We start from the raw sequence: 227,686 nt of genomic DNA on the forward strand, positions 1-227,686 counted from the left end.
GTCCACTTTGTGTTCTTCACCGGAATAATCCTTGCCTTCACCTTTTTGCATTTGAACAGCCACTAATTCGCCGGATTCATCGAAAATCTTTTTCCCGATGTATCTCTCCTGTACTCCGCCTTCGGTGATTCTCGCACCCAAACCTGGAGTTTCTCCAGCGTGAGCCAAAGTGATACCCGCGATCGTGTTCATGTCAGTTTCCAAAGCAAGGTAACCCCAAATGGCATCCCAAAGACCAGCTCCATAAAGCGGGAAAATATAAGACTCCACAGCATCAGGCTGACCTTCTGCATGAAACATGAATACTGGATATTGTCTCTTATCTGCAGGTTTTTTGTAATCCTTAGCAATTTCAACTTTCTCAGCTTCTACGCTGGAAATTTCATTACCATTGATATCTACTACAGTTGAAGAGATTCTTTTAGCATAAAACTCATTGATCTGAGCAGGAGACATTGCGTCAATTTCCTCTGCACTTACTACAGCACCCAAGATTTGCTTTTTCTTATCCAAAGCAATTGCTTCTTGCTGCATAGGTCCCAAAACTTGGGAAGTACCGGAAAGGAGTAATCCCAAAACTATCGTTAAGACAGCTGAAAAAACGATAATATATGTATTAGACTGTTGCACGTTGTAACCTCCTTGTTTTGTTAGCTTTTACCACATAATAATCGATCAAAGGTGCCATCACGTTCATGAATAGAACGGCAAGCATGATACCTTCAGGATAGGCAGGGTTAGTTACTCGGATAATCACCGTCAAAACCCCGATCAGAATACCATAAATCCACTTTCCAGCCTCGGTCTGCGCAGCAGATACCGGATCAGTAGCCATGAAAACAACACCGAATGCCAAACCACCCATTACTAAATGATAGTGTGCAGGCATAGCCATGTATTCATTTACTGCCAAAGCGTTCATCAAAAGACCCATCGCAAAAGCACCACTGAATCCACCTACAATGATTTTCCAGCTAGCCACTCCGGTAGCAATCAAGATCACCGCTCCGACTAATGCCATCAAGGTAGAAGTTTCACCGATCGAGCCAGGAATCCATCCCAAAAACATATTCATAAAACTGAAATCTCCCCCAAACGCCGAATTGTGAGTATTGAGGGCTTCCACTGCTGGGGTGCCCTCCACACCTGCGTTGTAAGCTACAGCTAGTGCCGTAGCTCCGGAGAATCCGTCAACTGCAGTCTTTTCACCCAAATAAGTCCAAACTTGATCACCTGAAATCTGTGCTGGATAAGCGAAATAAAGGAAAGCTCTTGCAGTCATCGCCACGTTGAGGATGTTCATCCCCGTACCTCCAAATACTTCTTTGCCAATCACTACCGCGAAGATGGTCGCTAGAGCTACTTGCCACAAAGGAATGTAAGGAGGCATTACTAAGGCAATCAACATTCCGGATACCAAGTATCCTTCAGAAATTGGGTGATTTCGGATCACGCAGAAGGTAAACTCAGTCAAGAGACCTACAGCATAAGAAACAATCAGAATAGGCAACACGGACATTGCTCCGAAAAGCGCTTTGTCCATAAAACCAACTTCCTCGCCAGTAGCCAAGAAGTGCTGATGTCCAATATTCAAAATCCCGAACAAAAGAGCTGGAATCATCGCGATTACCACGGTGATCATCACTCTTTTCAAGTCAGTTGCATCCTTGATTTGTGCACCTTTTGCTTTTGTGGTCAAATCTGGAGCAAATACGATGGTTCTATGTCCTTCGTAAAGTGTATAAAACTTTTCCCACTTACCGCCCTTTTCAAAGTTTGGCTTGATGCTGTCGAAAAGATTCTGTAATGCCTTCATATCTTAACTATACATTAATAATTCAATCCCATGTCTTACCAACTCCTGCAATTCGTTCTTTGAAGGATCGACAAATTCACATAGAGCTACATCCTCTTCAATGATCTCATAAAGTCCCAACTCTTCCATTTCGTCAAAGTCTTCCGCATGGATAGCTTTAAACAAATAAGTTGGAAGAATATCCATTGGAAGGACTTTTTCAAATACGCCTGAAACTACAAATGGTCTTTCTTCACCATGTGTATTTGTATCTACCTTAAATTCCCCTTTGTGTAAGAAAGAAAGCATTCCGATTGCTTTGTGGAAGCTCAATTTGGAAGTGGAAGGCTTAAGCCAACCCAAAAACTCCTCGTAGTCCCCTTCAGGGATAACTGTAATCTGATTGTGATAAAAACCGAGATAACCGTCTAGGTTGATTTTTTCACCTGTCAAAACGTTGCCAGAAATCACTCTTACATGACCAGAGTTGAGATTTCCTTTGACGTAGGAGGAAACATTTGCTCCTACATAAGTCTTCACATATCCAGTCTTGGTCAATTCAGAACCTGTTAAGGCGATGGTCTTGGAGGCATCATACACACCTTCCAATACAGCCTTTCCGATTTGAACCACTCCATAAGGGTTCACGGTCCAAACAAGGTCTCCCTTGTTGATCGGATCCAAATGGTGAATCTGCACGCCTACGTTACCCGCAGGGTGTGGTCCGGAAAACTGATTGATTTGGGCATTTTTCACGCCGGAGAATACTGCAGGAGCTGATTTTGACCCGTCCAGATTCAGGTGAACTTTCCCGGGAGTCAATTTCGCCAATGCATCGATACCTGCCTGGAAGTACTTTTCCTCTCCCTGAAGTGCAAATCCGTAATCCGGTGCAAGGGGATGGGTGTCAAAACCAGAAACATAGATCGCCTTAGGAGTGTCTGCCGGATTCGCTACAACCCCATAAGGACGCTGGATAATGTTTGGCCATACACCGGAAGCTGCCAATTTGGAGGCGATAGCTTCAGCTGGTTGGTTCAAATCAATTTTTCCAAAATTCTCGTGGGAGATCGCTGAATCAGCCAGAATCTTGATTTCAAGAAGTTTTCTCTTCTCTCCTCTTTTGACCTCGATGATTTCTCCGGATACCGGAGCTGCGTAGATAACCTGATCCATGGCTTTGTCGATCAGGATGGGAGTGCCGGCCTTCACCGTATCTCCCTCGTTCACAAGGACTTTGGGACGCTGAATCCCAGGGAAGTCCGTTGGCTTAATGGCGAAGGTCTGAGCTCCAGCAAGATTAGAAAGCTCTAGAGGAGCCTTTCCAACGAGCTTGAGGTCGAATCCCTTCCTAAGCTTCACTATTTTAGACATATCTGTTTTTGAACTAGGTGCGTTTTGAAAAACGCCCCAAATCTAAAGAAAAACCTTTTGAATTGGAGCCAAAGTCACATTTATTCTTAGAACTTTTGATTAAAGGGCAAGGCGTTAATTTATCGGATTTAATCAGTCTTGAAGTAGATTTTCTTCCATTGACTCCAAGTGGTTTTTGACTTGTTCCATCAACCACATCGGTGTAGAGGTAGCCCCACAGACCCCGACAGAATCCTCTGGCCTAAACCACTCGGGATCAACTTCTGTTTCGTTTTCGATAAAATAACTTCTCGGATTCTCGGCAAGACATACCTGATACAAGGCCTTCCCGTTGGAGCTCTTTTTCCCCGAAACAAAAAGAATGACATCATTCTCTTGGGCAAATTTTTGAAGCTGAGGCTCTCGATTAGACACTTGTCGGCAGATGGAATCATTGGCATTGAAGTCAAGTTCGTCCAGCTCGCCTTTGGTATTTTTAATCCGGCTTTCGATTTTTTCTGACAAATCGTAAAAGCCTTTGGTACTCTTCGTTGTTTGACTGAATAGGGTCACTGGCCTCTGGTAGTCGATTTTATCCAAATCGGAATCTTCCATCACCACGATGGCTTTTTCCAGAGTCTGCCCTGTCAGTCCGATGACTTCTGCATGGCCTTTTTTGCCATAAATCACGATCTGACCGTTTTCCCGTTCCATTTTGTCAAAAGCAGTTTTGACGCGGTGCTGAAGCTTGAGCACAACAGGACAGGAAGCATCGATCAACTCAATGTTATTTTCAATGGCTGTTTTATAGGTTTCGGGTGGTTCTCCATGTGCCCGAATGAGAACTTTGCAGTCACTGAGGCTTTGAAGCTGATCCCGATCTATGACCACCAGACCTTTTTCCCGCAGTCTTTTTACCTCCATATCATTGTGGACGATGTCGCCCAGACAATAGAGTCGATCAGAATTCTCCATCTCATCCTCTGCCATTTTGATGGCAAATTCCACCCCAAAGCAGTATCCTGAGTTTTTATCAATGGTTACCTGCATAATTCTTTTCGTTTTCAATGACTTCTTTGGCCAGCTGGACGATCTGATCCACTTGCTCGTCAAAGGTCAGGTTACTGGTATCAATTTCTACTGCGTCTGGCATTTTGGTCAGCGGGCTTTCTTTTCGGGAAGAATCTATTCTGTCCCTTTCGGCCAAGTTGCTTTGGATTTCCTCCAAATCAACCAACTCTCCTTTTTCCAGAAGCTCTTGTTGTCTTCTTGCTGCCCGCGTATCCAGATCCGCAGTCATAAATATTTTCAATTCCGCCTCCGGAAAGACGACAGATCCTATGTCCCTACCATCCATCACCACTCCTTTTTTCTTACCCAAACGCTGTTGTTGCGCCACTAATTCTTTTCGGATTTCCTTTACTGTGGCTATTTCACTCACTTTTTCAGATACACGCATGGACCGAATGTCTTGTTCCACATTCAGACCATTGAGGTAAGTTTCTTGTTTTTGGGAATCAGGATTGATCTGAAAAGAAATCTCAAGGGTTTTCAGACCTTTTTCCACATCATGTGGGATAGTCGGAGAAAGATAATTGTTCAAAAAATGAAGGGTCGCTGCCCGATACATTGCCCCTGAATCTATATAGGTAAATCCTAAGGCTTTGGCTACTGCCTTTGCCGTCGAACTCTTCCCGCAACCCGAATATCCATCTATGGCGATGACGATTTTGCCCATTCAAAAACCTGTCTTGGTTTGGCGTTTTAATTTTGGGCAAATATAGTAGTTTTAATCCAAACGATTCCCTCAACTCCACTTCCAGTGGACATATTGGGGGCTGAATCCCCTGATTTTTATATTTGCCCTTATGATTCTACACGCCAACTTTGTCGATATCCCAAAACGGAGGATTTATCCTGTTGAACTTCAATGGTCTGCAGAAAAAATCATTTCCCTCACTCCTATTACCACTGAGGAAAACTTACCCTATATCCTACCCGGGTTTATCGATGCCCATGTCCATGTGGAATCATCCATGCTGGTCCCGTCGGAATTTGCCCGATTAGCCGTTACTCACGGCACGGTGGCAACTATCTCCGATCCTCATGAGATTGCCAATGTATGTGGTATGGCGGGAGTAGAATATATGATTGAGAATGGCAAACAGGTTCCATTTAAATTCTATTTTGGCGCTCCTTCCTGTGTGCCTGCTACGCCTTTTGAGACAGCTGGTGGAGAAATTGATGCATCGGATATAGAAACCCTGATGAGCAGACCGGAAATTCATTATCTGGCAGAAATGATGAATTGGCCGGGAACCGTCAATCAGGATCCTTTGGTCATGGAGAAAATCAGAATTTCCCAAAAATATGGCAAGCCGATCGACGGGCATGCTCCGGGGCTGAAAGGCGAATTGGCCGAGAAATACGTCAGCGCAGGACCGAGTACGGACCATGAATGCTTTACTTATGAAGAGGCTTTGGGGAAAATAAAACTCGGAATGAAAATTTCGATCAGAGAAGGATCCGCAGCCAAAAACTTTGAAGCCCTCATCGACTTGATAGATGATTATCCAGAGATGATCATGTTCTGTTCAGATGACAAGCATCCTGATAATTTGGCCATCTCCCATATTAATGAATTAGCTGCGCGTGCAATAGCCAAAGGAAAGGACGCATTTGATGTACTTCGGGCAGCCTGCATCAATCCCATCCAACACTATTCATTGAATGTAGGGCAACTCAGAGCCGGAGACCCAGCAGATTTTATCCTGGTGAAGGATCTGGAGAAATTTGAAGTGCTAGCCACTTATATACAAGGACAAAAAGTGGCTGAAAACGGAAAGACGCTGATTCCAAGCATCAAAAATGAGTTGATCAATAATTTCCATACCTCTCTCAAAAAGCCAAAGGACTTTCAAATCCCTGCTTCCGGGAACAAAGTTAGAGTCATTGAAGCACTTGATGGACAGTTGATCACTCCAGAGATATCAGGAGAAATCATACTTCGCGAGGGCTTGGCAGAATCCAATTTGGAAAAGGACATACTCAAAATCACCGTAGTCAACCGCTACGAAGATGCTCCTCCTGCTGTGGCATTTATCAAAAACTTTGGTTTAAAGGCAGGCGCTATCGCTTCTTCCGTAGGGCATGATTCGCACAACATTATTGCAGTAGGTGTGGATGATGCATCTATCTGCAGGGCTGTCAACTTGCTGATAGAAGTCAAAGGAGGAGTCTCTGCTGTCTTCGGAGAAAAAGAAGAAGTATTACCTCTTCCTGTGGCAGGGATTATGTCTCCTAAGGATGGATACCAAGTAGCTGAAGCTTACACCAAAATAGACCAACTATCCAAAGAAATGGGATCTAAGCTCAACTCTCCTTTTATGACGCTGAGCTTTATGGCTTTGTTGGTCATTCCGGATTTGAAACTGAGTGATAAAGGCTTGTTTGATGGACAAAGATTTGAGTTTACGGATGTTTTTTTAACCACTTAATTAAATTTTTAAAAATATCACCAGAAATCAATTGTGTCATTGATGTGTTCAGATTAATTTATGGCATTCATTTCTTGGCTCAGGTTTTAGCCTAGCCCAGCATTCTTAATTAGATTTTTAAATTTCCTTATGCCGAAAACCCTTTTGAATTTCAGGAAACTTAGTTTTTTCATTTTGGTCACTTTTTTCATCCCGCTGACTTCTTTCGAAAAACCCGAAGACCCAATAAAAAGACTCATTGCTTTCTTTAATCTTTACCTTACTGATCTTCCTCAGGAAAAAGTTTACCTCCATACAGACCGGACTTTTTATGCATCTGGAGATACAATTTGGTTTAAGGCCTATGTCACGGCTGGTCCAAACCACGAACCCTCTCTTTTGAGTAAAACGGTTTATGTTGAGTTGCTTGAGGAAAATGGGGAAGTTTTACATTATTTAAACCTTTTTTCTCCAGATGGTTTTGCTTCAGGGAATATAGATTTATCGGATTCCCTATCCTCCGGCAATTATCTCCTCAGAGCCTATACGAATTGGATGCGGAATTTCGATGAAGCATATTTTTTTCATAAGGAAGTAAAAATTTTAAACCCCGAATCGTCAATCCAAGCCCAGACTCCCTCCCATTCCGATCTGGATATCCAGTTTTTCCCTGAGGGAGGAAATTTGGTAGAAGGAATCTTGAGTAAAGTGGCTGTAAAGGCAACCGGGCCAGATGGATTAGGGAGACAAATCCAGGGTGAAATTCTGGAAGATGGAATTAAGATAGGGGATTTTAAAAGTAATCATTTAGGTATGGGAATATTTGGATTGCTTCCCAAAATCGGCAAAGTATATCAGGCGAAAATCCTAAATACCGATTTAATACTTGAACTTCCCCCGGCATTGCCCGAAGGAATAGTCCTTTCTGTGACAAATTCTCCTACCTCTCCCGATGTCTTGGTCAAAATTCAAACGTCAAAACCTTCTCAAATCCCATCCATCCATCTTGTAGCCCAGACCCGAGGACTCATTTGTGCGACCAGTACAGTTGACCTATCAAACTGGATTGCATTTGTGCGGATTCCCAAAAAGGAGTTTCCCTCAGGAATTGCCCAATTAACAGCCTTGGACTCTAACGGAATTCCATTGGCTGAGCGCTTGATTTTCATCAACCATCAGGATGACCTCCAAATCTCTATTTCCTCTGACAAAGACAGCTACACCCCTCGTGAAGCTGTGGTTTTGAGCATCGAAACCAAAAACAAAGATGGAATCCCTTTGCCTGCTAATCTTTCCTTGAGTGTTCTAGATGAAGGCCAAATCCCCTACGATCCAAATCAACCAACTATCCATTCCTACTTATTGATGTCCTCTGAGCTCAAAGGCTACCTAGAATCTCCCGGATATTACTTCAACCCTGAAAATAAGGATCGGGAGGAGGCCATGGATTTGCTGATGATGACTCAAGGTTGGAGAAGGTTTACTTTCCGAGAAGCATTAAACCATGAGCTCCCAAAACCAATCTATTCTCCAGAAAAAGGAATTTCTCTGAAAGGGAGATTACTGGACAAAAACAATAATCCTTTGGAGGGAGGCTCTGTCTCTTATCTTTCCTTATACCCGATTGCAGAATCACGATCAGTACTTTCGGAAACAGGTGGCCATTTCGAATTCCGTGATTTACTCTATTTCGATTCCACAGAATTCACCCTAAAAGGGAAACCAAAAAATGGAAATGCTTTGGTGAACATTCAAATTGAAAATACTTACGAGTCTCCTAGATTGGGATTTGGGGCTAGACCACTTGCCGGAGGGAGTCTCGAAATGGAAGAACGGTTTATTTCCAAAGCAGCGGAAAGAAAACGAATCGTCCAGGCATTTGATTTTACGAACTTCGAACTAGAACTGAGTGAGGTGGAGGTCAAAGGAAAGCGGATCACAGAAACAGAGGAATACCGAGGACCAAGAATTTATGGTGGAGGCACAGCCATAGTCAAAGTAGCTGGAAAACCCGAATTAGAAAACTTATTTCATCCTCTTGAACTTGTCCAAGGAAGGGTAGCAGGAGTACAAGTATCCGGTAGTGGGATAAATTGGGACATCAAAATTCAGGGAGTCAACTCCATAAACAGCAGTCTTGAACCATTAATTTTACTCAATGATATTCCGATTGATGCAAAGCAGCTTCATACCCTACTGGTTCAGGAGATTGAAAGTTTTGTGGTATGGAAAGGTCCTGACACGGCTATTTTTGGTGCACGCGGAGCCAATGGGGTGATTGGATTCTATACTAAAAAATCCAATGAAACCCCACGGTCAAATTCTGCCAACAATCATGGTTTTTTAAGAAGGAAAGGTTATCAAATCGAAAGGGAGTTTTATGCTCCGAAATATGACACGGACGGAGTCCTCCATTCCAAACCTGACCATCGAGCTACTATTTTTTGGGCTCCCATGATTCAAACTGATGCTACCGGAAAAGCTACCGTTCGTTTTTTCAATGCTGATTTGAACTCAACTATTCGGATTAATATCGAAGGACTTAGCCTGAATGGAATCCCCGGCCACTCAGATTTTCACTATCAGGTAGAAAAAAAATAATTCATTTACGTCAGTAATTAGAAACCCTTCAAGGGTTCGAAACCCTTGGAGGGATATATTTAAAACTCCGAAGTAAAGTGAAACTCAATCTCGGGATAATTGTCCTGCACCATTTGTAGCCAGGATTTGGACTCTGCCATAAAGTCGAAATCCTAGTCACGGTAGAAATATGCTTTCCAGTTTAGGACCTTAACTCCATCACTTCTGGATTGAGATTGATCCCCTCCATACAAAACCATTCCTCTTTTTTGTCCACTGAGTTTCATCCAGTATTTCAAGTTTTTAAAGTAATCGGAATTGATGGTTTTCCCAGATTTGATTTCAATAGGAATTAAGTCCAAACCTTCATCTATCAACACATCAATCTCATGACCGGTTTTATCCCTCCAGAAAAACAAATTGATTTCTTGCGCATGATGCGTTCGCTGCTTGATTAATTCGGTCACGATGAGATTTTCAAAAAGTGCACCTCTCAACGGATGCGTTTTTAATTGCTCTTTACGCTCAATTCCCAGTAAAAAGCTTACCAAACCAGTATCCAGAAAATAGAGTTTGGGTCGTTTGACGATAATTTTATTGAAATTTTGAAAATGGGGACGCAACAAATAAATCAAAAAACTACTCTCTAGAATTCCAATCCAGGATTGTATGGTTTTGCTATCTACTCCAACTTCATTCCCCAAGGATGTCAGATTCAACTCTTGGCCTACTCGCCCAGCCAGCAGTCGGATGAATCTTTCGAAAACAATCAGGTCTGAAATATTTTTTACTTGACGCAAATCCCGTTCGATATAGGTTCGCAAATAATTGGGGTACCACAAGGAAGTGGGAATTCCAGGCTGATAAATCGGGGGGAATCCACCTTTTAACATGAGTGAGTCCTCATCCGGTACCTCCTGTTCTCTTGAATAAATTTCTGCTAATTGAAAAGGGAGTAACTGCAAATAACCCACCCTTCCTGCCAAACTCTGGGTGATCGACTGCTGTAAAAGAAAGTTATTGGAACCAGTCAAGATAAATTGACCCGTGGTAGATTTTTCATCAACTATTCCTTGGAGATAAGAAAATAATTCTGGGGTTCTTTGAACTTCATCAAGAATAGCCCCTTCTGGAAAATCTCCCAAAAACCCACGGGGATCTTCTAAGGCATACCTTCTTCGATCAGGGTCTTCTAATGAAACATAAGGCTTCTGAGGAAAAATCGAACGAACAAGCGTGGTCTTACCGGATTGTCGGGGACCAACGACTGCAACCACCTTAAAATAAGTGGCCAGTTCTAGTAACTTTTCAGAAGCTCTCCGATAAATCATTGCTAAAAATATGGAAAAATTCGGAATCTGATTCCGAATTTTTCCAGTTTCTATTGCAGAACTTCTGATCAAAAGGTTAGCCAGCCTTTGAAAAAAACAACCTCTCCAAGGGTTCGGAACCCTTGGAGAGGTGAAGGTGCTAAAACTCCGAAGTAAAGTGAAACTCGATCTCGGGATAATTGTCCTGAACCATTTGTAGCCAGGATTTGGACTCTGCCATAAAGACCAGCTTATCGTCCTTATCCCGGGCGATGTACCTGTTCTTTGATCGGACAAATTCATCGAGCTGTTTTTTGTCCTTGCTACTGATCCAGCAGGCCTTGTAGAGGTTCATCGGATGAAATTCCACCGTGGCGTTGTATTCATTTTTTAACCGGAACTGGATTACTTCAAACTGAAGCTGCCCTACTGTACCGACTACTTTTCGAGAACCCATATCGAAGGTAAACAACTGGGCGACTCCTTCTTCCATCAACTGTTTCAATCCTTTTTCCAGCTGCTTGGTCTTCATGGCGTCTTTGTTGACCACTTCTCTAAAGATCTCCGGCGAGAAACTTGGAATCCCAGTGAAGACCATATTCTCCCCATCGGTCAATGTATCGCCGATTTTTAGATTACCGGTATCATACAAACCCACAATATCTCCCGGAAAGGCCTCATCTATGATTTCCTTATCCTGAGCCATAAACTGAGTCACGTTCGAAAATCTCAATGGCTTGGGACCTCTGACATGATTGTAGGGCTTGTTCCGCTCAAATTTCCCAGAACAGATCCGCAGAAAGGCGATTCGGTTCCGGTGATTGGGATCCATGTTGGCGTGAATTTTAAAGACAAAACCAGAGAATTTGGATTCAGAAGGCTTGACTTCCCGGACATCAGTTTCCCTGCTTTTTGGAGCAGGAGCGATTTTAATGAAGGTATCCAACATCTCGTTTACACCGAAATTATTCACTGCAGAGCCGAAAAATACCGGAGCGACTTTCCCTTCCAGATAATCCTCCACGGAAAATTCAGGATATACACCTTCGATTAATTCCACATCTTCCCGAAGTTGCTTGGCGTTGTTGGGTCCAATCAGTCCGTCCAATTCTGCATCATCCAGATTTTCGAAAACCTGTCGGTCATCACTGAGTTTGCGTTGGGAAGGGGTAAAAAGATTCAGCTTTTGGTCGTATAGGTTGTAAACTCCTTTAAAACCTTTTCCCATTCCGATGGGCCAAGAAAGCGGGCGAACTTTAATGTTCAGCTTTTCTTCCACCTCATCCAGCAAATCATAAGGATCCCGACCTTCCCGGTCCAGTTTGTTGATAAAGCAGATCACCGGCGTATTTCTCATCCGGCAGACTTCCATCAGTTTTTCGGTCTGGATTTCGACCCCTTTCACGCAGTCAATCACCATAATCACCGAGTCTACTGCTGTCAGGGTTCTGTAGGTATCTTCAGCAAAGTCTTGGTGACCTGGAGTATCCAGCAGGTTGATCTTGGTGTCTTTATATTCGAAGCCCATCACAGAGGTCGCCACAGAAATACCTCTTTGCTTTTCGATCTCCATCCAGTCAGACTTGGTGGCCGTATCGATTTTGTTGGATTTAACTGCCCCCGCAGTCTGAATAGCACCTCCAAAGAGAAGCAGTTTTTCAGTCAATGTGGTCTTCCCCGCATCTGGGTGGGCAATAATGGCAAAAGTTCTACGCTTTTTGATTTCCTCAGTCAAACTCATGGATATTGAAATTCAGGGGGCAAAGGTAAGGAAAATGAACAAATGGAATTTTAATTTTCCCTTTCTCTACTTGGATATTCGGTGTTCGAAATTCGGTGTTCAAAATTGAATGAAAAAATATCGAACATTGAATATTGAATTTCGAATGATGAATTTTCTTATAGACTTGATAAAACTCAATATTCCAAAATCCCCTCAGTAACAAATTGTGAAGCATCTTCCAGGTTCCCCAAGAGCATAATCCGGAAGGTAGTTCCCTTTCCGACTTCAGATTGTTTGACAAAAATTTTCCCTCCGTGGTAGCCTTCCACGATTCGTTTGGCCAAGGTTAGTCCCAGCCCCCATCCACGCTGACGAGTAGAAAATCCCGGATTGAAGACCTTTTTGAAATTCCGCTTTTCGATTCCTTTACCCGTATCGGTAATGTCCACGATGACAAATTTATCACTGTCCTGCATGACATCGATGGTGATTCGTCCTTTGCCTTTCATAGCATCCACGGCATTTTTGCAGATATTTTCTACCACCCACTCAAACAGGGGCTTGTTCATCATTGCATCCAGATCCTTGGAGTCTGCATTGATGATCAATTCGACTTTAGTGGAGATCCTAGGCCGGAGATAGGTGATTGTTTCCTCAATGACCTCGTACAAGTTTTCCGCTTGGATGACTGGCTTACTTCCGATACTGCTAAAGCGCTCGGTCACCATTCGAAGCTTGACCACATCCTTATCCATCTCCTGAATAATTTCCTTGTTTTCTTCCCAGACAGGAGAATTTCTCAAGTAATCAATCCAGGCCATCAGGGATGCTATTGGAGTACCTAATTGATGGGCAGTTTCTTTGGTCAGACCTGCCCACACTCGGTTTTGTTCGGCGATTTTACTTTGATTGAAAAGCGCATAAGCCAAAGCTCCAAAAAGGAGAATCACTGCCAATTGGATGTAAGGATAGTACCGAAGATTGGTCAGCAGTTCGGAATTTCTATAAAAAACCCGGATATCTGCTTCCTGTAGATGAATAGGTTCATATTCATCCTGCATTTCCAAAAGCTCCTTTTCCAAGGTCCTAAGGGAGTCTTCTTCGCTGGCGTTTTTCCGGAATTTGATATTCCTGAATTCCAATGGGTTTCCCTCCGAGTCCACCATGATTATCGGAATGGAATAGTTCTGCTGAATGATTTCCTGGTTGATGAAGGTGAGGTTTTCGGTCGTGGTAGCGGCATATTCCAAGGCTGCTGAAAGCAGCTGAATCTGCCGGCTTTCCCGATCCCTTAACTCAGCCACCAGAATATTAGTGTACCAAATCGACCCGGATCCGATCAGAAAGGAAACCAAAAATACCAGCCACTTGACCTGTTTTTTGTTCTGATAAAAGTCAATGGATGTCAAATCCTGGAATCTGGTTTTCATGTACTCAACAAATGCTTTTCAGGTAATAACTCCCTGTTTGGTTGGATAGTATAAGCTTAGGGTAGAATAAAATACCCGATCCGAGTCTAAGTGAATTGTTATTCCAAAACCCTTAAAAACAGGAAAAAATAACCAGAATTACCTTAATAAGCGATACAGGAGGGGAAATAATGGAAGTCAATTGGACTTGAAAGTGGAAATAATTGGAAATCTCTAATCAAAATAAAAATGTTGTCGGGATGGCATCAGGCCATGATTCTAAAAAAAAACGAGGGCCTAGGCCCTCGCAATGCTTATTGAGAAGCTTTGATCCACTTCCACAAGATTTTGTAGCTAGGCTTGGTCCCATGCATGAGTATTCCGATTCTGTAAATTTTTCCTGCTAGCCAAGTAGTCAGCAAAAACCCTGTCACCAACAAGCCCATAGAAAGTGCTAGCTCCCAAAAAGGAACACCGTAGCTAATTCTTCCCATCATCGCTATCGGTGAAGTGAGGGGAATCACTGACAACCAAAAGGAAGTAGTGCTATTGGGGTCTTGCAAAACAAAAACAAAGAGCCCCATGTAGGATACGATGAGTGGTATAGTGATCGGGAACATGAATTGCTGTGCATCCGAAGGCGCATCCACAGCAGATCCTATTGCGGCAAATAAAGCCCCATAGAGCAAATACCCACCAAGGAAGTAAAATAGAAAACTCAGAACGATTGAAACAAAGTCGATTCCATTGATGACGGCCAATATCTCGCCTAATTCTCCAGTATCAGGAGCTGCATTGGCAAATTCGGGATTAGCCATCTCCATGGCCTGTTGTTGTGGCATTTGCATGCCCAATACTCCCATCACAATCGAACTCAAGGCACCAATCAAAATTACCCAAATCAAAAACTGAGTCAGCCCTACCGCTCCAATTCCGACAATTTTCCCCAACATCAATTGGAAAGGCTTGAGGGATGAAACCAAAATTTCGACAATCCTGCTGGATTTCTCCTCGATCACCCCTTGCATGATCTGATTTCCATAGACGAAAATGAAGATGTAGATCAAAATTCCGGTTAAAAATCCAATAGCGTAGTTCACGCTTGCATCATTGATTTTCTCTTCACCTTCACCTACCAACGTCACAGACTGAATGTCCACCGCTGTTCTGATTTCTTTCAAAATTTGAGGGTCGATTCCTTTTTCATAGAGTCTTTGATCCTCGATTTTCCGCTTCATGGCATTCTCCAAGTAGCTCATCAAGCTCATGCTGGGATTATCCAAGGAAAAGAACTGTATCCCTTTTGGATTAGCGACGTCTATTTTGGGAATATATAAAAACCCATAACGATCGCCTTCAATAACCAGACTTTTGGCCTCTTCGGGATCTTTGATTGAAGAGGTAAAGGCATACTGATCCGAGCTTTCCATGAAAAACAAGTTGGTCTCATCGATGACCTCAATGATTCTCAGAGACTGGTTTTCTTTTTCCTGAACAGCTATCCATACAAAGACTCCCATAATGGCAGGGAAAATCAATGGGGTGATCAAGGTGGCGATAAGGAAGGATTTTTTCTTTACCCTGGCCAGATACTCTCGCTGAATCACCAGAAAAATTTTATTCATGGGAGGTAGCTTTTACTTGTTGAATAAAGATTTCTTCCATAGTAGGGATTTTTTCACTGAAAGAAATCACTTCTCCATATTCCATCATTTCAGTCAAGAGTTGATTGGGGGTCTTTCCTGCCAAGGGAAGGGTAAATTCCCAGCTATCCCCATCGGATCTAGGAGTCCACTCTTGAGGGAGATTTTGAGAAAGATTGGTCATTGCAATTTCAAAAACTTCGGGTCGAAACTTACTCTTGACCTCCCGAATTGTCCCGTCCAGTATTTTCCGGGACCTATTGATCATGGCCACTTGGTCACAAAGCAACTCGACTGACTCCATTCTATGCGTACTCAGGATGACGGTGGTTCCTTTGGACTTAAGTTCCAAAATTTCATTCTTGATCACTTCAGCATTGACCGGATCAAAGCCAGAAAAAGGTTCGTCAAGAATCAAAAGGGAAGGCTCATGGATACAGGTAGATATAAACTGTACCTTTTGTGCCATACCTTTGGAGAGGTCTTCGATTTTCTTTTCTCTCCAAGAATAGATGTCCATTTTCTCCAACCAGCTTTTGACTCGGTTTTTTGCCTCATGTTGGTCGAGTCCTTTCAATCGCGCGAAATAGATCAGCTGATCCCAAACTTTCATCTTTTTATAAAGCCCCCTTTCCTCTGGGAGATATCCTATTTTGCGGATATCATCAGGAGAAAGAACCTTCCCGTCCAAATGGACGCTTCCTTCATCTTGCTCGATAATCTGGTTTATAATTCGGATCAAGGTAGTTTTACCTGCTCCATTAGGCCCTAATAATCCAAAAATCACGGCTCGGGGAACTTGCAGGCTTACTTCCGAAAGCGCACGGTGATTTTCGTAGGACTTACTTAGCTGATTAATTTCCAACATTTTATTCCACTGTAACAGAACCTACTCCTACATCGATGATTACCTCTAAAAGTCTGGGGTCTGAAGATTTGAAGCCACGGGTGACATAGATTCCTTTTTCCACTGATTTCAGGTATTTCGGCAAGACGGTTCGGCACATGGGGGTGGTTCTCATTTTCAATCGTACAGGCACATCCTCCGGAGGTAAAACCAAATGTACACTTCCTACACTTACAGCAGAAATTACCTGACAACCATGGGGCATTCCCTCTGAAAAATTCAAGTCAATTTTTCCATAATCCACCTCAAAAATCATTCGCTTGGCATTGGTGAAATTAGCCTTTTTCACTTCCAAATTTCCCATACTTATGGTTACCAAAAGGGTGTCCATCGCGACGCTGTTGGGCATACTCTGGCTGTAAAAGAGGGAAACGTCACTACTAGCACTCCTGATTTTCATATTGGAAATGGAGATTTGGCTTAAGTCCATGTCGGTTTTGCCCATTCCAAGCGAAAAATTCAAATCATACAAAAAATTAGAACTCAGCCCCACATCCCATGTGTGATCATAGTCAGTGCTGGAAGAAAACAGCTTAGAGGTGATACTTTTACCTAGGTTGTCCGATTCAACATTCTTGTGGACCAAGGAAGCATTGAGAATTCCCCGGCTAATGGAATATTTGAATTCAGGGAGAATATTGGACTGGGCCAAGTGTCCATGGATGTAAACAGGATCTTGGTGCACATTCCTTTTTAAGTTTACCGCGCTCTTGTAAGAAGAGAAATCTAGGGCTACTATCTCAAAACCTCTTTTTTCCGAGACTTTGTATTCTTTTACAAATTGCGCCTGTCCGGTATTCAACCCCAAAAGGATGCAGGTGATAGTCAGACACAGTTTTTTCAACATACGGTTAGGGTACGGGGCACTATAGAAAAGGTTCTAAAAATATAAAAAAAGCCAGAATTGCTTCTGGCTTCTTAGGATTTAGAAAAATTCCTTCATTTTGTCGAAAAAGGACTTTTCTTGCCTTCCCGGATCCGGCTTGAAGTTTTCGGAATTTTTAAGGTTTTCTAAAGCTGCTCTTTCCTCTCTGGAAAGCTGGGTAGGAGTCCACACATTGACCATGATCAATTGGTCACCGCGGGTATATCCATTTATGTCTTTAATCCCTTTTCCTTTTAGGCGAAGCATTTTACCACTTTGGGTTCCAGCGTCAATTTTGATTTTGACTTTGCCATCAATAGTCGGTACTTCTACAGAGTCTCCCAATGCGGCTTGGATAAAAGAAATGTAGAGATCATAAATCACATTATTCCCTTCTCGTTGGAAGGTCGTCTCCTCTGCCTCTTCAATGACAATCAAAAGGTCACCAGGAATCCCCCCTGGAATCTCGTTTCCTTTTCCGGACATGCTGAGCTGCATACCATCTCCGACACCTCCGGGAATATTGATTGTGATTACTTCCTCCTTGATGATTAACCCTCTGGAATCCGCTTCAGCTGGCTTTTTATCAACTATTTGACCTGATCCTCCGCAGACTGCGCAGGTAGATGCAGAGACCATCTGGCCTAGCATGGTATTGACCACTTTTTTGATTTGGCCAGTTCCCTGACAGGTGGAGCATGACTTGAAGCTGACACCTGGAGCAACCACGTGTCTTTTTACTTTGATTTTCTTCTCGACTCCATTAGCAATCTCCTGGAGGTTCAACTTCAGTTTTACCCGGAGATTTGTTCCTTTTTTGGTACGGCGACCACCGCCCCCGCCAAAGAAAGAGCCAAAACCACCTCCACCGAAGATGTCGCCAAACTGAGAGAAAATATCATCCATGTTCATCCCTCCTCCGCCGAAGCCGCCATTGCCGCCTAGACCTTGATGTCCGAACTGATCATATCTTGCTTTTTTATCCGGATTGCTCAGTACCTCATAAGCTTCAGCAGCTTCCTTGAATTTCTCTTCGGCCTCCGGATTATCTGGATTTTTATCAGGGTGGTATTGAATCGCCAATTTCCGATAAGCTTTTTTGATCTCATCGGCGCTGGCTGATTTGGAAACTCCCAATACCTCGTAATAGTCTCTTTTTGTCATATCTTTTTAGGCTCCTGTCACAACTTTTGCGTAGCGAACCACTTTATCACCAAGGGTATATCCCTTTTCAACTACATCGATTACGGCGCCCTTCATTTCTTCTGTAGGGGCAGGAATTTGGGTAATTGCCTCCTGAGTATCTGCGTCAAAGGGCTTTCCAATCAAATCTTCCATGACTTTTAGCCCTTTGGATTCAAGAACCCGAACTAGTTTGTGGAAAATAAGCTGGCTTCCTTCTTTAATTTTGGCCACTTCCGTTTCATTTTCAGCGGCTTTGAAAGCACGCTCAAAATCATCCACAACTGGAATTAAATCTTTCAATACTTCTTCTGAGGCTGTTTTGATCAAGTCAATCCGTTCCTTGGCAGTTCGCTTTCGGAAATTTTCAAAATCTGAATACAATCTCAGGTACTTATCCTTCAGCTCAGCCACTTCTGCCTCTAATTTTTCAGTCGTGTTGGAATCCTGAGTTTCTTCACTCTTGTTCTCTTCGCTTTGAGGGGTATCCTGAATCAATTGTTCTTCAGTTTGTGTTTGGTTTTCTTGATCTACTTGTTCCTTATTTTTCATAAAATATTTAAGCAATAGTCGGTCGGTTGGGAGGTAGCAATGACTTTGCCAGAGCCCTTATTCTGCCAAAGTGACACCTTTAGGCATGAATTGCCTGCCAGATCATATCTTTAAGTTGAGAAAGATTGTACTGACTTACAGAAGAAATGAAGACATACGGGATTCCTTTCGGAACTTCCTTTTCCATTTCTTTAATCAGCTCCTCATCCAGCATATCTGCTTTGGAAATGGCCAGAATACGTTTTTTGTCCAATAATTCCGGATTGTATTTCTCGAGTTCTCCTAAGAGAATTTTGTATTGTGTCTCTATTTCCGGAGCATCAGCAGGAATCATAAACAGCAAAATAGAATTTCGCTCGATATGACGTAAGAAACGGATACCTAATCCCCTTCCTTCAGCGGCCCCTTCAATGATCCCGGGTATGTCTGCCATCACAAAGGATTTATCATCTCTGTAGCCGACTACTCCTAGGTTTGGAACTAGGGTTGTGAACGGATAATCTCCGATTTCAGGCTTTGCTGCCGAGATAGCTGATAGGAGCGTAGATTTTCCGGCATTAGGAAATCCGACCAAGCCTACATCTGCGAGAAGTTTAAGCTCTAGAATAATCCATTCCTCAATTCCCGGTTCTCCAGGTTGTGCAAAATGGGGGGCTTGATTCGTGGCTGTTTTGAAATGGTCATTACCTAATCCCCCTCTTCCGCCGCGAGTCAGAATAACTTCCTGTCCATCTTCAGTAATCTCAAATCGCTTTTCGCCGGTTTCTGCATCCCGGGCTACTGTCCCTAGAGGCACATCTAAAATGACATCTTTTCCATCTGCTCCTGTTCTTTTGCCACCTTCTCCGCCTTTTCCGGCATCAGCGATGACATGCTTTTTATATTTCAGGTGAAGCAAAGTCCAGTGCTGAGCATTTCCGCGGAGAATAATATGGCCTCCACGACCTCCGTCCCCGCCGTCCGGGCCTCCTTTTGGGACGTGTTTTTCCCTGCGGAAGTGAACGGAACCTGCACCACCTGCACCAGATCTGGAACAGAATTTTACGTAATCAATGAAATTGGAATCTGCCATTTTTTGAGAAAGAAAAAGGCTAAGCCCTAGAGCCTAGCCAAGTCTTGATTTTGCAAATTTAGAAAATCGCTGGAAATCAGTAGCTATCAATCGCTGAAGAGATCTCAGAAAATATCTCCTCAATCTTACCTACCCCATTGATTTTCTTAAGCTTGTCTTGTTTTTCATAGTAATCTGCCACTGGAAAGGTTTCTTCCAGGTAAACAGAAATTCGGGTATTGATCTTTTCGTCATCCTGGTCATCCACTCGACCGGAAGTTTTTCCTCTTTCTTTGATTCGCTCGCGCAAAATATCTTCAGGAACATCCAAAGCAATCATTCCGGAGATTCCCATTCCATTCTTCTCCAGCATCACGTCCAAGGCTTCAGCCTGAGCGGTTGTGCGCGGGAATCCGTCAAAAATGAAACCTTTGGAATCTTGAGTTGAATTGATTTTATCTTCTACCATACTGATCACGACTTCGTCAGGTACCAGTCTGCCTTCATTCATGTATTTTTTGGCCAAGTTTCCCAGCTCAGTACCTTCCCCCAGATGTTTTCTGAACAAGTCCCCGGTAGAAAGATGAGTCAAGCCATATTTTTCAATGATTTTTTCACTTTGAGTGCCTTTACCCGCACCTGGAGGGCCAAAAAGAACAATATTTAGCATTAGATGATTCTTAATTTAATTAGAACTCAGCTGGTACACGTCTGGAAGATTTCTTCCCAATCCATCATAGTCCAAGCCATAACCGACGACAAATTTATTGGGAATTTCAAAACCGACATAATTCAAGGGGTAATTAAACCGAAATGCTTCCTTTTTATACAGAAGTGTTGCAATGGCCAATTTCTTGGGTTTATGCTTTTCCAGTTCTTCCAGAAGGTATTTCATGCTAATTCCAGTATCAACAATGTCTTCAACAATTATTACAGATTTACCTTCAATATCTGCAGACAGGCCCAAAATAGATTTCACTTCACCGGTAGTCTCTGTCCCTGAATAGGATGAAATTTTAATAAACTCACAGGAAAACTGCATGTCAATTTCTCTGACTAGGTCTGCCATTACCAAAAAAGAACCATTCAAGACTCCCAAAAGAACCAAGTTCTCTCCTTTATAGTCATTTGTGATTTGCTCTCCGATTTCTTTGAGTCTTTCCTGAATTTTTCCGGAGGAGAGATAGACTTCGAACTCCTTGTCGTGAAGTTTTACTTTTTTCATAAGCTAAAGGGCTTTCAGGAGATACTTATATAATAAGATCATAGATTCAAGATCGGCGATTGAGACCTTTTCTTGTGGCGTGTGCACATTATCCTCTGCCGCTCCGATAAAGCACCAATCTATGGCATAGGGAGAAAATTGGACTTCTCGGCCGTCACTTCCTCCATGAGCTTCGACCTCCAATTGATAAGGTATCCCACTTTTTGCGGCTAAAGTAATAATACGGTCGAGAAATTTCCTCCTGGGTATGAATTTGTCCCGAATAGAAATTGCCACACCTTCATGATGATGAACCCCATCAGTGACCCAGGTAATGTCTGAAATCAAGGCCTGCTTGACCGGGGCTGTCTCTTGAATGAACTTTAGGAGAAATGGCATGCTGCCTCCACCATGTTCTTCATAAGTCGAAAAAATCACCCATCCATCTTCTATTTCCTCACAAAGTTCAAGTGCGGAAAAAATCCCCAATCTGTTGTCTAAATACGCTCCCTGAAGAAATTCCCCATCCATTTGAAAGTTTTGTTCGAATGACAAACGGGTCCCCCTTTCAATTTTTCGGGGAAAATCATGATAAATTTCTTCTTCATCCCCAATCAATTTGCATCGGATTTCACCCAAATGATCCTGCCCAATGAGTTTGGTACCTGGTATAATTTCAGGCCCTCCGATACTAACTAGCTGATTATTATACCTAACCATAAAGCCAATAGTATCTAAATGGGCAAAAACTGCTGTTCTTGGCTCTCCAAACTTAAGTAAAAGGCAATCATGAAATTCTTCACCGAAGTAGATTTTTGGAGAAACCCTCCAATGACTCTTTCGTTGAAGAACATATTGATACAAAAACGAACTAATTCTCGATTCATCACCGGAAACGCTTGGGATTTCAAGCAATTCCGATAAAAAATTCCAATTTGGCATTAATTGTGTTATTTAATTGAAACATTTTCCAAAAAACAAGGATTTATTCTTTTCTAACAATTGGGAATTAAATTATTCATCTAGATTTGCAGTAAGTTAAAAGTTTATAAATTTGCTAATCAATCCATCAATCACTTAAAATAAAACTGAACAAAAATTTTTTCTCATGAAAAAACTAATACTATCAACAATTATGGCTGGAGCCTTGGCAGTAGCTGCTAACGCCCAGGACTTCAACAAATGGTCAATTGAGGCCGGAGCTGGTTTCAATAAGCCTATGGCGCCGCTGACTGGTGGTTTCCTATCTCCAACTCTTAACCTTGGTCACGTTGAATTTGGCGCACGCTACATGTTCAATGAGAAATTCGGTTTAAAACTTGATTATGGTTTTGGATCTGTAAAAGAGGCTAAATTCGGAAAGAGGGACTCTCAAAGCCCTTCATTCGACACAAAATACAATAGATTAAACCTACAAGGTGTTGCCAACATCGGTAGAATTATGAGTTTTGAATCTTTCACACGAAGACTAGGCCTATTAATGCACGGTGGTGCTGGTATTGGTGTAGTAAATCCTGAAGAGAACAGATTCAATGATTTCACTGATAATGTATACACTTTGATCTTTGGAATTACTCCTCAATTCAAAATCAGTGAAAAAGTTGCTTTGGTTGGTGACATCTCCACCGTTCTTAACGGTAGACAAACTGTTACTTGGGACGGAGCAACTTTCATCAATCCAGACATTAGCAACGGTTTCTACGGAGCAAATGGAACTTGGTGGTCTGGAACTTTAGGATTGAATATTTACTTGGGCAAAGCAGAACAGCATGCTGACTGGTACATTGCTGCAGATAAATATGCTACTAAAGAGGAACTTGCATCTCAAATCAACGGAATTAAAGACATGTTGAAAGATTCTGACGGTGACGGTGTTCCTGATTACCTTGACAAAGAACCAAATACTCCAGCAGGAGCTAGAGTAAACTCTTCAGGTTCAACTATGGATTCTGACGGAGATGGTACTCCTGACCACCTTGACAAGTGTCCTTTCTTGCCTGGTCCTGCCTCTACAAACGGCTGTCCAGTTGAAGAAGTGAGAGAAGAAACAGACTTCTTGAAGAAAGCAATCAATGATGGTTACGTAAACGTATACTATGCATTTGACAGCGACAAACCACTAGGATACTCAGTAAGTGCAGCGCAGTATGTTTCTAACTTCATGAAGAGAAATCCAAGTGTGAAGGTTGAAATCAAAGGTTATGCTGACGAATTAGGTCCAGAAGATTACAACATCAAACTTTCTGAAAGAAGAGCTAAAGCCGTGTACAACCTTCTAATTGCATCTGGAATCGATGCTTCTAGATTGTCCTACAAGGGTTATGGCGAAGATACTAGTGTCGATAAGTCATCTGCTGACGCTCGTCAGATGGCAAGAAGAGCTAGCTTCGAAGTAAAATAATCGAAAAATATTTCATGAAAAGCCCGACTGAAAAGTCGGGCTTTTTTTTTGCTAAGACTTTGATGACAAAGTTTTATTACCTTTGAACAGTCATCCTTAATTACCTACTCAAATGAAGAAGTGTCTAATTCTAGTTCTCCTACTCGGAGTCAGTACCTCTCTTTATGCTCAGAAAGAATTCAATCAATGGTCACTTGAATTGAATGGCGGCTTCAACAAATCTATGGGCCCACTTTCTCCTGATTTTTATTCTCCAACTCTGCATATTGGTCACGCTGATTTTGCAGCCAGATATATGTTCAATGAATATTTTGGATTGAAAGGTGACCTGGGCCTGGGTGTTTTCAATGAAACAAAAGGCAAAAGTCCCGAATTTACAACCAACTATATCCGGGTGAATGCACAAATGGTTATGAACACCGGCCGAATGATGAACTTTGAAAATATTAGCAGAAGGATCGGTCTTTTGACACATTTTGGAGCTGGTTTTGGAAGGCTATCTTTTGAAAATACAGTATTTGACCAGCCTTCTGATTATGTGTACAACATCATCTCTGGAATCACAGGTCAATATAAAATCTCCAATAGAGTATCCTTAACAGGAGACATTACCTACATCCATAACGGTCGTCAAACTTACACCTTTGACGGAAACTCGTATAACGCTCCAGTACAGCCTAACCCTCCTGCAAATCCATTTATTCATGCTCCTGGAGGCTGGTGGACTGGTGCCCTTGGTCTGAATTTCTACCTGGGTAAAAATGAACAACATGCCGACTGGTTCATAGCCGCTGATAAATATGCGACCAAAGAAGAATTATCCACTCAAATTAACGGAATCAAGGATTTGTTGAAGGATTCTGACGGCGATGGTGTAGCGGATTATTTAGACAAAGAACCTAACACTCCGGCAGGTGCTCATGTATCTTTCAACGGAGTGACATTGGATTCTGATGGGGATGGTACAGTTGACCATTTAGATAAGTGTCCATTTCTTCCCGGCCCAAGTGCCAACGGAGGCTGTCCATTAGAGCAAGTAATCGATCAGACCGATTACCTAAAAAAGGCTATCCAGGATGGCTATGTAGCAGCCTATTTTGCTTTTGACAGCTCCACCCCTTCAAGCTTTTCCATCAATTCCATTTCCTATGTTTCCAACTTTTTGAAAAAGAACCCGGGAGTTAAATTGGAAGTAAAAGGATTTGCAGATGAAATTGGTCCAGAAAACTATAACATCAAGCTATCAGAAAAAAGAGCTAAGGCAGTATATGAGATTCTAGTTTCCTCTGGCGTAGATTCCTCTCGTTTGAGTTACAAAGGCTACGGAGAGGATACCAGTGTAGACAAGTCCTCAGCCGATGCTCGTCAAATGGCCCGAAGAGCTAGCTTCGAAATCAAATAAGCAATCAAATGCCCGGTACGTTAACCGGGCATTTTTTTTACCTTTGACCCAATGTTTATTCTGACCGAGAACCCCAGCATTGCGGACAAATTCCTCATGGAATTAAGAGATGTCACTATCCAGAAGGATGGTATGAGATTTCGTAAAAATCTGGAACGCATAGGCGAAATATTGGCTTATGAAATTTCCAAGTCTATGGAATTCAGGGAAAATGAAATCCAGACCCCACTAGCCTCCATGACTGTCAAAATCCCGGAAGCAAATCCCGTAATTTTCGCAGTGCTAAGGGCTTCTCTACCTTTCTACCAAGGATTTCTCAACTATTTTGACCAAGCTGAAAGTGGTTTTATTGGTGCCTTCAGAGAAGAGGGAGATACTATAAAAATCAACCTTGGATATCATGCCTCGCCTTCCTTGGAAGGGAAAACCATCATTCTGGCAGACCCTATGCTGGCCACTGGGAAGTCTTTTTTGAAATCCATTCAGACTCTCCTTAATCATGGCACCCCAAAAATAATCCATATTGCCGCTGTGATTGCCTCCCCAGAAGGAATTCAATTTCTTCAGGAAAATCTGAAAGTTCCATTCCGACTCTGGATTGGTGCGTTGGATAAGGAGCTAAACTCAAAATCCTACATTGTTCCAGGCTTAGGTGATGCGGGCGATTTGGCCTTTGGACAAAAAATTTAACGAATGACTCCATATTTATTTCTACTTCTAGGACTAGCTATCCTCCTTTTTGGTGGAAAAATCCTAGTAGACGGAGCTACGTCTATGGCCTTTAAACTCGGGATGAGCTCTGGACTTATCGGCCTCACAGTGGTTGCATTTGGAACTTCAGCGCCCGAGCTTTTGGTCAGTGTAAATGCAGCTCTGAAAGGCAACAGTGACATCTCCATTGGCAATGTAATCGGGTCAAATATTGCCAATATTGCCCTTGTCTTAGGTCTTTCGGGATTATTTTATCCCATCCTCATCAATCGAAATCAACTGCGATTCGATTACACTCTGATGATCATTGTGACTATTTTATTTTATCTGCTTAGTCTCAATGAAATGATCACCATTTGGGAAGGGCTAATCCTGTTTGGCTGCTTTTTGGGATTCAACTTTTACCTTTTTAGAAATCTCGGAAAAGGGGTGATTGATGAAAATGAAATGGTCGAAGAAGAATTGGAGGAAGTGAAAAACTATTCTTGGCTCATCTCTGTTGCTTTGTTTTTTGGAGGAATAATAGGCCTCTATGCAGGATCTGAATTATTGGTCGAAAATGCGGTTAAAATTTCAAGAGAATTTGGAGTAAGTGAGCGGGTGATCGGAGTTACGATCATTGCTATCGGCACAAGTCTCCCAGAATTGATCACTTCTATCATGGCGGCTCTCTCCAAAAGAACCGATTTGGCCTTAGGAAATATTTTGGGTAGCAACATCATGAATATCCTATCCATTATTGGTATTACAGCGATCATCAAGCCGATTTCGGTTTCCCCTGAATTTTTGGCTTCTGACTACCTTTGGATGTTGGGGTTTTCTTTGTTACTCTACCCTCTGATGCGCACAAAAATGAAAATATCCCTTTTTGAAGGTACTATTCTACTTCTTGGGTACGGACTCTATATATTCTTCCTATTATGAGTGAGGAGCTGATTACCTTTCTTGGCATCTATTTTCTGTGCATTTTCAAATTTATTGCTGGGCCAGTTTTTGGATCTGCTGCCGGATACAGCTTTTGGGAGATCATTTTTGTCACCCTTTCTGGCATGATGTCCAGCGTTTTGGTTTTTACCTTGATTGGCACCAAAATAAAAGCCTATGTGGAAAGGAAGTGGATGAAAAAAGGCCCCGTCTTTACCAAAAAATCAAGAAATATCGTTCGGATATGGTTGAAATACGGTGAAATAGGTATCGCTTTTCTCACCCCTTTAATCCTAACCCCCATCGGAGGAACCTTAATATTGGTTTCTTTCGGAACAAGGAAAAGAAGAATCTATTTTCATATGCTTTGGAGTGGCCTTTTGTGGTCATCCTTCTTCAGCCTCACCATTCAATACATTCTAGCGATACCCTTCTTCGAAAAACTAATCGGCTAGATCCTCATCCGGCAAAATCTCAATATCCTGGATCAATACTCTTTGAGAAATTTCCTGCCCTGTTAAAGTCGCAGCAAGCCCGCCCATCGCTGTTTCTTTATACCGGCTTTCCATGGATGCACCGATTTCACCCATCGCCTCGACACACTCATCTACCGGAATTACTGCATTCACATTTGCTAATGCTATTTGAGCGGAGCTGAACGCAATTGCGGCTGCGCTTGCATTTCTGACCACACAAGGCACCTCCACCAATCCTGCAACGGGATCGCAAACTAAGCCCAGCATACATTGAATCGTAACCGCCACAGCGTTAAATATCTGATCTACGGTTCCTCCTAAGCAATGCACGATTGCCCCGGAAGCCATAGCCGCTGCCGATCCAGTTTCTGCCTGACACCCTCCTACAGCTCCTGCCAAACTTGCCTTTTCTTCTATAATCAAAGCAATGCCAGCTCCGATTAACAAGCCTTCGATTATCGATTCATCGGAAAGTCCATGAATTTCCTGAAGAGTAACCAGCGTGCCCGGAAGAATTCCTGAAGCTCCTGCCGTAGGAGCAGCCACTACCCGACCCATGCAAGAGTTTACTTCCTTGGCTGCCAAGGATCTAGAAATCAATTTTTGAAATTCTGGGGAAAGTACTGTCAAGGGGTGATTGTAAACCTTTTTCGCGCCGTTGTTGATCATCCCTGAGCGGGAAGTCATTTCTTCCTCCAGCCCGGTCTTCACAGCATCCTTCATCACTCCAAAAGCCTGAGCCAATCCATTGAGAATCTTTTCCTTGGAAGAGTTCTTTTGCTCAACTTCATATTCAATCACGGAATCTACCAGGGAAACCTTTCTTTCCTCACAGTATTCTTTCCAACCTTTGAAACTTTCAAAAAGGTAACACATGTCGTTATTTGGGTTTAATTCTATTTTGGGTTGAGGAATTTCCTCAGAAATTAAAATTGATGGTCTGCTTTATAGCAGGATCCAAACTCAAGGCCACGGGGCAAGTTCTTGCAGCATTTTTGAGTTTTTGGGTCATAGATGGATCTTGTACGGGCTTATCCCAATGAAAATCGATTACTATCTCCTGAATCTTTCTGGGACTTGACTGCATAATTTTGGTCACTTCCCAAGACAAGCCCTCCAAGCTGACTCCATCTCTTTCTGCGACTATTCCCATAATAGTCACCATACAACTACCTAACGCAGAGGCTACCAGATCCGTTGGGGAAAATTTTTCTCCTTTGCCATTATTATCACAGGGTGCGTCTGTGAGAATTTCCGTGCCAGATTGAATGTGCTCAGAATGGGTCCTTAAATTCCCCAAATACGTACTTTTTATAGTGGGCATAAACTCTTACTTTTAAAATGCAGTTAAATACTTTAAACCAAAAATAGGGCAATATTTTCGACCAATTCGAATGAGTAAGCTGAAATTCCTTTTTCCTCTTTTCCTTGTATTTCTAAGCATAAATACTTTTGCCCAGCGCGATGACATAGGCAACTACGAATATGACAAAGAATACCTCTTTGGACTCAACAAAAACACAAACGGAGGCTTAATCGGCGGCCTGGTATTCAAGGCAGGAACCCGACTTGCTGATGATCAGTTCGCTTTTTGGGGAATTGAACTTTCCAATGTGAAAAACCCCAAAGAAGCTCGATACAATACTGTTTTGGGCAATAGCTATATTTTCGGCAAGTCCAATTACCTCTATGCGATCCGACCACACTTTGGAAGGGAAATCATTTTATTCAAAAAAGCCCCGAACCAAGGTGTTCAAGTATCTGCCCTGGGTGCTGTAGGGCCTTCCATCGGGCTGATTGCTCCTTATTATATCGAGTATGCAGTTAACCGATTGGAAACTGTCACAGAACAATATGATCCTGAAGTGCATCAAAGCAGATTCAATATTTTGGGAACCGGCCGACTTCTTCAAGGATTGGGTGAATCCCAAGTTGCTTTTGGCGCTCATCTCAAGGCCGCATTGATGTTTGAATTTGGGGTTTTCAGAAGTAACGCCACCGGCTTGGAACTTGGATATATGTTGGAAGGTTACAACAAGGAAATACCCTTAATTCCGACTGCCGAAAATAGACAGCTATTTCAATCAGCCTATTTGACCTTCTATTACGGCTTCAGAAAGTAATTTAAATTCGGTTTTTGAATTAGGCTATTTACCTTTGTACCAAATCCTATCGTAATGATTGAATTACCAGTAATTTCCGAGGAAGCAACCAAAAGAAAAAAACCTGATTGGCTCAGAGTAAAACTTCCTGTCGGAAAAGAATATGCAAAAGTCCGAAAGCTTGTAGACCAGCATAAGCTCCATACCATCTGCGAAAGTGGCAATTGTCCCAACATGGGTGAGTGCTGGGGCGCGGGAACTGCTACATTTATGATTTTGGGAAATGTCTGTACACGGTCCTGTTCTTTTTGTGCAGTAGCAACGGGCCGCCCCAATGAATATGATACAGATGAGCCAAGAAGAGTAGCCGAAGCCATCAAATTGATGGGCGTAAAGCATGCGGTCATCACTTCTGTAAACCGTGATGAATTAAAAGACAGAGGTGCAGAGATTTGGTATCAAACAGTAGTTCAGACCAAAGAACTTTCTCCAGAAACTACCATTGAAACCTTAATTCCAGACGTCAAGTCTAATTGGGACGCCTTATTTAGAATGATTGAAGGTGGCCAGGAAGTCGTCTCCCACAACATGGAAACCGTCGGAAGACTCTATAGAATGGTCAGACCTCAAGCTAAATACGACCGTTCACTGGAACAAATTAAAAAGACCAAAGAATTTGGTAAAAGAACCAAAACCGGAATTATGCTGGGTTTAGGGGAAACCAAAGACGAGGTATATAAGGCAATGGATGATTTGGCAGCCAACGGCTGTGATATTCTTACCCTAGGACAATATCTACAGCCCACCAAAATGCATATCGAAGTGGCTGAATTTATCCATCCGGATCTATTTGCGCACTATCGTGAAGAAGGCTTAGCTAGAGGACTGAAATATGTAGAATCAGGACCTTTGGTGAGATCCTCCTACCATGCCGAGAGACACGTTCACGTTTAAAAAAAGATTACTCCATAAAAAAAGAAGCTCCAAATTGGAGCTTCTTTCATTTTTACCGTTTTGAATTAGGCCATTTCTTCCTGGCCTGCATATTCTTCTACCGGAATACAACTACAAACCAAATTTCTGTCGCCATATGCCGAATCAATTCTTCGCACACTTGGCCAGAACTTGTTTTCCTTCACAGAAGCAAGCGGGAAAACAGCTTTTTCTCTTGAATATGGCAAGTTCCACTCACCAACCAATACCATATCAGCTGTGTGAGGGGCGTTTTTCAATACGTTTTGTTCCTTGTCTGCTTTACCAGTTTCAATCTCACGAATTTCTTCACGGATGGAAATCAAAGCATCACAGAATTTATCCAGTTCCGCTTTAGTTTCAGACTCAGTAGGCTCGATCATCAAAGTGCCTGCCACCGGGAAAGATACCGTCGGTGCATGGAATCCGTAGTCCATCAATCGCTTGGCGATATCCTCTACTTCCACTCCTACTTCTTTGAAAGATCGGCAATCCACGATCATTTCATGAGCTGCTCTTCCTTTAGAACCTGTGTAAAGGATCGGATAATGACCACTCAATCGCTCTTTGATATAGTTGGCGTTCAGAATGGCGATTTTAGTCGCATTGGTCAACCCATCTCCTCCCATCATGGCGATGTAAGCATAGGAAATCGGCAAAATACTTGCACTTCCATAAGGAGCAGCTGAAATTGATGAAACAGCCTGCTCACCACCGGTCTTTACAATAGGGTTGCCTGGAAGGAATGGAGCCAAATGAGCAGCAACGCAGATTGGGCCCATGCCTGGTCCACCACCACCGTGAGGAATACAGAAGGTCTTATGCAGGTTCAAGTGACAAACATCCGCTCCGATATATCCTGGGGAAGTCAAGCCTACCTGTGCGTTCATGTTTGCGCCATCCATGTACACCTGACCACCATATTGATGGATGATTTCACAGATCTCACGAATTCCTTCTTCAAATACCCCATGGGTAGAAGGATAGGTTACCATCAAGCAAGAAAGATCACTGGCATGCTCTTCAGCTCTTTTTCTCAAATCATCGATATCGATATTCCCTTTTTCATCGCACTTTACAAGTACCACTTTCATGCCCGCCATCACAGCTGAGGCTGGATTGGTGCCATGAGCAGATGTCGGAATCAAAGCTACATTTCTATGCCCTTCACCACGGCTGATATGATAGGCTCGGATTACCATCAGACCTGCATATTCTCCTTGAGCGCCAGAGTTTGGCTGAAGGGATGTGTCTGCAAATCCAGTGATTTCAGTCAACCAAGTTCTGAGATTGGTGAAAAGCTCCTGGTATCCCAACGCCTGATCCATCGGAGCAAAAGGGTGAATTTGTCCAAATTCAGGCCATGTCACCGGGATCATTTCGGCAGTAGCATTCAACTTCATGGTACAGGATCCCAATGAAATCATGGAATGTACCAAGGAAAGATCCTTATTCTCCAATCTCTTGATGTATCGAAGCATTTCGTGCTCCGAATGATAGCTATTGAAAACAGGATGAGTCAAATATTCGGATTTTCTTGCCAAACCTTCAGGAAGGCTCAACTCCAGGTTTTCAACCAAATCATTCAAGTCCAAAGTGTGCTTGCCTTCCTCAGTTGCGAAAATCCCCACAATCGTTTTGACATCCTCTAACGTCTTGGTTTCATCAAAGGAAATGAAAACTGAATCAGACTCATATCTAAAATTCATTTCCGCGCCTAAGGCAAGCCCTCTGACTCTTTCTCTCGCCACTTCATTCATTTTGATTTGAATTGTGTCGAAGAAAGTTTGATCAACAACATTCAAACCTACTTTTTTCAATGCCTGAGCAGTCAATTTCGCCAAGCCATGAGTTCTCAAGGCAATATTTTTCAAGCCTTGTGGTCCGTGATAAACCGCATAAAAGCTAGCCATTACACTTAGAAGTACCTGGGCAGTACATATATTGGACGTTGCTTTTTCACGCTTGATATGCTGCTCACGAGTCTGAAGCGCCATTCTATAGGCTTTATTTCCAGATCGATCTATAGACACACCAATGATTCTTCCAGGAATTTGTCTTTTGAATTCTTCCTTAGTTGCAAAAAAACCAGCATGTGGACCTCCATAGCCCATTGGAACTCCAAATCTCTGGGACGAACCAACCACTACATCTGCTCCCATTTCTCCCGGAGAATTAAGAATGGTCAAAGCCAATAGATCTGAAGCAAAAGCAGTCAATACTTTATTTTCCTTTGCGGAGGCAACTAGCGCTGAATAATCAGAAACCGCACCGTCAGCGTTTGGATACTGGATCATCACTCCATAGAGTTCAGGATCAGTCAAATCCAAAGATGAGAGTGAGCCAAAAACCAATTCAATCCCGATGGGTTCTGCTCTAGTGAGCAATACAGCCTTGGTTTGTGGGAAGATTTTCTCATCTACAAAATACTTGTTCGCGTTCTTTTTTTCACGTGGCTTCACCGCATGAAGCATAGTCATCGCCTCGGCAGCTGCAGTACCTTCATCTAAAAGGGATGCGTTTGCAAGTTCCATCCCGGTCAATTCCATTACCACCGTCTGAAAATTGATCAAAGCTTCCAATCTTCCTTGAGCAATTTCTGCCTGATAAGGCGTGTATGCAGTGTACCATCCCGGATTCTCCAGTACATTTCTCAAAACCACTCCCGGAACGATGGTGTCATAATAGCCCATTCCTATGAAGGACTTGAACACTTTGTTTTTGGAAGCCAATTTTTTGAAATCAGCCAAAAACTCCGACTCTAATTTTGCCTTCGGCAAATCGAGAGATTTTTTAGATTGGATCGCCTCGGGTACAGTCTGACCGATTAATTCATCCAGAGAAGAGGCCCCGATTTTCTCCAACATCTCAGCAATTTCTGCCTCATTCGGGCCATTGTGTCTGCTCTCAAACTTGACAGCATTGGAAAGATTGATCTTCATAAAGAACGCTTAGAAATTTTCTATTTGGGTTTGGAAAGCTCCTGATTTTATGGGCGCAAAGGTACGATTTGCCATCCAAAAACTCTTTGATTTCCCTCAATTATTTGCCTATTAACCTCAGGAAGTGACGAGTGGTTTTTTTGAGCGTGAAATTATTTTCTAGCTTAGGGCCCATAAAACCATATAACTTTATGAGAAAGGGATTATTACTCTCTGGTATTCTTGCTTTTGGTTTGGCGCTCCCAACTTTCGCCCAAAATCCAACTCAGGTAAAATATGCCAACACGATCACTGCTGAGGATCTCAAAACTTACCTTACTTACCTGGCTTCTGACGAAATGAAAGGCCGGGATACCGGCTCTGAGGAAGGTAAAATAGCTGCCAATTACTTGGCCGACTTTTACAAAGGACTTGGACTATCTGGGCCAGTTTCAGGAAGCTATTTCCAAAATGTGCCTCTAGTGAGCACGATGTACAGCAAAGTCTCTCTTCAAATCGGAAAACAAAAACTGGTAGAGAATCAGGATTTTGTTTTCATTGGGGATGGAGACATGAAAAAAGCATCCAAATCAGAGTTGGTTTTCCTGGGTTTAGTCAATGACGAAAACCTAGCCAAAGTTGACGTAAAAGGAAAATTGGTAGGGTTATGGGCTGTTGGAGTTCGCTCCAACGACCTCATCACCAAAGTAATGGACTCTGGAGCTGCAGGGATTGTCATTGTAACGATGGAAGGTCAGGCAAATTTTGATCGAATTGCCAATCGCTACAAATCTTTGGCAGGCAAAGGAAGAATAGGATTCGACCAAGAAACAAAGGAAAGACCAGTGTTTATGGTCAGCTCAGATAAAATGGCCAATCTATTTGGAAAACCGGTGGAAGCACTCAAAGAAGCCGCAAAGTCTTCTCCTGAGACTATTGCTTCTCAAAAAGCAACTTACCAAGTGGTGAAGAGCAAAACCCCTGTTGAAGCTTACAATGTGATGGGCTTTTTGGAAGGCACTGATAAGAAAGAAGAAGTATTGGTGATCTCTTCTCACTATGATCACGTGGGCGTAAGCTCTACCGGTGAAGTATTCAACGGTGCTGATGACGATGGCTCTGGGACTGTCTCGGTTATGGAAATCGCTCAAGCGTTTGCGACTGCTGCCAAAGAAGGAAACAAACCTCGGAGAAGTATTCTGTTCCTGAATGTGACCGGTGAAGAAAAAGGTCTTCTTGGCTCTCAGTATTATTCTGAAAATCCCATTTTCCCTATTGCCAACACGGTCAACAACATCAATATTGACATGGTAGGCAGAATTGATTACGAATATCAGAATGCTGAAAACAAGGACTATGTGTATGTGATCGGTTCAGAGATGCTTTCTTCTCATCTGAAGAAAATCAATGAATACAACAATATCACTTACACCAATCTGATTTTGGATTACAGATATGATGCCGAGGATGATCCAAATAGATTCTATTACAGATCTGACCATTACAACTTCGCAAAGTTCAACATTCCTGTCATCTTCTTCTTCAATGGAGTACATGATGACTACCATCAGGTGACGGATACTGTTGACAAAATCGAGTTTCCTCTGATGCAAAAAAGAACCCAGCTAATTTTCCATACTGCTTGGGATCTAGCTAACAGAGAGCAAAGAACCCCTGTTGACGGGACAAATACCCGAACTGACAGATAACAAAAAAGGCCCTTATGGGCCTTTTTTATTTTCCTTTATTCTTTTGGTTTTTGGTTTTGAGCTGATTTCGGTTGGGTTTTTTCCCCTGCTTCTTCGCCTTCACCTTTTCCCCTTTTCCAATATTCTTCTTCGGCCTTTCCCTTTTCTCGTGGAAAGCCCCTTTATAATCTGGGTTGTCTCGCTGCTTCAATCGATCCAGCTCCCTGGCATAGGCTTGCTTTTCTTCAAATGGCGTAGCCGGAACTTCCACTTTTGCAGGTATTTCCAGTTCTTCAACCTCCATTCGAATCAGCTCCTCAATTTTTTCAAAATGATATGCCTCGGCCGGATTTATGAATGTAATCGCTTTTCCCTCCTGCTCGGCTCTTCCTGTTCTTCCGATTCTATGCACATAATCCTCATAGATCAAAGGCACATCAAAATTGATCACATGAGACACCATGGACACATCCAATCCTCTTGAAGCCACATCCGTGGCTACGAGAAGCCTCACTTCCCCTCCTTTGAAATCTTCCATTGAATTAATCCGGGTATTTTGACCCTTATTCGCATGAATCACCCGGATCTCTCCAAAATGTTTTCTCTCAAGAAAAGAATAAACAGACTCAGCGTTTTTTCGGCTTCTTGTAAAAATTATCGCCCGATGAACCTCTTCATTTTCCAAGAGCTCAGCAAGGAGATTTATTTTGGTCTTGATATTAGGGACCATGTATTTTACCTGAGCAATCGTTTCAGCAGTGGTCGCAGAAGGGGCTACCTCCACCCTTTCCGGGAACTCCAGAAATTCAGCCGACAGGTTTTCCACCCGAGATGAGAAAGTGGCTGAAAAAAGTAAGTTTTGTCTTTTGCTTGGAATCACTTCAAGAATGGCTCGGATTTGAGGCATAAACCCCATATCCATCATTTTATCAGCTTCATCCAAAACCATGGTTTTTATCTCCTTGGGATAAATAATCCCTTTGCGATAAATATCCATAAAACGACCAGGGGTGGAAATGAGGATATCTACACCGGCTTCAATGAGCTCTATTTGGGTCTTTGGCCCCAGTCCTCCATAAAGACTGACAATCCGGAGATCAGTATATTTTCCAAGTTCCTTCACCACCTCCTCGATTTGCATGACTAACTCCCGTGTAGGAGCAAGTATCAAAGCCCTGGGATTTTTCCCCTGAGCATATTTAACCTTCATCAGCACAGGAAGTACATAGGCGGCCGTCTTTCCGGTGCCTGTTTGCGCGATTCCCAAAACATCATGCCCAGCCAGAGCCAGCGGAATAGCCTTATGCTGTATTGGAGTTGGATTAGTATATCCGGATTCCACCACCGCCTCAAGCAATTGTTTATTTAGCTTAAATGCATCAAATCCTAAGGCTTCATTGCTCATGATTGTTAATTTTGGAGAGAAATTTGGAATCTTAATTGAAGAAAAAGATGAAAAGTATCCTGATCACAGGCGCAAATATAGTCAATGAAGGCCGGATTACTCGGGCTGACGTTTTGGTCAAAGAAGGGCGCATCGCTAAAATTGCCACAGACCTAAGCCAAGAGGCTGCTGAGGTACATATTGACGGAAAGGGAAAACACCTTTTCCCCGGAGTGATTGATGATCAGGTGCACTTTCGCGAGCCAGGGCTCACCCACAAAGGTGAAATCTATACTGAGGCAAAAGCAGGAGTTGCTGGAGGCACCACTTCCTACATGGAAATGCCCAACACAGTCCCACAGGCCGTCACCATCCCTTTGTTGGAAGAGAAATACAGCAGAGCCCAAGAAGTTTCCTTAGCGAATTACTCTTTCTTCTTTGGAGGTACCAATGACAATTTGGAAGAAATTCTAAAGCTTGACTTGAAGAATGTCTGTGGACTGAAAGTATTTCAAGGCTCCTCCACCGGAAACATGGTGGTAGACAATATTGAATCCTTGGAGGGAATTTTCCGCGAATACAAAGGTCTTCTCGCCATCCACTCAGAAAACGATCATATTATTGCTGCCAATTTAGCAGAATACAAAGCCAAATATGGAGAAGACATTCCGATCCAAGCCCATCCAAAAATCCGGTCGGAAGAAGCCTGCTATGATGCTTCTAAAAGAGCAGTGGCGATGGCTAAAAAATTTGGCACGAGGCTGCACATCCTCCATATCAGTACTGCCAAGGAATTGAGTTTGTTTGACAACAGCATTCCGCTTGAGGAGAAAAAAATCACTGCTGAAGCTTGTATTCACCACATGTGGTTTTCGGAAGAAGATTATGACACAAAGGGAAATCTCATCAAGTGGAATCCGGCAGTAAAGACCTCCAATGATAGGGAACAGATTTTCCAGGCCATGCTGGATGATCGAATCGATGTAATTGCTACCGACCATGCCCCACACACGCTGGAGGAAAAGGCCCAGTCTTACACCAAGGCACCCTCTGGAGGTCCTTTGATTCAACACAGCTTGGTAGCCATGTTGGACTTTTACCATCAGGGAAAAATCTCTTTGGAAAAAATCGCTGAGAAAATGTCTCACAATGTAGCCAAGCTATTTCGCATTGAGGACCGAGGATTTATCCGTGAAGGCTATTTTGCAGATTTGGTTTTGGTAGACTTGAATTCTCCTTGGACCGTAAGCAAAGAAAATATCCTCGCCAAATGCGGGTGGTCACCTTTTGAAGGACATACCTTTCAGTCCCAGGTGACCCATACGATCGTTTCCGGACATTTAGCGTACAATAAGGGTGAGTTTGATGAAAGCCAAAAAGGAAAGAGACTAACTTTTTTTACAAATAAATAGCATCATCCTTGCGCTAAACAGTCTATCTACTTACTTTTGCAAACCATTTGAGGGAATACCTCAAAGGACAACAAACACGGTGATTGTAGCTCAGCTGGTTAGAGCGCTGGTTTGTGGCACCAGAGGTCGCCGGTTCGAACCCGGTCTTTCACCCAAACCCCTCAATTCGAGGGGTTTTGTTGTATATAAGCCATTCGTTTGGCACAACATTTGACAAATTCAGACCAAACTAAACCAACTTGAGATGTTTACTTTGTTCAAATCATCCCCGAAATTCCCGGTGGTAAAACCAGTGAATATTAGCCAGGTAAAAAATTACTTGAGCAAATTTGAGGAATCTTTAAAAGTCTTTGAAGAGATCCAAAAAGAAACAATTCATTCGTAAAATTTCTTTTTATGCAAAGGTTATGGAGACATAACCTTTATTTTTTTGTCATTAATTTTTCTTATAAGATCAAACCTCTATTTTTAGTATCCTACAATTTTCCCTCTATGAGTTATATCCATTTCGATAAAACCCAATTAATCAACCTAAATTATTCTCTTGACCGGGAAATAATTCGGACTAACCGTTCGGGAACCTACACCAGCACGACCATCATCGGGTGCAATACCCGAAAATACCATGGTCTTTTGGTAGTGCCACAGCCTCAAATTGACTCCCAAAATCACGTCATGCTTTCCACAGTCCACGAAACTGTGATCCAGCGGGGAGCCAGTTTTAATTTGGGCATCAGTAAGTTTCCGGGAAATTATTCCCCGAGAGGGCATAAGTATCTGGAAGACTTTGACTCAGAACCTATCCCAAAACTCACCTATCGGGTAGGAGGCGTATTGCTTCAAAAGGAATTAATCTTGGATACCAATAGGGATCGGGTGATGATTCGATATACTCTTTTGGAAGCTCATTCTCCTACTAAAATCAGAATTCAACCCTTTTTGGCCTTCAGAGGATATCATAACCTCATGAAAGCCAATGACGACATTAATAAAAATGCGGAAAAAGCGCCTTGTGGTGTCAAATTCCAACTCTACCCCCAATACGATCCGCTTTTCTTACAGCTTTCCAAAAAGGGTGAGTTTGTCTCCAATCCTGATTGGTACTTCAATATTGAATATATTCAGGAAAGGGAAAGAGGATACGAATACCAAGAGGATCTCTTTGTTCCAGGGTATTTTGAATTTGACATCGCAAAAGGCGAATCTGTCATTTTTTCTGCTGGACTGGCAGAGGCTGATCCTGCTACACGCCAGAATGCCTTCGAAAAAGAAATCGCAAGAAGAATCCCAAGAAATAATTTTGAAAACTGCCTAAGAAACTCTGCCGGGCAATTTATCAGGAGAAGAGACGGGGATGTAAGAATTATCGCAGGATACCCATGGTTTGGCTGGTGGGGTAGAGACACTTTCCTCGCTGCTCCCGGGCTTACCCTTTCGGGAGGAGATCGGGATACTTTTCTGGAGATCATGGATTCAATGACCAAAGACCTCAAAGGACCTCTATTCCCCAATATCGGAAGTGGTGATTATACTAACATGACCTCCATGGATGCTCCGCTTTGGTTTTTCTGGTCGCTCCAGCAGTACATCACCTATACCGGAGATAAAAAGACGATCATTGACCGATACTTGGGAAAACTAAGAGGGATCATCGAAGGCTACAAAGCAGGTACGGAGTTCAATATCCACATGCTTGAAAATGGATTGATCTGGGGTGGTCAACCAGATGTAGCACTGACGTGGATGGATGCCATTACCCCAGATGGACCGGTGACTCCAAGAATCGGATGTCCTGTCGAAATCCAAGCCTTATGGTACAATGCCCTTTGTTTTTACCATGAGTTAAGTGGGGAGGAAGAATACCTTACCTTAGCTGCCAGAGTAAAGGAATCGTTCCAACGAGAATTCTGGTCATGGGACTATGGATATCTTGCAGACGTGGTAGATGGAGAGGAAAAAGATTGGTCAATCCGACCTAACATGATCTTTGCCACTTCCTTACCATACACCATGCTGAGTGAAGAAAAAAGCGACTTGATCCTGGAAATTGTCAAATCAAAATTACTGACTTCGAGAGGACTTAGATCACTATCTCCGGACGATCCAGGATACAAAGGCTACTATTTTGGCAATCAAATCAGCCGGGATAACGCCTACCATAATGGTACCGTTTGGGCTTGGCTTTTGGGCCACTTTGTAGAAGGATATTTAAAGCTACATGGAAAGGCTGCCAAAAATTTTGTGGAGAAAATCATCAAAGGATTTGATGGAGTCATGACCCAATATGGAGTCGGAACCATTGCAGAGATCTATGATGGAGATCCTCCGCATCGTCCAAAAGGCTCCTTGTCCCAGGCTTGGAGTGTGGCAGAATTATTACGAATGATGGACTTAGTCAAAAGAATTTAAATCTTTTTGTATGAGAGTGTTGATGTTTGGTTGGGAATTCCCCCCACATATTTCCGGAGGATTGGGAACTGCCTGTTATGGATTGATCAAGGGTATGAATCACCATAATCAGGAAGTGATTTTTGTGGTTCCTAAACTTTGGGGAGATGAAGAAGATCTTGCTGATTTTGTCAATGCAAGTGATGTAACGATCAATTACAGAGAGAAGAAGTTTAAGAATATTTGGAAAAACCTGACTTATCTGGAAGTAAGCAGCTTCTTGGTTCCTTATTTGGGCCCTGAAGAATATCAAAAGTTTACGGATTATGCGATCCATGACCGTACGGACGTAGATGAAAGCATATTTACCAACAAATATGAGTTTAGTGGGAAATATGGCAAAAACCTCATGGAGGAAGTTTCCCGGTATGCCTTAGTTGGAGCTCAAATCGCAAAAGATCGGCAGGATTTCGACATTATACATGCCCATGATTGGCTGGCATTCCCTGCTGGAATCGCCGCTAAGGAAATGAGCGGAAAGCCTCTGGTAGTCCATGTTCATGCCACTGAATACGACCGATCCGGAGAATCAGTGAATCAACCTGTTTATGACATAGAGAAAGCTGGAATGCAAGCGGCTGACCATGTCGTGGCGGTCAGTCACCTGACCAGAAATATTATCATCAGAAAATATGGAATCCCAGGCCACAAAGTATCTGTGCTTCACAATGCCGTTTTGGATGCCAGCATCATCAAATCAGAATATCAGAAAAAGGTTCCGGAAAAAATCGTGACCTTTTTAGGTAGAATCACCTTCCAAAAAGGCCCAGAGTATTTTGTGGAAGCTGCCAAGAAAGTCATCGATAGAGATCCAAATGTTCGCTTTGTAATGGCTGGCTCTGGAGACCTTTTGAATAAAATGATTCAGCGTGTTGCCGAACTCAGAATGGCTTCGAGATTTCACTTCACTGGATTTTTGAAAGGAAAAGACGTGGATCACATGTATGCGATTTCTGATGTCTATGTGATGCCATCCGTCTCCGAACCATTCGGCATTGCTCCACTGGAAGCGGTGAGACACAATACTCCCGTGATTATCTCCAAGCAATCAGGTGTTGCCGAAGTATTGGTAAATGCCATCAAAGTGGATTTCTGGGATGTAGATGCCATGGCAGATGCCATTTTCGCACTACTGCATTATGACGGAATTTCCAGAATGTTCAAAGAACTCGGAAGCGATGAGCTGAAAAAATTAAAATGGGAGCATGTCGCTGCCAAACTGATAACTGTGTACGAAAAAACTATAGCCCAACAATCATGAGAACCATCTGCTTTTATTTTCAGGTGCACCAACCTTTTCGACTAAAGCCTTACCGTTTCTTCGACATCGGTGAGGATCATCATTATTGGGATGATTTTTTGAACAGAAATGTCATACGAAAAGCCGCCCAACGGTGCTACCTCCCTATGAATTCTCTTTTGATGGATCTCATCCACCAATATCCCGGAAAATTCAAAGTGGCCTTCTCCATTTCCGGAACCTTCTTGGATCAAATGGAAGCCTATGCCCCTGACGTATTGGAAAGTTTCCAAAAGCTGGTTGCAACGGGTCAAGTTGAGCTCCTAAATGAAACATATACTCACTCTCTGGCTGCGCTGAAGAGCAAGGAAGAATTTACCAAACTGGTCAAAAAGCATCAAGACAGAATCAAGGAGCTTTTTAATGGATATACTCCAAAGGTATTCCGAAACACGGAATTGATTTATTCAGATTCAATTGGATCCATGGTTTCCGAAATGGGCTACAAAGGTATCCTCACCGAAGGTGCCAAACATATTCTGGGTTGGAAAAGCCCCAATTACGTTTACACCAATGCCATTGATCCTAAACTGAAAGTATTGTTGAAAAACTTCAGGCTCTCAGATGATATTGCATTCCGCTTCAGTAACAAAACCTGGGCTGATTTCCCGCTGACCACAGACAAATTCGTGACCTGGCTCAATGCCATTCCCAAAGAAGAACAAGTCGTGAACTTGTTCATGGATTACGAGACTTTCGGGGAACATCAGTGGGCAGACACTGGTATTTTCGAATTTATGCGATTTTTGCCGGAGACAATTTTCAAACATTCCAATTTCAACTTTTCTACACCATCGGAGGTATTGGATAATAGTCAGCCAGTTGGAAATATCCACGTCCCAATCCCAATTTCCTGGGCAGATGAGGAGCGTGATTTGACTGCCTGGTTAGGGAATGACTTGCAAGACGAAGCGTTTGATAGACTTTACGATCTTGAAAGCCAAGTGAAAGGAATCGACGATCCTGAAATACAGAGAGACTGGAGCTATTTACAGACCTCGGATCACTTTTATTACATGTGTACCAAGTTCTTTTCTGACGGCTCAGTACATCAGTACTTCAGCCCTTATGACACCCCATACGATGCATTTATCAATTACATGAATGTATTGAGCGACTTTATGCTCCGGGTCAAAGAAAAATCACAACAGGCCAAAGCTTCCGCTTAACAAAAAAACCGGCAATGAACTTTGCCGGTTTTTTTTATCTCCTGAACCCTGATTTTTTAGAAAATATATCCATGCACATCCTTTTTGGATGGCTTGTAGAAAATCATCCCATTTTCCGGATCTGAATCAAAAACAGGCTCCTTGTCATTGAGGACTATCTTTCCTACCTCTTTTCCGCTCACTTTATCAACTTTCACCAAGCCTACTCCCTCTCCCACATCCGTGAGGATAAAGCTGAAGACTCCGCGATGTTTCGTGGCTTTGAATCTTTGATTGGCTACCTGACCAAAAGCCCCCGCCATATCTTCAAAAAACTCCCGCTGTCTTCCATATTCCTTACTGATCGCTGAAGGAGCAAAAGCGGATCCTTGGGTTGCCCCTTGCTGATATGCTGCGGCAGAGGCCATGGCCACCATCGCCACCTGCATGGTGCGCATTGCAATTCGTCCAGCCAATGAAATCTTTGGAGAAGCCCAGTGACCTTGGTAGAGAATTGTCCCATTCTCATCAAATCCAATCATGTTTTGGCTGGAAGAAAGCACAAAGTTGGACCCGGTAAATTCCAGATTATCAGGAGTCTCTTTTTCCTTAAATTCCACCTTGTCCAAAATCACTTTCTTATCTCCGTTTACGAGATTTACCCGATATACTTTTTCATCACTGTAGAAAAACTCCTGATCCAAGGAAGGCTTAGCCCGAAGTGCTGGTCCTTTGATCATATCCTTTGAAGACCAGACCGGCTCTCCGTCAAAGCCAAAAAGCCCAATATTACCCTCTTCGTCTGAGTACATGATCCCAGCACCAGTCAATTGGTCAATCCGGATTCCTTTTACCTTTTTTGACCACTTTTCTTCTCCGGTATTTTTATCCAAAACTGTCAAATACTTATCTCTTTCCCCCACAGCAATCCCATGATCTCTTCCCAGATCCACCACAATCCCAGAAAGCTTTTTAGCAGTCCATTTCGTATTGCCATTGGCTGCCTCCATCAAAGTGAAATTCTTCTCGTCTGCCACGATCACTCCAAAATCTTCCGCGGTTAAGACCGGTGCATCCTTGGTGGACAATGGCTTTTCCCATAATACCTTACCAGATTTCAAATCCACAGCACTGACCACACCTTGGCTTCCTTTTTTCTGATAAAAATACCCTTCGGTCAACCGAATATTTGCATCAAACGCCTCAAAGCTGTTTTTCTTTTCGGAGACTTCGAAAGTCCAAAAAGGCTCTCCCGTTTTCGCATTGATTTTTGCAGAGGTCTTATCCCCGATAAACAGGAGATGATTGTCCTCAGTGACCACAGGCAATAGCTTGGAAGAAAATCGGTCACTTTCCCAAGCCACTTTCCCTGTTTCCAAATCGATGAATTTGGTGATTTGCATAAAAGGCTTCCCAGCGGTGGAAAAGTCCTCCCAGCCTGCCGTAATGACTACACCCTTCAGCTCAGGGATATAATCGGAACCATAGTAATTGAAAGTCGCCTGCTCAGGTCCCACAATCTTGACAACCGGCATCCCTGCCATTTTGGGATTCATGATCAATTCACCGGTTCGGATATTGATCAGAACAAAATTCTTAACCAGAATATTGTCCGTGTACTTCACAATGGCATAATCCGAAACTCTAGGGTCTTGGGGATCTTCCAAAACTCGGATCAAATCCGGCGTATAGCCGACTTTTTTCCCATCGGGACCTTTTAGAGCTTTTGCAGAATTGTAGAGGTCCTCGTTGGACCACAAAAGCTTCCCTGTAACGGCATCTACTCCATGCAATCCCCAGTCAGAACTCCCAACCAAAAGAATTTTATTGGGAGTGTACCGAGTCCATTCTACTCCTTTGTCCAAGCTCACCTTCCATTGAGGCTCCTGGGAAAAGGCTGAAGATCCTGCAGCCAAGAATACTATCGAGGCGAGAATCATTAATCGGGTGGTTTTGAATAGCTTTTTCATGATAAAAAGAATTTTGATCAAAGCTATCCAGTACCCTTAGGCCAGGGAATACGTCAATTGCCGTATTTAAATGCGAAAAGCACCCCGATTGGAGTGCTTGTGAATGTTTTGGAAAGAAAATCGCCTTAGTAACTCTCTCTGTCTGTAGGAAAATCCCTATTTTTCACGTCCGTGATATATTGCTGAAACGCATCTAGCATCGTTTTTTGAAGGTCTGCATATTGCCGGAGAAACCGGGGCTTAAACTCTTGTGTAATTCCCAACATGTCATGCATCACCAAAACCTGCCCATCAACATGCGGTCCAGCTCCAATACCAATAACCGGAATGGAAACCGCTTCCGCTACTTTTTTCGCCAATGAAGCCGGGATTTTTTCCAGAACGATGGCGAAGCAACCGCATTCTTCCAAGATTTTGGCATCTTCCAACAATTTCGCAGCTTCCGACTCTTCCTTAGCTCTAACGGTGTACGTCCCAAACTTGTAAATAGATTGTGGAGTCAAACCCAAATGCCCCATCACCGGAACTCCAGCACTCAAAATTCTAATTACAGACTCCTTGATTTCGGATCCTCCCTCTACTTTGACTGCATGCGCACCGGACTCTTTCATAATTCGGATGGCAGACCTGAGGGCCTCGGTACTATTTCCCTGATAGCTTCCAAAAGGAATGTCCACCACGACAAAAGATCTTTTGACAGCTCTTACTACGGCAGAGGCATGATAGATCATCTGATCCAAAGTAATCGGCAAAGTGGTCTCATGACCAGCCATCACATTAGAAGCGGAATCACCTACCAGAATAATATCCATACCGGCTTCATCCACGATTTTGGCCATACTGAAATCGTAAGCGGTAAGCATGGAAATCTTCTCCCCACGGAGTTTCATTTCCTGAAGGGTATGCGTAGTGACTCTTTTGACCGAGGCAGAGGAATGAACTGACATAGCTTAATCTAAGTGAACGGAATATTGGTTTGCCGAGAAATCAACTCGAATATGCTCATTGAATGTAGTGGCGAGTTCATAGCCGGTATAATCCGGTTTGACAGGAAAATGCCCATGACTGCGGTTTACTAAAACAGCAATTTCCATTTTCTCGATTTCAAAATCCAAAAATGGCTTCATGGCATAAACCAAAGTTCTTCCTGTATTGAGCACGTCATCCACTAGGATTATGGTCTTTCCAGACAGATCTATGGATTGAGAAAGTTCGACCTCAGACTTGGACACCTGAGATTTATCCAAAAGTATCTCTACCTCTTCCACAGGAATGGGAGAGATGTTTTTCAGCTCCTCTGACAAAAGCCTGGCTAGGGTAGTACCCATTCCAGAGATCCCTGCAAATACCACAGCTTTGGCATTTACATTTCTTTCATAGATCTCGAAGGCCATTCGGGTGATTTTCTGTCCGATCTGTTTGTGATTGAGTACTTCGCTCATGGGATGATTTTCAAAAAGGAAAATTAGGCCAAAATGCCATGGGATCAAAGCTTCTTAACGATGAGAATCCTCTTCGGAAAGAATATTCACATAGCTTTTATATCGATAGGGATGAATGTATCCTTGCTCCATTTTCTGGATCACCATACATCCCGGCTCATTGGTATGAGTGCAATTGTTGTATTTACATTGCCCTAGAAACTGCCTCATTTCAGGAAAGTAATGGGATAATTCTGAATCGTCAATATCCAAAATCCCAAATTCTTTTATCCCCGGAGTATCTATTAAATCTCCTCCCTCCGGCAGAAAAAACATTTCTGCAAAGGTGGTGGTATGAACTCCCTTGGCACTGTAGTCCGATATCTCCTGAGTCACCTGTGCGGCATCAGGAACCAATACATTTAGTAAAGTGGATTTACCAACTCCGGAATGCCCTGCAATCAGACTTGACTTTTCTTGAATCCAAGGAAGAAACCTTTCCTTGAGCGCTTCATCCTTGATGGCAGACACCTCCAATACTGGATACCCCAGCGGTTCATAGATTTCGTGGATATCCTGAAGCCATTCTTCTTCATCCTCTCCTTCCAATAAATCCATTTTATTGACTACCAAGATCGCGGGTATCCTAAAACTCTCCGTGCTCACCAAAAATCTATCAATGAAGCCCAAGGAGGTTCTTGGCTTTTTCATGGTGATCACCAAAATGGCCTGATCCAAATTACTTGCAATGATATGGGAGAAATGCTGCTTTCGTGTGGACTTACGGATCACATAATTTTCTCTGGGCAAAATCTCCCCAATTACGGCCGTTTCTTGTCCGGATTCTTTTTCAAACTCAACCCAATCTCCCACAGCGATGGGATTGGTCAATTTGAGGTCTTCTTGTTTGAATTTCCCTTTTAGTCGGGCAGACACAAACTTCTCCCCGGCTTTAATTACGTACCAACTTCCTGTGGATTTAACGACTCTTCCTTCCATGAAAATTACTTTTGGGAATGGATGAAGGAAACAATCCTATCAGCTGCTCCCAAGTTCAAGTTTACCCATTTTTTAGCGGAATCAGCAGCCGCATGATAAAACTCTCCATTTTCCAATTTTTTGAATACCTGTCTGAGCTCTTCGGCTGAGGAAACTTCAAATCCGCAACCTTCAATTCGGCTTTGAGGAGCCTCTGGAAACTTCCCTACTTTTTTCACCTTCCCAAAAATTACCGGCACTCCAAATCCTAAAGGCTCCAGGATATTATGCAGTCCTTTTCCGAAAGCACCTCCAACATAAGCGATTTTCGCAAACTGGAACAGGGAAGACAGCATTCCAATATTGTCAATAAATAGAACTGAATTGCTTTCGGTTGGGCTCCATTTGGAATATTTTCTGGATGTGGAATCCAATAATTTTGCCCAGCGGTCCATCGGTTCCGGATTCAGGTCGTGTGGAGCAATGATCCATTTGTATTCAGGCTTGGAGTTGATCAAGGGTATCAATAAGTCCATATCTTCCTGCCAGGCGGACCCCACTACGACCACCTGTTTTTCTCCTATCCAAGACTTTATATCCTCCAATGGCTTGGGAGAATTGGCAGTAGCTGCCACACGGTCAAATCGCGTGTCGCCAGCCTTGGAAACCCTCGATATCCCAATTTCCTTGAGCAAGGCTACACTTTGATCATTTTGGGTGAAAATCCAATCCAATTGAAATAGGAGATTTTTGAAAAACCTGCCAAACCGGGAAAAATAAACTTGACTTGATCTGAATGAAGCAGAAATCAAATAAACCGGCACGCCTCTTTGCTTTAACGCCATCACGTGGTGGTACCAGAGGTCATATTTCACAAAAAAAGCGTATTGGGGATCCATAATTTTGACAAACTCCTCTGCCCAAGACTTTCGATCCAAAGGGATATAAGTAATAAAGTCCACGTTGGCCTGTGGTTTTCTGGAGGCAGGCTCAAATCCTGAAGGGGAGAAAAAACTAACCACCACCAAATGCTCCGGATATTTCTCCTTCCATTTCGCAATCACAGGTTTAGCCTGTTCATATTCCCCAAGAGAAGCTACATGAACCCAAATCAGCGTTCCTTGATTTTCATTTCGGAAATTTTGGAGTTCAGAGAAAATACTTTTTCTGCCAGAAAGAAAATGTTTTATCCTTTTGGAGAAGAGCGAAAAGAAACTCAGAAGCGCGGGTAAAACCCCAAAAAAGAGGCGGTAAACCATTTTCATCCATCAAAATTAGCCATTCTCAGACATATCCACATTTTTTTTCATTTTTGTGCCTCAATTGATGGATGGAGATAAATTTTCCCGAAAAATCAATTTCAACTTATGCAATTGCTCTGAAAATTAACTAGATTCATTGTCTAGCTTTTCCTAGAAATTGATAGAGCCCAGCATTTACCCAATATGATTAGAGTATTATTTGTTTGTTTAGGAAATATTTGCCGTTCACCACTTGCGGAGGGAATCTTCAATTATAAAATTCAATCTTTAGGTCTGGAAGGAAGATTCAAGTCCGACAGCGCTGGCACTTCCGATTTTCATATCGGAGAACTCCCGGATGAAAGAACACTCCGGTGCGCCGCAAAGCATGACATCAAAATCAACCATCGAGGAAGACAAATTAACAGAACTGATTTCAGAGATTTTGATTACATCCTTGCCATGGATGATCACAATCTCAGGAACCTAAACTCCCTCAAAGACCGATACAACTTCCCAGAAAAGGACATTTTCTTAATGCGGGATTTCGTTCCCGAGTGGAAGGGAATGTCAGTCCCTGACCCTTACTACGGAGGGGAAGACGGATTTGAGGAAATCTATAGAATACTGGATGTGGCTATAGATGGGTTTTTGGAGAAAATTAAAGTCACTCACCAACTCTATGCTTGATCACCAGGAGATCTACGAGCAGATAGTCATGGAAACATTGGGGCCATTGACCCAATTCAAATCTGCAAGTCTGATCGCCGCGGGAAATCACAATCAAGGTGTCCGCTTGGACACTTCCAAAGGCCCCTTCTTTCTCAAACTCAACTTTGATCACGAAAGAGACATCCTTGAAAAAGAGGCCCAAGGCCTAAAGAAGCTGAAGAAATCCACTTTTTTGAAAGTCCCTGAGACATTTGGTTTTGGGAGAATTGAGGATTACAATTACCTGGTTTCTGAGTTTATCCCAGGCTCCCGACAACATCTGGACTATTGGGAAGATTTAGGAATGGGCTTGGCTCACCTACACCTGAATTCTGACAGTTTTTTTGGTTTGGATACAGACAACTACATTGCCTCTTTGGTACAAAAGAATCATTCCTTTGACAACTGGCTGGACTTTTTCATAGAACAGCGGTTGGAACCCATGCTGGGGAAGGCATATTTTGATCGGTTGATCCCTTTGGATTTTCTGAAAAAATTCCAAACCATATACCCAAAGCTTGGATCACTTTTCCCCAAAGAAAAACCCTCTCTTCTTCACGGGGACTTATGGTCTGGAAATGTAATCTGCGACGGTGAAGGGAAACCCTGCCTGATAGACCCGGCTATTTATTATGGACATCGGGAAATGGACTTAGCTTTCAGCAGACTTTTTGGTGGCTTTGATTCCAGATTTTACGAGGCATACGAATCCATTTTGCCCCTTGAGCCTGGATTTGAAACGAGAATGGGCGTGTACAACCTATATCCCCTGTTGGTTCATTTAAATTTGTTTGGGACTGCTTATCTTCCCGGCATAGAAAAAATCCTCAAGCGCTTCAACTGATGGACTTTGTCATTCGACCCTACCGGGAATCCGATGCACCTTTCATTTTGGAAATCATCAATGATTCTATCCTCCACACCTCCCACAATTACGACTATGACCCAAAATCCTTGGGAGAAATTCAAAGACTTTTCGCAGACAAATTAAATGCAGGCCTGCCGATTTTGGTTGGGGAAGTCCAGGGCGAAGTTTGTGGATATGCCACCTATGGTGTATTTCGAGCCAAACCAGGATATCGTAGAACAGTGGAGCACTCAATCTATCTGAACTCCAAAGCCCAAGGAAAAGGTCTGGGAACCCAAATGATGAAACAGCTCATTGAGCTTGGCAAAGCTCAGGGATACCACGTCATGATTGCCGGAATGGACTCCGAAAATATAGGCAGCTACAGATTTCATGAAAGATTGGGCTTCAAGGAGGTAGCAAGAATCCCTGAAGTAGCCTTTAAATTTAACAAATGGCTATGTTTGGTCTTCATGCAGCTGATTATCAACCCCTCCCAGGATCCCAAATAGCTTTAGCCTAGCTTGACTTTTTCTCCGGTTTTTACGGCTTTGTAAATCGCATCTACAATCACCATATCTTTCCAACCTTCCTCCCCATCTACGGGAATAATCGACTTTTTCCCGTCGAGTAGGATGGCAGCCATTTCGTCCATTTGCGTAGTCTGATGGGTGATATGCTCGGCATCTACCGGTCCCTTGTTGGTCCATGCCTTGATAGGTCCATAGCCCGTAGAAGGCTGCATTTCTGCAAAACCCTTCGTGCCATTTAAGAAAAATTTATCCAGATTATTTAGGGAATAAGTCGAAAGGCAAGAGGCGACTGCCCCTGAAGGGAAGCCCATTTGAAACGTGATCGTCTCATCCACTCCTTCTTTGAATTTTACCGGATCTGTCTTTACCTCCTGAGCAGTCACCCAGATTGGCTCCTCGCCAAGCATGTATCTGGCTCCATTGATGGAATAAATTCCAATATCCATCATGGCTCCACCTCCAGCCAGTTCCTTATTTAGTCTCCACTGACTTGGATCTCCAATGATAAATCCACTCAGGCCTTGAAAAAACAAAGTCTTTCCAAATTCCCCTGCTCTTTGTCTTTGGACTATCTCCAAGGTTTTTGCTTCAAAGTGCATGCGGTATCCTACCAAAAGATGAACTCCTGCCGCCTTGCAGACCTCTACCATCTCCTTGGCTTCCTCTGCATTCAAGGCCATTGGCTTTTCACAGATTACATGCTTCCCTGCTTTTGCCACTCGAATTGAGTAGGGCTTATGAAGGGAGTTCGGGGTGATTACATAGACAGCATCGATATCAGGATTATCCTTGATTTGATCAAAATTCTCGTAGTTGTAGCAGTTTTTCGAAGGAATCCCATATTTCTCCTGCCAAGCAGCTATCTTGGATGGAGTACCACTGACGACCCCCACCAACTTGGCTCTTTTGCAATCTTTCATCGCTTCAGCTACTCGGGTTCCATAGCTACCCAATCCCATGATAGCCACCCTAAGAACCTTATCCTCCTGAACAGAATTAAATGCCGCCAATGAGTCGGAAAAAGGCAAGGAAACGGCCAAAGAGGAAAGTGTGGCCTTGTGTAAAAACTCTCTTCGTGTGTTCATAGGTTTTGGGTTTGGTTATGAGATTCTGAATTTAAGAAACTCAGGCATCCAAACGCTTCAAAATCAGTTTTTTCTTCTGACGACCTGATAGGTGTTTCGGGTACTTTGCTCGAGAAGAATCTCATATCCTTCTTGCAAAACAGGGATTTCTTCTGCTTTGGGGTGCAAAATGGTCAACAATTCAAGCCCTTCGTTATACCTGATTTCAAAATCTCCTTTTAATTTTTTGAGCAACTGCTCCAGCTTGAAAAGCTGATGATCTATCACCAAGGAGACACTGATTGCAGAAAGCTGCAGCATATTTACCCGAAGCTTCAGCGACCTGAGCTGTTCATAAATCTCATGAATGTGTTTTTCTTCAATGAAGGTAAAATCGGTCACTTTGAAACTGACCAAAATTTGATCCTTTTTCAATACAAAAGTCGGAATCCCATGTGTGGGAGCCTTTTCATGAATTTTTGTCCCTGGGCTATCTGGATCCATAAATGACTTCACATACAAGGGGATAGAAGCATTTGCCAATGGTTTGATGGTTTTGGGATGGATCACCGAAGCTCCGAAATAGGTCATTTCAGCAGCCTCACGATAGCCCAATTCATCGAATTTTTGGGTTTGGGAAAAAATCTTCGGATCAGCATTTAACACCCCTGGCACATCCTTCCAGATGGTCACTGAGCCCGCATCCAGGCTAGTCCCCAAGATCGCTGCTGTAAAATCTGAACCTTCTCTGCCCAATGTGGTCGTGCGTCCTTTGGGATCCCGCCCGATAAATCCCTGCGTCAAAATCGGAAAGCTTTCCAAAATTGGTTTCCAAGTGTTCTGACAGGACTTTCGGGTTTTTTCCCAGTTAATTTTGGCAAACCGAAAATCAGAGTCCGTTTCGATCACTTCCCGAGCATCTTGCCAAAGCACGATCATATCTAATGAACACAGGTATTCTGCCACGATTTTGGAGGACAACAGCTCTCCAAAACCGACCACCTGATCATAGTACTCATCATAATTTTCTTGGGAAAGAGGCTTTTGAAGCTGATTTTCCAACTGGAAAAACAAGTTTTCTACTTGGGCAAAAATGGAATGCCCGGTGGGAAAAAGTGCCTCACAAATCTCAAGATGAAAAGATCTTAAAATTGCACTATTTTTAGAAAAATCAACTCCATTTAGTTTCTCGGACAAAATACTCTCCAGCGCATTTGTGGTTTTCCCCATTGCTGAAACCACAATAATCATGTTTTTACGCAATCGATTACGGAGAATTTCAGCCAAATTTTTAACAGCTGAAGAATCTTTTACCGAAGCCCCACCAAATTTATAGATCCAAGTTTTTGACATAAAGTTTTTTACCTAATTTTCAGTAATACAAAACCATTAATTGCATTTTTCCAATAATGAAAATTCTACCATATCAGCCTGACCAGACCAATCTGGCCTATTCCGTAGGGATGACCCTAGACCGATTTATCAAGCACAAACAAAGCGATTTTCCTTTTGCTTCCGGAGAGCTTTCTCAACTTCTCCGGGATATTGCATTAGCTGCGAAGATAGTCAATCGGGAGACCAACCGTGCTGGCCTCGCCAATATCGGCGGAGCATTTGGCCAAACCAATGTTCAGGGTGAAGAACAGCAAAAATTGGACGTCATTGCCAACATCAGGTTTATGAGAGCCCTGAGTAAAGGCGGCGAAGTCTGCGCAATTGTATCTGAAGAAGAAGACGCTGTCATCGATCTTCAAAACGCCTCCGGAAAATATGTCGTCGCAATTGACCCTTTGGACGGAAGCTCCAACATTGATGTCAACATCAGTATCGGGACAATTTTTTCAATCTACAGAAGAAAAACTCCTGCCGGCAGCCCTATTACCGAAGAGGATGTAATGCAGCCTGGAAACCAGCAAGTAGCAGCAGGTTATGTCCTCTATGGTTCCTCTACCATGCTGGTTTACACGACTGGATGTGGGGTGAATGGATTTACTTATGAAGCCAGTCTTGGAGAGTTTTTCCTATCTCACCCTGAAATGAATGCTCCCAAAGACGGAAACATATTCTCCATCAATGAAGGGCTCGAATTGGAATGGGACAGCATCGTACAAGCCTATATCAGATCCTGCAAAGAACGGAAAATGCAATCCAGATACATTGGAAGCTTGGTGGCAGACTTTCATCGAAACTTGCTGAAAGGTGGCATTTACATTTATCCATCCACTCAGAAAAATCCCAACGGAAAACTCCGTCTTCTTTATGAAGCCAATGCATTGGCATTTATCATTGAGCAAGCCGGCGGTAAAGCGACTGATGGATCACAGAGGATTTTGGACATCCAGCCCACCAGTTTGCATCAACGAACCCCCCTGTTTATCGGCTCGGAAGTAATGGTGGATGAAGCGGTAAAAGCTTACTCAAGGGCAACTGCAATTCCAGCTGTTTAATTTTCAGAATACAAAATAGAATTCTGTTTTTGAGGGAATAGGTTTAACTTCGGGATTCCTAAAAGAAACAACTATGCCTAATTTCAAAAATTATCTTTCACTGGTCATCTTGACAGGTGCAGTAGGAATTTGGAGTTCTTGTGGCCCAAGCAAACCTGCTGAGGAACCTATCGATGAAACTTTTGCTACGCAAACCGACAAACTGTTAATCAAGGTCGACACCTTGTATACAGGGTTCGAAAACCCTTGGGGAATGACTTGGCTTCCTGACGGCACCATGCTGGTGACAGAAAGGAAAGGAGAAGTCCTGATTTTCAAGGATGATAAGTTTACAGGTGAAAAAATCCAAGGACTTCCAGCTGTTCACGAAGTCAATCAAGCTGGTCTATTGGATATCGCCGTTCATCCAAAATATGCTGAAAACGGATGGATTTACATTGCTTATGCCAAAAACTTCGAAGACTCTACAGGTGCGACCACCATCATGAGATTCAAGTTAAACGGAAATCAAGCTACCAATCAGGAGGACTTGATCACTGCAGGACCATCATGGAAAGGTGGCCGTCACTTTGGAAGCAGAATTATCTTTGACAACGATGGTTACCTCTATTTCTCTAACGGTGACAAAGGCAACATTCCAATGAATGCCCAGAATCTCAACAATGCCCATGGTAAAATCCACCGGGTTAAAGATGACGGAAGCATTCCTTCAGACAATCCTTTCACCGATTCATTGGGAAATGTCTCTTCCATCTGGACTTATGGTAACAGAAATCCTCAAGGCATGGTGTACGATAAAGTCAACAACCGAATTTGGGAAGTGGAGCACGGCCCAATGGGAGGTGACGAATTGAATATCATCGAAAAGGGGAAAAACTATGGCTGGCCTGTGATCACTTATGGCCAAAACTATGACGGCACTCCTATTACCGACATCACTGAAAAAGAAGGAATGGAACAGCCCGTTCATTATTGGGTGCCTTCTATCGCAACTTGCGGAATGACTTTGGTTACTTCCGATAAATATCCTGCATGGAAAGGAAACATCTTGGTCGGTGCCCTTGCAAAACAACATATTGCCAGAGTGGAATTGGATGGAACAACTTATGTGGGAGAAGAAAAACTCCTTCAGGATATCGGGAGAGTTAGAACGGTAGCAGAAAGCCCTGATGGGTACATCTTTGCCATTACCGAAGCGACAGGGCTACTAGTAAAGCTCCTTCCAATCCGGTAATTCTTACCCAAATGATAGTAAAGCCTTTCGAAAATTCGAAAGGCTTTTTTTATACCCCCATCTGAATAGCCCGCTTGGTTCGTAACTTCCCCTAAATCAAGTCCCTGATTCTCAAACAAGGTAGGGTTCCATTCGTTAGTAAAGAAGAAAGAAAAGTAGAGAGACTATGAAGAAATTAATCAAGCCCCTTTTGGCACTAAGTATCGGATTTTTTTCATTCAGCACAGCCTGTAATCCCGAATCCTCAGAAATCCAACCAGATCCAATTCCCCAGCTCAACTTCACCACCCAGTCCCAAAAGATGAAGATTAAAGTGGATACACTTCATACAGGATTTCAAAATCCATGGGGAATGACTTGGATAGATAATGGTAAAATGCTCGTCACCGAAAGAAAAGGTGAAATCCTGATTTTTAAAGATGACAAATACACCGGGAAAAAAGTAACTGGACTCCCCTCTTTTTATGTCAATGGACAGGCTGGTCTTCTGGACATAGCCACCCATCCAAATTACTCTCAAAATGGTTGGATTTATATCGCATATGCAAAGCCTGTAGGAAATGGTGGGGCAACCACAATTTCCAGGTTTAAACTTAGCGGAAATGCCGTGAGCAATTTGGAAGAGCTTATTGTAACCTCTCCCGCCTGGAACGGAGGCACGCATTATGGAAGCAGAATCGTATTTGATAATCAAAACATGCTTTATTTCAGCAATGGAGAAAGAGGAAGTCAAGACAATGCGCAGGATTTAAGAAACTCTCATGGTAAGATTCACCGAATCCATGACGACGGTAGAATTCCTACTGACAATCCCTTTGTTTCGACCTCAGGAGCTATCCCATCCATTTGGACCTATGGGAACCGAAATCCTCAAGGCCTATATTTTGACAAAGCAAATAATCGTCTTTGGGAAGTAGAGCATGGACCAAGAGGAGGAGACGAACTCAATATCCTTGAGAAAGGGAAAAATTACGGCTGGCCAGTTATCACCTATGGCATCAATTACAACGGCACTCCAATCACCAATATTACCGAAAAAGAAGGCATGGAGCAGCCTGTGAAATATTGGACTCCATCTATTGCCACTTGTGGAATGACCATGGTCAGCTCTGATAAATACCCAGCCTGGAAAGGAAATATTTTGGTAGCAGCCTTAGCAGCCACACATATTGCCCGGGTGGAAATTTCCGGCACAAGAGCTACTGATGAAGAAAAATTATTACAGGGAATTGGACGAGTAAGGCAAGTTTCCCAAAGCCCGGACGGATACCTCTATGCGGTGACTGAGGGAACCGGGCTCCTTATCAAAATCCTTCCCGCTCAATAAGAAAAAATGCTCTTGGGTAGTCCAAGAGCATTTTTTTTTAAACAAAATCTATATCCACGCTGAAAGGAAACTTCATCAAAAACTGCAATGCTTCCTCTATCGACGACCCCTCAAAGAGAACCCGGTGTAAACTTTCGGTAATTGGCGCTCGGATTCCGGCAGTCTTGAGGAAAGCGTCTATTATCCTGACGGTGTTTATACCCTCTGCGACCTCTTCCATCGTCTCCAAAATCTGGTCCAGGGTTTCTCCCTTTGCCAATCTGTAACCAACGGTGAAGTTTCTTGAATCCACAGAGTTACAGGTCGTGACCAAATCTCCGACTCCAGCAAGCCCGATGACCGATTGGACACTTCCCCCCAAAGCCTTGCTCAAATGAACCATTTCGACCATTCCTCTGGAAATAAGCAGGCCTTTGGCATTTTCTCCCAGACCTAATCCAGCCAATGCCCCAGCAGCTATGGCGATGATGTTTTTCAGCACTCCGCTTAGCTCGACACCTACGATATCGGAATTGCCATACACCTGAAATTTTTCCGATCTCAAAAGCCTCTGACCTTCAAGAATAACCTCATTGTACTTACTGGCAATTACCGTGGCTGCAGGATGCCCCAAGCTCAGTTCTTTGGCAATATTTGGCCCTGCAAGGCAACCCACGCGAACAGCGACAGTTTCTTGTAGAATTACCTCGCTCATCGTCAAAATCTGGCTCCTTCTCAAAGACTTGACCGTCTCCAAGCTCTCACCTCCCGGTAGATTCAGAGAAAGTCCTTTGGTCCCGTGGATGATCAAATGATAGGGATGAAGATGCGGTGCAAAATTTTTGACCACCTCCATAAAACCTGCCGAAGGGATCATAAAAAACAAGATCTCACAAGCCTTACACAACTCCTCTGGGGAGCTGGTTGCCACTATTCCGGGATTGAGATCACGGCCCGCAGCAGTATGGGAATTGTTGATTTCAGATACAGTTTCTTCCTTTCGGGCATAAACCATCACCGGATTTTTCTCAGCCAGCATATTTGCTATGGCAGCCCCAAAGCTTCCCACTCCGACGACTCCCACCAATTTGGGTTTAGAAGAGTTTCTCCAAGGCATATCCGTGTAGTCTATTGTGATAAAAGTATAGCAAACTTATGTCTTCAGTGACGATATTTCCCTCCTTGTCCCTGATCAAAGGTCTCTTGGCATGATACATCCCGACATTATCGAGACCATGATGGATGATCTCATCCATAGATCGTTCTATGTGTGGGGCGGTATCTATCAGCCCTTTCTTTTTCAATTCAAAAATCTGATCCAATACCATCTGGCAGGCATTTTTAAATTCCTCATAAGGAATCACAATATCCTCCTCTGGCAATCTGATCAGGTCGAATAAATCCAGCTTGGGGTTTTTGGCCTTGATCAATTCAAAACCTACAAAGGCCACTAAATGAGAACTGAAGACCCGGTTGATCTTATGAAACTCCTCCACGATCCTTTTTCCAAGCATATGAGTGTATTCTTCTTCACGCTGGGGATCTACAGTGACTTTACCTTCAGATAGGAAATAATCGCGGGTATCTATAATTCTCCCCCTCTTGTCAAGACTATTGCCATCGGCATCCACAAAATTCCCCATGACATCCATCGCACGCCCTACCGAAACTGAGATATCAGATCCTTTGGTGAAGAACTTGACGAGGAATTTGGAAATCTTATACGAGGTGGAAAACTCGTCATTTTCTTTGTAGTAACGTTCTTGCCCGGTGATGCTCAAATAATCCTGAATCAATCCGGGAGCTTCCAGCACAAAGTGGTAATTGATGGTTACTGGAACAATAAAAATCTTCCCAGACACATCATTGATTCCGTTCTGAAAATTGGCCCTCTGAGCTTCAATAGCCGTGCTCAGCAATCCCAATTTCAGCTTTGACTCAATCATCCCGCTTCTGCTTCTGGTTCCTCCGGGGAAAAACAAACTATGACATCCAAATTGAATCGCTTCTTTAGAGTAAGTCTTGAGTGTCTCTAAGTACATCAGGTTTTTCTTTCTCCTATCTACCTTATACGCTCCAAGCGCATTCATGAAATAGGCGAAAATCGAGATGTTGAACAGATTGAGTCCGGCACCATAAATAAAAGGCGGCATACCCAGCACAGAAATTATCCAACCAATCAGGATACTATCCAAATTGGAAAAATGTGTCGGCACCATGACAATGGTACCCTTGGTAGCCAAGTCACGAATCTGATCCGTCTGTCCAGTAATCTGAATTTTATCCTGAAGGGTATATTGATTGGAAAAAATAGACTTGAATCCCTTGACTCTTGCCGCATTCAGGAGTCTGGAAAAGCCATAGGTGACCACGCTTCGGGTAAACTTGTAATGGGAGGCTTTGAAATTCGAAGCGATTTCCTCAGCATATCGGGAAGTGATTTTTCCCAAAATCTCCTGATAAGCCTCCATCTTTTTAGCCTTACTGGCATGACTTTCTGTGGTGACTTGAAGCAATGCAGCTTTAACTTCTGACCAGAATTCGCGTTCGTCATCAGGATCCACCGCCCAAGGGTTTTGTTTGATCCTAAGCTTTTCCCGATAAAGCGTCGTCTCCAGTTCCTCCTTGAGAATATCCGGATTATTTCCAGTCAATGACAGGATTCTGGATTCGGCCAATTCGGCGACTTTTTTTACGAATTCTTTGCGCTCTCTCGCCAACTTTACCACAGGCCATTCCTCTTTCGAAGGAATGATAGGCTCGTACCGATGTTTGATATATTGCTCTTCCAAGGTGGTGGGTGGTTGGATTTAAAAAGGCCTCAAAGATAAAGAAAAAGCCCTTTCCGGAGGAGTTTTCTTGAATGGGCTCCAGCTCAGGATTTTGAACGAGTGAAAATAGCCACAATAGCCGAGGTGATCAAACCCATCACTGCAGCTCCAACCATTGCCTGGATCATATAGCTCATAAGCGTAAAATTGGCTTCTGCTGCTTCCTGACTTAATACTCCCGACTCGACGGAGTATTGGATCATATTGGCAAAGTAATCAGGGGAAATACAGGTACTGGTGATATATTGACTCAATGGGCTCAAAATAACCACAACCAGGGTGATGATCAGTCCAGAAATAAATCCCTGAACATAGGTCATTCTTCCATGGTAAAAATTCCGATTCTTATCCAGCAAGGCCAAGACATAAATAGCGATAGCAATAGGTGCATAAAGCATGGTATAGGTAGCGTGCTTGTCGATATGGACATCATGCCAACCGAGAGACTTTTCCAGAATCATCCAGATCAATCCGGAAAGGATAAAAAGAACTCCCCACTTTATCTCAATTTTGATGTCTTTCATAGTGCTTGGGTTTGTTTTTTTTGAATTGCCACCTTCCAAAATACCAAAAAAAAGCAAACGAAATCCCCGCTTGTCTGTTTGAAGGGTATACTGACCAAATAATCCCTTGTCGATGCGGGAAAGCGTATTATTTTTACGCCATCATTTGCCAATGAAATCTGACCTAAAACAAATACAAGTCCCTATTGAGGCCGAAATGGCCCAGTTTGAGCATAAGTTCCGGGACTTTATGAAAAGTAAGGTCAAGCTCCTCGACCACATCACCAATTACATTGTCAAGCGCAAAGGCAAGCAGATGCGCCCAATGTTTGTTTTTTTATCCGCAGGAATTTTCGGAGAAATCAACGAATCCACGCATCGGGGGGCTGCTTTGATTGAATTGCTTCATACCGCTTCCTTAGTCCATGATGACGTAGTGGATGATGCCAACTATCGAAGAGGATTTTTTTCTGTCAATGCCCTTTGGAAAAACAAGATCGCTGTTTTAGTGGGAGATTACCTCCTGTCCCGAGGCTTGCTTTTGAGTGTAGAGCATGGGGATTATCACTTGCTCAAAATCGTCTCCAATGCGGTCAAGGAAATGTCTGAGGGGGAATTACTCCAAAGCTACAAAGCCAGAAAACTGGACGTAGACGAAGAGGTGTACTATGAAATTATCCGCCAGAAGACTGCCAGCTTGATTGCCGCCTGTTGTGCTGTTGGGGTAGCGAGCGTAAGTCAGGATACCGAATTAGTGGAGAGAATGAGGCTTTTTGGTGAAAAACTAGGCTTGGCTTTTCAAATCAAGGATGATCTTTTTGACTATGGAGAGGATGAAATCGGCAAACCCGTAGGGATTGACATCAAGGAGAAAAAGATGACTCTTCCCTTGATCTATGCCTTGAGAAATGCCGACTGGCTAACCAAGAAGAAAATCATTTACCTAATCCGAAATCGTTCCGAGGATAAAAAAGCGGTAACAGAAGTGATCGACTTTGTCAAAAAAAGCGGAGGACTGGAATACGCCAAAGACAAGATGAACGCATTCTACCAAGAGTCATTGGCCATCCTAAATGACTTTCCTGAGTCAGAATACAAAACTTCCCTTCGGGAGTTGGTCAGCTATACCATTGAGCGAAAAAAATAAGCCGGATATTACCCGGCTGGTTCGTTACTTCATCGGCTTTACGGTCTGAATTTTTCCATCTGAAAGATGGGTCAGCTCAGTCATTTTGATATTTCTAAGCTGAGTCTTTCCGGATAGTTCCGTGTCATGGTAGAATAGATACCACTTACCCTCAAATTCCACGATGGAATGGTGATTGGTCCATCCCTCCACCGGCTCTAGGACAATTCCCCGATATGTGAAAGGACCGTAAGGAGAATCACTGACAGCATAGGCGATAAAATGTGTATCTCCTGTAGAATAGGACAGGTAATATTTGCCATTGTTCTTATGCATCCAGGCAGCTTCAAAAAATCTTCTTGCATTGTCTCCTGCCTTAATCGGCTCAGCGTTTTTGTCTAAAATCATTAGCTCCCGGGGCTTTTCTGCCAGTTCCGTCATGGAATTAGACAACTTGGCCATGTAGGGCACAAGAGCTTTTTGTTCTGGTTCAGGAAGCCCATCAGCTGGTCCTTTTCTGCCTTCTACCAGTTTTTGATTCTCATACCATTGGAGCTGACCTCCCCAAATTCCACCCCAAAGCAAGTAATAGTCTTCCCCATCTTGAAATACAGAAGGATCTATGCTAAAGGTACCTTTGATGGGTTGGGGCTCTGGGGTAAAGGGGCCTTCAGGACGATCTGAAATGGCTACCCCTAGTTTAAATATATCCTGCTTGTCCTTGGCGGGGAAATAGAGGTAATATTTACCATTTTTCTCAGCAGCATCCGGTGCCCAAAGCTGACGACTTGCCCAGGGAATATCTTCCAATTTTAGGGCGACACCATGGTCAGTGACTTTTCCGCCAAGTTGCTCCATAGAAAAAACATGGTAATCCCTCATGTCAAAATGGGAGCCCATGTCATCTTCAGTCACTTCCGATTCAATATCATGGGAAGGATAGATATAAATCTTTCCTTCAAAAACATGTGCTGAAGGGTCTGCGGTGTAGATATGCTGGACTAGGGGAGGATTTGCAAATTTGGATGCCGTGGAATCAGCTTCAGTAGTTTGTGCAGTTTCTTTAGGCTGAGAGCATGCAAATCCTGCCAGAAGAAGCAAGCTGAGGTAAGGGATTGATTGACGCATGGTTAGATTAGGTTTGAGTTGGGAATTGAAATTACGGAACTAAGAACCGTTTTCTAAATTTCCAATACCTTTTGAATCAAGAAAATGGAAATACACGTATATTTAATAAAATCACACGTGTATGAAAACCAAACTCACACTTACCATCAAAAAATCAGTGATTGAAAAGGCTAAAGAATTTGCGGAAACCTCAGGAAAAAGTCTTTCGGATCTGGTGGAGAAGTATTTGGAAAAAGAGATTGCTAAAGAAGAATTGGAGCAAGCCAATATTCCTGAGGAGTTTAAAGGGCTTTTTGGTTCGGTCAACTTACCTTCGGAACTGAATGAAAAAGAGGCAATTCGAGAAATTTTAAGTCAAAAACACAAAGGATGAACCAGTATTTTTTGGACACCAATATCCTATTGGACTTTTTGGGAAATCGGCAGCCTTTTGGAAAATACGCCTTGGAGATTTTCAATAAATCCAGGCTCAGGGAATGGGAACTTTGGACTTCGGACAATTCGATTTTGACCAGTTATTACATTGTTTCCAAAGAAATCGGAGAAGCTGAAAGTAGAATCAAAATCAGCAGATTAATCAATTTTTTGGAAATACAACCGACACAAAAAGCACATATTCAAAAGGCCTTGACTTCTGATTTCAAGGATTTAGAAGATGGCGTGCAGCATTTCTGTGCTTCCAGTATCCCAAGTCTTAATGGAATCATCACACGAAACAAGAAGGATTTCGAACCAAGTCAGATCCCGGTTTTTGAGCCTTGGGAGGTGGTTTGATGGATTTTTGATAGCATCAAATGATACTATCACTTGGCATATCTCAATCCAAGCCCTCCAAAAACCCCTTAAACTCATCAAATCCTTTTCCAATCGGGATCACCTGCTTTTTTCCTTGCAGAAAAGCCGCTAATCGCTCGGGTAGCACCAATTTTTCCCCCAAAGCTTTTTCAACCACATCCTTGAATTTCCCCGGATGGGCAGTCGCTAAAAATACGCCCACGTAACCGGGATTTTCTGCCATAAAATCCTTCAATCCCAAATACCCAACGGCCCCATGGGGATCAAGAGTATAGCCTTTGGGTTGGACTGCTTGTATAGCTTCAATGGTCTGAGCATCGGTATAAAAATAGCCTTTGACGTTTTCCCGAAACAACTCCTCATCTCCCCCATACAGCGACTGAAGTCTCGGAAAATTACTTGGATTCCCCACATCCATAGAATTGGAAACCGTTGGGATTGATGGCTTTGCCTGAAACGGTAGGCCTTGTAAGTACTCGGGTACAACTTTATTGACATTCGTCGCCGCTACAAAATGAGCTATAGGCAAGCCCATCTGCTGCGCTAAAATCCCGGCTCCGATATTTCCAAAATTCCCGCTTGGAACGGCAAAAACAACCTTTTCCCCGTTCTTAGGCAATCGGGAAAAAGCATAGAAATAATAAAGACACTGTGGAATCCAGCGAGCAATATTGATCGAATTGGCAGAGGTCAGTAGCAACTTTTGATTCAACTCATGATCCAAAAAGGCCTGCTTTACCAAAGTTTGGCAATCGTCAAATACCCCTTCCACTTCCAAAGCGGTGATATTTTGGCCTAAAGTTGTGAACTGCTTTTCCTGAAGTGGACTGACTTTTCCCTTTGGAAAAAGAATAATCACATCCACACCTTGAACGCCCAAAAAGCCATTTGCCACAGCACTTCCTGTGTCTCCGGAAGTAGCTACCAGCACCCTGATCTTTTGCTCAGTCTCCAGAACCACCATGCTCATCAACTTGGAGCAAAATCTCGCCCCGAAGTCTTTGAACGCCAAAGTCGGTCCATGAAAAAGCTCCAAACTGAAAATTCCTCTCTCCACCTCAACCAATGGCGCATCAAAGGTCAGGGTATGATCTACCAGCTCCTTGATCTGGCTCTCGTTCAAATCTTCCGAAAACAAGGCCCCAATGACATGATAGCCTATTTCCCGAAAACTCAATTCAGCCATTTGATCGAAAAAATCCTGAGGTAAAACAGGAATTCTTTCAGGCATATACAAGCCATTATCCGGAGCTAAGCCTTTGATGACGGCTTCAGAAAGTGAAACTTGATGTTTGGGATTATTGGTACTGAAATACTTCATAGCAATAGGTCTTAAAGCACATAGGCTCCGCGGGTATTGATCGCGGAATAATAGGTATCGACTCCAAGGCCGATGGATTCATAAACTTCTTGAGCGGCTTGACTGATGACTTTACCACTTTCCGGTCCTTTGGAAAGAGCAAATAAGGTGGGGCCAGAACCTGAAATCCCCATTCCTAAAGCTCCTGCAGACTTTACAGCCTCTTTTACCTCATAAAAACCCGGAATCAGGGTAGCTCGATAAGGCTCTGCAATCACATCCCGCAAACTCCTTCCGATCAATTCATAATCCTCTTGGAATAAACCTGCGATCAACCCAGCCACATTGCCGGATTGGATGGTGGCATGTTTGAGTGAAACATGGTCTCGCAATACCGACCTGGAATCAGCCGTACGAAGCTCAAAATGTGGATGTAAAAGAGTGCAATGCAAGTCTTTCGGAACTGGCAATTTGATCACATCCAAGGGATGGTAATCCCGAATCAGCACAAAGCCCCCCAATAAACTGGGAGCTACATTATCTGCGTGACCAGCTCCACAGGCTACTTTTTCGGCTGCTATCGCAAAAGGCAACAGATCCTTTTTTTCAAAAGGCTCACCCAGCATCTGATTGGCAGCCATCAGTGCAGCAACTGCGCTGGCAGCACTAGATCCCATCCCAGATCCTAAAGGCAAGCCTTTTTTGAGATAGATTTCCATGCCTACATTTTCCCCCAGCTCTTCCATCATGGCCTGAATAGCCACTGCGCAGGTATTTTTCTCCACTTCATAAGGAAGCCTTCCTTCATCCCCTTCGATGGATTTTACCAGAAGTCCAGGGGTATGTTTTTCTTTGATCTCCACTACATCACCCATGGCGTCAATTGCGAATCCGAGAATATCGAATCCACAGGACACATTGGCTACAGTTGCTGGAGCAAAGGCTTTTGCACTCCTCATCATTCCCGAGTATAGTTACCGATACGAATTACATCCGCAAACACGCCGGCAGCAGTCACATCTGCTCCCGCACCCGGACCTCGGATAATCATCGGCCGGTCATGGTATCGATCCGTAGTCAATAGAATCATATTATCCGAACCTTGCAAGGAAGAAAAAGGATGGGCATCTGGCAAGGACCTCAATCCCACTTTTGCTTTACCCTCTTCCAATGTCGCCATGAATCTAAGTTTTTCGCCCTTTGCCTTAGCATCAGCCAAAAGCTTGGCAAAATCCGCATCATGTCCTTTTAATTTTTCAAAAAACTCCTCCACACTTGGGGCATTCTGGCAATCCCCTGGAACCATACTCTGGATTGTAATATCTTCAAATTCCAGTTCCTGCTCAGCTTCTCTTCCAAGAATCAAAATCTTTCTAGCTACATCCATTCCGCTCAAATCATCTCTTGGATCCGGTTCGGTATAACCTTTTTCCTTCGCAATTCGAACCACTTCAGAAAAGGGCGCTCCCTTTTCCAATTCAGAAAAGATAAAGTTCATAGAGCCGCTAAGCACCGCCTCAATTTTGATCACTTTATCTCCGGAAAGCATCAAATCCTGAAGCGTATTAATCACAGGAAGTCCTGCTGCCACGTTGGTCTCATAAAGGAATTTCACGCCTCTTCTTTTCGCAATGCGCTTTAGGCTTAAGTAATTTTCCCAAGAGGAAGAATTGGCTTTTTTATTGGGAGTGACGATCGCCACTTTTGCCTCCAAAATTCGGGCATAAGTGTCCGCCACACTTTGATTTGCGGTGCAATCCACAAAAACCGAGTTGGAAAAGTTCATCTCTTCCATCTTTGAAATAAACTTATCCAAATCCATGGGCTGATCTTTTTCACTCAGCTCATAGGGATGTTTGAGATCAAAACCATCTTCATGAAATGCCATGAACCGGCTATTTGCCAAGCCATGAATCTGCACATCCAACTCGTTATTTTTTTGAAGTCTATGCTGCTGGTGAGCGATCATTTTCATCAAAGCTTTCCCGATCAGTCCCGTACCTACCAAGAACACGTGCAATACCTTGTTTTCTGATAGGAAGAAGGCTTCGTGTAAGGCATTCAAGGCCTTTTGGAGATCAGCCTGAGGAATTACTGCAGAAATATTCAACTCTGAACTTCCTTGAGCAATGGCCGCAACATTGACATTGTTTCGACCCAAAGCACGGAACATACGACCCGAAGCTCCTGGATTTTGCTTCATGTTTTCTCCAACCACAGCCACTGTTGAAAGGCCATGAAGCAGGGAAACATGATCCATTTCACCGGATTTGATCTCGTAGTAAAACTCCTTTTCGATGGTCTCTTTGGCCAAATAGGATTCGTTGGTCTTAATGGCAAGGCAAATGCTATGTTCGGAAGAAGCCTGTGAAATCAAGACAATGTTCACTTTGGCTTCCGCCAAAGCTTTAAACACTCTACTGACAGTTGCCCCACCTTCGATCAACCCAGCACCTTGCACGGTCAAAATCGAAATATTGGACATGGAGCTGATCCCTTTGATCAAGGCGCCATGGCTTACTTCTCCGTTGATCAATGTGCCCGGATTTTCAGGTTCGAAGGTATTCTTGATATAGATCGGAATATTCTTCTTCATCGCAGGCTGCATGGTGGCAGGGAAGATCACTTTGGCTCCAAAGTGGGAAAGTTCCATCGCTTCGTTATAGCTCAACTGTGGGATGGTAAAGGCCGAATACACCAATTTTGGATCAGCAGTCAATACTCCGGATACGTCAGTCCAGATTTCCAAGTCCTCGGCATCCAAGGCTCCTGCAAAAATTGCCGCAGTATAATCTGAACCTGAGCGGCCCAGAGTAGTTGTTTCTCCCTTTGAGGTACTCGCAATAAATCCTGTGATCACCTTTACCCCTTCATTTTTGGCGAAATACTCCTTAATCAGACCATTGGTTGTTTCAAAATCCACCCGAGCTTGACCAAATCGATCATTGGTCCGAATTACTTCTCTTGCATCCACAAACTGGGTCTTGATACCTTTCCCGGCCATTGCCTCAGCCAGAATAAACGCAGAAAGACGCTCTCCAAAACTGGCTACATAATCCAGGGTTCTTAGTGAATTTTCTTTGATCAGGTATATTCCATGAAAAAGGTCCTCAAGTTCTTTGAATCGGACTTTCACATAAGTCATCACCGAACTGTGATTTTGTACCGCAATCAACTGACGGACAATATCCAGATGCTTTTCCTCAAGGGTTTGCAAAAGGTCTCGATAGCTTTGATCACCTTCTCGGGCCTGCCGGGCGATGGTCAATAAACTTTCCGTGACACCTCCAAAAGCTGAAAAAACGACTGCGATTTCATGGTGTTTTAGCTTTTCCTTCAGGATGGCAAAAACTTTCTGGATGTTTTCGGGATTCGCGACGGATGAACCTCCAAACTTGATGATTTTCATGTAATTATTGTTTTTTTTCAAAAGCCTCATGGAATCTCACATGGAAGAAAAACATCTTGGATTGAGGAGATGAATTCATGATCGATTTCATAAAAGACAAAGGGGAATAATTTCGGGAAACTAAATTTTGGCCAAATCAGGCCCTAAAAGGCGAGGTACTTATAGATCGATACGGGTCACCCCGTAATCGTGGTCATCATTCCGGTGGTATAAAAAAAAGCAGCAACGATTCCTTTCTGGAAGGACTCGACTAAAAAAACATAAGAGTTAGCTGCTGAAACCATGTCTGGATTTTTGACTCGACAATTCTACTGCGAAAAAACGGTTTGACCAAACAAATCCGCAAACAAGTCTAAGTAATTTTGAATTTTTATCACACAAAGCCTAATAAAGTTAATTTTTTAGCAAAAAACGAAATTTTATTCACTTAAAATTCACCCCAAATCCTCAAGAGTGAAGATTTCAGGTTAACTTGATAGTAATCAACTTTTAAGCAGCATGAAACAAATTTCGTCTCTCCTCTTTGTCGCTTTGATCTTTCTATGCCTTGGATGTGGAACTACCAAAGGTCTCAATCCTATTGCTTTATTGACATCAAATCCTTGGGAGCTTTCTTCATTGCAAGGCCAAGAAGTAGATGCCACGAAATTTCCCAGTGGACTACCCAACCTCTATTTTCTGGATGGGGGAAAATTGTCCGGATTTACAGGATGTAACAATTTTTCCGGAGGATTTTCCTTGGAAAGCAACGGCATGCAATTGGACCCTGGTTCCATCACCAAAAAAGCATGCCCAGGCACAGCCGAAGAGGAATTTATCTCAGCACTTGAAAAAGTAAAATCTTATACCGTAAACAAAGAAAAGCTCATCTTATCGGATGGAATTACCGAGTTGATGAGCTTTGCTGTGCTGAAAAACCAATAGAATCAGAACATTTCCTCAACAACCTGAGGTTTCCCGCGGAAGTTTACCTGGTCTTTCTTTTTCTTACCGATCAATAGTTCTCCCAAGGGAGAGTTTTTGCTCAGCAAGAAAACTTTGGAGTCTTCTACCTTGATTTGGCCAAGGCTTACAGCCAGGAGAAACCAATCGGCTCCCAACTTAACCAATGTACCTTCCTGAATGGTCGGGGGTGTGTCTTTGATGGTATTCAGGCGGTAAATTTCTTCCAAGTCAGCCTTGCTTTGGGCGATTTGCTTTTCGATGGAATTAAGGTCCTGAGAAATCATCTCACGGCTGGTTTCATACTTATCCCCAGCACTGTTTTTTTCCTCTTCAAGAATACTCTCGATGATATTTTTTCGCTCTTCTGCGAGCAACTTTTGTTTTTCTTTCAATTGGTCTATCGCTGCCTGATAGACTTTCGCTTTGAATTCGTTCATAAAATCAATCTTCGCAATTTTCTTTTCTACGGGTATCGATGATGTATACAATTTTCCAGCCTTCGGCCATTTTCACTAATTGAAATGAGTTGACGCCGCAATGGCTGAAGTTTCCATTGACGTAAAATTTATAGGGAGTCCACGCGGATGCCATCGTGCCATCTATTTTGATTTGATAATCCAAAATTTGCTCATCCAGCTGGGTTTCAGCAGGAGTTGTGGCTATTCTTTTTACAAAATCAGCAACCGCATTACTTCCGACGGTGCTTCCATCCGGCTTGGCCATGACAGTCTGCATGATCGCATCTGGTGAAAAAGCTGCTGCCACCTGTTCTGGATTTTTAGCTCTCATTCCGTCAAACATGCTTTTAATCACTTGCTCCACTGCCTGTTCATCGGTTTGGGCTTTGGCTGAAAAACCAATAATGGCCAAAAACAGCCCGGCTAGAATAAATACTCTTGTCTTCATAATTACACTCCTCCGTAAAGTTTGAAAGTCATATTTCGTAGGGATGGGGTATTTACAGCATAGTGCATTGCTTCGGCAATTTCCTTAGGGGCGACCCATTTGGAAAAGTCGGCATCCGGCATACTCTGTCGGTTGCCGGGAGTGTCAATGATACTCGGCACAAAAACATGCGTGCGAATATCAGTGCCTTTGACTTCCTCTGCCAAAATCTCAGATAGAGAAATCACCATTTTTTTACTGAGCGCATAGGCTACGGTACCTGTCGCATCCTCCAATTGAATGGCAGGTCTTGCCCCAACAAACAAAAATGTGCCTTTACCCTGCTTTTTGATCATAGGTAAAAAGCCCTGAACCATCTGGAAACAACTGAAAAAATTCAGCTCGATCATGGTGCTCATCTCTTTTTGGGAGGTCTCCTCAATAGAGCCCATCGCAAATCCACCCACAATCATCGCCACAGCTTCCAGTTCGCCGTACTGGATTTCGTATTCTTTAACAAATTCACTGACCGATTTTTCACTAGTCACATCGACTTCATAGGTATCGTCAGCCTCCTCAGCTACTTCCTCAGCATCAGGCTTCACCAAAGCAATTACATGATATCCTTCACGCTTAAACTTTTCGACCACAGCACTTCCTAAAGCTCCCGCTGCGCCGGTCACAATGATATTTCTACTCATTAGTCCATTTTTTCAGTCCTATATTTGCTAAAATTAGCCTTAATTTTTCGATTGCGCATGAATCTAGTCAAAACCAGCATCCGAAATCAAGAAAATATTCGGCGAAGAAACTTTGCCTTGAAATTGATTTTCCTGATCATTTTGGAGGTTTTTTATGCCGGAAACACTTTTCTCCAACCCATTTTGGAAGAATATGAGCTTTTGACTCATACCATGAGAGCAGTGATTTTCCTCCTGAGTGCCAACTTGATCATTTCATTGGGGAGAATTATCACCTTGAGAATTTACCTCAGACAAAGAGAAGACACCAAAATCCAACCCAATTTCACAACCGGAATTGGAAGGATTTCCACCTTGCTCAACGGGATTGTAGTTTTAATTTCATTGATGCTGGCCTTTGGGATCCGTCCTTTAGAATTCCTAACCAGTATCACCATCGTGGCTGCTGCCATTGCACTCCTGACCAAGGAATATATTACGAATATTGTCAATGGATTAATCATGATGTTTTCCGACCAATTGGAAATCGGGGACAAAATCCAAATCGGAAAGCATACAGGCTTTATCAGAGACATTACGCTGATCAACCTTGTTTTGAAAAGTGATACTGGGGAAACAATCCTTATTCCGAATTCAATGGCCTTGAATTCGGACGTTATCAATTTTTCCAAAAACAATACCCATCAGGTAATTCTGGATGCTGAAATTCCGACCAAAGCTGATATCCAACTAACACAGCTTGAAAATGAACTGACACGGCTATTGGATGCCTTTTCGGACTCTGTATTTAAGGAAGGGGCACAACTGAATGTACTCGAAAGAAAATCTGAAAGTCTGATCATCCGATTCCAATTCCCGATAAAAACCGGAGAAAAATCCACCGAAGTTAAACTCAAAAAAGAGCTCAATCAATCACTACTCAGTTGGACGCATGGACACAGAAAAGACGAATTACTTTGACTTGGTTTACCAGGTAGTTCGAGAAATCCCAAAAGGAAGAGTGACTAGCTATGGGGCAATTGCAAACTACCTCGGCCTAAAAAGTGGCGCCAGAATGGTGGGGTATGCCATGAATGCCGCCCACTCTATGCCCGATGTCCCTGCTCAGCGAGTAGTCAATCGAATGGGATTATTGACAGGAAAGCACCATTTCGAAACCCCAACCCGAATGCAGGAGCTTCTGGAAGCCGAGGGTATCCAAATTGTGGAAGACCAAGTCCAAAACTTTGAGAAAGTATTTTGGGACCCTGAGAAGGAATTGTCGATTTAGGATTTTTTGCGGTACAGATAAAGCCCCAAAAACATCAAAGCCCCATTAAGGATTAGAGCTTCAAAGCCAAACTTGTACCCCCAAAGCAATTTTTCAGAATTCTGAGCGATCAGGAAAGTGGTAACGGGGGCCAAAACTGCCAGAAAAGGTACCACCTTATCCCTAACTTGGAACTTGGTAAATAGGCCAAAGGAATACAAGCCCAAAAGTGGCCCGTAGGTGTAACCTGCAATGATAAACACGGAGTTGATGACACTTTGATCATTCAGCCAATAGAAAGCTAAAATCAAGAAAAACATAAGGCCTGTAAAGGCGATATGGACTTTTTTACGGATCGAAACTCGCTTTTCTGGTGAATATTTTTTTTCTATTTGGAGGAAATCAATGCAAAAAGAGGTAGTCAATGCGGTCAGGGTAGAGTCTGCGCTTGAGTAAGCAGCAGCCGTGATTCCCAAGACAAAGACTATACCCGCAAAAGCTGAAAAATGCTGAGTCACCAACATCGGGAACAACTCATCCGTTCGAGCCGGAAGTTGAACTCCCTTTGTTTCGGCATAGAGATAAAGCATCACCCCTAGGGATAAAAACAACAGGTTGACAATGACCAAAATGATGGTAAACCAAAACATGTTCTTTTGAGCATCACCGATCGATCGGCATGTCAGGTTTTTTTGCATCATATCCTGATCCAGTCCTGTCATGACGATGGTAATAAATGCTCCGGAAATGAACTGTTTGAAAAAGTTGGTACCCGCTTTCCAGTCCCAGTTGAAAATAGTAGAACGCTGATCTTCAGCCACGGTGGAGATGTAGTCTCCCAAACTTTGGATCCCCAGGTCCTTTCCGATCATGATAATCGTAATGACTACCGCCAGAAGCATAAACAGGGTCTGCAAAGTATCTGTCCACACCACAGTCTTGATGCCTCCTCGGAAAGTGTACAACCAAATCAGGCCGACTGTTATGGCCACAGACACCCAAAATGGAATACCAAGAGCATCAAAAAGAATCAGCTGAAGCACACTTGCAACCAAATAAACTCTTAAAGAAGATCCTAAAGCACGCGAGAGAATAAAGAAAAAAGCGCCGGTCTTATAGGACCAAAAACCGAATCTATCTTCCAGGTAAGAATAAATCGAAACTAAGTTGAGCCGATAATAAAGCGGAAGCAATACTTTGGCGATAGTGAAATAGCCTAACGTGTAACCCAAAACAACCTGGAAGTAAAAGAAGTTGGTATTTCCGACCTCTCCAGGAACAGAAATAAATGTCACCCCGGAGAGAGACGCTCCTATCATCCCAAAGGCAACCAAAAACCAAGGAGACTGTCGGTCTCCAGTAAAAAAAGTGTCCGCGGTTACTTTGCGGGAAGTGAAATAAGAAATCAGAAAAAGGAGTAGAAAATAGGCCGAAATGACCGCTAGTACCAGTTGGTAATTCATAAAGCAGAGAATGTACCTCGCTAAGTTGTCCAATATTCTTAATTTTGCAAAATGAACAGAATTGGCAATCCCCTACCTGAATTAGAAGAAGTCGAGGTTCTCCTCGAGGAGTTGTTGGATCAGGAAGAATCTGACCTGGTCGTATTCAATGATGATGTCAACACCTTCGATCATGTAATCAATGTGTTGATCAAGGTATGCGATCATACTCCTGAACAAGCCGAACAATGCACTTTGATCATCCACTACAAAGGAAAATGCGCGGTCAAAAAAGGATCCAAGACTGAGCTCAAACCCATGTGTGAAGCGATTTTGGACGCCGGTATTCAAGCAGCAATCCTATAAACTCAAATTTCTTGAACTTCCCTTCGAAACTTATAGAGGATGCGGTCACCGAAATTTCCCGGCTTCCAGGCATTGGAAAAAAAACCGCACTTCGACTGGCTTTACACCTGCTCAAGCAAAATGAGGCGGTCACTGAGGCACTCGCTTTGGCACTGACCAGAATGCGCGAGGAAATCAAGTATTGCAAAACTTGTCACAACATTTCGGATCAAGAGGAATGTAGCATCTGCTTGGGACACCGTAGAGACCGGAGTTTAATCTGTGTGGTCGAAGATATCCGCGATGTACTGGCTATAGAAAACACCAATCAGTACACTGGTCTTTATCACGTTCTGGGTGGTGTGATTTCCCCTATCCAGGGGGTGGGACCGGACGATTTAAAGATCGAAAGTCTACTCTCCCGTGTTTCTGAGGGAGATGTCAAAGAAGTAATCTTGGCACTGTCCGCTACCATGGAAGGTGATACGACCTCTTTTTATTTGAGCAAAAGGCTGAAAGATTTCGGGACCAAAGTAAGCACCATTGCCAGAGGTATTCCAGTTGGTGGAGAATTGGAATTTACCGACGAGGTTACTTTGGGCAGGAGTATTTTGACCCGGATAAATTATGCACAGGAGTAAATAAAAATTTGCGGGTAATAAAACCCGTTCTATATTTGCACTCCGTTTGGGGGATAAGCTCAGTTGGCTAGAACGTCCCGAAGTCATTCGGGAAGGTCAGCGGATCGAATCCTAAAAAGAGACAAAATATTGGGGAATTAGCTCAGTTGGCTAAAGCGTCCCGAAGGCATTCGGGAAGGTCAGCGGATCGAATCCTAAAAAGAGACAAAATATTGGGGAATTAGCTCGGTTGGCTAGAGCGTCCCGAAGGCATTCGGGAAGGTCAGCGGATCGAATCCTAAAAAGAGACCAAATATTGGGGAATTAGCTCAGTTGGCTAGAGCGCTACACTGGCAGTGTAGAGGTCATCGGTTCGAATCCGTTATTCTCCACTTCAAGGCTTGCAGATTCTGCAAGCCTTTTTTATTTTCATTAATGTATTTCGTTTATATACTTTTTAGCTCAAAGACGGGGAAATTTTATATAGGCTCAACTGATAACCCAGAATCGAGACTTAAACATCATAATGCAGGATCAACTCCTTCAACCAAAAGTGGTGCACCCTTTTGGGAATTCAAATACCTAGAAAAAATACCTGATCGTTCCACTGCACTAAAAAGGGAACTAGAAATTAAGAAAAAGAAAAGTCGAAAATACATCGAGTACCTAATCAACTCTGTTTCTTGAAGCGTCCCGAAAGCATTCGGGAAGGTCATCGGTTCGAATCCCTGCCTTTGCCGGCAGACAGGCGTTATCCTCCACAAAAGTTTCACAGAAATGTGGAGATTTTTTAGTTTCCTAATACTTTTCTTAGCTTAAGTCATATTTCGATACATCAGTTTTAAATGAAAGGATTGCGGTTTTTAATTCTTTTGGTTCTCTGCCAAAATTTATTCTCCTGTGCCTGCGAACCCGAACAGATTGCACATTATGCCTTCAAAGGAATAGAAGTCATGATAGGAAAAGGAGTCATGCCTTCGGAAGAAATCCGGGCTTTGGGTGATTTTGAAAACATGAATGTAGAACTCTCCACTTCCAGTGAATTTGGTTCTACCATTTTTTTGAAATTAGGAAATGGTGACCCTAAACCCCTTTCCAATCAACGAGAAATTCTAGCCAGAAAGTGTGCAGAACTTTATTTGAAGGATTTTGAAAATGCGAAAGAATATGATCAGATCACTGTTCAATTCATCCAGACTGACCCACAAAACCCCGAAAATGTAGCCATGGAGGAATATGTATTTCAGGTCAGTGACTTTGAATTATAAAATTCCTGATCCGTCTTCAACGTCTTCAATAGCTCTTGCCAAAAAATCATTGAATGGCTTCATCTTCCTGAATCCAACCATAGCGAAAGTCAAAAAGGCACCAGACTCAACCGCCTTATTCGAAATAGGATGAGATACCGTGAAGCTTTTTAGCCGCAAATAGTCGATATAAGGATGGTCTGCCTCATATTCTCTTGGACTGGTTTTCAGCTTTTCTCCCTCGATTCCGTTGAATAATTTTTTGAACTCAGGGTCATTTTCAATTTGCTCCAACTCCTTCCCGCTGTAATCAATTTCCTTTCGGATTTTCTTTAGGGTATCCGCTTCTGGCATCCAGATCCCACCGGCCAAAAAGGAATTTCCCGGCTGAACCTGTAAGTAATATCCCGGTCCGGGAGACTTCTTTCCTTTTGGAGAAAAATAGGCTCCGAAATTGGTCTTGTAAGGATCTTTATTGGCAGAGAAACGGATATCCCTGTTTTGCCTGAATACACAATCTTTGGGTTTATAAGCCGAGAGTTCAGGTTCCAGTTCGCATAATTCTTTGAGCAAAACTTCCACATCCTCCAGAAACCTCTCTCGTGTCTCCAAGTACCATTTTTTATTGGCGTCCATCCATTCTTTATGGTTGTTTTGAGCCAAGGCAGAAAGAAATTCAAGATAGGGACGCATAGAAAATGGAATTTAAAATGGAAAGTTTAAAGTTAAAGGAAAGTCAGTTCAAACCTCTCCTTCTCTAACTACTCGAAAAGAAGTCTGGTTTAAATAAAATCGACCAAGGTCTCCAACTTCATCCCTCTACTGCCCTTGATGAGAATCAAATAATCCTCCAACTTGCTGTCTTCTAGCCAATTTCTAAATGAAAATGGATCCGGGAAATACAGAGCTTTGGGAGCTTTTTCCAAGGCTGAAACGATCAGTTTTCCTGTAAAGCAAACTTTATCGATTGGATATTCACTGACGATTTCTCCAAGCCTTCTATGCTCAGCTTCGGCATGCTCTCCAAGCTCAAACATATCTCCCAGAATAATCATCTTATGCTTTTTTCCTTGCATCACTCCAAATGTTCGAATGGCAGCCTCCATACTCGATGGATTGGCATTGTAGGCATCCAGGATGATCAGATTGCTGCGCTTTTCCATCAATTGAGAGCGCATATTCTCAGGTTTGTAGCCGACAATTCCTGCTACAGCTTTTTCCATCGGAACTCCAAAAAATTTTCCAATCGTCAAAGCATTGGCAATATTTCCAAAGTTGTAGGCTCCAATGAGCGAAGTAAGGTGCTCACCCTCCACTCCTTCTACTGAGAATTTCACAAAAGGATTGGCTCCAAGAAAATTCACCTCACAAAAATCCCCCTTCGCCGGGTAAAGGATTGGATTCTCAAAGCGCTTGATCATATTGGAAAGGATAGGATCCTGAGAATTGATAAAAACAGTCCCTCCATTTTCTCTCAGGTGTTGGTACAATTCAGTTTTGGTCTTCAGCACCCCTTCCGGACCACCCATACCTTCCAAATGGGCTTTACCGATGTTGGTAATAAAACCATGAGTAGGTTCTGCGATATCACAAAGCTCCTTGATGTCTCCTTGTTTGTTGGCCCCCATTTCAATAATGGCGATCTCGTGCTCAGGCTTGATACGGAGCAAAGTCAAGGGCACTCCGATATGGTTGTTGAGGTTACCTGTGGTGGCTAGGGTATTGAACTTTTGCTTCAAAACAGCATTCAAAAGCTCCTTTGAAGTAGTTTTTCCATTGGAACCAGTCAGTCCAATTACCGGAATAGTGAATTTTCTACGATGATAAGTAGATAACTGCTGAAGGGTACTCAAGACATCTTCGCAGATAAAATACCGCTCGTCATCTTCTACAAAATACTTCGCTTCATCAATTACCACCGCAGAGGCTCCCATTTCCAAGGCTTTTGCCGCAAATTCATTTGCGTTGAAATTGGGTCCTTTGAGGGCAAAAAACAGATTTCCTTGATCGATTTTTCGAGTATCAGTGCTCACTCCTGTGCTTTGGAGGAAGAGTTGGTAGAGGATATCCAGATTCATCTTTGGGTAAAATTTCTTCCCAAAATAACGCAATCCTTTACATCTTTGGGGAGAGAGTTTCGTTTTATTTTGAAGTTTCAGCTTCGCAAAGTCATGCAAAAACCCCTTGCTTTCATTTTTCTTTTTCTTTTCCAAAATGCCATAGCTCAAACGGTTTTTGAAATTGACCAAAGCAAATCCCTCCAGGTAAATGGACAGTCGCTCTCCTCTGGTTTTTCTTTGGGAATCAACTCCGCCCAAGTCCAGACTTTAGACCTCACCGGTGATGGAAATGAAGAGTGGGTAATCTGGGATATCAACTCCAGACAACTGCAGATTTTTGAAAAAAGCGGGGAGAATTTTAGGCTCAGACCTGAACTCAGCTATTTTTTCCCCAGCGACATCAATGGTTTTTTGGTCTTGGCAGATTTTAATCGGGATGGTAAAAAGGATTTGTTTACCTCCACCCCTCTTGGGATAAGAGTCTATAAAAACACCTCAAACGGGACTCAGATTTCCTGGACTTTGGCCCAAAATTTCCTGAAGCTTGATGGCGCGAATAATATCCCTGCGAACAACCTGGACACCCCTCTCTTACAGGATTTGGATGGAGACGGGGATTTGGATCTGGTGATTTTCAACTTTGCCCAAGGGGACTATTTGGAGTTTTATCGAAATACCTCGATAGAGCGAAAGGGAATTCCAGATATTGATGGATTTGCTTTCCCTATCAGACATTGGGGGAATTTTGAATTCTGCGGCTGCGGAACATTTTCATGGGGACAAACCTGCGATGGAAGACCATTGGAATCAGGTGGCAGGGCTCAGGAAAATGCAAGGATTCAACATGCGGGAGGGCATAGCATTTTATATCGGGATTTTACGGGAGATGGAGTTCCTGATATGCTTTTGGGTCGCGATGAGTGTAATACACTTTACTTTCTACCCAATAAAGGAACTTCCAGCAGTCCTCGATTCGATTCCTTCTCCAATGATTTACCTGGATTCGGGAAATTGCCAGTTTTTCCAAGATTCCATACTGCCCAGGCAATTGGGGAGGATTTGATTATCAGTTTAAACACGAATGAAACGGCAGCTCCATTTCGAATAGATTTCGCCAGTTCAGTGGTTAAAATGGAGAAAAGCACTGGGACCATCCGTCCGATTCTTCAAAATCAACTCTTCGATTTGGGTGAAAATACCCGACCCTATTTCAAAGGGAATGTATTTGCCGGGGAACTCTGGCTCACTGCAAACGGCAAAAAGGGCGAAAATGTAATCGGTCAAGCGTATCGATTGAGCTATAGCGGAAATCAATTTGAGGTGTTGAATTCGGATTATTTAAACCTTTCTTCCCTCAACTTACTTGATCTCCAACTCATAGAATACGGAAGTGTAAAAAATCAGTCCTATCTACTTGTCTCTGGAATTCGAACTGTGAATGGGGTTCCAACTCAGGTTTTGCTTCGAAATCAAGGAGAAAATTGGGCCGACTATGCGCTCGCTGGATTATCGCTGCGGGTAGGAGATCAGCTGACTTTTTTCCCTTACCAAGGCAAAGATCACCTTCTAATCGCTGCTCAAAACGGGAGTTTAACCTTGTATGAAGTGGATTTGGAAGCCAAAACTGTCAGTATGAAAGCCTCCAATTTCCTCGGATTTCAGGACAACCCAGCCAACAGAAATCTAAGCGTTGCTGTGCGAATTCAGGAAAAACCGGATTTATATGCTGTAGATCAGACGGGGAGAGTTTTTCTTATTCAAGATTTTATGAATGCTGAAGTCCGAGAAGAAGTCCTGATCAAAATCGGAAATCAAAATCTTCCTCCCCGACTGGGGCGAAATACTTGGATCTCGGTAATCAATCCCGGTTTCGATAAAAATTTAGACCTGATATTGGGTACTCGAGGCGGTGGACTTACTTATCTGAGTTCAGACAAATCGGATTCACCCAATGACGGTGAGTTTTTAGTCAAAGTATATCCCAATCCAAGCTCCGGGCCAGTAAAAGCAATTTCAAACACAGCCGCCAAAGGCAGACTGATTTCCTCTTTGGGACAGATTCTATTGGATGAAATCAACATCCCAGCTAACCGAGAAATTGAAATCCAAACACAAGCCTTGAATCCGGGGATTTACTTTTTGCAACTGGAAACCGAGGATCGAAAGGTGGCGGTGAAGAAGCTGCTGGTGCAGTGATTTTTATTTCCCACTGATTTGTGGCTCAATCCTGAATTCTTCTTTTCAAATCCATCCTGGAGTGCAGAATCCGGATAACTTCAATGGAGGATGGGTTCAATTTTCTATAAAAAATCAAATGCTCCCCGGACTTAAATCCAAAAATTTCCATACCGATTTCGGGATACTGCTTTCCTAAGAATTGATTTTCAGCCAACTTTTTGCAATCCTCCAAAAGCTGCCAATAGTAATTATCCGCTTGTTGTTCTGACCAAGTTTCAAATGTGTATTCCCAAATTGCGGATAAATCATCAATGGCTCTTTGGGATAAAAAATAACTAGCCATTCCTTTTTTTGGCTTTCAGTGATTCTAGATGTTTCTCAGGATCAAAGTCTTTTACAATTCCACTTTCAATTCCTTCCTGAACCGCATTTTTTAAGGCTATTAATTTATTTTCTTCTTCCTCCAAAAGCCGTAGCCCTGCTCGGATCACTTCACTGGCACTTGAATATCTCCCTTCAGACACTTTGCTATCCACAAATTCCTCAAAATAATCCCCTAAAGAAACTGATGTATTGCGTCCCATTTTTTGTTTTTTTACGAAATTACCAATTTTTGGTAATTCAAACAGTTTTTTCAGATTTTAGCTTTCAGCCTTAAATAAAATCCCATTTGCCCCTATCCCTTAAAAACTCTAGCTTCGGAAAAGAATTATAAATCCATGAAGAACTTATACTTATTCCTTTTTCTGGCCCTTTTTGCTTGGGCCTGTACCTCCGGCCCCGAAAATCCAGCTGATTCGGTTTACCTCAATGGGGTCATCTACACCGTCGACGAATCCAATCCAAAAGTCGAAGCCGTTGCGGTAAAAGACGGTTTGATCCTAGCCGTAGGCACTTCTGAAGAGATTCAAGCCTATGTGGGTGAATCCACCGAAGTAATCGACCTGCAAGGAAAAACCATGACTCCAGGCTTTATCGAATCCCATGGACACTTGATGGGTATCGGCTACAACAAGTTGGAGATCGACTTGATGGGAGTCAAAACCTACGACGAACTCATCCAAAAAGTAGCGGAAGCTGCAGCAAATGCAAAGCCGGGCGATTGGATCACCGGTCGGGGTTGGCATCAGGACAAGTGGATTCAGATGCCCGACAAAACCGTCAAAGGCTTTCAAACGCACGAATCCCTCAGCGCCGTCACTCCAAACAATCCTGTGTATCTAGCCCATGCTTCTGGACATGCTTCTTTTGTCAACCAAAAGGCCATGGAACTTGCCGGAATCAATCCTTTACGAAGTGAAAAACCAACCCAAGAAGTGGAAGGCGGAGAAGTTCTTCGTGACGAATTGGGAAATCCTACGGGAATCTTGGTGGAAAGAGCTTCCAGCTTGGTCGCTAAACTCATCCCGGAAACCACCCCTGAGAAAAACGAGGAAGCGCTTCGGTTGGCTTTGCAAGAATTGGCAGAAAAAGGCATCACCTCCTTTCACGATGCGGGTTCTGGTCAAGAGGTTATTGACTTGGTGACTAAATTCAAAAACGAGGGCAAATTGACCTCCAGACTTTACATCATGCTCACAGGTCGCCAACCCGAATTGCTGGAACAATGGTACAAAAAAGGCCCGATGATCGATCCGGATCATTTGGTGACTGTTCGTTCGATCAAACTGAATTGCGATGGGGCTTTGGGACCTTGGGGAGCTTGGCTGCTGGAGGATTATTCAGACAAGCCTGGCCATCGTGGACATGAGACTTTGCCAATGTCCGTGGTCAGTGAGGTTTCTGAAAAAGCACTGCCGCTTGGCTTCCAAGTTTGTTCACATGCCATCGGAGACCGCGCCAATCAGGAGATTTTGGATCGGTACGAAATGGCCTTTGCCAAATATCCGGAAAGCAAAGACCATCGTTTCCGCATCGAACATGCCCAGCATATCCACCCGGACGATATTCCAAGATTTGGACAGCTGGGAGTAATTGCAGCCATGCAGGCCATTCACTTGAGTTCCGATCGTCCTTGGGCAATCAATCGTTTGGGAGAAAAGCGAATTATCGATGGAGCCTATGTGTGGCAAAAATTGATGCAAACCGGGGCGGTGGTAACCAATGGCACTGATGCTCCCGTGGAGCCGGTAGATGCCATCCCATCTTTCTATGCATCTGTTACTAGGAAAACTCTACAAGGACTTCCGGAAGGTGGCTATGAAGCCGATCAGAAAATGACCCGAGAGCAGGCACTAAAGTCCTACACTTTGGACGGAGCCTATGCCGAGTTTGAAGAAAATTTCAAAGGATCCATTCAAGTAGGAAAAGCCGCTGATTTCACCGTTTTCGACAAAAACATCATGGAAATCCCGGAAGATGAGATTCTGCAAACTCAAGTAGCCATGACCGTCGTGGGAGGAAAAGTAGTGTTCAAGAAGCAGTAAGCCAGTGATCAGTAGGCATTCTCAGTAGGAAGAATTTAGAAAGTCCTCATCAGTTGAGCTAGACCTTCCAGGTTATAAAACCCGGAAGGTCTTTTTTTTTAATCTGGAGGTGAACAAAAAAGGATATTAAAAAAAAACTATGTTTCGATAACTTCCATTTAAGTTGCTCGTTTACGACTTAAGTAGTTGAGAATTGGAATCTGCCTTATGGAAAACAAATTTTTGAGAGTGATCCTGATCCTATTTTTTTTGGCACCTATGAATGTGGCTTTTCCCCAATCCACCCCAAACTCCCACTCCTATTTTTCAGGAAGTTATTCTCAGCAACCCATTATCTCTTTCAAAGAGGGCTTTTTCAACAAAACCACCTACTACCTTGACGGAGAGAAATCAAGTCCCAAACAGGTCGCGGCCTTGCTCAATTCAGTGCAAAATGAAGATTTTAAGTTCGATGGGTACCAGCGGAAAAAGAATTGGGGAACTGGCGTCCGGGTCTCAGGTTTAGCCGTAAGTATCGGCTCCATCGCCTATTTATTTACCAATGAAATCACCCCGGCAAACGTCCGTCCCTGGTTTTGGGCTTCTTTTGGAGGAGGGGTTTTACAAAGCACAGGAAATATTCTCATTGGGGATTCAGAGCGGAGAATTCAACGCACCATCAACGATTTCAATGCCTATCATTTTTCCGGAGGTGAGGAGGTATTTCTCAGTATGGACGAAAGTGCGGGATTTTTTGGGTCAAAAATCGAAATCTACGAAGGCCCTATGAAGCTGGACAAAAGTCAGGTTATGTCTCGAATGCAATCGAAGCCCGAGGTTCGAGAATTGTATGACAAAATCCTCAATCGGCAAAAGGTAGGCACTGCCACTCAAGTTGCCAATACTGCTTTACAAATTGGGATTATATTTTTCGCATTAGGCCCCGAACCTCAATCTTCAGCTCTAAATAAGACTCTAATCCCATTAACTATGACAGGAATTGGGCTGAATCTTTTTTCGGGGTTCTATGAACGAAAAACCAGAAATCTTACTCGGGAAGCTCTTTTACTTTACAATTATCAATAGACTTTTGAGTGATAAATTAGCCTCTACTGGCAGTTAAATCTTCCCTGATTCTTTGAAGTTTAATGGCCAAATTGCTAACCTAATATTACCCTCTTCTCAAAACTTCGGTATCCCCACAAAATACAAGTCGAAACCACCTAGTCCCCCTGGTCGATTGGAGGAGAAAAGTAAAACGGAATTCTGATAATAAGGTGCAGGATCGATGATCGGACGAAACTCATCGAATTCGGTATTGATCTGAGGACCCATATTTATTGGAGTTGACCATTTCTGCCCGTCAAAATCTGAATAATACAAATCAAATCCTCCAAAACCTCCGGGACGATCGGAAGCAAAGACCAACCTTGACTTGCTAATGAAGGGAGCCTGATCCTGAAACTCCGAGTTGATCCCCAACTTTTTCCCTTGCTTCAAGCCTTCACTTTGAAGAAATGTTATAACTTCTTGATTATCTGGCAATTCGATTTCGTAAATATTAAAACTTCCTTCATGGTCGGAAGCTAGAAGCAATTTCTCTGCTCTATTTCTGCTCCCAAGGTTGTTGACTTTTTGAAAAGCTTTCCCATAAAGGCAAGGATACATTTCATTGCCAGATTCAGATAAGATTCTAAATGAGCTCTCACCCGGAAAAATCTCCTGAGAGGTGCTGACTGAATAAGGAATCTGAAATTTCTTTGAAAAAACAGTAAAAAACCCCTGATCATCCCTGCTAAACAGCAAGTAGCTGCCATTTTCTGGAGTGCCAAATGAATAAGGCCCTCTTTCGTTGAAAGAGGTTTGGGTGGATTGTGCGAGATTTTTCGCCATTTGGACACCCGCGCTTGAGCTCGAAACTTCTTGCATCGCCAGATTTCCCTTCTGCTGATCCCAAACAAAGGATACCGTTCTTCCAACCAAATCATATTGTAAGGAACCCGGCAAACTGTTTCTGTCCGAAGAAAATATCACCTCCATTTCATGAAAAAGCATTTGAATATCCATGTTATAATCATTGAAAGGTGTATTCAAACTTTCCATTGCTGTCACCTCGGAAGGAAAATAAGCTTTTCTGTGCTTCGGGGAATTAAACCAAAAGCAACCCCCTAAGGAAAAAATGCCGAAGACCATCAGAAAAAATACTGCAATTCGATTTATGTTCACCTTAAAAGTATTCATAGACAAATAGATTGATTTAGTGAAGAAACGAAAATCTAACCCTAAAATGCTACACTATTGCAAAAAATCAACCGCTTAGCCACAATTCTCCCCACCTCTCCAAAAAATCCCCTATTTTCCCTTTCCAATAAACTATACCCCATGCGAAAATACCTACTCTTAGCTTGGACGCTTTGCCTAACCGCAACTTTTGCGCTGGCGCAGGAAACCAAACCCATGTCCTGGAAAGACGTCGCCACCTGGAAATCCATGCCCAATGGAGGCTTTAAACTTTCCCCCGACGGACAATGGATGGCCTATGTACTCACCGGCCTGGAAGCTGACGGAGAATTGATTCTCCAAAAAGTGACCGATACTACTTCTAAAAAGTCCTTTCCAATTGGAAATGCGAACTTTCCCAGCTTTGAATTCAGCGAAAACAGCCAATGGATTGCCTTCCGGGAATACGCTAAGTTTTCTGAAAAGCAGGCTAATGAAAAAGCAAAAGGAAAGCCTTTGAAAGAGAAAGTCCACTTGCTCAAATTGGGAACAGATGACAAAAAGACCTTTGAAGGCGTAGGAGGCTTCAGTTTCAATGCCGAGGCATCAACCCATCTCTTGATCAATTTACCCAAGGAGGGAAATGGAGATGCAAAGGGATCTGATTTGCTGATTCACAACTTGACCACAGGGAAATCCCAAAACTTAGGCAATGTACGCGAGCATGCCGTCAACAAGGCGGGAACTCACCTTGCTTATACGGTGGATGCTGCCAATTCTCAGGGGAATGGCCTTTACCTACTTAACCTTTCCAACAATTCCATTCAGGTTTTAGATACCGATGAAGCGGGTTACCAAAGCCTGAATTGGACTGAAAAAGGCGATGCTTTTGCTGCCCTGAAGATGAAAAAGGATAAAAAGTACAAGCAGGATTTGGGAACCGTAGTAGGCGTAAAAAACTTGAACAATCCACAAGTTAACCTTTATGAGCCAGCAAAGGATTCTACAGGTTTTGACCAAAAATATACCATCAGCCCGAATCGCAGACCGATGTGGTCAGAGGATTTAACACGATTGTTTTATGGCATTCACCCTTTGATTTTGGCAGAAAAAGAAAAGCCAAAGAAAGAAGTGAATGAAGATTCAGTGAAAACCGCTGAGTCCGAAAACTTGGCCAAAATCATGGCAGATACCACGATCAAGTCTATTTCTGATTTGCAAAAGGCCATCTCCAAACTGAATTCCAGCAAGGCTGAGGACAAAAAGTCCAACGATGCCAAAAAGCCCGAAATGACTATCTGGCACTGGAATGACGACCGTCTCCAAAGCCGTCAGCAGGTCATGGAAAACATGGACAAAAACTACAGTTTCTGGGCAATGTATGACGTCGCTGCCAAAAAGCACATAGCACTTCAGGACAGCAGCATGCGGGATTTGAACATTTTACCTCATGAACTTTATGCTTTGGGCTCAGACCAGCAAACCTATGAATTGGACATCAATCTGGACGGGCAGCAATACCGCGATTACTACATCGTGGATTTAAAGACAGGAGAAAAAACTCAACTTTTCGAGAAATTTTACCAGCCTTCCTTTGGCTCCATGCCTCGCCCATCTACCGATGGAAAAAAGTTGCTTTATGGAAAAGATGGTCATTTCTATGTATATGACATCGCTACAAAATCGCATAGCAACCTTACTGAAAAGCTTCCGGTAACATTTGTCAATGAGGAAGACGATCACAATGTGGAAAAACCCATGGTCAGCCCCTGGGGATGGAGCAGCGACAGCCAATACGTCCTGTTAAATGACGGTTGGGATATCTGGCAAGTACCGATGTCTGCCAAGGAGTCTCCAATCAATTTGACCCAAAATGGAAGAGACTCCAAAATCAAATACCAATATCGGTTCAACCTGAATCCTGATGAAAAAGGGATTGATTTAAGCAAAACTGTCTATGTCAGAACCTACGGGGAGCGTACGAAGAAAAGTGGAATCGCCACACTTTCTCCTGCCAAAAAGGGTGGGTTGATCGCTGGCGCAAAATCCTTGATCTGGGAAGATGCAGCAATCATGAGTTTGGATAAAGCGGAGAAAGCTTCCGTTTTCACATTTACCAAAGAAAAATTCAACGAGCCCACTCAAGTTTACCTGACCGATGCCAATCTGTCCAATCCTAAGCAACTCACCCAAAATGCCCCGGATGCTGGCAAATTTGCCTGGTCTTCAGGTGTGAAGCTGATCGATTATGTAACTGCCAAAGGGGATTCCCTGCAAGCTGCACTTTTCTTGCCGGCAGGCTATGTGGAAGGACAAAAGTACCCTACCGTGATCTACTACTACGAGAAGCTTTCCCAAACCCTACACAACTGGTCTAACCCTAGCTATAGCGGTACAGGCTGGAATCCTAACCTGTACACCAGCAATGGCTACGCAGTCTTGATTCCGGATATCGTGTACAAATTGGATGATCCAGGAATGTCTGCCGTGTGGGCTGTGCTTCCAGCTGTGGATGCTGCCTTGAAAACAGGAGTGATTGACGAGAAAAATATGGGACTTCATGGACATAGTTGGGGTGGCTATCAGACTTCCTTCCTCATTACCCAAACCCCTCGATTCAAAGCCGCTGCAGCAGGAGCTCCATTGACGAATATGATTTCAATGTATGACCTGATTTACTGGAATTCTGGAAGTGGAAATATGTCCATATTTGAGGCATCTCAGGGTAGATTCCGCGGGGGACCTTGGGAAAATTGGGAGGCCTACGAGCGAAACAGCCCGATATACCATGTGAAAAATGTCCAGACTCCACTCTTGCTTTTGCACAACGACAAGGATGGAGCTGTGGACTTTACCCAAGGTGTGGAATATTACAATGCACTTCGTCGATTGAAGAAGCCCGTGATTATGGTTCAATACTTAGGTGAAAACCATGGTTTGGGCAAAACAGAAAACAGAAAAGACTATGCCGTCAGAATGATGGAATTCTTCGATCATCACCTGAAAGGACAAGCTGCTCCAGATTGGATACGCAAAGGAGTGCCAAGACTTCAACTGGGCGAACATCTGGAAGAAAGGGCCTTCTAGGAAGTCTAAAGTATAAATTCAGAAAGCTGAAATTTGGAAATCCCTCGGTGAAAATCGGGGGATTTTTTTTGGGACTGTCATCAATCAGCGAAAAGTGTAATTATCTTTGGTCCAATTCTATCCAAACCCCTTTCAGTTTTCGTATCCAAGCTTTTGATACCTCCACTGAAAGATTTGAGGGAGAGCGTACATTCTTTTTAGTAAGCAAAACGAAAAATCTATGATCAGCCTCCTTGGAATGTTGGAATTTGACCTACCCATTTCCCATCAGGGGATTAAGTTTTTTTTGATCTTATTGATCATCCTTCTAGCCCCGTTGATCTTAAACAGACTTCGAATTCCTCCTCTTTTGGGATTGATCATCGCAGGAGCACTGATAGGCCCCAAGGGAATCGGATTGATGGAAAGAGACAGCGGCATTTTGCTTTCAGGAACAGCCGGGCTCTTGTACATCATGTTTTTGGCAGGATTGGAGATCGATCTGGATGATTTTCGGAAAAACAGCAAAAAGAGCTTGATTTTCGGAATGTACACCTTTTTGATTCCGATGATTTTGGGAACCCTGACGGGATTTTACCTATTCGGTTTCTCGATGACATCCTCGGTCCTGTTGGCTAGTATGTTTGCCTCCCATACCTTGATTGCCTATCCCATAATTTCCAAGCTAGGAATCACCCAAAATCGAGTAGTCAATGTCACTGTCGGAGGAACCCTGATTACAGACACCTTGGCCTTGTTGATTTTGGCGGTGATCGTGGGAATGGCAAAGGGAGAAGTAGGCTTTGGCTTTTGGGTAAAATTGACCGCATCTCTCATAGTCTTTGGAGGCCTGGTGATGTATCTGCTCCCCAAGTTTGGCTTTTGGTTTTTGAAGAAAAACGAGGATAGTGTCACTCAATATATTTTCGTCTTAACCTTGGTGTTCCTCGGAGCGCTGCTAGCTGAGCTTGCAGGAGTAGAAGGAATCATCGGGGCTTTTTTGGTGGGACTTGCACTCAATCCTTTGATCCAAAGAACTTCCCCTCTAATGAACCGGGTGGAATTTGTCGGGAACGCCATCTTCATCCCTTTCTTTTTGATCAGCGTGGGCATGTTGGTGGACTTCCGGATTTTTATCAGTGATCGGGAAACTATTTTCATCGCCATTACCATGACCGTAGTGGCCACCCTGGCAAAATATCTCGCAGCCCTTTCTGCCCAAAAGACATTTGGGTACTCCAAAAATGAAAGGAGAGTCATGTTTGGATTGAGTAATGCCCAGGCTGCTGCAACTCTCGCCGCCATCTTGGTAGGATACAATACCATCATCGGAACAGATGAATTTGGTGAGCCTATCCGCTTGCTTTCAGAATCTGTCCTCAATGGTACGATTGTAATGATTTTGGTGACCTGCACCATTGCCACGCTGGAAGCCCAGCGAGGAGCGCAGAATATCATCCGCTCAGAGGCATCCCTGACTGAAAAGGACAAAGTAGATATCACTGAACGCTTTTTGATCCCCATTCGAAGTCAAGAGACTTCTGAAAATCTGATCAATCTGGCAGTCTCGCTGAAATCCTCCGGAAAGAAAAACTCGCTCTACGGACTCAGCATTCTCAAACCTGAAATTCATGATTCTCTGGCGGAGATCAATGCCCAGAAAAATCTGAATAAAGCAAGCATCATTGCTTCGGCCACGGATAACTTCCTGATCGAACTCCTCCGATACGATGCAGATGTAGTACACGGGATAAGCAGTGTCGTCTATGAAAACAAAATCACAGACCTTATTCTCGGCCTTCACGTGCAGCAGGAAGGGAAGGATTCGTTCTTAGGTGAAGTCACCAACAGGATTTTGGAAAAGGTGAATGCAACCACCTACATCTACAAGCCACACCAATCCTTTTCTACTCATAAGCGGCATTTGGTGATGATTCCTCCCAATGCCGAGCAGGAATTAGGCTTCCCGCTTTGGCTGGTCAAAATCTGGAACATCGCTAAAAATTCCGGCAGCAGGATGATTTTTTATTGTACCGAGGAGACCAAGGAATACCTTCAGAAAATACTGGAAGTAAATCCAATCCGTGTAGATTTCCGTCCTTTCCCCAGCTGGGATGATCCGGGGAACTTGAACATCCTACTCAAACCGGATGACAATCTGATCATGGTGCTCAGTAGAAGAGGCGAGCCTTCCTACCATCCCAATATGGACTTGGTACCGGAACTTGTGGGGACTTGGCTCAAAAACCACAGCTTTATTTTGATTTACCCTAACCCTCTGGATGCCAGGTCTGTCCATTCTCATGACTTCTTCCACAATAATCTAGCAGGTGGTCCCGGAACAAGGCTAGAACTAATCAGAGCAGGCATAAACAGACTGTTTTCAAAATAGTCCTTGAACTTAGTCCTCGCTTACGTTTAGATAGCTATATCCTTTCTGGTCTAGCGTGATGAAGGTGAATTTTGCCGAAATCACCTGAGGAACCATAGGGGTAATCTGCTCTTTGGATATGTTCCAAAAAGCCATGCTCTGACCACATACGTAGAATTTCACTCCGACATCTTTCAGCTTTTGGATTGCAGGCAAATTGGGATTTGGGATCCCATATTTCTGTTGATATTCCTCATCGGTAAAAATGACGGCATTCAATCCCCCGTGGAAAACCCCCACCAGGTTCAATTTATCCGCAGGAACCCCATTAGCAATACCAAGATTATAGGTTCTGGCCACTTCGAGGATTACAGGATGGATAGCTGTAGAATCTTTGACTTTACCATATAAATCGATGGCTACCTTGTAATCCAAGGTTGGGTCATAAGGAATTGCAGCATTTTCAATTGGAATGACTCCGACAAATGGGTGAAAATCCAGAACGGGATAGGTGATTTTTCCTTCCAAATAGGGCGGCATTTGGGTTTGGGAAAATGAAGGAAAGAAAAGAACTATTCCCAAGGCAATAAAAACTAGCTTCTTCATGGTTTTGGCTGAATTGATCTACCTCAAATTAGATTAAAATACTTGAATTTCAGCCTATTAATCATCAAACAGTTTTTGAAAAATATTTTGCTGAGGTTCTTACTTGGAGACGAAAATTTCGAAGTAGCTTTGAAGAATTTATCCAATCAAAAAATTTGAAACCCACCTAATTTTCTTTCGATGATACTCCAAATAATCCTCCTTCTTGTCGGCTTGGTGCTTCTCGTCAAAGGTGCCGATTGGCTTGTCGATGGTGCCTCAGTATTGGCCAAGAAAAAAAACGTTTCAGACCTAGCCATTGGACTTACCATCGTGGCTTTTGGCACCTCTGCCCCGGAGCTGGTGGTCAATGCCGTGGCTGCCTCAGGTAATTATCCGGATATCGTCTTCGGTAATATCATTGGTTCCAATAACTTCAATTTATTCATCATTCTCGGCCTCTCAGGCCTGATTATTCCCCTCTCTGTCCAGTCCAGCACGGTATGGAAAGAAATCCCATTCTCGCTATTTGCTGCAATTGTGCTTTTTTTCCTAGCCAACAACTATTTCCTCACTGAATCCAAAGAGGTCTCCATTTGGGATGCTGGAATTTTGTTGGTCTTCTTTGCCGCATTTCTTTACTATGTCGCCACCCAGTTGAAATCTGAGCCTTCCATAGATTCCGTCGAGATAAAGGATTACTCTACTCAGAAAATCTGGGGGCTGATCATCATCGGATTAGTAGGGCTAGTGGGCGGGGGGAAACTAGTTGTGGACAACGCGGTGTCTATGGCTCAATCTCTTGGTGTGAGTGAGAAAATCATCGGATTGACCATTGTAGCCGCAGGAACATCCCTCCCTGAGCTAGCGACATCCGTGGTTGCAGCTATGAAGAAAAATGCTGACATCGCAATCGGTAATATCGTCGGGTCGAATATCTTCAACATTTTCCTGATTCTGGGAGTGAGTGGAATCATCCGGCCGTTGGAATTCAACCCATCCTTCAACACAGACCTCTATTTATTGGCAGGTGGTACTGTCTTCCTTTTTATTGCAATGTTTACCGGAAAAAGACACAAGCTTGATCGTTGGGAGGCATTTGTTCTACTGGCTACCTACCTTCTTTACACGGGATATTTGATAGGTCTAGAAAGCTAATTTGCAAAACTATTTTTCTAAAAAATGAAAAATATCGGAATTTAATTCTTCTAAAAACCCCTTCGAATTACCATTTATATAAATTGAAAGACCTTCAGGAATTATGATTCCTATTTTGCAGGTGCGAAGACTGAAATGTCTTCTAACCTAGCAAACCTATGAAACCCAATAACCTGTATGGAGTGGCCATTATTGGCTTCTTACTCCTTCATTCCATTCAACCCATACTTGCTCAGCAAAGGCCTGGGAAAATCAGAGGAACTGTGGTAGATCGGAGCAATTCCACACCGCTTCCCTTTGCCACAGTGGGTGTTTACACTGAAAAAGACAGCCTGATTGGAGGAGGGATTACGGATGAGAACGGGAAGTTTACGGTGGATTTACCATTCGGGAAATTTTATAGCCTGATCGAATTCATGGGTTACCAGGCTGAAAAAACGGACTTTTTCAGTCTTTCCAGAGAAAATACCAACATCGACTTAAAAGAAATCACGCTTGCCATTTCGGCAGAAGATTTGGAGGAGGTGGTCGTTCAGGGCGAAAAAACCATCATGGAGCTCGCTCTGGACAAGAGGATTTTCAATGTCGGAAAGGATTTGGCAAATACCGGAGGAAATGCCTCCGACATCCTAATGAACCTCCCCTCCATATCGGTGGATCCTGAAGGAAATGTAAGACTTCGGGGATCAAGTAATGTCAGAATCCTAATCGATGGAAAGCCTTCGGGATTGGTAAGTTTCAAAGGCTCCTCGGGCCTTCGCCAGCTTCCTGCCAACTTGGTCGAAAGAGTGGAAGTGATTACCAATCCTTCTGCAAGATATGAAGCTGAAGGAATGGCTGGGGTAATCAACATCATCCTGAAAAAAGACTCCAAGCAAGGCTTCAATGGCTCATTTGAGGTTCTGGGAGGTTATCCCAAAAACCTTGGATTTTCTGCCAATCTAAACTATAGACACAATCGAATCAATTGGTTTATCAATTATGGCTTTACTTCCAGAAGGCAACCCGGTTGGTCGGAATTATACCAAGAAGTCTATAACGAGGACGGGACAACCTCCTTGCTCTTACAGAATAACGAACTCAACCTCAAAACAGGAAATAATAACCTCCGGGGGGGATTGGACTACTATTTCAATGAAAAAAGTATTTTGACTCTTTCCTACCTCTGGAGAAGAAGCGATGCACATAGAATCTTAGATATCCGGTATGAAGACTACCTCAATACCACCGGGAACTTCCTAGGCTATTCCCTAAGAAGACAAAATGAAATAGAGGACGAACCCAATAAGGAAGCCATTATCAACTACAAAAGGACTTTTGAGAAAAAAGGCCATGAACTCAATGCATCTTTTACCTACCTGAACTATTGGGAACGATCCGATCAGATTTATACCGAGTATCAGTATTCCCCTTCCGAAACTCCGATTCCGGAAAATGATCTGGTGCAAACTTCCCTGAATGACGAATATGAAAATCAATATTTGCTTCAACTGGATTACGTCAAGCCTTTTGGCAGCAAAGGAAAAGTGGAGTCAGGTTTACGGACTAGTTTCCGGGAAATGGAAAATGACTATTTGGTACAGGAAAAAAATGAATCTGGAGATTTCGTCACAATTCCCGGACTGGATAATATCTTTCTCTATGACGAAAATATCATCGCTGCCTATGGAATTGTCGGCAATGAAAGCGGAAAATGGAGCTACCAGGCAGGATTGAGAGCTGAGCATACCGATGTCAACACGATTTTGGTTGAGACCAAGGAGGAAAACCCACGAAAATACACCAACCTGTTTCCGAGTGCTCATTTGACATTTAATCTGACTGAGGAGAATGCCTTTCAGTTGAGCTATAGCCGACGAATCAGAAGGCCCGTGTACAACGACCTCAGTCCCTATGTCACTTTCTCAGATCAAAGGAATTTCTTCAGCGGTAACCCTGACTTAAATCCAGAATACACGGATGCCTATGAATTGGGCCACATTAAATACTTTGATAAAGCCACTTTGTTTTCTACGGTTTATTTCAGAAATGCCACGGACAAAATTGAGCGAATCAGAAGGGTAAATGAGGATGGATTTTCCGTGACACTGCCCTTCAATCTAGCGGGAGAAAAATCCTATGGAGTAGAATTCAGTGGAGATTATCGCCCTACTGATTGGTGGAAACTGGACTTCAATGCAAACTTCTTTCATGCCCGGATCGACGCCAGCAACATAGGTCAAGCAGAAATCAGAACCACCTATTCTTGGCTTTTTCGGCAGACCTCCAGATTTACGTTTGGTGAAGGATGGGACATTCAGGCAAGAGCCAATTATGAAGCAAGGCAAAAAACTGCACAGGGCACCCGAAAGGGAATTTTCTTCATGGATCTTTCGGCCAGCAAGCGAATCATCCAAAATCGAGGTACCTTAGTCTTGAACATTACGGATCTCTTCAACACCCGTATCTTCCGATCTATCATGGAAGGATCCAATTTCTACACCGAAAGTGAGGCTCAAATGCTGAGACGTCAGATCAACCTCACCTTTGCCTACAGAATCAAACAATAAGCCCACTTCAACTCGGATTGAAGAACAATACCCACACATGCGTTTCATTGCCCTGTTATTTCTTCTCTTTTTTGCCATGCCTTGCAGTCTTTTGGCTCAAAAGATCAATGTAGATTATAGACTTCACATTCATAAGGCGAGTTCGCCTATCTTGATTGATGGGGTGATGGATGAAAAAGCCTGGGAGGAGGCTGAAGTAGCAACGGACTTTTTTATGATTACTCCGATGGACACCAGTTTTGCCAAAGTGAAAACTGATGTCAGAATGAGTTATGATGAGGAAAACCTTTATTTGATTGTCATTAATCACCATGCTGTCGAAGGCCCCTACATGGTGGAGTCTTTAAGAAGGGATTTTTCTTTTGGGAAAAATGACAACTTCCTCTTATTTATGGATCCTTTTGACGACCAGACTAATGGATTCTCTTTTGGAGCAAATGCCGCCGGCGCACAATGGGATGGCATCATGTCCAATGGAAACCAAATGGATCTAAGCTGGGATAATAAATGGACTTCAAAAGTCACCAACTACGAGGATAAATGGATATTTGAAGCAGCGATTCCTTTCAAATCGATTCGGTATAAAAAAGGGATCACCGAATGGGGAATCAATTTTTCAAGACTGGATCTGAAAACAACCGAAAAATCCGGCTGGGCCCCAGTCCCCCGTCAGTTTCCTTCCTCCACACTAGCCTATACCGGCACCTTGGTATGGGACAACCCTCCGCCACAGATTGGCCCCAATGTATCTATCATTCCCTATGTATTGGGGGGAAGTTCCAAAAACTTTGAAACCGGAGAAGATGCCAACTATCGAAGGGAAATAGGAATGGACGCCAAAATTGGCCTGACTTCTTCGCTCAATTTGGACCTCACCGTAAATCCCGATTTCTCTCAAGTGGAAGTAGACCGCCAGGTCACCAATCTGGATCGTTTTGAGCTTTTCTTTCCGGAGAGAAGACAGTTTTTCCTAGAAAATGGCGACCTCTTTGCAAACTTTGGCTACTCGTCCATTCGCCCGTTTTTCTCGAGAAGAATAGGATTGAATGCCCCAATTCATTTTGGTGCAAGGGTAAGTGGAAAAATCAACAAGGACTGGAGAATAGGAGCCATGACCATGCAAACAGGAGAAGTAGAAGAATCCGCATTGCCTGGCCAAAATTTCTCTGTGGTATCTGTTCAAAGACAGGTAGGAGCCCGATCAAACATCAGTGGAATTTTCGTCAACAAACAATCTCTGCGATACAATCCTGAAGACACTCCTTCCGGACGACCAGTATATTCTCAGTTTAACCGAAATGCAGGTCTCGAGTACAATTTACTTTCGCGGAATAATCAATGGACAGGAAAGGCTATGATCCTTCAGAGTTTTGGGCCAGATCAGACAAACAATGGTTTTGTCCATGCTGCTAACCTGAGGTATGCCAGTGGAAACTTAATCTGGAACTGGCAGCATGAATATGTCTCAGACAGCTATACCGCCGAGGTAGGGTTTGTGCCCCGAAAAGGATATTACAAGATTAGTCCCAATGCGGGTTATATGTTTTTCCCAAAGAGCAATAAAATCCTGAACCACGGTCCCGACATAGGGTCCACTTTTTTCTGGAATAAAAATGGGGAGAAAACCGATCAATCAACCTATGCAGCCTATAGTGTCCGCTGGAGAAGCCAAAGCCGATTCATGCTCTGGGCTGGATACGATTTTGTCAAATTGCAAAGACCCTTTGACCCGACCAATCTGGGAGGAGATAAATTAGCTCCCGGAAGCGAACACGAATGGCTCGCTTGGGGGACAGAATATACCTCCAAACCTCAGAGCATTTTCACCTACGCCTTCAGCACGAGAATGGGCGGATATTATGAGGATGGCAAACGATTTAACGTAACTGCTGATTTGGGATATCGATTCCAGCCATATGTGTCTGTGGCGATGGCGGCGAATTACAACCAAATCGAACTTCGAAACCCCTGGGGCACTACCACCTTTTGGCTGGTCGGGCCGAGAATTGATGTCACGCTTACCAATACTGTATTTCTGACCACTTTTATCCAATACAATGAGCAGATCAAGAATATCAATTTGAATACAAGATTCCAGTGGAGATTTGCTCCGGCCTCAGATCTGTTTTTGGTGTACACAGACAATTACTTGCCTGAGCCTTTTAATGTAAAGGATAGATCCTTGGTCTTGAAGTTTACTTATTGGTGGAATCTCTAGGTGGAACTCTTTTTTGGAAAGAAGATATCAAGGTACCAGCCAAGTACCCTTCCAATTCTTTTCTTCTCTCGAGAATCTAATCCGTAGATGGTTTAATCCATCCAACTGAAGCACTTCCATAGACTGGGGTATAAATTTCAAAACCGTGAAAAATCCATCGTCCATGTTTTCCGGCCATTGCCAAGCATGTTCCGGGTATTCGACTTCTCTTCCTGGAGCCAAGATCGATGTATAGGCCTTTTGGGCTTCTCCCTGTACTCGCGTCCAGGACGTTTTAGCTAAATCATCTTGGCAGTGAACTTCAGTCTCTGCCTGAATCCGAATCTGAACTCGTTTTTGAGGATGATAGAAGTGAAGGGCCACTTTGCAATTTTCCTGAATGGCTTGGACCTTATCAGATCTTGAATCGGTATAAACATAGACGTTGAGTTCCTGATCGACTTTTCTCAAAACCACCGTTCTTACCTCTGGAAAATCCCTACCCATTGTCCCCAAATTCAGGTATCGAAAGGGGTGTTTTGAATCAAGTGCTCCTCTATGAAGCTCATGAACTAGAGTGTCCCAGATTTCAGAAATGGTGCTTTTGGAATCAATCAGCATAGACTTGTTTAACAGGATTTTATCCTACCTGTTTAAAAAAACAAACCCCTGAAGCCAAATCAAAGACTTCAGGGGTTAAAATAAAGGAGGATTAATTTATACCTCTATGGTATCGACATTTTTAAAATACACCTGCTTGTCCGCATCCAAATCCACCAAGACGGCAGAGTCACTTTTGATATAACCTGCCAAAATCTGCTTGGAAAGCTCATTCAACACCAATCGCTGCATCGTACGCTTGAGCGGTCTTGCTCCAAACTGCGGATCGAAGCCAACTTCTCCCAGATAATCCAAGACTTCCCGAGTGGCTTCAATCTCAATATGAGATTCCTCCAGTCTTTTCTGGATTTCTCTCCATTGGATGTCCACGATCTTTCTGATAATCGCTCGGTTCAGCGGCTCAAACATAATCGTTTCGTCAATTCTGTTGAGAAACTCCGGTCTTACCGATTTTTTCAGCAAGTCGAATACTTCGGCTTTGGTTTTCTCGAGGATCTCGTCCTTGTTCCACTCCTCCATTTCGGCAAATCGCTCCTGAATCAAGTGCGAACCAATATTGGTGGTCAAAATGATGATGGTGTTTTTGAAATTGGCCATCCTGCCCTTGTTATCCGTAAGACGCCCGTCGTCTAGGACTTGGAGCAGTATGTTGAACACATCAGGATGGGCTTTTTCGATCTCATCCAGCAAAATGACTGAGTAAGGTTTTCTTCTCACCGCTTCGGTCAATTGCCCCCCTTCATCATATCCGACATAGCCTGGAGGCGCTCCCACCAGACGGCTTACAGCATGCCTTTCCTGATATTCTGACATGTCAATTCGGACCATGGCATTTTCATCATTGAAGAGGTATTCTGCCAAAGCTTTGGCCAACTCGGTCTTTCCTACACCGGTAGTTCCCATAAAGATGAAACTACCAATCGGTCTTTTAGGATCTTGCAATCCAGCTCGACTTCGGCGTACCGCATCAGAAAGTGCAGCAATTGCTTCTTGTTGCCCAGCTACCCGCTTACCTAATTCATCCTCCAAATGCAGGAGTTTTTCCCGCTCAGATTGAATCATTTTGCTGACCGGAATACCAGTCCATTTGGAAACGACCGCAGCAATATCTTCTTGATCTACTTCTTCCTTGAGCAAAGGAGAACCGGCCTGCATTTCCGCCAATTGGGATTTGAAAGTCTCAAGCTTCTTCTCTGCTTCCCCGATTTTGCCGTATCGTATTTCGGCCACCTTTCCAAAGTCTCCTGCACGCTCGGCTTGTTCAGCTTCAAGTTTTAGCTTTTCGATCGCTTCCTTTTCGCGCTGAATGCCCGTAATGACTGCTTTTTCGCTTTCCCATTTGGCCTTCACGCTATCTCTCTTCTCTCCGAGCTCGGCCAGTTCCTTGCTAAGAACCGCCTCTTTATCTTTATTTTTTTCACGTCTTATCGCCTCACGCTCGATTTCCAACTGCATGATCCTGCGATTTAGCTCATCGAGTTCTTGAGGCAAGGAGTCAATTTCCATCCGAAGCTTGGCTGCCGCTTCATCCATTAGGTCAATGGCTTTATCAGGAAGGAATCGATCCGTAATGTATCTCTGCGAAAGCTCCACCGCAGCAATGACTGCGTCATCCTTAATTCGGACACCATGGTGAAGCTCATATTTATCCTTGATTCCTCTCAGAATAGAAACTGCATCTGCCGAATCTGGCTCATCCACAATGACAGACTGAAATCGACGCTCGAGTGCCTTGTCTTTCTCTATATATTTCTGGTATTCCTTCAAGGTAGTGGCGCCGATAGCATGCAATTCACCACGAGCCAAGGCTGGTTTTAGCAGGTTTGCTGCATCCATGGCACCTTCCCCACCTCCTCCGGCACCAATCAGGGTATGGATCTCGTCAATGAATAGGATGATCTCTCCTTCAGAGTCCGTCACTTCCTTAATCACCGCTTTCAGTCGCTCTTCAAACTCCCCCTTGTATTTGGCCCCAGCTACGAGAAGCCCCATATCCAAAGAAATCAAAGTCTTGGACTTGAGGTTTTCAGGAACATCACCGGACACGATTCTTTGAGCCAGTCCTTCCACGATAGCCGTCTTTCCCACTCCGGGCTCACCCAAAAGAATGGGATTGTTTTTTGTCCGTCTTGCCAAAATCTGCAAAACGCGCCGAATCTCTTCATCCCGACCAATAACAGGGTCAATTTTCCCCTTTTTGGCCAGGTCATTTAGGTTTTTGGAGTATTTCTCCAAAGCCCTGTACTTGCTTTCTGCGTTGGGATCAGTCACTTTATTTCCTTTTCTTAATTCCTTAATAGCTTCAATCAGGTTTTTTTCTGCGATTCCCTGATTTTTCAATAGTTGTGCGACAGAATCATTTCCAGCCAAAATACCCAGCAATAAATGTTCGATTGCCACATACTCATCTCCAAAAGTTTTGAGATAGTCCTTGGCTTTGATGAGCGCCTGGTTGGCGGAGCTGGATAAATAGGGTTGCTGATTTCCTCCGATTACTTTGGGTATTTTTGCCAACTCAGCCTCTAATTGTTGATTGATCAGCTGCTTGCTGGTACCTGATTTTTTCAGAAGAAAATCTGAGACATTATCATCCTCAGAAAAAATTCCTTTCAAAAGGTGGGCGGTTTCAATATTGGGTTGTCCCGCTCCTGTGGCCAACTCGGCGGCCTTTTGAATCGCTTCTTGGGATTTGATGGTAAATTGCTTAAAGTCCATTGGGTTGTTAGTGGTCTAGTGTTCATTTCCCCTAGGCTCAAATCTTCCGCCAAGTAAAAAAGAAGGTCAATTTGTCCGAAAAAGAACATCGAAATGGATTTTCTCAGAAATTTTGACAGAAAAAAGCCCTGCTTGAGAAAGCAAGGCTTATGATTCAAAAGGATTTTGAGCGCTTATTTACTTTTGGAATTTGAAGCAAATTCTTCCACTGCCTTCCAAACACGGAAGATGTTTTTGTAGCAGATTTTCTCAATATCTTCTCGGGAATATCCTCTTTTTAGCAATTCTGCAATCAGGTTGGGAAACATGGAAACATCCTTCAATCCCGTGGGAAGAGAATCTCCTACTCCATCAAAGTCCGAACCTAGGCCAATATGATCGATTCCAACCAGGTTTTTTACATGATCAATGTGATCAGCGACCCGCTGAACAGTCGGGAAAGGGTTGTTGGCAGCAGCATAAGCTTCTGCATATACCCGAAACGCTGAGTCTGACCTGCTCAGGTTATTTTCAGCCATGTAATTGACTAAGTGCTCCCGAACTTTGGAAGAACCTGCCGCATAGGCCGAATCAATAAAGCTACCTCCAAAATTAATCATCATGACGCCGCCATTTTTGGCCATAGCTTGAATGAGTTCATCGCTCATATTTCTTTCAAAGCCCGGGGTGAACTTTCTCACGGAGGAATGGGAAGCTATCACCGGAACTTGCGTAATCGCCAATGCATCTTTAAAGGTATCATCAGACACATGGCTCAGGTCGACCATGATTCCTACTCGATTCATTTCTTTGACCACCTGTTCTCCAAACTCACTCAAGCCTCCATAAGGCCGAATGGAGTCGTAGCTGCTGTCTCCGATGAGATTAGCTTTGCCATGGGTCAAGGTTATGTAGCGGATTCCCCGGCCATGGAAATATTCCACATTGGAAAGATCATCCTCCAATCCTGCACCATTTTCCATCCCCATAGGCAATGAAATCAAGCCTTTGGCAAAATTCGCTTCAATATCTGCCGGGCTGTAGGCCATGGCAAATTTATCGGGAAAAGTGGCTGCCAATCGCTCGGTCATCAAGATCAATGAGTCAGCAAGAGCCTTGGAAGCTCCGGGAATCTGCTGATTTCCAGCCGGGATATAGATCGACATAAAAGGCGCATCCAGACCGCCTTCCTTAGCTCTTGGGTAATCAAAATTTCCATCAGGAGTCCTTACAGAAACATCCAGAATTTCCCGCTGCAATGTAAATCCGCCCACTTTCATACGGTATGGCAAATCCACATGTCCATCGACCATGATTGTGGATTGGGCTATTTCGGTAGCGACCTTGAGTCTTTCCTCATCGGTCATTTTGGTGTAATCCACAGCTTCCTCCTTGGGAGCACAGGAAAAGGCCATTCCGATCAGGAAGGCAGCGTAAACATATTTCTTCATAGGAATAGTGATGGGATAAATGGGAAGATATTACCTTTTTGACAATCCCCTTAGAAAAAATCCACCAATGGTTTCAAATTTGCTTATCCCATCCACTTTCGAAATATTTTAGAGACATAGCGAGGTTTTTTTAGCCAAAAATTTTCAAAACCCTAAACAATCATACCCAGAACAGGATTTTCTTTTCCAGTGAGAAATTCAGAAATTTGACTAACATATACTTTCAAAACTTTATGAAATCAATTCTTAAAAATTCTTTGTTCGCGTTTTCAGCCACTGCACTGCTTTTTAGCTGTGCTCCTCAAAAAACAGAAGAGGTAGCAGAAGAAGTTGAAGCCGCCAAAACCCCGACTCTTACCTTGCTCTGGGAGACTGCAGATTCGTTGATGACTAATGAATCGGTTCTTTTTGATGAGGCCACTGGAACAATCTACGTTTCCAATATTGAAGGCCAAGATCCATTAGGAAAGGACGGAAAAGGATCCATCGGAATTATTTCCCAAGATGGAAAAATCTTAAACGCTTCCTGGGTAAGTGGATTGAATGCTCCTAAAGGGATGGCCATTTCTAATGGCAAGCTTTACGTGACCGATATCGATGAGTTTGTTGAAATCGACATTGCCAATGCGAAAATCTCGAACAAATGGAAAGTAGAAGGCGCTCAGTTTTTGAATGATGTAGCAGCCTATAATGGCACAGTTTATTTCACGGATATGAATACCGGAAAAGTGCACGCCTATTCAAAAGGGGCTATTACGACAGTCTCTGAAGGACACACCAGTATCAACGGGATTGCAGTAGGCACGGATGGAACAATTTATGGGCTGGATGAATCCGGTTTGAAAAAATGGAATGCCGACGGAACTACCACATTGATCAATTCCAAAGTCACTGGAGGTGATGGACTGATCATTTTGGGAGACGGAAATTATGTAGCTTCCAGATGGGTTGGTGAAATTTGGTTTGCAAACGATTCAACAGAAACCATGATGTTGGACACAAAAGCTGCTGAATCCAACACCGCTGACATCGGCTACAATGCTGCCGAAAAGATCGTTTACGTACCCACTTTCTTCAAAAACAAAGTCGCTGCCTACAAGCTAGACTACTAATTCAGATAATTTATCTAGATAAAGCCTCCGCAAGGGGGCTTTATCCGTTGTATAAAGAAACGCCTTAAGGAAACTCAAATCCAAAATCAAGTTTTTCTAACTTAAATCCGCTTATTTGTGGTTACCTTTGGAAACAATCCTTTAGGATTAAATTCAAGTTATGAAATCAGGAGAAATCAATTACGAATTAGAAAAGAACATGGAGGTGATCTCCCAGCTAGACAGCCTAGTATCAGACGCTGTTGAAAATATGCTGGTAGATCCGGAAGAATGCTGGCAGCCTTCCGATTTTCTTCCAGATTTATCCAACCCTGAAGCTTTAGAAGACATCAAGTTGTTAAAGCAGCGTGCGGAAGGTATTCCGGATACTGTTTTGACCTCTTTGATTGGAAATATGATCACAGAAGAGGCTCTTCCCTCCTACCAAACTTATTTCAACCTCTTGGAAGGAATAAACGAGGACAGAAGTCTGGTCTCTCCATCCGGGTGGGTTCGTTGGTCCAAAAGCTGGACAGCAGAAGAAAACCGCCACGGGGATCTGTTAAACAAATACCTTTATCTAACCGGAAGAGTGGATATGGGTGCTGTAGAACGCACCATCCATAGATTAATTGCGAATGGATTCGACGCCAACACGGATGCCGATCCTTATCAGGCAATGATCTACACTTCATTCCAGGAAAGAGCGACAAAGATCTCTCACGTCAACACCGGCAAGCTAGCCGACAAGGCCGGAGACCATGTGCTTTCAAGAATCTGCAAAACCATTGCAGGAGACGAAGCCAGACACGAAAAGGCTTACAAAACTTTTATGGGAAGAATCTTCGAAATCGACCCTAGCGGAGCCATGGTGGCATTTGAAAAAATGATGCGGAAGCAAATCGTGATGCCTGCAGTATTGATGGGTGAAGGAGGGAACAGACCGAATCTTTACAAGGACTTTTCTGAAATCACCCAGAAAGTAGGGATCTATACCGGTTGGGATTATGCCCGAATCATCGAACATTTGGTAGAATTCTGGAAAATCGAAGCCGTGACAGGATTAAACGATCTGGCAGCAAAAGCACAGGATTATTTGTCCAACTTGGCGGATCGCTACATGAGATTGGCTGACCGGATAAAGGCACCAGACGAGGTCAAACTAGCCTGGTTGAAATAAGAACTCAAGTCCCTTCAAAAAAGGGACTTTTTTTGTATCTATACTTTCGAGAAATCCCTAAGACATGAAAATCCATATTTTAACTCTAAGCCTTTGCCTAGAATTTCTCTTTTTAAGCTCGTATGCGCAAAATCTGAAAGTCAATGCAGACCGGCTGCATGAGTCATTGATGACCTTGTCCACTTTTGGAAAAAATGAAAAAGGTGGAACCGACCGCGTAGCTTATTCAGATCATGATCTCAGAGCCAGAGATTATGTCATGAACTTGATGCGGGATGCGGGAATGGAAGTTTCCGTTGATTATGCAGGCAATATCATCGGAAGAAGAATCGGCAAAAACACATCCATGAAACCCATCTCTTTTGGATCACATATCGATGAGGTGCCCAACGGAGGAGATTACGATGGTCCAGTTGGCTCCATGAGTGCAATAGAAGTGGTCAAAACTTTGGCAGAAAACAGATTATATACAGACCACCCTTTGGAAGTAATCATTTTTGCCAATGAAGAAGGCGGAGTGATCGGTAGCCGGGCGCTTGTGGGTTCTCTTAGCTCCTCTGCGCTAGATGTGGTCAGCAATGCAGGGATCAGTCATGCAGAAGGTATCCGAAAACTGGGAGGGAATCCTGATAGAATCCCCGAGGTCAAAAGAAAGCCCGGTGATATCGCTGCATTTCTTGAATTGCATATCGAACAAGGAGGCAATTTGGATCGGGAAAAAATTAATATCGGAGTGGTGGAAGGTATTGTCGCGATTGAATGGTGGGAGTTTACTTTTAAAGGAAAAGCAAATCATGCCGGCACCACTCCAATGAATATGAGAAAAGATCCCATGCTTCCAGCGGCGAAATTTGTGTTGGCAGTGAACGAAATCGTCAATAGCTATGAGGGTCGCCAAGTCGGCACTGTAGGAAAAATCCAAGCTTTCCCAGGTGCAGGAAATGTTATACCCGGGGAAGTCAAGGTCAATGTGGAGCTAAGAGATCTCTCCTCTGAAAAAATCTGGCAAATCTATGCTGATCTGGAAAAAAAGGCCAAAGAACTTGCCTTTGCTAGTCAAACTGAGCTGGACATCAACCATATCGAAGTAGCAAGTCACCCAGCCATGGCTGACGAAAAAATAAGAGAAATTATCCAAGCTCAAGCCAAGAACCTAGGACTTAGCACCCTAAGCCTTCCCAGTGGAGCCGGACACGATGCCCAGGAAATGGCAAGACTCGCCCCAATGGGGATGATTTTCATTCCCAGTAAAGATGGCATCAGTCATGCCCCTGAGGAATTTTCCAGTAAACAAGATATAGCCAACGGAGCCAATGTGCTCCTTGGAACGATTTTACAGATTGACAGATTATTTAAATAAGAATTTTTGCAGCCTTTTTATGAATAACCTAAAAATAGAATCCATCATCCTGGAATTGTTAAAGCTCAGTGACTACCAAGAACTGAAAGAAGCCATGGTGTCTTCCTATCGCACCATGCCCGATGCTTATTGGAAGGAACCGCAAATTGAAACTTTGATCAGGAAGTTTCCCGAAGGACAGGTCGTCATCAAAATCAACGGACAGCTGGCAGGGTGTGCACTCTCCATCATTGTTCATGAGGACAAGTTGGAAGGGGAACATACCTATGTGGACATTACCGAAAATTTCACCTTTGAATCCCACACCCATGAGGGCGATTTATTGTATGGCATTGACGTATTTATAAAGCCCGAATTCAGAGGGCTGAGACTGGGACGCCGGCTTTATGATTACCGCAAGGAACTTTGCGAAAGACTGAATCTTAAAGGAATCGTTTTTGGAGGAAGGATTCCAAATTACCATCGATATGCGGATCAGTTCACTCCAAAGGAGTATCTGGAGCAAGTCAAGATGAAAAAAATCTATGATCCTGTTCTGAATTTCCAATTGGCCAATGATTTTCATCCTGCCCGGATTCTGACTAATTATCTGGAAGGCGATGCCGCTTCCCAGGATTTTGCCATCATGCTGGAGTGGAACAACATCTATTATCAAAAGCCCTCCAAAAAAGCCCTATCCACTAAATCCATTGTGAGATTAGGATTGATTCAATGGCAGATGAGGCCTTATAAAGACATCGATGAATTGATGCAGCAGGCGGAATATTTTGTGGATGCTGTGTCAGGATATCGCTGTGATTTTGCGCTTTTCCCGGAGCTTTTCAACGCCCCCGTGATGGCCGAATTCAATGACCTCCCTGAAGCGGAGGCCATCCGAAGCTTGGCAAAATATACTGAAGAAATTAAAGAACGCTTTTCCAAAATATCCATTTCCTACAACATCAATATCATCACCGGCTCGATGCCGAAGATGATAGACGGCAAACTCTACAGCGTGGGCTACCTGTGCAAAAGAGACGGAAGTGTGGAGCATTACGAAAAGCTGCACATTTCTCCCCTTGAAGCCAGAGTTTGGGGAATGCAGGGAGGCCATCAGCTGAAAGCTTTTGACACCGACTGTGGAAAAATCGGCATTTTGGTAAGCTATGATGTAGAATTCCCAGAGCTCACCAGAATCTTGGCAGAACAAGGAATGGACATTTTGTTTATTCCCTTCCTGACAGATACTCAAAATGGATTCTCCAGAGTGCGCAATTGTGCCATGGCAAGGGCCATCGAAAATGAATGCTATGTAGCGATGGCTGGAAGTGTAGGGAATCTTCCAAAAGTGCATAACATGGATATCCAGTATGCCCAATCCATGGTCATTACACCTTGTGACTTTGCTTTCCCTACCAATGGAATAAAAGCAGAATCCACCCCAAATACAGAAATGACCTTGATAGCAGACGTTGATCTATCTCTTTTGAGAGAACTAAATGAATTTGGAAGTGTTAGAACTCTCAAGGACCGCCGAATGGACCTTTTCGAATTGAGAAAGAAATAATTTTAGACTATTTGATTCATGAGAGTACTTAAGAAAATCCATAAAGCAGAATATCGACCCATTGCCGATTTGGTGACCTACAGTCCCATGCCCACGAGGAGTCTTCAGATGATTGATCCTTTTCTTTTTCTCAATCATCATGGTTTTCAAACCTATCCCGCTGGAAATAGAGGCCTTCCCTTTGGTCCACATCCACACCGGGGGATGGAAACGGTGACATTCATTTTGGAAGGAGATATTATGCATTTGGATTCTTCAGGCCATGAATCGGTAATTGGACCAGGAGGGGTGCAGTACATGACTGCAGGAAAGGGGCTGATCCATTCTGAAGTATCGAGCTCAGAATTCAAGAAAAAGGGAGGAGATCTGGAAATTCTCCAGCTATGGCTCAACCTACCCGCTGCTAAAAAAATGATCTCGCCCGCATATGTTGGCTTGCAAAAAGACCAAATTCCCTCCTTTGAACTGGATGAAGGAAAAGTGCAGGTTCAACAGCTTTTTGGAAATAATGCAGGAGTAAAAGGTGCCTTTGAAGGTCAATTCCCTCTGAATCTGGCTACTTATTATTTGAAAAAAGGAGGAAAATTTGAGATTGAGGTTCCAGAACAGGAAAATATATTCTTTTACATCGTAAGAGGTGAGCTGGATGTAAATGGAGAAGAGGTTCAGTTTAGAAATCTAATCGAATTTGAGAACACCGGATCCCAAATTCAAGTAGAGGCTATGGAAGACTCCATCGTAATTTTGGGGTATGCTAAGCCATTTAATGAACCCGTTGTGGCACAAGGACCATTCGTGATGAATACACAACAACAGATTTATGAAGCTTATGAAGATTACCAAGCCGGAAAGTTTGGAACCTGGAATCATTGATCAGCTATCCAAAATATCCTGAGAAACCAGCCTATAAATCTCAGCAATAGACTCGTTGTAGCTCAAAAATTTATGGTGTTCTTCCAGTGTCTCATAGTCTTCCCGGATTGCAGGACCTGTTTGAGCATTTTTTGCACCGATTTGAAGGCTTTTGGATATCGTCTCGATGATTAAGGGCTTGAGCATTTCAAAATCCAACCCCTGCCTTCTCATGATTTCCTCAGCGATCCGGATCATATGATTGGAAAAATTACTGGCAAATACTGCCGCCACATGAATAGCTCTCCGGTCTTTAGACTTGATAGTATAGGCCAATGGAGAAATACTTTTTGCCAGTTTTTTGAGTTTTTGAAGCACCTGCTGATCCTCCGATTCCAGAAGAAAGGGCACCTCATCCATTTCCATTTTCTTTCCTCTGGTAAAAGACTGGAGAGGATATAGAATCCCGATGTAAGAAGCGGAACTATACCCTAAAACATCCAAAGGCATTGCCCCCGAAGTGTGTACCAGAATACTGTCATCGGGTAAAATAACCTCATCTGCAAGCTCTGGAATCGCTGAATCTTTTACTGCCAGTATAAAAATCTCCGCTTTGCTTTCTGAAAAATCCAAGTTATCAGTTGGATCTGCAGCATACAGACGCTCGGTGATTTCTTGGGCTTTTTTCAGATCCCTGGCATAGACTTCGGTGATCTCATGACCTGCATCTTCCAAAGCCGGCGCGAGATGCCAAGCCACATTTCCTGCTCCTAAAATGGCTATTTTGAACTTCATAAGGGAAGTAAGCCAATTTTGAAGAAAAGAAAAAGCCATCCCAAAAGATCAGGATGGCTTCTAAATAATTTTCTAAACTTCTCTTAAATATGGAGTGCTCTATTGTCAGTTGCTGCCAAACAAGCCTCTTTGAAAGCTTCTGTATAGGTCGGATGAGCATGAGACATTCTGGAAATATCTTCGGCAGAAGCCCGATATTCCATAGCTACCACGGCCTCAGCAATCATATCGGCTGTCCTTGGACCGATCATATGTACGCCTAGTATTTCATCCGTTTCAGCATCTGCCAGCACTTTCACTAGTCCATCTGTATCCATGGAAGCTCTGGCTCTTCCAGAGGCCATGAACGGGAATTTTCCAGCCTTGTACTTGATTCCTTTTTCTTTCAGTTGCTCTTCGGTATAACCAACCGCAGCCACTTCAGGCCAGGTATATACTACCCCAGGGATCAGATTATAGTTGATGTGTGGCTTTTGACCTGCCAATGTCTCTGCTACAAAGACACCCTCTTCCTCAGCTTTGTGGGCAAGCATAGCACCTTTTACCACATCGCCGATTGCATAAATATTAGAGACTGAGGTCTGCAAATGATCATTTACTTCAATCTGACCTCTTTCAGTCAACTTCACCCCAGCGGCTTCAGCATTCAGGCCATCGGTATAAGGTCTTCTACCAATAGATACCAAAACGTAATCACCTTTGATTTCAATGGTTTCGCCTTTGGAGTCTTCAGCTTTCACAGTTACTTCCTTACCCTTGTTTTCCACAGAAGTCACTTTATGCTTAAGGAAAAACTCGAAACCGATTTTCTTCAGGGATTTTTGAAGCTCTTTACCCATGGTTCTGTCCATGGTAGGGATGATAGAATCCATAAATTCTACCACAGATACTTTAGCTCCCAAACGGGCATATACTGAACCTAGCTCCAGGCCAATTACTCCGCCACCGATTACAACCAGATGCTTTGGAATCTCTTTCAATTTCAAAGCTTCAGTGGAAGTGATGACACGGTCCTTATCCAACTTGATAAATGGCAAAGTTGAAGGCTTGGACCCTGTAGCAATAATGATGTTTTTCCCCTGAATCTCAGAAGAAGAACCATCGTCTTTGGTCACTTTCACCTTAGTGTTGTTGACAAAAGATCCCAAGCCCTGATGAACGTCAATTTTATTTTTCTTCATCAAAAACTGAATCCCTTCCACATTTTGCTTGACCACATCCTCTTTCCGGGAGATCATCTGACCCAAATCAACTTTCAGGCCTTTGACCTCAATCCCATGAGTCTTGAAGGTATGAGAGGCATTGTGATAATGCTCAGAAGAGTCCAAAAGTGCTTTGGATGGAATACAGCCTACATTGAGGCAAGTGCCGCCCAAGGTAGAGTACTTTTCAACTATTGCGGTCTTCATACCTAGCTGAGCGCAGCGAATCGCTGCTACATACCCCCCAGGACCAGAACCGATTACTATGACGTCGTACATATTTTGATCTTTGTACCAGGCACCAAGTACAAAGTACCAAGCATCCTGAAATTAAACATTTAGACTTTTTTTAAGCTTTGCAACCATATTTTGGATATGTTCTGGTTGCAATCCAAGTTTTTGATAATCCTCATCTATTTGAAATAACTAATTGGGTATCCAATTCAAATGAAGAGCCTTGGGCTATTCCCAAGAAATTGTTGAATTCTTTCGGAGTGTTCCTTCCTGCTCCTTCTGCTATATTGGAAGGAATTGAAATTACACTTCTATTTATCTGACTTATTAGCCCGAATTTCTCCTCTTTTGGAGTTTTTCAGTTAGTTGATAAACCTCAACTGCCAAATCAATGGACTTTTGCCAAACAAGTAATTCTTTGTAACGATTCATAAGAAAATGGTTTAGGTTAAAAATAGTCTCCTCAAATTAACCTAACCCTTCCTTATTTACTATATCTCAATACTTTGTACTTAGTACTTCGTACAAAGAATCAAACTCCAAACAACAATCGAGTCGGATCTTCCAGAAGTTGTTTTACTCGAACTAGGAAGCTCACAGATTCTCGACCGTCAATGATTCTGTGATCATAAGAAAGGGCCACATACATCATTGGAAGGATTTTCACCTCTCCGTTTACAGCCATAGGTCTTTCCACAATATTGTGCATTCCTAGAATAGCTGACTGAGGAGCATTGATAATCGGAGTGGACATCATGGAACCAAACACACCACCATTGGTAATGGTGAACGTTCCACCGGTCATTTCCTCGATGGAAAGCTTGTTGTCTCGAGCTTTTCCAGCCAACCTTACGATTTCTTTTTCGATTTGGTCGAAGGACATTCCTTCTGCGTTGCGGATTACTGGAACCACAAGACCTTTTGGAGCAGACACAGCAATGGAAATATCGCAGAAATCATTGTAAACGATCTCGTTGCCATCGATCATCGCATTGACTGCTGGCCACTCCTGAAGGGCCACACATACTGCCTTGGTAAAGAAAGACATGAAACCTAGTCCAACACCGTGCTTTTCCTTGAACTGATCCTTAAACTTAGATCTCAAATCCATGATTGGCTTCATGTTCACCTCATTAAAGGTGGTCAACATCGCTGTTTCATTTTTTACAGCGACCAAGCGACGGGAGACAGTCTTACGAAGAGAAGACATTTTTTCTCTTCTGACATTTCTGGAACCTGGTGCTACAGGAGCAGACTCAGAAGCTTTTGGAGCTGGGCTAGGAGCTGCTTGAGGAGCAGAAGCTGGTTTTTGAGCACTCAACGCATCTTCTTTGGTGATTCTACCATCCTTTCCTGTTCCTGCAACAGCCGAAGCTGGGATTCCTTTTTCAGATAGGATTTTTGAAGCAGCTGGAGATGCATGTCCGGAAGCGTAATTAGTGGAGGCAGAAGCAGCAGAAGCTGGGGCAGCTTCAGCACTTGGAGCAGAAGAAGCTGCTGGCGCGGAGTCGGTGACTTCAATTTTACAAATCATACCACCGATTTCCAGCACATCACCTTCTTTGGCAACATGGCGAAGAATTCCGGTAGCCTCAGCTGGTAATTCAAAAGTGGCTTTATCAGAATCTACCTCAGCAATAATTTCGTCCAAGGTTACAAAGTCTCCGTCTTTTTTGATCCAATTTGCCAAAGTCACCTCTGTAATGGACTCACCGACAGTAGGAACGATCATATCCTTCACTTCACCGGTTGACTGAGCTTTTGCAGGAGCGGCAGCAGTTAGTGCGGCAGCTGGAGCAGAAGAGGAGGCTTCAGCCGTCTCTTCAATGACACAAATCAATCCACCGATTTCAAGCGTATCGCCTTCCTGTGCTTTGATTCTCAATACCCCTGCAGCTTCAGAGGGAAATTCAAAAGTAGCCTTGTCAGACTCCAGTTCACAGAGTACTTCGTCCATCTGAACGACATCTCCATCTTTTTTAAACCATTGCCCTACAGTGACTTCCGAGATAGACTCTCCAACTGTGGGTACTCTCATTTCTTTGCTCATGGTCCTAATATTTTTCCTTCAAATCTTTCAGGAAGGATGGTTTTTTGTGATTTATTTCTTTAAAAACAACCCCGGAATGACCTCCGGGGTAGATTATGTTATTTTAGCTTCAACGCCTGAGATACTATATACTTTTGTTCTTCCACATGGACTTTGTTGTATCCTGTCGCCGGAGAAGCACTTGGTTTTCTAGCGATGACACTCATCGGAATATCCTTGTACAACAATCTCAAAAGATAATTCCAATATCCCATGTTTTCAGGCTCTTCCTGAACCCAAACCACTTCAGCACCTTTGTAGGCCTTCAAAGCTTCCAACATTTGATTTTTTGGAAGTGGGTGCAATTGCTCCACACGGATAATGGCAACATTCTTGATTTTTTCCTTCTCCCGTGCTTCCTCCAAATCATAATAAACCTTTCCTGTACATAGAATCACACGCTTCACGTCCTTAGGATTGACTGTAGTGTCTGGAAGGACCTCACGGAAATGACCACTTGTGAATTCAGACAACGGGGACACTACCTTTGGATGTCTCAGTAGAGACTTTGGTGACATTACCACACATGGCTTGCGGAATTCCCAAGTCAACTGTCTTCTCAATAAATGGAAGAAGTTGGAAGGCTCAGTAATGTTGGCCACGACCATATTATATTCTGCAGAAAGCTGAAGGAATCGTTCAGGACGCGCATTGGAGTGTTCAGGACCCTGACCTTCGTACCCATGAGGCAAAAGCATCACGATACCGTTCATTTTTTGCCACTTGGATTCTCCAGAGGAGATAAACTGGTCAATCATCGTTTGAGCACCGTTGGCAAAGTCCCCGAATTGACCTTCCCAAATAGTCAGAGAATTCGGATTTGCCATGCCATATCCATATTCAAAGCCCAAAACGGCGTATTCTGATAGAAGAGAATTGTAGATATAGAAAGGCCCCTTTCTCTCTTTCATCTCTTTTAGAGAATTGTATGGCTGGTTGGTATTTGCGTCATGAATTACTGCATGACGGTGAGAGAATGTACCCCTTTGAACGTCCTGCCCGGTGATTCTGACTGTCTTACCTTCCAAAAGTAAGGATCCATAGGCCAAAAGTTCAGCAGCAGCCCAGTTTAGTTCTTTGGATTCAAAGAACATATCTTTTCTCTGCTTCATCTGTACCTCGATCTGCTTGATTGGCTTGAAGCCTTTTGGAATAGTCGTCAGTGCTTCAGCGACTTTACCGATATATTCAGCAGAAATGCCCGTTTCAGGAGATTTTTCGAAATCTTCAGGCTTGGATCTTCTCAGACTTCCCCATTCTCTTTCAAACTTGGTCGCTTGATAAGGAAGAGGTTTTTCTTTGACCATATTTAAGCGATCCTGAAGTAATTGACGGAACTCTTCATCCATCTGAGCCGCAATTTTGGCATCAATATCACCTCTTTCTGTCAGCCTTTTCACATAGATCTCTCTAGGATTTGGGTGTTTGGAAATGATATTATAAAGTTCAGGTTGGGTGAATTTTGGTTCATCGGATTCGTTATGGCCATGTCTTCTGTAGCAGACCATATCGACGAAGATATCCTTGCTGAATTTCTGACGGAATTCCGCAGCTAACTTGGCAGCAAAGACCACTGCTTCGGCATTATCACCATTGACGTGGATGACAGGAGCATCGATGATTTTAGCGACATCGGTACAATAGATGGATGATCTTGCATCGTCAAAGTCCGTGGTGAAGCCCACTTGATTGTTGATCACAAAATGAATCGTACCACCGGTGTTATAGCCTTTTAGGCTAGCCATTTGGGTCACTTCATACACGATCCCCTGTCCTGCCACAGCAGCATCCCCATGTATCAAGATAGGAAGTGCTTTGGTGGCATCACCTTTATGTTCATGATCGATTTTTGCTCTTATAAATCCTTCTACTACTGGATTTACAGCTTCGAGGTGGGAAGGGTTTGGAGCCAACTTCAAATGAACCTTCTTATCCTCAGGGGTCACGATATCCGAAGAATAGCCCATGTGATACTTCACATCACCATCTCCCATAGTGAGATCTGGCTTCGCTGTCCCTTCAAATTCAGAGAAGATCTGCTCATAGGTCTTGCCCATGATGTTCGCCAAAACGTTAAGCCTACCGCGGTGAGCCATACCGATCATGACTTCTTCCACTCCATGAACCGCTGCAGTATTGATTACTGCATCCAAAAATGGAATGGTACTTTCACCACCCTCCAGAGAAAATCTCTTTTGGCCGAGGTACTTGGTGTGTAAAAAGTTTTCAAAAACAACAGCTTGGTTGAGTTTGAATAGAATTCTTTTCTTTTCCTCTGTGGATGGGTTGAATGCCAAAGCTTCTTTTTCAACTTTAGTCTTAAACCAATCCAACATCTCCGGATCCCGGATGTAGAGGTATTCAAAGCCCATTGGGCCTTCATAAATCGTTTTAAGGGCAGAGATGATATCTGCCAATTTTGCATCTCCAATGCCGATTTCATTTCCGGCCTGGAATACTGTATTCATGTCCTCATCGCCCAAACCAAAGTCATGAGGATCGATGAGAGCCTTACGGTCTCTTCTTTCTCGTACCGGGTTGGTCTTGGATCTCAAATGCGCTCTGGAACGGTGGGCATGGATTAAAGCTCTAACTTTAATCTCTTTCGGCAATTGCTCCATGTCCATGATGGTACCTGGTGTGGCCAGAGCTCCATTTTTCGGGAGAGGTTTAGCCGCAGGTGATGGCGTGCCATTTCCATTTTCCTCTTGGCCATAATTGGCAAGCGCAAAATCAAAGCCGTCAAAAAACTCTTTCCAACTCGGGTCTATTGAGGCAGGATCACTTTTGTAAGTAGCGTAAAGCTCGTCGATATAGGTGACGTGTGCATTCGCGATATAGGAGAATTTGTCCATGCTGTTAGTTTCAGAAGAGAACAAAGCTAAGGCCTATTTTTCATTTTAAAAAACCGCTTATTTGGCTAACCAAATATATATAATGTAAAAAAAAAGCAGTGTCCTAAGGACACTGCTTTAAAATTGGTTAAAATATTCTTAACGCAAAGCTGGCCAAGGCTTTCCGGTATTGGACTTCACAGCCACAGTACCAAATTCACCATAAGTATTCACCCATTCAAAGGTCAATACGGAAGCAGTTGCGCTCTTAACAGTCATAGAGTAGCTATCTCCATACTTATCAGTACCCGTCATGGTCAATCTACCGCAAGCATCATTGATTCTTACGTTACCGCTACCCCAAGTATCAGGATAACAAGCCTGCCAAGAACCAAAGGTTCCGTCAGACACGGTGTATGAACCAGGAGCCGATGCAACAGCTGTCCAAGTCGTAGAGCCAGAGAAGGTTTTACCGCAGAATGTTTCCAAGTGATCAAACTGGTAGGTACCTGCAAGATCAGAAGGACAAATTACGCTGACAGGATACTGGAAAGGAGAAGCGTAGAATGGGGCACCAGCAACGTTAGTAGTAACGTTATCAGAGCTAAATCTTCTACCAAATTTGTCATTCAGCACAAGTCTGAATTCAAATACGTCACCACCTTCGATTCCGGCAGCCGTCAAACCCACCGCAGAGATAGCCTCAGCAGCAGTTACTTCAAAAGAAGCTCTTAGGAATCTTGAATCATTGTTTGGTTTGAAATCTGATGCCTGCAATGTTTTCACAAGAACATCATTAGCAGGAGTGTACTGCAAACCAACACCCGGAATCAATCTTCTATGACGAACACGGATTTCTACAGTCTGAACTGTAGCTCCATCTTCTTTGTCAACCGCTTCCAAAGTCAAAGCAAATTTTGACCCGGGAAGGTTGAAGAAGTTGAAGGTTGTACTCGTTCTTGCAATTGTTCTCAAGTAAGCACCGTTGTCGAAAGTAGTATAAGGAACGTTTGGTTCGATAGTATCACGACAAGAGCTTAGAAAGATGAGAGCCATGGCGAACAAGCCGAAACTATATTTTAGCATTTTCATGTTTTCTAATTTTGTGGTTAATAAATCCAAGGTGATGCAGGATTATTATCCCAGAACACTTGTTGCGCAAGATTGCTCTTCTGACTAGCATTAAGGTTAGTCACAACATAGTTGTTTGGATACAAGAATGAACGGATAAACGGACCTGCATTTTCTTCCAAGGCTGGCTGCATTTTCGCAGGCTTACCAGTTCTTCTGTAAAGATTGAAAGCTTCCAAACCGTTACCATACAATGCCAACCAATATTCTGTCGCAATCACATTAAGCTTTGAATCCGCGTTAGCAGCTGCATCATATCTGTTTCCTACGAAAGAGATGTAATTTTCTACTGAACGGTTGAACTGATCATTTGGATCAAAAGCAGTAATCACAGAAGCCTCAGCACTAGTGAGAGAGAACAAACGCACATAAGTCATTTGCTTTCTGATACCAGACAACAAGTAATCCTTAGCATTTCCGGTTGTTCCAAGAGTAAGCGCAGCTTCAGCCAACATGAAGTCCACATAGGCAGCCAACATGATTGGATGTACACCAGCACCTCTTGCGCCCAAGCTTGGGTTGTTTACAGGAGACGCAGAGTTGTTGTCAAATCTACCTCCGGATGGATAAACACCATAAGCAGTTCTAGCCAACCCATCTGGTGGAATACCGTCTGGATCCAAGTGATCTCTTCCCCAATAACCTCTGTTTCCAGCAGGATTACAGTATGGGAAGCCACCTACCAAATAGTGCGGAGGAGGGATTTGAGAGATACACTCTTGCTCGTCCACGTTGGTGGTGTTGGTCAATCTCTGACGATACATATAGTAACGTACTCTCGGATCATCAAACCCTTTTTCTACAGTCAAATGATGCATAAAGAAAGTCGACTGATAATCTCCACCACCTGATGTATACTGACCAGCAAACTTAGGATGTCTGGAATCCGGATCGGCAGCAGTAGTTCCGAAAGTGAAAACAAAGTCATCACTAGCAGCTAGCGTAGCACCAGTTTTAAGCATGTTATTTTCAGCAATCAAAGCATTGATACCAGATCTAGAACCTGCCGGATCGATCAATCTTCTGGTAAGAAAATATCTCAATTTCAGCGTGTTCACCAATCTTACCCACTTCGTATAATTTCTGTTATAGAAATAATCGTTTGGAGTACCTGCAGTATTGGCAGTAAAATGAGCTTTTGCTTCATCCAAAAGGGTAGCAGCCGCAGTATAAATAGCTGCATCATCGTCAACTTTAGGATTGAAGTTGGCCGCATCCAAAGCTTCTGAATAAGGTACATCACCAAAGGTATCTACCAAATCAAACAAAACCATGGCTTTGATTGTCTTAGCAATCCCCAAGTGCCTCTGCAAGTTTGCAGTGGTAGCAAGAGGAGTCAAGAAATCAATATCAGCCAAGATACCTGCATAGGCTGTGGACCAAGTACCATTGGTAGCTGGAGCAGTATATGCTAATTCATACAAGGCAGAACCTTGATTGATCTGACGAGTAAGTCTCGCACCTCTATCGGCAATACCATACCACATTCCCTGATAGCCCAGCTGAATACTGTTCAGCAAGAAATCAGGAGAAGCAGTTTGAGCATTCACCGCATTTGGGTTTTCCAGCAACTCATCTAACTTTTCTTCACAAGACGTGGCGAATAGCATCGTAGATGCCAAAGTCACGCTATATATAAATCTTTTCATTGTCATTTCTAGTTTAGGGTTAGAAAGTAAGAGTTAACGTTCCACCCAATCTTCTTGAGCTAGGACCAGTCACGAAGTCAAATCCAAGACCGTTACCTACACCTGTACCCAACACGTCCACATCATAGTTCATGTTTGGTGGGAAGTTAACTGCCAAGAACCACAAGTTGGTACCGCTAAGTGCAAAAGAAGCTCTCTTGAAAGGAGTCTTTGCCATGAGCGTATTTGGCAACTGATAGGACAAGGAAACCTCACGAAGTCTCCACATGGATCCATCGAATACGTTTGGCTCATCTGTGGCTCCCTGATAACCAGAGAAGAAGTAGTCAGAAGCAGAAATCTGATAGTCGTTAGGGATATAGTTCGGAGAACCATCAGCCTTCACTCCATCTTGTCTCACACCTGGCATGATAAAGGTCAACTCTCTATCAGCAACTGGATCTTTGGTCACCCCTCTTGCAAGTGTAGCCGTTACCGTATTTGAGAATACTGCGCCTTTGTGTCTGTACTCCATCATCACGTTCAAAGAGAATCCTTTGAAAGTAAAGTTGTTAATCCAAGAACCAGTCCACTGTGGGTTAGGATCACCAAGTTCAACTAGGTCAGCAGCAGCTTTGTGCACACCGTTTCCTAGAATGATTGGCTGTCCTGATTCTGGATCTCTATCAAAACCAATACCTTTGATAATGTTGAACGGTCTGCCTGGAATCGCGAAGTTACCTAGGGTAGTGAAACCAGCCACAACGATTTCTTCCAATCCACCGCCAAGCTCGATAACCTCAGTTCTATACTTAGACCAGTTAAGAGTAGAATTCCACTCAAAACCAGAGGCAGTAGAAACTGGAGTCACAGTAGCCTGGAGTTCAGCACCACGAGTTCTGATTTTACCAATGTTGGTTGTAGTAGAGGTAAATCCTGTAGATGGGTCAATTGGAGCACTGGTGATCAAGTCTCTTGTATTTTTTTCGTACAAGGAAAGATCGAATTTCAACTTGTTATTGAACATTACAGCTTCCACACCGAATTCCAATTCTCCGTGAAGCTCTGGTCTCAAGTTCGGATTACCAAGTACGTTGGATACGGAGTGAGTCTGAGTTACACCGCCTCTGTCGAAAGCTCTTGCACTTTGTGCCAAAACGTTTCTAGTTCTGTAAGGGGAAGGATAACCAGCTGAAGTACCGTAACCTAATCTCAGTTTCAGGTCATTGACAGTGGAAGAGTTCCAATCAAATGCGGTAGAAGGAATGAAAGAGATAGATGCTCCTGGGTAAAGAATGCTTCTGTTTTCAGCTTCTACGGTGGAAGTCCAGTCATTTCTTGCAGAAAGGTTCAAGAACAAATAATCTGCATAATCCAAAGTCACGTTTGCATACACCCCATATCTTCTTTCCTCTGATCCGAAGTTCATAGTGCCTCCAGAATAAGCATCATTGGAAGAAGAGTTGGAGAAGTTGGAGTGACGGAAAAGACCAAAGGCAAGCTGTCCTTGAGAAGCGACACCGTTTTGGTCGTACACATCATATCGGGAGTTACCACCCAACAACGCGCTCATTCCGAATTTCTCAGAGAATTCTTTCTTCCAGTTCAAGATAATATCCTGGTTCCAAATGGTGTTTTGGATATTAATCGTTCTATAATAACCAGTTTGAGTAGCCAAAGAAGAAGAAGGTCCCCCTTTGTTGTATCTCAATTCCTGCATTTCGAAGTAGGTATCCAGACCCAATCGATAGGTGATTGAGAAATTGTCATTGATATCGTAGTTCAAGGAAGTAGAATTAAAGAAACGCTTCACGTCAGAAGAGTTCACATAATTTTTAACCAACCAATTAGGGTTAACAATATCATTACCACCTCTATAGTAAACAGAACTCTTATCTACTGGGTTTTCCCAAGGCAGGCCTGCCAAATCAACAGATCTTGGCGTGTAAAGCACGTGAGCAAACACAGATGGAATACCACCGCTTGGTCCAGATCCGAATGAAGCGTTAACTGGAGGAGTGATCAAATCAGTGATTGCAAAAGTGAATGAAGAGTTGACAGACAACTTATCAGTCACAGCAGAGTTGATACCCAAACCGAAGTTATATTTCTTCAATTCGTTGCCAGGAACGAAACCTTCGTCATCGGTGAAGCCAAAGCTAGCATTGAATCCTGTCTTGTCAGAACCACCGGAAATAGCCACAGAAGTATTGGAAACAATACCAGTTCTGAAGAAAATTTCAGATGGGTCAGCATAAGCCTTGTATTCATACTGTACTGGAGTTCCTCCGATAATACCATCCACCCAGAACTGAGGGAAAGCGTTTCTTACAGAAGCAACAGATGAAGTAGCATACGGATGGTTTACTGTTCTTCCTTCATCCATTCTAGGACCAAAGTTGGAGAAGAAGAATCCAGGAGCTTGCTGGAAACCGTTTCCGTAAATTTGACCATAAGTTGGTAGGGAAGCTGCAGTGTTGCTGAATACAGACTGATTAACAGTTACTTCAGCAGCTTTTCTTTTGGATGCACCGGATTTGGTAGTGATCAGGATTACCCCGTTTCTACCTTGGTCACCATAAAGAACTGTTGCGGAAAGACCCTTCAATACAGACATGCTCTCGATGTTGTTTGGATCAATATCCAAGAATCGAGAAGAGGTAGCAGCACCACCAGTTGTAAATCCGTTAGCATTGTTTGTGCTGGTGTTGAAAGGAACACCATCCACCACGAACAAAGGCTGGTTAGAACCGGTAGCAGAAGAATAACCTCTGATTACCATGTTAGTACCGGAACCTGACATACCGTTGGTTGAAGTAATGTTCACACCTGGAACTTTTCCTTGCAACACCCGGGCGACGTCAGCTTCTGGACGGTTCTCCAATTGCTCGTTACCCACTGAAGTTACGGCGTAACCCAGTGCTTTTTTCTCTCTTTCAATACCGATCGCAGTTACAACAACTTCATTCAGTTGTGCTGCGTCAGTCTTAAGAGTGACATTGATCACGGTTCGGTTGCCAATTACTTCTTCGGAGGACTTCAATCCCACAAAAGAATAAATCAGAACATTTGATCCCGCAGGTACATTAATGGAATAATTACCATCCAAATCGGTGGTAGTACCCACTGTTGTACCCTTCACGAGAACAGTTGCTCCGGGCAACCCTAGACCGTCTTCCTCGGAAATTACCTTGCCGGTAATTACCCGTTGCTGCGCTGACACCTCATAACTGAGTGCCATGGTGAAAAGCGCAACAACAAAGAGTAAAGCTTTTCTCATAAGGTATTTAGTTTAGTTGATTCGTAAAGAAAATTTATTCTGGCAAAATTTCAAAAGCGGTTAAAAATTCGTTTCAAAGGAGGAAAAAGCTGATAATTTGGTCGCACCCCCATATTGTTAACAATAATTAACACCTTTCTTATGAATTGCTAACATTAGCAAAACAATATTTCGAAAATCACGAAAAAAGTGAAAAATAAATTTTTTCTATTTGGTGAAAAAAAACTTAAAAAGTTGCTTTAAATCCGAATTTTTGAGAATTTTTAGTATAAAAACACACCTTTTAGGTAAAAATCATAATAAAATTTTGAGAATCGATATTTTCTCAATTTGTAAAATAGAATTTTTGAAAAAAACCAAATATATGGTTCTTTTTTCGTAACAAATTCAGGAATTTTTTGTCAAAAATTGAAAAACCGGTTAAATTTTTAACCGGTTTTTCAATTTTAGAAGGAATATTTTAATGTAAAGGATGCTTCGTCCCACCATAATCCTGTGAAGTCAACAAAATTGTATGCAGGCTTCCAATCGAAGCTTAAATAAAGATTAGTATTATAAAAATTATATTCTAATCCTGTTATAAAATCTACTCCATAAGCCTTATAATCTTCTGTTCCTTTATACACCCAAGGGGGCTCTGCTTTAGGCTCTTTCCAGATCCCATAATGGGCTCCTCCACCCAGATACCATTCCAATCCTCTGAATTCCCGAACATTGATATGGTACTCATAGAGTAAACTAAAATTCCAGCCTTTCCAGCGGTTGAACCCCATCAGTTCCAAGGCTGATTGATCTGTGATGAAGTGCTTCACAGAGCCTCCAAATGAAGTCCCAGCTCTTACCCCCACCATGGTATTGTAATCCCTAAAACTATACTGAGCAGATAACTGGGGAAGAAAAAAGCCCGAGCCAAAAAAGAAGATAGCCAGGGCAATGAATTTAGTAGCTTTCAAAATATTCTGATTTAAGGTTAAAAAGTAAAAATTTTTTCCGGAGTTATGCAATAATCCAAACGAACATCATGTGGCTCAGGATCAATCCTTTCTTCCGGATGAAAAATACTTAGGCCCATTTTGATTACTTTTTCGTCCAATGCAGCTAGAAAAGAATCATAATACCCTTTTCCGAATCCTACCCGATTGCCCTGAAGATCAAAAGCCAAGAGTGGAACCAAGACCAACTGGATTTTGGAAGGTGAAACTTTGATGGATTCTTGAGGGACCGGGATCCCCCACTCGTCTCTGAAAAACTCAGCCTCTTTCGGAAGCAAAAGGGTCTCAAGAGCAGTTGACTGTTTATTCGTCTGAGAGGTATAGAGGGTCTTTCCCATGCTATCCAGGTGCTCTTTGATAAAAAAAGTGTTTACCTCATTGAATCTGTCAATCGGAAAAAACAGATGAAAATGCTGCAATTCAGGATGTCCTTCCAGCCAGTTTAGAAATTGAAGGCAAATCTGCCGAGACATTTCCTGGACTCTATCGTGAGGAACATTTTTTCGAAGCTGCCGGTATTCGGAGCGAAAATCAGCTTTGGTTTTGGTTTTCATTTATGCTTTAAGACAATCATTTCAAACTCTAGTGGGTCAAAACACCCCAGCAACTGCGAAATCAAGTCAGGATTGGAAAGATAAAACTGCATCATATTGACCGTTCGCTCTTGAGGAGTTCCGTTGGGAGAGGCAAATTCTAATATCCGCCTTGCCCTTTCCAAATCCACTGCCTGCTTTCTTTCTTCGGCCTTCCGTAGCTTGGCGGACATTTGATCCAAAATCTTCAAACTTCTGACTTTTCCTGCTTCAAAGGCCTGTAGCAAGCTTTTCTCCAACTGGGAAGCTTCCTTACCTTTTTCTGCGAAAAGGGTTTCAATAATTTCCTTTTCCTTTCCCAATTCAAAATCCACAGAAGCGTGTGCCTGAACAAAACTCTTTTTCCATGTTTCAAAATCCTGAAACACCTCTTCCACACCCCAGCCTAGCTGCTCCATTTTCTTTTGTGTCAGAGTATCTAAGATCAAGGCAAAATTTCTGGGAAGCAAAACCGGAAAGGGAACCTTAAAGTTGTCAAAAACACCTTTGAGCTGAAGCCAATAAACAACCTCTGCTGGACCACCCAGATAAGCCAAATTTGGCAAAATCATTTCTTGGTAAAGTGGTCTTAGAACCACATTCGGACTAAATCGCTCCGGATGATTATCTACCAGTTCCTTCATTTCCTGCTCAGAAAAACTGAGCTCCGTATTCAAAACCTGAAATCTTCCATTGACTTGCTCAATCCTCTCCCGGACTCCATTGTCCAAATAGAAGAAGTTGATTTCCCTGGGAAAAATCTGACTCTTGTAGCCCAAATTTTCCAGCTGCTCTGTGGCTTCAATGGCTTTTTGAAATGGAGAGTGAGAAAACAAATCTTCTGCAATCACCTCCTTGAATAAGAATTTCAAATCAGCATCATTCCCGTCCAGGACAACCAAGCCTTCTGCCCCAAAAAGTCCATCGACATATTTTCTGACTGCTTCTCCAAGAGTTTTGCTGCTTAGATAAGCTTCTTTAAATACTTCCGGAGCAAAGCTCACTTCTTTCATAAAAGCTCTGAAGCTTTCATCCAGCTCGAAGTCCCCCACTGCACCGGTCTGGGAAGAATTCCATTGGTACTTTTTCCCATCAAAACGGAAATAATTGATCTCGTCGAAATCATGATCCTCACTCGCCATCCAATACACCGGAACAAAACGGAATTCCGGAAAGGCGGACTTGAGCTTTTTGGCCAAGTTGATGGTGGAGACAATTTTATAAATGAAATAAAGCGGACCGGTAAAAAGGTTGAGTTGGTGCCCAGTAACTACTGTGAATGTATTGCCACTCTTCAGGGCTTCCACATTTTCAGCGACAGCATCCTGCAATGACATTTCACTGTATTGACGGTAGAGACTCTGGGAAAGAATTTCTCTTTTTTGGGAGTCAAATTTTTTGGCGGCGATGGCTGAAGGGAAACTTTCCAGCTTGGGGAGATGGGTATAAAAAGGCTTCAGAGAATCTTTACCTTCCAGATAATCCAAAAAAAATCCAGAAAACTGACCTGTTTTTCGTAGCTCTACGCAGTGTTTTTCCATGGAATTGGGTGAAGTGGGTTTGGGAATGCTAACTTAGCGATCCTCACCAAAGTTCGGTTTTTTCTATAAAGATTCTGACAAGTTACATTAGTGGCAAAAGTTATCGCCTTTTTCTTCCAAATCCTTGCGAACCCATCGACACAAAAGCTAAATTTTGCTGAACCAAATCTATTCATTCTGGATTAAATCCTCATGTTGCCCTATAAAAGGTATTTTCTAGACAATGGACTTGAGGTGATCACCCATGAAGATCGCCAAAGTCAAATCGCCGTTTTCAATCTTTTATACAAAGTCGGTTCGAGGTTTGAGAAACCCGGGAAAACCGGCTTAGCTCATTTTTTTGAGCACTTGATGTTTGGCAGCTCTGCCAATGTTCCTGAGTTTGACAGAGCCTTGGAGCGTGCCGGAGGCTCTTGCAATGCGTTTACCAGCCCGGACATCACGAATTACTACATGACGCTGCCCGCATCCAACTTGGAGACAGCATTTTGGCTGGAATCTGACCGGATGCTTCAACTGAGTCTCAACCACAAAACCATAGAGACTCAACGGAAAGTGGTCATCGAAGAATACAAGCAGCGCTATCTTAATCAGCCTTATGGAGACATTTGGCACCACCTTCGTCACCTCGCTTTCGACGTTCACCCTTATCGCTGGCCTACCATCGGAGAAAACCTTAGCGATATTGAAGGCTATACACCGGAGGATATCTGGGACTTTTACAAGACCCATTACTACCCTTCCAATGCCATCCTAGTCGTCGCTGGAAATGTGAACTCTCAAGAAATCCTAAGACTCGCCGAGAAATGGTTTGGACCTATCCCTTCTCCCCACATTCCTAAAGAAATCATCCCCAGGGATGCTCCACAGGCTGGAAAAAGAGTCAAAGAAATTCAGGCAAAAGTTCCTACAGATGCTTTGTATAAGGTATTTAAGATGCCTGCCAGAGGTGAGGAGGGTTACCTTGAAGCCGACCTGATTACTGATTTATTGGGCTTTGGCAAGTCCTCGATCCTGGAACAATCTCTGGTGAGAAAAGGAAATGATTTTGCCTCTATCGGTGCATACATCACCGGCTCGGTGGATCCGGGGCTCTTGGTATTTTCTGGAAAAATGTCCCACGGCGTTACTTCTTACAAGGCTGAACAAGCCTTGAATGAAGTGATCGAGCAGTTTTTAAATCAGGGAATTTCTACTCATCAGCTGCAGAAAATCAAAAATCAAAGCGAGGCCATAAAGTCCTACGAGTCAATCCAACTACTGAACCGGGCGATGAACTTGGCTTATTTTGCCCATTTGGGAGATCCTGAATTATATTGGGAAGAATTTGAAAAAAAATCGGAAATCGGCCCACAACAAATTCAATCCTGGGCCAAGCGCCTTCTTTGCGAGGACCAATCTTCAGTTATCCATTATCAATCCTTACCAAAATGACTCCATTTAGAATAGGTTTTGGCTACGACGTCCACCAGCTTCAGGAGGGATATGCCTTTTGGCTGGGTGGAATCCAAATAGAACACACCAAAGGTGCAGTCGGGCATTCGGATGCCGATGTGCTGATTCATGTCATTTGTGACGCTTTACTCGGAGCGGCAAACATGAGAAATATAGGCTACCATTTTTCGGACAAAGACCCAAAATTCAAAGGAATTGACAGCAAAATCCTACTTCAGGAAGTCATGAAAATGATCCGTGAAGCTGGGTATGAAGTCGGCAATCTAGACTCTACCGTTTGCCTGCAGGTCCCAAAGCTGAACCCACACATCCCAGCAATGAAATCTTGCCTCGCAGAGGTGATGAAAGTAGAGGAAGGAGCCATTTCCATCAAAGCAACCACTTCGGAATTTATGGGCTTCGTCGGCCGACAGGAAGGAATAGCTGCCTATTGTACCGCTTTGATTTATAAAGTATGAGTGACAAGCTAAAAATCATCACTACCGAGGATGGGTCACATTCTCTGTATCATGAAGAGCTTCAGGAGACATACCATAGTTTTCATGGAGCTTATCGGGAATCCATTCACGTCTTTATGCTGTATGGCTTGGACTCTTGGCTCGCTCGAAATCCCAAAAGATTCCCCATACGTATTTTTGAGGTTGGCTTTGGCACAGGGCTAAATGCCTGGCTAGCCTTGGTTTGGGCAGAGCAAAATCAGATTCCCGTTTTATATCATACCATTGAGCCTTTTCCACTACCTGAGGAAATTTATTCCCAACTCAACTATGTGGACCAAAACGATGGCATCTGGCATTTCCATAAGTATTTCAAAGTTTTACATGAACTTCCCTGGAATGAAGGCGGTCCAGTTTCCGAATATTTCAACTTCAAAAAAGATCAAGTCACCTTGGAGGAAGCACAACTTTACCCCAGCGACGTGGTGTTTTTTGATGCTTTCGCTCCTAAAAAGCAGCCTGAATTGTGGCAATTAGAAGCTTTGGCTAAAGTTTATGATTCGATGAGGCCCGGAGCTTTATTCACCACCTATTCTGCAACAGGTCAACTGAAAAGAGATTTGAAATCTTTGGGATTGGAAGTGGAGAACCCTCCAGGACCTCCCGGAAAAAAGGAAATGACAAGGGGCTGGAAACCAGTTACTCAATAAGTAGGCACCTTGGGCAGTTTGCCCCATGCTTTCGGAATTTGGCTTGTGTTTTGCAAAATTCAGGATAAACAAATATTCATGCTGACAATCATTTTTACCCTTTGGATGTCCTTGTGGCAAACCCCTAATATGGAAAGTGCCAAGCTAGAAAAGCTTGTTCAGGAGCGTCAGGCACTTCATCAGCAATGGCAAAAGTCAGAGTCGAAAAAGTCTGGGATTTTTGGAAACAGAACCAAAAAAGACATGATCGAAACCAACGAATGGCTGGAGAGAATCCTTGCCAAGGACAATCAGATCATCGAAGAGCTGAAGTTTTCAGGCAAAGTGGAAACTGCGGTAATCGGTCAGGAAAAAGATGATTACAAAACCATCACTCAGAGCCTCGAAAGGGACGTTCAAATCCTGAAGAGAGCTTTGGCAGAAAAGGAAAAAGAAATCGATACCAAGCTCAGCGAGAGAAGAATTTTCGAATGGAGTACTCTGATTTTTTTCCTGACCTCAGCGGGAATGGGCCTGTGGTTATTTAAAATAAAAAAGGCTTCCTAATTATTAGAAAGCCATTTTTTTTATTTCACCCGAATATATTCTTTCGGTGGCAACTGGATACAAGGATTATTTGGACTCACCACAAAACAATTTTCCTCGTACTTAAATTTTTTCCTGTCGGATGTAAAGGTTAATACTCCCTCCGGTATTCTGAAAATATCAGCCACTCCAACTTTTAATTCTGATTTTGGCACATACAAAGCAGGATCGTTAGGAGTACTGAAATGAAAAAGCCCATTTGAATAATAGAATTTAAAGGTGCTTCCTTCAAGATTATACCAACTCGGAGCCATTAGACGATAGCCGAGATCCGGTCCCGTTTCAGAGCTCCGAAAGGATTGAGTCAAATCGAAAATGCTGTCATTTTTAAATTCCATAGTCTCCACAAACCAAAGGTTAAGGGAATCTACATATACCCGACTTTCCCAAGTTCCCAACAAGGGGCTGGACGGTTCTTCGTTTTCAGCACAGGAAACCAAAATGGCAATTACCGCTACAAGTGTTAAAGAAAAATATTGTTTCATCATCTGCGTTTTTAATAAAGGTTCAGTTCCTAAACGCACACACTAAATCATTCGATACAATTTCCGAGATTTATTTTAGCCGGGCAATTGGAGTCCTTCCTCCTTTAGTCACTTGATCCAAATGACAGAGGATTTCGGCATCGAGTGGTAAAAAGAGGTCTACCCTCGATCCGAATTTGATAAATCCAAACTCACCGCCTTGTTCTAGCTGAGAGCCTTCCTTGACATACCATTTGATTCTTCTAGCCAAAGCTCCCGCTATCTGTCTCACCATGATTTTAGTACCCTTGGCGTCCTTGAGCACCATGGAAGTCCGCTCATTTTCGGTACTCGCTTTGGGATGCCAAGCCACCAGATATTTACCGGGATGGTATTTGAAGTATTCCACTTCGCCTTTGACAGGCGAACGATTCACATGAACATTAATCGGAGACATGAAAATGGATACCTGCTTTGTCTTTTCTTTGAGATACTCCTCCTCAAAAGCTTCCTCAATGACAACTACCTTCCCGTCCGCCGGTGCAAACACTATCCCATCTTCGTTGGGAAGCGGGAAAATCGGATTTCGGAAAAACTGAAGTATAATCAGGTAAAAAACCACGCTGGCAATGATGGCTACATTGCTCCAGAGCCTGGCTTCAGGGAAATAATAATAAATCAAATAATTCAAGGCCACTAAGATGATCATCATCCAAAACAGTAGCACACGTCCTTCTCGATGTATAGTCATTTTTTTGAGTTAAAAAGGCGTGAGATTATCTCCCACGCCCCAAATTTAAAACTTTTATGGTGAACTCGACTTAGAACCCTCCTCGGAAGGTATAAGTCTTGGCCACTTTGTCAATAGCCACGATATACGCTGCAATTCTCATCGGTACATCATACTTTTGAGAAGCCTGGTACACGTGTTCGAAGGCATCTTTCATGATTCGGTCAGATCTTCTGTTGACGCGGTCAGCAGTCCACTTGTATCCCAATCGGTTTTGAACCCATTCGAAGTAGGACACGGTTACCCCACCGGCATTAGCCAAGATATCAGGCACAGCCATGATTCCTTTTTCATTGATGATGGCATCCGCTTTGGCTGAAGTTGGCCCATTGGCCCCTTCAACAATCAGTTTGGCTTGGATTTTTTCAGCATTAGCCGCGGTGATCACGTCTTCCATGGCCGCAGGCACAAGCACGTCCACATTGAGTGTCAGCAAGTCCCCTGGGTTTTCCATGCGATCTCCGCCTTTGAAGCCTTCCAAAGTACCATTATTAGCCTCTTTGTGCTTGATAGCTTCTTCGATATTGATTCCTTTTTCGTTATAAAATGCACCGGTATGGTCAGAAATTGCGACGATTTTCAATCCTCTTTCCTCTAGCAATTGGGCTGCCCAGCTTCCCACATTTCCGAATCCCTGAACAGCGCAGGTAGCCTGAAATGGGTTGATTTTAAGCTTTTGCATGGCTGCTAAGGCAGTCACCATTACTCCACGACCAGTGGCTTCTGTTCTACCCAAAGATCCCCCCAAAACCAATGGCTTTCCGGTGACCACAGAGTTGACCGTCATCCCATGAGCTTTGGAATATTCATCCATCAACCAGGCCATTTCTCTTGGGCCTGTCCCCATGTCTGGAGCTGGAATATCCTTGTCCGGACCGAAAACGTCAATCATTGCCATCGTATAGGCACGCATCAGACGCTCGATTTCACCTTTTGACATTTCCCGCGGATTGCAGCGTACGCCGCCTTTACCACCGCCATAAGGGATGTCCACAACTGCGCACTTCCAAGTCATCCAGGCAGCCAGAGCTCTAACTTCGTCCAAATGAACATCCGGAGCGAAACGAATTCCACCTTTGGCAGGTCCTAGAATATTAGAATGAATTACCCGAATCCCCTCAAATACCTGGATTTTTCCATTGTCCATGGTAATAGGCAGGGAAACGATTACTTGTTTGGCAGGATTTTTCAATACGTTGTACACCTCATCGGAGAGACCGAGTTTTTCGGCAGCGATATTGAATCTTTCCATCATTGACTCCAAAGGATTCTCTTTGTCCTTTATCGGAGCCGGTTCAATGTAAGCCATATTGGGTTTTTTTTAATAAAGCGAAATGCAATACAAACTTAAAAGGATTTTGACACAGCAAGCCTCAGAATTAGAAGATTTTCAAAAAAGCCGTAATAAAAGGGGCTGAAAGTAGCAATCCGTCAAAACGATCCATAAATCCCCCATGTCCTGGGAGTCCTTTGCCAGAGTCTTTGATCTCGATCGAACGCTTGAAAAGCGACTCAATCAGATCTCCGTAGGTGCCAGCAATGATGATGATCCCGGCGATCACCAGCCATTTCCAATCTGCAATCACATGGAAATACTGGGAAATGATAAAGGCCACCCCTATCGCAGAGAACGCCCCACCCAAAAATCCTTCCCAGGACTTTTTGGGAGATACGCGCTCGAATAATTTGGTCTTTCCGAACTTTGTCCCTGCAAAATAAGCACCTGTGTCGCTGGCCCAAAGGATCAGGAGGCAGCCGATTAGAATTTCAAAATGATAAATCTGATCTACAGAAAACACAGCCAGATTTAATAGGGAAAAAGGAACTGCCACGTACACAATTCCCAAATAAGTATAGGCTACACCTGTAAACGGCTTCTTATCGGTCTTTTTATACAGCTTCACAAAAAAGATCAGAGAAAGCAAGGGGAAAATCAGGAAAAGATATTCGTGAGACATCCTTTCCTTTTCCACCATAAAGGTCAGCACAAAGATCATCAGACCAAGTAATGTCCCAAAACTCTTCAGAGGAAGCATCCCGTCCAAGCCAGAAAGCTTGTAAAACTCCATTTGGGAAAAAGCCAAAATCACCCCGAAAATCAGGAAATAGGTCCAATCTGAATAAATAGATCCCAGCACTACAATCAACCCTCCCACTAAAGCCGTGATGGCACGCTGACCTAAATTGCTGTAATTATTGATATTAAAACGAGATCTCATTCTGAATCATTTGCATGGCATCGAGGACCTTTTCGTGGGGAACGAGCACCTCATACGTTCCGTGGAGCTGATAGACGGACTCTTTTTTGTTCATCACAACAGCAGGAATTCCTCGCTCTTCGAGAACCCCCTTGACTATTTCAGCCCGAATTTGGTTTTGATCTTCAAAAACCCTGATCCAGTTCTCCATGAGCTTTTTGGTTGACTTTTTTAAAGTAAAGGAATCCAACTATAAGAAGCAAAAGTCCAAAGACAGCGGCAGGATATGAAACGTCATCTGTGGACTCCAAATCAAACTCTATGAGCCCCTGATTTGAATAATACACCATCAATACCGTAAAGCTGTTGTTGATGATATGCGCCAAAATCGGATACCATAGACTTCCCGAGTAGTGGTACATGTATCCAAACAAGGCTCCCAAAAATACTCTGGGAACAAATCCGTAGAACTGTACATGAATCGCAGAGAAGATGATGGCGGTCACCCAAATTCCCCAATGAGAAGACTTCAGATAGGATTGCATTTTGGGCTGCACCAGGCCTCTGAAGAACATTTCTTCTCCGACACCTGCGAAAAACCCAATGACCAATATCCCCGCCAAAAGCTCCGGAATAGTCTGGAAATCCGTGAGAAACTTGGTCAGTTCCATGAGTTGGATTTCCATTTCTTTCATCCAATTCTCCAGGGAACTCATTGATTCCGGCAGGGAAAGCTGAGCGTTCCAATAAATCAAAAGCCCGTTGAAGAGCATTCCTCCCAAGGTGATCCCCAAGACAATTAAAAGGTATCGGGGAATGAATCGCTGATTTTGAACTTCCCAGTGAAGTTCGGCTTTGTCGATAAATTTGGTAATGATCCAGGCCGCAACCCAGAATCCAATTCCAGAGCCAATTCCCTGCACAAAAAGCATCGCCATCCTTCCATTGGGGACATCATAATTGCCCGACATCAAGCCCAAAAGCTCTTCCAGGGTGATATGAAACAAGGTGGGAACAAATGCCAATGCAATGGCTTGCAGTAAAACCAAAACCCCAAAAGTAACTAACACTGTGACAACCAAGGACAAGAGCCAGTTTTTCCGTTTTGCGATTTCTGCCTGAGTTTCGTAAATCTCCATATTTGGGCTAAATTTACGGGCAAATTTAGAATTGAGAAGTGGTAAAGATTGGAAATATAGAATTAGGTGATTTTCCTTTGCTCTTAGCACCCATGGAAGATGTGAGTGATCCGCCTTTCCGTGCTGTATGCAAGCAAAATGGAGCCGACCTGATGTACACCGAATTCATCAGCTCAGAAGGGCTGATTCGGGATGCGGCCAAAAGTGTTCAAAAGCTGGATGTCTACGATTATGAGAGACCCATCGGAATACAGATTTTTGGTAACGAGATTGAATCTATGCGGGAGGCGGCAGCTATCGCTGAAGAAGCTGGTCCGGATATTTTGGATATCAACTACGGCTGCCCGGTGAATAAGGTCGCCTGCAAAGGCGCCGGAGCAGGAATTCTTCTGGACATTCCCAAAATGGTCTCCATGACTGCAGAAATCGTCAAGCGTGTAAACATTCCCGTGACGGTAAAAACCCGACTAGGCTGGAATCACGAGACTATCAAAATTGTCGAAGTCGCAGAGAGACTGCAGGATGTAGGAATCCAGGCAATTTCCATTCATGCTCGGACCCGTCAGCAGATGTACAAAGGTGAAGCCGATTGGTCTTGGTTGAATTTAGTCAAAGACAATCCAAGGTTGCACATTCCTGTTTTCGGAAATGGGGACATCGACTCTCCAGAAAAGGCTGCCGAGTACAAAGCCAAATACAATGTGGACGGAATGATGATCGGTCGAGCCTCTATTGGATACCCATGGATTTTCAATGAAATCAAACATTATCTGGCAACTGGCGAAAAACTCACTGCTCCAGACCTGACCGAAAGACTGGCCGTCACCCGAAAACATCTGGATTTTTCCATTGAATGGAAAGGCGAAAAGCAGGGGATTTTGGAAATGAGACGTCACTACACCAACTACTTCCGGGGCATGCCCAATTTCAAACCATTCCGAACTGAAATGGTCACCGCTGACACTTACGAGCAGGTATGCGAAATCCTGAACCAGGTAGCCGAATTGTATGCAGATTATGAATTTCAACCTTGATAAATACCGGACCTCAGAAATTTCTCTTCTGAGGTCTTTTTTTTAGTCACTTTTACTTTACTATTTGTTTCCTTTGCAGGCGAAAATCACCAGCTTTTACCATGAGCTCCCAATCCCCCGAAAACAGTCTGAAAAACTGGGCTTTACTGACCATTCTGACGCTCATCTGGGGTAGCTCATTTATCCTGATCAAAAAAGGATTGGAGGTCTTTTCTCCAGGTGAAGTCGGTGCCTATAGGATGGTAGCCGCTGCTACGCTTTTGCTTCCCTTGTCCCTACCCAGGATAAAAAATCTCAGCAAAACCCAGGTCAAAAACCTGATCATTGCCGGATTGCTGGGCAGCTTCATACCTGCCTTTCTTTTCCCTATGGCCCAAACTCAATTGAGCAGTTCTTTGACTGGGGTACTGAATGCGTTGACTCCTTTGTTTGTGGTATTAGTGGGAGCTATATTTTTCAAAACCAAAATAACCCACAGAAATGCATTTGGACTGTTTATCGCCCTAATTGGCGTGATTGTTCTCGTGACTTACAAGGATGGTGGAGGATGGGAATCCCTTCAGGGAATCAATGCCTATGGGCTTTTTGTGATTGCAGCCTGCATCTGTTATTCCTTTAACCTTCACGTGATCAAAACCCGATTCAGCAAGCTGAAGTCCATCGAGATCTCTTCCATTTCCCTGTTGATGATTTTGCCTTTGGCCTTGCTTTATCTATTTGCCGGAACGCAGTTTTCCTACAAGCTCGCTACCCATCCAGATGCATTTCAGGCCTTAGGCTACATCACTATCCTGGGTATGGTTGGTACTGCGACAGCTTTGATTCTTTTCAATATCATGGTGAAAAGTGCCAGCCCGTTTTTTGCGAGCTTGGTCACCTACACCATTCCCATCGTCGCAATCATGTGGGGAGTTTTGGATGGAGAGGTATTGCTTTTAGGTCACTACATTGGAATTGCGGGAGTGATTTTAGGAGTTTGGATTGGAAACAGGAAATAAAATCACTTTCCTTCCTGGACGGATTTCAGCTCTTTTTTGCTAAGTTCCAAAGCTATCACCTCCTCAGGATGAGCCACTTCAATTTTTTGACCTTTGAAAACCATTTCTGTACCCTCTGCAACAGCATACTTTACCGGAAAGATGACCGAATGAAACTTACCGGTATTTTCTTTTTCATACCTAAAGTTCACCACCCTGACATGCCTTCCATTTTCATAATTTTCGCCTCCTGATTCCGCCAGAATCTGCCCTGGAAGTACGGTTTGGCCTATTTTTACTTTCTCCGAACCTGCTCTCAATACGGATATTCTTGTAAAAGATCCATCCTCATGGTAGAGCTCAATCATATTCTCATTAGCTGAGTAAGCTAGATTTTTATTCTCAGGATTATGAGTCATGTCCATGGAAGAAACGATTCCTTTTCGAGGAGCCAGAATTGGGGAAGGCTCAGAGAAGCGAAATGATACCCCAGTAAATGTGGAACCCGCATTTTTGCTGATAGTCTCTCCTAGGCTCTTCATGGCCTGAGCCTCCACCGTTACCCCTGCAGGAACAGGAATTAAGTACACCGGTTCAATTTTGGACTTGGCAAAAATATTCCCTTTGACATAGGAATAGGTATAAGAGTAATTGGTCCCCTGATTGGCATTGATTCTCTTGAGGGTAGCCACTCTAGAATTCCCGGGATTGGAAATCACCGTGCTGGATCCCCCACTCAAATTTTGAAGGTTGGAAAAATCAAATACCAAGGTGTAGGGAATCACATCGGCATTGGAAGCATTAATCAGGACATTGCCTGCATCATCCCGCTCGGCTGAGACTTTGATCATTTGAGAAAAGCCGCAAAAGGAGACGGAAATAAAAAAGCAAAAGGAAAGAAATAAGCTGCGCATTTGAAGAATGAATTAAATTTTTCTAAAACTAATTAGCTTTCTAAAAATTCAAAATCAATCTTCCAAATTCATTCTTTTTCTCCAGGCATAAGCAAGCATAGGCAGCTGCTGATAGGAGTTAACACCTGCTTTTACCCCTTGGGATTTCAAAAAGATATCATTGGATTTTCGGCTCAGCTCCAGAGAAAATGGCTTGATCGCCTCGGACGCTTCCCGAAGTGAATTCAGGTCATTTCTCACCCCTCGGGAAAGGGTTTTCACCCAAGTCTTATATTCCTCGGGAGCCATTCGGTAATAATCCCTCATTTGGTATTGCAACAGACGCAGGTGTCCGGAATACCGAAGCAAGGGATACTCCGAGTTGGAGCAGATTACCCAAGCGATAAAATTTGCCTCCCCTTCATTGGTCACCCCATAGCTATGCGCCATCTCATGAGCCACTGTAAAAGGCTGCTCCAAGGCGTGCAAAGTCGGGTCGATGTAGCTTTCTCCGGTAAATGGAAAATAGATCCCCAGAATCCCCATTTTTCGCATAAATCCCGGAGGGGGGAACATCTTAGTCCGGGGTCTCCCTGTGAAGTTCAATCCTAAAATCTCCAGATTCTCGCTCATATTCCCACGAACCAATTTTTCCAATTCGGGATACTCCATGATTTCGGTGATGGCCAAAGTATCATAAGTCAAGCGGGTACGATATTGCTCCACCAGACGAAGCGTAATGTTAATTTCTGACTCCAGCTGAATCAGATTCAAGGATTTAGGCTTTAAAGAAAGCTGCTGAAAAATGGGCGTTCGCTGGTAATTAAATCCCCAAAGCACCAAAAAGAAAAAAATCAAAGCTCCCAGCCCATTGGCCAATGCCTGAAATGAATAGAGACTTTTGGATTTCCAGTTAGGTTTTTCAAGGACTCTTATAAGATAAATCCCTAAAACCAATATCACCACCAAAATAAAAAGATAGACGCTGGGAAAAGGCAAATTCCCCAGCGTCAGATCGATGACATTTCGTACTCCTGGAAAAAACCGACGGGAATACCAATCGTCGGTCGCTTCCGGATTTTGAATGGCAAAATAGCGGATGGCTAGCGCAAAAATGCCCAAAAGTGCCCAAGACCAGTCCCGTTTGCCCATAATAGATGTTTTAGATTCCCTCGGCCACCACTTCCTTGACTTCAGGAAGCATGCGGGTCAGCAGGTTTTGGATGCCTGCCTTCAAGGTCACCGTACTGGACGGACAGCCTGAGCAAGAACCTTGAAGCAAAACCTTCACCACACCGTCCTGAAAAGAGTGAAATACGATGGCTCCACCATCCTGCTCTACTGCGGGACGGATGTATTCATCCAAAATTCCTTTGATTTTTTTGACCACCTCTGAATCGTTCTCATCGAAAAGTGGATCCTTATCAAAGCTTGCCTGCACGGCTTTTTGTCCGGATTCCAGGTATTGCTTGATATGATCCCGGATGATCGTTTGGATCTCCGGCCACTCTACTTCCTCTGACTTGGTCACAGTCACAAAATTGGAAGCGATAAACACCCGCTGGACTGCGGCAAAATTGAAAAGCTCCTTGGCCAATTGGCTATTTTCGGCACTGGCTACATCCGGAAAATCAAAACTGACTCCCTCATCCACCAACATAAAATTGGCAACAAACTTCAGGGAATTGGGATTGGGATTGGCCTCCATGTAGAGGTGAACAGGGCGTGCTTGTGCTTTCAGCATGGGATTCTTGTTTTGGTTGTAAAGAAAAACCAAAAAAGGCTTCGGAAGTTCCGAAGCCTCATCTTTTTCCTGATTTTTAGGTGATTTAACTCCAAATCACTTCGGAAGCTTTCCTTTAGCCGCGTACCAGATTCCTCCATGAACGTGCTGCAAGAAAATAGGATTGGACCAAGCAGCCTCGACATGACCTAAGGCAGTGTAGAAAACTCTCCCTCCGTCAAACTCATGATACCAAGCCATCGGGTGATTTGCTCCCATGGGTTTGGCCGGCTCGTAGGTGGTCTCGTCGGCATTGATCAATACCTTGATGGCAGGATTCACTTCGCGGAATTCATACAATTCATCATACCAAAGCCAGTTGTCCGGCAGATGCCATGTGGATGGGTGAGATTTGTCTTTCACCTGAAGTCTCAAAGTTTGCTGTCTTGGGTGTGCTAGAAAATAAGCGCCAATCATTTTGTTGTACCAAGGCCATTCGTATTCGGTATCTGTCGCAGAATGGATACCAACCACTCCTTTTCCGCTTTGCACAAACTTCTGGAAAGCGGCTTTTTGGGCTTCATTGAAAATGGTCCCTGTGGTGCTAAGTAAAACAACTACATCGTATTTGGCCAGATTTTCATCGTTAAACTGATTGGCATCTTCGGTGACATACACCCCAAATCCTTGCTCCTGGCCGAGTTTTTTCACGGCAGCCACACCTTCAGGAATGGATTGGTGCCGGAAACCGGCTGTTTTGGAAAATACCAAAACTCTATATTGCCCACCCTGCTGGGAGAAAGCGGCAAAGCTGAACACCAAAGCCAGCAAAAGGGTAAGAAATGTCGATTTTTGATTCATAGGTTTTGAGGTTATGGGTTATGGATGTTTTGATTTCGGATTTCAACTTTCGGATTTGGGATTTGTCTGGAATAAACCGATTTCCGAAATCCCATATCCAAAATTATTTTATAAGCGGAAATTTCTCTCCGGCTTCTTTTCGTGAAAATGCATTGAAATGCCACCATTCGCTACCGATTCCTGTAAAACCTGCCCCTTTCATCACTTTTCTGAGGATTTCCCGATTGGAAATTTGGGCTGGGGTGATTTTCTTTTCGGCTAGCATCTGTTTTTCCCGATCTGGATAAGCTGGATAGCCAAAGAAATCATAGCCAGTTCCCATATCCAAAACTGAATCTGCTTGGGTATCAAAAATGGTCAAATCCACTGCAACCCCAAAGTTATGGAGTCCCCCAACCTTGGGGTCAGCCACATACAGCGGCTTGATACTATCGGGCTTGTCCAGACTGTCCCAGAGAATCTGCTGCACGCTCAGCGGCCTGACTCCATCGTAGATCAACAAGGTCAAATGGGGATATTCTTTTTGTAAAGTTTCATTAGCTAATTTCACAAGCTTGGCTACTTCAGGCTGGAGGTAGCATCGGGTCAAATCCCCGTACACATCCTTTCCGAAAAAATTATCTTCCGTGGAATACTTCAACTCCACCCGGATGCTGGGATCCACGGTTTGGATATCCACCAAACCCTGATCAATTAATTTTTGCTCCAACGGAGACACTAGAGATTGGCCCTCTCCAACTGTAATAGGAATAATTTCCTCTCTTTGCAGTTCTGAAAAAGATTCCTGGTCACTCTTGGGACTTGTGCAGGCTATAACTCCCAATATCAGGAGCAGCGAGAAGTATTTCATTGTGGAAGATTTTTTTGAACCAAGGTAGCAGATGCCTGTGCAGTTGGCAAAACCACAATATCCGCCAGCACCACATGAGGAGGCCGATTGACCACAAATTCCACAATATCTGCGATGTCTTGGGCTACCAAGGGCTCAAAGCCCTGATAAACTTTCTCGGCGCGCTGATCATCCCCCTTAAATCGAACTAGGGAAAACTCCGTCTCCACCAAACCCGGATGAATTCCGATCACTTTGATGCCAAAGGGATTCAAGTCAATTCGCATGCCTTTGGTAATGGCATCCACTGCATGCTTGCTGCCACAATACACATTTCCGTTGGGATAGACTTCCTTCCCGGCAATGGAACCGATATTGATAATCGTGCCTGATTTGCGCTCCGTCATTCCGGGAATGATCGCTTTGGAGACATAGAGCAATCCTTTCACATTGATATCCATCATCGCATCCCAGTCGTCCAAACTTCCGGTCTGAATAGGATCCATCCCATGGGCATTCCCGGCATTGTTGATCAAGACATCGATAGCTTTCCAATCCTCAGGAAGGCTCCCTAGGATTTCGCCCACTTTTTCCCGATCCCGCACGTCAAAAACCAAAGGTAAATAGCGACTAGTAGATGGAAGTTCTTTTTCCAAATCTTCCAGACGATCCTTTCTTCGACCGGTGGCGATGATATCATAACCCATTTTGGCCAGGGTGATCGCTGAGGCTTTTCCAATTCCCGAGGTCGCTCCGGTGATTAAAGCAATTTTATTTTCCATGGAATAAAGATAGAAGGATTGAAAGATTGAAAAATTGGAAAATTGGAAAATTGACTTTGAACACCGAACAGTTCTCCTTTCGATACCTAGCGATTTCTTTTTTTGAGAAAAAATTCCCTTGGGAATATGGGGTTTAATGTCCCTCCATCCACTCGTCAATCGTACATCGAATTCAGCTTCTCCACAAATAGGGAAACAAAATATATCCCGTGGCTGCCACAATTGCATTGATGGCCAGTAAACTCAGGAGCTTATCAGCACTTACACTCCAATCCAGCCCATCCAAGGCATTTTTGGAAATGCGGATCGCCATCAGCAGAATTGGGATAATAACCGGAAAGCTCAAAATAGCCATCAAAGTGGCATTGTTTCCTGCCTTTGAAGCTATCCCGCTCACCATCGTCAGACTGGCCGAAAACCCCACAGAACCCAACACCAAGTTGAGCAGGAAAAGGCTTTGATCCTGGACTGGATTCCCCAAAATCACCGAAAAAACGCCATAGCCCAATAGCGCCAAAATCAAGGTCAGGCCAGTATTGTATAGGATTTTGGAAACGATAATGGACTCCGGTGAAGCGATCATGTAGTAATACAACTGCCGACCTTGATGCTCCTGGACAAAGCTTTTGGCAACAGCATTCACCGCGGAAAATAAAATAATGATCCAATACAGGGCATTCCAGGTCGGAATGGAAAGGTTCCCCATTTTGGCTCCTACGCTGAGGTAAGTAATAAACACGGCCGAAACCACATAAAGCAAAATCCCATTCAAGGCATACTTCTGCCTCCACTCCAGGGTGATTTCCTTACGGATCAGGACTGAGATTTCTTTCCACATGGTTCAAAGTAAATACTTTTTTAGCCACGAAGACTAAAAGGCACTTAAGGATTTTCCCGACTTACTCATGGCTCTCGGAAGTCTCAGATTAAAACAGATGAACTTTATATCTGTGGAATCTTTGAGAGACATCAGCCCCTTTTGATTGGAAAGGATTCTCTGATTAAATTAAACACTTCAAACTCAAGAAAATGATTTGGGAAGATTTCTTCATTCGATGGACCAGAATTGCCGGAAACGTGACTTTTCGTTATTTCCTGATTGCAGGCACTGTTTTTTTCATTTTTTATTTCGTGCTCAAAGGAATCCTGGCAAGCCGAAAAATGCAGGCCAAATTTCCCAAACTCAAGGATTACTCCAGAGACATCACGTACTCTCTGATGACTATTCTGATTTTCGCCACGGTAGCTTCTGTGGTTTTCATTCTCCTGGAGCCTTACACCCTATATTACAAATCGGTGGACAAATACGGCTGGATCTATTTTTACTTGAGTTTTCCACTGATGTTTTTGATCCACGATGCCTATTTCTACTGGGCTCATCGAATGATGCATCATCCCAAACTTTTCAAAGCAATCCATAAAGTTCACCACCAATCCACCAATCCCTCCCCATGGACAGCGTATGCTTTTCATCCCTTGGAAGCGATAGTGGAAGCGGGAATCATCCTAGTCTTGGGGTTAGTCATTCCCGTTCATCAAGCTGCATTCGGTTTGTTTATGTTATTTCAGTTTTCCTATAATGTCTATGGGCACCTGGGGTATGAATTATACCCCAAGAATTTCCATAGAACCTGGATCGGAAAATGGATCAACACGGGTACAGCTCACAACCAGCATCATCAATATTTCCATGGGAATTATGGCCTTTACACTCTGATTTGGGATAGACTTTTTGGAACACTCAGAGAAGATTACGAGATTAAGTTTGACCAAGTGACCCAAACCAAACCCATTAAATCTCCAGAGAATCAGATAGCCTGAAATCTACCTTATGAAATCCTCCCAATGACTTCCAATAAAATCTTAATCGCTGCTATCTGTCTTTGGGCCTTTTCTTGCACTGATAAAGCAGTTGAAATAGACTATACAGACTGGTCTCATTATGGAGGACCCGAGGATGGATCCCGTTATTCCTCTTTGACTCAGATTAACCGAGAAAATGTCGCCCAACTTCAAGTGGTGTGGATCTATCATACCGGGGATGCGACAGAACGGAGCCAGATTCAATGTCAACCCATCGTAGCAAACGGAAAGCTATTTGGAACCACTGCTAAGTTGAATGTATTTGCCTTGGATGCATCTACCGGAGCCGAGTTATGGAGATTCGATCCATTTCAGGTTTTGGGAGGGGAAAATTCCTGGGCAGGCACCAACCGAGGAGTCAGCTATTGGATGGAAGGAGATGAAGAAAGGATTCTATTCACCGCCGGAAACTGGCTAATGGCTCTAGATGCCAAAACAGGCCAACCTATACGCACCTTTGGAGACCAAGGAAAAGTGGATTTGAGAAAAGATTTGGATACAGACCTCGAGGACTTCCTGATTGTATCCAACTCTCCTGGGGTTATTTTTGAAGACAAAATCATTATGGGCATGCGACTCTCGGAAGGACTGGATGCCGCTCCCGGTCATATCCGAGCCTACAATATCAAAACCGGAAAACGGGAATGGATATTCCACACCATCCCGCATGAAGGGGAGGAAGGTTTTGAAACTTGGAATCCCAAGTACATCCGCCAAATCGGCGGAGCCAACAATTGGGCTGGCATGACAGTGGACCAAAAGCGGGGAATCGTATTTGTCCCGACGGGTTCAGCTACTTATGATTTCTGGGGAGGATATCGAAGCGGTGACAATCTTTACGCCAATTCCCTTGTGGCTCTGGACGCCAAAACAGGAAAAAGAATTTGGCATTTTCAAGCAGTCCACCATGACATTTGGGACCGGGACTTTCCGGCCAACCCCAATTTGATCCGAATCCAAAAAGACGGGAAATGGATTGAGGCCGTAGCCCAGATTTCCAAACAGGGAATGACCTATGTTTTTGAAAGAGAAACCGGAAAACCCATCTGGCCCATAAAAGAAATTCCGGTGACCCAAAGCGTGATGCCCGGGGAATTCAGCTCCAAAACCCAACCCATTCCGAGCTTACCTGAGCCATTTATGAATATGGTTTTTGAGGAAAAGGACATCCTGAATCTTAAGCCGGATTGGGAAAATCAAATTCGAAATCAACTCCAAAACGCGATTTTGGGTGACACTTGGGCGCCTCCACATCCGGAAAAACCAATCGTACTTTTCCCCGGAATGGACGGAGGAGGAGAATGGGGTGGAGCTTCCTTTGATCCCGAGACCCAAACTCTCTATGTAAATGCGAATCAAATCCCCTGGCTCATTGAAATGACCCCAAATGCGAATTTCGGCAATGCCGGAAAGGCTATCTACTCGAATTATTGTGGGAATTGCCATGGTTTGGACAGAAAGGGAGTTGCAGCTTCCATTCCTACTTTAATTGGGATAGACAAAAAATACAGCTCCGACTCCTTGGAAAAAATACTCCGATTAGGAAGGGGAGCCATGCCCTCCTTTTCCCATATTTCATTGGAAGAAAGAAGGCTGCTCGTGGATTATCTGATGGGAAAAACAGAGGAAGGCGACAAACAGGAACTTCAGGCTGAAAACACAAAGCTGTATCCACAATATTATATGAAGGGATACAAAAAGTTGGTAACTGAAGACGGTATGTATGGTTCAAATCCTCCTTGGGGGCTATTGACCGCAATAGACATGAATACCGGATTGAAAAAATGGCAGGTACCTTTAGGACATATAGATTCTCTAAGTAAGTATGGAGTAGAAATGAGTGGGACGGAAAATTATGGGGGACCGGTAGTTACTGCCGGAGGTCTATTGTTTATTGCCGCTACCAAGGATGAAAAAATCAGGGCATTTGATAAAGAAACCGGTAAAATCCTTTGGGAAGCCCCTTTGCCGGCAGCGGGTCATGCTACCCCAGCAGTCTATGAAATTCATGGAAAACAATACCTAGTCATTGCCTGTGGCGGTGGGAAAGGAACAAAAAGTGGGGATGCTTACGTGGCTTTCGCGCTACCCCAATAAAAAAGTCGGGAAATTCTTCCCGACCTGATGACTATCTCTTTTTTCGTAGCAGGGCCACTAGCAGAAGGATGAAAACTGCTCCTCCTACTATCCAAACCCAGGTCTGTTGATACCAAACCGGCTCTGTTCCAATATTCACTTCTATTTCCAGACCCTTATCCTGTGCAAATGCCTGAAGAGTCATAAGTAGGGAAAAGAAGGTAAAAGCCAATCCTTTCCCATATGTCCTGAGTTGATTCTCCATGATTAGGTTTATTTAAATCTGATATTATAAGTCACAGCTACCCCGATAGACTGAATGTCACTTATAGGAGAAGACTCAAAGATTTGATTGTAGAAAGCGAAAATATTCCATTCGTAGTTGTGATAGCCCAGCTGAGGTCTCAAATAAGCGCCTCCTTTTGTGAAGTTATTTCCAGTAACAAAGGAATAACCACCGTCTATCCCTACAAAAACTCCTTCAGGTTGTGGATAGTATCGAAACATAAGCCCCAAAGGAATAACGCCGAATCCTTGCTTTGCATTGACAACAAAATCCGGGTTGTCTTTTTCAAAATAACGGGTATATCCCGTTGCGATACCCAGTCCAAAATTGTCAGTCCGCATAAACTGACCTGCTAGGTCTACTCCCATTGCTGCTGAGGAATAATTACCATAATTCCCGACAGGAACTCCAAGATTGACTCCTACTTTTAGCCAAGAATTGTCCCTGCTGATTTCATCAAGTTCGCGGACTTGTTGAGAAAATGCGCATACTCCCAATAAGAGGAAGGCAAAAGATACAAATAGCTTTTTCATGGTGTAATTGGTTTTGCCGGAAATAAGCCAACATTGGTGCCATGCCAGCGGTAGAAATAGGATCGGTAGTGTAATCGGTCACCAGATGAGCTGAAGGCTGTTTTCTGGCCTAAAACCACTCATCCCAGTCTAAAAATACTGGGAATACTTATCCCATTACTGTGGAAAAAATGATACAAATCCCATGAGTCATTACTCGGAAGCTTTTCTAAACTGCAGGGGAGTCGTTCCGATCAAGGCTTTAAAACTACGGTTGAAATAGGATAAATTTTCAAACCCCACCCGAAATGCAATCGCAGCTATTCCTAAATCTGTCTCCTGTAGAAGCTTCTCCGCCTCTTGAATTCTCAGTTGAAGCAAATATTGCGTAAAGGTTTTCCTTGTCCTTAGTTTGAAAAACCTACAAAATGCCTCTTTACTCAAATTGGCTACCGAGGCGACCTGATCCAGAGTGATCCTTTGAAATCGATTTTCCAAAATAAACTGCATGACTTGATCCATTCGGGATCCGTCTTTTTCGGAAAGTCCCTGACTAAGGTTGATTTTATTTAGGGGAACCAAGTCTTCCTCGGCATTTTCTACCAAGCTCAAGAGTTGGATAGCTAATTGGAATCGGAGTAAACCTTGACTTGGAGCGAAATCCTCAAAAATCCGGGAAATCTTCTCCCGAGTATCCCCTACCAACTGAAAGCACAAGCCTGAGAATTCCTTGAACTTCCTCAGACTTTGAAGATCTTCCAGTTCTCCCACCGACTTGCCTAACGTTTCGAAATCAAAAAAAACGGTATTGCCTGCCGATTCAAGGTTCAGTTGAGGATCAAAAAACTCTGAATCACTTCGAAACACATGGGGAGCATTTTCTCCCAGAAAAAAAACATCTCCAGGCTGAAACCTCCCCAGATAATCTCCGCTCAAGAATTGCCCCTTACCTTTCAAAATCACTGTCAGCTGAAGCTGTGGGTGCTGGTGAAGTTTGTCATAAAAATGGGAACCACGGTCTTCCTGATACCGGACAAACTCACGTTGGGATTTAGGAACTTGAAAGGAAATAACTTTAGCCATCCTACAAATAATATCAAATTGAACAAAATTAGAGTCGAAATTTCAATAATTGATCAATATGATACCAAAATGAATTAATCCAGTGAAAGTAATTCCACCCAGCTCCTCATACTTTTGATTTCAAATCTAAGTGCCCTCAGTGGTAAAAAACCAAACAACTATGAACTGGAAAGGCGTATTTCCCGCAGTCACCACGAAGTTTCACGCAGACGGAAGTCTGGACATGGACTTGTTTTTCAAAAACCTTGACTTCCAACTGGAGAGTGGAGTTCATGGAATTATTCTGGGAGGAACTCTAGGTGAAAGCTCTGTTTTGTCTCAGGAGGAAAAAATTACACTTACAGCTGAAACGGTAAAATATATTAACGGCAGAGTGCCGGTAATTTTAAATATTGCTGAAGGGGCTACTCAAGACGCACTTTTCTGGGCCAAAAAGGCTGAAGAGCTTGGTGCATCCGGCTTGATGATCCTCCCTCCTATGCGCTATGCCGCGGATGCCAGAGAAGTAGTCACTTATTTCAAAACAGTCGCTAAGGCCACCAAACTCCCGATGATGATCTACAACAATCCGGTGGATTACAAGACTTTGGTGACCATCGATATGTTTGCAGAGCTGGCAGAATGTCAGAATATACAGGCGATCAAAGAATCCACCCGAGACATTTCCAATGTAACCCGAATGATCAACCGATTTGGAGACCGTTTCCAATTGCTTTGCGGTGTGGATACTTTGGCTTTGGAAGAATTACTGATGGGAGCCGTAGGTTGGGTAGCTGGCTTAGTTTGCGCCTTCCCCAAGGAAACAGTGACCATTTTCAACTTGGTTCAGGAAGGGAAAATAGAGGAAGCCAGAGAGATTTACCGCTGGTTTTTGCCGCTTTTGGAGTTGGATATCCATCCGAAGCTGGTTCAATACATCAAGCTCGCAGAGCAGCATTGCGGGGTTGGATCTGAACACGTGAGGGCACCAAGATTGACCTTGATCGGCGAAGAAAGAGCGAGAATTGAGAAGATAATTACCGATGGATTGGCAAAAAGGCCGAAATTGTGAGAAAGCAAGAAGCTGGGAGACGGAAGTCGGAAGTCGGAAATGAACTTCGGTCTTCCGTCTTCCAGCCACTTTCAATTTTACAATTTCAAAATTTTCCAATCATATGAACCTAGATCAAATCTTTATTTCCGCCCAAGAAGCCTTTTTGTTTTACAAAAACCTACCAGGAAAAGAGAAGGCCGAGTTTTTAGACACCTTAGCTGACACCCTGGAGGAATATCGCGCCGAAATTGTACCTCTGGCTGTTCAGGAATCCAATCTACCGGAAGGAAGGATCAATGGAGAACTGGGTAGGACTACTGGACAGATTCGGCTGTTTGCGAAAATGGTAAAAGAAGGTTCATGGGTTGAAGCGACGATTGACCCAGCCATGCCAGACCGCACACCTCTTCCAAGGGCAGATATCCGCAGAATGCTGACCCCTTTAGGACCTGTGGTAGTTTTTGGCGCCAGCAATTTCCCTCTGGCTTTTTCGACTGCCGGAGGAGATACCATTTCAGCATTGGCTGCTGGTTGCCCGGTAATTTACAAAGCTCATCCTGCCCATCCTGAAACCTCCAAAAAAGTGGCTGACTGCATCCATGTTGCTTTGTTGAAATGTGGATTACCATCCGCCCTATTCACCCATGTGGAAGGAGGTATTGCAGAAGGCCAGGCTTTGGTCCAACACCCATTGGCAAAGGCGGTGGCATTTACCGGCTCGCACGCAGGTGGAAAAGCTCTATTTGACTTGGCAAATAAGCGGGAGGAACCCATTCCGGTATTTGCGGAAATGGGCTCTGTCAACCCGATTTTCTGTTTCCCGAAAAAACTTTCCCACAATATCCCCGGCCTGGCAAAGGCATTTGTCTCCTCCCTGACTTTGGGTGTAGGACAATTCTGTACTAATCCGGGGTTGATTTTTGTTCCGGAAGAACAGGCAAAGGACTTTGAAAATGCGATTTCCGCTGAGTTGAAAGAAATTGCAGCAGCCCCGATGCTTCACCAGGGAATAGCTCAGGCCTATTACGATTCCATTCAGTTTTTGGAAGCCCGTGAAGAACTACGTTGGGTGAAGGTGGCTGATCCCAAGCATTTGATCAACGGAAGCACGGCATTGGCAGAAATCAAAGCCCATGACTGGTTGAAGGATTCCTTATTCCAAAAAGAAGTGTTTGGTGCCTTTGCTATGATGGTGGTGTACCAAAGCCAAACTGAGCTGGAAGAAATTGCTGAGCATCTTCATGGACAGCTGACCATTACGATCTGGGCAGAAGAGGAGGAATTGAAAAACCAGTTATTCCTCTTAAATCTGTTGGAGGAAAAATGCGGACGACTATTATTCAAAGGAGTACCTACAGGAGTGGAAGTCGGCTATGCCATGCAGCATGGAGGACCATTCCCGTCCACTACAGCGCCACAAAGCACCTCGGTCGGAGCTTATGCCATCAAAAGATTTGCACGTCCGATTGCCTTTCAGGATATGCCCCAAGACTTGCTGCCCGACGCCCTTCAGGATGAAAACCCACTGGGCATCTGGAGAATGGTTAATGGGAATTGGGAAAAATAATTTACGAGTTACGAATGACGATTTACGAGGGGAAAAGTAAAGTTGAAGCTTCCTTTCTACTTTACCACCTTACCACTCTCAATTTTAGAATCTTCCAATATTTCAATTCTTATGTCTTCAAGACACACATTTTCCTGCATCGATGCCCACACCTGTGGCAATCCGGTACGTGTTGTTTCAGGAGGAGTACCCTTTCTGAAAGGAAATAACATGCTGGAAAAACGTCAGTATTTTCTAGAGCATCTGGACTGGATCAGAACTGGGTTGATGTTTGAGCCCAGAGGACATGATATGATGTCCGGCTCTATGCTTTTTCCTCCTCATAATCCGGAAAATGATTTTGCCGTCCTTTTCATAGAAACTTCCGGCTGTCTTCCCATGTGTGGCCATGGGACTATTGGAACCATCACCATTGCCATTGAAGAGGGACTGATCCATCCTAAAACTCCCGGATTTCTTCGAATGGAAGCCCCAGCTGGATTGGTGCTGGTCGAATACAAGCAGGAAGGCAAAAAAGTAAAATCCGTCAAGCTGACTAATGTCAAAAGCTATTTGGCTGCAGAAAATCTGGAAATTGAGATTGAAGAGTTGGGGAAACTAAACGTGGATGTGGCTTATGGAGGAAACTTTTATTGCATTGTAGATCCACAGGAAAATTTCCCGGGACTGGAACAATTCAAGGCCGAACAGTTGATTTCCATGGCTAGAAATCTCCGCAAAAAGATGAATGAGCACTACGATTTTATCCACCCTGAGCATGACCAAATTCGCGGCTTATCCCATGTGATGTGGACAGGAAAAACACTGGAAGAAAATAGTACTGCTCGAAATGCAGTCTTCTACGGAGATAAGGCCATAGACCGCTCACCTTGTGGCACCGGCACTTCCGCCCGGATGGCACAGTGGTTTGCCAAAGGCTGGCTGAAACCTGGCGATGAATTTATTCACGAAAGCTTCATCGGATCCAAGTTTGTCGGAAGAATCGAAGAAGTGACCGAAATCGCAGGCAAACCGGCTATCGTCCCAAGTATCGAAGGCTGGGCAAAAGTATATGGCTATAATACCATCATCCTGGATGACGATGATCCGTATGTCCATGGATTTCAAGTGATTTAATTTGTACCATTTACAAGGTACCAGGTACAAAGCTTTTTGTGCTCGTGGTACTTGGTACTTGTTACTTAGTACTATTTTATGAAACCAACTCTCATCATCGGCGGAGGAATTATCGGGCTTTTTTCAGCCTATTTCCTGCAAAAAGAAGGCATAGAAGTCACCGTCCTTGACCGGACTGATCTCCGGGACAATTGCTCCACGGGCAATGCAGGTATGATTGTGCCCAGTCACATCATCCCCTTAGCTGCTCCTGGAATGGTCACCAAAGGGATTTCTTGGATGTTTTCTTCCAAAAGCCCATTCTACATCCACCCCCGATTAGACTTCAAACTCCTCCAATGGTGCCTGCTTTTTTTCAAATCAGCCAATGAAAAGCAAGTCCAAAGAGCCATCCCATTTCTGAAAAATCTCAGTCTTCTTTCCAAAGCCCTTTATTTAGACTTCAAAGCAGAGCATCCTGAAGCCGCCTTGGCAATGCAGGAAAAGGGACTGATGATGGCTTATCAGACCGAGGGAATGGAAAAGGAAGAAGTAGAATTTGCCTATCTGGCCAGAAAACATGGGCTGGAAGCGGAAATTCTTTCTCAAGCAGACCTTCGCACCATTGAACCCAATCTTGAACTGAAGGCTCGGGGAGCAGTTCTTTTTCCGGGTGACGCCCACTTGGACCCCGGAGCTTTGTATGGTTTTTTGAAAAAATACCTGGAAGAAAAAGGAGTGAAATTCCTATCCAATACTCAGGTTCAAGGATTTGAAAAAACCGTGTCGAAAGTAAGTGCAATCCTGACAGACCAAGGCAAGATAGAAGCAGAAAAGATCCTCCTATGTGGCGGGTCCTGGTCTGCAGAATTGGCAAAAATGCTGGGATTTTCCATGCCCATGATGGGAGGAAAAGGGTATTCATTCCTTCAGAAAAACCAACCGGAGATCAGACAGGCCACCATTCTTACGGAACAGAAAGTAGCGGTCAGCCCTTATGGAGAAACCATTCGTTTTGGTGGTACTTTGGAAATTGCCGGAACCAACCAAAGTGTGGACATGAGGCGGGTCCAAGGAATATTTGAATCAATCAACAGGTACTATCCCGACTTTGAGTCCAAGTTTCCAAATGAAAATGAAATCTGGAAAGGCCTCAGACCCTGTTCACCTGATGGACTGCCCTACATTGGATTTGCTCCAAATTATTCCAATGTACTGGTAGGAAGCGGTCACTCTATGATGGGGATCTCTTTGGCTCCGGCGACCGGAAAATTATTGGCCGAGCTTCATCAGGCCAAGGACACATCCATGGAAATTCGGGGATTTGAAGTGGGAAGATTCAATTAAAAACTTTCTTAATTACTCCTAAAACCAAAAAGCAGCAGAATTATTCCACTGCTTTTTTTCACCTTCTTGAGAAAATTAGAATCCAACAAAGGCTGGTGGCTCAACTCCATTTGCTCGCAAATAAGCAATGGCTGCTCCACGATGGTGGGTACTATGGTCCATCAACAAAGCCTCAACCTGCCGACGGGAAACCTTGTTTCCAAAAACCTCAATTACCTCCGCTTCATCCGCGGCGCTTAGGGATTTTATGCTCGCAGCACCGTAATCATAAGCCTTACCTACAAATTCCGCCAATTGAGCTCTAGTAGCGGTTTTCACATCCAGAGAAGGCGTATCTGAAGACCCTTTCAAGAAGCCCTGAGATATCCCTATAATGGCTGAACCGATATGATGAATCTGCTCTTTGAAGGACATGGCTCCCGGATCTGTTTTGTAATCCATTCCAGAATCAGGCATTTTGGCCAAAACGTCCAAGGTAAACTGCTTGCTGTTATTCCATTTACTCAAAAACTCCTCTTTGGTCGTTTGGGCTTGCGCCAAAGATCCTATTGTCAAAAAGACTGCCGGCAGAAGGCTAGATAATAAAACTTTAATTTTGTTTTTCATAACCATTTATTATTTGGTGTAATCTTAAAGTTGCCAATTTCTCCAGTCAAATCAAATGGAAAACCTAATTTTAAGCCATGAAGAGAATCTTGGCTTTCCTGATAATCGGCGTAGCGCTGTATTCCTGTGAAAAAATATGGCTCCCCAAACCTCCAGGATACAACCGAATAGATCTTCCTCCACATGAATTCCAAAGTTTGGAGTCCGGATACCCCTATCAATTGGAATATTCCAAACACAGCACTGTGGAAGCAGACTCCTTCAATTTGGCAGAAAAAAATTGGATCAACCTAAATTACAAGGGTTTTGGAGCAAAGGTCCATTTGACTTACAAGACCATCAGAGATAAAAATGATTTCAAAACGCTTTCAAATGATGCGTTCAAACTCACCGCAAAGCATCAGATCAAAGCTTATGGAATTGAAGAGGGAGTTTTGGTTACTCCAAATGGCTACTCTGCGGTAGTAGCAGAACTCACAGGAGAAGTTCCGACCCAATTCCAGTTTTTTGTCACCGACTCTACTTCCCACTTTCTTCGGGGAGCCCTGTATTTTGAAACAGCCATGAAAAATGACTCATTGGCCCCGGTTATTGAATACATCAAAATTGACATGACTCATTTAATGAATTCGGTCAAGTTTGACCAATAAAACCCACAAAAAAAATCCTGCCCTTAAGAAGGCAGGATTTTTAATGGGGAAAATACCCTTAGTGCATATTTTTCCAGGATCTCAAGATAATCAATCCTCCCATCAGGGCTATAATAGCTGCTATAGTACCCGGGATTACATTTCCATAGATAAAGAAACCCGTGGAAAATAAAGCTGAATACACCATGAAAGTTCCGGTGATCATTAGTCCGACTTCAGTACCCAATTGACCTTTAACTTCCTTCTCAGCCGGATATTTTTCCAATATCTTTTTCCATCCCAAAGAGGCCGGAGTAACTTTTCGATAAAAGCTCAACAGCACTTCATCCTTCTCTGGTTGGGTCAGGAATGTCACCAATAACCAGCCGACAGTAGTGATCGACACGGAATAAACCAGCTTCAAATAGGACATCTCTGCAGGAATATCAATAAGGCCGATTTTTGGATTGATCACTTCAAAGAAAATGGCTACCACGAAAGAAATCGCCATCGCAGAGATCTCGGTGTAGGCATTGATTCTCCACCAAAACCAGCGAAGAATGAAGATCAAGCCTGTTCCAGCTCCGATTTGCAGAAGAATTTGGAAAGCATCCAAGGCAGAAGAAAGTGCCAAGGCCAATATTGCAGACAAAAACATCAAAACCACCGTTGAGATCCTACCCACGGCTACCAATTGCTTATCTGAAGCATCTGGCTTCACAAATCTCAGGTAAAAATCATTCACCACATAGCTAGATCCCCAGTTGAGGTGTGTGGACAGGGTAGACATTACAGCAGCTATCAGGGAAGCCAACACGATCCCGATCAAACCGGTAGGAAGGAAAGTCAACATGGCGGAGTAGGCTAAATCATCACCCAATTTGTCCACTGGGATATTTGGAAAAGCCTCCTGTAAATCAGCGATAGTCGGGAAAATCACGATGGAGCCCAAAGCTACAATGATCCAGGGCCAAGGTCTCAGGGCATAATGAGCCACGTTGAAGAATAAGGTCGCACCAATGGCATTTTTCTCATCCTTGGCGGAAAGCATACGCTGCGCAATATAGCCCCCGCCTCCTGGTTCCGCTCCCGGATACCAGGTAGCCCACCACTGAATCGCAATCGGAAGAATGAAAATCGGAATGTATACGTTGGGATCCGTAAAATCCGGAATAAAATCAAGCTTGGTGGAAACTACCTCATGGGTCAAAAGCCCATTCAAAGAGCCGATTTCAGGTAAGTCAAGGACAAAATACGCTGCACCAAATGAACCGATGATCGCGATAAAAAATTGAAAGAAATCTGTCAACAAGACGCCTTTTAATCCGCCCAAGGAACTGTAAATAACTGTGACCACGGATGCAATGAGCAAAGTCTGAATGGGTGAAAGTCCAAGCATAACCCCGCCGATTTTGATCGCCGCAAGGGAAACCGTAGCCATGATGACTACATTAAAGAACACCCCCAAATAAATGGCTCGGAAGGCTCGCAAAAAGGCAGCTCCTTTACCGGAATATCTTAATTCATAAAATTCAAGGTCGGTGGTTACTTCAGATCTTCTCCAAAGCTTGGCGTAGACAAATACCGTCAACATCCCCGTCAATAGGAAAGCCCACCAGGCCCAGTTACCGGCAACCCCATTTTTTCGGACGATGTCGGTCACCAAATTTGGGGTATCGGCTGAAAAGGTGGTCGCCACCATGGAAACACCCAAAAGCCACCAAGGCATATTTCGGCCGGAAAGGAAGAACTCCTTTGCCGAGCTACCGGCGGTTTTTGCAGAAAATAAACCTATCAATAGGGAGATAAGGAAGAAGGCTGCGATGATGCCCCAATCCAAGGCAGTAACATTCATAAGGTTTGGGTTTAAATTGGCAATCAATTAACAAAATTTTTTTCTTAACACTGCAAGCCTTTTTTAATATTTTTGAAAAATTAAAACCTAAATTGAAAAGTTTGCCAAATTTCTCTGAGTCATGGACTTTAACTCCAGAGAATTCCATTCTTTTCTAATTTCGCATTATGAATTCTCCGCTCGCTCCCCAGCTTTTCCAAGCTTACCCCTTTCTTGACTCAGAAAATTTTTCACTGCAACCCTTTGGAGAAGGCCTGATTCACCAGACATTAATTTTAGAAGTACTAGAAAAAAAATGGATCCTTCAGGGATTTAATGAGTCCGTATTCCGATATCCCGAGAGAATAGATCACAATCTGAATTTACTCTTCCAAGAGAGTCAAAAGAAAAAACTTCATTTTCAGCTTCCTCTGCCTATTTTAAATCAGGCAGGAAGCGGATTGACTGAAATTGATGGGAAGAAATACCGTCTTTTTGAATTTGTACAGGGAAAGACCCTTCAGCAAATCGAAAATCCTTACCAGGCTTTTTTAGCCTCGCAGGCCTATGGCGCTTTTGCAGCCTGGGCAAAGGAAATCCCTTCGGAAGAAATGCAGGAAACTATTCCGGATTTTCATCGATTGGATCTGAGATATGCCAAACTTATTCAGGTCGCAGGAGAAAAGGATTCACTTTCTTCAGAAGAAAAGGAGATTTTGGACTTTTACGTCAACCAAAAACCTCTGGTGGATTGGTATCTAGGCCAATTGGATCAACTCCCTCAAAGAATCACCCACAACGATACCAAAATCAACAACCTTATCTTTTCCGATACTTTGGATCGAGTTGAAGCCCTGATTGATTTGGACACACTGATGGGAGGATTTTTGCTATATGATTTTGGGGACTTGGTGAGAACTGTAGCTTGCAGCCTCCCTGAAACTTCTACCCAATGGGACTCAATTCATTTAATTCCTGAGATTTTCAAAGAATTACTAAGCGGCTATTGGAGTGGAGTCAAAGACTTTGCTACGGAAAAGGAAACAGCTTCCCTGATCCTGGGAGGAGAAATCATGACCCTCATCATGGGCCTTCGGTTTTTTACAGATCATTTGCAGGGAAATATCTATTATCGGGGAAGCTACCCTGAGCAAAACCTTCACCGTGCAAAAAATCAGATGATTTTCTTAAAAAATCAACAAGATCAACGACCTGAGCTTCGGAGAATTTGGTCTCACATCATCCAGCAAGCTTAAGCCTCCAGATTTACTTCAGACAATTCCCCCCAAAATCTTGGCTTTTGACAGGGACTGCTATTATTTTGCTTTCTTCCAAAACCAGTTCACTTGTCAGGCATTTTTGATACTCGGATAGAATTCCTCAAGGGAGTCGGCCCTCAAAAGGCGGAGCTCCTCAACAAGGAACTTAACATTTTTTCCTACGGGGATCTGCTCCAGCATTACCCCTTTCGATACGAGGATCGGACCCAATTTTTCAAAATCCGGGAACTGCGAGATGATTTGGAAAATGTCCAGGTGATCGCCCGAATCAAAAGCGTGGAGCTGGTAGGAACCGGTGGAAAAAAACGACTAGTCGCCCAGGTATTTGATGACACCGGAGAGATGGAGATGACTTGGTTCAAAGGTATCCAGTGGGTTCAAAAAAAACTTCCTGTAGGAGCCGCTTATATCTTTTTCGGAAAACCTGCCCAATATGGCAGGAAGTGGAGTATGGCTCATCCTGAAATGGAGCCTGTCACCGCAGCGAATGAAAAGCGTAACAATTTTCAGCCAGTCTACTCCACCACTGAAAAGCTCAAAGCTAGATTTTTGGACTCCAAAGGAATATCCAAAATTCTGGAGCAACTGGTACCCTTAGTATATTCTCAGATTCCGGAAACCCTTTCTCCCGAAATCCTTCATCAATACCAACTCATCGGCAAAGCAGAAGCTGTTCGTCAAATCCACTTCCCCAGTTCTCCGGAGCTTCTTCACCGAGCCAGAAAGCGGCTGAAATTCGAAGAGTTTTTCTATTTGCAGTTGAGACTTCTGCTGATGAAAGTAGCCCGAACTGAAAAGTTCCGAGGACAGATTTTAGCAAACACGGATTTGCTGACTGACTTTTACAAAAACCACATTCCATTTGAGCTGACGAATGCACAAAAGCGGGTGATCCGGGAATCCTTCGCTGACATGAAATCCGGAAAGCAAATGAATCGGCTGATTCAGGGAGATGTGGGTAGCGGAAAAACCATGGTGGCTTTTATCTGCATGTTGATTGCCATCAGCTCCGGGGCCCAAGCCTGCCTGATGGCTCCAACGGAGATTTTGGCCAATCAGCATTACGAAGGACTGAAGGAATACGCAGAAATGATGGGCCTGAAAATCGCCCTGCTTACAGGATCTGTCAAAAAATCAGCCCGGAGAATTATCCATGAAGAACTTCTTTCCGGTGAACTCAAAATTCTAATCGGTACCCATGCCCTGCTGGAAGATGTGGTGCAATTTCAAAATTTAGGATTAGCTATCGTCGATGAGCAGCATCGCTTTGGAGTAGCCCAGAGAGCCAAACTTTGGGCAAAAAATAAGGAATTCATTCCTCATGTATTGGTGATGACGGCCACACCTATTCCCAGAACCTTGGCCATGACCCTTTATGGAGATTTGGATGTATCTGTCATTGATGAATTGCCGGCGGGCCGAAAACCCATCTCCACAGTGCATCGCTATGACAAGGATCGGTTGAAAGTATTCGGATTCATCAATCAGGAAATCCAAAAAGGACGGCAAGTCTATATTGTGTATCCTTTGATCGAGGAATCCGAAACCTTGGATCTGAAAAATCTGATGGATGGGTTTGAAAGTATTGCCAGGGCATTTCCTCAATATCACCTAAGCATCGTCCATGGAGGTATGAAGGCGGAAGACAAAGACTTCGAAATGCAGCGGTTTATCAAGGGAGAAACTCAGATCATGGTCGCAACCACGGTCATAGAAGTAGGAGTCAACGTCCCCAATGCCTCGGTCATGATCATCGAAAATGCGGAGCGTTTTGGGCTTTCACAGCTACACCAATTGAGAGGAAGAGTCGGTCGAGGAGCGGAGCAAAGCTATTGTATTCTGATGAGTAAATATGAGCTGAGCAAGGACTCCAGAATCCGTCTGGAAACTATGGTAAGAACTACCGATGGCTTTGAAATCGCAGATGTGGATCTTCGGCTTCGAGGACCTGGAGATCTTATGGGAACCCAGCAAAGTGGAATAACCGACTTGTTGATTGCAGACTTAAGCAAAGACGCCCCAATCCTCACCTTGGCGAGGGACGCTGCCCAGCTACTTCTGGCTAATGATCCAGAGCTTCAGCGGCCGGAGAACACAGCTATTTTAAGACAGGTGAAGCAGCAAAAGAAAACGGCAATGAATTGGAGCAGGATAAGTTGATGATGCCGGATGTCGAATGCCGGATTTCAGAAATTTATTTTTTGCGAGAAAAAAGGCCGCCTATCCTACGGAAAATCTGCTTTTCTTTTTCCCAAAAGAAGTTGAACTGCCCAAAAATAAATCCATAGATCAATAAAAAAATCTGGTACAAGGGAAGAACCAGCAGAAGATAAAGCAAAGTATTCAAAAAGCCTTGCCCTCCACCTCTTTCAACTCCAAAGAAATTCAAAATTGGATTTTTGATAAAAAGTATGGTAAAACCGGTACATGCAAAGACCACCAAAACCATAACGACTTGAAATAAAGATTCCAGCTTCCATTTAGTTTGAAGCTTTTGAAGAAAGTTGGGTTTGTCTGATTGCATGCTTAGAACTTAAGATTACTCTTCATGACACAAATAAAGGACGGTTTTTTCTAGTTCTTTACTGATTCTGAAATCTGTCCTTTTAATTTTTTCAAGAACAGGTTTAATAGAGAAGATGATTTTTTTTCTTTTGGCAAGAATCAGAATGCCTAATGAGCCAATGATATTAATTTCCAGACTTCCCGCAAGTTTCCTTCCCTTCAGATCATCAATGATCAAAAGTGGATTTTTTCTCTCAAGGCATAGGGCTATAGCACTGGATTCCCCTTTGTCTAAAGAGGCCTCCAGGATTAATTGGTAGGTTTTATTCTTTGGACTTTCAATTTGGATCCATGAAGGAAGAGGCTTTTTGTATTCTTCTGAGATTTCAGGGGTAATGGTAAGTGTTCCAAACAGACTATGTAAAAGTTCTAATTCTCCTATTTTTTCTAAAAGAATTAAGCAACTGGTATCAGAGAGTATAATCTTTTCCATTTTCTACATCTCTCTCCACATCAGAAACGGAATAGTTAAAGGGTGAAACTCCGTAATCACCTAAGGCTTCCATAAACGAGGACTTCGACAATCCTACCACCTCTGCTGCTTGGCCCAACGAAAGTTTCCCTTTCTCAAACAATCGCGCAGCTATGGCCATCAGAGCCTCTTTATCATCGAAATCCACCGTTTCAGGTATATTGATTTTCAGTGTTTTCATATCCTTAAGTTAATTTAATTCTCTGTAAAACACTTTTAGGATGACTTTTAATTCCCCTCCAGATTAAAGTAATAGCCACAGATTTTCGGACCTTAATCCTTTCATCTGTAGCCATTATAAACTTACCATGTAAACACTCCCTCGTTAAGGTTTTTCAATGCCTGAACTTTGTATTGGGCATCAACAAGGATGGAGACGTTATGACGGCTCCCACCATATGAAACCATCCGTATAGGAATATCGATCAAGGAATCCATGACAGACTTGATCGCCCCTTTAGTTTCTGAAACCATATTTCCGACTACACAGATAATCGTCTGGTCTTTATCTACCTCCACGGTACCCAAAACCTGAAGCTCTGCCAGAATCTGGTCCAGATGACTCAAATCATCAATAGTTACAGATACTGCCACCTCGGAAGTGGTAATCATATCGATCGGGGTCTTGTACTTTTCAAAAACCTCGAATATCCTTCTCAAAAAGCCATAGGCCAAAAGCATTCGGCTGGATTTGATCTTGATGGCCGTGATACCATCCTTTGCCGCAATCGCCTTCACTCCTTTGGTAGGAACTTCTGCCTTAATCAGGGTACCTGCTGCGGATGGTTCCATAGTATTGAGCAACTTCACGGGCACATTATACATTTGGGCAGGCCAGATGGATGCCGGGTGAAGGATTTTTGCTCCGAAGTAAGCCAACTCGGCTGCCTCGTCAAAGGACATCTCAGCAATCGGACGGGTACGGTCTACCACACGAGGGTCATTGTTGTGCATTCCGTCGATATCCGTCCAAATTTCACAGACAGACGCCTGAATGGCCGCAGCAATTAAAGAAGCGGTGTAATCACTTCCTCCACGCTTTAGGTTATCCACCTCATTTAGGTGATTTTTGCAGATATAACCTTGAGTTATGAAAAGCTTTTCTCCTCCATGCTGAGCCAAAATCGCCTTTAGTTTTTCAGAAATTTTGCTCAATTCAGGCTCTGAATTCTCATCAATACTCATGAAGTCGAGTGCTGGAAGGAAAACTGCAGGGATCTCCAATTCCCCCAGAAGAGTATAAAACAGCTTGGTAGAAAGCAATTCTCCCTGAGCTAAAATATCACGGTTGATTGCCTCATTGAAAGAGATTTTCAGCAGGATATTCAGGAACTCAAAATGTTCTTTGATGATTTCCTCAGCTTTTGCCTTGGCAGCCTCAGTTTGAAGCAATGCCGGATAAAAGGCCTGGTAATGGGCATGCAGCGTGTCAATCCGCTCTTTTGCAAGAGTTTTGTTCCCGGATGCCAAAGCTTCTCCTATGCCCACCAAGGCATTGGTAGTACCGGAAAGTGCCGAAAGAACCACGATTGTAGGTTCATCTCCCCGGGTAATCAAGTCTTTGACTTGATACATTCGCTCAGGACGGCCCACGGAGGTGCCGCCGAATTTCATGATTTTCATAAAAGGATATATAGGTTTGATCTGTTAGAATCCTAGCATTTTGATCGCAGTGATGGCCGCTTCATCACCTTTGTTGCCATGCTTACCTCCGGCACGGTCTAGAGCCTGCTGCTGGGTATTGGGAGTCAAAACTCCAAAAATCACCGGCTTGTTATACTTCAATGAGACATTGGTAATCCCATGAGCCACCGCATCGCAGATAAAATCAAAGTGCTTGGTTTCTCCTTGGATTACACAACCCAGACAAATTACGGCATCGATGCTTTCATCTTGGGCGCACCACTGAGCTGCCAATGAAAGTTCAAAAGATCCCGGCACATTTTTCCGGATGAGATTTTCTTTTTTGGCGCCATGCTGAAGCAATGTTTGGTAAGCTCCTGAGTATAGGGCTTCGGTAACGTCTTCATTCCATTCGGAGACCACCAGGGCAAACTTTTTACTGCTGATGTCCAGAATATTTTTTGAGCTGTATTCGCTTAGGCTTTTGTTGGTAGTTGCCATATGAATTGAGATTAAAATTTTATAACAAAAAAAGAGTAAGACCGCAGGGCCTTACTCTTCTAGTATGCATACATAGGAAGCATTACTTAGCGGCAAGGCCTTCTAAGCGAGCTTTATGTTTTCGAGCCACAGAGTACTCAAAAGACTCATAGTATTTCTCTTCGATTTCGGTGTAGGTGGCAATAGCCTCTGCAATTTTGCCAGCTTCTTCCTGAGCTACAGCCAATTTAGCCAAGTACTTTGGAGTCATGTACTTATTTTCGTTGGTGCGGGCGGCTTTAGTATAGCTAGAAATAGCCGCATCGATTTTTCCCAATTCAAGATTAGCATCTCCGATGAGAGAGTAAGCTTTAGACTGAACTAAGTAATCATCAGAGGAAAACTCTTCCAGATGATCCAAAGCTTCTTGAAATTTTCTTTCAGAAAGGTAAATGGAGCCAATGTAAAAATGCGCCAGGTTGGCGGCATCAGTTCTTGGATAGTCTTCCACAATTGCCAAAAGGCCTTTGTTGATACCGTCACCCTTCAAGGCAAAGTCCACACTGTCCTGCTCGTAGAAATAAACCGCTTGGAACATCTCTTCCTGAGCCTTTTCATTTTGGTTGGCGTTGTTGATTTGGAAGAAAAGAATTCCACCGATCAATACTACCGCAGCAGCCAAAACTCCGCCTAATATTTTGCTATTCTTTTTCAAAAAAGCTTCACCTCTGCCAATTTGCTCGGCGATGACTTCCGGATTTTCCAAAAGTTCATTTTCAGTTGCTTTTTTCGATTGCTTAGTTGCCATGTTACTCAAATTTCGGTCGCAAATATACGGTTTTTATCAAATTCACAAGCCCCTACAAAAAAGCCATGAAGCAGGAAAGACTTCATGGCTTTCTTAGTCTCAGGGGAGATTTTATTCCATTACAAAAGGATAATCCTCCTGGACGTAAACGTCTTTGAAAGCATCCATTCCGTCAGGCCATGGGGACTCTTCCGCGAATTTCACTGCGTCGTCCACTTGCTTTTTCACCTTCTTGATCACGGCTTCGATTTCCTCTTCCGTCATCAACTTATTCTCGCGGATGGTTTGAAGCACTTGCTCGATAGGATCTTTCTTTTTGTATTCTTCTACTTCCTCCTTGGTCCTGTATTTCTGAGGATCGGACATGGAATGTCCTTTGTATCGATAGGTTCTGAACTCCAACAGGGTTGGTCCATCTCCTCTTCTTGCTCTTTCAGCAGCTTCCGAAACAGCCTCATGAACCGCCTCCACGTCCATCCCATCTACTGGGAAAGAAGGCATGTCGTAAGCTTCTCCGATTTGATAAAGCTCAGTCACATTGGATGTTCTTGCAACGGAAGTACCCATTGCGTAACCGTTGTTTTCGATTACAAAAATCACTGGAGTCTTGTAAAGCATGGCCAAATTAAATGCTTCGTGAACAGCTCCCTGTCGAACAGCACCGTCACCCATGTAGCAAATGGCTAGATTTTTCGTGCCTTGATATTTTTCAGCAAAGCCCAATCCTAAGCCCATAGGCACCTGAGCACCTACGATTCCGTGACCGCCCAGGAAGTTTCTTTCTTTGTCAAAAATGTGCATGGAGCCACCTTTTCCTTTGGTCGTGCCGGTAGCTTTTCCGAAAAGTTCAGCCATCACCGCACCTGGATCTGTTCCCAATCCCAGTGGATGGGCATGACATCTGTAGGCGGTAATCCACTTGTCATCCTTAGTCAATGCGGAAATAGATCCCGAAGCGCAAGCCTCTTGACCAATATATAAGTGACAGAATCCTCTGATTTTTTGCTGACCGTAAAGTTGTCCGGCTTTTTCCTCAAACCTTCTCATCAAGAGCATGCTTTCATACCAGTAAGCATAGGTTTCTTTGGAATATTTTACCTTGGACTTGGTTGCTGTAGCTTTCTTTGCCATATCGCTTGAATCAAAATATGCTATTTTAGGCCCCAAATATAGCAATCCCGACCTAAAAATCAGGCCGCCGCTAAAATAATTCCCAAAGCATGCTTCTGGAGTCCATCGATTTAATCCAGTTTAAAAACCATCTGAAAACCAGCCTCAAGTTCAGCCCTGAGCTCAACTGCTTTGTGGGATTAAATGGCAGCGGGAAAACCAATATTCTGGATGCCATCCATTATTTATCCCTGACCAAAAGTGCGGTGCAAAGCAGTGATACGCTAAACGTCAGTCATGGGACAGACTTTTTTTCCATCATCGGGAAATTTAGGGTGGAAAAAAAGGCTCTGGAAGTTCGCTGTTCTTTTGAAGCGGGAAAAAAGAAGCAAATTTTTGTCAATGGAAGTCCCTTGCCAAAAACCTCAGATCATGTCGGGACAATCCCTTTGGTCATGATTGCTCCGGATGACACCGAGCTAATCAAAGGAGGCAGTGAAGGACGCCGAAAATTCTTTGATGGAATGATTTCCCAACTGGATCATGGGTATTTGGATCAGTTGATCCGGTACCACCATTATTTGAAGCAACGGAATGCCTTGCTGAAGCAATTTGCGGAAACCGGCAGGCGGGATATCAACTTATTGGGGAGCTATGATCAGGAATTGATCCGGCTGAGCGGGATTTTGGGTAAAAGAAGAAAGGAGCTGTTGGACGAGGTCGCTCCATTGCTTCAGTTTTACTACGAGAAAATCTCCTCCGGTCAGGAAGAAGTGAAAGTGGTGTATGAGACAGAAGCTTTGCGTGAGGATTTCGGAACCTATTTCTCCAGCCTACGGCCCAAAGATTTGGCTACCAAAAACAGCAATGCCGGCATTCATAAGGATGATTTTGATTTTCAAATCGGAGGCCATCCCATTCGGAAAATCGGCAGCCAAGGTCAGCAAAAATCCCTGATCATTGCGCTAAAATTAGCCCAGTTTCAGTTGTTTGAAAAAGCCAAGGGAGAAAAACCATTGCTTCTTTTGGATGATATTTTTGATAAGTTGGATGACGAGCGAATTGCCAAGTTGATGGATTTGGTTTCTCAGGGAACCTTCGGGCAAATATTCCTGACCGATGCCCGCCCTGAGCGATCCATGGGGATCCTGGGAGATTTGAATGCGGAAGTTTTCTTTTTTGAGGTAGAAAAGGGCGTAGTCAAAAAATAAAAAAGAGGCCGAAGCCTCTTTCAATTATTTCCACAAATCTGCCGGATATTCTCCTTCCTGATGTAGCTTTTTCAGTGCCTCGATCACCACTGGTCGATCCTCGGTATAGGTCACTCCAAACCAGGTTTTGCCTCCAGCCAGAATTTCAAAAGCGGCTTTGCCTTCCTGAATCAGGTTATTGGCCACCGTTGGGATATAGAATTCGGATTTTAGGTTTCCCCGATTGGCAGGAAGGAATTTAGTCCACATCTCCTCAATGTCCACAAACACATCCGGATGGAATCCCCAGAAGTTCATACTGACGGGCGTATTTTCGGCGATTTCCAAGACTTCTCCCTCTCCTCTGCTGACGATTTTATCCCCTTCTCTGGAGATGGAAGTTCTTTCCACCATGCCGATCAATTGACCTTTGGCATTGGTCTCACAGACTCCACGGCTGACGGTTCCATTTTCGGAAAGCACATTTTGAATCGCATAGCCTACCATCGCATGTAGATCTGGCTTTACTTCCTTAGAAAGGAATTTGCCCAACACTTCAAAGGCTTCTTTCCCATAGAAATCATCCGCATTGATCACCGCAAAAGGCTCTTGGATCGCATCTTTGGCACAAAGTACTGCATGGGCCGTCCCAAAAGGCTTCACCCGCTCCGGCTGTTTTAATTCGGCCGGCACAAAGCTATCTAAGGACTGGATCACCCAGTCCACTTCGATTTTACCCTCGAGTTTAGGTAAGAATTTCTCCTTAGCCACTTCCAAAATTTCTTGACGGACAATGAATACTACTTTCCCGAATCCAGCCCGTATCGCATCAAAAATTGAATATTCTAATATGGTCTCCCCGTTTGGGCCAAAACCGTCAATCTGCTTATTTCCTCCGTATCTGCTGCCCATTCCGGCTGCAAGCACCAGTAGTGTTGGTTTTTTAGTCATGGTTTTCAGTTTAAAAACGCTCGCAAAATTAGCCGATTATATCCTTTGACCAAATCAACCTAAAAAATGACCCCAAAGGATCATTTTATACCCAAACTTTTCAAACTAGGTATATTTTTTAAAACCTGAAGGGTATTTTTTAAACCGAAAAATCGATTTCGTAGATATATTTTATGAAATCAGGGGTATTTTTTCACGCTATTTTTGATTTTGATTCAATATTTATCTTACTTTCATGCCATTATCTCAAAAAATCACATAACCTATTGACAAAATGAAAAAAATCGAAGCGATTATTCGAACCTCGCGTTTCGATCAAATCCATACCTGCATCTCCAAGCTAGGAGTGAAATTCCTCTCGTTCTATGAGGTCAAAGGGATGGGATTTGAACATGCCCGACAGGAAATGTACCGGGGCGTCGCCTATGAACCGGCATACATTCCCCGAACCAAACTGGAAATAGTCGTTCCGGATGATCTGGCCGAGGGAGTAATCCAATGCATTTTGAAAGAAGGCAAGACTGGAGAAATCGGAGACGGAAAAATCTTTGTCTATGATGTCCAGGAAGCCTACCGAATCCGAAATAACGACACGGGTGAGGCAGCCCTTTAATTCAACATTAATCACCGAACCTATTTAGACCAATGCAAGAACCTGTTCAAGACCTATTCACGGTCAATAATCTCTGGATGATGATCGCCACAATTCTGGTATTCATCATGCACCTTGGCTTCGCGACGCTGGAAGCCGGACTAACGCGAGCCAAAAACACGGTAAATATTCTCTTCAAAAACACTATCATCCCAGCAATTGGACTGTTAACCTACGCATTTGTGGGTTTCAACCTAATGTATCCTGGAGGCGATTTTGCAGGAAGTGTCTTCGGCTTTGCCGGATTTGGACTTTCCCTACCTGAAGGATGGGATACCAGTAATTACAACGCTGGGTATACTTATTTCACTGATTTTATTTTCCAGGCGATGTTTGCCGCGACAGCAGCTACTATTGTCTCTGGAGCTGTGGCTGAGCGGGTAAAACTCGGGCCTTTTATCACCTTTTCCTTAATCTATGTAGGTATCATCTATCCTATCGTAGGAATGTGGAAATGGGGCGGGGGGTTCTTGAATACACTTTCAACTCCATTTTATGATTTTGCAGGCTCCACCATTGTTCACTCTGTTGGAGGCTGGGGAGCTTTGGTAGGAGCTATGCTACTAGGACCAAGATTGGGCAAATACACACCTCAAGGGATGAAAGCAATCCCGGGGCATAACCTACCGATGGCTACCATGGGCGTATTCTTGCTCTGGTTTGGCTGGTTTGGCTTCAACGGCGGGTCTGTACTTAGTGCCGATCCAGGCCTGGTTTCCAAAGTCTTTGTTACCACTTCCCTGGCTGCAGCGGCTGGTGCATTCGGCGCTCTGATTGTTTCCTATTTGAAATTCAAAACCTATGATATCACCATGGTCCTCAACGGAATCCTTGCCGGATTGGTAGGTATTACAGCTGGAGCTGACCAAATGGGCGTTTTGGATTCTGTCATCATCGGCTTCATCGGCGGTGGCTTGATTGTCTTCTCGGTTGTCATGTTTGACAAACTTAAAGTGGACGATCCAGTAGGTGCTATCTCTGTCCATTTGGTTGGAGGAATTTGGGGCACTTTGGCCGTTGGTATCTTCGGAGATTTAGCAAGCATGAGTCAGCTTTATTCCCAGTTCTTGGGTGTGGCAGCTGTCGGAGTATTCTGTTTTGCTACTTCTTGGCTGATTTTCTTCAGTTTGAAAAAATCCATCGGTATCCGGGTGGATGAAAAAGAGGAAACTGAAGGCCTCGACATCAATGAACACAGCATGAGAGCCTATCCTGACTTTGCTCCTAAAGATTAAAACCACACTAAACCAACCTTAACTAAAAAGCCCCGAAAGAAATAAATCTCTCGGGGCTTTGATTTTTACTGTTGGTAATTAATAAGCTGGTTTAAAATGTTGATTTAAAATAGGCAGGTACATTCTGCTAAAGGTGGCATAGCACCAATCTCTAAACTCCTCAATCTCGCTCGGCATCAGATACCGAAGGCCCTTCTTCAATTCGCGCTCAAACAAGTGTCTGCTAAAGCTTACTTTTTGCAAAATGGTCTTCACATATTCTAGCATAGCTGATTTGATTTAGGTTTATTAACTGAAATTAAGTGGTCATACGAAGCCAATTCTGTAGATGTTACGTTATTTTGGAAGCTTTAAGAATAGAATTATCCCTATTTTCGCATCCATGAACAAAACGATCCTTAAACTATTCTTCGTATGTATGGCCAATATTTTAGTTGGCTTTACCTATGGTCAGGAGGTTCAGATCGAGCTGGGTCCGGATGAAATCGGCCTCAATGAAACGTTCACCATCAAGGTCACCCTCTCCAACGACAAGATCAAATCCTACGACCAGTTTCCCGAGATCCAAGGGTTTCAAAAGCAGGGGATTTCGCAATCCTCCTCCATGAATATCATCAATGGGCAGATGAGTAGCTCCAACAGCATCATCCAATACTATAAGCCCAGCCGAAAAGGTCAATTTACTCTGGGGAGTTTTGAGATTCTGATCAATGGAGAAGCACATTCCTCTCCCGGGAAAAGAATTACCGTCACTGACGCCGTAAGTTCACAAAGCTCCGGAGGAAATGTTTTCGACCCTTTTGCTGAATTCTTTGGCAGAAATGCCGAAGAGCCCGAATACATCGAATTAGACGACGATGCATTTTTTTCCGTCTCCGTGGATAAAGATGTGATCTATGCCGGCGAGGGATTTACCGTGAACATTGCATTTTACATGTCGGAGCAAAACCAGGCACCTTTTCAGTTTTATGAACCGGGAAGACAGCTGGATGCCATTCTGAAAAAAATCAAACCTGCCAATGCCTGGGAAGAAAACTTCAACATCACCAATATCGAACCTCAAGTCGTGGACTTGAATGGCAAAAGATGGCAGAAATTTAAAGTCTATGAGGCCACCTTCTTTCCGTTTTCCGAAGGAAAAATAGAAATCCCAAGAGTACCTTGGGAAATGATCAAGTACCGAATTGCCAAAAACCCCACTTTCTTTGGAGCAAACCGGCAGGAAGATTTCAAGACATTTTATTCCACCGCAAAAACTATTACTGTCAAGCCTCTGCCAGCTCATCCGCTGAAAAATGAAGTGAGCGTAGGTGTCTATCAATTAAGAGAAAACATCAGCGAGCTTGAAGTGGAGACCGGAAAGGGTTTCAACTACAACTTTGCAATCAGCGGCGTGGGAAATATCAATGCAATCAAAGATCCCAAGCGACTTCCGGGAGCAAATCTGAATACTTTTGATCCAAACGTGCGTCAGCAGATCAACCGCGGCTATGGTAGAGTGTCGGGAATAAAGGAGTACAGCTATTTCATCACGTTGAATGAGGCGGGAGAATACAATCTCAAAGATTACTTCCAGTGGGTCTATTTTGATCCGATTCGGGGTGTGTATGATACCTTGAGCCCTAGTGCAAAAATCATTGCCTCAGGTGAATCCAAAGTGAACCAGGCATTGTCTTCTCAAAGACTTGGAGGGCTTTACGACCGCATTTCCACGGAAAACAACCAGTTTTCAAACGAGAAATATAAATACTATTTTACGATCGCAATTAATCTTCTCCTTCTTGGAGCAGTGATCCTATTGTCGGTCCTGATAATCAGAAAAAATAATGGGTAATACATTTGGAAGGCTTTTCAGAGTCACAACCTTCGGTGAATCACATGGGAAAGCTTTAGGAGCAATCGTAGACGGATGCCCTGCCGGACTTGAAATAGATGAGGAAAAAATCCGCCTGGAAATGCAGCGGAGAAAACCCGGACAATCCAAAATCACCACCCAGCGTAAGGAAGAAGATGAAATAGAGATTCTCTCCGGTGTATTTGAGGGAAAATCCACCGGAACCCCCATCGGGATCATCATCCGAAATGCCGACCAAAAAAGTAAAGACTATTCCCATATCGCAGATAAATTCCGCCCCTCTCATGCAGATTTCACCTACTTTGAAAAGTATGGGATCCGGGATTACCGGGGAGGAGGGCGATCCAGTGCAAGAGAAACAGCCGCACGTGTCGCAGCCGGCTCCATTGCAAAGCAGTTTTTAGCGACCAAAGGGGTAAGCTTCCATGCATTTGTTTCGCAGGTTGGAGACTTGACTCTTGAAAAGCCTTACCAAGAATTGAATCTGGCCTTAGCGGAAGATAACATCGTCAGATGCCCTGACCCTGAAATGGCAGAAAAAATGATCGAATTGATCGATTCTGTAAGGCTGGACCGAGACACCATTGGAGGTGTGGTCACCTGTGTTATCAAAAACACACCCGTTGGATTGGGTGAACCTGTTTTTGATCGTCTTCATGCTGAATTGGGCAAAGCCATGCTGAGCATCAATGCGGTGAAAGGATTCGAATATGGAAGCGGTTTCGAAGGCGTGAAAATGCGGGGATCCCAGCACAACGACGGCTTTGTCAATCTAGATGGGAAAATCCACACCACCACCAATCACTCCGGTGGAATCCAAGGTGGAATCAGCAATGGAGAAGACATTTATTTCCGTGTTGCTTTTAAGCCCGTTGCTACCATTATGCAAGATCAGGAGTCTGTCAATGAAGAAGGGGAAACCGTAACGGTAAGTGGAAAAGGAAGACATGACCCCTGTGTAGTTCCGAGAGCAGTACCGATCGTAGAAGCCATGGCCGCCTTGGTCATAGCTGATTATTTATTGTTGTCAAAAAGCAATAAACTTGAAAACATTTAAACCCTACCAAACTTGAAAAAAATACCTTTACATACCCAGATTATTATCGGATTGGTTTTAGGTCTGATTTATGGAATTATCGCCATTCGTACGGGCATTCCTTCCTGGCTTACCTTGGATTGGATCAAGCCGATTGGTACTGTATTCATCAATGGACTGAAAATGATCGCCATGCCTTTGGTGCTGGCTTCCTTGATTATTGGGGTATCCAATTTAGGCGACATCTCCAAGCTTAGTAGGATAGGTGGAAAAACCATCGTCACTTTCCTAATCACAACCGTAATTGCCATTTGTACCGGTCTGCTTCTGGTCAATATTTTGGTACCAGGAAAGGGTCTTCCGGCCGAAACCCGGGAAAACCTGATGAAAATGTACGAAGGGGATGCAGGTCAAAGAGCTGCGGCAGCAGCTGAGCTTCAGGAACAAAGCCCGCTCCAACCCCTTGTGGATATGGTTCCTCAAAACCTTTTTCAAGCTACCACAGATAATGCTGCGATGCTTCAGGTGGTTTTCTTTGCCATCATTGCCGGGATTGCCTTATTGCAAATCCCCAAATCCAAAGCACAGCCGGTTATCGCATTCTTTGATGGATTAAATGATGTGGTGATTCAAATTGTCAACTATATCATGTTAATCGCTCCATATGGGGTTTTTGCCTTGATGGCATCTCTTATTGTAGAAATCGCCGGAGACAATCCAGACGCGGCGGTAGATTTGCTTTTAGCATTGCTTAAATACAGCTTGATAGTCTTGGGAGGGCTTTTCTTCATGATGTTGGTCATTTATCCGTTACTTCTGAAAAGCTTCACCAAAGTGAAATATGCGGACTTCTTTAAGGCTATTCGTCCCGCCCAACTATTGGCTTTTTCTACGAGTTCAAGCTCTGCGACTCTTCCTGTGACCATGAAGCTTACAGAAGAGGAACTGGGGGTATCTGAAAACATCACCAGCTTTGTGCTTCCTTTAGGGGCAACCATCAATATGAACGGAACAAGTCTTTACCAAAGTGTTGCTGCCGTGTTTATCGCTCAAGCTTTGGGAATGGATCTATCCATCTCACAACAATTGATGATTGTGTTAACCTCTACTTTGGCAGCTATTGGGTCTGCAGGCGTACCGGGAGCTGGATTGATCATGCTTATCGTGGTCTTGGAATCCATAGGTGTACCAGCAGCAGGAATAGCTCTGATCATGGCTCCAGACAGGATTTTGGATATGTTCCGAACCGTAGTCAATGTGACAGGAGATGTGGTTGTAACCACCGTCGTAGCAAGTACAGAGGGAGAACTTCCAGATGGATTACTTCGAAAATCCAATCCATTCACCGCCAATGAGAGTGTTTTAGAAGAAGAAAATGGATAAAAACAAAAGGCCCGGATCAATATCCGGGCCTTTTGCTTTAATACTGCTTGAGGAAATTATTCAGCTTTTCAAATTCAGCATCCGAGATTGCCGGAAAATTGGCGATTCGGAAACTGGTTGGCTTTAATGGCCCATAACCGCCTCCAAGCTGCATTCCTTCTTTTTCCGCGGCTTTTTTCACTGAGTTGATCAGCTCTTCAGAGCCGGATACCGCCATCACAGTAGTGCTTCTGGTCTCTGCATTGTCCACCAACATTCGCAAGCTTGAAGTTCTCGCAATAGTATCCTCCAAGGTTCTCATCCGCTCACGTAGCTTGGCATCGACCTCCTGGATTTCTTCCAAGTCTTTCAAAACTCTATTCAGAAGGTAAATCCCGAAAACGTTTGGGGTATAATGTGTTTGATATCCTTCTGCATTTTCCAGCATAAAACTTAAGCTGTTATATCTACCGCGTTCCCCTTTTCGCTGAACTTTTTCAATAGCCTTTGGAGAAACGATTAGAATTCCTAGCCCTGCCGGAAGACCAAAGCACTTTTGCACAGAAGCATACCAAATGTCCGCCAATTGAAAATCGAGCTCGATTCCTCCCATGGAAGAGGTCGTATCCACAGCGATCATTTTTTCAGGAAACTTTTCTCCTATGGCTGAAATCATGGACATTGGAACCTGAGTTGCATTGGCAGTCTCATTCTGCGTGATGGCAATCAGATCAAAGTCTTCAGAAATCTCCAGGCCTGCGACATCTATGGATTGGTTGGCTTCGATTTTAATTCCTGAGGTGGCCGGATTGATATGCTTTGCAAATTCAATCCACTTTTTCCCAAATGACCCGGAATAGATATGGAAACTAGCCCGTTCTACTACGGATTGAGTGATGATTTCCCAGTTTTCGGTGGCACTGGAGGTAAACAACAATTTGTAATCCTCCGGCATGTGTAGCTTTTCCCGCATCAGCTGCTCAGTCTCCTGATAGAGATTCATGAATTTGCTGCTTCGGTGATTTGCGCTCAAGATTCCTTGAGAATAGGCATCCTGCATGTATTGGGGCAAGGCATCATATACCTTGGATGGCCCTGGAGCAAAAGTGATCATAGATCTGGGGAATTGAGGAAATATAGGATTCCGAGTTCATAGCCTTTCAGCCCAAGTCCGGCAATCATGCCTACGCAGGATTTGGAAATGATGCTTTTGTGGCGGAATTCTTCTCTTTTGTAAATATTGGAAATATGGACCTCCAAGGTCGGGGTGGTCACTCCCGAAATGGCATCCGAGAGGGCTACGGAGGTATGGGTGTAGCCTCCGGCATTGAGGAGAATCGCATCGAATTCAAACCCAATTTCATGGATTTTATTGATCAGTTCTCCTTCTACATTACTCTGGAAATAATGAAGCTCAACTTGGGGGAATCTCCTTTTTAAATGCTCCAAGTAATCTTCGAAGGTCTCACTCCCGTAGATCTCCGGCTCCCGCTTCCCGAGCAGATTTAGGTTTGGTCCGTTGATAATCTGAATTTTCATGTGCTTTAATTTTCTTTTGAGGAGTCACATGGAATCTCGCTTAGAATATCAACACACCTGTAAGTGACGTTTTCTTTAAGCTAGATTTCAAGGTTGAATAGGTTTTTTTGACGGGATCAAAGTTACAGAGTCCCGGCGAGCTTCCAACTTTACTTTCTCTTTTCCTTGATCCGGAATAAATAGGCTAAAGTAAATTCAAGATTCGTGGACCGGATGTCAAAAACCCTGTCTTGAGATTCTGGATTGGTAAAGTCAAAAGAAAACCGCGCCTCGCCAGAGATCGTGCTTTTCCCGAAAAGTTTGGAAATCCCTGCTCCTGCCGTCAATCCATACATCAGCTTGTTCGGATTGTCCCCCGGCTGTCCATAAGTCGGCATTTCAGGAAATGTCGCCCCGGAATACTCACGGGTGACATCCTCCGCCTTCATCAAATAACCCAAATGTGGACCCATTTTGATCTGAAATCGTCCGGACCTACCTGCAAAAAAACTCCCTAGAAGAGGAAACTTCAGGTAAGTCAGTTCAGTCTGGTTGAGTTCATTTTCTTCATTGAACTGCCGAAAGCCCAAGGTAATCTGCTGGGCATTCAACTCGATTCCAGCATTCTTGGCATTGAAATACTCAAGGACAAAGGCAAAAGTTGGACGCCCAACCCCATCGAGGGTCCTACTTCGTTGCCCTGCTGTAGGCTGATAGGAATAAGAGGATGCAGCATACCCTCCTCTTATTCCAATGCTCAGTTGAGCCTTGGACACCATTGGAATTGCCAGTAGGAAAAGAAACAGAATCGTTTTTGCCATGGTCAAAAATACGAGAAATACTCAGGGTCTATTTTTTCCTAAGCAAAAAGGTTCCAAAAACCGCCTCCCCATCAATGGTCAATCCCTTGATTTCCACCACCACGGGTCCATCCGAATCATTGGAATAAAAACTGATCGTCACTTCTCCTTTTTCATCCGTCACCAAATAGGGATCCCAAAGTAAAGTTTGTCGATCGTCTTTTTCCACGGCTTCATTAATTTGGGAGTAATCCACTGGGAAAAAGTTTCGACTAGGCTGCAATCCTTCAATGGTAAATTCCTGAAATCCAGGAGGACGATCTGTCAGAGTTGGCTTTAGATTTTCTTTGAGATACACTGCGATGACCCCATTTTTCCCTTGATCACCTAAGGTCGAAACCATACGATTGACTACTTCTACCCGATCAATATCAAATGGATTAATGGTCCGCAAATTATCTGCTGCAGTGGTCTCACCACTAGCGATCCGAATGATCCCGTTCACAATCACCACCGGCTCCATATTACCTGTGGCCGATACAGCACCTCCCCTGATCCTAATATTTTGCTGACCGCTTGCTCCTGTCGTGGTGACCCGCATTCCCGGCACCTGACCAGCCAAGCTATTGACCAAATCTGAGGTATTACCTGTTTTGGTAAGTTTTTCGCCAGGAATCACAAAGTCAGGCTCCCCATAGATGGCAGAACTCTTGACGGAAGTAGAATCTTTAACCGGCTTCGAAACAGGGATCGGCTCTGGTTCCCGGATGGGTTTTGCCAAAGTCGTTACAGCCGGGAATTTAACCCCGGCAGGAAGGGCAATTGGAGCGGCAAGTTGCTGATCCAATCGGACATTCAGGGGCTTGCCCTTTTTATCGGTTGCCGACATGGCCAGTTTCATAGGTCCATAAAATTCAGCCCCATCGAGTGAAAATTGCCCGTTTAAATTGGATTCCAATTGGATCATTCCCTCGAAATCATTGACAAAAGCAGTTATTTCAGTTCCTACTCCTTTTCCTTTATCGTCCGAGACCATTCCCGGGAAACTCAAAATAGTCTGAATAGGATAGGAGAATCGATCCAGACCTTGAGATTCAGGAATGTTTTGGAGACTCAATCCTTCATGGATTTCATGCGTTCTTTGAATGGGGACGATTTGCTCGGCATCCCAAACCCCAGCAGAAATTCTAGCTTGAGCAGGATTTCCCTTTGCGTCTTTTACTCGAATGGTAAGTGTTACTTTTTCCCGATTTCCAAAATTAACCGGGGATGTCTCTACGGAAATGCCCTGATTTTTCCAAGTGGAAACAGCCTCTCCCGGAATGATCCGCTTATAAGGGTCCAAAATGGTCAAAGGCTGTAGAAAATAGGAATCTGGACCATAATTTCTCATCCAATTGGTATAGGCCCTAAGAAAATAGCTGTCCTTATTCAAAGAATCCGGGATGTTGAAGTCCCCCACAACAATCCCATCTTGGATAAGAAACTTCTTCCTAAGAATCAGGTCCCGGTCTGTTGAAATCAATTCCACATGGAGAATTTTACTCAGCTCATCTTTTAAATAGGGATTTCCATATCTGAAATAGCCTTTGAAATACAACTGGTCTCCAGCATAGTAATAGGGTTTATCTGTGTGCAGATAGACCTTCTCCTGATAATTTTTGGCCGTCTTGGCTAAGTCCTGAAGCTGAATTGCCTTTTCTGCATTGTAATCCAATGGAAGTAGATTGGAAATTCTCTTTCGGTCCATATCTCCGGAGAAAATGACATCCTGTGGATTCAGCACCATGCCATTGTCTTTGATTTTGACTCTTCCTCCATTCACTTCCAGCCAAGAAATGGGATAAGGGGCATCTTTGTAGGTATTAGCTTGGGCAAATCCCTTTTGGTAGTGTATTTCAATCCTCCCTTTGAGGTTAAGAAAATAGGTGCCCGGAGGGCTCGTGGGAGTCACCAGAGGTTCTGCTTTGTAGGGAACAACAGATTTCCCCAGTTCATTGGCAAAAATATCCGAACGCATATTCATGCTGGCAGAACCTCCCCCCTTGTCTCCATATAGGTAAAAGCCTTCTTTTTCAGCAGCTCCATTCAACAGAGCTCGGAACATATTCATGGGGGATTTCCGGTAAACATCTGCCCGGTTTTTCTCCCAGGTAGTTTTTTGAATTTCTGAACCCGGATTCATTTCTTCAAATCTCGCAGCACCCACGATTCTAAAACTGGTGGGCGAGTCGTAAAAATCCCTTAGGTTGAAGGTGATTTTGTAGCCCAAATAATGGTTTTCGATTTCCAGAGGAATTTCAGCTTTAGCTATAAAAGCATTTTTCTCGGTTGAGGCCGGAAAATCAATGACCCATGGATTGAGAATCTGGGTTTTGGCCGCAGCCTCATCAATTCCGATAAAGAGGTTCTGAAACTTCCGAAGATCTCGTTCCCAAGATTTATCCCGAGAAGCTTTGATTTCCACATCACTCAAGTCCTGCGCAAAAGGCTTCAGAGCCATATTGACCGTTAACTTTCCGCCTGGATTGAGTGTGACACTTTTGGTCTCCGCTGTATAGCCCATGAAAGAAAAACCAAGCTCAACAGGTCCCGCTTCAAGCCCCGAAAGGGTGTAGTTCCCCTCCATATCCGTAACTGTGGAGACTGTCGTGTTATTGATAAACACGTTGCAAAACGGTAAGGTCTCGCCCGTCTCGGCATCTTTTACCACTCCGGTAATCGTTCCGGTCTGGGCATGGGTCAGGGAAGAAAGAAGGAGAAGAAAGGGAAAGAGTAAAAGTAAATTCCTGAAATTCATGGAGCTGGTTTTAGTTTTCTTGGCCTGTAGGTTTATTCAAAACGAATCTACCCATCAAAGGCTTCCCAAGATCGGAAATTCCTCTGATTTCCACCAGAATAGGCCCTGTAGGATCATTCAATTCAAATTCTAAGGAAGTCAAGAGGCTGGAGGGGTCTGTGACCAAATTGGGTCTCCACAGGAGAGTAGGCCGAAAAGGTTTGAGCCAAGGTTTTTCCTCCCGGTATTTTTCGGCTTCCAGAAATGGCAAATACTCCGAAAAACCTTTGAATTTGAACAGGGTGTAGTTGTTCAAATTTTTGGCTTGCTCTGCACCTGATTTCAGAAAAATAGAGATAATTCCATTTCTCCCCTGATCTCCATATTGGGGAACCAATCCTCGGATCACTTCCACTCTTTCGATGTTGAAAACATTGATTCCCTCTAAGGCATTGTAGGCTCCAGAGCTGCCCCCTCCTGCCAGAGTCAGCCCTGAGACTGCATTGACCGGATTTCCATTGACCAAAATCAAGGGTTCACCACTCCTAAAACGGATTGAAACATTCGGTGGAGTCCCGCTCACCTGCATCCCAGGAACCTGTCCTACTAAGGCATATAGAAATTGAATCGTGGACCCATTCAGGAAAAGATCTTTGGTCTCTACGACTTTGTGAGGTCTTCCATAGATCATGGGTCCAATACTTGCCTCTCTTTTCTCCTCAATGACTGCTTCTTCCAGTAAAATCTCCCCTTCCTGTAGAGGTCCCATCGGAATCGACGGGGATTTTACTTTTCTGGGGACGATTTCAGGAAACTGGTATTGCTTTGGAATCCAGGAGTCTTGGTAGTTTTTCACCTCCAAACTCACATTCCGAATCGGCTGACCTTTTTTGTCCGTAGCCTGGACATTGATTTCAAATTCCCCTTGAAAGGACGAAGGAGGCATTTGGAATTTCCCGTCCAACCCTGTCCCAAATGCCCTGATGTCCTCATAGCCATTGATAAAGGCCTTCAAATTTCCCTCTACCGGAGCACCCCTATCATCCAGCAATTGCCCATGAAGGACTATGCCTTTTTCCAGCGGAAATTCGAATTCTTTTGGCTCTAAGGAAGAAAATTGTAAGGCCATTGCATCAGAAATAGGCTCGATTTCGGGTATAAAACCTGTTTGATTCAGATCCACGACCGATACCGAGAGATTGGAAGCCAGAGGTCTTCCATTTTCATCCTGCACCATGACATTCAGTTTAACCTTTTCTCCAGCTTGGTAAATCTGCTTTTCCGAAAACACCATAACTCCCTGACTGATATCTTCAGGAATACTTCCAAAAGTTTCATCCCGTGGATCCAAAATTTGAATAGGCTGGACAAATGTCCCTTTCGGATAATTTTTACTCCAAGCCGTGTAAGCTTTGAGGAAAAAGCTCCCCGAACCGGTAAAATCAGCTGGAAGGGTAAAATATCCTGAGGCAATTCCACTTTTGATTTCTACAAGCTCATGCTGCCAGAGATAACCTGTGGAATCCACCAGCTCCAGATGGAGAACCTTGCTCAACTCTTCCTGAAGCAAGGGACTTCCGTAGGCAACATAGCTTTTGAAATAGACCTGTTCGCCTTTCCAGTAGCTTGATCGGTCGGTATGAAGGTAAACTTGCTCCTCCATGGCTTGAGGGCTTTTCTCCAAATTCGCAAGCTTGATCAGCCGATCCGCATTGAAATTAGAGGGAATACCGAAGATGGGATTGTATTCTGAAAAATCTCCTCCCAAAACCAATTCATCCGGTCTTATTGGACTCCCATCCAGATGAAGCGCCAACTTATCGCCCTGATAGCCAATCTCTCCTTGAAAACCTCCAGCCGAAATTTGAGTGGGTTGGTTGAATTCCAAATAATATTCCCCAGGATTCTCTCCCATGGAAACCGAAGGATTAGGATTGTTTTTGGTGAAATCCGTTTTCCCTTCCATCAGGGAGGCTAGAAAGAAGTTGGGAGTTTTTTGGTAAATGGCTAAACGATTCCGCTTTTTAGCTTCCTCCGTTCCCACTTGCTCCGGCAGCTCAAAATAAGTCGGAGTGATTATGAGTTGGGATCCAGATCCTAAAATGTAGGGTTCAAAATAGACTGTGACGAGGTAGTATGTCCAATTATTGGAAAAAAACAGAGGTCCAGCTGAAGAAACCCGAACCGATTTATCTGCTTGGGTTTCAAAGATCACTTTGTCTGGGTTGAGTAAACCGATTTCCTGCTTTTTAAAGTCTCGGCCTACAAAATCCACCATCACTTGATCCAGAAGTTTTTCTCGGCCTTTGCCATTTAGGTATTCAGGCTTGGGAGAGAAATTATCCAAATGAGTCAAGGAGATCTTTAGCTCCTGAATTCCCTTTACAACAATGAATTCAGAAAAATCCTGGTAGCCAAATGATCTGGCCTGAATATTCCATTTTCCCTCAGGAACTCCCAGAATCATGAAATTCCCTAAAGAATCGGTGAAGGCCTGATAAGTAGTGTTGGGAATAAATACGTGGAGTTCGGCCAATGGGGCTCCGGTTTTTTGATCTTCCACCTTTCCGACAATCCGGCCATTCTGCGCTTGGAGACTAAAAAAAGTCCCCAGAAACCATGCTACAAGAGCAATTCTTTTCATATTAAAAGTTTTGAACGCCTTAAAAATAAAAAAGCTCCAAATTAAATGGAGCTTTTAGTTAGATTATTTTAATTTTTTTAAGAATCCTGAAGATCGTCTCGGTCTTTCAACTTTTTGTCTTCTACATTCTTGTTCAGGAATTCATTGATTTTATCGATCGGTAAGGTGGAAGAAATCTCCCCAAAGGAATTGATTTCCATCTTGAATCCTTTGAGTTCTTCGTGAACCTTCGGGTCTGACTCTTTTTTCTTTTTCTTGCTCATGTTATCCTACGATAGGTAATTGATCTAACGCAAAGCGGATTCTTTTGGCCACTTCTTGTGAACCTAAGATAGCAAAAACCTCCATCAAATCAGGACCACCACCCATTCCGGTCACCGCCAAACGCACGGCTTGCATCACTTTTCCCAGCTTGATTCCCTCGGCTTCCGCGGTTGATTCCAGCAGGCTTTTCGCACTTACTGCATCGAATGTGCCAGTAAATCCATCCAAAGCCACGGCGTAACTTCCAAGCAGGTTCACCGCATCGGTATTCCATTTTTTGGCGGCTACTTCGGAATCAAATTCGGAAGGGGCGATTAGGATAAAGCGGCTTTCCTTCCACAGTTCGGCAGGGAAAGTCACCCTGTCTTTGACCAGATTAACAATAGCTGTGGCCTTTTCAGCCGGAATATCTACTCCCTCAGCTTTTGCAAAGGCAGTTAAGAAATTACCCAGCTCTTCGCTTGGCTTGGATCTTAGGTATTGTTCATTGAACCACCTGGCTTTAGCGATGTCAAACTTGGTTCCTGACTTGCCGATCCGATCTATGGTGAATGCTTCCACAAGCTCCTCCAAGGAAAAGATCTCCCGGTCATCTCCGGGATTCCAGCCTAAGAAAGCTAGGAAGTTCAGAAATGCATCCGGCAAATAGCCTTGCTCCCGGAAGCCTGGAGAATTTTCTCCAGTTACCGGATCTGTCCAATTCAAAGGGAAAACCGGGAAGCCCAACTTATCCCCATCCCGCTTGCTCAATTTGCCATTGCCATCCGGCTTCAGCAATAAAGGCAAATGCGCAAACTGAGGCATGGTGGATTCCCAGCCAAAGAACTTATATAACAATACATGCAAAGGTGCAGATGGCAACCATTCTTCTCCGCGGATCACATGGGTAATTCCCATCAGGTGGTCGTCCACGATATTTGCCAAATGGTAGGTTGGCATGCCGTCTGATTTCATCAGGACTTTGTCGTCCAAGGTGGAGCTATGCACCATCACCCAACCACGAATTAGGTCATTCAGTCGAACTTCTTCTTTCAAAGGGATTTTCACCCTAATCACATAAGGATCTCCAGATTCCAATCTGGCCTTCACTTCTTCGGCAGGAAGAGTAAGGGAGTTTTTCATCTGGGTACGGGTGATGCCATTGTACTGAGGCTGAACGACACGAGCAGCAGTCAAGCGCTCCCGCATGGCTTCGAGCTCCTCAGCGGTATCAAAGGCATAGTAGGCATGGCCCTTCTCTATTAAGTCCAAGGCGTACTGCTTGTACATTTCCTTGCGCTCCGATTGCCGGTAAGGTCCTACGTTGCCGGGCTTCCAGGGGCTTTCCTCCGGAGCAATGCCCAACCATTCCAGAGATTCCTTGATGTAGTCCTCTGCTCCAGGCACAAATCTACCCTGATCAGTATCCTCAATTCGGAGTAGGAATTTCCCTCCCATTTTTTTGGCAAAAAGGTAGTTATACAAGGCAGTTCGGACACCTCCGATATGGAGTGGTCCTGTAGGAGATGGGGCGAATCGTACGCGAACTTCTCTGGACATGGGAATAAAATTCTGGACAAATAACCCGAAAAATCGGGCATGGGTTTCTAGAAATCAGGGGGCAAAGATAGGGAATTGTGGAGGAAAGGGGGAAAGATTGGAAAAGAAGAGAGTAAGGTGCTGAAAAAATTTAATTCATTGAGGGATTAGACTTCTCGAAATGGATGAGATTCAAACAAATACCATTATCTAAAATATAATTGGTGTATATTTACACCAAATATGCGCAGCTATGGCACGACAAACAATCACTGTAACTGAACCGAATGATCGCTGGTTGAAACAGAAAATTGAGGAAAATGAATATGCCAGCAAAAGTGAATTAATCAACGATCTTATCCGTAGACAGAGAGAGCTAGAATCAGAACGAAATTGGCTTAGGAACGAACTGATCAAAGGGGAAAAAAGTGGCCTGTCCACTAAATCAATGGCTGAGATTCTGGAAGAAGCCAAAAAACGGTCCAAATAAATCCCATGCCGTATTCACTTAGTCTTCAGGCTGAGGAAGACCTGATACAAATCTACCTTTACGGATTGCATAGGTTTGGAGAAATTCAAGCTGAGCGCTACTTCCATTCCCTGGAAAAAACCTTTGAGAGGATAGCCAAAAATCCTGAAATGTACCCAATGGCTGATGAAATAAGGGTTGGCTATCGATTTTGTTTACACGGGTCACACACCATCTATTTCAAGGAGTCAGAGCAAATTCAGATCATTCGAATAATCGGAAGACAGCAGTTTCGTTGATCTTTATGGACAATACCTTACTGAGGGAATTATTTTTTTGAAAAAAGTTCTAAGATTCAGATTAACACTAGGTGGAATTTGTAATTCCACCTTTTTACCCTAATGAATTTGCAATTGTACTTCTTTCATTTGGTCAATTACCAGTAACATGGGAAAGAGATTATTTCAAAAATGGTAAAAAAAATTACCTGAAAACTATTGACTTATTTACTCCAATTTCTCACATTCAAGAAGTTTTTAATCAATAACCTAATTACATTTTATGAAAAACACTTTTGCCCCCCCCAAGTACAAATTCCTAGGTAGATTTTTCTACTATCCAATTCTCGGATTCATGCTTGCTTTATCACTTCTCTTCACTTCTTGTGTGGATGAACCTGAGGCACCCAAACTCAAACTAGAAGAATCTGGCCAAATCCAACAGGTCAAATCCTGGTTTGAAGCCAACAAAACCAAACTTCGCCTACCGGAGAAAGGCAATAACCTTAGAACTGATTCTCAATAACTAATTCTCCCATTTTTTGAAAAGGAGCCCGACTGGGATAAGTTTCACCATTATTACTTCCCGGATGGAAGAGAGGTATTTGAGATGAATTTGACAAATTCTCAAATATTCTTTCCGAAAGAAGACAATAGCGAAAACCATGACCAAGTTGCCAAAAGAGTAATTCAAAACATCCTCTTTGTGAAACATCCTACAGAAAATAGGTTTGACCCTTTAATTGTACGGTATTTCCCAACCGATGAAAGCTCCAAACGGGATTTCAAGGATTTTAATTACCAGCAAATTGATGAAAAATGGAGCGGATCCGTTGACATTTTTACTTATGATGAACACTACTTTATCGGATTCGAAATTGATGCTGGACAAGTTTTAGGTACCCGAAAAATGGAGGTGATTCCAAATGGACAGCGAAAATCATTCTCCAAAGAAAATTTAGACTACAAGTGTACGATTGTAGAAATTGAAACTACTTGGGTCCAATTCACTTACATAAAGGAGACAAATACTTGGTATGTACAAACACTTTCTCCAACCTCTTCAACCTCATATTATTGTCCTATGGAATCTGGGATTGATTCCTCCAATTCTCCGGGAACAACTTACACTTATCCAGACTACACCACCTCATTGGGAGGCGGAGCTGGTGGCTACAATCCTCCAGATGTTCCAATGCCAAGATTGACAATCTATATTGATCCAAGTTTTTCATCAAACTCAAAATTAAAATGTGTCCAAGAAATACTTTCATTAAGTAAGTTTGTTTCGAGTCTTGCTGAATTCCAAAATAAAACTTCCCCAAAAAATGTTACTTTAAAAGTTGGTAATACAATAAATCCAAATGCCAATGCAGAAACTGACGGAAGGACTTATGGGCATAATAATATTGTCATAACCTTTAATATCGACAAAGTGAATAACATGAAATCTTTGGAGGTTGCAAGAGTACTTCTCCATGAAATTATTCATGCAGAAATATTCAATGCTGTTGGAGAAAAAAGAGGTTCAATTCTTATAGGAAATTTCAACACAATTTCGAAGAATATAAAAGGATATATTATAATGATACAGACCAACAACACAATTTTATGGCCGAATACTTAGTTCAAAATATTGCTTCAGTTTTGAAAGAAATCCACCCCTTATTAGGAGCAAACGAATTCTATAATAATGTAGGAGGTACAAATAAATGGCCAAAAGGAATTAATCCTGACTTTTATACTACAATTGCTTGGCATGGACTTTATACTAGCAAAGAATGGAACGAAATGGATTTTTATAAACGTGATTATTTACAAAAACTTCAAGACTTAGACAGAAGTTTAACTAATACTTGCTTAAAATGAAAAATATACTGAAAAAAAACACACTCATTTTACTATTTTTTTTATTAAGCTCATGCAATAAGCAGATTGATGGTAAAATTGATTTGACAATAGACAAATCTAATGATTTTCCAAATTTGGGAGACACTCTACTTATTGTATTTAGCACTGAAGATTCCTTTTCATATAAAAGAAAGGAAAATATAGACGATAAATCCATTTATTATTATAGAAAAAATTTCAAAGAAAGCCCTAATCTAATTGTCAATATAGGAAACAACTATAATCACAGAAAAATTAATATTCATATAAATAATATAAATAAATATCCAATTTTGTATGATTCCAATACTAATTTTAACACATGGGCAAATCAAAGTTATAAATATTATTTTCTTATCGAAAAGAAAGAATTATTTAATGCGCATTCTGACAGTCTCAAATTTCTAGAGGTTTCATTTAGTGCGAAAGGAGAAATTTAAATGTTGACTATAAATAAATACACAAGATCTTCAGGATTTAGATAACCGTTTAACCAAAACTTGCATCCAATGAGAATTTACTTCTTAAAGTCAATTTGTATGATTTTGGCAGGGTTTTTCTTAACTTCTTGCAATGAGCAAATCAATCAAAAACATATTTTGAAAATCGATAAATCGAACGATTTCCCAGAAATTGGTGACACATTGATAATTGTACTAAATACTGAAGATTCTCTTTCCTTTCGAAGATCGGAACTAATTGAGGAAAAAACTTATATACACTATCGAAAAAACTTTATTAAATCTCCTAATTTGATAATTAATTTAGGACATTATCCTGATCAAACAATATTATACCTCCAAAAACATGAATTATCTAGATTTTCTGTTCTATACGATTCCGCTCTAGATTTCAATAGATGGTTTTATCTAAGTTATAATTCTTATTTCCTTATAGAAAAGCAAGAGTTATTTAATGCACATTCTGACAGTCTCAAATTTCTAGAGGTTTCATTTAGTGCGAAAGGAGAAATTTAAATGTTGACTATAAATAAATACCCATCAAATTGAAATAGGCACAAGTGGTGAAGTTATGAAATTTGGAAATTTCGGTAGCGGCCCGAAAAGTGTGTAAGTGGTAGAAAAAGTTACTCTAGAGTTTTTAGGACTCCGTCTAAGTATAGTCTCATCTTTGAAGCTCCGAAGTTCAATTGGACACATTGTGATAATATTAGGATAATCGGAAAACAACGGTTTTATTGATTTAAGATAAGGAAAATTCTCTCTTTAAAGAGAACTTAGTAGGTTAATTACGAATTCATTTTGTATCTATCAATCATGATAGGGAAATTATCTCTTATCCTTACGATTGTGCTTATTCTTCATTTCCCAAAGAACGAGGAAGAAGTTTATATCATTGTCGATGATTGTAAAAATTGGGAAGTAAGAACGTATGGAAATAAAGGCCATTTTTTCATTTATAAAAAACAAAGAATGAATAACCCATCAATTACGTTGGGTCATGGCTGGATTGAACCTACCTCTAAACGATTGACTAAAAATTTAACTCTTTCCCAGACCCATGAGAAAAACCCCATTTATACTTCAAATCTCGACGCCAAGGATTGGATCAGGTTGATTCAAAATCCAAATCAAAAATTCTTTGTCCTAAGACCCGATGAATATTGTTCTGATAAAAGGTTTCTCTTTAATCAACAGTTTTCAGTCTATGAGGTAAAAATATTTGTGGGATATAAAGAAGACTAAATAACAATCTTTTTGGGGCTAGTCTAATCTTTAATTGAACTCAAATCTTCCTCTCCAACCAAGCCAAAATCCCGAACCAAAATAAAAACTTCACCGCCAGTCCGAGAAATAGGTATAAGATCCAGGAATCGGGTGAAACGCCTGGAAAGAGCTGTTCCAAGTCTGAGTCAATCTCGATATTCCAACCTGAAAAAAGCCCCTCACTGGCCAAGTAGGCCATGTAGCCCGATCCTACGGCTAAAATTGCCAAGATGACTTGTGCGATTCGAAGGAAGGTTTTGCCCAGAATGGCGCCGGGATCAGTGAAAGAAATGGAGGGGTTCATAGCTGGATCGTTTGTTACAATTTACCCAAAACCAAAAAAGGAACCCAGTATTGGGTTCCTTTTTTTGGGATCATCCAGCCAAGAATTAGTGTCTTGGTCTGATTTTTTCCTTGATACGTGCAGCTTTACCCTGACGTCCTCTCAAGTAGAACAGTCGAGCTCTTCTTACCTTACCTTCTCTTACCAAGTCGATCTGCTCGATAGCTGGGGAAATGATAGGGAAAATACGCTCTACGCCAATTCCGTTGGAAACTTTACGAACGGTGAAAGTCTCTCCGTTGGAATTAGGGTTTTTACGCTGGATCACAGTTCCCTGAAACTGCTGGATACGCTCCTTGTTACCTTCTTTAATTCGTACGTGTACGTTGATGGTATCACCGGCTTTGAAAGAAGGGAATTTGGCTCTCGCCTCGCTGTATTCCGCTTCTACAATTTTCATTAGATCGCTCATAGCTTTATGTTTTTATGCTTTCGCAGTGCACCGCCGCAGCGGTTTAAATGAATTACATTTTTAAAATCCTGTCTCGCCTATTCCCAACCTGTGCCCTTGAGCAGATCAGGCCGTTTTTCTTGGGTTCGGCGAACCGACGCTTCAAATCTCCATTCGCTTATCTTAGCTTCATGTCCCGAGAGCAATACTTCCGGAACTTGCATTCCTTCATACTCAGCAGGCCGGGTATATACCGGAGGAGCCAGCAAATTATCCTGGAAGGAATCTGTCAGTGCCGAAGTCTCGTCGTTCAATACTCCCGGAATCAGGCGAATCACCGCATCAGCCACTACAGCTGCTGCCAATTCTCCTCCGGAAAGGACGAAATCTCCGATACTGATTTCCTTGGTGATGAACTTATCTCTCACTCGCTGATCGACCCCTTTGTAATGACCGCAGAGGATCAGGAGGTTTTTCTTGAGGGAAAGGTCATTGGCCATGGGTTGGTCGAAAGTCTCTCCATCCGGTGTCATGTAGATGATTTCATCGTATTGACGCTCCGTCTGAAGGGCCTCGATGCATCGAGCAATCGGCTCAATCATCATGACCATCCCGGCACCACCGCCGAATGCATAATCATCCACCTGCTTTTGCTTGCCGGTCGCATAATCCCGAAGGTTATGGATACGGACTGTGGCGAGTCCTTTATCCTCGGCTCTTTTCAGAATCGAGTGGGAAAAGGGGCCTTCCAACAGTCCCGGCACGACAGTGATGATGTCAATATGCATCAGTCTTCCAGATAAATGTCAAGTAAGCCTTCGGGCAACTGGCAGTAAACTTTTTTAGCTGCCTTGTCCACCTTGGTAATGATGCCATCCTGGATCGGAATAAGCACTTCTTTGCCTTGGTGGGTCACTCCGAGGAGATCCTGTGTTTCCAGATCGTAGATAATCTGTACTGGGCCGATCAAGCCTTTGGTCTCATCTATGACCTCAAAATCGATCAGCTCGTGGTAATAGTATTGATCCTCTTCCAGCTCGGGGAGTTCGGTCAGGGGAAGATATACTTCCGATCCTACCAGCATTTCCACTTGCTCGATGGTATCAAGTTCTTCAAACTTGGCCAAAGCCCTATTTCCCGGCTGAATCACAAAGTGCTCCAGAAAGAAAGGAACCAATCGGCCTTTTTGTTCGAGGAAGAGGTGCTCCAATCCGTCATAATCCTCCGGAAAGTCTACATCCAGCACCACATTTACTTCACCACGAAGTCCATGAACTTTGGCCAAGCGGCCTAATTGAAAGCACTGATCCTTGTTCATGGAAAATTATTCTATTAAGCTTCAGCTTCTCCGCCTTCTGCAGGAGCCTCGGTAGCTTCAGGAGCAGCTTCTTCTGCGGCAGGTGCCTCAGCAGCGGCAGCAGCAGCTTTTGCTTCTTCTTCTCTAGCTTTGATGGCATCCAGACGAGCTTGGTTTTTCGCAGTTTCAGCAGCCAATGCCTTCGCACGAGCGTCTGCTTTTGCAGTAGCCAATTGGTCTTTCTTACCTTCGATTTTGGCATCTTTCTCAGAGATCCAAGCGTTGAATTTCGCATCAGCTTGCTCTTGAGTGATTGCACCTTTCAACACCCCAATCTGAAGGTGTTTCTTCAGCATGACACCTCTGTAAGAAAGCATCGCCTTCACGGTATCAGTTGGCTGAGCTCCATTCAACAACCAGGTAAGAGCGCGCTCATTGTTGATGTTGATAGAAGCAGGATTGGTGTTCGGATTGTAAGTTCCGAGTTTTTCGATGAAGCGACCATCACGTGGTGCTCTTGCATCAGCTACAACGACGTCATAGATGGCTTGTTTTTTACGGCCTCGACGTGCTAATCTGATTTTTACGGACATAATTGTTTAGATTAAGTGATTGGATGGAACCCGTCCATCCTAATTTTGGAGTGCAAAGATAGGGTAAATGATTGGAAAGCCACAAGTTGGATTCAGAATATTTGCGGGAAAGTTTGGTTTTGCTTTATCTTGCGACTCTTTTGATGGCCTTGTAGTTCAACGGATAGAACAAGCGTTTCCTAAACGCTAGATCTAGGTTCGATTCCTAGCTAGGCTACTTTTAGCATTCCAAGTTTACAAAGCTAGACCTGTATTCCTCGTCTGACTTCTGCTTGGGACTTCCGAGGGAAAAAACCCAACATTTTTGCCGGCTCTCAGGCTTTTTTAATCCTCGTCAAATAATCAATTATTCTCAACCAACTATTTTTTGAAAAATTAGCGATATTTTTAGCTAAGGGTCAACAGCTCTGATAATCAACTTTTAAAGTCAACATTCAACCTTATTAAATAAACCCAAAATCCAGAATCTTATGGAAAGCTTAAACGCCTCCTACTCCAAACATTATTATAAGCTTTTTGGAGAACTCAACGAAGAACTATTATCTCAAATCATCCAATCAGGAATCAAGCGAACACTCAGCACGGGTGAATATCTTTTTCACCAAGGAGATTCAGAGCAAGCTTTGTATATAGTTCTTTCAGGACGACTTCGGGCTATCAAAGAAGATTCACATGGGATTAGAATTTTGGGTGATATCGGAGAAGGCGAGCCGGTAGGGGAATTTGCACTTTTTACCGGGGAACCCAGAATGGCTTCCGTTTTAGCCATTCGAAAATCAATCGTTCTGGAATTATCACAAATGGAATACCTAAAACTGGTTTCGTTGAACCCTTCTCTGGCCAATTCCATGACCAAATTTGTGATCAACCGGCTGCGAAGAAATACTTTCCAACAAAACCAATCCACTCCTCCCAAAAACATTGCCTTGATTAATCTTCAGGCAGACCATGACCTAAGTCCATGGACTGTTGATATGGAGGCCTATTTCCTACAAAATCAGATCCCCGTCCAAGTCTTTGACCACGATTCTCAAAATGACCACACCGACCAGGGCTTTTTCGATTCTTTGGAGCAATACCCCGGAATCAATATTTTACTCTGCAGCGAAACTCACCCCAACTGGTCTCATCAATGCCTCGTCTATGCCGACTTGGTGATTTTGGCTACTGATTTTCAGGAAAATCCGGAAATTTACCCCATCGAAAAGAAACTTGATCTCTATTCCAAAAGCATTTTAAACAAAAAGATCTACCTCCTCCTACTCCATGAGCCTGATGCCCCAATGCCAAAAGACACTTGGAAATGGCTTCAACACCGGATGATCAACCTCCACATCCACGTACGTCAGGGCAACCTGAAAGACATTCGGAGATTTTGCAGGATTATCACTAATAATGCCACAGGGCTGGTGCTTGGAGGCGGTGGCGCCAAAGGATACGCCCATATCGGAGTGGTCAAAGCACTGCAAGAAAAAGGTATAGAAATTGATTTCTTAGGAGGAACCAGTGCCGGAGCGATATATGGCATCACCATGAGTTTCTCGGATTTTGATTTTGAGAAAATTGAACAAATCACCAAAAATGCGGTGAACTCCAAACTCACTTCCAATGACATTTCAATCCCTTTGATCTCCATTCTCTCCGGGAATAAAGTAAAAAGATTTGTCAATAAACTTTTTCAGGAATATGGTGTGGAGGACATCTGGGTCAATTCGTACTGTGTATCAACCAATTTCTCCAGAGCATCGACCAAAATCCATGATAAAGGACCCATTTGGAAACAGGTAATGGCCAGCATGGCTATTCCTGGAGTCTTTCCTCCAGTGGTCATTGACCAATACCTTCATGTAGATGGCGCCGTGATGGACAATCTTCCCATCGAACCCATGTACCGCTACCCCATTTCTAAAATCATTGCAGTATCTCTTTCAGGGCTGCCTGACAGAAAAGTAGAATACGAAAACACACCGGGAAACTGGGCCTTACTCTGGGATAAAATTTCTGGTAAAAGGAGATACAGGCTGCCCAACGTCGGCTCCTTGATCATTAATTCCCTGATGCTCAACAGTCATCAGAGACAGGAAGTAACCAAATCCAAGGTATCCCATTATTTCGAACTTAACCTAAAAGGTGTGGGCTTATTGGACGAAAGAAAATGGAAAGAGATCCTGAAAAAAGGGTATATCCAAACCACGGAATACTTGGAGCAACTACCCAATGAGGAAAAATTCTGGGAAATGTGATTCCCAATTCCATAGAAAAAGCCGAGAAAGAAGTCCTTCCTCGGCCAATAGTACTATCTTAAACCTGTCAACCTATTTTAGGACTGGTCAACGTAAGGACAAGCAATTATTTCAAGCTTCCGATCATGTCTTCGGGCTTCACCCATTCGTCAAATTGCTCAGAAGTCAAAAGACCTAAAGCAACCGCTGCTTCTCTTAGGCTAGTACCCTCCTTGTGAGCTTTCTTCGCGATTGCTGCAGCATTCTCATAGCCAATATGGGTATTCAAGGCAGTCACAAGCATCAGAGAATTCTCCAGGTGTCTTTGAATCATTGGAGTGTTTGGCTCGATTCCGATTGCACAGTTGTCATTGAAGGACACACAAGCGTCTCCGATCAATCTTGCTGACTGGAGGAAGTTAGCCGCGATCAAAGGTTTGAACACGTTCAACTCGAAATGTCCATTGGAACCTCCGATAGTAATCGCCACATCATTGCCCATGACCTGAGCAGCCACCATGGTCATCGCCTCTACTTGCGTAGGATTCACTTTACCCGGCATGATAGAAGAGCCCGGTTCGTTTTCTGGGATCAAAATTTCCCCGATTCCGGATCTTGGACCTGAAGAAAGCATTCGGATATCATTGGCAATTTTCATCAAAGAAACTGCCAATTGCTTCAAGGCTCCATGTGCTTCTACCATTCCGTCATGTGCCGCCAAAGCTTCAAATTTGTTGGGAGCTGTGACAAATGGATGTCCGGAAAGTTCCGCAATTTTCATCGCCACTAATTCAGAATACCCTTGGGGGGTGTTCAAGCCAGTTCCAACAGCAGTACCACCCAAAGCCAGTTCGGAAAGGTGCGCTAAGGTGTTTTTCAAGGCTCTCAAGCCATGATCCAACTGAGCCACATAGCCACTGAATTCTTGCCCCAATGTCAATGGAGTGGCATCCATAAAGTGTGTACGCCCGATTTTCACCACATTTTTGAAAGCCTCGGCTTTTGCCGCCAAAGTATCTCTTAACTTCTGAACTCCCGGAATGGTCGTTTCCACCACCATTTGGTAGGCCGCGATATGCATTGCCGTAGGATAGGTGTCATTTGAGGACTGGGACTTGTTCACATCATCATTTGGGTGAATTTTCTTTTTGGCATCTTCCAAAGAGCCTCCCAACAAAACATGCGCGCGATAGGCAATCACCTCGTTGGTATTCATGTTGGACTGAGTACCAGAACCTGTCTGCCAGATCACCAATGGGAACTGGTCATCGTGCTGGCCTGCCAGAATCTCATCACAGACCTGACCAATGATATCTGCCTTGGACTGCTCCATTACTCCCAACTCGGCATTGGTTTGGGCAGCTGCTTTTTTGAGGATGGCAAATGCACGGATGATTTCAATCGGCATTCGGTTTTTTTCACCGCCAATTTTAAAATTGTTGATGGAGCGCTGAGTCTGGGCTCCCCAGTATTTGTCCGCAGGTACCTCTACAGGCCCCATGGTGTCTTTTTCAATTCGTATTGACATGGTTATTCGGAATAGGTGTATGATTTCAGGTCGCAAAGTTAAGGTCAAAAGGTTTTTTAGCCTAAAGGGCAGCCATTTAATCCTTGTCCTTCATCTGAAAATTGATCAAATCATGAAATACTTTCCGGGTCATTTTTATTTGACGATGGAAAAAGAACATTCCCAGTAAATAATTGACAATCCCCAGACAAAGGCAAAGGAGCCCATAAATGGGGTTTTTGATGCCAAAAAAGTAAAATCCGGAAAACGCCAGCAATACAATACTCCAAAAAGCAAGGAAAAACACAGTGGTGGGAAAAAGCTGGAATTTCAAAAATATGATAGATCCTCTGGGCGTCTCTTCCACTTCCCCTCGAATCAAGGGTAGAAAAGTCTCCCCTTTTTTGACAACCCGGGAAATGCGAAATCCCTCCTGGCCGATCATCCCATTAAACTTGATGCTATCCGGGAGGACTTGAGTTCTGGAATCCAAAAAATTCACCTCCCTAGTCACCCGCATCAAATGTCCCAAAACCTCCTTTTTGGAGAGGACACTGACAAGCGTTTCGGTATGGTAGGGAAGTAAATTCACGTTTATTTCACGGCAATGCAGGAGATTTCCACACTGACATTTTTGGGAAGCCTACTTACCTCAACTGTTTCCCGAGCAGGAGGGTTCGATTTAAAATATTGCCCATAGGCGTCATTAATTACGTTAAATTGACCCATTTCCCGGATGAAAATGGTGCATTTGACCACATCAGAAAATCCAAAACCTGCCGCCCGGAGAACCGCCTCCATATTTTTCATGACTGCGTGAGTTTCTTCAGTGATGTTTTCATTGATCAATTCTCCAGTTTCAGCGTCCAAAGCAATTTGTCCGGAAACATATAACGTATTACCTGCAAGAACCGCCTGGGAATAAGGTCCGATTGGCGCTGGGGCTTCTGCTGTGAAAATGATTTGGTTTGACATGGGGATAGATAATAGTTATAAGTTATTGGTATTTAAGTTATTAAAAAGTCGATGATCTTTAATCCATGGACCATCGACTGAAAAACTGGTCACTGCTCACTGAAATCTGCCTACTGCTTTTTCGCTTCGTTCCAATACACATCCATTTCAGCCAATGTCATCTCACTGAGATTTTTCCCGGCAGATTTGGCGGCATTTTCCAGATATTGAAACCGCTTAATGAATTTCAAATTCGTCCTTTCCAAAGCTTCCTCAGGATTGATATCAATAAAACGGGCATAATTGATCAAAGAAAAAAGCAGATCTCCAAACTCAGCTGTAGCCTTCTCTTTGTCGATTTCGGTTTCATCAGCGGCATTAAATTCCGCTTTGAATTCCTGCATTTCCTCCTCGACCTTTTCCCAGACCTGATGCTTTTCTTCCCAATCGAATCCGACTCCTCGAGCTTTTTCCTGAATTCGCATAGCTTTGATCAGTGCAGGAAGTGATTTTGGGACACCTCCGAGAACCGAGACGTTTCCTTTTTCCTGGAGCTTGATTTTTTCCCAGTTTTGGCTGACCGTGTCCGCATCATTCGCTTCGGTATCCCCATAAATGTGCGGGTGGCGGCGAATGAGTTTTTCGCAAAGCGCATTCGTCAAGGTCGCCATATCAAAGTTGCCTTCTTCAGATCCGATCTTGGCATAGAAAACGATATGCAGCAGGATATCGCCTAGCTCTTTTTTGATTTCTTCCGGATTTCCGTCCAAAATGGCATCCGAAAGTTCGAAAGTTTCCTCAATCGTCAAATGTCTCAGGCTTTCTGTCGTTTGCTTTTTATCCCAGGGACATTGGGCCCTGAGCTCATCCATGATGGTTAAAAGTCGATCAAAAGCAGCCAATTGCTCAGCTCGGGTACTCAAATTTGACATGTCTTGGGAAACTAAGGCGAAGTTGTGGACGTTTTCGAAGTAAAGCTTTAAATTTGCGCAAATTTATCCGTTATGACAACTGTGTTGATTACCGTAGGCTTTGTGGCGTTGTTCTTTGTATTAATGTCCGTAAGGCTCATTCTACTTAAAAACGGTGAATTCAAAGGCACCTGTGCTTCCCAAAGTCCTTTCTTGAATAAAGAAGGTGCTACCTGTGGGTATTGTGGAAAAACCATGGATGGCAACACCTCCTGTGGAAATCCGGACAATGAGGTCGACAAGGTTTTGGCCAAATTCAAATAACAGTCTCTGTTTAATTCATTTTTGTTCTTTTTAGAACCTATTAATACCAACTATACGTGTCGTTAATCAAATCTATTTCAGGTATTCGAGGAACCATCGGAGGCAAATCCGGTGAAGGCTTGACCCCAATTGATGTTGTAAAATTTGCTTCAGCCTATGGGGCTTGGGTGATCGAGAAAACAGGAAATCCCAAGGTGGTAATTGGTCGGGATGCCAGAATCTCCGGAGACATGATCTCCAGACTAGTTTCCGCCACCTTGCAAGGCTTGGGTATTCACGTAGTGGATCTGGGGCTTAGCACTACCCCGACTGTTGAATTCGCGGTACCCCGAGAAAATGCCGGGGGAGGAATCATCTTGACGGCCAGCCATAATCCAATCCAATGGAATGCGCTGAAACTGTTGAATTCAGTCGGTGAATTTATTTCAGATGAGGAGGGAAAGGCGATTTTGGAAAAAGCCGAAAAAGAGGATTTCACCTTTGCAGAAGTGAAAAAACTCGGAAAATACACCCAAATCGAAGATTACATGGACCGTCACATCCAGCACGTACTTGATTTGGAACTGGTGGATGTAGAAGCCATCAAAAAGCGAAATTTCAAAGTCGTCGTGGATGCAGTAAATTCCACTGGAGGGATCGCTGTACCCAAGTTGCTTCGAGCCCTAGGTGTGGAAGTTATCGAGGAAATGTACTGCACTCCAGACGGGCATTTTCCACACAATCCAGAGCCTCTTCCAGAAAACTTGAGAGAAATCTCCAAAAAGCTGGAAAAGGGGAATTTTGACTTGGGAATTGTCGTCGATCCAGACGTAGACCGATTGGCATTTATCAATGAGGATGGCTCCATGTTTGGGGAAGAATATACCTTGGTGGCAGTAGCAGATTATGTTCTATCCAAAACTCCTGGAAATACGGTATCCAACCTTTCTTCCACTAGAGCCTTGAAAGACGTTACCCTCAAAAGAGGCGGAAACTATACTGCAGCAGCTGTTGGTGAAGTCAATGTAGTGAATCAGATGAAAGCTGTGGATGCAGTGATCGGTGGGGAAGGAAACGGGGGAATCATCTATCCAACCTCCCACTATGGAAGAGATGCCTTGGTTGGAATCGGCTTATTCCTGACCCATTTGGCCAAATTCGGCAAGTCTATTTCCATGCTTCGGGCATCCTATCCGAATTACTACATTTCCAAAAATAAGATCGAACTCACTCCGGAAATCGACGTGGACAGAATCCTTTTGGAGATCAAAAATAAATACAAAAAGCAGCCTATCAATGATATTGATGGCGTAAAAATAGAATTTGACAAGGAGTGGGTTCACTTGAGAAAATCAAATACTGAACCTATCATTCGGATTTACTCAGAATCAGACTCCGAAGCGACCGCAGAGCATTTGGCTAAAAAGATTATTTTAGACATCAAGGAAGTGGTCAGCGCTTCTTTGATCTAATACAAATTTCAGCAATACCCCACCCAACCCTAGAGAATGAAAGTTTACTTTGACAATGCCGCCACCACAGCCATGGACGATCGCGTGATCGAGGCCATGCTCCCCTTTATGAAATCCCATTTCGGCAATCCTTCCTCGGTTCATAGTCATGGCCGGGAGGTGAGAAATGCCATTGAGAAATCAAGAAAAAAGGTGGCGGAATTGCTCAATGCCTCTCCTTCAGAGATTTTCTTCACTTCGGGAGGTACAGAGGCTGACAACACTGCCTTAGTCTGCGGAGTGGAAACCCACGGCATTACCCATGCAATTAGCTCCCCGATCGAGCACCATGCGGTGCTACATACGCTTGAGGTTTTGGAGAAAAAAGGTAAAATCAAACTCAGCCTTTTGAACCTAAATGAAAAGGGGGAAATCGATCCTACTCAATTGGAAGATCTGCTGAAAGCAAACCCTAACAGCCTGGTGTCTCTGATGCATGCCAACAATGAGATCGGAAACTTGAACGATTTGGAGAAAATCGGAAGCTTGGCGAAGGAATATGGTGCATTTTTCCATTCTGATACCGTGCAGACTATGGGACATTATACCCATGATCTCAAGACTCTTCCGATTGATGCTCTGGTAGCTGGTGGACATAAATTCCACGGCCCAAAAGGTTCCGGATTTCTATATGTTAGAAAAGACAAGAAAATCCATCCCTTCATTCATGGTGGTGCTCAGGAAAGAAATATGCGGGGAGGAACAGAAAACGTCATCGGGATTATCGGGATTGCCAAAGCTTTGGAACTTGCCTATGAAGACATGGCTGGACACCAAACTCACATCGAAAAAATTAAAAAACACTTCATCGAAAAGCTTACTAAGGAAATCCCCGGGGTAGAGTTTAACGGCCTTTCTGCTGACCTCGAAAAAAGTCTCTATACCGTACTGAACGTAAGCTTGCCTCCATCTGAAGCGAATCGAGGAATGCTACTTTTCAACTTGGATCTGGAGGGCATTTCTGCTTCCGGAGGATCCGCTTGCAGCTCAGGAGCCACTGTTGGTTCCCATGTATTGAGAGCATTGAATCATAATCCTGAAAGAGATTCCGTTCGATTCTCATTCAGCAGATTCAACACCTTAGAAGAGGTCGATTACACGATTGATAAACTGAAAGAACTCTACACCGTTGAAGTTTAGGCAGCAAGAGATGGTCACCTTGAGCATCCGAACAACGGAAGTTGTGAAGTCGAAATGTGATTTTAAAATTATTCAGACTTCGACTCCTCTCAGTCTGACATTAGGGAGCTCAATGGAGCTCCTTTATGTTTAAAAGTTTTTTGCTCTGAACCAAAGAGCTAGCCTTGTAACACCAAAAAACACCCAAAGAAAAACTTTATTCATTTTTTATACCTTTATGTATCATGAAGCCAGATACTTTTATAATTGATCAAATCAGAAAATACTTTCAAGATAAACCTGTTTTGAAAGCTTATCTTTTTGGCTCCTATGTAAGAGGAACGCAAAATGAAACCAGTGATGTGGATATTTTGGTGGAATTGGACTACTCCAAAAAAATAGGCTTAGAATTTTTTAAAATGCAAAATGAACTAGAGGCGATTCTAAAGCATAAAGTAGATTTGGTCTCGAATGAGGCAATTTCCCCGTTGATTAAACCAAAAATCTTAAAGGAAAGAAGATTGGTCTATGAGAAGTAGGATTGGGGATATCGTGCGCCTAAAACATATTTTAGAAGCTATTGAAGAGGTAGAATCATACGTTTTGGGAATCGGGAAAGAGGAGTTCATAAATAAATCAATGATTCGGTTTGCCTGCGTCAAACAGCTGGAAATAGTAGGAGAAGCCTGCAATCACCTTTCTGAAGAAACCAAGCAACAAAAGCCGGAAGTTCCTTGGACTGAAATCATTGGAATGAGGCACGTATTTGTCCATGAGTATTTCGGCATAGACAATCATTTACTTTGGGAAATTATCAACCGCGATTTGAAAGAATTTAAATCCGCTGTTATCGACTTAATTGCTACCCATTAACCTAGAAATCCCCTTACTTCCTCTATTACTGCCTCCGGCTTCTCAGCGTGAAGCCAGTGACCCGCATTTGCTACAAATTCCAATTCATAGTTGGGAAAATGCTTTCCCAAATCCGGAAGATCTGACTGCTTGATGTAATCGGAATTTGCCCCTCCTAAAAACAAGGTTGGGCCTTCATACCTGGCTTTTTCCTCTAAGGCTTTACCTACCTCTTCAATATTTTTGGTGATCACCGGCAGGTTGATTTTCCAGACAAATCCCTCGGAATTTCTCGCCAGACTTTTTAATAAAAACTGACGGATACCCAGTTCAGAGATGTAATTGGCCAACTGATCGTCGGCTTCTTTTCGGCTCTTGATTTCATCCAGCTTTATCGAGTTGAGGCCCTCCAAAATCGTCTGGTGATGGATCGGGTAATATCTTGGCGCTATATCCGCCACGATCAGCTTTTCCACTCGCTCTGGATAGGTGCAGGCAAAATTCATTACCGTCTTTCCTCCCATGGAATGACCCATCAAGTAAATTTTTTCCAAACCTTCATCATCCAAAAGCTCTTTCAAATCCTCCACCATAACCTGATAATTCCACTCCTCAGCCTGGGGAGAATCCCCGTGATTCCGCTGATCAACAAGGTAAAGCGTATAGTGTTTTTCCAGCTCGCGGGCGATGGAAAACCAGTTGTCCAAAGACCCAAAAAGTCCATGGAGAATCACCAATGGTTTACCGGAGCCGAGTTTTTTGAAGTTTAATTTCATTTTGATTTACGAAGTACGAATTACGATTTACGAGGCTTTCTTTAGCATTTAGGCCTTATTTCAAAGAAAAACCTTACCACTTATTAAATTTTCAAATATTCCAATTTTTAATTCCTTTACCCCTCCAACTGCCTTCTATACATCTGAACCGTGTTTTCCAGACCATAATAAAGTGCATCGCAAATCAGGGCATGGCCAATGGATACTTCCTCCAGCCAAGGGATATTCTTTTTCAGAAAGGCCAAATTATGCAAATCCAAATCGTGCCCCGCATTCAAACCCAAACCTAATTCCCGAGCGATTTTGGAAACTTCCACATACGGGAAAACGGCCTTTTCCCGATCTTGATGATACTGTGAAGCGTAGGGTTCGGTGTACAACTCCACTCGGTCGGTTCCGGTAAGTTTTGCCGGCTCGAAGTATTTCGCTTCAGGATTGATAAAAATGGAGACTCGGGTACCGATTTCTTTAAGTTCGGCAACAATATCCTTGAGCAAGCTTTGATGGGCAATCGTATCCCAACCGGTATTGGAAGTAATGGCATCCGGTGGATCAGGAACCAGAGTAGCCTGGGCTGGTTTCACCTCGCGGATCAGCTGCATAAATCGCTGATCTGGGTAACCTTCGATATTAAATTCTGTGGTCACCACCTTAGCCAAATCCAGACAATCCTGATACCGAATATGTCGCTCATCAGGCCTTGGATGAACCGTTATTCCCTCAGCTCCAAATCTTTCACAGTCAAAAGCCACCTGCACCACATTGGGATTGTTCGCACCTCTTGCATTCCTCAACGTGGCGATCTTGTTGATATTTACACTAAGTTTTGTCATAATCGCTTAGAAAAATGGGTATTTTTACCCTGTATTTTTGATGTAACACAAACTTAGGACGAATGAGTTTAAAGCAGAAAGTAGAAAGTGAAATAAAATCCGCGATGATTGCCAAAGACAAAGTGCGTCTTACCGCACTTCGGGCAATTAAATCCATGATTCTCTTAGAAGAAACCAAGGAAGGATACTCCGGATCCCTTAGTGATGATGAGGAGCTGAAGCTCTTGACTAAGGCAGCAAAGCAGCGAAAAGATTCCGCGGAAATCTATGAAAAGCAGGGAAGACCGGATCTTTTAGAGGTGGAAATGGCTGAATTGGAAGTTATCCAGGAGTTCTTGCCCAAAGCTTTAACCGATGATGAATTGTCATTTGCGATTCAGGAAATCATCAATGTCACCGGTGCCGTAGGTCCCAAAGACATGGGAAAAGTCATGGGGGTAGCCAGCAAGCAATTGGCTGGAAAGGCGGATGGCAAAGCAATAGCCGAAAAAGTAAAAGCTTTACTGAACGCATAAGTTGCCGGCAATTGACCTTGTCATATTGATACTGATAGGACTCGGGGCCTATGAGGGCTACAAAAAAGGCCTTTTAATGGGCATTGTAGGTCTCATAGGCTTTGTTTTAGCCATAATTATGGGGTTCTATTTCATGGATCCAGTGAGTAAATGGCTTGCGGAACGCTTGGACGAACTGACCTTCGCTTTCCCGATAATGGCTTTTTTGATCGTTTTTGGGATCACGCTGATCTTGGTCAATCTGGCCGGATGGGTCCTCAAAAAAATAATGGACATGATCCTTCTAGGAGGAATGGATAGCTTGGCAGGTGCCATTTTGGGCATTGTCAAAACTGGATTTTTTATCAGTCTGTTCATCTGGTTTTCCTTTCAATTTGACTTAAAAATGCCCCGTGAATGGGAAAAAGAAAGCCAATTTCTCCCTTTCATAGAACCTCTTGCTCCAGGTGTGATTTGGGTTTTGGATCCTTTGGTGCCCAAAATCAAGGAAGTTCAGAAAACCATCGAGGAGATTGTAGCCGGATTCCGAAATGCTGCTGCTGATTGATAATTTTGATTCCTTCAGCCACATCCTTGCAGATTTGATCCGACAGACAGGAGAGGAATTGCAAATCGTCAGAAATGATATTTCTCTGGAGGAAATCAGCAAGCTGAAATTCCAGGGACTGATTCTTTCTCCAGGACCTGAAAAACCCAGTACCGCCGGAAATCTCATGGCCATTCTGGACACCTATTATGATCAAGTTCCGGTTCTGGGAGTATGCCTCGGGCATCAGGCTATCGGAGAGTTTTTTGGAGCCAAGTTGGTTAAAAACTCCTTTCCAACCCATGGAAAGGTACATTGGGTCAAAAAATCACAAGCCCACCCGCTGACTCAAAACTTACCCGAACAATTCCAAGTCACACGGTATCACTCTCTGGAATTAATAGATCTTCCACCCGCTCTGATCAAGATTCTGGAAACCGAATCCGGTGAAATCATGGGCATCGCACATCGTCACCTTCCGATTTTGGGAATTCAATATCATCCGGAAGCGTATCTCACAGAATTCGGATTGGAATTGATTCAGAATTGGTTGAGCTTGATTGAAAAAAACGGGAAATGATTACCTCAAATCGATGATTTCAATTCCGGGATATTTCTTGGGATCGAAGGTAAAATAGTCCTCAGGAAGGTTTGGGGCAGCCTTTAGATTTTTAAAAGAATAAGAAAAGACACCGCCGATTCCATCGGACATTTCCCAGCCTAGGAGGTCTTTGGTGGTCTTGTCAACCATCAGCTTAAGTTGCTTGAAGGGGGCATCTGGTTTTAAGGCGATAAGCTCTACCACATTGACGGATTTACCTTGGTAGGTTTTGTCTGCCAATAGTCGGTAATTAAAGCCGGTTTGATACATTTTGTAAATATTAGAAGGAGTCAGCTCACCCTCCATTTGAGTCACGTCATTGATTGTCACCTCTTTATAAGTGTCGGTTTGGATAAGAGTCCAGACTGTTTTTCCGTCATTAAAGATCTCTTGATCCGGTAGCTTTAGCCTATACTTCGCTCCTTTTACCGCCAACTCACCGGATTGTCTGTCACCAGCTCCTCCGGCATCTGAATAAGTATAGTCGAATCCCGCCGTGTACCCCTTCATATTTTGGTACTTCTGGCTCATGGCGTCCAGGACAACTTTGGCTTTGGGATCTTTCTGTGCCTGGGCCTCAAAGCCCATGATTCCCAAAAGGAATACGAGGAAAAGGGAAAATGAAAATTTCATGGATAAACGCTGTTTGTTTAACTAAAACAGCGTTTACAAACTATTCAATAACCGTTCCAAACTAGCTTCATCCTGGATCAGGACTTCTCTTGCTTTGGAACCTTCAAATGGTCCAACAATTCCAGCGGCTTCCAGCTGGTCAACAATTCTACCTGCACGGTTGTAGCCCAGTTTCAATTTTCTTTGGATCAAAGAAGTACTTCCCTGCTGATGGAAAACTATCAGTTTGGCGGCCTCATCAAATAAAGGATCCCGATCTGAAAGATCCACGTCAGAAGCCGAACCATCTCCGTCTTCTCCTTCAAACTCAGGAAGCATGTAGGCTGAAGAATATCCCTTTTGCTCACCAATCCAATCACAAATAGAATCCACTTCCGGAGTATCCAGGAAAGCACATTGCAGACGGATCATTTCCGAGCCATGGGAAAGCAGCATATCTCCCATTCCGATCAGCTGATCCGCTCCTCCTGCGTCCAAAATGGTCCTGGAGTCTATTTTGGAAGTCACGCGGAAGGAAAGTCGTGCAGGGAAATTGGCCTTGATGATCCCTGTAATCACATTCACGGAAGGTCTTTGAGTCGCTACCACGAGGTGAATACCGATCGCTCTTGCAAGCTGCGCCAATCGTGCAATCGGCCCCTCAATTTCTTTTCCAGCTGTCATCATCAAGTCCGCCAACTCGTCAATGACCAAGACTATGTAAGGCATGAAATGGTGCCCTTTTTCAGGATTCAGCTTACGTGCGATGAATTTGGCGTTGTACTCTTTCAGATTCCTACAGCCCGCATCTTTCAACAGGTTGTAGCGATTATCCATCTCGATGCAGAGGGAATTTAAGGTGTAAATCACCTTTTTGGTATCGGTAATTATCGCTTCTTCAGATCCTGGGAGCTTCGCTAAGAAGTGTCTTTCTATTTTATTAAAAAGGGTTAATTCCACTTTTTTGGGATCAACTAGGACAAATTTCAGCTGGGAAGGGTGCTTTTTATAAATCAAGGAAGCAAGGATCATGTTTAATCCCACGGATTTACCCTGACCTGTAGCTCCCGCCATCAAAAGGTGGGGCATCTTGGCCAAGTCCATCACAAACACCTCGTTGGAAATGGTTTTACCCAAAGCCACGGGAAGATCCTTGTCGGACTTCATAAATTTTTCCGTGCCGATCACCGCCCTTGCAGGCACAAGCTCCCGGTTTTTATTGGGCACTTCAATTCCAATCGTTCCTTTTCCTGGAATTGGAGCAATAATTCTGATTCCCAATGCGGCCAAGCTTAGAGCAATGTCATCTTCGAGGTTTTTGATCTTGGAAATCTTAACTCCTGGCTCAGGGACGATCTCATAAAGGGTGACAGTCGGCCCGATAGTGGCTTGAATCCCCTGAATGCCGATTTGGAAGTTTTTCAGAGTGGTGACAATCTTGTCTTTGTTCTCCTCCAATTCCTGACGGGTTACCGTCACTTTTTTCACATCGTACTCATTGAGCAGATCCAAGGTCGGATATTGGTATCTCGGCAAATCCAAGGTCGGGTCGTAAGGATCCAGATTTTCGACTTCTGCAGCAGTTTTTTCCTCCACTGTGGCTTTCTGGACAGTGAAGTTTTGGGATTTCTCCTCCTTTTTATTTTGACCTTCTTCCAGCAAATTCACCTGCGGAACATCAAAAAGATCTTCCTCTAGCTCGGTATCGTCTTTAACATCAAAGGGCAATTCAGGGCTTTTTACAGAGGGCTCAGGAGTAGATTTCTTAACTTCCCAGCTACTACCGTCATCCAGGATATCTTCCTCCTCCAATTCTTCCTCTTCGGAATCATCTTCTGAAAGAAACGGATTTTGCTTTCTGGCTTTTGTCTCAGAAACGTAATCTTCCGAATCTTCCTCCGAATTTTCTTTGGGAGAAAACCAATTCAACTGATCCACCCCGAAGAACAGTATGACAAATATGATAAAGGCTGCGGCGATCAAAATGAAAGTCCCCATTCCTAAAAAATCTGAGGAAAGTCTGGCCAACTCATAGCCTAATCCTCCGGAGACAAAGCTCCAATAGGAATATCCCTCCACCAAAATCACGATATAGCCAGTCAAAAGCCCAATCCAGGCGGTGAAAAACAATGCAAATACTGAGTACCGCGTCAATGAAATCGGAGAAAACTTAAAGGTCCATCGAAAACCCACCAGAAACAAAAATGGAGGAATCAGAAAAGCCGCAATTCCAAACCATCGGTAAATCAACCAATGAGAAGCTTGGGCACCAAGATATCCCAACCAGTTTTGGGATTCCCGGGCTGCCTCTCTTACTTCCTGGTCTGGATTATTGAATACTAAACTCTGATCAGCAGGACCATTGAGCAGGTAGGAGAAAAAAGCAATCAGTAGAAATAAACTGACAGAAATCAGCGTAAGTCCCAAAACCAGGGAAAGCTGCTTGAATTTTACTGTTCCAAAAGAAAAGGAAGGCCCTTTGGGCTTATCAGAGCTTTTCTTCGCTTGCTCGGATTTCTTTCGGAAAGTATTGGTTTTAGAAGGTGCTGATGCCATTTAAGGGAAAGTACTTTTAAGTTTAGCCAAAAGGCCAGATAAAGACAACTTACCGGGAAAAATAGGCCAGAAGTCCTTTCTTTATTCGTTTGATCAAGTCTGGTCCCTCATAAATCATGCCCGAGTACACTTGAACTAAGCTTGCTCCTGCCTGTAGCTTCTCGATGGCATCTTCCGGAGAGAAAATCCCGCCTACTCCGATAATCGGAAATGCTCCTGATGACTTCTGATGAAGGTATCGGATCACTTCGGTACTCCGGTTGGCTAGTACCTTCCCACTGACTCCTCCTGCTCCAATTGCCTCAACTTCTTCTTTGCTTGTGCTCAATTTTGAACGGTCGATGGTCGTATTGGTGGCGATGACTCCGTCGATTTGGGTTTCCTTGACGATTTCTATGATATCATCCAATTGCCCATCGTTCAAGTCAGGAGCAATTTTCAACAAAATGGGCTTAGGCTTGTCTTTTTGATCATTTGCGCTTTTTACTGCTAAAAGCAATTGCTTCAAAGGTTCTTTTTCCTGCAAATCCCGAAGATTGGGTGTGTTGGGAGAGCTTACATTTACCACAAAATAATCCACATAAGGATGTAATGCCTCCAAACAAAAGAGGTAATCGTCCACTGCATTCTCATTGGGGGTCAGTTTATTTTTCCCGATGTTTCCTCCTACGATCACAGAGGATTTTCTTTTCTTTAGGCGCTCTACCGCCGCTAGCACTCCGCCGTTATTGAACCCCATTCGATTAATCAGAGCCTCATCCTCAGGAAGTCTGAATAGCCTGGGAAGGGGATTCCCATCCTGAGGCTTGGGAGTCAAGGTGCCGATCTCAATGAATCCAAAACCCAGCATCGCCATTTCATCGATCAGCTTGGCATCTTTGTCAAATCCAGCTGCTAAGCCGATAGGATTTTTGAATTTTAGGCCAAAAACTTCCCGCTCCAACTTGGAGTCCTCCAATCCAAAAGTGGCTTTGATGATTGGGGCTAAAATTGGAAAGTTGAACGAAAACTTGGTCAACCCAAAAGTAAAATGATGGGCTGACTCCGGGTTTTTGAGAAAAAGAAGCGGCTTGAGGATAGACTTGTACACGTGCGGTGGCTTTGAATCAAAGGCCAAAGATAAAGTATCTGAATTCTTGTGGGGAAAGGAAATAAAAAAAAGGAAGTCTCTATGCGGAAACTTCCTTTTTGAGTCAGTCTCAGGATTACTTTTTCCCCACCAAAATTAGATTCTCCTGAGGAGTGATCAGATATCTGGCACCCTCAGCAGTGACTACCGCCATTTCTTCCACAGAAATTGTCTTTTCGGTTCCGTCTGCCTGTTTCCAGCAGTGAAATCCATCAAAAGCAAAGACCATCCCCTCTTTTAAAATCTTTTGTGCCGCAGGCCTTGGAGTCTGCAACCTTGCTCCACCAAGATTCGGGCCGACGTCATGGGCCACGTAGCCAACCGGATGCCCGGTACTCCAAGGCACATACAAGGATCCATTGGCATCCATCAAGTCTCGCTGCGCGCGATCTACATCCTCACCTTTCACTCCTGGCTTCATAGCTCCAAGTGCTGCACGGCTACCATTTTTTCCATTTTCCCAATATTGAAGGATTTCAGCCGGAGCCTCAGTCTCCCCTTCCTTCAGGACATAAGCAAATCGCTGAATATCGCTCACCCAAATTCCATAGAGCTTCACTCCAAAATCGGTTTGGATTACGTCTCCAGGCATGATGACTTTGTCGGTAGCATGAGAATGCCCACGATCCGGGCCTGAGTTGACATTTGGATTTTGATCAGGATGCCAAGCATCGGTCACTCCATATTCTTTCATTTTAGCCTTCAGAAATTTCGCAACCTCCGCATCTGTTGTTTTTCCTGGGACAATCATCTCATAAGCTTCCTCTTGGAAGTCCGAGGCCAGTTGAGCCGCTTGGGTCAATATTTCCACTTCCTCTGGCAACTTGATGGAAAGCCATTCATAAACCAATTCTTCGGAAGAAACCAATTTAGAAGCATCCGAACCCATTAATTGAGCTAATTCTTGATATTGGCTATGCGTCATGCCATCCGCCATTTCATTGGAGGATGAGGTATTGACAGCCACGTTTTTAAATCCTTTTTGCTTGATGAAATCCACTGCTTTTGCCAGAGCCGACTCTCCCCGCGGTACCCGCTCCACTTTTTCATGAATATCCAATTCATCCAAAGCGGTGGCCTCTCCATCAGGTGAAAAAACCAAGGAATGAAAGCCCTCTGCATCGTTGTAGAATAGAAAAGCAGCAGTCCCACTTGCATTTTCCCCTCCTACATGGGTGGCAATCGGGTCATTGTAATTTTCCCGACAGACCACCAGCCATACATCCACTCCGGAATTCTTCAAAGCCTCCGGCAAAAGTTGGTTGATTCGTTTCTTTCGGATTTTAGGCCATGGATTATTCGCCCATCGGTCTTCAGAAAGTTGGGTTTCCTTCCCGGTTTGGGAGGCATCTTTGGGCTGGCATGCCAGAAGAAGGCCTGCCATCCCAAAAATCAAAAGTGAGTTTTTCATAGATTATGCTTATTTCTATCGGGAAAATAAGCAGCATTTTGGAAGTCCAAAACCAAAAGAGTGATCAAATGCCCAGAAATATTTTGAGTAAAGCGCATTTAAAAAATTAAATTTTGAACAAAATCACTTATCAAGCGTGTTTAAAAGCAAGTCAAACTAGCCCTCCCGGCAGCTAATGAAAATAGGAATAGTATGTTATCCCACCTTTGGTGGTAGTGGTGTCGTAGCCACCGAACTCGGAAAAGGTCTGGCCAAAGTAGGCCATGAGGTGCACTTCATCACCTACAAACAGCCCATGAGGCTGGACTTTTTCAGTGAAAATCTTTTTTATCATGAAGTGGATATCAAAAGCTACCCGCTTTTTGAATTTGCTCCTTATGAACTTGCACTTGCCAGCAAGATGGTCAGTGTGGTCAAATATGAAAATTTGGACCTCCTGCACGTGCATTATGCAATTCCTCATGCATCCTCAGCCTACATGGCCAAGCAGATTTTAAAAACAGAAGGAATTCAGATTCCGGTGGTGACTACCCTTCACGGGACAGACATCACATTGGTGGGAAAAGATCCCAGCTACGAGCCAGTGGTAACCTTTTCCATTAATCAATCAGACGGAGTTACAGCCGTCTCAGAAGATCTGAAAAAAGAAACATTCGAGCATTTTGATATCAAGCGGGAGATTGAGGTGATTCCCAATTTTATAGATCTGGAAAGATTCAAAAAGCAGCGAAAAGACCATTTTAAACTGGCTATTTGTCCTCAAGGAGAAAAGCTTTTGGTTCATACCTCCAATTTCAGAAAAGTAAAACGGGTAGAAGATGTGATCCATGTCTTCTATGAACTCCGAAAAACCATCCCTGCCAAACTTCTTTTGGTAGGTGACGGCCCTGAGCGGGACAGAATGGAGCGACTATGCAGGACTCTGGGAACTTGTGACGATATCCGGTTTTTGGGTAAGCTGGAAGCCGTCGAGGAAGTACTTTCCGTGGCAGACTTGTTTTTGATGCCTTCAGAAAAAGAGAGTTTTGGCCTCGCTGCTTTAGAGGCAATGGCCTGTGAAGTGCCGGTGTTGTCTTCCAATGCAGGAGGTATTCCGGAACTCAATTTGGATGGTGTGACAGGATTCGCTTGTGCCGTGGGAGATGTTGAAGACATGACCGCCAAGGCAAAATTTATCTTGGATGAGAAAAATCTTCCGGGCTTTAAAGAGCGTGCTTTGGCTCGTGCCAAAGAATTTGATATTCACCAGATTATGCCCAAGTATGTGGAATACTATGAAAAGACCATAGCCTCCACCCTTAAAATGGCCTAAGCCTGAGCTAAATCATTTGGATTATTGACCACTTAAACCCAAAACAAGTTACCTTTGTAGCGGTTAATAACCAGTGAAAATAAATTCAAAGAATTAAATACCTATGAAAAAGATTGGAAGATTGGATAAGCCCGACAACTTCGGTTCTGCCAAGATGTTTTCTAATCCTATTTTGGAAAAAATATCCAGAACCCATATTCTGGTGCCGATTACCCTATTCATGGCGATTTCATCGGTCTCCTTTTATTATGGATATACCGCTACCGAAATCCCGTTGGGCAAAGGCCTCCTGGTGCTATTTGCGGGTCTTTTTGCTTTCACTTTCGTGGAATACATGATGCATAAGCATTTCTTCCACATGGAGCCTGATACTCCTTTGAAGGATAAACTGCAGTACACCGTACATGGCGTGCACCATGATTACCCAAAAGATAAGGATAGATTGGCGATGCCTCCTTTCGTGAGCGCCGCATATGCTGCGATCTTCTATTTGGTATTTACCTTGATTATGGGAGATTATGCCTTATACTTCCTGCCGGGTTTTCTTTTGGGCTACACTGCTTATTTGGGAGTGCATTACATTGTGCATGCCTACAATCCCCCAAAGAATTTCTTCAAGGTACTTTGGGTAAATCATGCCATTCACCATTACAAAGATCCGGATACTTCTTTTGGCGTAAGCTCACCCCTTTGGGACTTCCTTTTGGGGACAATGCCTAAAAAAGACTAAAAAAAGCCTTCCTTCGGGGAGGTTTTTTTGTTTAGGTATTGCCACGAAGGTGCAAAGACACCAAAACGCTTTTACAAAAAAACCCTTCGATATTCATTATTCAACATTCGATATTCGAAATTTTAAAAGTCAAATATCGAATAATGAAGTGCTCAATCAGTGGTTTCGAAAAGAATCAATAACATAAAAATGAAAAGTATTTCCATCATCGGCCTAGGCTGGATCGGACAACCTTTGGGAATTTTGCTTCAGGAAAAGGGTTTTCAGGTTTTAGGCTCTACTACTTCTGCTGAGAAACAATTCAAGCTGAACCAAAAAGGCCTTGAAGCACTCCGGTTTTCCCTCAATCCCCATCCTGAAGGCGTTGGCTTTAATAAACTTTTCCAATCTGAAATTTTGGTGGTCAATATCCCTCCCCGAACCCGATCGGGAAATGGACTTTTTCATCGGGAACAGTTGAAATACCTGCGGGCCCTGATTGACCAGTCCTCTATCCAAAAAGTCGTTTTTGTCTCCAGCACAGGGATCTATCCTGAGATGGTTTCTGAGGAAGAATATGGAGAAGATTTTCCCATCACTTTAGAAAACACCGGGAATGATATCCTTCTCAAAGCCGAGAAGATGATGGATGCAGAAAGAAAATTTGACTTGACTGTTATCCGGTTTGGAGGCTTGATGGGTGAGGAAAGGATTCCAGGGAAATATTTCTCAGGAAAGGAAAATGTGGCCGGACATACCCGTGTAAACTTCATCCATCAAAATGATGCGGTAAGGATCATTGCCTGGATTATAGAAAAAGGCCTTTGGAATCAAACTTTCAATGGAGTGGCTCCCATTCATCCCCTTCGGAGGGAGATTTATGAGAAAAATGCAAGCGAACTGGGGATAGCTCCTCCAGCCAGCTACCAAAATGAACCGGAAGGCAAAGATCGATTGATTGATTCCAGTAAGATTTTGAGTACGGGCTTTGAGTTTGAGTATCCGGACCCATTGGAGTTTGACTATAAACACGGATAAAAGATAGCTTTGCAGATATTTTTAAAGATATAGGAGGTTGAGATATATTGCGACCGCTGGTAGCTTATTGCTATTGTATCTCGTGCAAGATAAATCTTTATTTATTCTGCCAACTGCGACTGCCCACTGGCAACTTTTTTTAGCTTTCTCACTTAATCCATTAGACTTTCAACTCTGCCAACTGAGACTGGTTTCTGCTCAATTATTATTTGTGGCTTTGTGCCTTTGTGGCAACCTTCAAATGCCATCTTGTCACTTTTCCTTACTTGGAACAGGCATTGATAAGGTCCTCTTGTCAATATTTTGTAACTACTAAACCGATTTATACCATGCAGGAAAAAGGTACCATCTCGATCCATACCGAGAACATTTTCCCGATTATCAAGAAATTCTTGTACTCCGATCACGAGATCTTCCTCCGTGAACTCGTATCCAACGCCGTCGATGCCACCCAAAAAATCAAACGACTGGCTACGCTAGGTCAGTACAAAGGCGAGTTGGGAGACATCACCGTGGAGGTAGCGTTTGATGAGAAAAAGAAAACCATCACCATCTCTGACAAAGGACTCGGGATGACCGCCGAGGAGATCAAAAAGTACATCAATCAGATTGCTTTCTCCGGAGCAACAGAGTTTGTGGAGAAATTCAAGGATGCCAAAGACGCCAATGAGATCATCGGTAAGTTTGGTTTGGGTTTCTATTCCGCCTTTATGGTGGCTAAAAATGTGGAAATCCACACCCTTTCCTATCAGGACGGAGCCGAACCAGCGATTTGGACTTGCGATGGAAGTACGGAGTTTGAAATCAAAAAAGGCAAGAAAAAGGAACGCGGAACAGACATTATCCTGCATATCAATGAGGATTCTGAAGAATTCCTGGATAAGTGGAAGCTTCAAGGCATTCTAGACAAATACTGCAAGTTTCTCCCTGTGCCGATCAAGTTTGGCACCAAATCCGAATCCGTAGAAGACGGAGTCGATGACAAAGGAGAAAAGAAATGGAAGTCCGTGGAAGTGGATAATATCATCAACACCACCTCCCCGATCTGGACCAAGTCTCCAAGTGACCTAAAGGATGAAGATTACTTGGCTTTCTACAAGAGTCTGTATCCCATGAGCGAGGATCCGCTTTTCTGGATTCACCTCAATGTGGACTATCCGTTTAACCTCACCGGGGTGCTTTATTTCCCGAAAGTGAAGAATGAATTCGAGCTTCAGCGCAATAAAATCAAGCTTTTCAGCCGTCAGGTATTCATCACCGACGAGGTGAAGGACATCGTACCTGAATTCCTGATGTTGCTTCATGGGGTGATCGACTCTCCGGATATTCCGCTCAACGTGTCCAGAAGCTTCTTGCAAGCCGACGGCAATGTGAAGAAAATCAACAACTACATCACCAAAAAGGTCGCTGACAAGCTCAGCGAACTGTATAAAAAAGACCGGAAGGCTTACGAAGAAAAGTGGAATGACATCGGCCTTTTTGTGAAGTACGGGATGATTTCCGAAGATAAATTCTACGAAAAAGGAAAAGAATTTACGCTGCTGAAAAACACCAAGAACGAATACTTCACTTTGGACGAGTACACCGAGAAAGTAAAGGCAATCCAAAAGGACAAAAACGATCAGGTGATTTTCTTGTATGCGACGGATCTGAACAAGCAAGACAGCTTTATCGACTCTGCAAACAAGAAAGGTTACGATGTTTTGGTGCTAGACTCTCCGATCGACAGCCACTTTATCCAGCATATCGAGACCAAGTTGGAGAAAACCCAAATGAAACGTGTCGATGCGGATGTAGTGGAAAAGCTGATCCAAAAAGAAGACAGCTATGCCAATCTCCTGACTGAAGACCAAAGCAAGCAAGTGAAGGAAGTCTTTGAAAAGGCGATTGGGGATAAATCCTATTCCGTGGAAATCGAAGGGCTAAGTCCTGAGGAACTTCCGGTAACCATCACCATGGAAGAGTGGATGCGCAGAATGAAAGATATGGCACAGACTGGTGGCGGACCTATGAGCTTCTACGGCAGCCTGCCAGACAGCTACAAAGTCGCCATCAATGGCAACCATCCTGTAGTCGATAAGATCCTCAAAGCTGAAGGAGAAGAAGCCCAATTGAAGCTTGCCAAGCAGGCATTCGACTTGGCTAAGCTTTCACAAGGTTTGCTGACCGGCAAAGATCTGACTGCCTTCGTGAAGCGAAGTGTAGAGATGATCTAAAATGATCAAGGATTTAATAACCCTAAATGTTTATCTAATCCCCGACAGTTTGTCGGGGATTTTTTATTTTAAACTGGTCATTACTATTAAAAAATTTATTCGTTTAATATTGACAAGATCAAAAATCAGGCGATATATTTAGTTCAAATTCAATGTGCAGTGAACCTTTTAATTAATTTCTCTAACTCAAAAACTTATAAAAGGAAAATTAATGTTTATGGATTCAATTAAAAAATGGGAACAATTCTCAATTTTCTTGCTAATAGTTTTGATATATATTGGATTTTTCCTTAAGTCAATCTCGATTTCCTTGTTAATCTTATTTTTTGGTATTCTAATCCAAATCTTAATTTTCTACCTGTATAAGAAGCAAAATCTAATGGGGGACTTCATAAAAAATAAAATAGGAGCAATTTTAACAGGTATAATTTTAATTGGATTCTTTCTTATTAAAAACTCTGGCGGATTCTGATTTACGATTTCAAAAATTCCTTGTTTAAAAATTTCTCTAATTAAAATCCCCGGCAATTTGTCGGGGATTTTTTATTCCCCACTCCCGGACTAGGCTATTCAAAGAATTGGTTTATTTTTGTTTATGCTTTCCAAAAAGACCAAATACGCCCTGCACGCCCTTACCTACTTGGGCAAACACAAAGCCGAAGGAACCGTCCTGATTCATGATATCGCCGAAGAACATGGAATTTCCCATAAGTTTTTGGAAAACATCTTGCTGGAACTCCGCAAGGCTGGCTATCTGGGTAGCAAAAAAGGAAAAGGTGGTGGCTACTACCTGATCAAAGAACCGAAGGACATTCCATTATCCAGGGTGATTCGACTACTAGACGGACCGATCGCCCTCCTTCCTTGCGTCAGCCTAAATTACTATGAACCCTGTGCAGAATGCAAAGATGAAGCCCGATGCGGGATAAATAAGGTCATGATTCAGGTTCGAGATGAAACTCTTAAAATACTGGAAAACAAGACTTTAGAAGATATTTTACAAGGGGAATGAAATTTTTTTCATATTAACCCTATAATTTTGATAGGCTTTATATACTTTTGCCAGTATATCTCTCATACAACCTATGATACTAGACCAGCCACTGAAACGATTCTTTGTCTCCAAAAAAGGAAAGGACACGAACATCAAAAGCTTGATCAAGTCTATTTCCTGGAGGGTGGTAGGCACCATTGACACGATGGTGATTTCCTACTTCGTCACCGGTCAGCTAATCATGGCAGTATCCATCGGATCTGTAGAAGTCGTGACCAAAATATTCCTGTATTACCTCCATGAGCGGGTATGGGAAAATGTAACCAGAACTAAGAAAAATGAGCCAGAACCAGAACTTGTCAGATCTTGAGTCCCGCTTAAGGGACCTGAGCCCGGGTGAAGGATTGGCAGTATTGGCAGATCTTTTTCCGGGTAAGGTGGTCTTTTCGACCTCTTTGGGTCAGGAAGACCAGGTAATCACTCAGTTGATTGCCAACCATAAACTTCCGATTCAGATCTTTTCTTTGGATACCGGAAGGCTTTTTGGAGAGACCTTGGATCTTCTAGCCAGGACAGAATCCAAATACAATACCCGAATCAAACTCTATTATCCTGAGCGTGATTCTGTTGAAAATTGGGTTGCAAAAAATGGAATCAACGGATTCTATGAAACTGTGGAGAACAGAAAGTCTTGCTGCTATGTCCGCAAGGTAGAGCCTCTTAAAAGAGCCTTAGCAGGCAATGAAATCTGGGTTACCGGGCTTCGAGCTGAACAAAGCGCCAACCGTAGCGAAATGAAAAAAATCGAATGGGATGAAGGAAATCAAATTCTCAAATACAATCCCCTGTTGGATTGGACTTTTGACGAAATGATTTCCTACATCGAGGAGCATAAAATCCCCTACAATCCGCTCCATGATCAGGGATTTGTCAGCATCGGCTGCGCTCCCTGCACCCGGGCAATTTTGCCTGGAGAAGATGCCCGAGCCGGGAGATGGTGGTGGGAGGATTCAAAGAAGGAGTGTGGACTGCATAGCAGATAGCAGTAGGCAGTGGGCAGTGGGCAGTAAACTTCAGCGTTCAGTATTCAGTATTCAACATTCTTTATTGAAAAATTGGAAGATTGAAAGATTGCAAAATTGATGTAGCATCCTTCTTACAATCAAAATAAGTAACCATTTGAAAACAAGGTTTAGATGCTTCCAACCAGCTCGTAAATCGTACTTCATAAATCGTAAATCCTATGTCAAACCTATTTATACCTAACCCTAAAGAAGCAGAATCGATCCATATCCTTCGGGAAGTGGCGGCGCAGTTTGAGCGTCCGGTTTTGCTTTTTTCTGGGGGAAAAGACTCGATCACCTTGGTGAGACTAGCCCAGAAGGCCTTTTTCCCTGCTAAAATCCCTTTTCCCCTCCTTCACGTGGACACCGGGCACAATTTTCCTGAGACTATTGAGTTCAGAGATCAGCTGGTCAAAGAACTTGGTCTCGAATTGATTGTGAGAAACGTGCAGGATTCTATTGATCAAGGAAAAGTTCGTGAGGAAAAAGGTCGCTATGCAAGTCGGAACACGCTGCAAACTACTACCCTCCTGGACGCTATCGAGGAATTTAAATTTGATGCTTGTATTGGTGGGGCAAGAAGAGATGAGGAAAAAGCCCGCGCCAAGGAGAGGGTGTTTTCTGTGCGGGATGACTTTGGCCAATGGGATGAGAAAAACCAGCGCCCTGAGCTTTTTGACATGCTCAACGGCAAAATCCACGTAGGGCAAAACGTACGCGTTTTCCCGATTTCCAACTGGACGGAATTGGATGTATGGGAATATATCCGTACTGAAAATATTGCGATTCCCAGCATCTATTTTGCCCACAAGCGGGAAGTCTTTTTCAGGGATGGATTGATTTGGACAGCCAATGAGCATGTATATCGCGAGGCCCATGAGGAGGTGACCGAAAAATGGGTTCGCTTCCGAACCGTGGGTGACATGACTTGTACGGCGGCTGTACTTTCTGAGGCGAAAACCTTGGACGATGTAGTCGCTGAAATCCGGGAATCCACCCTATCAGAGCGTGGAGCCCGCATCGATGACAAGCGGTCAGAGGCCGCGATGGAGTCGAGGAAGAAAGTGGGATATTTTTGATTTATGAATTACGATTGACGAATTACGAATTTGGCTGTGGACCGTGGTCCATGGACCGTTGACTAAAGACTAATAGAAATGGACATACAAGGCAGAAAATTGATCAAAATCGCCACAGCAGGCTCGGTGGATGACGGCAAAAGTACCCTGATCGGGCGTTTGCTTTATGAAACGAATTCCCTGACCACAGATAAAATCGAAGCGATTGAGCGAAATTCCAGACAACGTGGATACGATTACTTGGACTTTTCCTTGGCAACCGATGGCTTGGTAGCCGAGCGAGAGCAAGGAATCACCATCGATGTAGCGCATATCTATTTCAACACAAACAAAACCAATTTCATCGTAGCGGATACACCCGGCCATGTGGAATATACCCGAAACATGGTGACTGGAGCCTCCACTTCCCAGGTGGCAATTATTTTAATTGATGCCCGCAAAGGAGTGATTGAGCAGACTTACCGTCACTTTTTCATCAGCAATCTGCTCCGCATTGGTCACGTGGTCGTCGCCATCAACAAAATGGACTTGGTGGATTACAATGAAGATGTCTTTCTGAAAATCAAAGCAGATTTTGATGCCTTGGTGGCTAAAAGCAATTTCAGCGAGGATCAAATCACCTTCATTCCTGTTTCAGCCTTGAAAGGGGAAAACATCACCCGAAAGTCCGACCACATGCCTTGGTATGTAGGAAACACTTTGTTGGATCATCTGGAAGTCTTGGAGCCTCAGGATTTGCAAGAAAGTGCAGTGGCTAGATTCCCTGTCCAATATGTTATCCGACCTAAAACCGAAGCTTATCATGACTTCCGCGGTTTTTCGGGCAAACTCTATGGCAATTCGCTTCAAGTCGGAGACCAAGTCACCGTCCTTCCTTCCGGAAATGTATCCACCATCAAAGGCATTCATTTTTTCGATCAGGAAATTGACGCAGCAGCTCCAGGAGCTTCCGTGGTAATTACTCTGGAAGACGAAGTGGATTGCAGCCGAGGGGATATGATTGTGAAAGTCGGAGAAGAACCTTCCAGTGAAAAATCCATCTCTGCTACCCTTTGTCAGGTCAATTCCAAAAATCTCAGAGTTGGCCAAAAATATATCCTTCAGCACGGGGTCAATCGGGTATTGGCGAAAGTGGAGCAGATCGAATCTAAAATTCATGCTGACTTTTCCGGAACAGAGGAAACTGAGCAGCTGAAGCTAAATGATATCGGCAAAGTCCAGCTGAGACTAAGCAAACCGGTTCACTTTGATTCTTACCAAACCAATAAATCCAATGGAGCTTTTATTCTGATTGATGAAGGCAGTTTCGATACGGTTTCGGTGGGATTTATTGAGTAGCAGAAAGAGATTAGATACTAGACACAAGACGCTAGACATAAGACTTCGATATTCATTATTCGTTGTTCGACATTCGATATTGAAATTTTAAAATATCGAATATCGAACTCCAAATGATGAACATCGAATTAAAAAAATAAACAGCCCTGACTTTGGTCATGGCTTTTCTTACAACCTATAAACCTATATTCCCGATAGGGAATTCATATTAAAAGCCATGCAAAGCTTTCGAACCGAACTTGAAAATCCCATTGTAGAGAGAGACATCCTGGAACTGGAACGTAAAATCGCCCTATTTCGGGAAGGCAAAATTGATGAGGAAAAATTTCGCAGCCTGAGGCTTGCCCGTGGGGTATATGGACAAAGGCAACAAGGAGTCCAAATGATCCGGATCAAGCTTCCTTATGGTAGAGCTACTTCAGCCCAGCTAAGAAGGATTTGCAAAGTTTCGGAGGAGTATTCTACCGGGAGACTGCACATTACCACTCGTCAGGATATTCAGATTCATTACGTTTCTCTCGATCGTACACCACAGCTTTGGGCAGAACTGGAAAAAGATGATGTGACCCTCCGGGAAGCATGCGGAAATACCGTAAGAAACGTCACAGCTTCTGAGACTGCTGGAATTGACCCAAAAGAGCCTTTTGATGTTACGCCTTATGCGGACGCCACTTTTCGGTATTTCCTGAGAAATCCCATTTGCCAAGAGATGGGCCGAAAGTTCAAAATGGCCTTCTCTTCTTCGGATGAAGATACGGGACTAGCCTACATGCATGACTTGGGCTTTATCCCGAAATTGAAGGATGTCAACGGCCAGCAGGTTCGCGGATTCAAAGTTCTTCTTGGGGGAGGTTTGGGTTCTCAGCCACGGCACGGAGATTTGATCACCGAGTTTTTGGAGACGGATCAATTGATCCCCTTCATTGAAGCCGTTTTGAGGATCTTCGATCGTCATGGGGAAAGAGCACGAAGAAATAAGGCTCGGATGAAGTTTTTGGTTAAAGAAATCGGAATAGAAGCTTTTTTGGAATTGGTAGAAAATGAAAAGAAAGCCCTCCCATTCCAGTCCTTTCCACTGGATTTTGAAAATCAGGATACCCCAGCCTTACCTAATCCACCAACTGTTCAGGCAGAAGGAGAATTGGGACTGGATTTTGAGCTTTGGAAACTTACCAATATGCTACCTCAAAAACAGGAAGGATATGTTTCCATCGGTGTGCGTGTTCCCTTGGGAGATTTCTATTTGGATCAGGCCAGACCTTTGGCGGATTTGGTGGAAAAATACGCAGCAGGAGAAATTCGCTTTACCCTTCGCCAGAACATCCTGGTCCGGGATGTAAGAGCAGATTTGATTCCTTTCTTTTATCAAGAATTGAAAAAAATCAATCTAGCCCTAGGAGGATACAACTCCCTTGGTGACATCACTGCCTGCCCAGGAACAGATACTTGTAATCTCGGCATCGCGAGTTCTACAGGGATTGCATCTGAATTGGAGAAGGTCATCCAAAACGAATACCCTCATTTATTGAAAAATAGAGAGCTGGTCATTAAGATTTCTGGTTGCATGAATGCCTGCGGACAGCACAATATGGCCCACATCGGATTTCAGGGAATGTCTATGAAAGCCGGAAAAACGGTGATTCCAGCGCTCCAGGTCCTTCTAGGAGGAGGAAATATGGGAGATGGGAATGGGCGCTTTGCAGACAAAGTGACTAAAATCCCTAGTCGTCGCGGTCCTCAAGCACTCCGCCTTTTGATAGATGATTTTGAGAAGAATGCAAAGGGATTGGATTTCTTAAGCTACTATGACCTACAGGGACAGATGTATTTCTATGAGCTTCTCAAAGAATTGGCAGATGCCTCCACGGTCACAGAAGCAGATTCTGTGGACTGGGGACATCAGGAAGCCTATGAGGTAGCAGTGGGTGTCGGCGAATGTGCCGGAGTAGTGATCGACCTAGTGGCTACTTTGCTTTTGGAAGCTTTGGAAAAACTGGACCTTGGCCAGGAGTCTCTCGAAAATAGAGCTTGGGCAGACAGTATTTACCATCACTATGCTGGATTGATCAATGCCGCCAAAGCGCTTTTACTCAGCGAGGATATCAGCACCAATAGCTATGCGAATATCATTTCTTTATTCGATGAGAAGTTTATTCAAACTGGGAAAATAAACCTAGGGTCCTCTTTTGCAGAGGTAGTGTATCAAATCAACCAAAACGAGCCCTCAGAAGAGTTTGCCAAGGCTTATGCCAAACAGGCGATGGAAGTTTATGGCCTTTTGAAAAAGTATCGGGAAGAGGAGGTAGAAGCATGAGACAATCCATCATCCCAAAAGTCACTCTGCTTGGGGCAGGCCCCGGAGACCCTGAATTGATTACATTGAAAGGAATTTTGGCGCTAAATACCGCCGATGTCGTCCTATATGATGCATTAATAGACCCTGTTTTGCTTAACCATGCTCCTGCCACTTCCCTTAAAATTTTTGTAGGGAAGCGGGTAGGCAAGCATAGCACGCCACAGGAAGACACCAATCAACTCTGTGTAAGCTTAGCTAAAAAATACGGGCATGTAGTCCGGTTGAAAGGTGGAGACCCATTTGTATTCGGACGGGGTGGTGAGGAAATAGAATACATCGAAGCCTTTGGAATCCCGACCTCAGTAATCCCGGGAATAACCTCCGCCATTGCTGTTCCTGCCGCAGCTGGTATTCCAGTGACCAAAAGAGGAGTTTCGGAGAGTTTTTGGGTCGTAACCGGTACGACTACCAGTCAGGAACTTTCCAAAGACTTAGCTTTGGCTGCTCAATCAACGGCAACAGTGGTAATTCTCATGGGCACCAAGAAACTTCCGGAAATAGTAAAAACCTTCCGTCAAAGTGCAAAGGGACACTTACCCATTGCAATAATCCAAAGTGGAACCACGAGTGACGAAAAAATCACTGCCGGATTTATCTATGATATAGAGGAGAAGGCTTTGGAAAACCGGGTGGAAGCTCCTGCAATAATCATAGTCGGAGAAGTTGTCAGAGAAAGTCTCCGGTTGGCTGAAGTTTATCGGGAAGTTGTTAAAATGGAAATACGGTAGAAATATGCCCTTGGCGAAATACGACTGAAATATACTTAGTTGTACTCGGTGAAAGAGGACTTAGGTGAAATAGGCTTTGCGAAATAAAACTCACCTCGTTCGTCGAAATAGGTTCGGCTACACCTCACGAGAAACAGTCTCGACCAAAATATTTCGCTCGACAAAGTCAAACTTATTTCTAAGGTATTTCCACTGTATTTCTAATCTCTTGTCTCTAACTTCTTACCTCTAAAAGAATGAACCATCTCTACCCCATATTCCTCAAAGTCCACGAGCTCAATGTCCTATTGATTGGAGGTGGTTTTGTGGCTACGGAAAAGCTGGAATTTTTGCTAAAGTCAAGCCCAGAAGCACAAGTGACTGTTGTTTCCAAGTATTTCCGACCGGAATTTTTGGAGCTGGCTGAAGGAAAGGAAACTGTTACCCTAATCGAAGAGGCCTATCATGAAAAGTACCTTGGCGGAAAGCATATCGTGATTGCGGCCACCGACGACAAGGCAGTAAATCGACAAATCCGGGATGAGGCCAAAGAGCGATTTCTATTGGTCAATGTAGCCGATACGCCCGAGCTCTGTGATTTTTACTTAGGCGGAATTGTGACCAAAGGAAACCTGAAAATCGCCATTTCCACTAATGGAAAGTCTCCTACAACAGCCAAACGCCTCCGCCAATTACTGGAAGAAGTGCTGCCCGAAGAAATTGACGACCTATTGGAAAATCTGAATGCTTACCGGGATACACTCAAGGGTGATTTTGAATACAAAGTCAAAGCGATGAATGAAATCACGGAGGGGTTAGTGAGGAAAGAGAAACAAGACATTAGACACAAGATTTAAGTAGCAAGTAGCTAGTATCAAGATTTTAGAAAGCAATATGCTGTTGTATTTTCTCATGTTTTTACCTATTCACTTCGCAAGATTTGATAGAAAACCACACCTAAAAACCTGAATAATGAATTCGCTCCTAGTTTGAGTCCCTTACTTCACTCTTCGGATTTTTCATAAATGGATCGACTCCGGTCATTTCCCAATGACCCAAGGCAATGGGAATGCTTCCTATAGCATTCAGCTGATCAAAAAATTTCCGAAGGGTAAACACCTCCCCCTTTTCCTCCTTGATTCGGGCAAAATCAGCCAAAGCATTTTCCAGAAGATATTTTCCGGTAATGTAGCTAGAACCGTAGCCGGGTTGCCGCATGTAAAGATGCTGCTCAAAAAGTAAAAGCTCCTTCTCCGTCTTCATCCACCCTCTAGGGGTATAGTTCGAATGAATTCCTCCTGCTTCTACCATCGTCATTTCATTGGCTTGAGCATACAGCGAACCCAAACCCCGCGCTGCCCGCTGAGCAATCATGATATAGACGATCTCCCTGGAGCGAGGTGAATCTGCATATAGACCTGCATCCATCCACATCTCCTCCACAGCAGTAGCTGTACCTTCATTTCTGCTGTCAAAAATATTATACAAAAGTGGCCCTCTTCGAATCAGACTTTGATGAGGTTCATTATCCATAATAGCCAATTCGAACCAATGGTAGAAATGAGAATACAATGGAAGGGGATCATAATGCATCCCGATGGTGAAAAAATTCCGCTTTTCCTTTGGGACAAAAGCCCCTCTATGCTCCCGCAATGCCGGCTCGAAATAATCCTTCACGGTCAAAATCTCCTGCTTCTCCAGAAAACTCATCATTTTCTGAATGGACTTTTCGGTCAATTTCTCGAATTCCTCAGGCGAATCTGCTACCTCAACAGGGGGAAGATTTCGATTTTGATGCTCTTCCAATTTCAGCGAACTCCAAGCCCGTGCCAATTCCCGCTTCAAAATCATCACTTCATCCTCCCAAGTCAGGGGAACCAAATGGACATTTTGCATATACCAAGTATAATTTTCTTTTCCTATGCCAGACGGCCCGTCTTTCTTAGAAGCCTCTTCTTTCAGCCACTTCACCAAATCCTCGGTGGAACCAATCGCTTCTTGAATAGCCTTTGTCAGATCCTGATTCTCTCTCACTCCCGGAAAGCCCATAATCTCTTGTAGATCGCTGACCTGCTGCTCAACCGTGGGAATTCCTGCCTCCCAAAGCTCTTTTGCATTTCCAGTCAGGTTTTCTTTGGCCTGCCTATTCAGGGCTGAGATGGCTTTTATTTTTTCCAGAAAATCGGTGCTTTTTCCTTGCTCTAATGGGAAATCATATTGCCAAACTTCCACTACTCCATGATGAGTGGGCCCCTCGTGATCCGGCACATCACTTCGTTCCATCCAGATAGATTTGTAGAAGGCCGGATCCCGTTCCCAAGGTTTCAGAATTCGGTAATTGAAATCAAATCCATTCATTTCAGCCCAAACTATTCTCCAATCCACTTGCTCCGCTATGGTCCAGCCGGAAGTGTCCATGCCAAGAAGCTTGCCTTGAAGTGTGCGGAAGTCAGGCATTCGCTGTTCGAAGGTTGCTTTTCGGTAGTCTGGGGCTCCTTCGTGCAAGGGTGGCTTTTCAAATTCCCTCCAGGCTGAAAAAAGCGATTCCAAGTCTGCATAGCTAGCCGGGGATTTAATCTCTGAGGTAGCTGTGTCTGTTTTTTCTTCACAACTAAAAACAAAAAGCGAAAACAAGAAAATCGGAAGAATGAGATGGGAACGCATAAGATTAGTCGAAGTTGGGAAGAAGAAAGATAAGCCCTTAACTTTCAGGATGCAACCCACAATAATCACATGAAAAATCCAGCTTTGCCTTTCTTCAGAAAATCCTATTAGGTTCGCAATCAGGTTTTTTATTTCCCTTAGTTCCTGTAATTTTGGGCACCTTTATAAAACGCATCAATTATTTTAATTTATGGCATATTTATTTACCTCAGAGTCAGTGTCTGAGGGTCATCCAGACAAAATCGCTGACCAGATTTCTGACGCACTGATTGATAATTTTTTGGCATTCGATCCAAATTCCAAAGTAGCATGTGAAACACTTGTAACCACCGGACAGGTAGTCTTGGCCGGAGAGGTGAAGTCCGACATCTATTTGGATGTACAAAAAATCGCCAGAGACGTCATCAACAGAATTGGTTATACCAAAAGTGAGTACATGTTTGAAGGAAACTCCTGTGGAGTCCTTTCTGCAATTCACGAACAGTCCGCAGACATCAACCAAGGTGTAGACCGGAAAACTCCGGAAGAACAAGGTGCAGGTGATCAGGGAATGATGTTCGGTTATGCCACCAACGAAACTGAAAACTACATGCCTTTGGCATTGGATCTTTCTCATATGATCCTCAGAGAACTGGCGGCTCTTCGTAGAGAAAACAAGGACATCACTTACCTTAGACCTGACTCCAAGTCTCAGGTGACCATAGAATACAGCGATGACAACGTTCCTCAGAGAATTGACGCGATTGTAGTATCTACTCAGCACGATGATTTTGATGAAGAAGAGGCAATGCTTGCCAAGATTAAATCTGACATCATCAATATCCTTATCCCAAGAGTAAAAGCTCAGCTCAAACCAGAGCTTCAGAAGCTATTTACCTCTGACATCAAGTATCACATCAACCCAACCGGCAAGTTTGTAATCGGTGGGCCTCATGGGGATACCGGACTGACAGGCCGAAAAATCATCGTGGACACTTATGGTGGTAAGGGTGCACATGGAGGTGGAGCTTTCTCTGGTAAAGATCCTTCTAAAGTTGACCGATCTGCGGCCTATGCTACACGTCATATCGCCAAAAACATGGTGGCAGCTGGTGTAGCCGACGAAATCCTTGTTCAAGTTTCTTATGCAATTGGAGTGGCTGCTCCAATGGGTATTTATATCAATACCTACGGCACTTCCAAAGTAGGAATGACCGACGGAGAAATTGCCAAAAAAGTAGAAGAGCTCTTCGACATGAGACCTTATGCCATTGAGCAAAGATTAAAGCTCAGAAATCCTATCTATGAGGAGTCTGCTGCCTATGGTCATATGGGTAGAAAAAATGAAAAAGTAACCAAAACGTTTTACTCCCCATATCGAGAGCCAGTCACTAAAGAAGTGGAGCTTTTCACTTGGGAAAAACTAGACTATGTCGATAAAATTAAAGCCGCATTTGGCCTTTAATTAGCCTGATATCTCAAAGCCCTGATTTAATAATCGGGGCTTTTTTTTGCCTATTGGGCAACCATTCTCATGGAAAAACGCCGTTTTTTCTAAGTTCTTGGGCTTTATTGATTATCTTGGATTTTGTCACTAATTCACAATCGGACCTTCAGGTCTTGTTTTTAAACTACCCACATGTCAAAAACTATCATCGTTTCCAACAGACTTCCAATTTCACTTCGCTTAAAAAACGGACATTATGAATATACTCCGTCTGCAGGAGGACTCGCCACAGGCTTAGGTTCCATTTATCAGGAAGGAGAAAATATCTGGATTGGTTGGCCGGGAAATGTAGTAGAAGAAGCCGAACAGCGGGCTGAAATCATCTTGGACCTTCACCAACACAAGATGGTCCCTGTGTTTCTTTCTCAAAAAGATGTCGAGGAATTTTACGAGGGGTTCAGTAATGAAACTCTCTGGCCCGCATTTCACTATTTCACCCAATACATTGTCTATAATCCTCAGCACTGGGAAGCCTACCATCGCGTTAATGAATTGTTTTGCGAAGCAATTCTGAAAAAGGCCGAGCCGGAAGATACCATTTGGGTTCACGATTATCAGTTACTGCTTTTGCCCAAAATGCTTCGGGAAGCACTTCCAGATGCCACCATTGGCTTTTTTCAGCATATTCCTTTTCCATCCTATGAGATCATGCGAATGATTCCCTGGAGAAGCGAGATTCTGGAAGGCATGTGCGGGGCTGACTTGGTAGGATTTCACACCTATGATGACATGCGACATTTTTTGAGTGCCGTGGGGAGAATCATTGGGCTTTCCTCCGAAAGCGGAAACATACAAGCCGAAAACCGGATCATCAACGTGGACTCCTTCCCGATGGGGATTGATTACGGGAAGTTTGAAGAACAAGCCAAAAGCAAAAAAACCCAAAGTCTAGTCAAAGAATACCGTAAGCAATTGGGCGATCAAAAGCTGATAATAACCATTGATAGACTGGATTACTCCAAAGGAATCCCCCAGAGGCTCCATGCTTTTCAGGACCTTCTAGAAGAGCACCCCGAACTTCATGGAAAAGTCTCCATGATCATGATTGTGGTTCCCAGCCGGGACATGGTGCAATCTTACAAAGAACTCAAAGAAGAAATCGACCTCCTCGTCGGGCGGATTAACTCTTCTTTTTCGACGCTTACTTGGGTACCGGTTCATTATTTCTACCGAGGTTTTCCTTTCGAGGAATTAAGTGCTTTTTACAGCATGTCTGACATTGCCTTGGTGACACCGCTGCGTGACGGGATGAATTTGGTCTGCAAGGAATTTGTGGCCAGCAAGCTGGATCATCGCGGGGTCCTGATTCTATCAGAAATGGCCGGAGCCTCCAAGGAACTTCGTGAAGCGATTCTGGTCAATCCTAATGATAAGCGCGGAGTAGTAGATGCTATTTATCAGGCTCTGACCATGGAGCCAGAAGAGCAAAAACAACGGCTCCTTTCTATGCAGGAGAGCCTTCAAAAATATGACGTCTTCCAATGGGTCAAGGTCTTTATGGATCGGCTGTATCACGTAAAAGCCAAACAAGCGGAGTTTAAGTCGAAAAACGTAGATCAAAAGGTAATTACAGAAATTCAGACATCTTTTAAATCGGCCCAAAACCCAGTCCTGTTTCTTGATTATGACGGAACGCTAACTGGTTTTACAGCCAATCCCCAGCATGCCATCCCAGATGAAGAATTGAATGGAATCATCCGAAATCTAAGTAAAGCCGCACATGTGGTGATCATTTCAGGCAGAGACAAGGATACCCTTGGAAAATGGTTTAAAGATTTTTCGGTGGACCTGATTGCAGAGCATGGGGTATGGATGAGAAAAAAATCCAGCGGCGAAAATTGGGAACTTTATGCCGAAGTAGATGACCACTGGAAGGAGGATATCCGCAACATCATGGAATATTATGTCCTGCGTACTCCCGGGGCGCTCATCGAGGAAAAGCACCACTCCTTAGTGTGGCACTATCGGAAAGTAGAAAGTGGCTTAGGGGACCTGAGAATGCGGGAGCTATTCAGTCACCTGAAATATATGGCCAGAGGATACAACCTTCAGGTTTTGGAAGGAAACATGGTTCTCGAAATCAAACGCCCAGACATCAATAAAGGAAGGGCTGCTTTAAACTTAATGAAAGGCCTAAAACATGACTTTATCCTAGCCATCGGAGACGATTGGACCGATGAGGACACCTTTAAAGCCATGCCAAAAGGAGCCTTTACCATCCGGGTAGGCTATAGCTATACTCAAGCCACCTATAATATCAAATCCTACAAGCAGGTGCGCCAGCTATTGGCCAAACTTGTGGAATAAAAACTGATTTTGCTTCCTTATAGAAAATTAGGTCTGTCAAGCTTACGCCCGATTCTGAAGGCCGCATTCATGAGACCTACATGGGAATAAGCTTGTGGGAAATTTCCCCATTGGCTTCCTGTGGCTTGATCCACATCTTCAGAGAACAGGCTCAGGTGATTGCAGTACTTAACCAGAGTTTCAAAACCTTCCACAGCTTCATCCAGGCGATTGACACAGGCTAAAGCTTCAATATACCAGAATGCACAGATCAGGAAGGTGGTTTCAGGTACTCCGAAATCATCCTGGTGCTTGTATCTGTAGAATAGATAATCCTTGGCCAGAAGCTCGCTTTCCAAAGCCTTAAGATGGTTGTTTGCCCGCTCAATATCATCTCCAAAATACCCCATCGTGATCAGCTGAAGCGTACTCGCATCCATATGAGTGACCCCAATTGCCTGTGCGTAAGCCTTGCGGTCGGGAAGGTAGCATGCCTCTATCTTTTTGGCGGCCATAGCTTTCAATTCAGTGGCTTTTCGATGCATTTCCTGATTATTTAGGCGGTTAGCAATCTTGATTGCCGCTGAGGCTCCAGCCCAATGGAAAAGAAAAGTATAACAATGCTCTTGGGCTAGATTCCTAAATTCCCATAACCCTGCATCTTTTTCCTCCATGGTATGCTCGATTTTATTCAGGAGGTTCATGATAATAGGCTCAGAATAGCTCCGCTCCTGGGCCGTAAAACGACTGTCTGAATACAAAGGCAGCAGAGAAACCAAGACCTGGCCGTACAGATCATTTTGGACATGGGTATAAGCTTGGTTTCCAAATCGAACCGGCTTATTTCCCAAATACCCATCTAGTGGGGATATTTCTTCAGTTAAAAACCAATCTCCTGTGATAGAGTATAGGGGCTGGTAGCGATTATCCTGAACAGTCGGCAGATTTTGGATATAGTCAAAGTATTTCTCCAATTCCTCAAAGTGCCCAATGCTGTTGAAACAGGTCAAAGTATAGTAGCTATCCCTAATCCAACAGTATCGGTAGTCCCAATTTCTGGTGGAGCCGGGAGATTCAGGCAGGGAGGTGGTTGAAGCTGCGATAATGGCTCCAGTATCTTCAAACTGGTGAATCTTCAGAATCAAGGCTGATCTAATCACCAGCCTTTGGTGAAAATTGTAAATGCTTGTGGACTTGACCCAGTGAAGCCAATACTCCTTTGTGGCTTGGAGAAATTGCTCTGAAGTACTTTCAATTGGAGCTTCCAAAGGCCTCCCGTAGGTAAATACAAGGTAGATTGGCCTATTTAAAACAAAGCTTTTTTCCTCTAAAATAAAGCTTAGAGAAGCATTGGTTGTCAGCCTGACTTCCTGATCGCTGTTTCTGAACTGAATATGATTACTTCCCGGTGTCCCCTTAAGTTGGATTGTCCCCCGATCTGCAACAGGCCGGCATTTGATTCTGATTTTTGGAAAACCAGATATTGGCTGAATCTTTCGAATCAGCATGAGAGGACGGAAATAGCGATCGTAATTCTTGAATCGCGGCGCAAAATCAGTCACCTTATACCGACCTTCTTTTGCCTGAACTTCGGTTTCGAGGATGTTGGTGTTTTCCAGATAAGCTTGAGATGATTCAAATTCACCAGATTCAGGAAGAATGGTGAATTCGCCCCCTTTTTCTTTGTCTAGGATTCCTCCAAACAAAAAGTCCGAATCGAACCTAGGCATGCAAAGCCAGGAAATATTCGTGTTTTTCTGAATGTGGGCAATGAAGGAACAGTTTCCGATAAGGCCGGAATCATACAAATGCTTTTCCATCTTATTAGGTGTTTGGTGATAACAATCAAAAAACAGGGTAGCATTCAATAAACTAAATGCAGGAAAACAATCCAAGCCAGGGAAAAGGAATCTTAGAAAAAAATTCTGGGAACTAATTTATTTTTTCATCATAATCCAACCCTTGGGATCCACCTCTGGCAAAGTACTGCTGTTTATTTCTACCGGGCTGGGACCGAGCTCAACGCGGATCAATCCCTCCGATGTTTGGATTTCCACCGGCATCGAAAAATCAATCTCCTTTAGAGAAATCGCGTATCCTGACTTACCCTTTTTACTTAGTTTGAGCTGAGGGAGATCTGTAGAGAATAGGTACAGGTCAAAAAAGGCCTGAAGATCCTTCCCGGAAAAGGCTTGGACAAAATCAGTAAAATCTTTGGTGGTCACCCTGTTTTGGTAAGTAAATCTCTCATCCTCGGCAAAAGCCTTGAGCATAGGAAAGAAAATATCATCTCCCAAAATCCCCCTTAAGGAATGGATAATCATCGCCCCTTTGGTGTAAATATCCGAATGGTAGGCTGTCTCTTCCGTAGAGTTGGGAGGGCTTACCACAGGCTTCTCATGGAGAATGCCCCTAGCTTCTCGTTTTACTTTTGTGAAATAAGCCTCCGGCCCACCATGCTCCCAGAAAAACAACCAGTCTCCATAGGCGGTCAGCCCCTCATGAATCCACATATCAGCCCAATCTCCCACTGACACTTTATTCCCAAACCATTCATGGCCAAGCTCATGATGAAGCAGCCAGTCGTAATCTTCATTTCCAAGCTGAATGTATTGGAAATTATTTCCATAGGCATTGATGGTCTGGTGCTCCATGCCGAGGTAGGGTGTTTCTACTACAGCAATTTTATCCTCAGGGAATGGAAAGGCCCCAAAGTACTTTTCATGAGTGGCCGCACTGGTTTTTAAGATTTCCAAAAGCTCATCGGCATGGCTTCTGTTTTCCTGAAGCACCCACACATGCATGGGAATTAGTTTCCCTGAAGATGACTTGAATTCCGTCTTTGCCTCATGAAAAGCTCCCAAGGTAAAATTGAGATTGTAATTGTTAATCGGATAGGCCGTAGACCAGGTGTAGGTCACTTTATCACCCTGTTCCTGAGTCTGGATCAACCGCCCGTTGGAAGCCACAAAGTAAGGTTTGGGTGCGGTCAGAATCAATTCAGCACCTTCACTGGGTTCGCTCGAAGGATGATCCAATGCAGGCATAAATATTTTCGCTCCTTCTCCCTGACTGGAGAGGCCCATCCAGTGGTTTTCAAGTTGGTCGATTTTCCAAGTAAATCCCCCAGTCCATGGAGGATTGATGGCTATTGGGGTTTTACCTCCATAAAAAATCTGTACCTGATCACAGGTACAATCAGTAGGAATAATGTCCAAGATATCATTCTGGTGAAAAAATGCGACCCCTTTTCCCTCCATCAACACTCGGCTAACTTCATATTCATCGATCAGTTGAAATCTCAAGGTGTCCAGTTTTTCCTCAGTGGAAAACGTGATGGTATTAGAACCTTGAATGGATTGAGATTCAGGAATCAGCTCCAGCTCAAGGCGATAATGTCTGATTTTCATCTTGGCCTGAATCGGATCAATTGGCCCGCCCCAGTCCCAGTTTTGAGCCGATAGTGTTCCGACAATAAGGAAAAATAGAAGCGTAGAGCAAAGATATTTCATCATAGAGCAAGTCAATTTCGGCCTTTTGGAGTCAATGCCGATACATTATAGGGGATTCCCTTATTTCCTAAAAGAAAAAACCGCTCCAAAATGTGGAGCGGAGTCTAATTAATCTTCTGCGTAGTTAAAGGAGTCCACCTGTTCTTTGACCCAGTCCTGATATTTCCCTTTGCGGTAATCTATCCATTCCTCCTTGTATTTAGAGCCTTCAATCAAAAACTTAAAGCCGGTGGCGGCTTTGGGCTTGCTGAGAGCGTCCACCAGTTCTTCGGCCAGATTTCTTTCTTTTACTTTCCTATCGATAAAATCCTGCATCATCTGGTGTTCCTGGGAAGGTTCCATTTTGGTGAATTCTGCGTAATTATCGGGAGTCTCCTCGATGGCATCCAGGATATCTTCTTCTTCCTCGGTCAAGTCATAGTTGAAGTAATCCTCATCATCCGGCATGTGGTGAATCTTCTTCTTGTCGATTTGGTAGAAGCACACGTTGCCTTTAAGTAACTGGGCAGCGATAAAATCTGCCTCTTTTTCTGTAAGCGAAAGCATGGAATATTTACAATAGTTCTCGAAAAGTAACGAAAATCAAAATTTCATCAAATTGTTTGCAAGATAGCAATCTCAGGGCCAAATTTTTACCTGTCAAATTTCAAATGGATGACTTTCTGAAGAATATCTGTTTCCAATACATGCCCCCCGGGAAAATTCATCAGAATTGCCTCCTTTCCCAGTTCTTTTACCAGCTCCTCTTGCTTTTTCATCCTCTCCTCAGTCAAAAACTCATCCTGATCTCCAAAGACCATCACAAGGGTTGTGGATTCAAATTTATGCTTTGCTGACTCCAATTTCAAATCTAAGGCAAAACCGCCTGCCCAAAGAACCAAAGTCTCAACAGGCATTTTCCATTGGCTGGCCCATCGTGTGGCCGTGGCCGCTCCTTGGGAAAACCCGAGAACATGGACTTTGGGAGGCACAGAAAACTTTTCCAGAATACTGCTCATTAAGGAATCAAAATACCGATGATTATTGGCAATAGCGACTTCCCTTTCATGCCGGGTCATCCAATTGGCTCCGACCCTACCTTCAAAGTCTTTGAGATATGCGTAATTAGTGCCTTCCGGGGCGATAAAAAGCCTATCTGGAGAATCAAATGGCAGAAACTTCCGGATGAAAAACTCCGCCAATTGCCCATAGCCATGAAAAACTATCCAAATTTCTTTTTCCAATCCAGAAGGCTCATGACTTTGGGAATACTGGGCTTCATAGGAGAAAAAAAATGACTTCTTCACGGCTTAGCTGTTCAGATCATCAAATTTCAAAGGAAGAAGCTGAGAGATTCCTTTGGTTCTCAATACAATTCCATTGGGCTGAAGCATCAAGAGAGTGATTGGTTTTTGGAATCTGTTTTCCACCTCATTGATGGTCTGTCTGCAAATGCCACAAGGGGATACTCCGGCCCATTCTTCTTCTCCCCCACGTTGGGCCACAATTGCCATCATCACCGGAGCATGGGCAGGATAATTTGCCCCGGCATAGCCCAAAGCTAGTCGCTCGGCACAGACACCCGTTGGGAAACTGACATTTTCCTGATTGGAAGACTGGATAACCTCTCCATTTTCCAACAAAACGGCAGCACCTACATGAAAGCCCGAATAAGGCGCATAGGCGTTCTTGGAAATGGTCTGGGCTCTAGAAAGCAAAGCCTGCTCAATATGGTCCAGCTCTGCTGGCAGCAATTCCTCTATAATTGAATGTGATTCTATCTTCTTCACAAGTGAGTTTTTTAGGGGTAAAACTGAAGGCTTCCCACTTTTTGGACAATTCTAAAATAGACAAAATTGGTTTTTGATGTTGACTATTATTACTACTAAGGGTGTTAATTGTGGGTAACTTCAGAGAAGTTATCCACTGTTAACGCCCATTGCTTTGCAAAATCTATTGGAGAGCAATTATTCAGGCTTCCGTGAGGTCTGTGATGATTGTAGTCCTCTATCCATTCCCGGGTAATCTCTCTGACTTCTTGGAGTGATACAAAGGAATAGTAATCCAATACTTCGGTTCGGTAGGTTTTGTTGAATCGCTCGATAAAAGCATTTTGCATAGGTTTTCCGGGTTGGATAAATAAGATTTTCACCCGGTTGGTTTCCGCCCAG

The 227,686-nt window shown here is 43.4% G+C and carries 208 protein-coding genes, 3 tRNA genes and 1 pseudogene (1 of these 212 running past the window's edge); 97 read left to right on the plus strand and 115 right to left on the minus strand.

Annotated elements, in window-relative coordinates; genetic code table 11:
• From nqrC to cmk, 5 genes are all read right to left on the minus strand, one after another.
• A protein-coding gene (gene nqrC / locus G458_RS0110100; protein ID WP_026951801.1) for an NADH:ubiquinone reductase (Na(+)-transporting) subunit C crosses the window boundary here: on the minus strand, positions 1-630 show its 5' portion. It extends 120 nt beyond the left edge of the window; 630 of the gene's 750 nt are visible here — the first part of the coding sequence; its start codon is at positions 628-630; its stop codon lies beyond the left edge, outside the window.
• The gene (locus tag G458_RS0110105; RefSeq protein WP_026951802.1) at positions 617-1,816 is read right to left on the minus strand and encodes an NADH:ubiquinone reductase (Na(+)-transporting) subunit B; all 1,200 of its coding nucleotides are present in this window, start codon (positions 1,814-1,816) and stop codon (positions 617-619) included. Before G458_RS0110105 ends, nqrC begins: the two co-directional genes overlap by 14 nt.
• 3 nt (positions 1,817-1,819) lie before the next feature.
• Complete coding sequence (locus G458_RS0110110) at positions 1,820-3,169, minus strand: Na(+)-translocating NADH-quinone reductase subunit A (RefSeq protein WP_026951803.1); 1,350 nt, start codon at positions 3,167-3,169, stop codon at positions 1,820-1,822.
• Positions 3,170-3,301: 132 nt separating this feature from the next.
• Positions 3,302-4,198 (minus strand): 4-hydroxy-3-methylbut-2-enyl diphosphate reductase, encoded by an 897-nt coding sequence (locus tag G458_RS0110115; protein ID WP_026951804.1) that lies wholly within the window; start codon positions 4,196-4,198, stop codon positions 3,302-3,304.
• Positions 4,182-4,886 carry a (d)CMP kinase gene (gene cmk, locus G458_RS0110120; RefSeq protein ID WP_026951805.1) on the minus strand — a complete coding sequence of 235 codons (705 nt, stop codon included), beginning with the start codon at positions 4,884-4,886 and terminating at the stop codon, positions 4,182-4,184. Before cmk ends, G458_RS0110115 begins: the two co-directional genes overlap by 17 nt.
• Before the next feature lie 130 nt (positions 4,887-5,016).
• Between cmk and ade the strand changes: the two genes are divergently transcribed.
• Positions 5,017-6,645 (plus strand): adenine deaminase, encoded by a 1,629-nt coding sequence (gene ade / locus G458_RS0110125; protein ID WP_026951806.1) that lies wholly within the window; start codon positions 5,017-5,019, stop codon positions 6,643-6,645.
• 129 nt (positions 6,646-6,774) lie between these two features.
• The gene (locus G458_RS0110130; RefSeq protein ID WP_026951807.1) at positions 6,775-9,225 is read left to right on the plus strand and encodes a TonB-dependent receptor plug domain-containing protein; all 2,451 of its coding nucleotides are present in this window, start codon (positions 6,775-6,777) and stop codon (positions 9,223-9,225) included.
• Between the two features lie 152 nt (positions 9,226-9,377).
• On the opposite strand, the gene G458_RS0110135 is transcribed toward G458_RS0110130, so the two are convergent.
• The 12 genes from G458_RS0110135 to G458_RS0110195 form a co-directional block, all read right to left on the minus strand.
• Entirely contained in the window at positions 9,378-10,535 is a 1,158-nt protein-coding gene (locus G458_RS0110135) for an ATP-binding protein (RefSeq protein ID WP_026951808.1), read from the minus strand.
• A 139-nt stretch (positions 10,536-10,674) separates the two neighbouring features.
• Positions 10,675-12,255 (minus strand): peptide chain release factor 3, encoded by a 1,581-nt coding sequence (locus tag G458_RS0110140; protein ID WP_026951809.1) that lies wholly within the window; start codon positions 12,253-12,255, stop codon positions 10,675-10,677.
• 176 nt (positions 12,256-12,431) lie between these two features.
• Positions 12,432-13,667, minus strand: coding sequence for a sensor histidine kinase (locus G458_RS0110150; RefSeq protein WP_026951810.1), 1,236 nt, complete (start codon positions 13,665-13,667; stop codon positions 12,432-12,434).
• 293 nt (positions 13,668-13,960) lie between these two features.
• Positions 13,961-15,271 (minus strand): ABC transporter permease, encoded by a 1,311-nt coding sequence (locus G458_RS0110155; RefSeq protein WP_026951811.1) that lies wholly within the window; start codon positions 15,269-15,271, stop codon positions 13,961-13,963.
• A complete protein-coding gene (locus G458_RS0110160) occupies positions 15,264-16,157 on the minus strand; it encodes an ABC transporter ATP-binding protein (RefSeq protein ID WP_026951812.1) in 894 nt (297 codons plus the stop codon). Before G458_RS0110160 ends, G458_RS0110155 begins: the two co-directional genes overlap by 8 nt.
• Position 16,158: 1 nt before the next feature.
• On the minus strand, positions 16,159-17,043 hold the full coding sequence (locus tag G458_RS0110165; protein ID WP_026951813.1) for a hypothetical protein: 885 nt from the start codon (positions 17,041-17,043) through the stop codon (positions 16,159-16,161).
• A gap of 78 nt (positions 17,044-17,121) precedes the next feature.
• Positions 17,122-18,225 (minus strand): molecular chaperone DnaJ, encoded by a 1,104-nt coding sequence (gene dnaJ / locus G458_RS0110170; RefSeq protein ID WP_026951814.1) that lies wholly within the window; start codon positions 18,223-18,225, stop codon positions 17,122-17,124.
• Between the two features lie 6 nt (positions 18,226-18,231).
• On the minus strand, positions 18,232-18,795 hold the full coding sequence (locus tag G458_RS0110175) for a nucleotide exchange factor GrpE (RefSeq protein WP_026951815.1): 564 nt from the start codon (positions 18,793-18,795) through the stop codon (positions 18,232-18,234).
• A gap of 79 nt (positions 18,796-18,874) precedes the next feature.
• Positions 18,875-19,867: a GTPase ObgE gene (gene obgE / locus G458_RS0110180; RefSeq protein WP_026951816.1), complete on the minus strand. Its 993-nt coding sequence runs from the start codon at positions 19,865-19,867 to the stop codon at positions 18,875-18,877.
• 76 nt (positions 19,868-19,943) lie between these two features.
• Positions 19,944-20,516, minus strand: a complete 573-nt coding sequence (locus G458_RS0110185; RefSeq protein ID WP_026951817.1) for an adenylate kinase — start codon at positions 20,514-20,516, stop codon at positions 19,944-19,946.
• 15 nt (positions 20,517-20,531) lie between these two features.
• Positions 20,532-21,071, minus strand: coding sequence for a hypoxanthine phosphoribosyltransferase (gene hpt, locus G458_RS0110190; RefSeq protein WP_026951818.1), 540 nt, complete (start codon positions 21,069-21,071; stop codon positions 20,532-20,534).
• A 3-nt stretch (positions 21,072-21,074) separates the two neighbouring features.
• Positions 21,075-21,992: an aminopeptidase gene (locus G458_RS0110195; protein WP_026951819.1), complete on the minus strand. Its 918-nt coding sequence runs from the start codon at positions 21,990-21,992 to the stop codon at positions 21,075-21,077.
• A 166-nt stretch (positions 21,993-22,158) separates the two neighbouring features.
• Here G458_RS0110195 and G458_RS0110200 point away from each other — a divergent pair, with 166 nt between their 5' ends.
• The 5 genes from G458_RS0110200 to G458_RS0110220 all read left to right on the plus strand — a co-directional run bounded on the left by G458_RS0110200 (position 22,159) and on the right by G458_RS0110220 (position 26,943).
• Positions 22,159-23,451 carry an OmpA family protein gene (locus G458_RS0110200; RefSeq protein ID WP_026951820.1) on the plus strand — a complete coding sequence of 431 codons (1,293 nt, stop codon included), beginning with the start codon at positions 22,159-22,161 and terminating at the stop codon, positions 23,449-23,451.
• 112 nt (positions 23,452-23,563) lie between these two features.
• Positions 23,564-24,853, plus strand: coding sequence for an OmpA family protein (locus tag G458_RS0110205; RefSeq protein ID WP_026951821.1), 1,290 nt, complete (start codon positions 23,564-23,566; stop codon positions 24,851-24,853).
• Between the two features lie 51 nt (positions 24,854-24,904).
• Complete coding sequence (gene upp, locus G458_RS0110210; protein WP_026951822.1) at positions 24,905-25,543, plus strand: uracil phosphoribosyltransferase; 639 nt, start codon at positions 24,905-24,907, stop codon at positions 25,541-25,543.
• Between the two features lie 3 nt (positions 25,544-25,546).
• A complete protein-coding gene (locus G458_RS0110215; protein ID WP_026951823.1) occupies positions 25,547-26,488 on the plus strand; it encodes a calcium/sodium antiporter in 942 nt (313 codons plus the stop codon).
• Positions 26,485-26,943: a hypothetical protein gene (locus G458_RS0110220; RefSeq protein WP_026951824.1), complete on the plus strand. Its 459-nt coding sequence runs from the start codon at positions 26,485-26,487 to the stop codon at positions 26,941-26,943. Before G458_RS0110215 ends, G458_RS0110220 begins: the two co-directional genes overlap by 4 nt.
• On the opposite strand, the gene sdaAA is transcribed toward G458_RS0110220, so the two are convergent.
• Both sdaAA and G458_RS0110230 read right to left on the minus strand, forming a co-directional pair.
• Complete coding sequence (gene sdaAA, locus G458_RS0110225) at positions 26,932-27,840, minus strand: L-serine ammonia-lyase, iron-sulfur-dependent, subunit alpha (protein WP_026951825.1); 909 nt, start codon at positions 27,838-27,840, stop codon at positions 26,932-26,934. The two genes, G458_RS0110220 and sdaAA, sit on opposite strands and share 12 nt — an antisense overlap.
• A 43-nt stretch (positions 27,841-27,883) precedes the next feature.
• Entirely contained in the window at positions 27,884-28,288 is a 405-nt protein-coding gene (locus G458_RS0110230; RefSeq protein ID WP_026951826.1) for an OsmC family protein, read from the minus strand.
• A gap of 70 nt (positions 28,289-28,358) precedes the next feature.
• Here G458_RS0110230 and G458_RS0110235 point away from each other — a divergent pair, with 70 nt between their 5' ends.
• Entirely contained in the window at positions 28,359-29,087 is a 729-nt protein-coding gene (locus tag G458_RS0110235) for a hypothetical protein (protein ID WP_026951827.1), read from the plus strand.
• 54 nt (positions 29,088-29,141) lie between these two features.
• The gene (lipA, locus tag G458_RS0110240; RefSeq protein WP_026951828.1) at positions 29,142-30,020 is read left to right on the plus strand and encodes a lipoyl synthase; all 879 of its coding nucleotides are present in this window, start codon (positions 29,142-29,144) and stop codon (positions 30,018-30,020) included.
• 65 nt (positions 30,021-30,085) lie between these two features.
• Here the strand turns inward: lipA and gcvP are convergent, their stop codons facing one another.
• A complete protein-coding gene (gcvP, locus tag G458_RS0110245) occupies positions 30,086-32,980 on the minus strand; it encodes an aminomethyl-transferring glycine dehydrogenase (RefSeq protein ID WP_026951829.1) in 2,895 nt (964 codons plus the stop codon).
• 191 nt (positions 32,981-33,171) lie between these two features.
• Here gcvP and G458_RS0110250 point away from each other — a divergent pair, with 191 nt between their 5' ends.
• Entirely contained in the window at positions 33,172-34,668 is a 1,497-nt protein-coding gene (locus G458_RS0110250) for a M28 family metallopeptidase (RefSeq protein ID WP_026951830.1), read from the plus strand.
• Between the two features lie 25 nt (positions 34,669-34,693).
• Here the strand turns inward: G458_RS0110250 and G458_RS0110255 are convergent, their stop codons facing one another.
• Complete coding sequence (locus G458_RS0110255; RefSeq protein ID WP_026951831.1) at positions 34,694-36,052, minus strand: DEAD/DEAH box helicase; 1,359 nt, start codon at positions 36,050-36,052, stop codon at positions 34,694-34,696.
• A gap of 47 nt (positions 36,053-36,099) precedes the next feature.
• Here G458_RS0110255 and G458_RS0110260 point away from each other — a divergent pair, with 47 nt between their 5' ends.
• From G458_RS0110260 to G458_RS0110285, 5 genes are all read left to right on the plus strand, one after another.
• Positions 36,100-37,443, plus strand: a complete 1,344-nt coding sequence (locus tag G458_RS0110260) for a dihydroorotase (RefSeq protein ID WP_026951832.1) — start codon at positions 36,100-36,102, stop codon at positions 37,441-37,443.
• 78 nt (positions 37,444-37,521) lie between these two features.
• A tRNA-His gene (locus tag G458_RS0110265) sits at positions 37,522-37,597 on the plus strand.
• A gap of 338 nt (positions 37,598-37,935) precedes the next feature.
• A complete protein-coding gene (locus tag G458_RS0110275) occupies positions 37,936-39,852 on the plus strand; it encodes an amylo-alpha-1,6-glucosidase (protein WP_026951833.1) in 1,917 nt (638 codons plus the stop codon).
• Positions 39,853-39,862: 10 nt separating this feature from the next.
• The gene (locus G458_RS0110280; protein ID WP_026951834.1) at positions 39,863-41,152 is read left to right on the plus strand and encodes a glycosyltransferase family 4 protein; all 1,290 of its coding nucleotides are present in this window, start codon (positions 39,863-39,865) and stop codon (positions 41,150-41,152) included.
• A complete protein-coding gene (locus G458_RS0110285; protein WP_026951835.1) occupies positions 41,149-42,360 on the plus strand; it encodes a glycoside hydrolase family 57 protein in 1,212 nt (403 codons plus the stop codon). The genes G458_RS0110280 and G458_RS0110285 overlap by 4 nt, the downstream gene beginning before the upstream one ends.
• Before the next feature lie 56 nt (positions 42,361-42,416).
• On the opposite strand, the gene G458_RS0110290 is transcribed toward G458_RS0110285, so the two are convergent.
• The 5 genes from G458_RS0110290 to G458_RS0110310 all read right to left on the minus strand — a co-directional run bounded on the left by G458_RS0110290 (position 42,417) and on the right by G458_RS0110310 (position 47,967).
• Positions 42,417-44,309: an outer membrane protein assembly factor BamB family protein gene (locus G458_RS0110290; protein WP_026951836.1), complete on the minus strand. Its 1,893-nt coding sequence runs from the start codon at positions 44,307-44,309 to the stop codon at positions 42,417-42,419.
• Between the two features lie 125 nt (positions 44,310-44,434).
• Positions 44,435-45,256 carry a 3-methyl-2-oxobutanoate hydroxymethyltransferase gene (gene panB, locus G458_RS0110295; RefSeq protein ID WP_026951837.1) on the minus strand — a complete coding sequence of 274 codons (822 nt, stop codon included), beginning with the start codon at positions 45,254-45,256 and terminating at the stop codon, positions 44,435-44,437.
• A 3-nt stretch (positions 45,257-45,259) separates the two neighbouring features.
• Positions 45,260-45,751 (minus strand): phosphoribosyltransferase family protein, encoded by a 492-nt coding sequence (locus tag G458_RS0110300; protein ID WP_026951838.1) that lies wholly within the window; start codon positions 45,749-45,751, stop codon positions 45,260-45,262.
• A gap of 54 nt (positions 45,752-45,805) precedes the next feature.
• Positions 45,806-46,729: a ribosome small subunit-dependent GTPase A gene (gene rsgA, locus G458_RS0110305; RefSeq protein ID WP_026951839.1), complete on the minus strand. Its 924-nt coding sequence runs from the start codon at positions 46,727-46,729 to the stop codon at positions 45,806-45,808.
• A gap of 5 nt (positions 46,730-46,734) precedes the next feature.
• A complete protein-coding gene (locus tag G458_RS0110310) occupies positions 46,735-47,967 on the minus strand; it encodes a 3-deoxy-D-manno-octulosonic acid transferase (RefSeq protein WP_245579262.1) in 1,233 nt (410 codons plus the stop codon).
• A 186-nt stretch (positions 47,968-48,153) separates the two neighbouring features.
• Between G458_RS0110310 and G458_RS0110315 the strand changes: the two genes are divergently transcribed.
• Genes G458_RS0110315 through G458_RS0110325 form a run of 3 tightly spaced genes read left to right on the plus strand, consistent with a single transcriptional unit; the run spans position 48,154 to position 50,019 of the window.
• A complete protein-coding gene (locus tag G458_RS0110315; protein WP_026951841.1) occupies positions 48,154-48,639 on the plus strand; it encodes a low molecular weight protein-tyrosine-phosphatase in 486 nt (161 codons plus the stop codon).
• On the plus strand, positions 48,632-49,504 hold the full coding sequence (locus G458_RS0110320) for a fructosamine kinase family protein (protein WP_026951842.1): 873 nt from the start codon (positions 48,632-48,634) through the stop codon (positions 49,502-49,504). The genes G458_RS0110315 and G458_RS0110320 overlap by 8 nt, the downstream gene beginning before the upstream one ends.
• Entirely contained in the window at positions 49,504-50,019 is a 516-nt protein-coding gene (locus G458_RS0110325; protein ID WP_035468025.1) for a GNAT family N-acetyltransferase, read from the plus strand. The genes G458_RS0110320 and G458_RS0110325 overlap by 1 nt, the downstream gene beginning before the upstream one ends.
• A gap of 2 nt (positions 50,020-50,021) precedes the next feature.
• Here G458_RS0110325 and G458_RS0110330 read toward each other — a convergent pair whose 3' ends face one another.
• Complete coding sequence (locus tag G458_RS0110330; RefSeq protein ID WP_026951844.1) at positions 50,022-51,125, minus strand: Gfo/Idh/MocA family protein; 1,104 nt, start codon at positions 51,123-51,125, stop codon at positions 50,022-50,024.
• Positions 51,126-51,188: 63 nt separating this feature from the next.
• The gene (locus G458_RS0110335; protein ID WP_026951845.1) at positions 51,189-52,457 is read right to left on the minus strand and encodes an aspartate kinase; all 1,269 of its coding nucleotides are present in this window, start codon (positions 52,455-52,457) and stop codon (positions 51,189-51,191) included.
• A gap of 56 nt (positions 52,458-52,513) precedes the next feature.
• Here G458_RS0110335 and fbp point away from each other — a divergent pair, with 56 nt between their 5' ends.
• The 3 genes from fbp (at position 52,514) to G458_RS0110350 (ending at position 56,112) form a co-directional block, all read left to right on the plus strand.
• Positions 52,514-53,551 carry a class 1 fructose-bisphosphatase gene (fbp, locus tag G458_RS20540; protein ID WP_035468027.1) on the plus strand — a complete coding sequence of 346 codons (1,038 nt, stop codon included), beginning with the start codon at positions 52,514-52,516 and terminating at the stop codon, positions 53,549-53,551.
• Positions 53,552-53,624: 73 nt separating this feature from the next.
• Positions 53,625-54,785, plus strand: coding sequence for a PQQ-dependent sugar dehydrogenase (locus tag G458_RS0110345; RefSeq protein WP_026951846.1), 1,161 nt, complete (start codon positions 53,625-53,627; stop codon positions 54,783-54,785).
• A gap of 166 nt (positions 54,786-54,951) precedes the next feature.
• Positions 54,952-56,112 (plus strand): PQQ-dependent sugar dehydrogenase, encoded by a 1,161-nt coding sequence (locus G458_RS0110350; RefSeq protein ID WP_026951847.1) that lies wholly within the window; start codon positions 54,952-54,954, stop codon positions 56,110-56,112.
• Between the two features lie 37 nt (positions 56,113-56,149).
• Here G458_RS0110350 and G458_RS0110355 read toward each other — a convergent pair whose 3' ends face one another.
• The 3 genes from G458_RS0110355 to G458_RS0110365 form a co-directional block, all read right to left on the minus strand.
• The gene (locus G458_RS0110355; protein WP_026951848.1) at positions 56,150-57,208 is read right to left on the minus strand and encodes an NAD(P)H-dependent glycerol-3-phosphate dehydrogenase; all 1,059 of its coding nucleotides are present in this window, start codon (positions 57,206-57,208) and stop codon (positions 56,150-56,152) included.
• Entirely contained in the window at positions 57,186-58,883 is a 1,698-nt protein-coding gene (locus tag G458_RS0110360; RefSeq protein WP_026951849.1) for a 1-acyl-sn-glycerol-3-phosphate acyltransferase, read from the minus strand. The genes G458_RS0110355 and G458_RS0110360 overlap by 23 nt, the downstream gene beginning before the upstream one ends.
• Positions 58,884-58,966: 83 nt before the next feature.
• Positions 58,967-59,446 carry a DUF4199 domain-containing protein gene (locus G458_RS0110365; RefSeq protein ID WP_026951850.1) on the minus strand — a complete coding sequence of 160 codons (480 nt, stop codon included), beginning with the start codon at positions 59,444-59,446 and terminating at the stop codon, positions 58,967-58,969.
• Between the two features lie 151 nt (positions 59,447-59,597).
• On the opposite strand from G458_RS0110365, the gene G458_RS0110370 reads away from it, so the two are divergent.
• Complete coding sequence (locus G458_RS0110370; protein WP_026951851.1) at positions 59,598-60,572, plus strand: polyprenyl synthetase family protein; 975 nt, start codon at positions 59,598-59,600, stop codon at positions 60,570-60,572.
• 24 nt (positions 60,573-60,596) lie between these two features.
• Here G458_RS0110370 and G458_RS0110375 read toward each other — a convergent pair whose 3' ends face one another.
• Positions 60,597-61,679 carry a glycoside hydrolase family 43 protein gene (locus G458_RS0110375; protein WP_026951852.1) on the minus strand — a complete coding sequence of 361 codons (1,083 nt, stop codon included), beginning with the start codon at positions 61,677-61,679 and terminating at the stop codon, positions 60,597-60,599.
• 121 nt (positions 61,680-61,800) lie between these two features.
• Here G458_RS0110375 and G458_RS0110380 point away from each other — a divergent pair, with 121 nt between their 5' ends.
• Positions 61,801-62,052 carry a DUF6364 family protein gene (locus G458_RS0110380; protein WP_026951853.1) on the plus strand — a complete coding sequence of 84 codons (252 nt, stop codon included), beginning with the start codon at positions 61,801-61,803 and terminating at the stop codon, positions 62,050-62,052.
• Positions 62,049-62,453 (plus strand): type II toxin-antitoxin system VapC family toxin, encoded by a 405-nt coding sequence (locus tag G458_RS0110385; protein WP_026951854.1) that lies wholly within the window; start codon positions 62,049-62,051, stop codon positions 62,451-62,453. The genes G458_RS0110380 and G458_RS0110385 overlap by 4 nt, the downstream gene beginning before the upstream one ends.
• Positions 62,454-62,496: 43 nt before the next feature.
• Here the strand turns inward: G458_RS0110385 and thrC are convergent, their stop codons facing one another.
• From thrC to thrA, 3 genes are read right to left on the minus strand one after another with little or no spacing between them, the layout of a single operon-like run.
• Positions 62,497-63,795, minus strand: a complete 1,299-nt coding sequence (gene thrC / locus G458_RS0110390) for a threonine synthase (RefSeq protein WP_026951855.1) — start codon at positions 63,793-63,795, stop codon at positions 62,497-62,499.
• An 11-nt stretch (positions 63,796-63,806) separates the two neighbouring features.
• The gene (locus tag G458_RS0110395) at positions 63,807-64,733 is read right to left on the minus strand and encodes a homoserine kinase (protein WP_026951856.1); all 927 of its coding nucleotides are present in this window, start codon (positions 64,731-64,733) and stop codon (positions 63,807-63,809) included.
• A complete protein-coding gene (gene thrA, locus G458_RS0110400) occupies positions 64,733-67,183 on the minus strand; it encodes a bifunctional aspartate kinase/homoserine dehydrogenase I (protein ID WP_026951857.1) in 2,451 nt (816 codons plus the stop codon). Before thrA ends, G458_RS0110395 begins: the two co-directional genes overlap by 1 nt.
• Positions 67,184-67,681: 498 nt before the next feature.
• Here thrA and G458_RS0110415 point away from each other — a divergent pair, with 498 nt between their 5' ends.
• Positions 67,682-68,107 (plus strand): META domain-containing protein, encoded by a 426-nt coding sequence (locus tag G458_RS0110415; RefSeq protein ID WP_026951858.1) that lies wholly within the window; start codon positions 67,682-67,684, stop codon positions 68,105-68,107.
• Between the two features lie 2 nt (positions 68,108-68,109).
• On the opposite strand, the gene G458_RS20545 is transcribed toward G458_RS0110415, so the two are convergent.
• From G458_RS20545 to G458_RS0110430, 3 genes are read right to left on the minus strand one after another with little or no spacing between them, the layout of a single operon-like run.
• Positions 68,110-68,565 (minus strand): GreA/GreB family elongation factor, encoded by a 456-nt coding sequence (locus G458_RS20545; protein ID WP_051287183.1) that lies wholly within the window; start codon positions 68,563-68,565, stop codon positions 68,110-68,112.
• 4 nt (positions 68,566-68,569) lie between these two features.
• Positions 68,570-69,034 (minus strand): nuclear transport factor 2 family protein, encoded by a 465-nt coding sequence (locus G458_RS0110425; protein WP_026951859.1) that lies wholly within the window; start codon positions 69,032-69,034, stop codon positions 68,570-68,572.
• Between the two features lie 2 nt (positions 69,035-69,036).
• Positions 69,037-69,714 (minus strand): SDR family NAD(P)-dependent oxidoreductase, encoded by a 678-nt coding sequence (locus G458_RS0110430; protein WP_026951860.1) that lies wholly within the window; start codon positions 69,712-69,714, stop codon positions 69,037-69,039.
• A gap of 57 nt (positions 69,715-69,771) precedes the next feature.
• On the opposite strand from G458_RS0110430, the gene G458_RS0110435 reads away from it, so the two are divergent.
• On the plus strand, positions 69,772-70,674 hold the full coding sequence (locus tag G458_RS0110435) for a mechanosensitive ion channel family protein (protein WP_026951861.1): 903 nt from the start codon (positions 69,772-69,774) through the stop codon (positions 70,672-70,674).
• Positions 70,646-70,984 (plus strand): MGMT family protein, encoded by a 339-nt coding sequence (locus tag G458_RS0110440; protein ID WP_026951862.1) that lies wholly within the window; start codon positions 70,646-70,648, stop codon positions 70,982-70,984. Before G458_RS0110435 ends, G458_RS0110440 begins: the two co-directional genes overlap by 29 nt.
• Here G458_RS0110440 and G458_RS0110445 read toward each other — a convergent pair.
• Complete coding sequence (locus G458_RS0110445; protein ID WP_026951863.1) at positions 70,981-72,426, minus strand: sodium:solute symporter; 1,446 nt, start codon at positions 72,424-72,426, stop codon at positions 70,981-70,983. The two genes, G458_RS0110440 and G458_RS0110445, sit on opposite strands and share 4 nt — an antisense overlap.
• Before the next feature lie 51 nt (positions 72,427-72,477).
• Here G458_RS0110445 and G458_RS0110450 point away from each other — a divergent pair, with 51 nt between their 5' ends.
• The 5 genes from G458_RS0110450 (at position 72,478) to G458_RS0110470 (ending at position 74,638) form a co-directional block, all read left to right on the plus strand.
• Positions 72,478-72,771 carry an ATP-dependent Clp protease adaptor ClpS gene (locus tag G458_RS0110450; RefSeq protein WP_026951864.1) on the plus strand — a complete coding sequence of 98 codons (294 nt, stop codon included), beginning with the start codon at positions 72,478-72,480 and terminating at the stop codon, positions 72,769-72,771.
• Between the two features lie 11 nt (positions 72,772-72,782).
• On the plus strand, positions 72,783-73,391 hold the full coding sequence (recR, locus tag G458_RS0110455) for a recombination mediator RecR (protein WP_026951865.1): 609 nt from the start codon (positions 72,783-72,785) through the stop codon (positions 73,389-73,391).
• Between the two features lie 297 nt (positions 73,392-73,688).
• Positions 73,689-73,762, plus strand: a tRNA-Ala gene (locus G458_RS0110460).
• 43 nt (positions 73,763-73,805) lie between these two features.
• The gene (locus G458_RS21665) at positions 73,806-74,057 is read left to right on the plus strand and encodes a GIY-YIG nuclease family protein (protein ID WP_084438850.1); all 252 of its coding nucleotides are present in this window, start codon (positions 73,806-73,808) and stop codon (positions 74,055-74,057) included.
• 158 nt (positions 74,058-74,215) lie between these two features.
• Positions 74,216-74,638, plus strand: a complete 423-nt coding sequence (locus G458_RS0110470) for a hypothetical protein (protein ID WP_026951867.1) — start codon at positions 74,216-74,218, stop codon at positions 74,636-74,638.
• Here the strand turns inward: G458_RS0110470 and G458_RS0110475 are convergent.
• Both G458_RS0110475 and G458_RS0110480 read right to left on the minus strand, forming a co-directional pair.
• Entirely contained in the window at positions 74,633-75,310 is a 678-nt protein-coding gene (locus G458_RS0110475; protein ID WP_035468030.1) for a DUF2461 domain-containing protein, read from the minus strand. The two genes, G458_RS0110470 and G458_RS0110475, sit on opposite strands and share 6 nt — an antisense overlap.
• An 89-nt stretch (positions 75,311-75,399) precedes the next feature.
• The gene (locus G458_RS0110480) at positions 75,400-76,695 is read right to left on the minus strand and encodes a UDP-N-acetylmuramoyl-tripeptide--D-alanyl-D-alanine ligase (RefSeq protein WP_026951869.1); all 1,296 of its coding nucleotides are present in this window, start codon (positions 76,693-76,695) and stop codon (positions 75,400-75,402) included.
• A gap of 93 nt (positions 76,696-76,788) precedes the next feature.
• Here G458_RS0110480 and G458_RS0110485 point away from each other — a divergent pair, with 93 nt between their 5' ends.
• Complete coding sequence (locus G458_RS0110485; RefSeq protein WP_026951870.1) at positions 76,789-78,873, plus strand: FG-GAP-like repeat-containing protein; 2,085 nt, start codon at positions 76,789-76,791, stop codon at positions 78,871-78,873.
• 25 nt (positions 78,874-78,898) lie between these two features.
• On the opposite strand, the gene G458_RS0110490 is transcribed toward G458_RS0110485, so the two are convergent.
• On the minus strand, positions 78,899-79,198 hold the full coding sequence (locus G458_RS0110490) for a type II toxin-antitoxin system RelE/ParE family toxin (protein WP_026951871.1): 300 nt from the start codon (positions 79,196-79,198) through the stop codon (positions 78,899-78,901).
• Complete coding sequence (locus G458_RS0110495) at positions 79,191-79,439, minus strand: type II toxin-antitoxin system ParD family antitoxin (RefSeq protein ID WP_026951872.1); 249 nt, start codon at positions 79,437-79,439, stop codon at positions 79,191-79,193. Before G458_RS0110495 ends, G458_RS0110490 begins: the two co-directional genes overlap by 8 nt.
• Before the next feature lie 135 nt (positions 79,440-79,574).
• Here G458_RS0110495 and G458_RS0110500 point away from each other — a divergent pair, with 135 nt between their 5' ends.
• Positions 79,575-81,281 carry an amidohydrolase gene (locus G458_RS0110500; protein WP_026951873.1) on the plus strand — a complete coding sequence of 569 codons (1,707 nt, stop codon included), beginning with the start codon at positions 79,575-79,577 and terminating at the stop codon, positions 81,279-81,281.
• A 207-nt stretch (positions 81,282-81,488) separates the two neighbouring features.
• Positions 81,489-82,346: a hypothetical protein gene (locus tag G458_RS0110505; RefSeq protein ID WP_026951874.1), complete on the plus strand. Its 858-nt coding sequence runs from the start codon at positions 81,489-81,491 to the stop codon at positions 82,344-82,346.
• Between the two features lie 96 nt (positions 82,347-82,442).
• On the opposite strand, the gene G458_RS0110510 is transcribed toward G458_RS0110505, so the two are convergent.
• A complete protein-coding gene (locus tag G458_RS0110510) occupies positions 82,443-83,501 on the minus strand; it encodes a TolB-like translocation protein (protein ID WP_026951875.1) in 1,059 nt (352 codons plus the stop codon).
• 141 nt (positions 83,502-83,642) lie between these two features.
• Between G458_RS0110510 and G458_RS0110515 the strand changes: the two genes are divergently transcribed.
• Together G458_RS0110515 and G458_RS20550 are read left to right on the plus strand one after the other, a co-directional pair.
• Positions 83,643-86,567 carry a prolyl oligopeptidase family serine peptidase gene (locus tag G458_RS0110515; RefSeq protein WP_026951876.1) on the plus strand — a complete coding sequence of 975 codons (2,925 nt, stop codon included), beginning with the start codon at positions 83,643-83,645 and terminating at the stop codon, positions 86,565-86,567.
• A 220-nt stretch (positions 86,568-86,787) separates the two neighbouring features.
• Positions 86,788-88,938 (plus strand): cation:proton antiporter, encoded by a 2,151-nt coding sequence (locus G458_RS20550; protein WP_211234629.1) that lies wholly within the window; start codon positions 86,788-86,790, stop codon positions 88,936-88,938.
• Between the two features lie 9 nt (positions 88,939-88,947).
• Here G458_RS20550 and G458_RS21415 read toward each other — a convergent pair whose 3' ends face one another.
• A complete protein-coding gene (locus G458_RS21415; protein ID WP_051287187.1) occupies positions 88,948-89,523 on the minus strand; it encodes a DsrE family protein in 576 nt (191 codons plus the stop codon).
• Between the two features lie 180 nt (positions 89,524-89,703).
• On the opposite strand from G458_RS21415, the gene G458_RS0110540 reads away from it, so the two are divergent.
• The 3 genes from G458_RS0110540 (at position 89,704) to G458_RS0110550 (ending at position 95,427) form a co-directional block, all read left to right on the plus strand.
• Positions 89,704-90,660, plus strand: coding sequence for a calcium/sodium antiporter (locus tag G458_RS0110540; RefSeq protein WP_026951877.1), 957 nt, complete (start codon positions 89,704-89,706; stop codon positions 90,658-90,660).
• Positions 90,661-90,818: 158 nt separating this feature from the next.
• Positions 90,819-93,209: an outer membrane beta-barrel family protein gene (locus G458_RS0110545; protein WP_026951878.1), complete on the plus strand. Its 2,391-nt coding sequence runs from the start codon at positions 90,819-90,821 to the stop codon at positions 93,207-93,209.
• Between the two features lie 37 nt (positions 93,210-93,246).
• On the plus strand, positions 93,247-95,427 hold the full coding sequence (locus G458_RS0110550) for a DUF5916 domain-containing protein (RefSeq protein WP_026951879.1): 2,181 nt from the start codon (positions 93,247-93,249) through the stop codon (positions 95,425-95,427).
• Positions 95,428-95,454: 27 nt separating this feature from the next.
• Here G458_RS0110550 and G458_RS20560 read toward each other — a convergent pair whose 3' ends face one another.
• The 3 genes from G458_RS20560 to G458_RS0110565 form a co-directional block, all read right to left on the minus strand.
• Positions 95,455-96,027: a pyridoxamine 5'-phosphate oxidase family protein gene (locus tag G458_RS20560; RefSeq protein ID WP_051287189.1), complete on the minus strand. Its 573-nt coding sequence runs from the start codon at positions 96,025-96,027 to the stop codon at positions 95,455-95,457.
• 96 nt (positions 96,028-96,123) lie between these two features.
• Positions 96,124-98,742, minus strand: a complete 2,619-nt coding sequence (gene clpB, locus G458_RS0110560; RefSeq protein WP_026951880.1) for an ATP-dependent chaperone ClpB — start codon at positions 98,740-98,742, stop codon at positions 96,124-96,126.
• A gap of 173 nt (positions 98,743-98,915) precedes the next feature.
• Positions 98,916-100,172 (minus strand): dipeptidase, encoded by a 1,257-nt coding sequence (locus G458_RS0110565; protein WP_026951881.1) that lies wholly within the window; start codon positions 100,170-100,172, stop codon positions 98,916-98,918.
• A gap of 233 nt (positions 100,173-100,405) precedes the next feature.
• On the opposite strand from G458_RS0110565, the gene G458_RS0110570 reads away from it, so the two are divergent.
• From G458_RS0110570 to G458_RS0110590, 5 genes are all read left to right on the plus strand, one after another.
• Positions 100,406-101,284, plus strand: coding sequence for an SMP-30/gluconolactonase/LRE family protein (locus G458_RS0110570; protein WP_026951882.1), 879 nt, complete (start codon positions 100,406-100,408; stop codon positions 101,282-101,284).
• A gap of 160 nt (positions 101,285-101,444) precedes the next feature.
• Positions 101,445-102,443 carry an acyl-ACP desaturase gene (locus G458_RS0110575; RefSeq protein WP_026951883.1) on the plus strand — a complete coding sequence of 333 codons (999 nt, stop codon included), beginning with the start codon at positions 101,445-101,447 and terminating at the stop codon, positions 102,441-102,443.
• 64 nt (positions 102,444-102,507) lie between these two features.
• The gene (locus G458_RS0110580) at positions 102,508-103,803 is read left to right on the plus strand and encodes a Zn-dependent hydrolase (RefSeq protein ID WP_026951884.1); all 1,296 of its coding nucleotides are present in this window, start codon (positions 102,508-102,510) and stop codon (positions 103,801-103,803) included.
• A 19-nt stretch (positions 103,804-103,822) separates the two neighbouring features.
• Positions 103,823-105,349 carry a carbon-nitrogen hydrolase family protein gene (locus G458_RS0110585; protein ID WP_026951885.1) on the plus strand — a complete coding sequence of 509 codons (1,527 nt, stop codon included), beginning with the start codon at positions 103,823-103,825 and terminating at the stop codon, positions 105,347-105,349.
• A gap of 18 nt (positions 105,350-105,367) precedes the next feature.
• Positions 105,368-106,222 (plus strand): pirin family protein, encoded by an 855-nt coding sequence (locus G458_RS0110590; RefSeq protein WP_026951886.1) that lies wholly within the window; start codon positions 105,368-105,370, stop codon positions 106,220-106,222.
• On the opposite strand, the gene G458_RS0110595 is transcribed toward G458_RS0110590, so the two are convergent.
• The 11 genes from G458_RS0110595 to bshC form a co-directional block, all read right to left on the minus strand.
• Positions 106,223-106,996: a Rossmann-like and DUF2520 domain-containing protein gene (locus G458_RS0110595; protein ID WP_026951887.1), complete on the minus strand. Its 774-nt coding sequence runs from the start codon at positions 106,994-106,996 to the stop codon at positions 106,223-106,225.
• Between the two features lie 83 nt (positions 106,997-107,079).
• Positions 107,080-108,477, minus strand: coding sequence for a dihydrolipoyl dehydrogenase (lpdA, locus tag G458_RS0110600; RefSeq protein ID WP_026951888.1), 1,398 nt, complete (start codon positions 108,475-108,477; stop codon positions 107,080-107,082).
• 130 nt (positions 108,478-108,607) lie between these two features.
• Positions 108,608-108,760 (minus strand): four helix bundle protein, encoded by a 153-nt coding sequence (locus G458_RS22095; protein WP_322786242.1) that lies wholly within the window; start codon positions 108,758-108,760, stop codon positions 108,608-108,610.
• Between the two features lie 204 nt (positions 108,761-108,964).
• A complete protein-coding gene (odhB, locus tag G458_RS0110610; protein WP_026951890.1) occupies positions 108,965-110,482 on the minus strand; it encodes a 2-oxoglutarate dehydrogenase complex dihydrolipoyllysine-residue succinyltransferase in 1,518 nt (505 codons plus the stop codon).
• A 98-nt stretch (positions 110,483-110,580) separates the two neighbouring features.
• On the minus strand, positions 110,581-113,376 hold the full coding sequence (locus G458_RS0110615) for a 2-oxoglutarate dehydrogenase E1 component (RefSeq protein WP_026951891.1): 2,796 nt from the start codon (positions 113,374-113,376) through the stop codon (positions 110,581-110,583).
• A gap of 138 nt (positions 113,377-113,514) precedes the next feature.
• Positions 113,515-114,447: a hypothetical protein gene (locus G458_RS0110620; RefSeq protein ID WP_026951892.1), complete on the minus strand. Its 933-nt coding sequence runs from the start codon at positions 114,445-114,447 to the stop codon at positions 113,515-113,517.
• A gap of 17 nt (positions 114,448-114,464) precedes the next feature.
• Complete coding sequence (locus G458_RS0110625; protein WP_026951893.1) at positions 114,465-116,135, minus strand: SusD/RagB family nutrient-binding outer membrane lipoprotein; 1,671 nt, start codon at positions 116,133-116,135, stop codon at positions 114,465-114,467.
• Positions 116,136-116,154: 19 nt separating this feature from the next.
• Complete coding sequence (locus G458_RS0110630; protein WP_026951894.1) at positions 116,155-119,394, minus strand: SusC/RagA family TonB-linked outer membrane protein; 3,240 nt, start codon at positions 119,392-119,394, stop codon at positions 116,155-116,157.
• Positions 119,395-119,840: 446 nt separating this feature from the next.
• Entirely contained in the window at positions 119,841-120,347 is a 507-nt protein-coding gene (locus tag G458_RS0110640) for a hypothetical protein (protein WP_026951895.1), read from the minus strand.
• A gap of 17 nt (positions 120,348-120,364) precedes the next feature.
• Positions 120,365-120,940 (minus strand): 5-formyltetrahydrofolate cyclo-ligase, encoded by a 576-nt coding sequence (locus G458_RS0110645; RefSeq protein WP_026951896.1) that lies wholly within the window; start codon positions 120,938-120,940, stop codon positions 120,365-120,367.
• Positions 120,937-122,499 (minus strand): bacillithiol biosynthesis cysteine-adding enzyme BshC, encoded by a 1,563-nt coding sequence (gene bshC / locus G458_RS0110650; protein ID WP_026951897.1) that lies wholly within the window; start codon positions 122,497-122,499, stop codon positions 120,937-120,939. Before bshC ends, G458_RS0110645 begins: the two co-directional genes overlap by 4 nt.
• A 192-nt stretch (positions 122,500-122,691) precedes the next feature.
• Between bshC and G458_RS0110655 the strand changes: the two genes are divergently transcribed.
• From G458_RS0110655 to G458_RS0110670, 4 genes are all read left to right on the plus strand, one after another.
• Positions 122,692-123,933 (plus strand): M16 family metallopeptidase, encoded by a 1,242-nt coding sequence (locus G458_RS0110655; RefSeq protein ID WP_026951898.1) that lies wholly within the window; start codon positions 122,692-122,694, stop codon positions 123,931-123,933.
• The gene (gene ispF, locus G458_RS0110660; RefSeq protein WP_026951899.1) at positions 123,930-124,412 is read left to right on the plus strand and encodes a 2-C-methyl-D-erythritol 2,4-cyclodiphosphate synthase; all 483 of its coding nucleotides are present in this window, start codon (positions 123,930-123,932) and stop codon (positions 124,410-124,412) included. Before G458_RS0110655 ends, ispF begins: the two co-directional genes overlap by 4 nt.
• A complete protein-coding gene (gene mnmD, locus G458_RS0110665; protein ID WP_026951900.1) occupies positions 124,409-125,101 on the plus strand; it encodes a tRNA (5-methylaminomethyl-2-thiouridine)(34)-methyltransferase MnmD in 693 nt (230 codons plus the stop codon). The genes ispF and mnmD overlap by 4 nt, the downstream gene beginning before the upstream one ends.
• A gap of 78 nt (positions 125,102-125,179) precedes the next feature.
• Positions 125,180-125,647, plus strand: coding sequence for a hypothetical protein (locus G458_RS0110670; RefSeq protein ID WP_026951901.1), 468 nt, complete (start codon positions 125,180-125,182; stop codon positions 125,645-125,647).
• Between the two features lie 20 nt (positions 125,648-125,667).
• Here the strand turns inward: G458_RS0110670 and G458_RS0110675 are convergent, their stop codons facing one another.
• From G458_RS0110675 to G458_RS0110700, 6 genes are all read right to left on the minus strand, one after another.
• Entirely contained in the window at positions 125,668-126,171 is a 504-nt protein-coding gene (locus tag G458_RS0110675) for a hypothetical protein (protein WP_026951902.1), read from the minus strand.
• A gap of 70 nt (positions 126,172-126,241) precedes the next feature.
• Complete coding sequence (locus tag G458_RS0110680; protein WP_026951903.1) at positions 126,242-126,901, minus strand: phosphatidylserine decarboxylase family protein; 660 nt, start codon at positions 126,899-126,901, stop codon at positions 126,242-126,244.
• 70 nt (positions 126,902-126,971) lie between these two features.
• Complete coding sequence (locus G458_RS0110685) at positions 126,972-128,249, minus strand: Glu/Leu/Phe/Val family dehydrogenase (RefSeq protein WP_026951904.1); 1,278 nt, start codon at positions 128,247-128,249, stop codon at positions 126,972-126,974.
• Positions 128,250-128,319: 70 nt separating this feature from the next.
• A complete protein-coding gene (locus G458_RS0110690; protein WP_026951905.1) occupies positions 128,320-129,159 on the minus strand; it encodes a phosphatidate cytidylyltransferase in 840 nt (279 codons plus the stop codon).
• Positions 129,143-129,349, minus strand: a complete 207-nt coding sequence (locus G458_RS0110695; protein ID WP_026951906.1) for a putative signal transducing protein — start codon at positions 129,347-129,349, stop codon at positions 129,143-129,145. The genes G458_RS0110690 and G458_RS0110695 overlap by 17 nt, the downstream gene beginning before the upstream one ends.
• Positions 129,324-130,277, minus strand: a complete 954-nt coding sequence (locus tag G458_RS0110700) for a CPBP family intramembrane glutamic endopeptidase (RefSeq protein ID WP_026951907.1) — start codon at positions 130,275-130,277, stop codon at positions 129,324-129,326. The genes G458_RS0110695 and G458_RS0110700 overlap by 26 nt, the downstream gene beginning before the upstream one ends.
• Positions 130,278-130,315: 38 nt before the next feature.
• On the opposite strand from G458_RS0110700, the gene dusB reads away from it, so the two are divergent.
• Positions 130,316-131,311, plus strand: coding sequence for a tRNA dihydrouridine synthase DusB (gene dusB, locus G458_RS0110705; protein WP_026951908.1), 996 nt, complete (start codon positions 130,316-130,318; stop codon positions 131,309-131,311).
• 101 nt (positions 131,312-131,412) lie between these two features.
• Positions 131,413-132,309, plus strand: coding sequence for a DMT family transporter (locus G458_RS0110710; RefSeq protein ID WP_026951909.1), 897 nt, complete (start codon positions 131,413-131,415; stop codon positions 132,307-132,309).
• Between the two features lie 2 nt (positions 132,310-132,311).
• On the opposite strand, the gene G458_RS0110715 is transcribed toward G458_RS0110710, so the two are convergent.
• The 7 genes from G458_RS0110715 to G458_RS0110750 all read right to left on the minus strand — a co-directional run bounded on the left by G458_RS0110715 (position 132,312) and on the right by G458_RS0110750 (position 138,214).
• Positions 132,312-133,202 carry a M23 family metallopeptidase gene (locus G458_RS0110715; protein ID WP_026951910.1) on the minus strand — a complete coding sequence of 297 codons (891 nt, stop codon included), beginning with the start codon at positions 133,200-133,202 and terminating at the stop codon, positions 132,312-132,314.
• A gap of 54 nt (positions 133,203-133,256) precedes the next feature.
• A complete protein-coding gene (locus G458_RS0110720) occupies positions 133,257-134,333 on the minus strand; it encodes a DUF3810 domain-containing protein (protein WP_026951911.1) in 1,077 nt (358 codons plus the stop codon).
• 10 nt (positions 134,334-134,343) lie between these two features.
• On the minus strand, positions 134,344-134,925 hold the full coding sequence (locus G458_RS0110725) for a NifU family protein (protein ID WP_026951912.1): 582 nt from the start codon (positions 134,923-134,925) through the stop codon (positions 134,344-134,346).
• A 96-nt stretch (positions 134,926-135,021) separates the two neighbouring features.
• The gene (locus tag G458_RS0110730; RefSeq protein WP_026951913.1) at positions 135,022-135,765 is read right to left on the minus strand and encodes a ThuA domain-containing protein; all 744 of its coding nucleotides are present in this window, start codon (positions 135,763-135,765) and stop codon (positions 135,022-135,024) included.
• 103 nt (positions 135,766-135,868) lie between these two features.
• Entirely contained in the window at positions 135,869-136,615 is a 747-nt protein-coding gene (locus tag G458_RS0110735; protein ID WP_026951914.1) for a M15 family metallopeptidase, read from the minus strand.
• Positions 136,612-137,376 (minus strand): SDR family NAD(P)-dependent oxidoreductase, encoded by a 765-nt coding sequence (locus G458_RS0110740; RefSeq protein WP_026951915.1) that lies wholly within the window; start codon positions 137,374-137,376, stop codon positions 136,612-136,614. Before G458_RS0110740 ends, G458_RS0110735 begins: the two co-directional genes overlap by 4 nt.
• Positions 137,377-137,548: 172 nt before the next feature.
• Positions 137,549-138,214 (minus strand): heme exporter protein CcmB, encoded by a 666-nt coding sequence (locus G458_RS0110750; RefSeq protein WP_026951916.1) that lies wholly within the window; start codon positions 138,212-138,214, stop codon positions 137,549-137,551.
• A gap of 191 nt (positions 138,215-138,405) precedes the next feature.
• Between G458_RS0110750 and G458_RS0110755 the strand changes: the two genes are divergently transcribed.
• Both G458_RS0110755 and G458_RS0110760 read left to right on the plus strand, forming a co-directional pair.
• Positions 138,406-139,197, plus strand: coding sequence for a sterol desaturase family protein (locus G458_RS0110755; RefSeq protein WP_035468032.1), 792 nt, complete (start codon positions 138,406-138,408; stop codon positions 139,195-139,197).
• A gap of 24 nt (positions 139,198-139,221) precedes the next feature.
• Entirely contained in the window at positions 139,222-141,336 is a 2,115-nt protein-coding gene (locus tag G458_RS0110760) for an outer membrane protein assembly factor BamB family protein (RefSeq protein ID WP_035468033.1), read from the plus strand.
• Positions 141,337-141,367: 31 nt separating this feature from the next.
• On the opposite strand, the gene G458_RS0110765 is transcribed toward G458_RS0110760, so the two are convergent.
• From G458_RS0110765 to G458_RS0110775, 3 genes are all read right to left on the minus strand, one after another.
• Positions 141,368-141,580 (minus strand): hypothetical protein, encoded by a 213-nt coding sequence (locus tag G458_RS0110765; protein ID WP_026951919.1) that lies wholly within the window; start codon positions 141,578-141,580, stop codon positions 141,368-141,370.
• A gap of 8 nt (positions 141,581-141,588) precedes the next feature.
• A complete protein-coding gene (locus tag G458_RS0110770; protein WP_035468035.1) occupies positions 141,589-142,134 on the minus strand; it encodes a hypothetical protein in 546 nt (181 codons plus the stop codon).
• Positions 142,135-142,326: 192 nt separating this feature from the next.
• Complete coding sequence (locus tag G458_RS0110775) at positions 142,327-143,196, minus strand: AraC family transcriptional regulator (RefSeq protein ID WP_026951921.1); 870 nt, start codon at positions 143,194-143,196, stop codon at positions 142,327-142,329.
• Between the two features lie 160 nt (positions 143,197-143,356).
• Between G458_RS0110775 and G458_RS0110780 the strand changes: the two genes are divergently transcribed.
• The 4 genes from G458_RS0110780 to G458_RS0110800 all read left to right on the plus strand — a co-directional run bounded on the left by G458_RS0110780 (position 143,357) and on the right by G458_RS0110800 (position 148,238).
• Entirely contained in the window at positions 143,357-144,247 is an 891-nt protein-coding gene (locus tag G458_RS0110780) for a dihydrodipicolinate synthase family protein (protein WP_026951922.1), read from the plus strand.
• Between the two features lie 103 nt (positions 144,248-144,350).
• Positions 144,351-145,796, plus strand: coding sequence for an aldehyde dehydrogenase (NADP(+)) (locus G458_RS0110790; RefSeq protein ID WP_026951923.1), 1,446 nt, complete (start codon positions 144,351-144,353; stop codon positions 145,794-145,796).
• A gap of 111 nt (positions 145,797-145,907) precedes the next feature.
• Positions 145,908-146,912, plus strand: a complete 1,005-nt coding sequence (locus G458_RS0110795) for a 4-hydroxyproline epimerase (RefSeq protein ID WP_026951924.1) — start codon at positions 145,908-145,910, stop codon at positions 146,910-146,912.
• A 78-nt stretch (positions 146,913-146,990) separates the two neighbouring features.
• The gene (locus G458_RS0110800; protein ID WP_026951925.1) at positions 146,991-148,238 is read left to right on the plus strand and encodes an NAD(P)/FAD-dependent oxidoreductase; all 1,248 of its coding nucleotides are present in this window, start codon (positions 146,991-146,993) and stop codon (positions 148,236-148,238) included.
• Between the two features lie 75 nt (positions 148,239-148,313).
• Here G458_RS0110800 and G458_RS0110805 read toward each other — a convergent pair whose 3' ends face one another.
• Positions 148,314-148,844 (minus strand): DinB family protein, encoded by a 531-nt coding sequence (locus tag G458_RS0110805; protein ID WP_026951926.1) that lies wholly within the window; start codon positions 148,842-148,844, stop codon positions 148,314-148,316.
• Positions 148,845-148,921: 77 nt separating this feature from the next.
• Between G458_RS0110805 and gldD the strand changes: the two genes are divergently transcribed.
• Positions 148,922-149,494, plus strand: coding sequence for a gliding motility lipoprotein GldD (gene gldD, locus G458_RS0110810; RefSeq protein ID WP_026951927.1), 573 nt, complete (start codon positions 148,922-148,924; stop codon positions 149,492-149,494).
• Positions 149,495-149,552: 58 nt separating this feature from the next.
• Here gldD and G458_RS0110815 read toward each other — a convergent pair whose 3' ends face one another.
• A complete protein-coding gene (locus G458_RS0110815; RefSeq protein ID WP_026951928.1) occupies positions 149,553-151,328 on the minus strand; it encodes a sodium:solute symporter family protein in 1,776 nt (591 codons plus the stop codon).
• 167 nt (positions 151,329-151,495) lie between these two features.
• On the opposite strand from G458_RS0110815, the gene G458_RS0110820 reads away from it, so the two are divergent.
• Complete coding sequence (locus tag G458_RS0110820; protein ID WP_026951929.1) at positions 151,496-152,563, plus strand: phosphotransferase enzyme family protein; 1,068 nt, start codon at positions 151,496-151,498, stop codon at positions 152,561-152,563.
• A gap of 90 nt (positions 152,564-152,653) precedes the next feature.
• Positions 152,654-154,747, plus strand: coding sequence for an ATP-dependent DNA helicase RecG (gene recG / locus G458_RS0110825; RefSeq protein WP_026951930.1), 2,094 nt, complete (start codon positions 152,654-152,656; stop codon positions 154,745-154,747).
• Between the two features lie 34 nt (positions 154,748-154,781).
• Here the strand turns inward: recG and G458_RS0110830 are convergent, their stop codons facing one another.
• The 7 genes from G458_RS0110830 to pdhA all read right to left on the minus strand — a co-directional run bounded on the left by G458_RS0110830 (position 154,782) and on the right by pdhA (position 159,666).
• Positions 154,782-155,111, minus strand: a complete 330-nt coding sequence (locus G458_RS0110830; protein ID WP_026951931.1) for a DUF6787 family protein — start codon at positions 155,109-155,111, stop codon at positions 154,782-154,784.
• Between the two features lie 15 nt (positions 155,112-155,126).
• A complete protein-coding gene (locus G458_RS0110835) occupies positions 155,127-155,585 on the minus strand; it encodes a DUF3368 domain-containing protein (protein ID WP_026951932.1) in 459 nt (152 codons plus the stop codon).
• Positions 155,563-155,805 carry a UPF0175 family protein gene (locus G458_RS0110840; RefSeq protein ID WP_026951933.1) on the minus strand — a complete coding sequence of 81 codons (243 nt, stop codon included), beginning with the start codon at positions 155,803-155,805 and terminating at the stop codon, positions 155,563-155,565. Before G458_RS0110840 ends, G458_RS0110835 begins: the two co-directional genes overlap by 23 nt.
• A gap of 122 nt (positions 155,806-155,927) precedes the next feature.
• The gene (locus G458_RS0110845; protein WP_026951934.1) at positions 155,928-157,247 is read right to left on the minus strand and encodes an aspartate kinase; all 1,320 of its coding nucleotides are present in this window, start codon (positions 157,245-157,247) and stop codon (positions 155,928-155,930) included.
• Positions 157,248-157,271: 24 nt separating this feature from the next.
• Positions 157,272-157,748 carry a 6,7-dimethyl-8-ribityllumazine synthase gene (gene ribH, locus G458_RS0110850; RefSeq protein ID WP_026951935.1) on the minus strand — a complete coding sequence of 159 codons (477 nt, stop codon included), beginning with the start codon at positions 157,746-157,748 and terminating at the stop codon, positions 157,272-157,274.
• Positions 157,749-157,830: 82 nt separating this feature from the next.
• Positions 157,831-158,535 carry a tetratricopeptide repeat protein gene (locus tag G458_RS0110855; protein ID WP_026951936.1) on the minus strand — a complete coding sequence of 235 codons (705 nt, stop codon included), beginning with the start codon at positions 158,533-158,535 and terminating at the stop codon, positions 157,831-157,833.
• A 111-nt stretch (positions 158,536-158,646) separates the two neighbouring features.
• Positions 158,647-159,666 carry a pyruvate dehydrogenase (acetyl-transferring) E1 component subunit alpha gene (gene pdhA, locus G458_RS0110860; protein ID WP_026951937.1) on the minus strand — a complete coding sequence of 340 codons (1,020 nt, stop codon included), beginning with the start codon at positions 159,664-159,666 and terminating at the stop codon, positions 158,647-158,649.
• Between the two features lie 89 nt (positions 159,667-159,755).
• On the opposite strand from pdhA, the gene recF reads away from it, so the two are divergent.
• Positions 159,756-160,856: a DNA replication/repair protein RecF gene (gene recF, locus G458_RS0110865; protein WP_026951938.1), complete on the plus strand. Its 1,101-nt coding sequence runs from the start codon at positions 159,756-159,758 to the stop codon at positions 160,854-160,856.
• A gap of 24 nt (positions 160,857-160,880) precedes the next feature.
• Here the strand turns inward: recF and G458_RS0110870 are convergent, their stop codons facing one another.
• The gene (locus G458_RS0110870) at positions 160,881-161,786 is read right to left on the minus strand and encodes a nucleotidyltransferase family protein (RefSeq protein ID WP_026951939.1); all 906 of its coding nucleotides are present in this window, start codon (positions 161,784-161,786) and stop codon (positions 160,881-160,883) included.
• A 274-nt stretch (positions 161,787-162,060) separates the two neighbouring features.
• On the opposite strand from G458_RS0110870, the gene G458_RS0110875 reads away from it, so the two are divergent.
• Positions 162,061-162,399: a P-II family nitrogen regulator gene (locus G458_RS0110875; RefSeq protein WP_026951940.1), complete on the plus strand. Its 339-nt coding sequence runs from the start codon at positions 162,061-162,063 to the stop codon at positions 162,397-162,399.
• 32 nt (positions 162,400-162,431) lie between these two features.
• On the plus strand, positions 162,432-163,673 hold the full coding sequence (locus tag G458_RS0110880) for an ammonium transporter (RefSeq protein ID WP_026951941.1): 1,242 nt from the start codon (positions 162,432-162,434) through the stop codon (positions 163,671-163,673).
• Between the two features lie 78 nt (positions 163,674-163,751).
• Here the strand turns inward: G458_RS0110880 and G458_RS0110885 are convergent, their stop codons facing one another.
• Positions 163,752-163,940, minus strand: a complete 189-nt coding sequence (locus tag G458_RS0110885) for a hypothetical protein (RefSeq protein WP_026951942.1) — start codon at positions 163,938-163,940, stop codon at positions 163,752-163,754.
• Positions 163,941-164,055: 115 nt separating this feature from the next.
• On the opposite strand from G458_RS0110885, the gene G458_RS0110890 reads away from it, so the two are divergent.
• Genes G458_RS0110890 through G458_RS0110900 form a run of 3 tightly spaced genes read left to right on the plus strand, consistent with a single transcriptional unit; the run spans position 164,056 to position 167,947 of the window.
• Positions 164,056-165,507: a BatD family protein gene (locus G458_RS0110890; RefSeq protein ID WP_026951943.1), complete on the plus strand. Its 1,452-nt coding sequence runs from the start codon at positions 164,056-164,058 to the stop codon at positions 165,505-165,507.
• Positions 165,500-166,585, plus strand: coding sequence for a chorismate synthase (gene aroC, locus G458_RS0110895; RefSeq protein WP_026951944.1), 1,086 nt, complete (start codon positions 165,500-165,502; stop codon positions 166,583-166,585). The genes G458_RS0110890 and aroC overlap by 8 nt, the downstream gene beginning before the upstream one ends.
• A gap of 12 nt (positions 166,586-166,597) precedes the next feature.
• Positions 166,598-167,947: a dicarboxylate/amino acid:cation symporter gene (locus G458_RS0110900; protein ID WP_026951945.1), complete on the plus strand. Its 1,350-nt coding sequence runs from the start codon at positions 166,598-166,600 to the stop codon at positions 167,945-167,947.
• 37 nt (positions 167,948-167,984) lie between these two features.
• On the opposite strand, the gene G458_RS0110905 is transcribed toward G458_RS0110900, so the two are convergent.
• The 7 genes from G458_RS0110905 to gltX all read right to left on the minus strand — a co-directional run bounded on the left by G458_RS0110905 (position 167,985) and on the right by gltX (position 177,470).
• Positions 167,985-169,040, minus strand: a complete 1,056-nt coding sequence (locus tag G458_RS0110905) for an aminotransferase class V-fold PLP-dependent enzyme (protein WP_026951946.1) — start codon at positions 169,038-169,040, stop codon at positions 167,985-167,987.
• Positions 169,037-169,465 (minus strand): type II 3-dehydroquinate dehydratase, encoded by a 429-nt coding sequence (gene aroQ / locus G458_RS0110910; protein ID WP_026951947.1) that lies wholly within the window; start codon positions 169,463-169,465, stop codon positions 169,037-169,039. Before aroQ ends, G458_RS0110905 begins: the two co-directional genes overlap by 4 nt.
• Before the next feature lie 149 nt (positions 169,466-169,614).
• Positions 169,615-170,265, minus strand: a complete 651-nt coding sequence (locus G458_RS0110915; RefSeq protein ID WP_026951948.1) for an outer membrane beta-barrel protein — start codon at positions 170,263-170,265, stop codon at positions 169,615-169,617.
• Positions 170,266-170,293: 28 nt separating this feature from the next.
• The gene (locus G458_RS20565) at positions 170,294-173,044 is read right to left on the minus strand and encodes a TonB-dependent receptor (RefSeq protein WP_051287191.1); all 2,751 of its coding nucleotides are present in this window, start codon (positions 173,042-173,044) and stop codon (positions 170,294-170,296) included.
• Positions 173,045-173,054: 10 nt separating this feature from the next.
• Positions 173,055-175,667, minus strand: coding sequence for a carboxypeptidase regulatory-like domain-containing protein (locus G458_RS0110925; RefSeq protein WP_026951949.1), 2,613 nt, complete (start codon positions 175,665-175,667; stop codon positions 173,055-173,057).
• Between the two features lie 77 nt (positions 175,668-175,744).
• Positions 175,745-175,930: a hypothetical protein gene (locus G458_RS0110930; protein WP_026951950.1), complete on the minus strand. Its 186-nt coding sequence runs from the start codon at positions 175,928-175,930 to the stop codon at positions 175,745-175,747.
• 1 nt (position 175,931) lies between these two features.
• Positions 175,932-177,470, minus strand: a complete 1,539-nt coding sequence (gene gltX, locus G458_RS0110935; RefSeq protein ID WP_026951951.1) for a glutamate--tRNA ligase — start codon at positions 177,468-177,470, stop codon at positions 175,932-175,934.
• A gap of 232 nt (positions 177,471-177,702) precedes the next feature.
• On the opposite strand from gltX, the gene G458_RS0110940 reads away from it, so the two are divergent.
• The 7 genes from G458_RS0110940 (at position 177,703) to G458_RS21785 (ending at position 181,792) form a co-directional block, all read left to right on the plus strand.
• Entirely contained in the window at positions 177,703-177,939 is a 237-nt protein-coding gene (locus G458_RS0110940; RefSeq protein WP_026951952.1) for a ribbon-helix-helix domain-containing protein, read from the plus strand.
• 5 nt (positions 177,940-177,944) lie between these two features.
• A complete protein-coding gene (locus tag G458_RS0110945; RefSeq protein ID WP_026951953.1) occupies positions 177,945-178,217 on the plus strand; it encodes a type II toxin-antitoxin system RelE/ParE family toxin in 273 nt (90 codons plus the stop codon).
• Between the two features lie 334 nt (positions 178,218-178,551).
• Complete coding sequence (locus G458_RS0110955) at positions 178,552-178,722, plus strand: hypothetical protein (protein WP_157359750.1); 171 nt, start codon at positions 178,552-178,554, stop codon at positions 178,720-178,722.
• A gap of 180 nt (positions 178,723-178,902) precedes the next feature.
• Positions 178,903-179,823, plus strand: a complete 921-nt coding sequence (locus tag G458_RS0110965; RefSeq protein WP_026951956.1) for a hypothetical protein — start codon at positions 178,903-178,905, stop codon at positions 179,821-179,823.
• Positions 179,808-180,065: a hypothetical protein gene (locus G458_RS0110970; RefSeq protein WP_026951957.1), complete on the plus strand. Its 258-nt coding sequence runs from the start codon at positions 179,808-179,810 to the stop codon at positions 180,063-180,065. Before G458_RS0110965 ends, G458_RS0110970 begins: the two co-directional genes overlap by 16 nt.
• The gene (locus tag G458_RS0110975; protein ID WP_026951958.1) at positions 180,062-180,526 is read left to right on the plus strand and encodes a hypothetical protein; all 465 of its coding nucleotides are present in this window, start codon (positions 180,062-180,064) and stop codon (positions 180,524-180,526) included. The genes G458_RS0110970 and G458_RS0110975 overlap by 4 nt, the downstream gene beginning before the upstream one ends.
• Positions 180,527-181,519: 993 nt before the next feature.
• On the plus strand, positions 181,520-181,792 hold the full coding sequence (locus tag G458_RS21785) for a hypothetical protein (protein WP_157359752.1): 273 nt from the start codon (positions 181,520-181,522) through the stop codon (positions 181,790-181,792).
• A 40-nt stretch (positions 181,793-181,832) separates the two neighbouring features.
• Here G458_RS21785 and G458_RS0110990 read toward each other — a convergent pair whose 3' ends face one another.
• From G458_RS0110990 to G458_RS0111010, 5 genes are all read right to left on the minus strand, one after another.
• Entirely contained in the window at positions 181,833-182,117 is a 285-nt protein-coding gene (locus G458_RS0110990) for a hypothetical protein (RefSeq protein WP_026951961.1), read from the minus strand.
• An 85-nt stretch (positions 182,118-182,202) separates the two neighbouring features.
• Positions 182,203-182,568, minus strand: coding sequence for a 50S ribosomal protein L19 (rplS, locus tag G458_RS0110995; protein WP_026951962.1), 366 nt, complete (start codon positions 182,566-182,568; stop codon positions 182,203-182,205).
• Positions 182,569-182,645: 77 nt separating this feature from the next.
• Positions 182,646-183,335, minus strand: coding sequence for a tRNA (guanosine(37)-N1)-methyltransferase TrmD (trmD, locus tag G458_RS0111000; RefSeq protein ID WP_026951963.1), 690 nt, complete (start codon positions 183,333-183,335; stop codon positions 182,646-182,648).
• Entirely contained in the window at positions 183,335-183,865 is a 531-nt protein-coding gene (rimM, locus tag G458_RS0111005; RefSeq protein ID WP_026951964.1) for a ribosome maturation factor RimM, read from the minus strand. Before rimM ends, trmD begins: the two co-directional genes overlap by 1 nt.
• Positions 183,866-183,879: 14 nt before the next feature.
• Positions 183,880-184,437, minus strand: a complete 558-nt coding sequence (locus G458_RS0111010) for a 30S ribosomal protein S16 (RefSeq protein WP_026951965.1) — start codon at positions 184,435-184,437, stop codon at positions 183,880-183,882.
• A gap of 145 nt (positions 184,438-184,582) precedes the next feature.
• On the opposite strand from G458_RS0111010, the gene G458_RS0111020 reads away from it, so the two are divergent.
• Both G458_RS0111020 and G458_RS0111025 read left to right on the plus strand, forming a co-directional pair.
• Positions 184,583-184,654: transfer RNA gene (locus G458_RS0111020), tRNA-Arg, on the plus strand.
• Positions 184,655-184,907: 253 nt separating this feature from the next.
• Positions 184,908-186,680, plus strand: coding sequence for a patatin-like phospholipase family protein (locus G458_RS0111025; protein ID WP_026951966.1), 1,773 nt, complete (start codon positions 184,908-184,910; stop codon positions 186,678-186,680).
• A 106-nt stretch (positions 186,681-186,786) separates the two neighbouring features.
• On the opposite strand, the gene fumC is transcribed toward G458_RS0111025, so the two are convergent.
• The 4 genes from fumC to mazG all read right to left on the minus strand — a co-directional run bounded on the left by fumC (position 186,787) and on the right by mazG (position 190,052).
• Complete coding sequence (gene fumC, locus G458_RS0111030) at positions 186,787-188,187, minus strand: class II fumarate hydratase (RefSeq protein ID WP_026951967.1); 1,401 nt, start codon at positions 188,185-188,187, stop codon at positions 186,787-186,789.
• Between the two features lie 76 nt (positions 188,188-188,263).
• On the minus strand, positions 188,264-188,758 hold the full coding sequence (locus tag G458_RS0111035; RefSeq protein ID WP_035468037.1) for a hypothetical protein: 495 nt from the start codon (positions 188,756-188,758) through the stop codon (positions 188,264-188,266).
• A gap of 2 nt (positions 188,759-188,760) precedes the next feature.
• A complete protein-coding gene (locus G458_RS0111040) occupies positions 188,761-189,141 on the minus strand; it encodes a RidA family protein (RefSeq protein WP_026951969.1) in 381 nt (126 codons plus the stop codon).
• Positions 189,142-189,251: 110 nt separating this feature from the next.
• Positions 189,252-190,052, minus strand: a complete 801-nt coding sequence (mazG, locus tag G458_RS0111045; protein ID WP_026951970.1) for a nucleoside triphosphate pyrophosphohydrolase — start codon at positions 190,050-190,052, stop codon at positions 189,252-189,254.
• Positions 190,053-190,124: 72 nt separating this feature from the next.
• Here mazG and G458_RS0111050 point away from each other — a divergent pair, with 72 nt between their 5' ends.
• The 5 genes from G458_RS0111050 (at position 190,125) to G458_RS0111070 (ending at position 193,837) form a co-directional block, all read left to right on the plus strand.
• Positions 190,125-190,355 carry a hypothetical protein gene (locus tag G458_RS0111050; protein ID WP_026951971.1) on the plus strand — a complete coding sequence of 77 codons (231 nt, stop codon included), beginning with the start codon at positions 190,125-190,127 and terminating at the stop codon, positions 190,353-190,355.
• Positions 190,356-190,411: 56 nt separating this feature from the next.
• The gene (gene glmM, locus G458_RS0111055; RefSeq protein WP_026951972.1) at positions 190,412-191,806 is read left to right on the plus strand and encodes a phosphoglucosamine mutase; all 1,395 of its coding nucleotides are present in this window, start codon (positions 190,412-190,414) and stop codon (positions 191,804-191,806) included.
• A 36-nt stretch (positions 191,807-191,842) separates the two neighbouring features.
• Positions 191,843-192,985, plus strand: a complete 1,143-nt coding sequence (locus tag G458_RS0111060) for a cysteine desulfurase family protein (protein ID WP_026951973.1) — start codon at positions 191,843-191,845, stop codon at positions 192,983-192,985.
• 224 nt (positions 192,986-193,209) lie between these two features.
• Positions 193,210-193,503 (plus strand): type VII toxin-antitoxin system MntA family adenylyltransferase antitoxin, encoded by a 294-nt coding sequence (gene mntA, locus G458_RS0111065; protein ID WP_026951974.1) that lies wholly within the window; start codon positions 193,210-193,212, stop codon positions 193,501-193,503.
• The gene (locus G458_RS0111070) at positions 193,493-193,837 is read left to right on the plus strand and encodes a HepT-like ribonuclease domain-containing protein (RefSeq protein ID WP_026951975.1); all 345 of its coding nucleotides are present in this window, start codon (positions 193,493-193,495) and stop codon (positions 193,835-193,837) included. Before mntA ends, G458_RS0111070 begins: the two co-directional genes overlap by 11 nt.
• Here G458_RS0111070 and G458_RS0111075 read toward each other — a convergent pair.
• Positions 193,834-194,592, minus strand: coding sequence for an alpha/beta fold hydrolase (locus G458_RS0111075; protein WP_026951976.1), 759 nt, complete (start codon positions 194,590-194,592; stop codon positions 193,834-193,836). The two genes, G458_RS0111070 and G458_RS0111075, sit on opposite strands and share 4 nt — an antisense overlap.
• 116 nt (positions 194,593-194,708) lie before the next feature.
• A complete protein-coding gene (locus G458_RS0111080; protein ID WP_026951977.1) occupies positions 194,709-195,425 on the minus strand; it encodes a pyridoxine 5'-phosphate synthase in 717 nt (238 codons plus the stop codon).
• Between the two features lie 62 nt (positions 195,426-195,487).
• Between G458_RS0111080 and G458_RS0111085 the strand changes: the two genes are divergently transcribed.
• Genes G458_RS0111085 through G458_RS0111095 form a run of 3 tightly spaced genes read left to right on the plus strand, consistent with a single transcriptional unit; the run spans position 195,488 to position 197,046 of the window.
• Positions 195,488-195,940, plus strand: coding sequence for a GatB/YqeY domain-containing protein (locus tag G458_RS0111085; protein WP_026951978.1), 453 nt, complete (start codon positions 195,488-195,490; stop codon positions 195,938-195,940).
• 1 nt (position 195,941) lies between these two features.
• Entirely contained in the window at positions 195,942-196,487 is a 546-nt protein-coding gene (locus tag G458_RS21675; protein ID WP_026952004.1) for a CvpA family protein, read from the plus strand.
• On the plus strand, positions 196,471-197,046 hold the full coding sequence (locus G458_RS0111095; protein WP_026951979.1) for an anthranilate synthase component II: 576 nt from the start codon (positions 196,471-196,473) through the stop codon (positions 197,044-197,046). Before G458_RS21675 ends, G458_RS0111095 begins: the two co-directional genes overlap by 17 nt.
• On the opposite strand, the gene G458_RS0111100 is transcribed toward G458_RS0111095, so the two are convergent.
• The 4 genes from G458_RS0111100 to G458_RS0111115 all read right to left on the minus strand — a co-directional run bounded on the left by G458_RS0111100 (position 197,047) and on the right by G458_RS0111115 (position 202,775).
• Positions 197,047-197,700: a LolA family protein gene (locus tag G458_RS0111100; protein ID WP_026951980.1), complete on the minus strand. Its 654-nt coding sequence runs from the start codon at positions 197,698-197,700 to the stop codon at positions 197,047-197,049. It lies immediately after the preceding gene.
• Between the two features lie 33 nt (positions 197,701-197,733).
• Complete coding sequence (locus G458_RS0111105) at positions 197,734-200,235, minus strand: DNA translocase FtsK (RefSeq protein WP_026951981.1); 2,502 nt, start codon at positions 200,233-200,235, stop codon at positions 197,734-197,736.
• 49 nt (positions 200,236-200,284) lie between these two features.
• Entirely contained in the window at positions 200,285-201,325 is a 1,041-nt protein-coding gene (locus G458_RS0111110) for a quinone-dependent dihydroorotate dehydrogenase (protein WP_026951982.1), read from the minus strand.
• Positions 201,326-201,440: 115 nt separating this feature from the next.
• Positions 201,441-202,775 carry a M24 family metallopeptidase gene (locus tag G458_RS0111115; protein WP_026951983.1) on the minus strand — a complete coding sequence of 445 codons (1,335 nt, stop codon included), beginning with the start codon at positions 202,773-202,775 and terminating at the stop codon, positions 201,441-201,443.
• A 175-nt stretch (positions 202,776-202,950) separates the two neighbouring features.
• On the opposite strand from G458_RS0111115, the gene bshA reads away from it, so the two are divergent.
• The 12 genes from bshA (at position 202,951) to G458_RS0111185 (ending at position 216,445) form a co-directional block, all read left to right on the plus strand.
• Positions 202,951-204,087, plus strand: coding sequence for an N-acetyl-alpha-D-glucosaminyl L-malate synthase BshA (bshA, locus tag G458_RS0111125; protein WP_026951984.1), 1,137 nt, complete (start codon positions 202,951-202,953; stop codon positions 204,085-204,087).
• 103 nt (positions 204,088-204,190) lie between these two features.
• Positions 204,191-204,817 carry a sterol desaturase family protein gene (locus G458_RS0111130; protein ID WP_026951985.1) on the plus strand — a complete coding sequence of 209 codons (627 nt, stop codon included), beginning with the start codon at positions 204,191-204,193 and terminating at the stop codon, positions 204,815-204,817.
• 189 nt (positions 204,818-205,006) lie between these two features.
• Positions 205,007-205,834, plus strand: coding sequence for a Rossmann-fold NAD(P)-binding domain-containing protein (locus tag G458_RS0111135; protein WP_026951986.1), 828 nt, complete (start codon positions 205,007-205,009; stop codon positions 205,832-205,834).
• A 329-nt stretch (positions 205,835-206,163) separates the two neighbouring features.
• Positions 206,164-208,050, plus strand: a complete 1,887-nt coding sequence (htpG, locus tag G458_RS0111140) for a molecular chaperone HtpG (protein ID WP_026951987.1) — start codon at positions 206,164-206,166, stop codon at positions 208,048-208,050.
• A gap of 595 nt (positions 208,051-208,645) precedes the next feature.
• Positions 208,646-209,062, plus strand: coding sequence for an RrF2 family transcriptional regulator (locus tag G458_RS0111150; protein WP_026951989.1), 417 nt, complete (start codon positions 208,646-208,648; stop codon positions 209,060-209,062).
• A gap of 73 nt (positions 209,063-209,135) precedes the next feature.
• Complete coding sequence (locus G458_RS0111155) at positions 209,136-209,414, plus strand: DUF2061 domain-containing protein (RefSeq protein ID WP_026951990.1); 279 nt, start codon at positions 209,136-209,138, stop codon at positions 209,412-209,414.
• On the plus strand, positions 209,383-210,087 hold the full coding sequence (locus G458_RS0111160) for a phosphoadenylyl-sulfate reductase (RefSeq protein ID WP_026951991.1): 705 nt from the start codon (positions 209,383-209,385) through the stop codon (positions 210,085-210,087). Before G458_RS0111155 ends, G458_RS0111160 begins: the two co-directional genes overlap by 32 nt.
• Before the next feature lie 200 nt (positions 210,088-210,287).
• Positions 210,288-211,187 carry a sulfate adenylyltransferase subunit CysD gene (gene cysD, locus G458_RS0111165; protein WP_026951992.1) on the plus strand — a complete coding sequence of 300 codons (900 nt, stop codon included), beginning with the start codon at positions 210,288-210,290 and terminating at the stop codon, positions 211,185-211,187.
• A 78-nt stretch (positions 211,188-211,265) separates the two neighbouring features.
• The gene (locus tag G458_RS0111170) at positions 211,266-212,525 is read left to right on the plus strand and encodes a sulfate adenylyltransferase subunit 1 (protein WP_026951993.1); all 1,260 of its coding nucleotides are present in this window, start codon (positions 211,266-211,268) and stop codon (positions 212,523-212,525) included.
• 217 nt (positions 212,526-212,742) lie between these two features.
• A complete protein-coding gene (locus G458_RS0111175; protein WP_026951994.1) occupies positions 212,743-214,839 on the plus strand; it encodes a HEPN domain-containing protein in 2,097 nt (698 codons plus the stop codon).
• Positions 214,836-215,609, plus strand: coding sequence for a uroporphyrinogen-III C-methyltransferase (gene cobA, locus G458_RS0111180; protein ID WP_026951995.1), 774 nt, complete (start codon positions 214,836-214,838; stop codon positions 215,607-215,609). The genes G458_RS0111175 and cobA overlap by 4 nt, the downstream gene beginning before the upstream one ends.
• A 236-nt stretch (positions 215,610-215,845) precedes the next feature.
• Positions 215,846-216,445 carry a precorrin-2 dehydrogenase/sirohydrochlorin ferrochelatase family protein gene (locus G458_RS0111185; protein WP_026951996.1) on the plus strand — a complete coding sequence of 200 codons (600 nt, stop codon included), beginning with the start codon at positions 215,846-215,848 and terminating at the stop codon, positions 216,443-216,445.
• A gap of 127 nt (positions 216,446-216,572) precedes the next feature.
• Here the strand turns inward: G458_RS0111185 and G458_RS20570 are convergent, their stop codons facing one another.
• On the minus strand, positions 216,573-218,252 hold the full coding sequence (locus tag G458_RS20570; protein WP_035468039.1) for a hypothetical protein: 1,680 nt from the start codon (positions 218,250-218,252) through the stop codon (positions 216,573-216,575).
• A gap of 190 nt (positions 218,253-218,442) precedes the next feature.
• Between G458_RS20570 and metK the strand changes: the two genes are divergently transcribed.
• Together metK and G458_RS0111200 are read left to right on the plus strand one after the other, a co-directional pair.
• Complete coding sequence (gene metK, locus G458_RS0111195; protein WP_026951997.1) at positions 218,443-219,696, plus strand: methionine adenosyltransferase; 1,254 nt, start codon at positions 218,443-218,445, stop codon at positions 219,694-219,696.
• Between the two features lie 174 nt (positions 219,697-219,870).
• Positions 219,871-222,045, plus strand: coding sequence for a bifunctional alpha,alpha-trehalose-phosphate synthase (UDP-forming)/trehalose-phosphatase (locus G458_RS0111200; protein WP_026951998.1), 2,175 nt, complete (start codon positions 219,871-219,873; stop codon positions 222,043-222,045).
• Positions 222,046-222,062: 17 nt separating this feature from the next.
• On the opposite strand, the gene G458_RS0111205 is transcribed toward G458_RS0111200, so the two are convergent.
• From G458_RS0111205 to G458_RS20575, 6 genes and pseudogenes are all read right to left on the minus strand, one after another.
• The gene (locus G458_RS0111205; protein ID WP_026951999.1) at positions 222,063-223,844 is read right to left on the minus strand and encodes a glycoside hydrolase family 15 protein; all 1,782 of its coding nucleotides are present in this window, start codon (positions 223,842-223,844) and stop codon (positions 222,063-222,065) included.
• Positions 223,845-223,961: 117 nt separating this feature from the next.
• Positions 223,962-225,539, minus strand: a complete 1,578-nt coding sequence (locus tag G458_RS0111210; RefSeq protein ID WP_026952000.1) for a M1 family metallopeptidase — start codon at positions 225,537-225,539, stop codon at positions 223,962-223,964.
• A gap of 105 nt (positions 225,540-225,644) precedes the next feature.
• Positions 225,645-226,082 (minus strand): UPF0158 family protein, encoded by a 438-nt coding sequence (locus tag G458_RS0111215; protein WP_026952001.1) that lies wholly within the window; start codon positions 226,080-226,082, stop codon positions 225,645-225,647.
• Positions 226,083-226,168: 86 nt separating this feature from the next.
• Positions 226,169-226,822 (minus strand): alpha/beta hydrolase, encoded by a 654-nt coding sequence (locus G458_RS0111220; protein WP_026952002.1) that lies wholly within the window; start codon positions 226,820-226,822, stop codon positions 226,169-226,171.
• A 3-nt stretch (positions 226,823-226,825) separates the two neighbouring features.
• Positions 226,826-227,332 (minus strand): annotated as a pseudogene (locus G458_RS0111225) (cytidine deaminase); the annotation flags it as partial.
• Between the two features lie 77 nt (positions 227,333-227,409).
• Positions 227,410-227,686 (minus strand): integrase core domain-containing protein (locus tag G458_RS20575; RefSeq protein WP_157359754.1); only part of this gene is annotated, 277 nt, incomplete at its 5' end.

Source organism: Algoriphagus mannitolivorans DSM 15301 (assembly GCF_000429425.1).
GTDB lineage: Bacteria > Bacteroidota > Bacteroidia > Cytophagales > Cyclobacteriaceae > Algoriphagus > Algoriphagus mannitolivorans.

Coding starts and splice junctions, on each gene's coding strand:
- G458_RS0110105 (WP_026951802.1), bottom strand. CDS start 1,816: ATGAAGGCATTACAGAATCTTTTCGACAGCATCAAGCCAAACTTTGAA.
- G458_RS0110110 (WP_026951803.1), bottom strand. CDS start 3,169: ATGTCTAAAATAGTGAAGCTTAGGAAGGGATTCGACCTCAAGCTCGTT.
- G458_RS0110115 (WP_026951804.1), bottom strand. CDS start 4,198: ATGCAGGTAACCATTGATAAAAACTCAGGATACTGCTTTGGGGTGGAA.
- cmk (WP_026951805.1), bottom strand. CDS start 4,886: ATGGGCAAAATCGTCATCGCCATAGATGGATATTCGGGTTGCGGGAAG.
- ade (WP_026951806.1), top strand. CDS start 5,017: ATGATTCTACACGCCAACTTTGTCGATATCCCAAAACGGAGGATTTAT.
- G458_RS0110130 (WP_026951807.1), top strand. CDS start 6,775: ATGCCGAAAACCCTTTTGAATTTCAGGAAACTTAGTTTTTTCATTTTG.
- G458_RS0110135 (WP_026951808.1), bottom strand. CDS start 10,535: ATGATTTATCGGAGAGCTTCTGAAAAGTTACTAGAACTGGCCACTTAT.
- G458_RS0110140 (WP_026951809.1), bottom strand. CDS start 12,255: ATGAGTTTGACTGAGGAAATCAAAAAGCGTAGAACTTTTGCCATTATT.
- G458_RS0110150 (WP_026951810.1), bottom strand. CDS start 13,667: ATGAAAACCAGATTCCAGGATTTGACATCCATTGACTTTTATCAGAAC.
- G458_RS0110155 (WP_026951811.1), bottom strand. CDS start 15,271: ATGAATAAAATTTTTCTGGTGATTCAGCGAGAGTATCTGGCCAGGGTA.
- G458_RS0110160 (WP_026951812.1), bottom strand. CDS start 16,157: ATGTTGGAAATTAATCAGCTAAGTAAGTCCTACGAAAATCACCGTGCG.
- G458_RS0110165 (WP_026951813.1), bottom strand. CDS start 17,043: ATGTTGAAAAAACTGTGTCTGACTATCACCTGCATCCTTTTGGGGTTG.
- dnaJ (WP_026951814.1), bottom strand. CDS start 18,225: ATGACAAAAAGAGACTATTACGAGGTATTGGGAGTTTCCAAATCAGCC.
- G458_RS0110175 (WP_026951815.1), bottom strand. CDS start 18,795: ATGAAAAATAAGGAACAAGTAGATCAAGAAAACCAAACACAAACTGAA.
- obgE (WP_026951816.1), bottom strand. CDS start 19,867: ATGGCAGATTCCAATTTCATTGATTACGTAAAATTCTGTTCCAGATCT.
- G458_RS0110185 (WP_026951817.1), bottom strand. CDS start 20,516: ATGCTAAATATTGTTCTTTTTGGCCCTCCAGGTGCGGGTAAAGGCACT.
- hpt (WP_026951818.1), bottom strand. CDS start 21,071: ATGAAAAAAGTAAAACTTCACGACAAGGAGTTCGAAGTCTATCTCTCC.
- G458_RS0110195 (WP_026951819.1), bottom strand. CDS start 21,992: ATGCCAAATTGGAATTTTTTATCGGAATTGCTTGAAATCCCAAGCGTT.
- G458_RS0110200 (WP_026951820.1), top strand. CDS start 22,159: ATGAAAAAACTAATACTATCAACAATTATGGCTGGAGCCTTGGCAGTA.
- G458_RS0110205 (WP_026951821.1), top strand. CDS start 23,564: ATGAAGAAGTGTCTAATTCTAGTTCTCCTACTCGGAGTCAGTACCTCT.
- upp (WP_026951822.1), top strand. CDS start 24,905: ATGTTTATTCTGACCGAGAACCCCAGCATTGCGGACAAATTCCTCATG.
- G458_RS0110215 (WP_026951823.1), top strand. CDS start 25,547: ATGACTCCATATTTATTTCTACTTCTAGGACTAGCTATCCTCCTTTTT.
- G458_RS0110220 (WP_026951824.1), top strand. CDS start 26,485: ATGAGTGAGGAGCTGATTACCTTTCTTGGCATCTATTTTCTGTGCATT.
- sdaAA (WP_026951825.1), bottom strand. CDS start 27,840: ATGTGTTACCTTTTTGAAAGTTTCAAAGGTTGGAAAGAATACTGTGAG.
- G458_RS0110230 (WP_026951826.1), bottom strand. CDS start 28,288: ATGCCCACTATAAAAAGTACGTATTTGGGGAATTTAAGGACCCATTCT.
- G458_RS0110235 (WP_026951827.1), top strand. CDS start 28,359: ATGAGTAAGCTGAAATTCCTTTTTCCTCTTTTCCTTGTATTTCTAAGC.
- lipA (WP_026951828.1), top strand. CDS start 29,142: ATGATTGAATTACCAGTAATTTCCGAGGAAGCAACCAAAAGAAAAAAA.
- gcvP (WP_026951829.1), bottom strand. CDS start 32,980: ATGAAGATCAATCTTTCCAATGCTGTCAAGTTTGAGAGCAGACACAAT.
- G458_RS0110250 (WP_026951830.1), top strand. CDS start 33,172: ATGAGAAAGGGATTATTACTCTCTGGTATTCTTGCTTTTGGTTTGGCG.
- G458_RS0110255 (WP_026951831.1), bottom strand. CDS start 36,052: ATGAGCAATGAAGCCTTAGGATTTGATGCATTTAAGCTAAATAAACAA.
- G458_RS0110260 (WP_026951832.1), top strand. CDS start 36,100: ATGAAAAGTATCCTGATCACAGGCGCAAATATAGTCAATGAAGGCCGG.
- G458_RS0110275 (WP_026951833.1), top strand. CDS start 37,936: ATGAGTTATATCCATTTCGATAAAACCCAATTAATCAACCTAAATTAT.
- G458_RS0110280 (WP_026951834.1), top strand. CDS start 39,863: ATGAGAGTGTTGATGTTTGGTTGGGAATTCCCCCCACATATTTCCGGA.
- G458_RS0110285 (WP_026951835.1), top strand. CDS start 41,149: ATGAGAACCATCTGCTTTTATTTTCAGGTGCACCAACCTTTTCGACTA.
- G458_RS0110290 (WP_026951836.1), bottom strand. CDS start 44,309: ATGAAAAAGCTATTCAAAACCACCCGATTAATGATTCTCGCCTCGATA.
- panB (WP_026951837.1), bottom strand. CDS start 45,256: ATGTCAGTTCATTCCTCTGCCTCGGTCAAAAGAGTCACTACGCATACC.
- G458_RS0110300 (WP_026951838.1), bottom strand. CDS start 45,751: ATGAGCGAAGTACTCAATCACAAACAGATCGGACAGAAAATCACCCGA.
- rsgA (WP_026951839.1), bottom strand. CDS start 46,729: ATGGAAGGAAGAGTCGTTAAATCCACAGGAAGTTGGTACGTAATTAAA.
- G458_RS0110310 (WP_245579262.1), bottom strand. CDS start 47,967: ATGGTTTACCGCCTCTTTTTTGGGGTTTTACCCGCGCTTCTGAGTTTC.
- G458_RS0110315 (WP_026951841.1), top strand. CDS start 48,154: ATGATTAGAGTATTATTTGTTTGTTTAGGAAATATTTGCCGTTCACCA.
- G458_RS0110320 (WP_026951842.1), top strand. CDS start 48,632: ATGCTTGATCACCAGGAGATCTACGAGCAGATAGTCATGGAAACATTG.
- G458_RS0110325 (WP_035468025.1), top strand. CDS start 49,504: ATGGACTTTGTCATTCGACCCTACCGGGAATCCGATGCACCTTTCATT.
- G458_RS0110330 (WP_026951844.1), bottom strand. CDS start 51,125: ATGAACACACGAAGAGAGTTTTTACACAAGGCCACACTTTCCTCTTTG.
- G458_RS0110335 (WP_026951845.1), bottom strand. CDS start 52,457: ATGTCAAAAACTTGGATCTATAAATTTGGTGGGGCTTCGGTAAAAGAT.
- fbp (WP_035468027.1), top strand. CDS start 52,514: ATGAAAATTCTACCATATCAGCCTGACCAGACCAATCTGGCCTATTCC.
- G458_RS0110345 (WP_026951846.1), top strand. CDS start 53,625: ATGCCTAATTTCAAAAATTATCTTTCACTGGTCATCTTGACAGGTGCA.
- G458_RS0110350 (WP_026951847.1), top strand. CDS start 54,952: ATGAAGAAATTAATCAAGCCCCTTTTGGCACTAAGTATCGGATTTTTT.
- G458_RS0110355 (WP_026951848.1), bottom strand. CDS start 57,208: ATGCCTTGGAGAAACTCTTCTAAACCCAAATTGGTGGGAGTCGTCGGA.
- G458_RS0110365 (WP_026951850.1), bottom strand. CDS start 59,446: ATGAAAGACATCAAAATTGAGATAAAGTGGGGAGTTCTTTTTATCCTT.
- G458_RS0110370 (WP_026951851.1), top strand. CDS start 59,598: ATGAAATCTGACCTAAAACAAATACAAGTCCCTATTGAGGCCGAAATG.
- G458_RS0110375 (WP_026951852.1), bottom strand. CDS start 61,679: ATGCGTCAATCAATCCCTTACCTCAGCTTGCTTCTTCTGGCAGGATTT.
- G458_RS0110380 (WP_026951853.1), top strand. CDS start 61,801: ATGAAAACCAAACTCACACTTACCATCAAAAAATCAGTGATTGAAAAG.
- G458_RS0110385 (WP_026951854.1), top strand. CDS start 62,049: ATGAACCAGTATTTTTTGGACACCAATATCCTATTGGACTTTTTGGGA.
- thrC (WP_026951855.1), bottom strand. CDS start 63,795: ATGAAGTATTTCAGTACCAATAATCCCAAACATCAAGTTTCACTTTCT.
- G458_RS0110395 (WP_026951856.1), bottom strand. CDS start 64,733: ATGAGGAGTGCAAAAGCCTTTGCTCCAGCAACTGTAGCCAATGTGTCC.
- thrA (WP_026951857.1), bottom strand. CDS start 67,183: ATGAAAATCATCAAGTTTGGAGGTTCATCCGTCGCGAATCCCGAAAAC.
- G458_RS0110415 (WP_026951858.1), top strand. CDS start 67,682: ATGAAACAAATTTCGTCTCTCCTCTTTGTCGCTTTGATCTTTCTATGC.
- G458_RS20545 (WP_051287183.1), bottom strand. CDS start 68,565: ATGAACGAATTCAAAGCGAAAGTCTATCAGGCAGCGATAGACCAATTG.
- G458_RS0110425 (WP_026951859.1), bottom strand. CDS start 69,034: ATGAAGACAAGAGTATTTATTCTAGCCGGGCTGTTTTTGGCCATTATT.
- G458_RS0110430 (WP_026951860.1), bottom strand. CDS start 69,714: ATGAGTAGAAATATCATTGTGACCGGCGCAGCGGGAGCTTTAGGAAGT.
- G458_RS0110435 (WP_026951861.1), top strand. CDS start 69,772: ATGAATCTAGTCAAAACCAGCATCCGAAATCAAGAAAATATTCGGCGA.
- G458_RS0110440 (WP_026951862.1), top strand. CDS start 70,646: ATGGACACAGAAAAGACGAATTACTTTGACTTGGTTTACCAGGTAGTT.
- G458_RS0110445 (WP_026951863.1), bottom strand. CDS start 72,426: ATGAATTACCAACTGGTACTAGCGGTCATTTCGGCCTATTTTCTACTC.
- G458_RS0110450 (WP_026951864.1), top strand. CDS start 72,478: ATGAACAGAATTGGCAATCCCCTACCTGAATTAGAAGAAGTCGAGGTT.
- G458_RS21665 (WP_084438850.1), top strand. CDS start 73,806: ATGTATTTCGTTTATATACTTTTTAGCTCAAAGACGGGGAAATTTTAT.
- G458_RS0110470 (WP_026951867.1), top strand. CDS start 74,216: ATGAAAGGATTGCGGTTTTTAATTCTTTTGGTTCTCTGCCAAAATTTA.
- G458_RS0110475 (WP_035468030.1), bottom strand. CDS start 75,310: ATGCGTCCCTATCTTGAATTTCTTTCTGCCTTGGCTCAAAACAACCAT.
- G458_RS0110480 (WP_026951869.1), bottom strand. CDS start 76,695: ATGAATCTGGATATCCTCTACCAACTCTTCCTCCAAAGCACAGGAGTG.
- G458_RS0110485 (WP_026951870.1), top strand. CDS start 76,789: ATGCAAAAACCCCTTGCTTTCATTTTTCTTTTTCTTTTCCAAAATGCC.
- G458_RS0110490 (WP_026951871.1), bottom strand. CDS start 79,198: ATGGCTAGTTATTTTTTATCCCAAAGAGCCATTGATGATTTATCCGCA.
- G458_RS0110495 (WP_026951872.1), bottom strand. CDS start 79,439: ATGGGACGCAATACATCAGTTTCTTTAGGGGATTATTTTGAGGAATTT.
- G458_RS0110500 (WP_026951873.1), top strand. CDS start 79,575: ATGAAGAACTTATACTTATTCCTTTTTCTGGCCCTTTTTGCTTGGGCC.
- G458_RS0110505 (WP_026951874.1), top strand. CDS start 81,489: ATGGAAAACAAATTTTTGAGAGTGATCCTGATCCTATTTTTTTTGGCA.
- G458_RS0110510 (WP_026951875.1), bottom strand. CDS start 83,501: ATGAATACTTTTAAGGTGAACATAAATCGAATTGCAGTATTTTTTCTG.
- G458_RS0110515 (WP_026951876.1), top strand. CDS start 83,643: ATGCGAAAATACCTACTCTTAGCTTGGACGCTTTGCCTAACCGCAACT.
- G458_RS20550 (WP_211234629.1), top strand. CDS start 86,788: ATGATCAGCCTCCTTGGAATGTTGGAATTTGACCTACCCATTTCCCAT.
- G458_RS21415 (WP_051287187.1), bottom strand. CDS start 89,523: ATGAAGAAGCTAGTTTTTATTGCCTTGGGAATAGTTCTTTTCTTTCCT.
- G458_RS0110540 (WP_026951877.1), top strand. CDS start 89,704: ATGATACTCCAAATAATCCTCCTTCTTGTCGGCTTGGTGCTTCTCGTC.
- G458_RS0110545 (WP_026951878.1), top strand. CDS start 90,819: ATGAAACCCAATAACCTGTATGGAGTGGCCATTATTGGCTTCTTACTC.
- G458_RS0110550 (WP_026951879.1), top strand. CDS start 93,247: ATGCGTTTCATTGCCCTGTTATTTCTTCTCTTTTTTGCCATGCCTTGC.
- G458_RS20560 (WP_051287189.1), bottom strand. CDS start 96,027: ATGCTGATTGATTCCAAAAGCACCATTTCTGAAATCTGGGACACTCTA.
- clpB (WP_026951880.1), bottom strand. CDS start 98,742: ATGGACTTTAAGCAATTTACCATCAAATCCCAAGAAGCGATTCAAAAG.
- G458_RS0110565 (WP_026951881.1), bottom strand. CDS start 100,172: ATGAAGAAATATGTTTACGCTGCCTTCCTGATCGGAATGGCCTTTTCC.
- G458_RS0110570 (WP_026951882.1), top strand. CDS start 100,406: ATGAAATCAATTCTTAAAAATTCTTTGTTCGCGTTTTCAGCCACTGCA.
- G458_RS0110575 (WP_026951883.1), top strand. CDS start 101,445: ATGAAATCAGGAGAAATCAATTACGAATTAGAAAAGAACATGGAGGTG.
- G458_RS0110580 (WP_026951884.1), top strand. CDS start 102,508: ATGAAAATCCATATTTTAACTCTAAGCCTTTGCCTAGAATTTCTCTTT.
- G458_RS0110585 (WP_026951885.1), top strand. CDS start 103,823: ATGAATAACCTAAAAATAGAATCCATCATCCTGGAATTGTTAAAGCTC.
- G458_RS0110590 (WP_026951886.1), top strand. CDS start 105,368: ATGAGAGTACTTAAGAAAATCCATAAAGCAGAATATCGACCCATTGCC.
- G458_RS0110595 (WP_026951887.1), bottom strand. CDS start 106,996: ATGAAGTTCAAAATAGCCATTTTAGGAGCAGGAAATGTGGCTTGGCAT.
- lpdA (WP_026951888.1), bottom strand. CDS start 108,477: ATGTACGACGTCATAGTAATCGGTTCTGGTCCTGGGGGGTATGTAGCA.
- odhB (WP_026951890.1), bottom strand. CDS start 110,482: ATGAGCAAAGAAATGAGAGTACCCACAGTTGGAGAGTCTATCTCGGAA.
- G458_RS0110615 (WP_026951891.1), bottom strand. CDS start 113,376: ATGGACAAATTCTCCTATATCGCGAATGCACACGTCACCTATATCGAC.
- G458_RS0110620 (WP_026951892.1), bottom strand. CDS start 114,447: ATGAAAATGCTAAAATATAGTTTCGGCTTGTTCGCCATGGCTCTCATC.
- G458_RS0110625 (WP_026951893.1), bottom strand. CDS start 116,135: ATGAAAAGATTTATATATAGCGTGACTTTGGCATCTACGATGCTATTC.
- G458_RS0110630 (WP_026951894.1), bottom strand. CDS start 119,394: ATGAGAAAAGCTTTACTCTTTGTTGTTGCGCTTTTCACCATGGCACTC.
- G458_RS0110645 (WP_026951896.1), bottom strand. CDS start 120,940: ATGAAAACCAAAACCAAAGCTGATTTTCGCTCCGAATACCGGCAGCTT.
- bshC (WP_026951897.1), bottom strand. CDS start 122,499: ATGGAAAAACACTGCGTAGAGCTACGAAAAACAGGTCAGTTTTCTGGA.
- G458_RS0110655 (WP_026951898.1), top strand. CDS start 122,692: ATGTTGCCCTATAAAAGGTATTTTCTAGACAATGGACTTGAGGTGATC.
- ispF (WP_026951899.1), top strand. CDS start 123,930: ATGACTCCATTTAGAATAGGTTTTGGCTACGACGTCCACCAGCTTCAG.
- mnmD (WP_026951900.1), top strand. CDS start 124,409: ATGAGTGACAAGCTAAAAATCATCACTACCGAGGATGGGTCACATTCT.
- G458_RS0110670 (WP_026951901.1), top strand. CDS start 125,180: ATGCTGACAATCATTTTTACCCTTTGGATGTCCTTGTGGCAAACCCCT.
- G458_RS0110675 (WP_026951902.1), bottom strand. CDS start 126,171: ATGAAACAATATTTTTCTTTAACACTTGTAGCGGTAATTGCCATTTTG.
- G458_RS0110680 (WP_026951903.1), bottom strand. CDS start 126,901: ATGACTATACATCGAGAAGGACGTGTGCTACTGTTTTGGATGATGATC.
- G458_RS0110685 (WP_026951904.1), bottom strand. CDS start 128,249: ATGGCTTACATTGAACCGGCTCCGATAAAGGACAAAGAGAATCCTTTG.
- G458_RS0110690 (WP_026951905.1), bottom strand. CDS start 129,159: ATGAGATCTCGTTTTAATATCAATAATTACAGCAATTTAGGTCAGCGT.
- G458_RS0110695 (WP_026951906.1), bottom strand. CDS start 129,349: ATGGAGAACTGGATCAGGGTTTTTGAAGATCAAAACCAAATTCGGGCT.
- G458_RS0110700 (WP_026951907.1), bottom strand. CDS start 130,277: ATGGAGATTTACGAAACTCAGGCAGAAATCGCAAAACGGAAAAACTGG.
- G458_RS0110710 (WP_026951909.1), top strand. CDS start 131,413: ATGAGCTCCCAATCCCCCGAAAACAGTCTGAAAAACTGGGCTTTACTG.
- G458_RS0110715 (WP_026951910.1), bottom strand. CDS start 133,202: ATGCGCAGCTTATTTCTTTCCTTTTGCTTTTTTATTTCCGTCTCCTTT.
- G458_RS0110720 (WP_026951911.1), bottom strand. CDS start 134,333: ATGGGCAAACGGGACTGGTCTTGGGCACTTTTGGGCATTTTTGCGCTA.
- G458_RS0110725 (WP_026951912.1), bottom strand. CDS start 134,925: ATGCTGAAAGCACAAGCACGCCCTGTTCACCTCTACATGGAGGCCAAT.
- G458_RS0110730 (WP_026951913.1), bottom strand. CDS start 135,765: ATGAATCAAAAATCGACATTTCTTACCCTTTTGCTGGCTTTGGTGTTC.
- G458_RS0110735 (WP_026951914.1), bottom strand. CDS start 136,615: ATGAAATACTTCTCGCTGCTCCTGATATTGGGAGTTATAGCCTGCACA.
- G458_RS0110740 (WP_026951915.1), bottom strand. CDS start 137,376: ATGGAAAATAAAATTGCTTTAATCACCGGAGCGACCTCGGGAATTGGA.
- G458_RS0110750 (WP_026951916.1), bottom strand. CDS start 138,214: ATGTGGAAAGAAATCTCAGTCCTGATCCGTAAGGAAATCACCCTGGAG.
- G458_RS0110755 (WP_035468032.1), top strand. CDS start 138,406: ATGATTTGGGAAGATTTCTTCATTCGATGGACCAGAATTGCCGGAAAC.
- G458_RS0110760 (WP_035468033.1), top strand. CDS start 139,222: ATGACTTCCAATAAAATCTTAATCGCTGCTATCTGTCTTTGGGCCTTT.
- G458_RS0110765 (WP_026951919.1), bottom strand. CDS start 141,580: ATGGAGAATCAACTCAGGACATATGGGAAAGGATTGGCTTTTACCTTC.
- G458_RS0110770 (WP_035468035.1), bottom strand. CDS start 142,134: ATGAAAAAGCTATTTGTATCTTTTGCCTTCCTCTTATTGGGAGTATGC.
- G458_RS0110775 (WP_026951921.1), bottom strand. CDS start 143,196: ATGGCTAAAGTTATTTCCTTTCAAGTTCCTAAATCCCAACGTGAGTTT.
- G458_RS0110780 (WP_026951922.1), top strand. CDS start 143,357: ATGAACTGGAAAGGCGTATTTCCCGCAGTCACCACGAAGTTTCACGCA.
- G458_RS0110790 (WP_026951923.1), top strand. CDS start 144,351: ATGAACCTAGATCAAATCTTTATTTCCGCCCAAGAAGCCTTTTTGTTT.
- G458_RS0110795 (WP_026951924.1), top strand. CDS start 145,908: ATGTCTTCAAGACACACATTTTCCTGCATCGATGCCCACACCTGTGGC.
- G458_RS0110800 (WP_026951925.1), top strand. CDS start 146,991: ATGAAACCAACTCTCATCATCGGCGGAGGAATTATCGGGCTTTTTTCA.
- G458_RS0110805 (WP_026951926.1), bottom strand. CDS start 148,844: ATGAAAAACAAAATTAAAGTTTTATTATCTAGCCTTCTGCCGGCAGTC.
- gldD (WP_026951927.1), top strand. CDS start 148,922: ATGAAGAGAATCTTGGCTTTCCTGATAATCGGCGTAGCGCTGTATTCC.
- G458_RS0110815 (WP_026951928.1), bottom strand. CDS start 151,328: ATGAATGTTACTGCCTTGGATTGGGGCATCATCGCAGCCTTCTTCCTT.
- G458_RS0110820 (WP_026951929.1), top strand. CDS start 151,496: ATGAATTCTCCGCTCGCTCCCCAGCTTTTCCAAGCTTACCCCTTTCTT.
- G458_RS0110830 (WP_026951931.1), bottom strand. CDS start 155,111: ATGCAATCAGACAAACCCAACTTTCTTCAAAAGCTTCAAACTAAATGG.
- G458_RS0110835 (WP_026951932.1), bottom strand. CDS start 155,585: ATGGAAAAGATTATACTCTCTGATACCAGTTGCTTAATTCTTTTAGAA.
- G458_RS0110840 (WP_026951933.1), bottom strand. CDS start 155,805: ATGAAAACACTGAAAATCAATATACCTGAAACGGTGGATTTCGATGAT.
- G458_RS0110845 (WP_026951934.1), bottom strand. CDS start 157,247: ATGAAAATCATGAAATTCGGCGGCACCTCCGTGGGCCGTCCTGAGCGA.
- ribH (WP_026951935.1), bottom strand. CDS start 157,748: ATGGCAACTACCAACAAAAGCCTAAGCGAATACAGCTCAAAAAATATT.
- G458_RS0110855 (WP_026951936.1), bottom strand. CDS start 158,535: ATGGCAACTAAGCAATCGAAAAAAGCAACTGAAAATGAACTTTTGGAA.
- pdhA (WP_026951937.1), bottom strand. CDS start 159,666: ATGGCAAAGAAAGCTACAGCAACCAAGTCCAAGGTAAAATATTCCAAA.
- recF (WP_026951938.1), top strand. CDS start 159,756: ATGCTTCTGGAGTCCATCGATTTAATCCAGTTTAAAAACCATCTGAAA.
- G458_RS0110870 (WP_026951939.1), bottom strand. CDS start 161,786: ATGACTAAAAAACCAACACTACTGGTGCTTGCAGCCGGAATGGGCAGC.
- G458_RS0110875 (WP_026951940.1), top strand. CDS start 162,061: ATGAAAAAAATCGAAGCGATTATTCGAACCTCGCGTTTCGATCAAATC.
- G458_RS0110880 (WP_026951941.1), top strand. CDS start 162,432: ATGCAAGAACCTGTTCAAGACCTATTCACGGTCAATAATCTCTGGATG.
- G458_RS0110885 (WP_026951942.1), bottom strand. CDS start 163,940: ATGCTAGAATATGTGAAGACCATTTTGCAAAAAGTAAGCTTTAGCAGA.
- G458_RS0110890 (WP_026951943.1), top strand. CDS start 164,056: ATGAACAAAACGATCCTTAAACTATTCTTCGTATGTATGGCCAATATT.
- aroC (WP_026951944.1), top strand. CDS start 165,500: ATGGGTAATACATTTGGAAGGCTTTTCAGAGTCACAACCTTCGGTGAA.
- G458_RS0110905 (WP_026951946.1), bottom strand. CDS start 169,040: ATGATCACTTTTGCTCCAGGGCCATCCAAGGTATATGATGCCTTGCCC.
- aroQ (WP_026951947.1), bottom strand. CDS start 169,465: ATGAAAATTCAGATTATCAACGGACCAAACCTAAATCTGCTCGGGAAG.
- G458_RS0110915 (WP_026951948.1), bottom strand. CDS start 170,265: ATGGCAAAAACGATTCTGTTTCTTTTCCTACTGGCAATTCCAATGGTG.
- G458_RS20565 (WP_051287191.1), bottom strand. CDS start 173,044: ATGAATTTCAGGAATTTACTTTTACTCTTTCCCTTTCTTCTCCTTCTT.
- G458_RS0110925 (WP_026951949.1), bottom strand. CDS start 175,667: ATGAAAAGAATTGCTCTTGTAGCATGGTTTCTGGGGACTTTTTTTAGT.
- G458_RS0110930 (WP_026951950.1), bottom strand. CDS start 175,930: ATGAGCAAGAAAAAGAAAAAAGAGTCAGACCCGAAGGTTCACGAAGAA.
- gltX (WP_026951951.1), bottom strand. CDS start 177,470: ATGTCCAGAGAAGTTCGCGTACGATTCGCCCCATCTCCTACAGGACCA.
- G458_RS0110940 (WP_026951952.1), top strand. CDS start 177,703: ATGGCACGACAAACAATCACTGTAACTGAACCGAATGATCGCTGGTTG.
- G458_RS0110945 (WP_026951953.1), top strand. CDS start 177,945: ATGCCGTATTCACTTAGTCTTCAGGCTGAGGAAGACCTGATACAAATC.
- G458_RS0110955 (WP_157359750.1), top strand. CDS start 178,552: ATGCTTGCTTTATCACTTCTCTTCACTTCTTGTGTGGATGAACCTGAG.
- G458_RS0110970 (WP_026951957.1), top strand. CDS start 179,808: ATGGCCGAATACTTAGTTCAAAATATTGCTTCAGTTTTGAAAGAAATC.
- G458_RS0110975 (WP_026951958.1), top strand. CDS start 180,062: ATGAAAAATATACTGAAAAAAAACACACTCATTTTACTATTTTTTTTA.
- G458_RS21785 (WP_157359752.1), top strand. CDS start 181,520: ATGAATAACCCATCAATTACGTTGGGTCATGGCTGGATTGAACCTACC.
- G458_RS0110990 (WP_026951961.1), bottom strand. CDS start 182,117: ATGAACCCCTCCATTTCTTTCACTGATCCCGGCGCCATTCTGGGCAAA.
- rplS (WP_026951962.1), bottom strand. CDS start 182,568: ATGAGCGATCTAATGAAAATTGTAGAAGCGGAATACAGCGAGGCGAGA.
- trmD (WP_026951963.1), bottom strand. CDS start 183,335: ATGCATATTGACATCATCACTGTCGTGCCGGGACTGTTGGAAGGCCCC.
- rimM (WP_026951964.1), bottom strand. CDS start 183,865: ATGAACAAGGATCAGTGCTTTCAATTAGGCCGCTTGGCCAAAGTTCAT.
- G458_RS0111010 (WP_026951965.1), bottom strand. CDS start 184,437: ATGTCCGTAAAAATCAGATTAGCACGTCGAGGCCGTAAAAAACAAGCC.
- G458_RS0111025 (WP_026951966.1), top strand. CDS start 184,908: ATGGAAAGCTTAAACGCCTCCTACTCCAAACATTATTATAAGCTTTTT.
- fumC (WP_026951967.1), bottom strand. CDS start 188,187: ATGTCAATACGAATTGAAAAAGACACCATGGGGCCTGTAGAGGTACCT.
- G458_RS0111040 (WP_026951969.1), bottom strand. CDS start 189,141: ATGTCAAACCAAATCATTTTCACAGCAGAAGCCCCAGCGCCAATCGGA.
- mazG (WP_026951970.1), bottom strand. CDS start 190,052: ATGTCAAATTTGAGTACCCGAGCTGAGCAATTGGCTGCTTTTGATCGA.
- G458_RS0111050 (WP_026951971.1), top strand. CDS start 190,125: ATGACAACTGTGTTGATTACCGTAGGCTTTGTGGCGTTGTTCTTTGTA.
- G458_RS0111060 (WP_026951973.1), top strand. CDS start 191,843: ATGAAAGTTTACTTTGACAATGCCGCCACCACAGCCATGGACGATCGC.
- mntA (WP_026951974.1), top strand. CDS start 193,210: ATGAAGCCAGATACTTTTATAATTGATCAAATCAGAAAATACTTTCAA.
- G458_RS0111070 (WP_026951975.1), top strand. CDS start 193,493: ATGAGAAGTAGGATTGGGGATATCGTGCGCCTAAAACATATTTTAGAA.
- G458_RS0111075 (WP_026951976.1), bottom strand. CDS start 194,592: ATGAAATTAAACTTCAAAAAACTCGGCTCCGGTAAACCATTGGTGATT.
- G458_RS0111080 (WP_026951977.1), bottom strand. CDS start 195,425: ATGACAAAACTTAGTGTAAATATCAACAAGATCGCCACGTTGAGGAAT.
- G458_RS0111085 (WP_026951978.1), top strand. CDS start 195,488: ATGAGTTTAAAGCAGAAAGTAGAAAGTGAAATAAAATCCGCGATGATT.
- G458_RS0111095 (WP_026951979.1), top strand. CDS start 196,471: ATGCTGCTGCTGATTGATAATTTTGATTCCTTCAGCCACATCCTTGCA.
- G458_RS0111100 (WP_026951980.1), bottom strand. CDS start 197,700: ATGAAATTTTCATTTTCCCTTTTCCTCGTATTCCTTTTGGGAATCATG.
- G458_RS0111105 (WP_026951981.1), bottom strand. CDS start 200,235: ATGGCATCAGCACCTTCTAAAACCAATACTTTCCGAAAGAAATCCGAG.
- G458_RS0111115 (WP_026951983.1), bottom strand. CDS start 202,775: ATGAAAAACTCACTTTTGATTTTTGGGATGGCAGGCCTTCTTCTGGCA.
- bshA (WP_026951984.1), top strand. CDS start 202,951: ATGAAAATAGGAATAGTATGTTATCCCACCTTTGGTGGTAGTGGTGTC.
- G458_RS0111130 (WP_026951985.1), top strand. CDS start 204,191: ATGAAAAAGATTGGAAGATTGGATAAGCCCGACAACTTCGGTTCTGCC.
- G458_RS0111135 (WP_026951986.1), top strand. CDS start 205,007: ATGAAAAGTATTTCCATCATCGGCCTAGGCTGGATCGGACAACCTTTG.
- htpG (WP_026951987.1), top strand. CDS start 206,164: ATGCAGGAAAAAGGTACCATCTCGATCCATACCGAGAACATTTTCCCG.
- G458_RS0111150 (WP_026951989.1), top strand. CDS start 208,646: ATGCTTTCCAAAAAGACCAAATACGCCCTGCACGCCCTTACCTACTTG.
- G458_RS0111155 (WP_026951990.1), top strand. CDS start 209,136: ATGATACTAGACCAGCCACTGAAACGATTCTTTGTCTCCAAAAAAGGA.
- G458_RS0111160 (WP_026951991.1), top strand. CDS start 209,383: ATGAGCCAGAACCAGAACTTGTCAGATCTTGAGTCCCGCTTAAGGGAC.
- cysD (WP_026951992.1), top strand. CDS start 210,288: ATGTCAAACCTATTTATACCTAACCCTAAAGAAGCAGAATCGATCCAT.
- G458_RS0111170 (WP_026951993.1), top strand. CDS start 211,266: ATGGACATACAAGGCAGAAAATTGATCAAAATCGCCACAGCAGGCTCG.
- G458_RS0111175 (WP_026951994.1), top strand. CDS start 212,743: ATGCAAAGCTTTCGAACCGAACTTGAAAATCCCATTGTAGAGAGAGAC.
- cobA (WP_026951995.1), top strand. CDS start 214,836: ATGAGACAATCCATCATCCCAAAAGTCACTCTGCTTGGGGCAGGCCCC.
- G458_RS0111185 (WP_026951996.1), top strand. CDS start 215,846: ATGAACCATCTCTACCCCATATTCCTCAAAGTCCACGAGCTCAATGTC.
- G458_RS20570 (WP_035468039.1), bottom strand. CDS start 218,252: ATGCGTTCCCATCTCATTCTTCCGATTTTCTTGTTTTCGCTTTTTGTT.
- metK (WP_026951997.1), top strand. CDS start 218,443: ATGGCATATTTATTTACCTCAGAGTCAGTGTCTGAGGGTCATCCAGAC.
- G458_RS0111200 (WP_026951998.1), top strand. CDS start 219,871: ATGTCAAAAACTATCATCGTTTCCAACAGACTTCCAATTTCACTTCGC.
- G458_RS0111205 (WP_026951999.1), bottom strand. CDS start 223,844: ATGGAAAAGCATTTGTATGATTCCGGCCTTATCGGAAACTGTTCCTTC.
- G458_RS0111210 (WP_026952000.1), bottom strand. CDS start 225,539: ATGATGAAATATCTTTGCTCTACGCTTCTATTTTTCCTTATTGTCGGA.
- G458_RS0111215 (WP_026952001.1), bottom strand. CDS start 226,082: ATGCTTTCGCTTACAGAAAAAGAGGCAGATTTTATCGCTGCCCAGTTA.